Raw genomic sequence first — 230686 nt, 5'->3', positions numbered from 1 at the left:
CGGCGACCAGGACGTGTTCGTCAACGTGGTCGGCGGCATCCGCGTGCAGGAGACCGCGGCCGACCTGCCGGTGCTGCTGGCGGTGCTGTCGTCGCTGCGCGATCGGCCGTTGGCGGAAAAGACCATCGCCTTCGGCGAGGTCGGCCTGTCCGGCGAGATCCGCCCGGTGCCCAATGGCGAGGACCGGCTGCGCGAGGCCGCCACGCACGGCTTCAAGCGCGCCATCGTGCCCAAGGCCAATGCGCCCAAGACCGGTACGGTCAAGGGCATGGAGGTGATCGCGGTGGAGCGCTTGGCGCAGGCGCTGGAAGCGGCGAGCGAATAGGCTGCGGCGTCGGCGGGCAGCGGCGCGTCGTCCCCGTGTACTGCGTCGCTTCGAATCGCGATGCGGTGGTGTGCGCGCGAGTGCGGCCCACGTAGACACGTGGCCGCATCGCGCGGCCTGGTGTGGAGATTTCCGATCCGCATCGTCAGCGGTAATGCATCCGCTCGCTGCACGTCGATGCGCGCGACCGGCCACAGGTCGCAGCCGGCGCCTCTTCTTCGGTAAGGCGAACGGCGCGCGTCGCCACGCGCGCCGTTGCCGTTGCGGTGCCGCAGACGCGATGGCGCCCGCGGTTCCGTCAATCCTTGCGGTACACCACGCCGAGCTTGTCGATCTCGTCGCCGTCGCGGCCGGTGAAGCCGGCGATGTGCCAGCCGCTGGGCGCGGTGAGCGTGTAGGTCTCGGTGGTCGGCGTGCCGGCGCTGAGGCTGCGGCCCTGGTTGGTGCGCAGGCTCAGCGAGAACAGCCGGGTGTGGCCGTTGTACTGGCCCACGCTCAGCGTGGCCGAGGTCAGCCGCTCGTTGCTGCCCAGGCGCAGCGTGACCGCGTCGCCGCCGCTGCCGCCGTGGGCCAGGGTGCTGCCGTTGTCCAGGCCCAGCGCGATGCCGTCCAGGCGCGAGGCGCCGCGCAGGGTCACGCTGGCGATGGTGCGCTGCTCGGCGCCCTTGGCGATGTCGTTGAACGGGGTGCCGTGCGGGCCGCCGAACTGGTCGCTGGTGCGCACGGTGGTCCCGACCGCCCAGCCGAACTGCGCGGCCAGCGGGTAGTGGTCGGACAGCGGCTTGCCGTCGCTGTCGTAGAAGTTGCCGTCGTCGAGCTTGTAGCGGTTGGCGACCAGGGTCAGCTGCGGCGCGTCGCGGTACAGGATCTTGTCCACCACTTCGCAGTCGTTGGTCGGCGGGGTGCCGCACAGCAGCGGCGCGGCGCCGGCCGCCGGGGCACTGCCCTTGACCAGTTCCACCCAGGTATCGGTCAGGCCGTTGGCGGAAATCAACGCACGGATGTTGTCGTCGGCGCGGGTGTAGCGGGTGTTGGAGTCCATCATCACCAGCACCGCGTTGCCGGCCGACCAGGTCTGGATGAACTGCGACAGCTGGCTGATGTTGGCGCGCCGCGCGGCCAGGTCGGCGCTCTCGGTGCCGGCGTTGGGGTGCGCGTTGTACACGTCCAGCAGCACGCCGTCGTCCAGGCGCACGCGCATGTAGCTGAAGCCCTTGGGGGTGAGGCAGTCGGTGCCGTTGCACTTGTCCCACTTGATGCGGGTGAAGTCGTCGAAGCGATAGTTGCTCAGCGTGTTGAGGCCGTCGCCGATCGCCGCGCCGCCGCTGGTGGGCGTGCGGTAGGGATGCTGGTCGCCCGCGTACAAGGTGGCGTGATAGTTGAAGTCTTCCTGCACGTTGATCAGGCCGTAGGGCGCCAGCTTCGGTGCGATCTGGGCGGTGTTGGCGGCCGGGTTGCTGCTGGAGATGCCTTGCGGCAGGCCGGCGACGTTGTAGGTGAGCACGTCGAGCACGCCGACGTCCGATTGCGCGTGGACCACGCCGGCGCAGGCCAGGCTCAATCCGATGCCGTAGCTCACGAGGGTGCGTAGATGCTGGATCATGAATCGCCTCTTGCGGGTTGGGAGGAACAGCGGGTGGCGCGAGCGCCAGGGGCGGTGCCGGAAGGCACCGATGCCGCCGCGCGACCGGCCGGGGCCGGCGCACGTGGCGTCATGGGGTCAGGAACTGCGGATCGAGCGCGGCCTCGACCGCGGCGGCGAAGGCGGGTAGCGGGCAGTCGTAGGCGGCGTCGGCGCGGCTGCACTGCGGGATGAACACGGGCGACTCCAGCGGCGGCGCCTGCACCGTCAGCGCGCGGCGTTCGCGCAGTTGCGCCAGGCTCTGCGCGGTGTAGCGCAGGCGGATCACGCGTTCGCCGTCGGCGCGGCGCCAGCGCTCGAACACCAGCGCGCCGCCGGGCACGGTCTGGTCGGGCTGGTAGCCTTGCAGCTGCCAATGCAGGTCGAGCATGCCGGCCAGCAGGGTCAGGGTGCCGTCGTGGCCGGACAGCACCACCAGCCGCGCCGCGCCGCCGATCGGTTCGGCCCGCGTGGCCTGGCCGCTGCCGTCCAGCAGCGTCGCCAGCAGCCGTGTCGCCAGCGGCGAGGCGGCCATGCGCGCCACCGCCGGCGCGCGCAGGCGCAGCGCGAACTCGGCCTGGTGCGGGGCGAAGGCGCGCAGCAGGCTGGCCTCGTCGACCCCGCGCCAGCCCAGCGCGGCGAAGTCCTGGCCGTCGGCCCAGGCCATCAGCAGGCTTTCGCTGAGGCCGGAAGCGGCCGCGGCCGGGCCTTCGATGCCGGGGATCGCGTCGTCGGCATCGCCTAGCCGCGCCGGCACCGCATCCAGGCGCAGCTTGCCGCTGCCGGCGTCGGCCGGGCAGGGCCGTTGCGCGCACTGCAGCAGCAGTTGCTGCAGGCTGGCGATGGCATCGGCCTGGGCCGCGTTCCAGGCCTGCGCATCGCCGCCGATGCGGCCGGCGATGGCCGCGCGCATCTGCGCCACTGCGGCGGGAGTGCGCAACGCGGGCGTGCCGTCGAACAGCGGATCGGAGGCATCGTCGGCGACGCTGTGCACCGGATTGGCGCAGCCCGGGGTCAGCGTGCTGGCCAGCGCCTGCGCCGAGGCGAGGGTGCGTTGGGTGCGGTTGGCCCAATAGTACGCGGCCGCGCAGCCGTCGCCGGCGAACAGCCCCAGCGGTGCGTAGCGGGCGCGGTAGTAGGCGCCGAACAAGCGTTCCAGCGCCGCGCCGTTCGCGGTGAGATACCCGGCCGGCACCGCGAAGCGCGGCCAGGGGCGCGCCGAGTAACGCTCCAGTTGCTCCGCGCTGGACATCGCCGCGCGCACGCCGTGGCGCTTGAGGATGACGACTTTTTCCAGGGTCTCCGTCGCGGCCGGTTGCGCGCGAGCGGCGGTGCAGGCCAGCGGCGCGAGGACGAACAGGACGAGGGTGACGAGGCGCGGCAGCGATGGCATCGGCAGGCTCCAGGCAGAGGCGGTACGCCGCGCGCGGCGGTGCGCGCACGGTGCGATGGCCGGCGCCCGCGGCGATGCAGGCCGCGGGGCGGGCTGGCTGCCGCGCGTGGGCGGCAGCGCGGCGGATCAGAAACGTGCGCGCAAGCCCACCGACCAGGTGCGGCCGTAGTCGGTGTAGCCGCCGAACAGGCGGTCGCCGACGTACTGGCGCTGCACGGCGCCGGTGAGATTGATCGCGTTGACGAACACCGACAGGGTGTCGTTGACCTTCCATGCCACGTTCGCGTCGAGGCTGCCGAACTTGTCGCTGTTGAGCGTGGCGACGTTGGCGGTGCCGACCGCGTTGACGATGTCGTCGCTCCAGCCATAGCTCACCCGCGCCATCAGCGGTCCCTTCTCGTAGAACAGCACCGCGTTGTAGGTGTTCTTGGCCACGCCTTCGAGGCTGTCGGTGAAGGTGCGGCTGCCGTCGCGATAGGTGGCCTCGCTGTCGGTCCAGGTGTAGTTGAGCTGCATGCCCAGCCCGTCCAGCGGCGCCGGCAGGCCGGCGAAGACCTGCTGGTAGGCCACTTCCACGCCCTTGACGCTGGCCTGGCTGCCGTTGGTCTTGGACGAGAGCAGGTAGGTCTGGCCCTGGTACTGCAGGTTCGACATCTGGGTCTGGATGAAGCGCGAGATGTCCTTGTAGAACACGCCGCCGGTCAGCGCCGAGGTGCCGTCGATGTACCACTCGAAGGTCAGGTCGTACTGCCAGGCCTCGAACGGGCGTAGCGACGGATTGCCGCCGCTGGCGGTGAGGATCTCGCCGCTGGAATTGAAGGTGAGCTTGGACGACAGGTCGGTGAGGTCGGGACGGGTGATGACCTTGGCCGCGGAACTGCGCAGCACCATGTCCTCGCGCACGTCCCAGGCCGCGTTGAACGAGGGCAGTGCGTTGCTGTAGCTGCGTTCGAAGTGCACCGGTTGCGCGCTGCCGTTGACGTCGGCATGGCCGTCGGTGGTCTGCTCGGTGCGCACCAGGCGCACGCCGAGGTTGCCGCGCAGCGCGCGGCCGGCCAGGTCGCCGCCGAAGTCGGCCATCGCATAGGCCGAGCCGATCTTCTCCTTCACCTCGTAGGAGTTCTGCAGGTCGGCGCTGTTCGGCGTGTTGACCAGGTCCGCGGCGGTCGGCCAGGTACCGAAGAAGCGCGATTCGATCGGCGCCAGCCACTGCCGGGGCAGGTTGCCGTTGGCGTCGGTCAGCATGTCGTCCACCGGCAGCGCGGTGAAGTTGCCCGCCGGGAAGCGCACCCCGGCGATGCTGGTCAGCAGCAGGTCGGCGCGATCGTAGGTGCGCGAGCGCTGCCGGTACTTGGCGCCGAACTTGAGCTCGCGGAAGAAGCCGTCGCCGAGCGCGCGCTTGGCGTCGAGCTGCAGCGCGTCCTCCTTGTCGCGCGCATCGATCTCGCGCCACTCCAGGCGGCGCCCGGCCACGCTGGCCGGGTTGGTCGGGTCGAAGCCGTTGGTGAAGCGCCAGTCGGGCACGTCGTCGCCATCGGCCTGCGGCATGTCCACGCGCATCGACAGGGTGGTGCCGCTGCGCAGGCGCGTGCGCCGGATCGGATCGGAGTCGTAGCTGTGCGCCTGCGAGTGGAACGCCACCGCGCCCAGCGTCCACGCATCGCCGCTCCAGGTGCTGGACAGGCGCGCGCTGCGGTTGTCGTCGGTGATGCCGGAGGTCTCGCGCGAGATCTGCACCTGGCCGTTGCGGTAGTCGAAGCCGGCGACGCCGCCATGCGCCACGCGCAGGTTGCTGAGCTTGGCCAGGCTGTCGAAGCCCACGCCCAGGCTGTATTCGTCGTAGTGCACGGTCTGCTTGGCGTAGAGCAGGTCCAGGTTGGTTTCCCAGGCCGCGATCGGTTTCCACTGCAGCGAGGCGGCGATGCCGGTGCGTTCGCGCTGCTCCAGTTCCAGCGTCGGGCGCAGGCCGGTGGGCACGTAGTTGGCGCCAGGCACGCCCGGCACGCCGTCGCGGTAGTAGTCCCAGCTCACTTCGTTGACCCGGTCCTGGCGCAGGCTGCGCTGCGCGTAGGCGCCGGACAGCAGCAGGCCGAAGGTGCCGTCGGCGTTGACCCAGTTGAACAGGCCGGACACGCGCGGATCGTTGGCGTGGGTGCGCTGCGCCTGGCTCGACTCCAGCGACACGTTGGTGAGCGTTTTACCCAGTTCCAGCGGGCGGAACGTGCGCACGTTGACGATGCCGCCGATCGCGCCTTCGTCCAGATCCGCGGTGGGGCTCTTGATCACTTCCAGGCCGGCGACCAGTTCCGCGGGCAGGGTGTCGTAGCGGAACTGGCGGCCGGTCTGGCCGGAGGTGCGCACGTTCTCGTTGACCGCCATGGTCTGGCCGTTGAGCGTGGTCACCTGGAAGTTGGGGCCGAGGCCGCGCACGCGCACGTACACGCCTTCGCCGCGGTCGCGCACGATCGACACGCCGGGCACGCGCTGCAGCGCTTCTGCCACGTTCTGCGCCGGCAGCTTGCCGATGTCCTCGGCGGCGATCACGTCGACCACGCTGTCGGCGTAGCGCTTCTCGCGCAGCGCGGCGCTGAGGCTGCCGGCGTAGCTGCCGAGCACCTGGATGCTGTCAAGTTGCTTGACCGGCGCATCCGCCGACGCCACCGGTGCCGGCGTCGGTGCGGCGGTCATCGCGGCCGGCGCGGTGCTGGCGGTCTCGGCCGGCGCGCTCGCTGCCTCGATCGTCACCGTGGTCGGGGTGAGGAAACGGTAGCGCAGGCCGGTGCCGTCGAGCAGTTGCTGCAGCGCCTGTTCCGGCGCCGCGCCGGCGCGGCTGCCATGGGTCTGCGGGTTGCCGGTGCTGCCGGCGGCATACACGAACTGCAGGCCGGTCTGCCGCGACAGCGCATTGAGCGCGCGCGCCAGCGGCTGCGCGGGAATCGCCTCGACCGCGATGGGCGCGGTCTGCGCACCGGCGACGCCGGCGTGCAGGGCGAGGGCGATGGAAAGGAACAGGGTGCGGCGCATCGTCGGGTCCTGTGAGAGCGGGGGTGGTGTGGTGCGCGCGGCATCGCCCATGGGCATTTGCCTGCGCTGTCCCCGGACTACGAGGCGCGACGACGAAGATCGGGCACCGTTTTTCGATGAATTTTCTGTGACACGTGCGTGGGGGTGCTGGCTTCGCGTGCGCGCACGGATGCGTGCGTGCACGATGCATGTGACGCGCTGATGGCGCGCCGGCCGTCTGGTTTGAAGGATGCGTGCGCCGCGCAGTGCGCGCGACGCAGCTGCCGCGCTACTGCAGGCGTGCCTGTGTCGGCGTGCGGCTGCGCACGTGGATGCCGTCGGCGCTGGTGCGCACCTGCAATGTCGGCTGCGCATCCAGGAAGGCGCGCAACGCGGCGACGTCGTCGCCACGCAGGTTGCCGGTCAGTCGCATCGCCCCGGCATCGGCGTCGTCGATCAGCAGGCGGGTGCGGTTGAGTCGGTTGAAATCCTCGGCGACATTGGCCAGCGGTTCGTCGCGGAACACGATGCGGTGTTGCCACCACGCGTGCATCGCCGCGACGTCCTCGTTGCCCAGTTCGACCCGGCCATCGGCGGTGTCGATGCGCGCACTCTGGCCGGCGCCGAGATCGGCCAGCATGGGCTGTTGCGGACGGTCCTGGCGCCACACGTGCACGCGTCCGGCCGAGACCTCGATGCGCGCCTGGTCGGGGTGCAGGGCGATGTCGAAGGTGGTGCCGATATCTTCCACGCGCAGGCCCCCGGCCTGCACCTGCAGCGGGCGCCGGTCTGCGGCGACCACGAAACTGGCCTGGCCCTGCAGCAACTGCAGTTTTCGGCTCCAGGGGGTCAGCGTGGCGCGTACCTGTGTCTGCGCATTGAGCCGCACCGTGCTGCCGTCGGCCAGTTGCACGCTGCGTTGTTCGCCGAGCGCGGTGCGGTAGGTCTGGCTGCGTGGCCAGGCCCAGCCGACCAGCACCGCCACCGCGCACACCGCGGCGGCCGCGGCCAGACGCCAGCGCGGCGCGGCGTGGGCGCGCGCCGCACGCGTTGGCGCTGCCGCTGTCGCGCGCCGCGGCACGGGCAGGGCGATGACGTTGCCGCTCGCCGTGCCATCGGCGGTGTCGTCGCTGGCGAGCAAGGCGTCCACGTCCAGGTCCATGCCGCGCAGCGCCTCGCCGAGTTCGCCGGCCACGCGCTGCATGGCCAGATACTCGCGCAGATGCTGCGGCGAGGCGGTCAGCCAGTCCAGCAACTGCTGTTCCTGTTTCGCGTCCAGCGGCTGCATGCGTTGCACCGCATGCCAGTGCGCGGCATCGGCGATGGCACTGCGCGAAGAGAACGTACTGTCGTTCACCAGCGGTCTCCGCTGTCGGCCAGCGCGCGGCGGCAGGCCGACAGCCCGCGCACCACGTGCTTCTTGACCATGTGCGGCGACACGCCCATGCGTTCGGCGATCTGCTTGTAGCTCAGCCCGTCGCGGTACTGCATCACCAGCACCGCGCGGGTGCGCGCGGGCAGCTCGGCGAGCAGGGCCTGCAGGTGCTGCTGGCGCTGCCGCCGGTGTGCGCTGTCTTCCACGTCGTCTCCCGCCGCCAGCAATTGCGAGAACTGCTCCATCTCGTCGATGCGCAGCGGCGCCTGCCGGCGACGCGCGGCCTGTTCGCGCGCCAGGTTCTGCGCGACGGTGTACAGGTAGGCTTCGGGATTGGCGATGGCCTCGCCCTGCTGCCGATGCGCGCGCAGCAGCCGCAGATAGGTTTCCTGCACCATGTCCTCGGCGTCTTCGCGTGCGCCGCGGCGCACGAAGAAGCCGCGCAGCACCGGGCCGTGTTCCGCGAACATGCGCGCCCATGCGCGTTTGGGGTGAGCCGCCACCGAGCCTGCCTTGTCCCTGGGGTGCGGGGCAGGCTAGAAGCTGCAGATGACGGTTCGGTGACGTGGGGGCGGTGCGTGCGGAGCAAGGCGGTGTTCGCCACTTCCTGCGGGAGTCGCCTGTCATGCAGCCGCGACGCGCGACGTGGTGTGCGTTCCGATGGCGCAATGCGTCGGGACTGAAGTCCCTCCCACAGTGCGCACGGCGGGCTCGCCGCCGCTCCTGCGAAGGCAAGGTGGATGCATCCCGCCGCGACCGCTAATGCGAATCGCGCGCCACCGCGTCGCCGCTGCCGCCCACCAGGAAATCCAGGTCGGCGCCCAGGTGCGCCTGTTGCACGTGCTCCACGTAGAGCTTGCTCCAGCCGCGCGGCGGCGCCGGCGGCGGGGTCCATTCGCTGCGCCGGCGCAGCAGTTCCTCGTCGCTGACTTCCAGGTGCAACGCGCGGCCGGGGACGTCGAGTTCGATGATGTCGCCGTCGCGCACCAGCGCCAGGGTGCCGCCGGCGGCGGCCTCCGGCGAGGCGTGCAGCACCACGGTGCCGTAGGCGGTGCCGCTCATGCGCGCATCGGAGATGCGCACCATGTCGGTGATGCCGGCGCGCAGCAGCTTCGGCGGCAGCGGCATGTTGCCGACCTCGGCCATGCCCGGGTAGCCGCGCGGGCCGCAGTGCTTGAGCACCATGATGCAGTCGGCGTCGATGTCCAGCGCCTCGTCGTCGATGCGCGCCTTGAAGTCCTCGATGCTTTCGAACACCACCGCGCGCCCGCGGTGCCGCAGCAGGTGCGGCGAGGCGGCCGACGGCTTGATCACCGCGCCGTCCGGCGCCAGGTTGCCGCGCAGCACGGCGATGCCGGCCTCCGCGCGCACCGGCGCGTCCAGAGGATGGATCACTTCGCGGTTCCAGCACGGCGCCTGCGCCACGTTCTCGCCCAGGGTGCGGCCGTTGACGGTGCGCGCGTCCAGCGCCAGTTCGCTGCCGAGTTCGCGCATCACCGCCGGCAGCCCGCCGGCATAGTAGAAGTCTTCCATCAGGTACTGGCCGGACGGTTTGAGGTTCACCAGGCACGGCAGCCGCGAGCCCAGCCGGTCCCAGTCGTCCAGTTGCAGCGGCACGCCCACGCGGCCGGCCAGGGCGAGCAGGTGCAGCACCGCGTTGGTGGAGCCGCCGATCGCCGCATTGACCTTGATCGCGTTGGCGAAGGCGTCGGCGGTGAGGATCTGCGACATGCGCAGATCCTCTTCCACCATCTTCACGATGCGCCGGCCGCTGAGCCGCGCCAGCCGCGCGCGGCGCGCGTCCACCGCCGGGATCGCCGCGTTCTCCGGCAGCGACATGCCCAGCGCCTCGACCATGCTGGCCATGGTCGAGGCGGTGCCCATGGTCATGCAGCTGCCCTTGGAGCGCTGCATGCAGGCCTCGGCCTCGACGAAATCGTCCTGGCTCAGGGTGCCGGCGCGGACCATCTCCGACATCTCGATCACGCCGGTGCCCGAGCCCAGCGGCTGCCCGCGCCAGTTGCCCGATAGCGACGGCCCGCCGGACACGCCGATGGTCGGCAGGTCCACGCTGGCCGCGCCCATCAGCAAGGACGGGGTGGTCTTGTCGCAGCCCATCAGCAGCACCACGCCGTCCAGCGGATTGGCGCGAATCGATTCCTCCACGTCCATGCTGGCGAGGTTGCGGAACAGCATCGCGGTGGGGCGCATCTGCGTCTCGCCCAGCGACATCACCGGGAACTCCAGCGGGAACCCGCCGGCCTCGTACACGCCCTTTTTGACGTGTTCGGCCAGTTCGCGCAGGTGGCCGTTGCACGGAGTCAGTTCCGACCAGGTGTTGCAGATGCCGATCACCGGGCGGCCATCGAACATGTCGTGCGGATGGCCGGCGCTCTTGAGCCAGCTGCGGTAGTAGAAGCCCTGCTTGCCTTCGCGCCCGAACCACGCCTGGCTGCGGCGCGGCGGTTTGCTGGGTGAGCCCATGTCGGCGGATTCCTCGAGTCCAGGACGCCGGGATCCGCCTTGTGCGCAAGCCGCCCCCGGATGCTTTACGCCGGGGATGCTAGCGGGCATATTGATACGTGAAAAATAGCAAATATCTCCGAATGGATATTTGTTTTCATATATCGAAATCCTATCCACCTAGAGCGAAACGGCATGGACAACTCGGCAAGCGCAGCGCCTTCCTCCCTCGGCAACGCAACCTACGGCAGCCTGCACGGGCGCCGCGTCTTCATCACCGGCGGCGGCTCCGGCATCGGCGCCGCGCTGGTCGAGGCCTTCGCCGCGCAGGGCGCGCAGGTGGCCTTCGTCGACGTCGCGGCCGAGGCCAGCGCCGCGCTGGCCGAGCGGCTAGCCGCGGGCGGGCTGACCGCGCCGTGGTGGCGTCGCTGCGACGTCACCGACGTGGCCGCGCTGCAGGCGGCGATCGGCGACGCGGCGGCCGAGCTGGGCGACTTCCACGTGCTGCTCAACAATGTCGGCAGCGACGACCGCCACGCGCTCGACGCGGTGACCCCGGAGTACTGGGAGCGCTGCGTGTCGATCAACCAGCGTGCTGCGTTCTTCGCCATCCAGGCGGTGGTGTCGGGCATGCGGCGGCTGGGCGGCGGTTCCATCGTCAACCTCGGCTCCACCGGCTGGCAGAGCAAGACCGGCGGCTACCCGGTGTACGCCACCGCCAAGTCCTCGGTGAACGGCCTGACCCGCGGCCTGGCCCGCGACCTGGGCGCGGCGCGGATCCGCATCAACGTGCTGACCCCGGGCTGGGTGATGACCGAACGCCAGGTCACCCTGTGGCTGGACGAGGCCGGCGAGCGCGAACTGGCCCGCAACCAGTGCCTGCCGGACAAGGTGATGCCGGAGGACATCGCGCGCATGGCGCTGTTCCTGGCCTCGGACGAGGCGCGCGCGATCACCGCGCAGGAGTTCGTGGTGGACGGCGGCTGGACCTGAGCGCGGTCGCGCGGCTGGGCGTCGCGGGGGCACCGGTTCGGGCAGGGCAACAGCGGAGGCGGTATCCGGCTTCGCTCGTCGGGGCTGAAGCCCCTCCCACAAACAGCCGGGCGCTGCTGCTGGGCGGCGCGTTGTGGGAGGGACTTCAGTCCCGACGCGATCAGCCGTCCGCAGGCAGCGACGGCGGGGTCGCCGTCACGGCGACACCGTACACCGTGGCCGCCGCCTCCTGCAGCGCCTGCAGCACGATCCGCGCGCCCGGCGACAGCAGCCAGTCGCGGCGGGTGATCAGGCCGAAGGCGTCCATGCGGCAGGACAGCGCCACCGGCACGATCGCCACGCTGCCGTGGTCGGCGAAATGCCGGGCCACGTCCTCCGGTACCACCGCCAGCGCGTCGCCATGCCGCAGCAACTGCGGCAGCACCACCAGCGCCGAGGTCTCGATCACCTGCTTGGGCGCCTCCAGCCCGGCGTTCTGGAACATCAGTTCGAAGCGGTGGCGCAACACGCTGCCGTCCGGCGGCACGATCCACGGTGCCTCGGCCAGCACCGCCAGCGTCGGCGCCGGCGCCGGCGCCGCCAGCAGCGGATGGCCGGGGCGGGCGATGGCGCAGACCTTTTCCTCGGCCAGTGCCTGGTAGTGCAGGTGGCGCTTGTCGTGCCGCGCGAACAGACGCGCCACCACGATGTCCAGTTTGTTTTGCGCCAGTTGCTCCAGCAGCACGTCGCTGCCGTCCACCCGCAGGCTCACCCGCAGCAGCGGATGCTGCGCGCCGACCTGGGCCAGCGCGGACGGCAGCAGGCTCATCGCCGGCCCGGCGATCGCGCCGACGGCGACGCTGCCGGCATAGCCGGCCTTCAGCGCCTCGATCTCGGCGCCGGCCTCGCCCAGGCTGGCCAGGGCGATGCGCGCGTGGCGGATCATCGCCTCGCCGTACCAGGTGGCGCGCATGCCGCGCGGCAGGCGCTCGAACAGCGGCACCGCCAGCATGTCCTCCAGGTCCTTGAGCAGCTTGGAGGCGGCCGGCTGCGACATGCTCAAGGTCTCGGCGGCGCGGTGGATGTTGCCTTCCTCCTCGATCGCCAGCAGCAGCATCAATTGCCGGGTCTTCAGGCGGGCGCGGACGAACCAGGGCGGGGCGGCAGGCATGGCGCTCACAGAGATACGAATGTTCGTATACGTTAAGCCAAAACCGATATTTGTTGCATATAGGTCGTCCAGCCAGAATAGGTCGGGCGCATCGCGCCGCGCGTGTCCCGCGCCGCCCACTGCGCGTCCGCATTCCGACAGGCGACCGATGCATGCGATTGATCCAGTTGCTCGATGACGCCGGCACGCCCGGCGTCGGTGTGGTGGAAGACGATGGCCGCCAGGTGCGGCTGCTGCGCGAGGTGGCGTCCACCTATGCGCTGGCCAATGCGGCGCTGGCCGCCGGCAACAGCCTGGAGGCGCAGGCGCAGCAGCTGCGCGGCGAGCGCGTGCTCGACTACGCCGCGCTGCTGGCCGCTGGCCGGGTGCTGTCGCCGCTGACCCATCCGGACCCGGCGCATTGCCGCGTCACCGGCACCGGCCTGACCCACCTGGGCAGCGCCGCCACCCGCGATGCCATGCACCAGAACCTGCAGCAGCAGGTGGCGCAAGGCACGCTCACCGATTCGATGAAGATCTTCCAGCTCGGCGTGGACGGCGGCATCCCCCGCGACGGCCAGCCTGGCGCGCAGCCGGAATGGTTCTACAAGGGCGACGGCAGCAGCCTGGTCGCGCCGGGCGCGCCGCTGCCGTCGCCGGACTTTGCCCTGGATGGCGGCGAGGAGCCGGAACTGGTCGGGCTGTACGTCATCGGCGCCGACGGTGTGCCGTACCGGCTCGGCTTCGCGCTGGGCAACGAGTTCTCCGACCACGTCACCGAGCGCCAGAACTACCTGTACCTGGCCCATTCCAAGCTGCGCGCCTGCGCGGTCGGCCCGGAGCTGCGCTGCGGCGCGTTGCCGCGCGACCTGCGCGGCCACAGCCGCATCCGCCGCGGCGATGCGGTGATCTGGGAGAAGCCCTTCGTCACCGGCGAGGCCAACATGTGCCATTCGCTGGCCAATCTCGAATACCACCATTTCAAGTACGCCGCGCACCGCGTGCCCGGCGACGTGCACCTGCATTTCTTCGGTACCGCCACGCTGAGTTTTGCCGATGGCGTGCAGGCGCAGCCCGGCGACCGCTTCGAGATCGAACTGGCCGAGTTCGGCGCGGCGCTGGTCAATCCCTTGCAGCGCGTCGACAGCGGATTCGCCCTGGGCGGCGTGCGCGCGCTGTAGAACCGCACGGAGGTAGGCATGACCCGACGTTTCCAGAGCTACATCGACGGCCGCTGGGTGGCCGGCGACGACCTCGCCCCCGACGAGAATCCGTCCGACCTGTCGGCACCGGTCGGCGAAGTCGGCAGCCTCGACGCGGCCACGGTGCGTGAGGCGATCGCCGCGGCCAAGGCGGCGCAGTCGGCGTGGGCCGCGAGCACCCCGCAGCAGCGCGCCGACGCGCTGGACGCGGTCGGCAGCGAGATCCTGGCGCGCAAGCAGGAACTGGGCGCGCTGCTGGCCTCGGAAGAGGGCAAGACCTTGCCGGAGAGCATCGGCGAGGCGGCGCGCGCCGGGCAGATCTTCAAGTTCTTCGCCGGCGAGGCGCTGCGCATTCCCGGCGAGACGCTGGCCTCCACCCGGCCCGGGGTCAACGTTGAGATCACCCGCGAGCCGGTCGGCACGGTCGGCATCATCGCGCCGTGGAATTTTCCGCTGGCGATCCCGGCGTGGAAGATCGCGCCGGCGCTGGCCTACGGCAACACCGTGGTGTTCAAGCCGGCGGAGATCGTGCCCGGCTGCGCCTGGGCGCTGGCCGAGATCCTCAGCCGCGCCGGCCTGCCAAACGGCGCGTTCAACCTGGTGCTCGGCAGCGGCAGCACGGTCGGCCAGGCGCTGGTCGGCGAGCGCGGCATCGATGCGCTGAGCTTCACCGGCTCGGTGCCCACCGGCAACCGTTTGCTCAAGCAGGCCGCCGAGCGCGGGCTGAAGATCCAGCTGGAGATGGGCGGCAAGAATCCGCTGGTGGTGCTGGCCGATGCCGACCTGGACCTGGCGGTGGAGATCGCAGTCAACGGCGCGTACTTCTCCACCGGCCAGCGCTGCACCGCCTCGAGCCGGCTGATCGTAGAACGCGCGGTGCACGACGAGTTCGTCGCGCGGGTGCGCACGCGCCTGGCCGCGCTGAAGATCGGCCATGCGCTGGAGCCGGGTGTGGACATCGGCCCGGTCGCCAGCGCCAGCCAGTTCGAACAGGACCGCGACTACCTGCGCATCGCCCGCGAGGAAGGCGCCGAACTGCTCTACGGTGGCGAGGCGCTGGAGTGCGCGCACCGCGGCTACTACCTGCGCCCGGCGCTGGTGGCCGCGCAGCCGCAGCACCGCATCGCCCGCGAGGAGGTGTTCGGCCCGGTCGCCGCGGTGCTGGTGGCCGACGACTACGAACACGCGCTGGCCCTGGCCAACGACACCGAGTTCGGCCTGTGCGCCGGCATCGCCACGCGCTCGCTGAAGCACGCCACGCATTTCAAGCGGCATGGGCAGGCGGGCATGGTGATGGTCAACCTGCCCACTGCCGGCGTCGACCCGCATGTGCCGTTCGGCGGACGCAAGGCCTCCAGCTACGGCCCGCGCGAGCAGGGCCGGTATGCGGTGGAGTTCTACACCACGGTCAAGACGGCTTACACATCCGCACCATGAACTGATCGAATCAGCGCACGCCGGCCTGGGAGGGTGGGCGGCGCGTCGCGGCCTCCGGGCCCGTCCGCCGCCAGCGTGCCATCAACGAGGAGGGGCTATGCACAAGCACACGTCGGGAATGCGGGCGCTGGGAATCGCGGCACTGCTGGGGATGGCGCTGGCCGCGTGTTCCGGCGGCGGCAAGGACGCCGGCAAGGCGCCCGGGCAACTCACCGTCGGTTTCAGCCAGGTCGGCGCCGAGAGCGAATGGCGCACTGCCAACACCGCCTCGATCAAGCAGGCCGTCGCCGATGCCGGCATGACGCTGAAGTTCTCCGACGCGCAGCAGAAGCAGGAAAACCAGATCAAGGCGCTGCGCTCGTTCATCGCCCAGCGCGTGGACGTGATCGCGTTTTCGCCGGTGGTGGAGTCGGGCTGGGAGACGGTGCTGCGCGAGGCCAAGGCCGCGAAGATCCCGGTGGTGCTGACCGACCGCGCGGTGAAAGTGTCCGACGACAGCCTGTACGTGACCCTGATCGGTTCGGATTTCGTCGAGGAAGGGCGCAAGGCGGCGCGCTGGCTGGTCGAGCGCTCGCCGTTGAAGGACGGCGACAAACCGGTGCGCATCGTCGAACTGCAGGGCACCGTCGGCTCGGCGCCGGCGATCGATCGCATGAAGGGCTTCAAGGAGATCCTGGCGGCGCATCCGCGCTTCCAGATCGTGCGCTCGCAAAGCGGCGATTTCACCCGCGCCAAGGGCAAGGAAGTGATGGAGGCGTTCCTGAAGTCGGAGGGACGCAACATCGATGTGCTCTACGCGCATAACGACGACATGGCGATCGGCGCGATCCAGGCGATCGAGGAAGCCGGGCTGAAGCCGGGCAAGGACATCCTGGTGATCTCGGTGGACGGGGTGAAGGGCGCGTTCGAGGCGATGCAGGCCGGCAAGCTCAACGTCACCGTCGAATGCAATCCGCTGCTGGGCCCGCAACTGGTGCAGGCCATCCGCGACCTCAAGGCCGGCAAGCCGCTGCCCAAGCGCATCGTGGTGGAGGAGTCGGTGTACACCCAGGACCAGGCCGCGGCCGAACTGCCCAAGCGCAAGTACTGAGGCCGCGCGCATGCATCTGCTGGTGCTGGAGGCGCAGGGACTGAGCAAGGCCTATGCCGGCGTGGCCGCGCTGGAGGACGTGGCGCTGCGTTTGCGCGGCGGCGAGATCCACGCGTTGATGGGCCAGAACGGCGCCGGCAAGTCGACCCTGATCAAGCTGCTCACCGGCGTGACCGCCGCCGACGCCGGGCGCATCGCGCTGGATGGCGCGGTGGTCGCGCCGGCGTCGCCGCAGCAGGCGCAACGGCTCGGCATCAGCACCGTGTACCAGGAAGTGAACCTGTGCCCGAACCTGTCGGTGGCCGAGAACCTGTTCGCCGGCCGCTACCCGCTGCGCGGCTGGCTGCGGCGCATCGACTGGCGCCGGGTCGAGCGCGAGGCCGAGGCGGGCCTGCAGCGTTTGGGCATCGCCATCGATGTGCGGCGCGCGCTGGGCAGCTATCCGGTGGCGGTGCAGCAGATGGTGGCGATCGCCCGCGCGGTCGGGGTGTCGGCGCGGGTGCTGATCCTCGACGAACCCACCTCCAGCCTCGACGAAGGCGAGGTGGCCGAACTGTTCCGGGTGATGCGCGCGCTGCGTGATGGCGGCATGGCGATCCTGTTCGTCACCCACTTCCTGGACCAGGTGTACGCGGTGGCTGACCGCATCAGCGTGCTGCGCAACGGGCGCCTGGTCGGCGAATACACGCCGGCGGAATTGCCGGCGCCGCACCTGGTCGCGGCGATGGTCGGGCGCGCGCTCGACCCGGCCAGCGCCGCGGCCGCCGCGGTGCGCGCGGCCGCGCCCGAGGACGCGGCGCCGCTGCTGCAGGCGCAGGGTCTGGGCCGGCGCGGCCAGTTGCAGCCGGTCGACCTGCAACTGCGCCAAGGCCAGGTGCTGGGCCTGGCCGGCCTGCTCGGCGCCGGCCGCACCGAACTGGCGCGGTTGCTGTTCGGGCTGGACCGTGCCGATCGCGGCCGCGTGGCGATCGACGGCCGCGACGTGGCGCTGCGCGGCCCACCCGACGCGATCGCCCACGGCCTGGCGCTGTGCCCGGAAGAACGCAAGACCGAGGGTATCGTCGCCGAACTGTCGGTGCGCGAGAACATCGTGCTGGCCTTGCAGGCGCGCATGGGCCTGCGCCGGTTCCTGGCGCCGGCCGAGCAGCTGCGCATCGCGCAGGGCTACGTGGACGTGCTGGGCATCAAGACCGCCAGCCTGGAGACGCCGGTGGGGCTGCTGTCCGGCGGCAACCAGCAGAAGGTGGTGCTGGCGCGCTGGCTGGCGACGCGGCCGCGGTTGCTGATCCTGGACGAACCCACCCGCGGCATCGACATCGCCGCCAAGCAGGAGATCATGACCCGGATCCTGGCCCTGGCCCGCGAGGGCATGGCGGTGCTGTTCATCTCCGCCGAGGTCGCCGAGATCGCGCGCATCGCCGACCGCATCGCGGTGCTGCGCGAACGCCGCCTGGTCGGCGAACTGCCCGGCGGTTGCGGCGAGCGCGCGATCTTCGAGCTGATCGCCGGGAGCGCGGCATGAGCGCCACCGCCACGCCCGACACCACCGCATCGCGCTGGTCGGCGCGGCTGCGCGCGCATCCGTTGTTCTGGCCGCTGGCGACGCTGGCGGTGCTGCTGCTCGGCAATGGCCTGTTCGACCCCGGCTTCCTGAGCCTGCAATGGCGCGACGGCCATCTCTACGGCAACCTGGTCGACATCGGCAACCGTGCCGCGCCGCTGGCGCTGGTGGCGATGGGCATGACCCTGGTGATCGCGGTGCGCGGCCTGGACATCTCGGTCGGCGCGGTGGTGGCGATCGCCGCGACGGTGGCGGCGTGGATGATCGGCGGCGGCGAGCACAGCCGCTTCCCGCTGTGGGCGGTGCTGCTGGCGCCGCTGCTGGTGGCGGCGCTGTGCGGGCTGTGGAACGGGCTGCTGGTGGTCAAGGTCGGCATGCAGCCGATCATCGCCACGCTGATCCTGATGGTGGCCGGGCGCGGCATCGCGCAGCTGATCGGCGACGGGCAGATCCTGACCATCTACTACCCGCCTTATTTCTACCTGGGCAACGGCTTCCTGCTCGGCCTGCCGTTCGCCTTGTTCGTGGTCGCCGCGGTGTTCGCGGCCTTGCAACTGCTGCTGGGGCGCACCGCGCTGGGCCTGTTCGTGCGCGCCATCGGCCACAACCCGCGCGCGGCGCGTGTGGCGGGCGTGCGCGCGCGGCTGATCGCGGTGCTGCTGTACGTGTTCTGCGCGTTCAGCGCCGGCCTGGCCGGGTTGCTGATCAGCTCCAACGTCAAGAGCGCCGACGCCAACAACGCCGGGCAACTGATGGAACTGGACGCGATCCTCGCGGTCACGCTCGGCGGCACGCTGCTCGATGGTGGCCGCTTCAGCCTGGCCGGCAGCGTGATCGGCGCGTTGATCATCCAGACTCTGACCGCGACCATCTACGCCTTCGGCGTGCCGGCGCAGGTCACCATGCTGATCAAGGCGCTGCTGGTGTTCGCGGTGATGCTGCTGCAATCGCCGACCTTCCGCGCCCACCTGCGCGGCTGGATCCGGCGGCCGCCGCCGCAGGTGCGGCCATGAGCGCGGCGGCTCCACGCCCGGTTGGGTCCGGCCTGCGCAAGGCTGCGGGCGTGCTGCAGGGCGCCCGCCTGCCGCTGGCGATCACCGTGGCGCTGTTCGTGGCCATGCTCGCGGCCGGCGGCGTGCTCTACGACGGCTTCCTGGCGCCGCAGGTGCTGGCCAATCTGCTGATCGACAACGCCTTCCTGTGCATTGCCGCGGTGGGCATGAGCCTGGTGATCCTCAGCGGCGGCATCGACCTGTCGGTGGGCGCGGTGCTGGCGTTCACCACCGTGCTGTCGGCATCGCTGGTCGAGCGCCACGGCTGGTCGCCGCTGGCGGCGATCCCGCTGGTGCTGCTGCTCGGCAGCGTCTTCGGTGGGTTCATGGGCCTGCTGATCCAGCGCTACCGCCTGCAGCCGTTCGTGGTGACCCTGGCCGGCATGTTCCTGGCGCGCGGCGCCAGTTACCTGATCAGCGTCGATTCGATTCCGATCACCGACCCGCTGTACACCGCGATCGCGCAGGCGCGGCTGCCGCTGGGCGGCGACGTGTCGCTGTCGATCGGTGCGTTGATCGCGCTGGCGATGGTGGCGCTGGGCATGTGGCTGACCCAATGCACCCGCTTCGGCCGCTGCGTGTACGCGCTTGGCGGCAGCGAGGCCTCGGCGCGGCTGATGGGCCTGCCGGTGGAGGCGACGCAGGTGCGCGTCTACGCCTTCAGCGGCTTCTGCTCGGCGCTGGCCGGGGTGGTGTGCACGTTTTACATGCTGTCCGGCTACAGCCTGCATGCGCAGGGCCTGGAACTGGACGCCATCGCCGCGGTGGTGATCGGCGGCACGCTGCTGGCAGGCGGCAGCGGCTACGTGATCGGCACCCTGTTCGGCGTGCTGATCCTGGGCGCGATCCAGACCCTGATCGTGTTCGACGGCACGCTCAGCTCGTGGTGGACGCGCATCGTGATCGGTGGCCTGTTGCTGCTGTTCTGCCTGTTGCAGCGACTGCTGACCCGGCGCCTGCCGCAGGGTGCGGCGAGCGAGTGAGCGGCACGGCGGCGTAGAATTCGGCAACCGCAACCGGAGCGCCGACATGCTGACCATCTGGGGCCGCCACAATTCGAGCAACGTGCGCAAGGTGCTGTGGTGCGCGGAGGAGATCGGCCTGGCCTACACCTCCATCGAGGTCGGCGGCGCGTTCGGCGGCAACGATCAGCCGGCCTATCGCGCGCTCAATCCCAATGGCCTGGTGCCGGCGATCGAGGATGATGGCCTGGCGCTGTGGGAATCCAATGCCATCGTCCGCTACCTGGCCGCGCGCTACGCCCCGGACACGCTGTACCCGCAGGACCCGGTGCTGCGCGCGCACGGCGACAAGTGGATGGACTGGACCACCTCGCGCTTCGCCGGCGCCTTCCGCGATCTGTTCTGGGGCGTGTTGCGCACCGCGCCGGAACAGCGCGATGCAGCCAGGATCGCCGCCGCGCTGGAACAATCGGCCGAGCTGTTGCACACCGCCGACGCCGCACTGTCACAACAGCCCTGGCTGTCGGGCGAGCACTTCGCCATGGGCGACATCCCGTTGGGCAGCTTCGCCTATGCCTGGTTCGAGATGCCGATCGAACGCCCGGCACTACCGCACCTGCACGCCTGGTACCAACGTCTGCAGCAGCGCCCGGCCTATCGCAAGGGCGTGATGACGGCGCTGACCTGAGTGCGGCGTTTCCGGCGGGGGACGGTGCCGTCGCGGCGGTGGCCATGCCCGTCAACCGCTCGCTCCCACCTGACGGCAAGGAGCCGCTACCCGTGATCGAACCTCCCAAGATCGTGCTGTGCATTCCCGGCCCATGGCTGGATCGGTCCGAACTGCTCGCGCGCATCGTCCAGGACAGCGGTGGCTACCTGTTCGCCGGGCTGGTGCTGATGCACATGGACAGCGGCCAGGCATGTGAGCTGCAGTACGAACCGCACGATGCGCGCATGGCCGCCGCGTTCGCCGCCGCCGGCCCGCATTGGCGGGGCTCGGCCGACATGGCGCGTATCCGGACGCATGCGTCCGTCGTCTACCTGATCGGTGCCGGCGGCTCGCGGGTGCGTGCGGAGACGATGATGCGCGCGGCTGCGGCGTTGCTGGACGCCGGCGGCCTGGGGGTGAAGGTGGAAAGCAGCGGCGTCGCCCACAGCCCCGCCGACTGGCGGCAACTGTGCGCGGACCTGTCGCTAGGCAGCGCCCACCGCGCCTATGTGTTGAACATCACCGGCGAGCAGGTCCACTCCTGCGGCATGCACCAGTTCGGCATGAAGGACGCGATCGTCGCGGCGCAGGCGGCATCCGACCCGGTCGCCCTGCTGCACACCTTCACCTGCTACCTGTTCAACGAAGCGCCCGACGTGCGCGCCGGCCATACCTTCTCGGTCGCGGCGGATGCGCCGCGCTACCGGATCCAGGCCGAAGCCAGCAGCCAGTTCCAGCCCGGCGACCTGTTCGCCAATCCCTACGGCCTGTGGCGGCTGACGCCGCTCTGACGCCGCGTTGCTTCCTGCATCCGTGTGCGGTGTCGGCGACGCGCCGCCGAATGCGTGCGCGCCTCAGGGTCTCCCGCCCGCCACCGCCGGCAGCGCGTCGCCGCCCGCGCGGCGCATCACCCAGTTGAACAGCGGGGTGGCCATCAGCGTGGAGGTGATGGCCATCAGCACCAGGATCGAGAACAGGCCCTGTTCGATAACCCCGGCCTGCAGGCCGATGTTGATGATGATCAGCTCCATCAGGCCGCGCGCGTTCATCAGTGCGCCGATCGCCATCGCATTGCGGTTGGTCTCGCCGCTGATCCGCGCCGCGGCCCAGCAGGCGATGCCCTTGCCCAGGAACGAGGCCAGCAGGACCGCGCCGGCGGCCAGCAGGATCTGCGGGTCCAGCAGCACGCTCAGCTCGGTCTTGAGCCCGGAGAAGGTGAAGAACATCGGCAGCAGGAACACCACCACGAACGGCTGCAATTGCTCGCGCAGTTTTTCGGTCAGAGCGCCCTTGGGCAGGCAGGCGCCGAGCAGGAAACCGCCGAACACCGCGTGGATGCCGATCGCGTCCATCGCCCAGGCGCTGACGCAGAACAGCATCAGCACCACCGCCAGCACCCCGGCGCTCAGCGGTTGCTCGGGGCGCACGTGGTCGGCCAGGCGGCGCAGCCAGTGGCGGCCGACCAGCAGCATGAACAGCGCGTAGCCCACGCCGCCGCCGATCGCCAGATAGGCGCTGCCCCAGCTGCCGCCGAAGCTGGCCAGCACCAGCGCGAGGATGCACCAGGCCGCGGCGTCGTCGACCGCGCCGGCGGTCAACGCCAGCGTGCCCAGCGGGCTGCCGGTGAGGCCGCGCTCGTGGATGATCCGCGCCAGCATCGGGAAGGCGGTGATGGCGATGGCCGCGCCCAGGAACAGCGACGCCTCCAGCAGCTTGGCCTTGGCCGAGAACAGTCCGGGCACGTGCAGCAGCCATGGCGCCAGCACGAAGGCGAGCACGAACGGCACGGCGATGCCGGCCAGCGACACGCCCATCGCGCTGCGGTAGCGCGTGCGGAAGTGCTCGCCGCGGAAATCGGTGCCGACCAGGAACATGTACAGGCCCACGCCGAACTGCGCGGCCACGTACAGCATGTCCAGGGTCGGCTTGGGGAACAGCGCCTGCTGCAGGTCCGGCAGCAGCGCGCCGAACAGCGACGGCCCCAGCGCCACGCCGGCGATCATCTCGCCGACCACCTGCGGCTGGCCCAGGCGCCTGGCCAGCAGGCCGACCAGCCGGCATACCAGCAGGATCACCGCCGCCTGCAGGAAGAAATACACCGACATCTGCGGGGTGGTCATGGGCGGCCGTCCTGGAAGTGTCGGCGGATGATAGGAGGCCGTGGCGATGAAATCCACGCGGCCGCGCCGCACATGGTGGGGCGGGGCGCGTTTGCGGTATGGTGCCTGGCGCGCGCATGGCGCAGGCCGTACACGCATGCGGACCGACACCGCAGGACGCACCGGGGAGCGAAGCGATGAGCAAGGGATGGACGCGGCGGCAATGCCTGGGCGCCGCTGCCGCGGGCGCAGTGGCCGGCGTGCTGCCCGGGGCCGCCATCGCGGGCGCCGCCGCTGCCGGTGCGCACGATGCCGACGCGCTGTACCGGCGTGCGCTGGTGCTCGACGCCAACGTCCTGGCCTCGATCGGGCAGGTATTCGATGGCCCGGATGCACCGCAGCTGTTGCAGCAATTGCGCGACTCCGGCGTGTCGGCGCTGAAGACCACGCTGGGCGGTGCGGCCGGCGACTTCGAGACCGCCGTGCAGGACATCGCCGCCGCGCAGGCGCTGGTCGAGCGCTATCCCGAGCATTTCCTCAAGGTGCTGCAGCCGGCCGACCTGCGCCGCGCCAAGCGCGAGGGGCGCGTCGCGCTGATCTTCTCCTTCGAATCGGCAGCGATGCTGGAGGACAAGCCCGCGCGCATCGACCTGTTCCGCCAGCTCGGGGTGCGGGTCATGCAACTGACCTACAACCGCACCACGCCGTTCGGCGTGGGCTGCCTGGACGGCGACACGGGCGGTGTCACCGCGCTCGGCCGCGACGCCATCGCGCGCATGAACCGGCTCGGCGTGGCGCTGGATCTCAGCCATTGCAACCTGCAGACCACCCGCGACGGCATTGCGCTGTCGCAGCGTCCGCCCGTCATCACCCATGCCGGTTGCGCCGCGGTGTTCGTGCATCCGCGCAACAAGCAGGACGCCGAACTGCGCGCGCTGGCCGACAAGGGCGGAGTGATGGGCGTGTACATGCTGCCGTTCCTGACCGAGGACAGCCGCCAGCCGCAGCTGGCCGACTACCTGCGTCATCTGCAGCACGCCCTGGACGTGTGTGGCGAGGACCATGTCGGCATCGGCACCGACTCGCTGTTCTTCCCGATCACCGAGCAGGACCGGCGCGCCTTCGAGGAAGACCTGGTGCAGCGCCGTCGCGACGGCATCGGCGCCCCGGGCGAGAACCGTCTGCCCTATCTGCCCGACGCCAACACCCCGCGCAAGCTCGAACGCGTCGCCGACGCGCTGCTGCGCCAGGGCTACAGTGCCCGGGTCGCCGAAAAGGTGCTGGGAGCGAATTTCGAACGGGTGTTCGGCGAGATCTGGAGTGTGTGACGCTGTGCTGTGCGCAAAGGACCTGCGTGACGCCCCGGTAGGTGGTGCGTTGCACGCGGCGTCGTTCATCGTTCCAGCGGCACCGCGCCGCCCGCATTGACCGGGCCCTCGCACAGGTTCAGACTTGCCGCCACATTTCCACCCGAACGTCCACGCCGCCATGGCCCACGCACCGCTGCTGATATTGCCCAACGCCCTGCGCGTCAGCGCAGGCCGGGTGCGCCTGCCTGAAGGAGTGGTCGACGCCGTGCGCTAACGCCGGCCATCGCCCGATCCGCCGCAGACAAGCACCCGATGGGTGCTTTTTTATTGCCTGTTTTTCGCTGTTCCACCGTTCCGACACGCCAAGGAGAACGTGCCATGCACTACGCCGCCGAACCCGAAACCTAGCCGTATGCCCGCCTCGCCAACCGGGGCATGCGGCGTCCCCCGTGTTGGCAATGCGGAACCTATCTCATGAACACGCACACCCTTTCCCGCTGGCGCAATCTCGGCATCATCGCCCACATCGACGCCGGCAAGACCACCCTCACCGAACGCCTGCTGTGGGCCACCGGCGCGATCCATCGCATCGGCGAAGTCCACGATGGCGCCGCCACCACCGACTTCTCCGATATCGAGCGCGCCCGCGGCATCACCATCGGCGCGGCCGCGGTACAGGCGCAGTGGGCGCCAGCCCGGCAGCCGGTGCATCGCCTGACCCTGATCGATACCCCCGGACATATCGATTTCGCGATCGAGGTGGAACGCTCGCTGCGCGTGCTCGACGGCGCGGTCGCGGTGTTTTCCGCGGTCGACGGCGTGCAGCCGCAATCCGAAACCGTGTGGCGGCAAGCACGCCGCCACGGCGTGCCGATGCTCGCGTTCGTCAACAAGATGGACCGTGCCGGTGCCTCGTTCGACGGCGTGCTGGCGCAGTTGCGCAGCAAGCTCGACGCGACGGTGTGGGCGGTCGGCGTGCCGGTGCCGGGCGACTCCGGCTTCGACGGCTGGAGCGACTTGGTCGGCGGCCGCCTGCTGAGCTGGGACGACGCGGGGCAACTGCACACGCGCGCCTGGAACACCGAGGAGGCGGCCGCGTTCGCGGACGCACGCGAGCAGTTGATCGCCGCGGTGGCCGAGCACGACGAGGCGCTGGCGCAGGCCTATCTCGAGGAACGCGCGATCGACGCCGAGCTGCTGCGCGCCGCTTTGCGCCGGGCCACCCTGGCCGGCGCCGGCGTGCCGGTGCTGGCCGGCTCGGCGTTCAAGCGCAAGGGCATCGAGCCGTTGCTGGACGCGATCGTCGACTGGCTGCCGTCGCCGCTGGACCGCCCGCCGGTCGCCGCCCGGGCCGACACGGACGCCGATGCCGGCGCCGAGGACGGACCCGACACCTTGCTGGTGCCGGATCCGTCCGGTCCGCTGGCGGCGCTGGTGTTCAAGTTCGCGCATACCGCGCAGGGGCCGTTGGCGTTCGTGCGCGTGTATTCGGGCACCTTGCGCGTCGGCGACACGGTGTGGACGTCGCATGCGCGGCGTCCGCGCCGGGTCGGGCGGCTGGCGGTGGTGCAGGCGCAGCGCACCCACGACGTGGCGCAGGCGCAGGCCGGCGAGATCGTCGCCGTGCTCGGCTGGAAGGACGCGGTCAGCGGCGAGACGCTCAGCGGCGTGCAGGCACGGTGGGTGCTGGAACGCATTCGCACGCAACCGCCCGTGCTCGCGTGGCGGCTCGGCGCGGCCAACGCGACCGACCTGGTGCGGCTGGGCCAGGGCCTGGCGCGGTTGGCGCAGGAGGATCCGTCCTTCCGCGTCGACAGCGATCCGGAGACCGGTGAAGCGGTGATCTGGGGCATGGGCGAGCTGCATCTGGAGGTGATGGTCGAGCGCTTGCGCAGCGAGTGGCACGTGGACGTGCGCACCGGCGCGCCGCGCGTGGCCTACCAGGAAACGCCGCGTGCGGCCGCGCTGGGCGTGGCGGCGCGGCTGTCCAAGCAGAACGGCGGCCAGGGCCAGTTCGCGCAGGTGGTGCTGGATGTGCTGCCACGTGCGGACGGCGCAGTGACCTTCGTCGACCGCAGCCGTGGCGGGGTGGTGCCGAAAGCCTTCGTCGCCGCCACCGAGAAGGGTGCGCGTGCGGCGCTGGCGCAAGGTCCGCTCGGCCATCCGGTGGTCGGCGTGGAGGTGGTGCTGGTCGATGGCCAGGCGCATGCGGTGGATTCGTCGGACCTGGCGTTCCAGCGCGCGGCTTCGGACGCGGTGAAGGTGGCGCTGGCGCAGGCCGGCACGCTGCTGCTGGAGCCGGTGATGGCGGTGGCGATCGATGCGCCTGCGCACAGCGTCGGCGACGTGCTCGGCGATCTGCAGCGGCGCGAGGGACGCGTCGTGGCGATCGAAGAGCGCGGCTCCCGTGCCGAGGTGGTCGCGCAGGCGCCACTGGCGCAACTGCAGGCCTATGCCACGGCGTTGCGTTCGCTGACCCAGGGACGGGCATCGGCGAGCATGACCTTCGACGGCTATGCGCCGGTCAAGGCCGCGTGAGCCGCATTGCCATCTGGCAATGCGGCAGGAAAACGAGGAGTCGGTTCGCCGGCTCCTCTTTTTTTGCGTACGGATTTTCTAGCGGCGGCGACACTGCGGCGCACTCGCCGATGGGGCGGCGGCGATGGTGTTCTGGATCCGCATGGGCACGCGTCCATGGCGTTTCCTCTGTGTCGCCCGAACTTGCCTGACGACGGCCCGCGACGGTGCCAGCGTCATGCCGATGCCCGGTGCTTGCGTCGACGCCGCGATCCAGGCTTCATAGCCGGCCCCGATCGCCGGAGCCGCCCATGCATCGCCGTCTTGCCCTGCTGACCTTGTTCGCCCTGTCGCCGGTACTCGCCGCGGCGCAGCCGCCGGGATGCCAGACGCCGTTGCAGGTGGCCGAGGGTCTGTTCCGGGCGCGCGATGTCGATTGGCAGCCGCAGAACCTGGAGAAGTTGCTGACGCCGCCCTTCGCCCAGGCGCTCCAGGCCGACCGGCGCTGCGCCAGGCGCGATGGCAGGTGCCGGCTGGACTTCGCCCCATGGACCGATGCCCAGGACGGGCAACTGCAGAGCGCGCCGAGATTCACTCTGGTCTCCGGTGGTGCGCAGGCCACGGTGGTGGAGGTGCGGATGGATTACCGGCGCACGCTCGGCGGCGCCGGCTCGGTCAAGATCGAGCTGCAGCGCCGCGGCAACGGCTGCTGGGCGGTCAGCGACCTGATCGCGCCGGATGGACAATCGCTGTTCGCGCTGCTGACCGACGCGCAGGACTAGGCGCGCAGCGCGGCACGCCGCATAGGAATTCAGATCCCTTTTTGGAATTGGCGAGGAGTGGCTGCGCTGCGCGGGCCGACCCTCACCCCAACCCCTCTCCCGGGGGGAGAGGGGCTAGGAGCGCGGCAAGGGCCTGGGGCTACTGCAGCTTCAGCATCACGATCGCCTTGGCCGGCAGCGCCACCTGCAGCGTGTCGCCCTGCACGCGCGCGCCGGCGAAGGCGGCCGGGCGCACCGCCTGCGGCTGGGCGAAGGTGTTGAGCGCGTCGATGGTCGGCGCGGTCAGGATCTGACCGTCGACGCCGCGCGTCTGCACGCCGTCGACCTGCACCGTAACGTCGGCGCTGCGGTTCGGGTCCAGATTGGTCAGCGCCACGTACACGTGCCCGTCCTTGGCCCGCACCGCCGAGCCGTGCACCGCCGGCACTGTATAGCCGGCATGCCGGTAGTCGGGCGTGCTGATCTGCAGCGGCAGCGCGGTCGCGTCCTGGTAGGGCTTGTACAGCATGAACACGTGGTAGGTCGGCGTCAGCAGCATCCTGTCGCCGTCGGTGAGGATCATCGCCTGCAGCACGTTGACCATCTGCGCGATGTTGGCCATGCGCACGCGGTCGGCATGCTGGACGAAGATGTCCAGGTTGAGCGACGCCACCAGTGCGTCGCGCAAGGTGTTCTGCTGGTGCAGGAAACCCGGGTTCACGTCGGGCAGGCCCTTGTACCAGGTGCCCCATTCGTCGACCACCAGCGCGACCTTCCTGTCCGGGTCGTACTTGTCCATGATCGCGCTGTGCTTGCTGATCAACTCGTCCATCCGCAGCGTGCGCGACAGCGTTTCGATCCACGCCGCCTCGTCGAAGCTGGTGGAGGAGGCGCGCGGCGGCCAGCCGCCGGGCACGGTGTAGTAGTGCAGGCTCAGGCCGTCCATGAACTTGCCGGCCTCGCGCATCATCACCTCGGTCCAGTGGTAGTCGTCTTCGTTCGGGCCGGGCGCGATCTTGAGGATCTTCTGGTCGGCCGGCGCCTTGACGAAGGTCTGGTAGCGGCGGAACACGTCGGCGGCGTACTCGGCGCGCATGTTGCCGCCGCAGCCCCACAGCTCGTTGCCGACGCCGAAGAACGGCACCTTCCACGGGGCCTGGCGGCCGTTGCGGCGGCGCTGTTCGGCCAGGGTCGAGCGCGTGGGCGCGGTCATGTATTCCACCCACTGCGCCATCTCGTCCGGCGCCGCGTCGCCGACGTTGCCGGCCACGTACGCCTGCGTGCCGAGCAGTTCGGTGAGGTCCATGAACTCGTGGGTGCCGAAGCTGTTGGGTTCCTCCACGCCGCCCCAGTGGGTGTTGACGCTGGTCGGGCGCTGGTTGCGCGGACCGATGCCGTCGCGCCAGTGGTATTCGTCGGCGAAGCAGCCGCCGGGCCAGCGGATGTCCGGCACGTCCAGCGCCTTCAGCGCGGCGACCACGTCGTTGCGGTAGCCGCGGGTGTTGGGGATCTTCGAGTCCGGGCCGACCCAGACGCCGCCGTAGATGCCGTTGCCCAGATGCTCGGCGAACTGTCCGAACAGGTGGCGCGACACCGCGGCGCCAGGGCGGTCGGCACGCAGCGTGCCGCGCACCTCGACGTCGGCGGCCTGCGCCAGTGTGGCGGCCAGTGCCAGGCCGAGCGTCGCGGCGATCAGCGGCAGCCGCCGCCAGTGTGCCGCACGCTGCTGCAGGAAACGGGGCGAACGCATCGGGAGCTCCTTGTCGGGTAGGGCGGCGCCGTCGCCAGCGCCGCGTGGGAGTGACGGCCGGCGCGCGGCCTTGGCCATGAAGCCCAGGCGCTGCCGTATCCGGGGCGCGCACCCCCCGGCACGATCGCTTCCGTGCCTGTCCCCGATGTGCTCCGCTCCCGAGCATAGAAGACACGTGGAGGGCGAACCAATGCCCAAATGCGACGCCGCTATATCGGAATTGCAATGCGCGGCATGGCGCCGCATGCGGTGTGTTGCCAGAACGTGCGCGGTATCGCACAGCGCGTTGTCGGCGCTCGCGCGGCGATGGCCGTGTCGCGCCCTCGCTGGTTATGCTGCGGACCCCGCGCATGCGCACCGACTTCCAAGGCTCCTGCATGTCCTCGCTCTTCGGTCATCTTCCCGACGGTACCGCCATCCAGCGCATGGTCCTGGACAGCGGCGACGGCCTGCGCGCCGAAGTGCTGACCTATGGCGGCCTGCTGCGCAGCCTGCGCCTGCACGGCACGCACGGCGAGACCGAACTGGTGCTGGGGCTGCCGACGCTGCAGGACTACCTGCAGGACCCGGCCTACCTGGGCGTGCTGGTCGGGCGCTTCGGCAACCGCATCGCCGGGTCGGCCTTCACCGTCGATGGCCGGCACTACGCGGTCACCGCCAACGAGGGCGCCAACCATCTGCACGGCGGCGCGCTGGGCTTCGGCCGCCGGGTGTGGACGGTGTCGGCGCAGACCGAGCGCATGCTGCAGTTGCGCTACGACTCGCCGGCCGGCGAGGAGGGCTATCCGGGCAACCTGTCGGTGGAGGCGACCTACCGCGTCGAAGACCGTTGCCTGAGCGTCGAGTTCGTCGCGCAGACCGATGCGCCGACCCCGCTCAATCTCACCCACCATCCCTATTTCAACCTGGCCGGCGATGCCGCGGTGCCGGCCGCGGCACAGTGGCTGCGGGTGCCGGCCGACCGTTACCTGCCGGTGCGCGATGCGGCGCTGCTGCCGCGCGGCGAGGTCGCCACGGTGGCCGGCACGCCGTTCGATTTCCGCCAGGCGCGTGCCATCGCCGACAAGGACATCGCCGCCGATCCGCAGCTCTCGCTCAGCGCCGGCTACGACCACTGCCTGGTGCTGGCCGACGGCCACGACTGCACCGCGCTGCTGTATTCGCCGCACAGCGGCGTGGCCATGCGCATCGCCAGCCCGATGCCGGCCGTGCAGCTGTACGAAGGCCAGGGCCTGGACCGGCAGCATCCGGCGCTGGGCCGCGGTATCTGCCTGGAGCCGCAGGGCTATCCGGACGCGCCGAACCAGCCGGGCTTTCCCGATTGCATCCTGCGTCCCGGCCAGGTCTATCGGCACCGCATCGACTACCGCTTCGCCGAGGTCGGCCGCGGCGCCGACTGGGCGGCGGTGGAGGCGGCGCTGGCGGAGCAGGGCGGCGGTTGAGGCGTGGGACGTCGCAGGCGTGTCTGAAGCCGCGACCGGGCCTTTCCCGGTGTCAGCCGTCGCGGCTGAAGCCGCTTCTACGGGAAGACCGGGCCGCTACTGCGCGTGCCCCAGCACCAGTTCGATCACGAACTTGCTGCCGAAGAACGACAGCAGCAGGAGCACCATTGCCGCCAGGGTCCAGTGCACCGCCTTGACCCCGCGCCAGCCGTAGCGCCAGCGGCCGAACAGCAGCGCGCCGAACACGATCCACGACAGCACGCTGAGCACGGTCTTGTGCACCAGCCGCTGCGCCAGGAAATCCTGCACGAACAGCACCCCGGTCAGCAGGGTCAGGGTCAGCAGGATGAAGCCGACCACGATGGTGCGGAACAGCAGCGTTTCCAGCGCGGTTAGCGGCGGCAACGCGCGCAGCCAGGGATGGAAGTCGCGGCGTCGCAGCGCGCGTTCCTGCAGCCACAGCATCACCGCCAGCAGCGCGGCGATGCCCAGCGTGGCGTAGGCCAGCAGCGCCAGCCAGGCGTGCAGTTGCAGCCGCCAGTCCAGCACCGGCGCCGGCTCGTGGCCGTAGCCGTGGTAGGCCAGCAGCAGCGCCGCCGACAGCGGGAACACGACCACGCCCAGCGCGGCCATGCGCCCGCTGGCGCCGACCAGGGCGGTCATCAGCGCCATGCCCAGGCTGACCAGCGACAGCGCGGCGAAGAAGTGCATGTCCGGGCCACCGGCGGTGTGCAGGGCCACCTGCACGTGATAGCCCGCATGCAGGGCCACCGCCGGCAGCGCCGGCCACAGCCAGGCCCGGCTGCGGTCCACCCGGTCGCGCACCACCGCGGCGATCAGCAGGCCGGTGGCGGCCAGGTACAGCAGGGCGGCGAGGACGGTGATGAGCATCGCGCCAGTTTCGCATATCGGGCCAGCCGCCGTGACGGCGCCGCCGGGGATCGCCGGCGCGCCCGGCTATAATCGACGGCCGTTTCCCGTCCGCGACCCGCCCGCATGTTCGAATCCCTCACCCAACGCCTCTCCGGCACCATGCAGCGCCTGCGCGGCCGCGGTCGCCTGACCGAGGAGAACATCCGCGAAGCCACCCGCGAAGTGCGCATCGCGCTGCTCGAGGCCGACGTCGCCCTGCCGGTGGTGCAGGCGCTGATCGAGCGCATCAAGGTCCGCGCGGTCGGCCAGGAAGTGCTCAAGAGCCTGACCCCGGGCCAGGCGCTGATCAAGGTCGTGCGCGACGAGCTGACCGCGGTGATGGGCTCGGCCGCCAGCGACCTCAACCTCAACGTGCCGGCGCCGGCGATCGTGCTGATGGCCGGCCTGCAGGGCGCGGGCAAGACCACCACGGTCGGCAAGCTGGCCAAGCACCTGAAGGAAAAGCGCAAGAAGAAGGTGATGGTGGTGTCGGCCGACGTGTACCGCCCGGCCGCGATCGAGCAGCTCAAGACCCTGGCCGAGCAGGTCGGGGTGCTGTTCTTCCCGTCCGAGGCCTCGCAGAAGCCGGTGGACATCGTCCGTGCCGCCATCGCCGACGCCCGCAAGTCCTTCGTCGACGTGCTGCTGGTGGATACCGCCGGCCGCCTGGCCATCGACGCGGCGATGATGGAGGAGATCAAGGCGCTGCACGCGGCGATCGCCCCGGTCGAGACCCTGTTCGTGGTCGACGCGATGACCGGCCAGGACGCCGCCAACACCGCCAAGGCGTTCAGCGAGGCGCTGCCGCTGACCGGCGTGGTGCTGACCAAGACCGACGGCGACGCCCGCGGCGGCGCGGCGCTGAGCGTGCGCTACATCACCGGCAAGCCGATCAAGTTCATCGGCGTCGGCGAGAAGCCGGACGGCCTGGACGTGTTCCATCCCGACCGCCTGGCCAGCCGCATCCTCGACATGGGCGACGTGCTGTCGCTGGTCGAGCAGGTCGAGCACCAGGTCGACAAGGACAAGGCGCAGAAGCTGGCCGAGAAGGTCGCCAAGGGCAAGAAGTTCGACCTCAACGACATGCGCGACCAGCTCGAGCAGATGCAGAACATGGGCGGCCTGTCCGGGCTGATGGACAAGCTGCCGGGCATGGGCCAGATCCCCGAGCACCTCAAGCAGCAGGTCGCCGGCAACAAGGACGTGCCGCGGATGATCGCCATCATCGGCTCGATGACCAAGAAGGAGCGGCGCAACCCGGGCCTGCTCAACGGCTCGCGCCGCGCGCGCATCGCCCGCGGTTCCGGTACCCAGCCGGCCGACGTCAACAAGCTGATGAAGCAGTATCAGCAGATGGAAAAGATGATGAGCAAGATGGCCGGCGGCGGCATGAAGGGCCTGATGCGCGGCATGAAGGGCATGCTCGGCGGCATGGGCGGCCGCGGCGGCCTGCCGTTCCGCTGAGCCCGCGGCCACGGCGCGTGCGGTGAGCGTGTCCGTCGGCACGCGCGTGCTGCGCCTGGCCCTGGCGCTGGCCCTGGCGCTGCACTCGGCCTCCGGCTGGGCGGTGCTGCCGGCGACGCTGGTGTACTGGGTGCTGGTGGTGCTGGTCGCTGCAGCGATCGATCGCGCGATGGCGCGACGCACGGCCGGCAGTACCGCGGCGGCTTCCCTGGGCCCCGCCATTGGCGAGGCCGGCGTCACGCCCGCGCCGGCGCGGTTGCCGCCGCCAGCGCAGCCCGTCATCCCACCTGCGGCGATGCGTGCGCGGCCGTCCGGTCCGCGCCAATGGCGCCGCCATCTCGAGGACATCGTCCCGTTCCCGGAGGAGCGCTTCCCGCGCCAGGGCATCTGCACCGCCTCCGAGCTGGTGCTGTCCGCCGGCGATGCGCTGGTGCTCGCCTTCCATCCCGCCGCCGACGGCCCCGCGCAGTGGCGCTGCGACCTGCTGGCGCCGGGCGCGACCCAGGCGCAGTGGCTGGACGTGGCGGCCGATGCCGAGTGCGTCGTGCCGATCGTGCGCACCGGCGTGTACTCGATCGGTATCGGCCAGGCCGAGCTGCAGGTGCCCGGCACGGTGGCGCTGTGGCGGCGCGTGCCGGAACCGGAGCGGCTGGCGCTGCCGGTGCAGCCGCTGCGCGGCACGCCGCTGGCGTATGCGCAGCGCCCCGATGGCAGCCTCGCCGTCACCGAGGCGCCAGCGCGTGACGCATGGCCGCTGGCGCAGTTGCCGCCGCGTTGCGTGGCGCACGTGCCGGTCGCGGCCGCGTTGCTGTTCGCCGGCGCCGAGCGGGCCTGGGACGTGCATGGAGCGCCGGACACCGTGGTGGCGGATCCCGCGGATGACGTGGTCGTGCATCGTCACTTTCTGCAGCTGAGCCAGGGCGACGTCCTGGTGCTGGAGGCGGTGTGGACATCCGGCCTGTTCGGTCGGTCACTGCCGGTACCCGGCGGCAGCCGTCCGACCGACGGCGAACTGGGGCTGTTCGCGCTGTTGCACGGGCCGCAGCTGATGGCCTTGCGTCCGTCCGCGGCGACGTCGGCGTGCGTGGAGGTGGTGTGTCCGGTCGATGGGCTGTATTGCCTGGAGCTGCGGCTGTCCGGTCCGGCGGCGTGGCGCGATCGTGCTGTCGAGACGTTCGTCGATCTGCGGCTGTGGGGTGCCTTCGTCCAGTGCCCGTCACGGTTGCGCGCTTTTTCCCTGCAGCAGGTGTGGGTCGGCGATCGGGACCGGCAATGTTTGCCGGTGCCGCTGCCGTGAGCGTCCTCGCATCTCTGGCACGGCGGCCGGAAGGCGGCGCGGCTACCATGGCCGTTCCTGGAATCGCGGAGCACCCATGATGCAGCGCCTGGCGCGCGTGGACGCCTTTCGGCAGCGCTTCGGCCTGCGCCTGCCGATCCTGCTCAGCCCGATGGCCGGTGCCTGCCCGGTGCCGCTGTCGGCCGCGGTCGCCGCGGCCGGCGGCATGGGGGCGATTGGCGCGGTGCTGTCGGCGCCGCAGGACATCGTGGCGTGGATGGACGCGTTCCGCGCCGCCGGCGGTGGGCCGGCGCAGGTCAACCTGTGGGTGCCGGATCCGTTGCCCGCGCGCGATGCTGCCGCCGAGGCCGAGGTGCGCGCCTTTCTCGCGGCCTGGGGCCCGCCGGTCGACGCCGCCGCCGGCGATGCGGCGCCGGCCGATTTCGATGCCCAGTTCGAGGCCCTGCTCGCGGCGCGGCCGGCAGTGGCCTCGTCGATCATGGGCCTGTTCCGGCCGGACCAGGTGCAGCGCCTGCAGCAGGCCGGGATCGCCTGGTTCGCCTGCGCCACCACCTTGGAAGAGGCGCTGGCTGCGCAGGCCGCCGGGGCCGATGCGGTGGTCGCGCAGGGGGCGGAGGCCGGCGGCCATCGCGGGGCCTTCGAGGCCGGCAGCGCCGAGCGGCAGTTGACCGGGCTGTTCGCGCTGCTGCCGCGCCTGGCCGACCAGCTGCAGATCCCGGTGATCGCCGCCGGTGGCATCGGCGACGGCCGCGGCATCGCCGCCGCGCTGACCCTGGGCGCGAGCGCGGTGCAGATCGGCACCGCCCTGCTGCGCACCCCGGAGGCGGCGCTGGCACCGGCCTGGGCGGATGCGCTGGCCCAGGTCGAACCCGAGCAGACCACGTTGACCCGCGCCTTTTCCGGCCGCCTGGGCCGCGCGCTGGCCACCGACTACGTGCGCGCCGCCGCTGCCGCGGAGGCGCCGCCGCCGCGGCCGTACCCGGTGCAGCGTGGCCTGACTGCGCCGATGCGCCAGGCCGCACAGCGCGCCGGCCGCCTGGCGGCGATGCAGGCCTGGGCCGGGCAGTCGGCGTGGATGGCCCAGGCCGAGCCGGCGGCAGAACTGCTGGCGCGCTGGTGGGCGCAGGCGCAGGCCCTGCGGTGAGCGCGCAGGTCTTCCATCGCGGGCAGCCGGCGGATGCCGACCTGCTGGCCGCCGCCGCGCTGGTGAACTACGGGCACTTCAGCACCATGCAGGTGCGCAATGGCGCCGTGCGCGGGTTCGAGCTGCATCTGCAGCGGCTGCAACAGGCGAATGCGGCGCTGTTCGGCAGCGCCTTGGCGGCCGAGCGCGTGCGCGGCGAGCTGCGCGCGGCGCTGGCCGCGTTCGGCAGGGGCGACGCGTCGCTGCGCGTCACCGTGTGCTCGCCCGCATTCACGCTGCGCCGGGCCGACGCCGACTGCGCGGTGGAACTGCTGGTGTCGCTGGCGGAACCGGCGCAGGCCGACCCGGCGCCGTTGCGCCTGCGCAGCAGCGTGTTCGCACGCGAGGCGGCGCAGTTCAAGCACGTCGGCACCTTCGGCGCCTTCCACCAGCGCCGTCTTGCGCTGCAGGCCGGCAGCGACGACGCGCTGCTCGTCGACGCGCAGGGGCAGGTGGCCGAAGGGCCGACCTGGAACCTGGGACTGTGGGACGGCGCCTGCCTGCACTGGCCACAGGCCCCGGCGCTGCACGGCACCCAGCAGCGGCTGCTGCAGGCCGGGCTCGCCGCGCTAGGCGTGGCGCAGGAGGTGCGGCCGCTGTCGCTCCACGAACTCGGGCCGGACGTGGCCGCCTTCACCTGCAACGCCCGCGGCCAGCAGGCGGTGGCGGCAGTAGACGGGCGCACGCTGCGCCCGGCCGCGGATCTATTGGCCATGCTGGAGGCGGCGTTGCACACCCAGCCCTGGCAGGCGATCTGAGCACTCCGTGGACGGCCATCGTGGCATGGCTGCCGCTCCTGGCGAATCCCCAATCTCGAATCCCCAATCCCGCGGCCGCAGGCCACGGCCCAGACTTGGCAGAGCCGGGGCCGGCCGCTATAATCGTCGGTTCACCGCGCCATCCTGGCGACTGGGCAACACCGGAAACTCACCATGGTCAAGATCCGCCTTACCCGTGGCGGCGCCAAGAAGCGCCCCTTCTACCACATCATCGTCACCGACGTGCGCAGCGCGCGCGACGGCCGCAACATCGAACGCGTCGGTTACTACAACCCGGTCGCCCAGGGCGCCGAGCCGCGCGTGGTGCTGGACCTGGCCCGCGTCGACCATTGGGTGTCCAATGGCGCGCAGCTGACCGACAAGGTGCGCAACCTGTACAAGGAAGCCACCAAGAACCAGGCCGCCGCGGCCTGATTCCGCGGGCCGCGCCCAGCGCGCGGCCCTCGCGTTTGCCCCAATGAAAGACAGCCAGCGCCGCATCCTGCTCGGTCGGGTCCTCGGCGCGTTCGGCATCCGTGGCGAGGCCAAGCTCGAGTCCTGGACCGAGCCGCGCCTCGCCATTTTCCGTTATCAGCCCTGGATCGTGCGCAAGCCCGACGGCAGCGAAAGCAGCCTCAGCGGCGTGCGCGGCCGCGAGTCCGGCAAGTACCTGATCGCCACGCTGCCCGAGGTCACCGACCGCGACGCGGTCGAGGCCCTGCGCGGCACCGAGATCTACGTGGCGCGCAGCAGCCTGCCGCCGCCGCGCCCGGACGAGTACTACTGGGTGGACCTGGAGGGCCTGGACGTGCGCACCGTCGATGGCGTGGCGCTGGGGCAGGTGTCGCACCTGTTCTCCACCGGCGCCAACGACGTGCTGGTGGTGCGCGGCGACCGCGAACGACTGGTGCCGTTCGTGCAGCCGGACTACATCAAGTCGGTGGATTTCGAGGCCAACCTGGTCGTGGTCGACTGGGACCCCGAGTTCTGAGCGAAGCGGCCATGCGGCCGCTTTGGCGTTTGCCTTTCCCATTCCCCATTCCCGGCTCCCCATTCCCAGCCTCATGCGCATCGACGTCATCAGTCTGTTCCCCGAGTTCGTCGCCCAGTGCGCCGGGTTCGGCGTGGTCGGGCGGGCGCAGGAGCGCGCGCTGCTGGACCTGCACGGCTGGAACCCGCGCGACTACGCCACCGGCGGCTACCGCAAGGTCGACGACCGCCCGTTCGGCGGCGGCCCGGGCATGGTGATGATGATCGAGCCGCTGCAGACCTGCCTGGAGGCGGTGCGCGCGGCCGATCCGCTGCCGGCGCCGCTGATCTACCTGAGCCCGCAAGGCCGGCCGCTGACCCAGGCCAAGGCCCGCGAACTGGCCGCGCTGCCGCGGCTGCTGCTGCTGTGCGGGCGCTACGAGGGCGTGGACGAGCGTTTCGTCGCCGCCGCGGTGGACGAGGAAATCTCGATCGGCGACTACGTGCTGTCCGGCGGCGAACTGGCCGCGGCGGTGCTGGTGGACGCGGTGACCCGGCTGCAGGAGGGCGCGCTGAACGACGCCGAATCCGCGGCCCAGGACAGTTTCGAGGGCCCGGACGGCCTGCTCGACTGCCCGCACTACACCCATCCGCGCGAACACGCGCTGGGCGAGGTGCCGGCGGTGCTGCGCTCCGGCAACCACGCCGCGATCGCGCGCTGGCGGCGCATGCAGGCGCTGGGGCGGACCTGGCTGCGGCGTCCGGAACTGCTGGACGAGGCGGCGCTGAGCGCGGCCGACCGGCGCCTGCTGCAGGAATTCCGCCAGGAGCGGGAGGCGGCGCAGGCCGCCGAACAGGAAAATCCATCCAAGCCCTAGCCATTGCCGCCGGGCTGGGTTAAAATGCCCGGCTTTCCGGCCAGTGCGTTCCGTGCTTGGCCCATCCGATATCGCGCAATCGCCGTGCGGCGACTGCCGGACCACCTCACCAGACACAAGCGGTGCCCACCATGAGCAAGCTCAACAAGACCATCCTGGCCGACTTCGAAGCCGCCCAGATCCAGCGCAAGCTGCCGGAGTTCAACCAGGGCGACACCGTCGTCGTCAACGTCAAGGTGAAGGAAGGCAACCGCGAGCGCGTGCAGGCCTACGAAGGCGTGGTGATCGGCACCAAGAACGCCGGCCTGAACTCCTCGTTCACCGTGCGCAAGATCTCGCACGGCTACGGCGTCGAGCGCGTGTTCCAGACCCACAGCGCCACCATCGACTCGGTCGAAGTGAAGCGCCGCGGCAAGGTCCGCGCCGGCAAGCTGTACTACCTGCGTGGCCTGGAAGGCAAGGCTGCCCGCATCAAGGAAGACCTGGCCGCCGCTGCGCAGGCCAAGGTCGCGCGCCAGGCCGCTGCTGCCGCCGCCAAGGCCGAGTAATCTTCCGGCGACCCTCGGTCGCTGCCGCAACGGCCGCCTTCGGGCGGCCGTTTGCGTTTGTGGGGTTTGGATCGCGCCGCGCGGGAGCGGAGCCGTCATGTCCGCGCTGGCGGGTCTGGCCGTTATTTTTGTGGCAGGAGTTTCAGTCGCGTCCCACAGGGGCTTGGCGCCTTTGTGGGAGGGACTTCAGTCCCGACGCGTGACGGTGTCGGACGGCTTTGGGCTTCGATCGCTGCGGCTGCATGACAGTCGACTCCCGCACAGACAAGGGCACCTGTGGATCGCGACGCGAGCGCAGCTTTCAGCGCGCCGGATCCTGCGCCACCGCCACGTCGGCGACCGGTGCCGGCGGCTGCACCGGCACTTCCGCCGGATGCGCCACGGTCTCCGGCCGCGACGGCGCCAGCATCCGCGCGGTGCGCCAGTTGCCCCAGCGGTAATACGCCAGCGACAGCAGCATCGCGCAGGTGGCGCTGGTCGGGAAGCTCCACCATACCGCATCCACGCCCAGCTGCGGCTGCAGCAACTGCGCGAACGGCACGCGGACGCCCCAGAGCGACAGCGCCAGGATCAGCAGCGGCGGGACCACCGCACCGGTGGCACGGACCACGCCGGAGATGACGAAGGTGACGCCGAAGAACAGGAACGACCACACCGCGATGTGGTTGAGGTGGCGCGCGATCTCCAGCGCCGCGCTGTGCGGCGGCAGGAACAGCGCCAGGGTCCAGCGGTCGAACAGGATCAGCGGCGCGATCAGCGCGCCGGTCAGCAGGAAGTTGAACAGCACGCCCTTGCGCGCGGTCGCCGCGACCCGGTCCCAGCGCTGCGCGCCGACGTTCTGCGCGGCCATCGACGAGCAGGCCGCGCCGATCGCCATCGCCGGCATCTGCAGGTAGGCCCACAGCTGCAGTGCCGCGCCGTAGGCCGCGGAGGTGGCGGTGCCATAGCCGTTGACCAGCGAGATCATCACGATCATCGCCAGCGAGATCAGCACCATCTGCAGGCCCATCGGCACGCCCTTGACGATCAGCGCACGCAGGATCGGCAGGTCGAGCCGGAACAGCCGCGCGTCGCGGCGGCCCAGCCACAGCACGTGGCGCTTGTGCCGCAGGTACAGCAGCAACCCGGTCAGCGACACCGCCTGCGCGATCAGCGTGGCCCAGGCCGCCCCGGCGATGCCCAGTTTGGGGAACGGCCCCAGCCCGAACAGCAGCAGCGGGTTGAAGCCGATGTCCAACGCCACCGACAGCAGCAGGAAGCGGAACGGTGTGCGCGAATCGCCGGTGCCGCGCAACGCCGCCGACAGGAACGCGAAGGTGTACAGCAGCGGCATCGCCAGGAAGATCACCCGCAGATAGGCCTCGGCCAGCGGCAGCGACGCCGCCGGCGTGCCCATCGCCGCCAGCAGGTGCCGCGCCAGCCACCAGCCGCCGGCGGCGATCAGCACCGAGATGCCGATGAAGAAGGTGGCGCTGGTGCCCATCACCCGCCGCGCCTGGGCCACGTCGCTGCGGCCCATCGCCTGGCCGATCAGAATGGTGGCGGCCATGCCGATGCCGAACACCGAGCCGATCAGGAAGAACATGATGCTGTTGGCGTTGGCCGCGGCGGTGAGCGCCGCTTCGCCGAGATAGCGGCCGATCCACACGGCATTGACCGAGCCGTTGAGCGATTGCGCGATGTTGCCGGCCAGGATCGGCAGCGAGAACAGCAACAACTGGCGGCCGATCGGGCCTTCGGTGAGCGCAGCGGGCTTGGTCATCGCGGGTCGGGAGCGAGCGTGAGCCGGCCACACTAGCACCGACGGATGTCGGCGGGGCGATGGGCGGATCTGGGTCTGCAGCGTTCGTGCCGCAGGCGGGCAGGGGCGGGCCTGCGCCGCCCCACGGCGGGTGGCGTGCGCCCTTACTGGGGGGCGGCCTGTCCTGCCCAAGCCGCGGTAGCGCGCTGCGGCGATGATGGAACTGCGTTCGGCACGGCTCGGGTCATTGCTTGGTGCCGGGTAGGGGGGCGACGCCAGCACCGGCATGGGACATGAAACCTGGGCGAGCCGCCCCCCGCTGCGCCTGCCTCGAGGTCGCTCGCTCCCTGCCAACCCATTCGTCCCGGAAAGGTGAGCCCCTGCGGCGCGGTGCTTGCATTGGTGCGATCGCATCGCCATCTGTGCGGAGAGACGTGTGCGCCGCGCATGCCCTCGGCGGCGCGATGGTGTCCGATCCGGCGTGGCCTTTTGACTGCCTGCAATCCCCAACGCGAGTGGATGTCGAGCAACGCAATGAATGAATCTGTCGTACAAGCTGCCGCGGTGCGCCTGGATGTCTGGCTGTGGGCCGCGCGCTTCTTCAAGACCCGCAGCCTGGCCAAGCAGGCAGTGGAGACCGGTAAGGTGGACGTGGCCGGGCAGCGGCCGAAATCCTCGCGCGCGGTGCGCGTGGGCGAGCAGGTGCGCGTGCAGCGCGGCGACGAGGTGTTCGAGATCCAGGTGCTGGGATTGAGCGACACCCGCGGCCCGGCCAGCGTGGCGCAGACCCTGTACCAGGAGAGCGAGGTCTCGCGCGAGCGGCGTACGCAGTTGCGCGCGCAGCGCAGCGCCGAGCGCAACGGCTACCAGGCGCCGGAGGGCAAACCGGACAAGCGCGCGCGGCGGCTGATCCGCGCGCTGGGGGATCTGGACGCGCTGTAGCCGAGTCCGCTGCGCCTGGCCGAGGATCGGTGCGGTTGACCGAGTTGCAGCGACGACCGAATGGTGCCGTGACGTTGCCGAAGGTGGGTGGTGCGCTGGTCGCGTGTTTCGCTCGATGTCCAGTCGCTGCAAGCAACATCAGGCTTCCTCGGCTGCATGCAGTCGGGACTGAAGTCACTCCCACGACCGGCTTGCGTCCTGGCGAGCGTCGGCGTGCTCATGGCGGTTGACACACCGTGGGAGCGGATTCAGTCGCGACGCAGGGCGGTCAATCCTCGTCATCCCCATTCGTGCGTTGCCCTCTGCGACAGAGCGTGTGGAGCCGCTGCACTCGCGACAACGCCCCGGCGAGCGGGGCGTTGTCGTCATGCGACCAGGACAAGCGAGGCGCCGCTGCGGCGCCCCGTCTGCCGTCGTCAGTCGGCCAGGTCGAAGCGATCCAGCTGCATCACCTTGGTCCAGGCGGCGACGAAGTCGCGTACGAACTTCGCCTGCGCGTCGGCGCTGGCATAGACCTCGGCCACCGCGCGCAGCACCGAGTTGGAGCCGAACACCAGGTCGGCACGGGTGCCGGTCCACTTCACGGCGCCGTTCTTGCGGTCGCGGCCTTCGTAGACGTCCTTCATCTCCGAGGTCGCCTTCCACTCGGTGCCCATGTCCAGCAGGTTGGCGAAGAAGTCGTTGCTGAGCACGCCGGGGCGATCGGTGAACACGCCGTGCGCGGACTGACCGCTGTTGGCGCCGAGCACGCGCAGGCCGCCGACCAGCACGGTCATCTCCGGTGCGGTCAGGGTCAGCAACTGCGCCTTGTCGATCAGCAGCGCTTCGGCCGACAGCGCATAACGGAGCCTGGCGTAGTTGCGGAAACCATCGGCGATCGGTTCCAGCACCGCGAACGATTCCACGTCGGTCTGTTCCTGCGAGGCATCCATGCGGCCCGGCACGAACGGCACCTCGACGATCTGTCCGGCCAGCTTGGCCGCCTGTTCCACCGCGGCGGCGCCGCCGAGCACGATCAGGTCGGCCAGCGAGATCTTCTTGCCGCCGCTCTGCGCGCCGTTGAACTGCGCTTGGATGTCCTCCAGCGTGGCCAGCACCTGTGCCAGCTGCGCCGGCTGGTTGACTTCCCAATCCTTCTGCGGGGCCAGGCGAATGCGCGCACCGTTGGCGCCGCCGCGCATGTCCGAGCCACGGAAGGTGGAGGCCGCGGCCCAGGCGGTGGACACCAGTTGCGCCACGCTCAGCCCGGAGTCGAGCAGGGTCTTCTTCAGTGCGGCGATATCCTGCGCGTCGACCAGCGGGTGGTTCACGGCCGGGATCGGGTCCTGCCACAGCAGTTCTTCGGCCGGCACGTCCGGGCCGAGGTAGCGCGCACGCGGGCCCATGTCGCGGTGGGTCAGCTTGAACCAGGCGCGGGCGAAGGCGTCGGCGAACTGCTGCGGGTTCTCCAGGAAGCGGCGCGAGATCTTCTCGTAGGCCGGGTCGAAGCGCAGCGCCAGATCGGTGGTGAGCATGGTCGGCAGGTGCTTCTTCGACGGGTCGTGCGCGTCCGGAATCACCGCCTCGGCGTTCTTGGCCACCCACTGGTGGGCGCCGGCCGGGCTCTTGCTCAGTTCCCAGTCGAACTTGAACAGGTGCTCGAAGAAGTCGTTGCTCCAGCGCGCCGGCGTCTTGGTCCAGGTGACTTCCAGGCCGCTGGTGATGGTGTCGCCGCCCTTGCCGCTGCCGAAGCTGTTGGACCAGCCCAGGCCCTGGCTTTCCAGGTCGGACGCTTCCGGCTCGGCGCCGACGTGGTCGGCCGGGCCGGCGCCGTGGGTCTTGCCGAAGGTGTGGCCGCCGGCGATCAGCGCCACGGTCTCTTCGTCGTTCATGGCCATGCGGCCGAAGGTGTCGCGGATGTCCTTGGCCGCCAGCAGCGGGTCGGGATTGCCGTCCGGGCCTTCCGGATTGACGTAGATCAGGCCCATCTGCACCGCGGCCAGCGGGTTCTCCAGGTCGCGGGTGTGACGCACTTCGCTGTCGTCGTCCTTCACCAGCACGCCGTGCGCCTCGTCCACGCCCGGCGAGCCGTGCGCGTAGCGCTCGTCGCCGCCCAGCCACTTGGTCTCGCGGCCCCAATACACGTCCTGGTCCGGCTCCCAGGTGTCGGCGCGGCCGCCGGCGAAGCCGAAGGTCTTGAAGCCCATCGATTCCAGCGCGACGTTGCCGGTGAGGATCAGCAGGTCAGCCCAGGAGATGGCCTGGCCGTACTTCTGCTTGATCGGCCACAGCAGGCGCCGCGCCTTGTCCAGGCTGACGTTGTCCGGCCAGCTGTTGAGCGGAGCGAAACGCTGCTGGCCGCGGCCACCGCCGCCACGGCCGTCGCCGGTGCGGTAGGTGCCGGCGCTATGCCAAGCCATGCGCACGAACAGCGGGCCGTAGTGGCCGAAGTCGGCCGGCCACCAGTCCTGCGAATCGGTCATCAGTGCGTGCAGGTCGCGCTTGAGCGCTTCGAGATCGAGCTGCTTGAACGCCTTGGTGTAATCGAACTGCGGGTCCAGCGGGTTGGAACGGGACGAATGCTGGTTGAGCAGGTCCACGCGCAACTGCTTGGGCCACCAGTCGCGATTGCTGGTGCCGCTGCCGCTGGCAGCCTGGTGGAACGGGCATTTCGATTCGCTGGTCATGGGAGGCTGCCTTGGCTCTTGGTGGACGAGATGGGGTGGCTCGGCGCCGCGATCATACGGCGGCGACACGGTGAAACTGGAGACACGATAGGCGGAAGCGGCGATTTAGAGAATTCGAATTCTTCTAATCAATCGATAGCGCGCAGCTATCGCATCGATGGCGGTGTGCGGTGTGGCCGCGCATCGCTCGCCCGTCCAGCGCTCCCTGCTGTGGCCGCATGCCGCGTGCGTCGGTGACAGGACTCAGTCGACCGGCATCACATCGAAATCGCCGCCCAGCAAGCGTTCCAGGCGTCCGCTGCGCCAGCCGCGGACGCTGTCGCGCACCAGCGGCGAAGGCGCGATCCGGTAGCGTCGGCACACCCGCAGTTCATCCTCGCCGATGGGCGCGCGCCGTGCCTGCCCGGGCAGGTCGGGAGCGACCCGCACCTGCACCGCGAGCCGGCGCAGGGTCGGTTCGTCGGCCTCTTGTTCCTGCACATGCAGGCCGGCTTCCGCGTCCAGCAACGCCAGTGCCCCGAAACCGGCGATGGCCAGCCAGGCGCGGCCTTGCTGCGGATCCTGTGCCAGCACCTCCACCCGCATGTTGCGCTGCTCGGCCCAGGCCAGATACATCTGCAGCAGACGTTGCCACCACTGCCGTGCTTCGGCCGGATGCCGGTGCAGCTCGCTGGCGCCGATGCGCAGGTCCAGCAGCACATCCTGCGGGCGTTGCTCCTGCAGCGCGGTGCTGGCCAGGTGCAGCAGCCACAGCAACTGGGTCAGGCGCGCCACGAACTCGCCGTCGCGCTGGGCGCCGCCGTCCAGCCGCGCGCGCAGGCGCACGGCGGTGGCCAGCGCGCTTTCGATGCGGTCGCGGCGCTCGATCCGGTCCAGCACCTGGAAGCGGCCGGATTGCGACCAGAAATCGCGCTCGCCCATGGCGGCGAAATCGGCCTCGCGCGCCTGCCGCCAGGCCGGCGCGGCGTGCGATTCCTGCAGGCGATGCAAGGCCGCATCCAGGCGCGGCAGGACCGCGCTGTCTGCATTGGGCGCGTACACCAGGTCGCGCAGATCCGTGGGCGTGGCGGGGTCGACCGCCGCGGGCAGGGGTTCCGGCGTCGGCGGCGCCTCCGCTGCGATGAAGCGCACGTCGAGGCGGTCGCCGGCGCCGCGCACGAACAGGAACTGGTCGCCTTCGGGGGCGCGTTGCTCGACGATGCTGCGTGCCAGGGGCGCGAGCAGATGCTGTTCGATCGCGCGGCGCAGCGGCCGCGCGCCCAGGTCCGGAGTGAAGCCGCGGTCGAGCAGGAACTCGATCGCCGACGGCTCCCATTCCACCGCCCAGGCGCGATTGCGCAGACCGCGCCGGGTCAGCGTGCGATCCAGTTCCTTGTGCAGGATCTCGCGCATCAGCGCCCGATCCAGCGGGTTGAACAGCACCACTTTGTCGAGCCGGTTGACGAACTCGCGGCGGAAGGTCTCGTACACCGCCTTTTCCACCGCGTTGCGCGAGTAGCCGCCGGCGACGGTGGCGAAGCCGGGGCCGGCGCCGCGGGCCAGCGTGGCGCCGACGTTGCTGGTGAGAATGATGATGCTGTGGCGGAAGTCGGCGGTGTTGCCGTTGCGGTCGCTCAGGCGGGCGTCGTCGAACACCTGCAGGAACAGGTCCCAGACCTTGGGGTGGGCCTTCTCGAACTCGTCCAGCAGCACCACCGAGAACGGTTGTTCGCGGATGCGTGCGATCAGCGTGCGCTGCCCGGCGCTGTCGTCGCCGGTGAGCCGGTACAGCGCGTCCTCGCCCTGGAACTCGCTCATGTCCAGGCGCAGCAGGCGCTCGGGAGTGCCGAACAGCAGTTCGCCCAGTGCCTTGGCCAATTCGGTCTTGCCGGTGCCGGTCGGGCCGGCGAACAGGAACACGCCGATCGGGCGGCGGCTGTCGATCAGCCCGGCCTTGAGCATGGCGATGCGGTCGAGCAGGGTCTCCACCGCCTCGTCCTGGCCCAGCACGCGCTTGCGGAAGAAACGGCGCAGCGTCTCCAGTTCCAGCCGTTGGCGATCGTCGATCACCTCCAGCGGCAGCCCGCTGCGCCTGGCCACCGCCTGCAACAGGGCATCGTCGTCCAGCGGCAGGCGTGCGTCGTCGCCGTCCTTCGCGGCCTGCAGGGTCTCGTCGAGCAGTTGCAGCAGGCGGCCGGGTTCGTGCTGATCGGGGAAGTACTGCGCGGCCAGGCGTTCGGCTTCGGCCAGGGCGCGTGCGTCGATCACCTCGGTCTGCAGCGCCTGCGCCTGGGCCTGCGCCCACTGTGCGCCGATCTGCGCCAGCGCGGTGGACGCGGCCGGTGCCAGCGTCACCACTTCGAAGCGCGAACGCGTGGTCGGCCGTGCCACCTGCAACTGCGCCAGTTGCCGCGGCGTGATCTCGCCGATCAGGCGCAACTCACCGCGCTCCAGCGCCGGCAGCACCAGATCGAGGATGCCGCGCGGATCGCGCGAATGTGCGCCCTTGTGCAGCAGGTCGTAGAAGTCCGGCGCGCGCCACAGGGCGCGCTCGCGGTGCAGCACCGCCAGCATCTCGCGGATGCGTCCCTCCAGTTCGCCGATGTAGCTCTGCCCCGCCAGGATCTCCGCGGCGGAGGCCTCGAACACACGCCAGCCTTCGCCGAGCAGGCGTTCGCTGAGCAGGTCGATCAGCACGCTCTTGCCCACGCCGTGCTCGCCGACCAGCAGCACCGGCTGCGGAGGCGTGGTCACCACGTGCTCGTAGGCGCGCTGCAAGGCCGCGTCCAGCCCCGGGTGGTGCAGGCGCAGGCGCGCCGGCACCGCGGCGACGACACGGCCGAAGCCGCCGAGCACGCGCTGCTCGCGACGCTGCTTGCGTGCGTCGTGCAGGCGCTGCAGGAACGGCTCCAGCACGGGTTCCTTGAACTGCGCCAGGGTGTCGCCGAGTGCGGTCAGCGCTGCATCGTCGAGTTCGTCGAAATCCACCGGGCGGTCCGCCGGGGCCTTGCTTGCGGCCCACTGCAGATAGGCGCGCAGGCGTTGCCGGAACGGGACGACGTTCCACCACCAGTCGCGTGCGTGGCGCAGCAGCGCGTGCAGATGGTCGGCATCCGGCAGGCGCTGCAGGTAGTCGAACAGGAAACTCAGCGGATACGAGCCCAGGTGCGGGAGCACGTCCAGGACCGCGTCCGCATCCTGGGGGCGGCGTTGCGCCAAGGCCTGCGCTGCCATGCATGGCAGCACGTAGCCTGGGCTGCCCAGCGCCTCGACCAGTTCCTGATGGGAGAACTCCGCGCCCGCCAGCAGCGCCACGCCTTGCTGGAACTGCGGAATCTGTGCCAGATCGGCAGGGCTGTGGATCTGCTCGTCCTGTGCTTCCACCTGCTGGCGCAGCCGCTGCAGATGCTGCGCCGGGGTCTCCAGCGTTGCCTCGGGCGCGGCGTGGTGGTTGTTGCTGGCGTCGGTCGCCGGTGCAGGCCGCTGTGCGGAGGCGCTGCGCCCAAGAGGGCGCGCCAGATGCAACAGCACCGCACCGACGACCACGCCGATGGCGAAAAGGGCAAATTCCATCATCGTCGCCTCAGTCCTGGATGCCGCGACGGCCGCTGCGCGGATGTGGCGCCCGCATGGCACCTGCGATGGTGCAGCTGACCGGGGGGCGTGACGACGTTCGCGAGCGTGGCTGCATGCGTTCCCTCGTTGGATGTAGCCGTCGCGGACGCGTGCGGCCTGTGCTGGTGTGCGCGGCCCCGTTTGCGACGGAGCGGGGCGGTGCGTTCGCCGTCGAGTATAGAAGTCCGTGTTTCCTCCAGGCGACAGCGTCGCTGCGCAGTGCGACACCGATCGGACTGCAGGCCAGGCGGGCTGCCTGACGCAACAGTGCCTCCCGTTGGCGGCGCCTGCCCACTATCCTGTCGCGATGACCCAACGCGCCACCCGTCTGCTGCGCCTGCTCGACGCCCTGCGCGGGCGCCGCCGGCCCGTGGCCGGGGCGCAGCTCGCTGCCGATCTGGGAGTGAGCCTGCGCACGCTGTACCGCGACATCGCCAGCCTGCGCGGGCAGGGCGCCGACATCCTCGGCGACCCGGGCGTGGGCTACGTGCTGCGCCCGGGCTTCCTGCTGCCGGAGTTGAACTTCAGCGAGGACGAGCTGGAAGCGCTGACCCTGGGCGCGCGCTGGGTGGCGAGCCAGGCCGATCCGGAACTGGCGCAGGCCGCGCAGCGCGCCATCACCCGGATCGGGGCGTCGCTGCCGGCGCCGTTGCGGCTGGCGCTGGAGACCAGCGGGTTGCTGGTGCCCGCGGCCACGCCCGCGCAGCCGGCGGCACCGTGGCTGCCGGTGCTGCGTCGTGGCATCCGCCTGGAGCACGTGCTGCACATGGACTACGCCGATGCCGGCGGCGTCGCCTCGCAACGGCGCATCTGGCCGTTTGCGATGGCCTTCCTGGGCGGTTTCGGCATGATCGCGGCGTGGTGCGAACTGCGCGGCGATTTCCGCCATTTCCGTGCCGACCGGGTGTTGGCGCTGCGCGACGACAGCGAACGCTACCCGACGCGGCGGCATCTGCTGATCCGGCGCTGGCGCGCCGCTACCGGACACGGCGTCGGCTCCTGACAGCAGGTGTCAGCAGGGCACGCGCAGACTGCGTGGCGTCCACCACGGAGTCCGACCATGACCCACGATCTTGTGCTCTACACCCACCCCATGTCGCGCGGCCGCATCGCGCGCTGGATGCTCGAAGAAACCGGCCTGGCGTACCGCGCGCAGATCCTCGACTACGGCACCGGCATGAAGACGCCGGCGTATCTGGCGATCAACCCGATGGGCAAGGTGCCGGCGCTGGTCCACGGCACCACCACCGTCACCGAGAACGCGGCGATCTGCGCCTACCTGGCCGACCTGGTGCCGGAGCGGCAACTGGCGCCGCCGCTTGGATCGCCGGCGCGTGGCGATTACTACCGCTGGCTGTTCCTGCTGGCCGGCCCGGCCGAGGCGTTCCTGACCGCCAGACAGCACGGCACGCTGGCCCCGGCGCACAGCGCGGGCTACGGCCATGGCGAGGATCTGCTGGACATGCTGGAGCAGGGCGTCGCCGGTCGCGAGCACCTGGCCGGCGATCGCTTCAGCGCAGCCGACCTGTATGCCGCCGCGTTCCTCGGCTTCTACACGCGCATCGGCGTGCTGCAGGCGCGGCCGGCGTTTGTCGCCTTCGTGCAGCGGCACATGGCGCGGCCGGCGGCGCAGCGTGCCGCGGCCATCGACGATGCGTTGCTGGCGGCGCATCCCAACCCGTTCATGCCGCGCCCGAGCGCCGTGCCGGCGAGCGCCTAGCGGGAGGTGGGATGACTGGTGGTTGGGTGTGCCGTGCGGGCGGACCCTCACCCCAACCCCTCTCCCGACGGGAGAGGGGCTTGCAGCCTTTCCTTCTCCCACTGGGAGAAGGTGCCCCGAAGGGGCGGATGAGGGTGCGGGCGCAGCCTCGTGCGTCCTGACACTGCGAGACGCTTCGCGCCGGACCCTCACCCCAACCCCTCTCCCGGTGGGAGAGGGGCTGAATCGCAGGCCGCCTACAGCAGCGACTTGAGCCGGTACAGCGCTTCCAGCGCCTGCTTGGGCGTGAGTTCGTCCGGATCCAGCGCCGCCAATGCTTCCTGCGCGGCGGAGGGCGTGGCCGCGAACAGGCCGAACTGCTGCGGCGCGTCCAGCGCCTGCGGCGCCATCTGCGAGGCGTGGCTCTCGCCGCCGCGTTGTTCCAGTTCCGCCAGGCGTCGCCGCGCCTGCGCCACCGTGGCCTTGGGCAGGCCGGCCAGCGCCGCCACCTGCAGGCCGAAGCTGCGGTTGGCCGGGCCGTCCTTGACCGCGTGCATGAACACCAGGCGGTCGCCGTGCTCGACCGCGTCCAGGTGCACGTTGGCGATGCCACTGGCACCGCCTTCGACCGATTCGTCGGCCAATGCGGTCAGTTCGAAATAGTGCGTGGCGAACAGCGTGTAGCAGCGGTTGTGGTGGGCGAGATGGCGCGCCACCGCGTCGGCCAGCGCCAGGCCGTCGTAGGTGGAGGTGCCGCGGCCGATCTCGTCCATCAGCACCAGCGACTGCGCGGTGGCGTGGTGCAGGATGTAGCTGGTCTCGGCCATCTCGACCATGAAGGTCGATTGGCCGCGCGCCAGGTCGTCGCCGGCGCCGATGCGGGTGAGGATGCGGTCGATCGGGCCGATCACCGCGCGCCGCGCCGGCACGTAGCTGCCGATGTGCGCGAGCAGCACGATCAGCGCGTTCTGGCGCATGTAGGTCGATTTACCGCCCATGTTCGGGCCGGTGATCACCAGCATGCGGCGGTCGGGGTGCAGGTCCAGGTCGTTCGGTTCGAACGGCTGCTCGCGCACCGCTTCCACCACCGGGTGGCGGCCGCGTTCGATGCGCAGGCACGCACCGGTCTCCAGTTCCGGCTGGGTCCAGTCCAGCGCCTGCGCGCGTTCGGCGAAGCCGGCCAGCACGTCCAGTTCGCTGAGCGCGGCGGCGGCGCGCTTGAGCGGCTCCAGGCGCTCGCCCAGCGTGTCCAGCAGGCCTTCGTAGAGCAGCTTCTCGCGCGACAACGCGCGCTCGCGCGCCGACAGCACCTTGTCCTCGAAGTTCTTCAGTTCCTCGGTGATGTAGCGCTCGGCGTTGGTCAGGGTCTGGCGCCGGCTGTAGTGCACCGGCGCCTTGTCGGCCTGGCCCTTGCTGATCTCGATGTAGTAACCGTGCACGCGGTTGTAGCCGACCTTCAGCGTGGCGATGCCGCTGTTGGCGCGTTCGCGCGCTTCCAGGTCGATCAGGAACTGGTCGGCGTTGGTGCTGAGCCGGCGCAGCTCGTCCAGTTCGGCGTCGTAGTCGGCAGCGATGACGCCGTCGCTGAGCTTGAGCGGCGGCTGCTCGGCGATCGCCGACGCCAGCAGGTGCGCGATCTCGTCGTGCTGGCCCAGCTCCGCCGCCAGCGCGGCCAGCCGCGGCGAATCCAGCGGCGCCAGGATCGCGCGCACCTTCGGCAGCAGGCCCAGGCCGTCGCGCAGGGTGGAGAAGTCGCGTGGGCGTGCCGAGCGCAGGGCGACGCGGGTGAGGATGCGTTCGACGTCGCCGAGCGCGCGGAACGCCTCACGCAGGTCGGCGTCGGCGCCGCGGTCGATCAGCGTGCCGACCGCGTGGTGGCGCTGCACCAGCACCTCGCGCAGGCGCAGCGGACGGTGCAGCCAGCGCCGCAGCAGGCGCCCGCCCATCGGCGTGACCGTGCTGTCGAGCACGCCGAGCAGGGTGTTGCGGGTGTCGCCATCGACGCGCGTGTCCAGTTCCAGGTGGCGTCGCGTGGCCGCGTTCATCGCGATCGCCTCGCCGGCGGTCTCCATCGCGATCGCGGTCAGGTGCGGCAGGCGCTGTTTCTGGGTTTCCTCCACGTAGCCGAGCAGGGCGCCGGCGGCGGCGGTGGCGCGAGGCTTGTCGTCGATGCCGAAGCCGCTCAGATCGTGCAACTGGAAGAACGCCAGCAACTGGCGGCGGCCGCTGTCGGCGTCGAACAGCCACGGCGGCCGGCGGCGCACGCCGCGGCGCTCGCGCAGGAACTCCGGCCACTGGTCCTCGTCGGGCACCAGCAGTTCGGCCGGCTCCAGCCGCGCCAGCTCCGCTTCCAGCGCGTCCTCGCTGTCGACCTCGTTGACCAGGAAGCGGCCGCCGGCCAGGTCGGCCCAGGCCAGGCCGTAGCCGTGCTTGTTGCGTGCGATCGCCATCAGCAAGGTGTCGCGGCGCTCGTCCAGCAGGGCCTCGTCGGTCACCGTGCCGGGAGTGACGATGCGCACCACCTTGCGCTCGACCAGGCCTTTGGCCAGCGCCGGATCGCCGATCTGCTCGCAGATCGCCACCGACTCGCCCAGCGCCACCAGCCGTGCCAGGTAGCCCTCGTAGGCATGCACCGGCACCCCGGCCATCGGAATCGGTGCACCGCCGGAACTGCCGCGCTGGGTCAGGGTGATGTCCAGCAGCCGCGCGGCCTTGCGCGCGTCGTCGTAGAACAGTTCGTAGAAATCGCCCATGCGGAAGAACAGCAGCAGGTCCGGGTATTCGGACTTGGCGGCGAAGAACTGCTTCATCAGCGGGGTGTGCTCCGCTGCGCTTCCAGGAGCTTGGGTTTTTTCTCGATTCTGCATCTGATTCAGTGACTTAAGGAATTTCGGGGTGGCTGTCCGTGGGCAAGTATGGACGGGTGCCGGCCGCAAATGACAGCGTGACGCGGCGCCAGCCCGGTGCGTGGTTCGATGCGCCACCTGCCGATCCACGGTGCAACGTCGGGGGCGCGCCGTTTCCATGGACAAAGGCAGGAAGGTCAATCGCGAGACAGCGAATGTCCGATGCGTACGCGGCACGTGCAATGCCGAGTCCGCAGCCACTGCGTGCGAGTCGTCTCGGTGCCAGTTGCCATTGTCCGTAAAAAAGTGGACCGGCGACAGCACGCAGTGCAATTCCCGAGCATGCGGCGGAGGATCGGCCACACGGTGACGTTGTGCCCTTTGAATGCTCGTGTGTCGTTTCGGGCAGGACTGTTTCGCCGTTGGAAAAGCTAAGATCCGGGCTTGTGTAGAGCCGGAGGCGTCCATGATCGATCGTCGTACCTTTCTTGCCACGGGTGTCGTGGCCGTCGCCGCGGGCTTCAGCGCATCCGCCGCCCGGATCGTGGCCGCACCGCGTCCGAAAGGGCCGGCACCGTGGGGCGCCGTGCCAAGCGCGCGGCAGCTGCGCTGGCACCGGTGGGAGCAATACGCCTTCGTGCATTTTGCGATGAACACCTTCACCGACAAGGAATGGGGTTACGGCGACGAAGATCCGCGCAAGTTCGATCCCAGCGATTTCTCCGCCGATCAGATCGTCGCCGCGGCCAAGGCCGGCAACCTCAAGGGGATCATCTTTACCGCCAAGCACCACGATGGCTTCTGCCTGTGGCCGACGCGCCTGACCGAGCATTGCATTCGCAATTCGCCCTACAAGAACGGCAAGGGCGACATCGTCGGCGAAATGGCCGCGGCGTGCCGGCGTGTCGGCCTGGCCTTCGGCATCTATCTCTCTCCCTGGGATCGCAACCACGCCGAGTATGGCCGTCCCGGCTATCTCGACTATTTCCGCAAGCAGATCGTCGAGTTGTGCACGGGTTATGGCGACCTGTTCGAGTTCTGGTTCGACGGCGCCAATGGTGGCGACGGTTACTACGGTGGAGCGCGCGAAACCCGCAAGATCGATGCCCCCGCCTACTACAACTGGCCGCGGATGATCGAGCTGGTGCACCAACACCAGCCGATGGCCTGCACCTTCGACCCGCTGGGCGCAGATATCCGTTGGGTCGGCAACGAGGAGGGCGTGGCCGGCGATCCGTGCTGGCCGACCATGCCCAATGCGCCTTACACGCAGGAAAACGGCAACGCCGGCGTGCGGGGCGGGGCCCTGTGGTGGCCTGCGGAGACCAACACCTCGATCCGGCCGGGCTGGTTCTACCATGCCGACGAAGACGGCAAGGTGCGCAGCCCGGAGAATCTGGTGCGCTACTTCGATACCTCGGTCGCGCGCGGCACCAACATGAACCTCAATCTTCCGCCGGACCGACGCGGCCGCATCGCCGACCACGACGTCGCGGTGTTGAAGAGCTTCGGCGACGCGATCCGCGCCAGCTTCGCCATCGATCTGGCCAAGGGCGCCAAGGCCAGCGCCAGCGCGTCGCGCGGTCCGGGGTTCGAGCCGGAGCGGGTGCTCGACCGCCAGCCGGACAGCTACTGGTCCACGCCGGACGACGTCACCACGCCGACGCTGACGCTGGAACTGTCGGCGGCGCATAGCTTCGATCTGATCCGGCTGCGCGAATACCTGCCGCTGGGCGTGCGCGTCACCCGCTTCGCGATCGACGCCGAGGTGGACGGGCAATGGCAGCGCTTGGCCGAAGCGCAATGCATCGGCGCGCAGCGGATCCTGCGGCTCGATCGTCCGATCGCCGCGCGCCGTGTGCGCCTGCGTGTGCTCGAGGCACCGGTCTGTCCGGCGATCAGCGAATTCGCGCTGTTCCGCGCGGTGGCGCCCGTTGCGGTCGCGCGGCCTACGACGAACGCGCCGGACGTGCTGTCCACCGCGGGTTGGCGCATCGTCGCGGCCAGTGCGCCGGGAGCGGAGAAGTTGCTCGACGACGATGCCGGCACGATCTGGGTCGTGCCCGCTCCCACGCCGGACCATCCCGTGCAGGTGACCATCGACCTCGGTGCGCTGCGCCAAGTCGCTGGCTTCAGCCTCACCCCCTCGCGCACGGTGATGAACGGTGCGGCGCCGCCGAAGGGCTATCGCGCCGAAAGCAGCGAGGATGGCCAGCACTGGCAGCCGGCCGGTGGCGGCGAGTTGTCCAATATCGCCTACGCGCTCTCGACCCAGCGGCTGAATTTCCCCGAGGTCCGGCAGATCCGTTACCTGCGGCTGTCGTTCGCCGAAACGGCGCTGCCCGCCGAGCGGCTGTCGATCGCCGGGATCGGTGCCTTCTCGCGCTTGCGGTGAGGCCCGGCGCTCCCTCGCCGCGATGCGCGGTGGGGGAGCGTGCATCGCCGGGGCGATGCAGCGTCGTGGCTGCGGCGACGCTGGCGAGGCGTCGTAGATCGGCTTCGGGATGACGCGTCAGCGGCTTCACTTCATTCTGCGTCGCGCGTGTGCCGACCACGGCTTGGGCGGACGTACCTGACGCGCCAGCGCCGCGTAGGAGAACCGAGTCGGGAGCGCATGACGATGGCGCCGCACGGCGCCTTGAAAGCGCGCCCGCCTCAGGCGACGAACGGCCGCGGCCTGGTGCGCACACTGTTCAGCGCCAGCCGCGCAGGCGCCAATCCGGGCGCGGTCGCTTCCAGTGTCAGCGTGCCGGCATCGCGCGTGGTTTGCAGCAAGGCCATGCACAGACCGTTGAAGGCGTGGCGCTGGTCGGCCTTGTCGGGTTCGTGGCTGGACGGGTCGCCGTTGCCCACGCCGATCAGGCGGCCGGGGCCGCGGACGGCGAAGCGCACGGCGTCGCTGGCGGTAGGCACGATGCGGCCCTTGGCATCGACGATCTCCACCGCGACCACGGCCACGTCCTCGGCGTCGGCCAGCAGATTCGCCCGTTCGCAGCGCAGGCGCACCGCGGCCGGGGCGCCCACGGTCTCGCGGAGCTGCGTCAGCACCTGCTTGCCGCCGCGGTAGCCACGCGCTTCGATGCGGCCGGGTGCGTAGCGCACGCGCCACTCGACGTGGCCGTAGGCCGGCACCTGCTGCAGGCCCTGGCTGACGCCGTTGACCAGCAGTTCTACCGCGTCCAGGTTGCTGTGGCACCACACGTCGACCATGCCGTTGTCGCGCTCGTCCAGCAAGCCGTCCCAGTTCCAGTGCGGGAACAGGTGCAGCACCGGCGCGGTGGTCCATTGCGCGCGGTAGTACCAGTAGTTGTCCTTGGGGAAGCCGCAACTGTCGAGGGTGCCGAACTGCGAGGCCACGTTCGGCCAGCGGTTGTACGGGGTCGGCTCGCCGCGGTAGTCGAAGCCGGTCCAGACGAAGCCGCCGGCGATGTACGGGCGCTGCGCGACATAGCTCCACCAGGCTTCGGCGCTGCTGGCCCACCAGGGGTAGTCGAGGTCGTAGGCGCGGGCATAGCCGCGCACGTCGTCGGTGCGGTAGTTGCCGCGCACGCCGACGGTGCTGCCGGTCTCGCTGCCGTAGACCGGGATCTGCGGATGGCGCGCGTGGAAGGCGTCCATCTGCGTGGTGCGGTAGTTGAAGCCGACCACGTCCACGACCTGTCCGACGCCGTCGTCGAAGCCCTTGTCCATGGCGAAGGTGGTGGGGCGGGTCGGGTCCAGGCGCCGCACCAGGCGCTGCATGCGCGCGACGATGCGCGCGCCGCGCGCGGTGACCATCTGCGGTTCCTCGTTGCCCAGCGACCACAGCATCACGCAGGGATGATTGCGGCCGCGCCGCACCATCGACGTCAGTTCGGCCATGGCCTCGTCGTCGGAGGACATGCGCCGGGTCTCGTCGATCAGCAGCAGGCCCAGCCGGTCGCACAGCTCCAGCACCGCCGGCGAGGCCGGGTTGTGCGCGCTGCGGTAGGCGTTGCAGCCCATCGACTTGAGCTGGCGCAGACGCCATTCGTGCAGGCGGTCGGGAATGGCGGTGCCGACACCGGCATGGTCCTGGTGGTTGTTGGTGCCGTGCAGCTTGTAGGCCGCGCCATTGAGCAGCAGGCCGCGCTGCGGATCGAACTGCAGGCGGCGCACGCCGAAGCGGGTGGTGGTCGCGTCGCAGGGAAGGCCGTCGCCGAGCAGGCGCGTGGACAGCGTGTAGCGTTGCGGGTGTTCCGGCGACCACGGCGCGGGCGTGCCTAGGTCCAGGGTCTGCTGCGCGCGCTGCACCACGCCGGGCTCGACCGTGATCGGCGCGGAACTGGCCTGGGCGACGATGCGCCCGTCCGGCGCGCGGATCACCGAGACCACGCTGCACTGGCGCGGCGTCGGACCGTGGTTGCCGAGTTCGGTCTCCACCAGCGCCTGCGCGGCGCCGCCGTCCCAGACGCTGCGCACGTACACGCCGTCCATCGGCACGTGCAGTGCGTCGGTGGTGCGCAGCCAGACGTGGCGGTAGATGCCGGCGCCTTCGTAGAACCAGCCTTCGCCGAGCGTGGCGTCCACGCGCACGGCGATGATGTTCCTGGCGCCGTAGTCGAGCACGTCGCTGAGGTCGACGTCGAAGCCGCAGTAGCCGCTGCCGTTGCGGCCGACGATGTGGCCGTTGCAGAACACGATGCAGTCGCGGAACACGCCGTCGAATTCCAGGCTGATCCGCTTGCCCAGGTCCTCGGCCGGAATCTCCAGCACGCGCCGGTACCAGCCGATGCTGGTCTGTGGATCGGTGCGGCCCAGCGGTTTGTAGCCGTGCGCGGCGGACGGGTCTTCGCCGTTGACCAGGGTGGAGGTCGGGTCCTGGCGCGGCGGCAGCGCCACCGCCCAGTCGTGCGGCAGGTCGATGCGTTCCCAGGCGCTGTCGTCGAAGGCGAGCAGGGCGGCGTCGGCAGTGTCCTTGCCGGCCTTGGCGTAGGTGCGCTGGAAGGTGCCGAAGTTGAAGTCGCGCGCCGGGTCGTCGGCGTGGCCGAGATGGAAGCGCCAGCCGCCATCGCACAGCAGGCGCTGGCGCGGTGCGTCGTCGTCCAGGTCCAGCGAGAGCGGCGCAATGGCATCGCTGCGGGTGGGCGTGGCGGCCAGCGCGGCCGGCGCCAGCGCCGCGGCGGCACCGGGCACCGCCATCTGCACGCCACCGGCGACCAGCGAGCGCAGCAGGTCGCGGCGGCTCAGTTCGATCATGGCTGCGCGTCCTGCGCCGGCGCGGCACGCTTGCCGGTCGTCGTGGCCGGCGCCGGGCGGTAGGCGTGCTGCATGAAGCCGATGCCGGGCAGCAGTTCGTTGCCGTGGCGGAAATCGAAGAAGCTGGCGTTCTCCCACGAGGAGCCGACGCCCCAGCGGGTCTTGCAGGTGTTGCTGGTCCAGGCCGGTTCCCAGTACACGACGCCGCTGCCGCCGTTGTCGACCACCAGTTGGGTGAGGTCGACCAGGTAGTTCAGCTGGCCCTGCGGGGTGGCCGGGTAGCCCTTGATCAGCGAGTCGGCGCCGAGCAGGTTGGGCGAGGGGTCGCCGCTTTCCAGCGTCCACGGATAGGCGGTCTCCACCACCATCACTTCGGCCGGATAGCGCTGGCGCAGGCGCTTGATGGTGGCGCCGAGCTGGTCCATGGTCTCGCGCGACCACTTGCGGTAGTAGCTGATGCCGATGAAGTCGAAGTCGCGCACGCCGGCCTTGGCGGCGTCGGCGAACCACGGCTCCACGTTCTCCGGCTGGGCGATGTGCAGCATCACCTTGGGCTTGATCGTCGAGCGCGCGCCGGCGTCGCGCACCGCCTGGATGCCGGCGTTGAACAGCTTGGCATTCCGGGTCCAGTCGATCGGCCGGCGCTTGTCCCAGGGCTGGCTGTCCATCAGGTCGGAATTGCTTTCGTTGCCCACCTGCACCAGCTCCGGCATCAGCCCGGCGCGGTCCAGTGCGCTGAGCGTGTCGTAGGTGAAGCCGTACAGCGTGCGCGCCAGTTCGTCCTGGTCGGTGATGTTGGCCCAGGCCTTGGGGATCAGTTGCTTGTCGCCGTCGGCCCAGTCGTCGGAGTAGTGGAAGTCCAGCAGCACCTGCATGCCCTGCGCGCGCGCGCGGCGGATGGTCTTCTTGACGTCGCTCAGGTCGCTGTAGCGGGTCCAGCGCGCATCGTTCCACAGGCGCACGCGCACCAGGTTGGCGCCGTGCGCATGGAACAGCTCGAACGGGTCGCGCACCTCGCCGTGGTCGCGGTACTGCACGCCGCAATCCTCCATCTCGTTGACGTAGGACAGGTCGGCGCCGAGGTACAGCGTGCCGGCGCCGGCCATGGGCGCGGCGAGGGCGGTGGCGAGGGCCAGCGCGAGCGCCGGCAGCCAGGTGCGTCTGGATCGCATGCGGGTCTCCACCGGCTCAGAACGTGTAGGTCGCTTCCAGGGCGAAGCGGCGGCCGAACAGCTGGTAGCCGCCATCGTCCTGGTTGGCGAGCCGGTTGCGCTTGTTGTCGCTGTAGGCGCGCAACGGTTCGTTGGTCAGGTTGCCGACCTGGAACTTGAAGCCCAGGTGCTCGCTGTAGCGCCACGCCAGGCTCAGGTCCACCGTGCCTTCGCTCTCCAGTCGCGCCAGCCGCGCCGCGTTCCAGCCGTACACCACGGTGTAGGGGCTGTGGTACTTGTAGCCGATCCGCGCTTCGAACTTGCTGTTGTTGTACCAGAGGTCCAGCGTGCCGGTGTTGCGCGCCAGACCGCTGAGCGGCAGCGGATTGTCCGCCGGCGAGAACTCGTGCAGGTTGGATTCCACGTACGAGTAGTTCGAGTAGATGCCGAAGTTCTCCATGTGCGGGATGAAGAAGAACGGGGTCTGGAAGGTCAGCTCGGCACCGTTGATGTAGCCGCCGCCGCCATTGAACGGACCGCTGATCAGGTAGTCGCGGCCGTCGATGGTCTCGTGCTGGGTCTTGTAGCCGATGCTCGAATCCACCCACTTGCGGTACAGCGCCAGCGCCGCCAGCGCTTCCTTGTGGAAGTACCACTCGTAGGACAGGTCGAGCTGGGTGGCGCGGAACGGATTGAGCTGCGGGTTGCCGCCGCTGCCGGTGAGCTGGCCGACGGTGGTGTTGGGGTCGTCGAGCGCGCGCCCGGTGCGCAGTTCGTCCAGCGGCGGCCGCGCCATCACCTTGGCCACCGACACGCGCAGGATGCGCTCGGGATCGATCAGGAAGTTGACCGTGGCGCTGGGCAGCACGTCGGTGTAGGTCTTGCCGGCGCTGCTCGGCTGCACCACGCCGCCGACGGTGTCGTAGCCATGGCTGTCGGTGTCGGTGTGGACCACGCGCACGCCGGCGTTGCCGGTGACGTCGACGCCGAACCACTGCGTACTGAACACCGCCTTGGCGAAGGCCTCGCGCACGTTCTCCTCGACGTTCCAGTGATCCAGACGCTGCTCGGTGGCCAGGTTGGGATCGAAGCCGCCGAAGCCGAGCTTGGCGATCGCGTCCAGGTCGCCGCCGGTCAGGGTCGGCACGTTCAGGTCCGGCATCGTCACCGGATAGATCAGATCCTGGTAGGCCGAGATCGGCTGGCTGTAGCCGGACTGGAAGCTGGTGAAGTGGCGGTTCTGTTTCTCGCGGCGTGAGGCGCGCGCGCCGAATTCCAGCGCGGTGACCGGCGAATCCTCGATCGCGCGGCTCGCGCTCAGCGCCAGCGCGGCGATGCGGTCGCGCAGCGCCTGCGGCTCGGTCTGGCCGCTGATGCCCCATTCCGGCGCGTCGGAACTGGTGCTGATGGTGGGGGTGACGCCGTGGCGGAAGTCGAACGACACCGTGTCCGGGTTGCTGCCGAAGCGCACCGCGCGCCAGTCGTTGTCGCGCTTGGCCTGCGAGAACGACAGGTCGCTGCCCAGCGTCCACACGTCGCCGCGCCACTTGGCGTTGAGGCCGCCGGCTGCCAGCGTCTTGACCTCGTCGTAGCGGGCCACGACGTGGTCCACCTGCAGCTTGGAATTGGCCAGGGTGCCGGCGACCACGTCGCCATCGACGATGGTGTAGGACGAGCCAGGCGTGGTGTACGGATTGCTGGCCGAGTAGATGCTGTAGCCGAGGTTGTTGAACCAGTTCTGGCGCTGGTCCTCGTCGATGCGGATGCGCGAGTACAGGCCGTCGAGCTTGAGTTCCAGGTTGCCCGAGCGCCACTGCACGGTACCCATGGCGCCGGTGCGGGTCTGTTCGGTGAGCTTGAGCTGGTCGGCCGCGCCCCAGGGGGTGTAGTCGACCTTGCCGTCGCCATCCACATCGCGCGCGTTGCTGGCGTCGGTGTAGCCCCAGCTGCCGATCGAGACGCCGGCGTTCTTCTGCTTCTGGTAGGTGGCGCCGAGCGCGACCGCCAGGTTGTCGTTGATGCGGTGGATCCAGCTCGCGCCCAGGCGCTGGCCCCACGGCGAGTAGTCGCGCGCGTCCTTGGCCTCGTCGTAGTAGACCGGGCCGCCGGTGGCGACGAAGGTCGGGCCGGTGTGATCGAGCGGGTTGATCGTGGAGATGTCCACGGTGGCGGCGATGCCGCCGGCGATCAGGTCCGCCGACGGGGTCTTGTAGACCTTGACGGTGGAGACGATCTCGGTGGGGAACACTTCCCAGCGCACCGCGCGGTTGGGTTCGGAGGACGCGATCTCGCGGCCGTTGACCGTGCCCATGGTCATGCGCGGGCCGAGGCCGCGCACCGTGGCCAGGCTCTCGTTGCCGCGGTCGCGGGTCCCGTTGACGCCGGGCAGGCGCACCAGCGCCTCGGCCACGGTGACGTTGGGCATCTGCCCCATGTTGTCGGCGGAGATGACTTCCACCACGTGGTCGTCGAGCTGCTTGGCCTGCACGGCCTGTTCCAGGCTGGCGCGCTGGCCGACCACCATCACGTTGTCCAGGGTGACCGGTTGCTGGCCGGTCTTGGCGTCGGGCTTGGCGGGTGGCGTGGCTGCCGGATCGGCGCTGGTGCTCTGCGCCTGCGCGGCGAAGCTGCCGGACAGGGCCAGGACGATGGCCGCGCCCAGCAGGGTGCGGGCGGCAGGGCGGTGCGCGCGCCGGCCGACCGGGCGACGGGACTGTTCCAAAGGCATTTTTGTTCCCTCCCAGGACAAAAAGTGACCGATCAAATTGGCGTGGACCGGAAAGCCCGGTCCTGGAGGAATCGGCAGGGCGTCATGCAGGGCTGCAGGCTGTCCCGATCGCTGTCCTCGATGGCGTGTCTGTCGACGTGGCGGGGCGTGCGTGGCATGTCCGCTGGCGGCGCCGCGGACATTCCCCGTCCGCTGCCTTGGCGCGCGAGAGACCAGAAACGAGGATAGAAGCGACAGGCATTCCATTCCAATGAAGCATTTGCCGAGGGCTATCTCGTTTTGGAATGGATATCGCGCGCCGCGTCTACCGTCGCCCACGCCAGGCTCAGGCCGCGGTGGATGGGGCTTGCAAGCCGAGCAGGGCGGCTGCCGCGGCACCCAGGCTGCGTTCGCGGTGGCGCAGGGCATGGAAGGTGCGTTCGCCCAGGGCCACGGCGAGGGGCTGCAGGCGGCCGCTCTCCAGCCACGGCGCCGCGGCCAGCTGCGAGATCGCCGCCAGGCTGCGCCCGGCCTGCACCGCCGACAGCACCGCTTCGTTGGAGGGCAGGGACAGGGCCACACGCAGGCGCTCCGGGCCGATGCCGGCATCGCGCAGCGCCGCCTCGAACGCCGAGCGCGTGCCCGAGCCGGGTTCGCGCATGATCCAGGTGCTGTCGGCGACCAGTCGTGCCAGCCCGGGGCGACGACGCCCCGCCAACGGATGGTCCGGCGCGGCCACCACGCGCAGCCGGTCGTGGTCCAGCGGCGAACTCAGCAGTTCGGGGGCCTGCACGCGGCCCTCGACGAAGCCCAGTTCGGCGCGGCCCTCGCGCACCGCGCGCGCCACGCTGTCGGTGTTGCCCACGCTCAGGCGGATCTCGATCTGCGGATAGCGCGCATGGAACACCATCAGCCGGGTCGGCAACCAGTAGCTGGCCACGGTCTGGCTGGCGTGCAGGTCGAGGGTGCCGCGCAGCACGCCACGCCATTCGCTCAGCGCCAGTTCGGCCGCACGGCTGCGCGCCAGGATCGCCTTGGCGTCGGCGCAGAACGCCGCACCGGCCGCGGTCAGCACCAGGCCGCGGCCGACCCGGTCGAACAGCGCCACTCCGTACTGCTGCTCCAGCGCCTTGATCGCGGCACTGGCGGCCGACGGCGTGCGGTGCGCGGCCTGCGCACCCAGGGTCAGGTGTTGGCGCTCGGCCACCGCCACGAACAGCGTGAGTTGTTCCAGGGTCATGCGAAGACCGTTCGGAAAGATCGAATGAAATGTGCGCCATTATGCGATGGATCGAAACGGTCTGCGGGCGCAACCTGCGGTCACTCGATCCGGATCGCTGCCATGCGCACCCAACTGCACAGACCTTCCACCTTGCTGCCCGGCCTGGCCCTGGCCATCGCGGTGGCGGCGCTGGCCTGGCTGGCCGAGCGCGCGCAACTGCAATGGCTGGGCCGGCGCTGGATCGACGCGCTGGTGTTCGCGATCGTGCTCGGCACCTTGCTGCGCACGGCGTGGCGCCTGCCGCCGTCCACGCACGCCGGCATCGCCTTCGCCGCCAAGCTGCCGCTGGAACTGGCCATCGTGCTGCTTGGGGCCTCGGTCGGGATCGGCGCCATCGGCGCGGCCGGCGGTCTGTTGCTGGGCGCCATCGCCGCGGTGGTGCTGCTGGCGATCGCCATCGGCTACGGCATCGGTCGCGCGCTGGGCCTGCCGTCGCGACTGGCCACGCTGGTCGCGTGCGGCAATGCGATCTGCGGCAATTCGGCGATTGTGGCGGCGGCGCCGGTGATCGACGCCGACTCCGAGGATGTCGCTGCAGCGATCGCCTTCACCGCGGCGCTGGGCGTGCTGGTGGTGTTGCTGTTGCCGCTGGCGGTGCCCGTGCTGGGCCTGGACCAGCGCCACTACGGCATCCTCGCCGGCCTGACCGTGTACGCGGTGCCGCAGGTGCTGGCGGCGACCGTGCCGGTGGGCGCGCTGAGCGCGCAGGTCGGTGCGCTGGTCAAGCTGATGCGGGTGCTGATGCTCGGGCCGGTGATGTTGCTGCTGGGGCTGGTGCGTGATGGATCGCCGACGCAGCGGCGCCCGGCGCACGCGCTGGTGCCGTGGTTCGTGTTCGGCTTCGTCGGCATGATGGGCCTGCGCGCGCTGGGTGTGCTGCCGGCGTCGCTCATCGAAGCGGCGCAGTCGCTGTCGCTGCTGTTCACCTTGGTGGCGATGGCCGCTTTGGGACTGTCGGTGAATCTGCGCACGGTGCTTGCGTCCGGCGGCCGCGTCTTGGCGGCCGGCACGCTGTCGCTGCTGGCGCTGGCCAGCCTCAGTGTGCTGTTGCTGCGCTGCTTGCCGTAGGCGTAGGCGCCGCAGTCCACGTGCATCTGCAGCATTTCGCATCGCCTGCACCCTCGTTCAACCAAGCGCTCACGAAAGGCCGCGGAGCATGGCGATACCTGCCATGCAAAGGAGATTGTCATGCGTCATTCCCGTTCCGCGTTCTCTCTGGCGCTGATGTCGGTTCTCGGCGTCGGCCTTGCGCATGCGCAGACCGATACGTCCGGCCAGGCCGGCAGTACCGATCCCGGCGCCATGCAGCAGCAAACGCCGTCGACCTCTGCCGCGCAGACGTCGACCGGCATGCAGGGCGCGCAAGGCGCGCGCGCGTCCGCACTCGACGAAAAGCAGGCGCTCGGCGTGCTGTCGGCGATCAACACCAGCGAGATCAACGCCGGCAACCTGGCCTTGCAGAAGCAGGTCAAGGGCCCGGTGCGCGACTACGCCATGCTGATGGTCAAGGAGCACTCGGACAACAACGCCAAGATCGCGCCGTGGGGTCCTGATGCGAAGGCCGCACCGGCGCAGCAGCAGATGCAGCAGGCCAAGGCAGAGGCCGGCAAGCTGCAGGCCCTGGACGGTGATCGCTTCGAGCAGGCCTACGTCATGGCGATGGTCAAGGATCACCAGGCCGCCCTGCAGATGCTCGACAGCACCCTGATCCCCGCCGCGAAGACCCCGGACGTGGTCGCGCATCTGCGCACCACGCGCACGCACGTGGCCGAGCACCTGGCCAAGGCGCAGCAGTTGCAGAGCGCTGGCGCGCCATCGGCGGCGCCGACCCGCTGAGCGTCGTGCGGGTCTCGGCCGCCATGCCGAGATCCGCGCTTTCATGAGTCGCGCCTCTTCTTTGGCCAGCGTGTGGCAGGTCGGGCCGCGATCAGACTTCCTGAGCCCGGTATCTGGCGTGCCTGGTTGCCGTGTCTGCTTGCGGTCCATCGGCTGCACAACAGCATCAAGAGCGCGTGCCGCTGTCGAACGGTGTAATAGTCTCCGCGCAGGCGGCGGCCTAAGGTAGCGGCCATCTTCCTCCGCATCGCCGCCGGGTCGCCCCATGGGACACGATCACAGCCACGCCCCCACCGAAATCCGCCACGAGCAGCCCCTGTGGTGGGCGCTCGGTCTCACCGCGCTGTTCCTGGTGGTGGAAGTGGCCGGTGCCTTCCTCACCAACAGCCTGGCGCTGCTGTCGGATGCCGCGCACATGGCCACCGACACGCTGGCGCTGATGATCGCGCTGATCGCGGTGCGGCTGAGCCGGCGCCCGCCCGATGCCAAGCGCAGCTATGGCTACGCACGGCTGGAGGCGTTGGGCGCGCTGGTCAACGGCGCGCTGCTGTTCGTGGTGGCCGGCTACATCCTGTGGGAGGCGGTGCAGCGCTTCCGCCAGCCGCAGGAGATTGCCACCGTCGGCATGCTCGGCATCGCCGCGTTCGGCCTGCTGATCAACCTGATCTCGATGCGCCTGCTCAAGGCCGGCAGCGGCGAGAGCCTCAACATGAAGGGCGCGTACCTGGAAGTGTGGAGCGACATGCTCGGCTCGGTCGCGGTGATCGTCGGCGCGCTGGCGATCCGCGTCACCGGGTGGAAACTGATCGATCCGATCCTGGCGGTGCTGATCGGCCTGTGGGTGTTGCCGCGGACCTGGGTGCTGCTGCGCGAGGCGATCAACGTGCTGCTGGAAGGCGTGCCCAAGGGCGTGGACCTGGGCGCGGTGCGCGGCTATCTGCAGGCCGCGCCCGGCGTGGCCAGCGTGCACGACCTGCACGTGTGGGCGCTGGCCTCCAGCACGCCGGCGCTGACCGCGCATGTGGTGGTCGCCGACGGCGGTGACGCCGATGCCGTGCGCGCCGCGCTGTGCGATGGCCTGCATGCGCAGTTCGGCATCGATCACATCACCCTGCAGATGGAAGCCGGCCATTGCGGCGCCACCCCGTGCGGCACGCCGGCGGCGGGCGAGGGTGGTGGTCACGATCATCACGGGCATGGTCACGAGGACCACGATCACGATCATGCCCATCCCGCACATGGGCACGGCCACATGCAGGGGCATTCGCACTAGCAGCACTGCTGCGTAACGGCGTTCGTGCAGGTGCGGCGTTGTTCTGGTTTGGGATTTGTCGTCCGCGCGCACCTGGAATGCCGAGTGCGACTGAAGGGCGCCTGCAGCGACCTGCTTTCCCCACAATCAAGCTACGGGCAGCTTGCTTTGTGGGGATCACCTGTCATGCAGCCGCGCCGGGCGAAGCGGCCATGCTTTCCGATGGCGTAATGCGTCGGGACTGAAGTCCCTCCCACAGTACGCCCGGCGAATTCGCCGCAAGATCGCGTGGGAGCGGCTTCAGCCGCGACGGGTCTTGCCGGGAAACGCCCGCCGCGGCTGAAGCCGCTACCAAGGGGCGCGACCCGTCGTTATGGGAGGTGCCCTGACGCACGCTTACAGAGGGCTTGCGCGCGCCTCACACCACCGGTTCGCGCAACGCCGGCGACTCCCAACCCGGTCGCGGGGCGAAACGCTCGCCGTAGCGCGTGTGCAGGGCGCGCAGGCGTGCCAGCAGCACGTCGGCGCCGGCGGCGCGGATGTGCTGGATCGGGCCGCCGCGGAACGGGGCGAAGCCGGTACCGAAGATCACGCCGGCATCGAGCAGGTCGGCGTCGGCGACCACGCCCTCGTGCAGGCAGGCCACCGCTTCGTTGAGCAGCGGCAGGATCAGGCGGTCTTCCAGGTCGTCCGGTGCACGGTAGTCCTTGGGTAGTTCCGGCTTCTTGGCGCGGCCGTTCTCCCAGGCGTACAGGCCCTGGCCGTCCTTCTTGCCGCGCTTGCCCGGCTCCACCGTCTGCAGCGCCGCCGGGATCGGCAGGCCCAGGAACGGCGCCAGTTCGGCGCCGACGCCGGCGGCCACGTCCAGGCCCACGGTGTCGATCAGTTCGATCGGGCCCAACGGCATGCCGAACTTGACCGCGGCCTTGTCGATCGCCGGGCCGGGAATGCCTTCGGCATAGGCGGTGGCCGCTTCCAGCATGTACGGGAACAGCACGCGGTTGACCAGGAAGCCCGGGGTGCCGGCGACCGGCACCGGCAGCTTGTCGATCGCCTTGCAGAACGCGGCCAGCCGCTTCTGGTTTTCCGGCGCCAGGCCGTCGTGGCAGACGATCTCCACCAGCGGCATCTGCGCCACCGGGTTGAAGTAGTGCAGGCCGCCGAACTGCGCCGGGCGTTGGATGTGCTCGCGCAGTTCGGTCAGCGGGATCGAGGAGGTGTTGGTGCTGAGCAGCGCAGTCGGCTGCATGCGCGGTTCCAGCGCCTGGTACAGCTCGCGCTTGGCCTGCGGGTTCTCGATGATCGCCTCGATCACCAGATCGGCGGTCGGCACGCCGTCGCCGGCCAAATCGCCCTTCAGGCGCGCCGCCACCGCCGGGCGCTTGCTGTCGTCCTTGACCCGCTTGGCGAACAGCTCGCCGGCGCGGCTCAGCGCGCCGTCGATGAAGCGCTGCTCGCGATCCTGCAGGGTCACCTCGAAGCCCTTGTAGGCCGACCAGGCGGCGATGTCGCCGCCCATCACCCCGGCGCCGACCACGTGCACGTGGCGGATGCCGTGGTCCTTGCCGCCCAGCGCCTTGAGCCGCTCGGTGAGGAAGAAGATGCGGATCAGGTTGCGCGCGGTCGGGGTGCTGGCCAGCTTGACCACCGCCTTGCGCTCGGCGTCCAGGCGCGCCTGGATACCGCTACCGCCGCTGCGTTCCCACACCCCGATCAGCGCATACGGCGCCGGGTAGTGTTCCTTGCGCGCCTTGCGCGCCACCTGCTTGCGCATCTGCGGCGCCAGCAGCTTGCGCGCCGGCCAGGTGTTGGTGGCCCAGGCGGTGGCGCGCTGCTTGAAGGGACGTGTGCTGCCGGACAGCGCCAGCGCCACGGCGGTATCGGTGAGCACGGCCGGCGCGGCGACCTTGTCGACCAGGCCCATCGCCCGCGCCGCCGAGGCCGACACGGTGCGCCCGGTGAGCATGAGGTCCATTGCCGCCGGCGCGCCGATCAGCCGTGGCAGGCGCGCGCTGCCGCCCCAGCCGGGGAAGATGCCGAGCTTGGTCTCGGGCAGGCCGATGCGGGTGGCCGCATCGCTGGAGGCGACGCGGTAGCGGCAGGCCAGGGCGATCTCGGTGCCGCCGCCCATGCAGAAGCCGTGGATCGCCGCGACCGTGGGGCAGGGCAGTTCGGCCAGTTTCTGGAAGGTGGCCTGGCCGCGGCGGATGGCGTCGTTGACGGTGCCGCGGCGGTCGAATTCCTGGAATTCCTTGAGGTCGGCGCCGGCGATGAAGCCATTGTCCTTGGCCGAGCGGATCACCACGCCCTTGGGCGGATCGATGGCGATGCGCTCGAGCAGATTGCCCAGCTCCAGCAACACGTCCTGCGACAGCGCATTGACGGGCGCGTCCTGGCGGTCGAGGCTGAGCACGACGATGCCGTCGCCGCGGATGTCCGCTTGCCAGTGACTGAATCGGAGCCCGTCGAAGCCTGAAAGCATGGGGAGGACCATCCGCTTGTGTATGGAGAAGATCGTTATCATCCAGAGGTTGTTTCCGTCGCGTCAAATCCCAATCCAGGGGAATTGAGGCGCGTCCCGCGACCGCTGGCCTTGCGCCAGCCTAACGGAACGCCGGTTAACGTCGTGGGGCGGCGATCCGCTGAGGGGCGCTGAACTTTTTTCCGAATTGGCGGTCAGAGGGTCCGACGTAGGTTGGGCTGACAGGAGTGCGGCCCGCTATGGCCGATGTCGAAACACCCCAGGAGCTGGACCTTGAACTGGTCCGGCGTGTGCAGCGCGGCGAAAGCGCGGCGTTCGATGTGCTGGTGCGCAAGTACCAGCATCGGATCGTCGGCCTGATCGGGCGCTACATCGCCGACTGGAGCGAATGTCAGGACGTGGCCCAGGACACTTTCATCCGCGCCTACCGCGCGATCGGGAGTTTCCGCGGCGACGCCCAGTTCTCCACATGGTTGCACCGGATCGCCGTGAACACCGCCAAGAACTACCTGGTCGCGCACAACCGCAGGCCGCCCACCGACGACGTCGATGTGCTCGATGCCGAGCAGTTCGACAGCGGCACCCGCCTGCGCGACACCGACACGCCCGAACGCGAGTTGATGCGCCAGGAGCTGGAACGCACGGTGATGAAGGCGGTCGACGCCTTGCCGGAAGAGTTGCGTACCGCCATCACCCTGCGCGAGGTGGAGGGCATGAGCTACGAGGACATCGCGCAGAAGATGCGCTGCCCGATCGGCACCGTGCGTTCGCGGATCTTCCGCGCCCGCGAGGCCATCGACGCCGAACTCCGTCCCCTGCTGGATACCGACAGCGCCACCCGTGAGCGACACCGCGTATGACCGATAGCACGCCCTTTCCCAAGCCAGTGCCGGCGCCCGACAGCACAGCGCCGGACAAGTTCGAGCTGCACTACCGGCAGCAACTGTCCGCGCTGATCGACGGCGAACTGCCGGCCGACGAGGCGCGCTTCGTGCTGCGCCGGTTGCAGCACGACGAGGAACTGTCCGGTTGCCACGAGCGCTGGCAGCTGTGCGGCGACATCCTGCGCGGCCGCGTCAGCGTGCCGGCGCCCAGCGATTTCAGTGCCCGCGTGCGCCAGGCGGTGGCCGCCGAAGCGCAGCAGGCCGCGCGTGCCGATGCGGCCAGCGCCGCCGGCAAGCGCCGCAACTGGCGCTGGGGCGGCAGTGCGGCCCTGGCCGCTTCGGTCGCGCTGCTCGCGCTGTTCATGACCCAGCGCCTGCCGCAGACGCCCGAGGCGTTGGCGCCGGCGCAGGTCGTCGATGCCACCGCGCCGCAGGTCCCGGCGCCCGCGCCGGCACCGGCACCGGCCGATCCGCAGGGCGATCTCGCCGCAGCCGTCGCTGCCGCGCCGGCGATGGCGATCGCCGCCAATCGTCGCCAGGAGGCGGCCGCGGCAGCGCGACGCGAGGCCACCCGTAGCGAACAGGCCGCGCGCACCCGCAGCGTCCCGGCCGAGCGCGCCTATGCCGCAGCGGCGCCTACCAAACCGCAGGCCAAGGCGCCGGCGCAGACGCCGTTCGTTGCGCCGGTCGCGCCGCCGACGATGGTCGCGCAACGCGCCAGCGATCCGTTCGGGCATCCGGCGACGCCGCTGCAGGCCCGGCCGTGGCCGCGCTCGACGCTGCCATCCGCCGATGCCGGGAGCGAATTCACCGCCAGCTTCCCGCACAGCGGCGCGGACCCGGCGGCGTTCTATCCGTTCGAACCCCGATTGCCTGCCGACGCCGTGGCCAACCCGCCGCTGCATCCGTAGCCCTGACCCCGCGCGCCGGCAGGCGTCCGTGCCTCATTCCGGCGCGTGGTCCCCGTTGCTTCGTCCCCTCGTTGTTCCCCTTCCCGAACCGGAGGCTTGCGTCCGATGACTCACCGTATCCGCCACCATCTGTTGGGCCTGCTGGCGCTGACCGTGCCGCTGGCCGCCTGCGCGCAGCAGCCCAGCCCCAGCGCCGCCAGCGCCCCGCCGCCGGCCGCGCAGGCCGCGCCGGCGCCGCAGCTGGTCGGCAACCTTCCCGACTTCACCCGCCTGGTCGAGCAGGTCGGTCCCGGCGTGGTCAATGTCGAGACCACCATCAGCCGCCGCGCCGCGGCCGCACGCTCCGGCGGCGGCATGCCCGACGACGACCAGATGCCCGAGTTCTTCCGCCGCTTCTTCGGCCCGGACGGCATGCCGGGCATGCCCGGGCAGCCGCGCGGCGGCGCGCCGGATGACGATGGCCCCGCCGGCCGTTCGATGGGCTCGGGCTTCATCATCTCGCCCGATGGCTACGTGCTGACCAACCACCACGTGGTCGACGGCGCCAGCGAGGTCAAGGTCAAGCTCACCGACCGCCGCGAGTTCACCGCCAAGGTGGTCGGCAGCGACCAGCAGTACGACGTGGCGCTGCTGAAGATCGACGGCAAGAACCTGCCGACGGTGCGCATCGGCGACTCCAACCTGCTCAAGCCCGGCCAGTGGGTGGTGGCGATCGGTTCGCCGTTCGGCCTGGACCACTCGGTCACCGCCGGCATCGTCAGCGCCACCGGCCGCAGCAACCCCTACGCCGACCAGCGCTACGTGCCGTTCATCCAGACCGACGTGGCGATCAACCAGGGCAACTCCGGCGGCCCGCTGCTCAACACCCGCGGTGAGGTGGTCGGCATCAACTCGCAGATCTTCTCCGCCTCCGGCGGCTACATGGGCATCAGCTTCGCGATCCCGATCGACCTGGCGATGAGCGCGGTCGAGCAGATCAAGAAGACCGGCAAGGTCAGTCGCGGAATGCTGGGCGTGACCATGCAACCGAACATCAGTGACGTCGAGGCTAAGGGGCTGGGGCTGCCGGACACGCGCGGTGCTCTGGTCAATGGTGTCCAGCCGGGCACTGGTGCGGCCAAGGCCGGTATCGAACCCGGCGACTTCATCGTTGCCTTCAATGGTCAGAGGATCAACACGCGCGAGGATTTGCCTCCGTTGGTGGGCATGTTGCCGCCTGGAAGCAAGGCGCGCGTTACGATCGTTCGCGATGGCAAGGAGCGGGACGTCATGGTGACCTTGAGCGAGCTGATTGCCGACGATGGAATGTTGGGTCAGCAACTGCCTGGTCGCGCCGGGGCGGCGCCTGCGCCACAGGCGGCTGAGGGCACCGCGCTGGGCATCAGCGTCCAGGAGATCCCTGCGCAAATGCGCCAGAAGCTTGGATTGGAGCCCGACCAAGGCGTGCAAGTGGCGCAGGTCAGCAGTGCGCTTGCGAGAAAGTCGCAATTGCGACCTGGCATGATCGTGCTGCAGGTCGGGCGGGTTCCGGTTTCCAGTCCGGCTCAATTCCACAAGCTCACGTCCGACGCTAAGAAGGGCGACGTGGTGATGTTGTTGGTGCGTGCGCCAGGTAGTCCGGCGAGTCAGTTCGTGGCCATCAGCGTGGAATGATCTCGCTGTCGTAATGCATTGCCTCTTTGGATGAAGAAAAACGCAGGGCTGGCACTCCAGCCCTGCGTTGGTTCTGGTGAGGCACGGTTCGTGATTGCGGCATCGACGCTATTGATCGCTGCGTGAGTCGATGCTTCTAGTCGAGTGTGCGCCTCGCCAAGGTCATGTCGCAGGTGTTTCTCATCAAGCGCATGTGCAGTCCACACGGCAGTACTTAACCCCATTCTCGACCCAGCAACAATAGTGGTCGCACCAATCCATCAATTTGTTGGGGGACGCAATGTACTTCTGAGATTTTCCGCTGTCGTTCTTTACCGGGCAAATTTTGAAGCTTTGCTTGGGCATGCCGCTGTTGCTGAAAGCCGAAGTCGGCCGGTGAGCGTCGTCGCCATTGTCCGATGGCGCTGCTGCCGCTGTGGCCAATACGCACCAAAGCGCTGCGATGCAAGCGATCGTGACGTTCTTGAAGAAAGTTGACCTTTTCATTTCATGTTCCTTTCGAAGAGGAAAGTGTCGACTGCCCAGTGCGATACCGGGCTGCGGTTTGCTACTTGAATTTTTCTGAAAAGTCAAGGTGTTAGCCTGTTTCGGCTATCCTGCCCGCCAATGCAGATGAGCGGTACTTGCGCGATGTGGTACATGGCGACATAGTTGATGTCTTTGCCGCTGGTTTTGTTGGCCGCCCACCTCATGTCCTCTGATTCGATGCGGAACATCCGCAACTTCTCCATCATCGCCCACGTCGACCACGGCAAATCGACCCTGGCCGATCGCATCATCCAGCTCTGCGGCGGCCTGCAGGCGCGCGAGATGGAAGCGCAGGTGCTCGACTCCAACCCGATCGAGCGCGAACGCGGCATCACCATCAAGGCCCAGTCCGTGTCGCTGCCGTACACCGCGCAGGACGGGCAGGTCTACCACCTGAACTTCATCGACACCCCCGGCCACGTCGACTTCTCCTACGAGGTCAGCCGCTCGCTGGCCGCCTGCGAGGGCGCGCTGCTGGTGGTGGACGCGGCGCAGGGCGTGGAAGCGCAGTCGGTGGCCAACTGCTACACCGCGGTGGAGCAGGGCCTGGAAGTGGTGCCGGTGCTGAACAAGATCGACCTGCCCACCGCCGACATCGACCGCGCCAAGGCCGAGATCGAGGCGGTGATCGGCATCGACGCCACCGACGCGGTCGCGGTCAGCGCCAAGACCGGGCTGAACGTGCGCGACGTGCTGGAGGCGATCGTGCACCGCATCCCGCCGCCGGTGCCGCGCGACACCGACAAGCTGCAGGCGCTGATCATCGATTCCTGGTTCGACAACTACCTGGGCGTGGTCTCGCTGGTGCGGGTGATGCAGGGCGAGATCAAGGCTGGCGACAAGCTGCTGGTGATGTCTACCGGCCGCACCCACCAGGTCGACAACGTCGGCGTGTTCACGCCCAAGCGCAAGGTGCTGCCGGCGCTGCGCGCGGGCGAGGTGGGTTGGGTCACCGCCAGCATCAAGGACGTGCACGGCGCGCCGGTCGGCGACACCCTGACCCTGGCCGGCGATCCGGCGAGCAAGCCGCTGCCGGGCTTCCAGGAAATGCAGCCGCGCGTGTTCGCCGGCCTGTTCCCGGTCGATGCCGAGGACTACACCAACCTGCGCGAGGCGCTGGACAAGCTGCGCCTGAACGACGCGGCGCTGCGTTTCGAGCCGGAAAGCTCCGAGGCGATGGGCTTCGGCTTCCGCTGCGGCTTCCTCGGCATGCTGCACATGGAGATCGTGCAGGAGCGCCTGGAGCGCGAGTACAACCTGGACCTGATCAGCACCGCGCCGACCGTGGTCTACGAGGTGCTGAAGACCGACGGCAGCATCATCAGCATGGACAACCCGGCCAAGCTGCCGCCGGTGAACATGGTCGAGGAGATTCGCGAGCCGATCATCCGCGCCAACATCCTCACCCCCGAGGAATACATCGGCAACATCATCAAGCTGTGCGAGGAAAAGCGCGGCAGCCAGATCGGCATCAACTACCTGGGCAGCCAGGTGCAGATCAGCTACGAACTGCCGATGGCCGAGGTGGTGCTGGACTTCTTCGACAAGCTCAAGTCGGTCAGCCGCGGCTACGCCTCGCTGGATTACCACTTCGTGCGCTTCGACGCCGGCCCGTTCGTGCGCGTGGACGTGCTGATCAACGGCGACAAGGTCGATGCGCTGTCGCTGATCGCGCACCGCAGCCACGCCGACCGCCGCGGCCGCGAACTGTGCGAGAAGATGAAGGACCTGATCCCGCGGCAGATGTTCGACGTGGCGATCCAGGCCGCGATCGGCTCGCAGATCATCGCCCGCACCACGGTCAAGGCGATGCGCAAGAACGTGCTGGCCAAGTGCTATGGTGGCGACGTCTCGCGCAAGAAGAAGCTGTTGGAAAAGCAGAAGGAAGGCAAGAAGCGCATGAAGCAGGTCGGCCGCGTGGAAATCCCGCAGGAAGCCTTCCTGGCTGTGCTGCAGATGGACAAGTAGCTGGGAGTCGTGAATAGGGAATGGGGAATGGAAAGAGCGCCTGCTCTTGCCTTCCCGATTCCCCGTTCTCCATTCCCGATTCCCATTCCGAAGGAATAAGAATGAAATGGTTTGAAATCGCGCTGGTGGTCCTGACCTTCGCCACCGGCATCATCACCCTGCTGGACAAGCTGTTCTTCGCCAAGCGCCGCGCCGCGCGGGCCGGGTTGCTCGACAGCGAGCCGGTGATCGTCGACTACTCGCGGGCGTTCTTCCCGGTCCTGGCGGTGGTGCTGATCCTGCGCAGCTTCATCGCCGAGCCGTACAAGATTCCGTCCAGCTCGATGATGCCGAACCTGCTGGTCGGCGATTTCATCCTGGTCAACAAGTTCTCCTATGGCTTCCGCCTGCCGATCACCAACCAGAAGATCATTCCGGTCGGCGAGCCCAAGCGCGGCGACGTGGTGGTGTTCAAGCCGCCGCACAAGCCGGACGAGAACTGGATCAAGCGCGTGATCGGCCTGCCGGGCGATCGCATCGGCTTCCACGGCGACACCCTGTACATCAACGGCACGCCGATGAAGTACAAGGTCATGGGCGAGTACGTCGGCAAGGGCAAGGGCGCGGAAATGACCGGTGCCACGCTGCTCACCGAGTATCTGCCGGGCCGCACCCACACCGAGCTGGAATGGATCGACCGCAACAATCCCGCCGGCCAGGGCGACTGGGTGGTGCCGCCGGGCAAGTACTTCGTGATGGGCGATAATCGCGACAACAGCGAGGACAGCCGGTTCTGGACCCAGACCCATTTCCTGCCCGAGGAGAACCTGCGCGGCAAGGCGTTCCTGATCTGGCTCAATTGCGAAGGCTGGTTTTGCAGCGGCAGTTTCGATCCGTCGCGGATCGGGACGACCATTCAGTGACTTGCGTGAGGGGAAGCGCGATGAAGCACAAGCAAAGTGGCATGACCTTGACCTCGTTCGTGATCGTGCTGGCGGTGGTCGGATTCTTCGTCTACATCGGCATGAAGCTGTTCCCGATGTACATGGAGTTCTATGCGGTGCGCTCGGCGATGAAGGGCCTGGCGACCGAAGCCGGCAGCGCCGAGATGGACCCGTCGCAGGCCAAGGCCTCGTTGTTCCGGCGCCTGGACATCAACAACTCGGACAACGTGAAGCCGGGCGACGTCACCTTCGAGCGCACCGACACCGGCGTGAAGATGCACGTGGCCTACGAAGTGCGCCGCCCGCTGATCGCCAATCTGGACGTGGTCGGCAAGTTCGACGCCACCCAGGACCTGACGACGCGTGGTGGCCAGTAAGACCATCCTGCGCGGTGACCGCATCGGTCACCGCTTTGCCGAGCCGCAGTTGCTGGCACAGGCGCTGACCCATCGCAGTGCCGGCGCACCGCACAACGAACGCCTGGAATTCCTCGGCGATGGCATCGTCAACCTGCTGATCGCCGAGGCGCTGTACCAGCGCTGGCCCAAGGCCGACGAAGGCGCGCTGACCCGCGCCCGCGCCGAACTGGTGCGCGAGGCTTCGCTGGCCGCGATCGGCCGGCAACTGGAACTGGGCGAACGCCTGACCCTGGGGCCGGGCGAGATGAAGTCCGGCGGCCATCGCCGCGACTCGATCCTGGCCGATGCGGTGGAGGCCGTGGTCGCGGCGATCTACCTGGACGCCGGCTTCGAGACCTGCCGCGCCACCATCCTGCCCTGGTTCGAGGCCGCGCTGGCGGCGCTGCCGGTGGGCAAGGTGGAGAAGGACGCCAAGACCCGCCTGCAGGAATGGCTGCAGGCCCGGCAGCGGACCTTGCCGGCCTACGAACTGATCAGCGAGACCGGCGACGACCACGCCAAGCTATTCCGGGTACGCTGCGTACTCGCCGAGCCCGCCCTGGTGACCGAGGGCGAGGGCACTTCGCGGCGCCTGGCCGAGCAGCAGGCCGCCGCCGCCGCCATCGAGCAACTGGATTCGAGCAAGTGAACGAACAAGCCACTCCCCCTTACCGCAGCGGCAGCGTGGCCGTGATCGGCCGCCCCAACGTGGGCAAGTCCACCCTGACCAACGCCCTGGTGGGCGCCAAGGTCAGCATCGTCTCCAATCGGCCGCAGACCACCCGGCACCGGCTGCTGGGCATCGCCAGCTTCCCGGCCGGCCAGTTGCTGCTGGTCGATACCCCCGGCCTGCACCGCGAGCAGAAGCGCGCCATGAACCGGGTGATGAACCGCGCCGCGCGCGGCTCGCTGGAGGGCGTGGACGCGGGCCTGCTGGTGATCGAGGCCGGGCGTTGGGACGAGGAGGACACGCTGGCGTTCAACGTGCTCAGCGACGCCGGCATCCCGGTGGTGCTGGTGGTCAACAAGGTCGACCGGCTCAAGGACAAGACCGCGCTGCTGCCGTTCCTGCAGCAGGTCAGCGAGGGCCGCAGCTTCGCCGCGGTGCATCCGATCTCCGCGCTCAAGCGCAAGGGCCTGGAGGCGCTGGTGCGCGACCTGCTGGCCTTGGTGCCGGAAGCGCCGCCGATGTTCGGCGAGGACGAGATCACCGACCGCAGCCAGCGCTTCCTGGCCGGCGAACTGGTGCGCGAGCAGTTGATGCGCCAGCTCGGCGAGGAACTGCCGTACGCGACCACCGTGGAGATCGAGCGCTTCGCCGAGGACGGCGCGCTGCTGCGCATCGGCGCGGTGATCTGGGTCGAGCGCGAAGGCCAGAAGGCGATCGTGATCGGCAAGGGCGGTACCCGCCTGAAGGACATCGGCGCCAAGGCCCGCCAGCAGATGGAACGCCTGTTCGGCGCCAAGGTGTTCCTGGAGACTTGGGTGCGCGTGCGCGAGGGCTGGTCCGACGACGAAGCCGCGCTGAAGGCGTTCGGGTACGGGGAATAAGCCGGGAATGGTGAATCGGGAATCGGGAATCGGATTTCCGCGCCTCCCGGACAATCATGGCGTGCGTAAGGGCGGCTTCAGCCACGTGCGCTCCCCCGGTAACGCCCGCCGCGGCTGACGCCGCTTCTACACGACGCTGGCTCCTTCCGTTCGTTGGACGATGATGCGGCCAGGGACGGCATGCTGTTCCATTCCCTATTCCCCACTCCCCATTCCCAGCCCCTGCAGCCTTGATCGAGCACGAACCCGGTTTCGTCCTGCACGCCCGGCCCTGGCGCGAGACCAGCCTGCTGGTGGAGGTGCTGAGCGTGCATCACGGCCGGCTCGGCGTGCTGGCCCGCGGCGTGCACGGGCCGAAGAAGCAGGCCTTGCGCGCGGCACTGCAGCCGCTGCAGTCGATCCGCTTCAGCGCGCAGCGCCGCGGCGAACTGGCGCAACTGCGCGAGGCCGAGGCGATGGATGCGGCGCCGCGGCTGAGCGGCGAGGCGATGCTGGCCGGCTTCTACATCAACGAACTGACGCTGCGTCTGGCGCCGCGCGACGATCCGGCGCCGGACCTGTATCTGGCGTACGCGCGGGTGCGCGCGCGGCTGGCCGCCGAAGCGCCGCTGGCCTGGTCGCTGCGCTGCTTCGAGCGCGACCTGCTGGAGGCGCTGGGCGTGGGATTCGACCTGCGCCACGACGGCGACGGCGACCCGATCGACCCGGCCGCGCGCTACGTGCTCGACGCCGAGCACGGGCCACGCCGGCTGCTGAGCGACCGCGGCCACGATCAACGCAGCGGCATGGCCACCGGGCGCGCCCTGCTGGCGCTGGCCGACGATACCGAACCGGCTGCCGAGGATCTGCCCGGCCTGCGCCGCGGCATGCGTGTGGTGCTGCTGCACCACCTCGGCGGGCGCGGCCTGAAATCCTGGGAAATGGTCGAGGACCTGGCGCGGCAGCGCAGCGCCAGCGCCGCGGGCATCGCGCCGGCGGTCGCCGATCCCGAGCCGCCGCAGGACGAGCCGCCGGGATCGGCTGCACCTGCGGCGATATCGGAGCCGGACGCCGAGCCGGATGCGCAGCGCGATCCGATGTCGATATCCACACCGGAAGCGTCGCCGCGGTCGCCGCCTTCCGCGGCGTCGTGAGTGCGGCGGATCGACGCCGCGAGCGCTGCCGCCACGCGGACACCCGAGTGAGCTGCGTTCGTCACACGCCCAACCGGGTGCGGCTTGCTCCGTAGAAGCGGTTCTTGTCCGTTCTTGCGGGGTCAGCGGCGACGGATTTTCCCGGTAACGCCTTCGCGGCTGGAGCCGCGCCTGCGGTCGCTTCCGTCACGACCACAGACCTCCACGCCGCCGCCCGTCGCCGCCGTCGCCACGCGGGGCCACGGCAGCGGCAGGCGCACTCAGCGCCAATCGATCCGCAGGCTCAGCGCCGCATTGCGTGCCTCGCCCAGCGTGTGCTGGTTCCAGTAGGTGCGATCGAACAGGTTGTTGATGTTGCCTGTCAGCAACGCGTCGTAGCCGCCCAGCGTGGTGGCGTACTGGAAGCCGGCCGCGGCGACGGTATGCCCGGGGATGAGCACGCGATTCTGATCCTCGTAGTAGGCATCGCCGGAGTAGCGCACGTTGCCGTGCAGGCTCAGGCCGCGCACGCCCGGCACGCGCCAGGTGGCATTGGCCAGCAACTGCCGGCGTGCAGCGCCGGCCGGGCGGTTGCCGCGCAGGGCCGCGTTGTCCGGCGACAGATCCTGCAGCCGCGGGTCCATCCACAGTCCGCCGACGCCCACTTCCAGATCCTCGGTCACGCCGACGCTGCCGATCACTTCCAGCCCGCGATACAGGGTCAGGCCGTCCTGGGTCAGGTAGCGCAGGCCGTCGCGGTAGGCGTCGATCTGCGCGCCGCGCTCGATGCGGAACGCGGCGGTGGTCAGCGCGAAGCGCCCGCTCTGCAGCTTGGCGCCCAGTTCGTACTGCTTGCTCACCGTCGGCGCCAGCACGCTGCCGGCGTTGGCATAGGCGGGCAGCGCATCGGTGCCGACGCGGCTGCCGGGCTCCAGCGCCTCCACGTAGCTGGCGTAGAGCGACACGTCGTCGATGGGCTTGTAGATCAGCGCCACGGTCGGGGTCGTCACCGAGGTGCGGTAGCCGCTGTCCACCGACGCGTCGCCATCCAGATCGCGTTGCTGGTAATCCACGTGGCGCGCGCCGAGGATGGCGCGCCAGTGGTCGCCGAACTGCAGGGTGTCGCTGACGAACACCGCCTTCTGGCGCAGGTCCGCGCTGACCGGCGCCAGGCTGTAGTCCGGTCGGCGGGTGGGGCGGAAGGACTGCGGGCGATACAGGTTGCCGTCGAAGTCGTTGCTCCAGTAGAACGCCTTGCTCCACTGGTCCCAACTGCGCTGCACCGAGGCACCGAACACCAACGCGTGCGTCACCGGACCGGTGTCGACGCGGCCGTTGACCAGCAACTGCACCACGCTGTTGCGCAGCACCGCACCGAAGTCGTAGGCGAAACCGGCGTAGTCGCCCGCTTCGTTCAGCAGATTGGCGAACATCTTGTGCGACGTGTGCCGGCGGCGGCTGCCGCCCAGGCTCAGCGCCGCACTCCAGCGCTCGTCGATGCGCCAGTTCAGGCCGGTGGTCGCGTGCAGCAGGGCGGTCTCGTAGTAGGCCCCGTCGACGCGGATCTTGTCGTAGTCGCTGGTGGGGCGGGGCAGGCGGGTGCCCTGGTAGGCGTCCCAATAGAAATACAGCGGCTCGTGCTCGAGCGTGTTGCGCTCGTGCACCAGTTCGGCATGCCAGGTCAGGCCCTCGACGATCGGTTGCTCGACCGCAAGAGCGATCGTCTTGCGGTCGATGCCCGCGCCGTTGTACGCGTCGCCGCGTTCGATGCCGGCGTTGAGCCGGTAGCCGAAGGAGTCGGCGCCGTTGGCACGGCCGCCCGCATCCACCTGCGCCGAGAACACGTTGTCGTTGCGGTAGCCAACCGTGGTGGCCAGCAGTGGCGTGTCGGTGGGGCGCTTGGTCTGGTAGCTGACGATGCCGCCCGGTGCGCCGAAGCCGTACATGAAGCCGCCCAGGCCCTTCAGCGCCTGCACCGATTGCACCGCTTCCAGCGGGAACTCGCCGCCCCATTCCATCAGCATGGGCACGCCGTCCACGTAGAAATTGCGCACGCCGATGCCGCGGATCTGCGTGCCCCACCAATTGGTGGTGGCCGGCGGCTCGGCCGCGAACACCGATGGATCGTTGATGAAGATCTGCCCCAGCGTGGTGGCCTGGCGCCGCGCGATCTCGGGTTCTTCGATCAGGCTCACCGAGAACGGCGTATCCAGCAGGCGCGACGTGCCCAGCGCGCCGACCGCCGCATCCTGCTGCAGGTCCAGGCTGAGCCGCTGGCCTTTGACCATGACCGTGTCCAGTTGCGTGGCCTCGGCCGATGACCCGGCATCGCGGGTGCCGTCACTGGCGGTGTCCTGGGCGCTGGCCGAGGTGGACGCGGCGGCCACGAGAGCGGCCAGCAGCGCGCGGGCGAGCACGCCCATGGCCGGCGCTGGCCGGTGGAATGATGTCTGAAACATGAGAAGGCCCCTGTTGCGTGTAGTGAACGGACGGGGCGATGGCTGGTCCGCAGATGTCGTCGGGGCGTTAATTTATTCGAGAACGAATCTTATTTGCAAGTTTCGCTATGTGGCGAGCGCCATGCGGACGCCGTCGTTGTCGTCACCGTCGCGAGACCGGATCGTGACCGCACGGGGAAGGGCGGCTGCCAGCCGGGACCGCCAGGGCAACGCTCGAGAAGCGCGGGTTGTGGCAGGTGGCGCCCCACGCCGACGCGTGGGAAGTGACTGGGAGCCATCCCCAATCTCCAATCCCGGCCTTCAGTGCAACAACGCCGCCACCGCCTCGCTGAACTGGTGGCGGGCCTGCGAAGAGGCCGGGTCGCCATGCAACTGGCGCACGGCCCGCGCCAGGCGGGCGGCGCCGACGAAGCCGCAGCTGGCCTGCAGCCGGTGCAGGTGGCTGCGCACGGCCTGGTCGTCGCTGAGTTGCAGGGCCGAGGCCACCGCATCGCGGGTGCCGGGCAGCTCGGCCAGGAACAGTTCGCGCAATGCGATCAAGTGCGCGCGCTCGCCGTTGAGCGCGGCCAGCGCGGTGGTCTCGTCCCAGTCCAGGGTCGGTTCGGCGGTCCCGGCGGTGCCGCCGAGGCGGCTGCGCGCGAGCAGCCGGCGCACCGATTGCAGCAGCCGTTCGGTGCTGAGCGGTTTCAGCAGCACGTCGGCGAACCCGGCGTCGAGCAACTGCGCGCGGACCGTGGCGCTGGTGTCGGCGGTATGCGCCAGCCCCAGGGTGCCGGGGCGTTGCCGCTGCAACTGGCACAGCAAGTCGCTGCCGCTGCCGTCGGGCAAGTTGGCGTCGATCAGCCACAGGTCGTGCGCCTGCGCCTGCGCGCGGGCGAGGGCGCTGGCGACGGAGTCGGCCAGGTCCACCTGGGCCGGCAGCGCTTGCAGCGTCGCGTCGAAGAAAGCGCGGCTGATCGGGTCGTCTTCGACGAGCAGCAGTCGCGTTACCGGGTCCTGGTTCGATGCCATGCTGATGCCTCCATGCGGCGTGGTCGCATCCCGCGCGGTGGCGCGCGTGCGTGCGCCACTTTGCCTCGCCGGCGCGGCAATCGCAAGCCGGCGAGGCCCGGCCCATCTGCGACAATAGCCGCCCTTTTCCGCCCGCAGCCTGTTGCCACGTGGCCCGATCCAGAAACCGTCTCGACCGCACGCCCTTCCAGACCGACATCGCCGACCTCAGCCACGACGGCCGCGGCGTGGCCCGCCGCGAGGGCGACAAGGTCGCCTTCGTCGCCGGCGCGCTGCCCGGCGAGACCGTCCTGGCCGAACCGACCGCGCGCAACCGCCACTTCGACGAGGCGCGCACCGTGCAGGTGCTGCAGGCCTCGCCGCAGCGGGTGACGCCGCGCTGCCCGCATTTCGGCGTCTGCGCCGGCTGCGTGCTGCAGCACCTGGCCGAGGACCAGCAGATCGTCGCCAAGCAGCGGGTGCTGACCGAGAACCTGGAGCGCATCGGCCACGTGACCCCGCAGGCGGTGCTGCCGGCGCTGACCGGCGCGCCCTGGGGCTATCGGCGCAAGGGCCGCTTCTCGGTTAGGCGGGTGGAAAAGAAGGACAAGACCCTGGTCGGGTTCCGCGAGCAGGATCCGCGTTTCGTCGCCGACCTGTCGGTCTGCCACACGGTGATCCCGCAGATCGGCTTCAAGGTGACCGCGCTGGCCGAACTGGTCGAAAGCCTGGACGGCAAGCGCGACATCCCGCAGATCGAGTTCATCGCCGGCGACGCCGCGGTGGCGCTGACCTTCCGACACATGCAGCCGCTGAGCGCGCGCGACCAGGACGCGCTGATCGCCTTCGCCCAGGAGCACGACTTCGCCATCTTCCTGCAGCCCGGTGGCGTGGACAGCGTGCACCCGCTGTATCCGCAGGCCGTGCCGCTGTCGTTCCGGCTGCCGCAATGGGACGTGGAACTGGCGTTCCGGCCGCTGGACTTCATCCAGGTCAACGCCGCGCTCAACGAGAAGATGATCGCGCACGCGCTGGCGCTGCTCGACGCGCAGCCCGACGACCGCGTGCTGGACCTGTTCTGCGGCCTGGGCAACTTCACCCTGCCGCTGGCGCGCACCGTGCGCGAGGTGGTCGGCGTGGAAGGCGACGCCGGGCTGGTGGCGCGCGCGCGGGACAACGCGCAGCGCAACGGCCTGGACAACGCCCAGTTCTTCGCCGCCGACCTGACCCAGGACCAACGGCAGGCGCCGTGGATGCGCCAGGGCTTCGACAAGCTGCTGCTGGACCCGCCGCGTTCCGGTGCGCTGGAGGTGCTGCAGCAACTGCCGCTGAAACAGTTCCAGCGCATCGTCTACGTCAGCTGCCATCCTGGCTCGCTGGCGCGCGACGCCGGCTACCTGGTCAACGAACAGGGCTTCGTGCTCAAGGCCGCCGGCGCGATGGACATGTTCCCGCACACCGCGCATGTGGAGAGCATTGCGGTGTTCGAAAAGCCGGGAATGGGGAATCGGGATTAGGGATTCGTCACAGCGGCTGCGCGCGCGGTTTAAGCTTTTTCCATTCTCCTTTCCCCATTCCCGATTCCCATGGCCATCGAAATCGAACGCAAATTCCTCGTCATCGGCGACGGCTGGCGCGCGGCGGCGCATGCGGTGATTCCGATGGCGCAGGGCTATCTCAACGACCAGGCGGCGCTGGCCAGCGGGGCGCAGAAGGCGTCGGTGCGGGTGCGGGTGCAGGGCGAGGCCGCGTTCCTCAACCTCAAGTCGCGCGAGCTCGGGCATACCCGCCAGGAGTTCGAGTACCCGATCCCGCTGGACGATGCGCGCGCGCTGCTGGCGCTGTGCGTGGGCGGCATGATCGACAAGCGCCGGCATCTCGTGCAGTACCAGGGCCACCTCTGGGAAGTGGACGAGTTCCTCGGCGACAACGCCGGGCTGGTGGTCGCCGAGATCGAGCTGGACAGCGCCGACGAGGCGTTCGCCACGCCGGACTGGCTCGGCGCCGAAGTCACCGACGATCCGCGGTACTACAACGTGGCGCTGGCGACGTGTCCATTCTGCGAATGGACGGGATTGGGGAGTCGGGATTAGGGATTGGCAAAGGCGGGCCAGCTGCAGCGATCCGGCTTATGCTTTTGCGAATCCCCAATCCCCAATCCCCAATCCCCAATCCCCAATCCCTAATCCCTAATCCCCGCTCATGCGCATCGATATCTGGTCCGACGTGGTCTGTCCCTGGTGCTGGATCGGCAAGCGCCGGTTGCAGCAAGGTCTTGCGTCGCTCGGCGCGGACGCGCCGGCGCTGGAGATCCACTGGCATCCGTATCAACTGGATCCGGATGCCGGCACCGAGCCGGTGCCGTTGCGCGAGGCCTATGCGGCCAAGTTCGGTGGTGCGGCGCGCACCGAGCAGATCCTCGCGCAGACCCAGGCCACCGCACGCGCCGAAGGCCTGCCGTTCGACTTCGGCCGCGGCCAGGTGCGGGTGACCACGCTGCCCGCGCACCGCTTGCTGTGGCTGGCCGCGCGCGAGGGCGATGTCGACGCGGTCGCCGAGGCGCTGTTCCATGCGCACTTCGCCGAGGGCCGCAACCTGGCCGAGGTGCAGACGCTGTGCGATGCCGGTGCCGCCGGTGGGTTGTCGGCGGCGCGGGTGCAGGCGCTGCTGGCCGGCGACGAGGGACTGGACGAGATCGAGGCGGAACTGCAGCAGGCGCAGGCCATGGGCATCCGCGCGGTGCCCACCTACGTCATCGATGGCCGCCAGGCGCTGCAGGGCGCGCAGCCGCCGGAGGTGTTCGCCGCCACCGTGCGCGGTTTGCTGGCCGACGCCCAGGCGGGCCGCGATTGCGGTCCGGAGGGGTGCGCGGTCTAGAACGTCGCGCGCTGTACGTTGGGTGCCCCGCGCCGCGGGCGGCGCGCCAGACAGCGTCGCAGGAGGCGAGGGGCGGCCCGCGGTGGTGCGCAGGCGTCCTGCTGATGCCCATGCCGGTTCGCCGCGGACCTCTCCCGCATCGCGCGCGTGCCAGCCAGGCGGCCAGGCAACGGGCCGCAAGGCCGCCTTGCGCGCGCGGACCGGGCGGACTGCAGCGCGGCGCGGCTCTGCTGCGCTGCGCGTCGCTGCGCGCGCCTCAACTCGGACGCGTTCATTACCGAGACGTGTCAGCTGGCAGCGGCGCGACCTGCCGCCGACGCCGGCATCTGCGACAATGCCGACCCACAGGCGCCTGAACCGCGCCGGCAGGAGGAATCCCCCGCATGCTCGCGATCGGCGTTGCCGGTACCGAACTCACCGCGCAGGAGCGCGACTGGCTGCAGCACGATGCGGTGGCCGGCGTGGTCCTGTTCAAACGCAATTTCGCCTCGCGCGCGCAGGTGACCGAGTTGAGCGCGGCGATCCGCGCCGCCACGCCGCGGCCGCTGCTGCTCTGCGTGGACCAGGAAGGCGGGCGCGTGCAGCGCTTCCGCGAGGGCTACAGCGCATTGCCGCCGCTGCAGGATTTCGGCGCGCTGTACGCGCGCGATCCGGCCGCGGCGCTGGAGATGGCCGAGCAGCACGCCTGGCTGATGGCCAGCGAGATCCGCGCCAGCGGCATCGACCTCAGCTTCGCCCCGGTGCTGGACCTGGCCCGCGGCAACCGCGCCATCGGCGACCGCGCCTTCAGCGACGATCCGCAGGTGGTCGCGGCCTTCGCCGCGGCCTATGTGCGCGGCATGCACAGCGTCGGCATGGGCGCCACTCTCAAGCATTTCCCCGGCCACGGCACCGTGCTCGAGGACACCCACGTCGACAACGCCGAGGACCCGCGTTCGCTGGACACCCTGCGCCAGGAAGACCTGGTGCCGTTCTCCGCAGGCATCGCCGCCGGCGCCGACGCGGTGATGATGGCGCACGTGGTCTACCCGCAGGTGGCGCCGGAACCGGCCGGCTACTCGCCGCGCTGGATCCAGCAGATCCTGCGCCAGGAGCTGGGCTTCCGCGGCGTGGTGTTCTCCGACGACATCGGCATGGCCGCCTCGTTCGCCGCTGGCGGCGTCGCCGCGCGGGTCACTGCGCACCTGAACGCCGGCTGCGACGTGGTCCTGGTCTGCCACCCGGAACTGGTCGAAGACTCGCTGCAGGCCGTGCGCGATCGCCCGCTCAACACCGCCGCGCTGCTCGGCCTGATCGGCCGCGGCGGCCTTGGCTGGGACGGCCTGCTGGCCGATGCTCGCTATGGCCACACCCAATCCCATCTTCTCTCCACCTTCGGAAAAACCGCCTGATGTCCACTCTCACCATCGCCCAGGCCCTGGCCCAGGCCGACCTGCTGGTCGATCGCACCCGCATCGACCAGGCCATCGCCCAGATGGCCGACGCCATCGCCGCCGACTACCGCGGCGAAACCCCGGTCTACCTGACCATCATGCACGGCGCGCTGCCGTTCGCCGGCCAGCTGGCGCTGGAACTGGGCAGCCGCGGCCAGGACCTGCAGCTGGACTACCTGCACGCCACCCGCTACCGCGGCGAGACCGTCGGCGGCGAACTGGTGTGGAAGCACCGCCCGGCCACCGCGCTGTACGGTCGCCGCGTGCTGTTGCTCGACGACATCCTCGACGAAGGCCTGACCCTGAAGGCAGTGCGCGAGTGGTGCCTGGAGCAGGGCGCCACCGACGTGCGCATCGCCGCGCTGACGGTCAAGCGCCACGACCGCTGCGTGCCCGGGGTCAGTGCCGACTACGTCGGCGTCGAAGTGCCGGACCGCTACGTGTTCGGCTTCGGCATGGACGTCAACGAGGCCCTGCGCAACCTGCCGGCGATCTACGCGATGAAGGAGTAAGCGGGGCAGGCGAGCCAGCCTCGCCGCCGTCGCTGAAGTTTCCCGCTGCCGGCGCGCGTCGCCGGCGCAGGCGTTCCCTTTCGTTCGAGGATCCGCATGGACAACATCGCACTGGCCGTCATCGGCGGCACCGGCGTCTACAAGCTCGCACAACTGGACGATGTGCAGACCCACGAGGTCGAGACGCGCTACGGCGCGCCTTCCGGCCCGGTGCGGGTCGGCACGTTGCTTGGCCACCGCGTCGCCTTCCTGGCCCGCCACGGCGAAGGCCATTCGCTGCCGCCGCACAAGATCAACTACCGCGCCAACCTTGCTGCGCTGCAGCAGATCGGCGCCACGCGCGTGCTCGCGTTGAACACGGTGGGCGGCATCACCGAGCGCTTCGGCCCGCGCGTGCTGGCATGCCCGGATCAGCTCATCGACTACACCTGGGGGCGCATCTCCACCCTGTGCGAAGAGCCGGGCAGCGAGGTGTTGCACGTGGATTTCGGTCATCCGTATTCGCCGCTGCTGCGCAGCAAGATCCTCTCCGCCGCGCGCGTCACCGGCACCGTGCTTGTGGACGGTGGCTGCTACGCCGCCACGCAGGGGCCGCGCCTGGAAACCATTGCCGAGATCGCGCGGCTGCGCCGCGACGGTTGCGACCTGGTCGGCATGACCGGCATGCCCGAAGCCGGGTTGGCGCGCGAGCTGGGCCTGGACTACGCCTGCCTGGCGATCGTGGCGAACTGGGCGGCCGGCTGCGGCGATGCCGAGGAAATCACCCTGGCCGAGGTGCTGGCCAATGTCGAGGCGGCCTCGGTCGGGCTGCCGGAGCTGGTGGGGGAACTGGCGCGCGGGTGATTGTCTTCGTTGCGCAAGCTTTGCATACTCCGCCGGTGCGGCTGCCGCACAACCACCACCCATTCACTGCAAAAGGTCTCGCATCACCATGCCGAACGGTACCGTCAAGTGGTTCAACGACGCCAAGGGATTTGGTTTTATTTCTCCGGAAGACGGTAGCGCCGATGTGTTCGCGCACTTCTCCGCGATCAACTCCAAGGGCTTCCGCAGCCTGCAGGAAGGACAGCGTGTCAGCTACGACGTGACCCAGGGTCCGAAGGGCGCGCAAGCCTCGAATATCACGCCGGTCGAGTAAGCGCGCGCGTTGACTCGGTTGTGCCTTGAACCCCGCTTCGGCGGGGTTTTTTATGGGAGACGCCGTGGTGTCGGCGTCGGCAGGCGGTGCAGGCAATGACGCAAGGATTGCAGATCGGGATCGTGGGGTATGGCACCGCAGGCCAGGCACTGGCGCTGCTGCTGGCGCGCGACGGGCACCGCGTGCAGGTGTTCGAGCGCGCCGCCGAGCCCGGACCGGTCGGTGCCGGTTTCCTGCTGCAGCCGACCGGCCTGCAGGTGCTGTGGCGGATCGGCCTGCTCGATCAGGCCCTGGCCTACGGCGCGCCGGTGCACCGCCTGTACGGCGAGACCCCGTGCGGGCGCGCGGTGATGGACATGCGCTACCGCGACCTGGAGGCGCGCCTGTTCGGGCTGGGCATGCAGCGAGGCGCCCTGTTCGCCCTGCTGGCGCAGGCCTGGGACGGCTACGCCACGCTGCAGCGCGATACGCGCATCGTCGCCATCGACGACACGCTGCGCCGGGTGCAGGACCAGCACGGCCGCTGGCACGGGCCGTTCGACCTGGTGATCGCCTGCGACGGTTCGGCCTCGGCGCTGCGCGCGCAGGTGCAGGCGACGCGGCTGGACCGGATGTATCCGTGGGGCGCGCTGTGGTGCCTGCTGCCGCGCGGCGACTGGGCCTTCCCCGACGAACTGCGCCAGCGCTACGTGGCCGCGCGCAAGATGATCGGCCTGCTGCCGGTGGGCACCCGCCCAGGCGATGCCGAGCCCCGGGTGAGTTTCTTCTGGAGCCTGCCGACCGCCGAGTTCGATGCCTGGCAGGCGCGCGGTGTGCAGCCGTGGCTGGAGGAGATCGCGCAGTTGTGGCCGCAGGCGCGAGAACGCCTGGCGCAGATCGACGCACCGGCGCAACTGGCGCGGGCCAGCTACCGCGATGCGGTGCAGCGGCACTGGTACCGCGGCCGCCTGGTGCTGGCCGGCGACGCGGCGCATGCGATGAGCCCGCAACTGGGGCAGGGCGTCAACATGGCGCTGATGGATGCCTGGGCATTGAGCGAGAGCCTGCGCACCGCGCCGGACATCGACGCGGCGCTGGTGCGCTACCAGGCGCAGCGCCAGGCGCACGTGGCGGTGTATCAGTTCTGGAGCCGCTGGCTGACCCCGCTGTTCCAGTCCGAGCGCGACGTGGTGGCGCGGCTGCGCGATGTGGGCATGCTGCCGGCCGGGCGCATGCCGGGGGGCCGCGGACACATGCTGCGCGTGCTCAGCGGCACTCAGCACGGCTGGTTCGGCAAGCTGCCGCTGGCGCCGGAGTTTCTCGAAGCGTTGCAGGACGCGGTGGCGCGACGCGTGGCGCTGCCGTAGGCGGCGAGATCGCGGACGCAGGTGGACGCGGGCTTGGGTGATTCGTCGTGGCGACGGCGCGTGCAGAGCGCAACGCGGCGAGCGCGGTCCGACGGCGATGTTCTGTGTTTGCACTTGCAACATTGTCGTGCCGCGATTCGCCAATCTTGTGTGAGAGGGGCTTCAGCCCCGACACCCTTCAGTTGGTCGCGTCGGGACTGAAGTCCCTGCCACATTAGGGCAGTGCACTTGTTGCTTTGATCGCGGTCATGGGCTGCCCGGCGTTCCACCGATGCTTCCTCCGGCACGGCGCCAAGCACTCGCGCAATGCATTGCGACTGCACTGTGGGAGGGGCTTCAGCCCCGACGCCCTTCAGTTGGTCGCGTCGGGACTGAAGTCCCTCCCACATTAGGGCAGTGCACTTGTTGCCTTGATCGCGGTCATGGGCTGCCCCGCGTTACGCCGACGCTTCCTCCGGCACGGTGCCAAGCACTCGCGCAATGCATTGCGACTGCACTGTGGGAGGGGCTTCAGCCCCGACACCCTTCAGTTGGTCGCGTCGGGACTGAAGTCCCTCCCACATTAGGGTAGTGCACTTGTTGCCTTGATCGCGGTCATGGGCTGCCCCGCGTTACGCCGACGCTTCCTCCGGCACGGTGCCAAGCACTCGCGCAATGCATTGCGACTGCACTGTGGGAGGGGCTTCAGCCCCGACACCCTTCAGTTGGTCGCGTCGGGACTGCAGTCCCTCCCACACTAAGGCAGTGCACTTGTTGCTTTGATCGCGGTCATGGGCTGCCCGGCGTTGCACCGACGCTTCCTCCGACACGGTGCCAAGCACTCGCGCAATGCATTGCGACTGCACTGTGGGAGGGGCTTCAGCCCCGACGCCTTTGAGTCGGACGCATCGGGACTGAAGTCCCTCCCACAGCACGGCATCGCACTGGCCACTTCGGTTGCAGTCACGACCAGTCGCCACCCCGCCCGATCTACGCCGTTGCCACTGGAAGGGCGAAGGCCGCACCCTCGACGCAGGCGACCAAGCGCTCGCCCGGCGCCAGCACCGGGGCGACGCCGGCGGTGAAGTGCGAGAACGCCGGCAGCACGGTCATGCCGTCGCGCAGCCAGAACGCCGGCCAGCGCGGGCGCAAGCCAGGCAGTTTGGCCAGCGGGTGCAGGTGCCCGCACAGCACGTGGCGCTGCGCATCCGTCACCGGATCGTGGCGCAGCACGAACGGGCCGTCTTCCACCTGCGTGCCAAGCGGCGCGATGTCCAGCCCGGCGCCGGCGAGGGCGCGGTCATGGTTGCCGGCGATTGCCGCCACGCGCAGTTGCGGATGCTGCACGCGCCAGGCATGCCACTGGCGTTGCCAGTCGGCATCGGGTGCGGCGCCGTGCAGCACGTCGCCGAGGATCCACAGTTCCGCCGCGTCCTGCGCCTCCAGCAGGGCCGACAGCCGCGCCAGGTCGAGCGCGGTGCCGCCGCGCGGCAGGCCGATGCCGGCGCGGCGGAAGACGTCGGCCTTGCCCAGATGCAGGTCGGCGATCAGCAGCCGTCGCCGCGCCGGCCAGTACAGTGCGCGGTCGCCGAGCAGGCGCATTGGTTCGCCGGCCAGCCGCCAGTCCAGTTCAGCGCGCATGGCGCTGCTCCAGTTGCGCCGCCGCGCGCATCACCCGCGCTTTCCAGTCCTCGGTGCTGAGCTGGCCGCGGATGCTCTCGGCCCACAGCGGGAACGCCAGTGGCGTGAGGCTGCGCGGACTGTGCAGCGCCAGCTCGCGCGCGGCGCAATCGTCCAGGGTGGCGGCGAGCCGGGTCAGTTCCATCTCGCCCTGCAGCACCTCGCGCTCGGCCTGCGCCAGCAGCAAGTGCTCGGGATCGAAGCGGCTCAGCACGTCGTACAGCAGGCCGCTGGAGGCCTGCAGCTGGCGCAGGCTGCGCGGCAGGCGGCCGGGCAGGCTCGGCGGCAACAGGCCGGCGACGCGGGCGATCTCGCGGAACTGGCGCCGCGCCAGTTCGCCCAGGTTGAGGCTCTCGCGCAGATCCTCGAACAACTGCGCCGGACTCAGCAGTTCGCGCAGCAGTACCGCCTCGATCGGCGCGTCCTCCGCCGGCGACAGCACGAAGCCATAGTCGTTGGCGGCGAAGCTGAAGGTATTGCGCTGCCGCCGGCCCCAGCGCAGCGCCAGCAACGCGGCCAAGCCTTCGTGCACCTGACGGCCGGCGAACGGATACACGAACAGGTGCTGGCCGTCGCGGGCGCGCACGCGCTCGGCCAGCAGCCGCTGCGGCGCCGGCAGATCCGACAGCGCGCGCTGCAGGCCGAGCAGCGGCGCCAGCGCGCGCAGTTCGGCCTCGCCGCGCGGATCGGCGAACACCGCTTCCACCTCGCGGCCCAGTTCCGAAGACAGCGGCATGCGCCCGCCCATCCACTTCGGCACGCTGCCGTCGCCGCCCTTGGCCAGGCGCACGTAGGCGGTCATGTCCTCCAGCCGCACCAGTTCCAGCAGGCGCCCGGCGAACTGGAAGCGATCGCCGCGGCGCAGACGGCCGACGAACTGCTCCTCCACCGCGCCGAGCCGGCCGCCGCGCAGGAAGCGCACCGCGACGCTGCCATCGCTGGTGATGGTGCCGATCGACAGGCGATGGCGCAGGGCGATGCGGCGGTCGTGCACGCGGTACCGGCCGTCCGCGTCCAGCACCACCTTGCGGTAGTCCGGATACTGCGCCAGCGCGCGTCCGCCCTGCACGACGAACTCCAGCACCGCCTGCCAGGTCGGCGCATCCAGCATGGCGAAGGCGGCGGTGCCGCGCACTTCGGCGTACAGCGCGTCGGCAGCGAAGCCGCCGCCCAGCGCGCAGGTGATGCAGTGCTGCGCCAGCACGTCCAGCGACAGCCGCGGCGAGGGCCGCGATTCGATGCGGCCATGGACGATGGCGCGGCGCGCCGCGGCGTATTCGACCAGTTCCAGCGCGTGCGAGGGCACGCACAACACGTGGCCGGCCTCGCCGGGGCGGTGTTTGGCGCGGCCGGCACGCTGCAGCAGCCGCGCCACGCCCTTGGGGCTGCCGATCTGCAGCACCTGGTCGACCGCGGGGAAGTCCACGCCCAGGTCCAGGCTGGAGGTCGCCACCACGCAGCGCAGGCTGCCGTCGCGCAGGCCTTGCTCGGCGGCGCTGCGCAGCGCTGGGTCCAGCGAGCCGTGGTGCAGGGCCAGCGTGTGCGCTTCTTCCGGCCACACCGAGGTCAGCGCCTGATGCCACAGCTCGGCCTGCGCGCGGGTGTTGGTGAACAGCAGGCTGGTGCGCACCGCGAAGAGTTTTTCCAGCACCCGCGGCAATTGCGCCAGGCCCAGGTGCCCGGCCCAGGGGAAGCGCTCGCCCACCGCGGGTGCCAACGTCTCCAGGATCAGCGTGCGCGGCTTGACCCCGGCCACGATCGGCGCCTGCGGCAGGTGCGGCAGCAGCACGTCGCGCGCCTCGTCGAGGTTGCCGAGCGTGGCCGACAGGCCCCAGGTGCGCAGTGCCGGCGCCCACCCGCGCAGCCGCGCCAGGCACAGCTGCAGCAGCACACCGCGCTTGTTGCCGAGCAGTTCGTGCCACTCGTCGACGATCACGCAGCGCAGCGTCGCCAGTTGCGGCGCGGTGTCGGGATAGGACAGCAGCAGCGCCAGCGATTCGGGCGTGGTCACCAGTACGTCGAGCTTGCCGCTGCGCGCCAGGCGCTTGTCGCGCGCGCTGGCGTCGCCGGTGCGCAGGCCGACCTGCCAGTCCAGGCCCAACGCCTGCGCCGGTTCGCGCAGCGCGCGCACGGTGTCGGCGGCGAGCGCGCGCAACGGGGTGATCCATAGCACCTTGAGGTCGCGTTGCGCCTGCCGGCGCGTGTGCGGCGGCGCGACGGTCTTGGCGGTCGCGCTGGCGCCGTTGCCACGGGCGGGCGTCTGTTCGGCGGCGGCCGCCTGCGCCGCGGCCTGCGCACGCAGACCCTCCAACAACGGGCCGCCGAACGCAGCCAGGGTCTTGCCGCTGCCGGTGGGCGTGTGCAGCAGCCCGGAGCCGCCGTCCAGGTACTGCCGCCACAGCGCGCGCTGGAACGGCAGCGGTTGCCAGCCCTGCTGCGCGAACCAGGCGTACAGCGGCGCATCGGCCGGGCGCCGCCGCGCCGCCGATCCGCTCATCGCGCCAGCGCCTGCAGCGTGGTCAAGCGGTCGGCCTCGGCGAACGGCTTGTCGTGGCGCCAGCGCAGGATGCGCGGGAAGCGCACGGCGATGCCGGACTTGTGCCGGCTGCTGCGATTCACCGCCTCGAAGCCGAGCTCGAACACGTGATACGGCGTCACCGCGCGCACCGGGCCGAAGCGCTCGGTGGTATGCGCGCGGATCCAGCGGTCCAGCGCCAGGATCTCGCTGTCGTCCAGGCCGGAGTAGGCCTTGGCCACCGGCACCAGTTGCTCGCCATCCCACAGGCCGAAGGTGTAGTCGGTGTACAGCGTGCTGCGCCGGCCGTGGCCGGCCTGCGCGTACAGCAGCACCGCGTCGATGGTCAGCGGCGCCACCTTCCATTTCCACCAGTCGCCACGGCGCCGGCCGGACTGGTAGGGCGATGTCGCACGCTTGAGCATCAAGCCTTCCACGCCGCGCGTGCGCGCATCCTCGCGCAGCGTTGCCGCCTGCTCCCATGTCGTAGCGTGCACCTGCGGCGACAGCGTGAGGCGCGGATCGGCGTGCGCCTCCAGCAACGCCTGCAGTTGCGCGCGGCGCTGCTGCAGCGGCTGCTCGCGCAGGTCCTGGCCGTCCAGTTCCAGCAGGTCGTAGGCGAGCACCCGCGCCGGCGTGTCGGCCAGGGTCTTTGCACCGGGCTTGCGCCGCTGGATGCGGGTCTGCAGCGCGGTGAACGGCAGCGGCGCGGGCTCGCCTTCGCGCCAGACCAGCAGCTCGCCATCGATCACCGCATCGCGCGGTAACGTCGCCGCCGCCGCCTCGATCTCCGGGAAGCGCCCGTCCAGGCGTTCCTCGCCACGCGACCACAACGCCACCTCGCCGTCGCGGCGGATCAGTTGCAGGCGGATGCCGTCCCATTTCCATTCCAGCAGCCAATCGTCGAGGGCACCGAGCGTGGCGGCCTCGGCTTCCAGCGGCGAGGCCAGGAAGAACGGGTAGGGCTGCTGGCGGTCGCTGGGCAGCACCTCGTCGGACAGCAACTGCTCCAGCGCCTGCGGCGTCGGCGACCAGGCGCCGAGCATGCGCTGGGCGATGCGCGCGATGTCGATTCCCGACATCGCCGCCAGCGCCTGCTGCACCAGCCGCTGCGAGACGCCCACGCGCAGCGCGCCGGTCAGCAGCTTGTTGAACAGCAGGCGCTCGTCGAAGGCCAGGCTGCGCCAGCCCGCCACCACCGCGGCGCGGCGCGCGGCGTCGTCCTGTGCGGCCACCGGCAGCAGGTGCTCCTCGATCCAGTCGCGCAGGGGGGCCGGGTCCGGGGTTTCGGCCGGATCGTCCAACAGCAGGGTGAGGGTTTCGGCCAGATCGCCGACGTGGTCGTAGCTGTCGTCCACCAGCCAGCCGGGCAGGCCGCTTTCCTCCGCGATCCACTCGCGCAGTTCGCGCGTATTGGCGATGCGCCGCAGCTTGCCGCCGCTGAGCAGCCAGATCGCCCAGGCTGCATCGGCCGGCGGCGCCTGCTCGAAGTACGCCACCAGCGCCGCGCGCTTGTCCAGGGTCGCGGTGCTCTGGTCCAGTTGCCGGTACAGCGCGGCGAAGCGCTTCATTCCTCGCCACCGTAGTCGGTACGGAACGCCTCGGCGGCGACACCGCGTTCGTTGAGCGCGCGGATGATCGCGTCGGTGTTGCCGTGGGTCGCAATTACGCGCCGCGCGCCGGTCTCGTCGATGGTGCGCAGCAGGTCGGGCCAGTCGGCATGGTCGGAGACCACGAAGCCGCGGTCGTAGTTGCGCCGGCGGCGGTTGCCGCGCAGCCGCATCCAGCCCGAGGCGAAGCCGAGTTGCGCATGGCGGAAGCGGCGCAGCCACGGGCTGCCGGCGGCCGACGGCGGCGCCAGCACCAACTGCCCGGCGTAGTCGGCGCGCTTGTCCAGTTCGGACACGGTGCGCGTGTCCAGCATCGCCACGCCTGCCTCGCGATACACTGCCACGCCGGCCGCCACCGCGCCGTGCAGCAGCGCCGGCTGGTCGTCCCACGGCTGCAATTCGGCGAGCACGCGCTGCGCCTTGCCCAGCGCGTAACAGAACAGCACCGCGGCTTCGCCGCGCGCGCCGCACTCGTGGCGCCAGGCGACGATCTCGCGCGCCACCGCGCTGGTGTCCGGCCACCGGTACACCGGCAGGGCGAAGGTGGCCTCGGTGATGAAGGTGTCGCAGCGCACCACCTCGAACGGCGCGCAGGTCGGATCCGGCTGGCGCTTGTAGTCGCCCGAGGCGACCCAGACCTCGCCATCCACTTCGATGCGTACCTGCGCCGAGCCGAGCACGTGCCCGGCCGGATGCAGCGACACCTGCGCACGGCCGAGCGTGAAGCGGGTGCCGTAATCGTAGGCGCGATAGGCCTGCTCGCCCAGCCGCCAGCACAGGATCGGCAGGCCGGCGGCGGCGCAGTGGTATTCGCCCATCCCCGAGCGCGCGTGGTCGCCGTGGCCGTGGGTGATGACCGCGCGCGGCACCGGCCGCCAGGGATCGATATGGAAGTCGCCGGCGGGGCAGTACAGCCCTTCCGGGCGCAGCACCACCAGGTCCTGGGAAGCGGCATTCGGCATGGGCGCCACTGTGTCCAAGCCGGTGTGCAGGAGATGAGAATCCGCCCCGCGCGTTCGCGGCGACGCGACGGATCGGCCACAATGCGTGCAGCGCTTCTGGGAGGGAGATGCATGCACACGGACCTGCCGGCGTTCGCCACGCATACGGTCGACAATCAGCCGCCGCCGTTCGAACCGCGCGATCTTTGGGCCGACGACGTGGCGCTGCGTGAGGCCTGCGCACGCGAGGGCGCGGACGGCTTCGCGGCGACGCTGGCGCAGTACGGCGTGCTGGCCGGCGATGCGCTATATCGGCTCGGCTTCGACGCCAACCGCGACCGTCCGCGGCTGCGCACGCACGACCGCTACGGCCATCGCATCGACACGGTCGAGTTTCACCCGGCCTATCACCAGTTGCTGGACGCGGCCAAGCGCCATGGCGTGGCCGGGCTGTCCTGGCACAGCCCGCAGCCGGGCGTGCATGTGGCGCGCGCGGCGCTGAGCTACCTGCACCACCAGGCCGAGGCCGGCACCAGTTGCCCGCTGACCATGACCCATGCCGCGGTCGCGGTGTTGCGCCAGGACCCGGCCTTGCGCGAATGGGCCGACAAGGCCGCCGCGCCGCACTACGACCCGCGCGATGTGCCGATCGCCGACAAGGCCGGCATCACCCTGGGCATGGGCATGACCGAGAAGCAGGGCGGCTCGGACGTGCGCCGCAACGCCACCGTCGCCACGCCGCTGGACGGCGACGGCGCGTACAGCCTGGTCGGGCACAAGTGGTTCTTCTCCGCACCGATGTCCGACGGCTTCCTGGTGCTGGCGCAGGCGCCGGGCGGCCTGACCTGCTTCCTGCTGCCACGGCGCCTGCCCGATGGGCAGCTCAACGCACTGCGGCTGATGCGGCTGAAGGACAAGCTGGGCGACTGGTCCAACGCGTCCAGCGAAGTCGAGTTCGCCGGGGCCTGGGCGCAGCGGGTCGGCGAGGAAGGGCGTGGGGTGGCGCGGATCATCGGCATGGTGATGCTGACCCGGCTCGACTGCATGCTCGCCGCCGCCGCGCAGATGCGCATGGCGCTGGCGCAGGCGCTGCACCACGCGCGACATCGCATCGCGTTCGGCAAGCGCCTGGTCGAGCAGCCGCTGATGCGCAACGTGCTGGCCGATCTGGCCCTGGAATCGGAAGCCGCCACCGCGTTCGCGCTGCGGGTGGCGCGCGCGGTGGATGCCGCCGACGCCGATGCCGCCGAGGCCGCATTCGCGCGCATTGCCACCGCGCTGGGCAAGTACTGGCTGTGCAAGCGCGCGCCGGCCTTCGTCAACGAGGCGCAGGAATGCCTGGGCGGTGCCGGCTACGTCGAGGAGTCGATCCTGCCGCGGCTGTACCGGCAGGCGCCGCTGAATTCGATCTGGGAGGGCAGCGGCAACATCCAGTGCCTGGACGTGCTGCGCGCGCTGGCGCGCGAACCGGCCAGCGCGGCCGCGGTGCTGGCGGAGTTGCAGACGGCGGGCGGCACCGACCCGGCCTATGACGCGGCGTTGGACGCACTGCGCGCGTCGCTGTCCGGCAACGCCGAAGTGGACGAGTACAGCGCACGGCGCCTGGCCGAACGCATCGCACTGGCCTTGCAGGCCGCGCTCCTGCTGCGCAGCGGCAGTCCGGCCGCCGGCGCGTTCGTGCGCAGCCGACTGGCCGGCGCGCATGGATTGGCGTTCGGCACGCTGGAGCCGGGTGTGCCGGTCGAGGAACTGCTGGTGCGTGCGTTGCCGTAGGCCATGCGGCATAGCGACCCAGCGCGCCGTCGCCAAGTGGGAGATAAGTGGGCCGGCACTTCCTTCTCCCTCCGGGACCACGGCCCCCTTTTTGGGGGAAGGTGCCCCGAAGGGGCGGATGAGGGTACGGCTGCCAGCCTAGTCAGGCAGCAAGTGCAGCGATCACCGGCGACGCGCGGCCGTACCCTCACCCCAACCCCTCTCCCGACGGGAGAGGGGCTCAGCTTCTGCAATGCCATGAGCTGCGGTATGAAGGCCAGCGCGCCCTCGACATGTGGAAAAGCGGGCCGGCACTTCCTTCTCCCTCCGGGAGAAGGTGCCCCGAAGGGGCGGATGAGGGTACGGCGGCCAGCCTAGTCAGGCAGCAAGTGCAGCGATCACCGGCGACGCGCGGCCGTACCCTCACCCCAACCCCTCTCCCGACGGGAGAGGGGCTCAGCTTCTGCAATGCCATGAGTTGCGGTATGAAGGCCAGCGCGCCCTCGGCATGTAGAAAAGCGGGCCGGCACTTCCTTCTCCCTCCGGGAGAAGGTGCCCCGAAGGGGCGGATGAGGGTACGGCGGCCAACGTCGCCACGCAGCAAGTGCGGTGATTAGAGGCGACGCGCAGCCGTACCCTCACCCCAACCCCTCTCCCGACGGGAGAGGGGCCAGCCTTTTACGAATCCCCAATCCCCAATCCCCAATCCCGGCGCCGCAAGGCGCTAATGCCTCCCGCGCTTCCCCCCACGCATCGGCGTCGCCTCCACCGACAGCGTGAAGCTGCGTTCCTCGCCGTCGAGCATGGCGCCGACGCCGACCAACTGGCGCTTGATTTCCTCGCCGCGGCCATTGCGGATGCTGACCAATACGGTGTACTCCCAGGCGCTGCCGTCGGCCGGGTGGCGGATGCTGCCCTCCACGCGCAGCGGCACCAGCGCCGATGGCGCCGACTGCTGCAGCACCGCCGAATCGAAGCGCAGGTGGTGCTTGCACGCCGGGCAGACGCTGGCGCTTTCGAGAATGGTGGCCTTGCAGTGCGGGCAGGTCCGGGTCGCCCCCGGACTGCCGGGACGCGGGCTGCTCATGCGCCGGCGTCGGACTCCGCGGGCTTGCCGCCCTTGCGGGCATGTTTGTCGTCGTCCCAGCCGAAGTCGGCCTGGCCGCGCATGCGCGAGCCGGCGGCCACGGTCAGCGAGCCGGCCTTGACGTCGCCGATCAGTGCGCCGGAGGCGAGCAGTTCCACTCGCGAGGCGGATTCGATGTTGCCTTCCAGCTCGCCGGCGATCACCACCTTGTCGGCGCGCACGCCGCCGCTGAGCTTGGCGCCGGTCTCGATGGTGAGGTCGCCCTGCACGTTGACGTCGCCCTTGAACTTGCCGGCGATGCGAATGTGGCCGGTGCCCTCGATCTTGCCTTCGATGCTGATGTCGGCGGCGATCAGCGATTCCTTCGCGGCGGGTGCCGGCGCAGGGGCGCGGGCGGCAGGGGCGGCGGCGGCGACCGCGGCGAGCGGTTCGCCTGGGGCGGCATCGCCCGCCGGGCGCGGCTCCGGCGGCAACGCGCCGTTGCCGGGAACGGGCGGCAGGCCATCCTTGCGCGCAGGACCCTGGTCTTTCCAGATTGACATGGGCTGTCGTCTCCAGTCGGGGGAAGCGCGACTATCGCCGCTCTATCGCGTCGGTTTTGTGACGCTTTCTTCAAAACGACGGCCCGACCGCGACCGCCGCCGGTTCAGCCCATGCCGTCCAGCGCCAGGTCGTAGGCCTGCACCTGGTTGCGGCCGCAGCGCTTGGCCCGGTACAGCGCCGCATCGGCCTTGCGCAGCAGGGTGGTGGCGACCACGCCGTCGCGCGCATAGCTGGCCACGCCGATCGACATGGTCACCGCCGGCAGCGCCTTGCCGTCCACGGTCGCGCTCAATTGCTGGGCGGCGCTGCGGATCTGTTCGGCGATGGCCTGCGCCTGTTCCGGCCCGGTCTCCGGCAGGATCACCGTGAACTCCTCACCGCCGTAGCGGCAGGCGATGTCCTCGCCGCGCAGCCGCGTCGACAGCATCTGCCCGACCGCGGCCAGCAGGGCGTCGCCGCCGCCGTGGCCGTGCAGGTCGTTGAACTGCTTGAAGTGGTCCACGTCCAGCATCAGCAGCGACAGCGGCATCTGCCGGCGTCCGCAGCGGGCCAGTTCGTGGTTGAGCGATTCTTCCAGGTAGCGCCGGTTGAACAGGCCGGTGAGCGGGTCGCGGATCGACTGCAGGCGCAGCGACTCGCGCAGACGCAGGTTGCTCAGCGCCAGCGACAGCTGCTCGGCGGCGGCCTCGGCGATGGCGATGCGCGGCAGTGGACCGGTGCCGCGCCCGGCCAGGAACACAAAGCCCAACTGGGTGCCCTGAGCCGACAACGGAATGCAGGCGGTGCTGGCACCGGCCGCGTACGGATCCTCGCGCAGATGCGCGCAGGCCGAGTCGTGGCCCTGCGCATGCACGAAGTGGCTCTTGTCGCGGCGCAAGGCCCAGCAGTCCTGCGGCGCCACGGCCGGCTCGCTGCCGACCGGCGGCTGGCCCCAACTGACGATTTCCTCGGCGCGGTCGCGCGAGGCGCGCAGCAGGTAGACGCTGCCGCCGGTGTCGGGCATCAGCGCGGCGAGCAGGCGTGCGGTCACCGTCAGTGCCTCGGCCGGCTCCACGCAACTCTGCAGCAGGCCGGTATAGCGGCTGAGCGCGTTGAGGTCGGCACTGGTGCGCTCCAGCTCGGTGATGCTGGCTTCCATCTTCTCGTTGGCGACCGAGGCGGCCTGCTCGGCGTTGCTGCGGTTGCGCAGTTCGCGCAGCAGCAGCGCGTACACCACGCCGACGCTGCCCAGGCCGAACGGGATGCCGGCCAGGGCGAGCACCAGCAGCATGTCGGCGCTGCGCTGGTTGGAGGTGTCGCGGCTCTGCAGCAGTTGCAGTTCCACGTCGGTCATCTGCTGCACTTGGTCGCGGATCGCGCTGGAGCTCTGGTACACGCTGGGCGCCATCGCCTGCCGCAGCGCCTGCAGGCCGTCGCGCTGGTACACCGCGAGCATCTCCCGCATCTGCCGCAGGCGCGTGTCCATCGACTGCTGCAGCACCTGGATGTTGGCGATCTGCACGGGATTGTCGGAAACCAGCTTGCGCAGCTGCGCCAACTGCCGCGGCACGCGTTCGGCGCTGTCGTAGTAGAGGCTCAGATAGGCCTGGTTGTCGGTCAACTCGTAGCCGCGCAACGAGGATTCGGTCATCAGCAAGGTGGATTGCACCTCGTCGATGTTGCGCAGCACTTCGTGGGTATGCGCGACGCGTGCGGCGTCGGAGATGGCGCGTTGTGCGCCGTAGAACACGCCGGCGCCGATCAGCACGAAGACCGCGGCGGAGAACAGCAGGGCTAGACGGGTCCTGGCCCGCACACGTTGGAGAATCGGCATCGCAAAAGTCTACTGTGACGCCGCAAACGCCTTGGACCGGCGTCACAAAAGACGCCCTGCCGGCACAGCGCGCGGCACGCGCTGCGCGGCAGAGGCCGCCCCCGCATGCACGGGGACGGCCAATGACTCAATGCTGCTCGCGGTCGCCGTTGTGCGGATCTTCGTTGGCGTTCTCGCGTGCCTTGTCGGCGACTTTCTGCGCCGCATTCGCCGTCGCCTCGCTGGCATCGGCCGCCATCTCCTTGGCTGCGGCCGAGGCATCCTTGACGGCATCGGAGTTGGCCGCACGGTGCGCGGCATCGCGCGCGTCGGCGGCGACCTCGCGCCCGGCCTGCGCGACCTCGCCGGCGGCTTCCTTGGCCGCTTCGCCGGTCTGTTCGGCAGCGACCTTGGCGTCGCGTTGTGCCTGCTGCGATTCGGGACCCTGGCAGCCGGCCAGTGCGAGGGCGCCCAGCAGGGCCACGATCGGGGTCTTGTTCATGCGGCTTCTCCGTCCACGGGTGGGTGACGCGGCGCAGCCTAGGCGGACGCGCATGCAGCCTGCGTCAAGGCGAAGCGGTGGCGCGGGGCAGTGTTCAGGAAGGCGCTGTCGCTGGTGGGGGAGGCGCCGTGGGGTGGGAGCCAGGCACTGCGATGCGCGCGGCTGCCGTCGCATGCCGGCGATGCGGGCCATGCGGATGTGCGGCGTCGGCGCGTACGCGCCGCACGTGCATGGCGCGTGGCAGCGGTGCGCATCGCCCGCCGCGGGCGGCGGTGCGGCGCGTCGTGCGGGTCATGCGTCGCGCTTGTATGCGCGCTACGCGTGGACCACGCAATGGCGCGGACGAATCCTGTGTGTGGGGACGCACGCTTGCGAGGCGACGTCAGCGGCGGACGACGGCGCGGCATTCGCGCGAGGCGAACATGCATGCGTCGTCACCCACGCCGCCCTCCGGGAACACGCTGTGCCGGCACGCTGGTGGCGCCGTTGCAGCGCTGCCCGGCAAACGCCAGGCAAAGAAAAAGCCGCTGGCGGACCAGCGGCTCTTTCAGGACTGCAAAAAGCAAGAAGTGATTACTTCTTGGCTTCCTGAGCAGCGTCCTTCGCCTTGTCGGCGGTGTCTTCCGCAGCCTTGGCGGTGTCGGCAGCCTTGTCGGCAGCGGCATCGGTCGGGGCAGCGGCGGCAGCGGCCGAAGCGTCGGCAGCGGTGTTGGCGGCGGTCGCGGCGGTGTCGGCAGCGGCCTGAGCGGCGTCGGCGGTCGGGGCGCCGGCGGCAGCCGACTGGTCGGCAGCAGCCTGCGCGTCGGTGGCGGCTTCGTTAGCCGAAGCGGCGGCGTCCTGGGCCTGCTCCTGCTTCGAGCACGCGGCCAGGGCCAGGCCCAGGGCCATTGCGATCAGCAGCTTGTTGATGCTCATTGTGTCTATCCTCGTCGTTTAGTTAGGCAACGCGCGAATGCGCGCCCTCAACATGATGACAAGCCAAAGTCGGCTGTCAAGCGCACGCGCATTCATTTTTGTGTTTCAGGGGTTAATCCCAATCAAATCAATTCGATGGCGACCGCTGTCGCTTCGCCACCGCCGATGCACAGCGTCGCGATTCCGCGGCGGCCGCCACGGCTGCGCAACGCATTTAGCAATGTCACCAGCAGCCGCGCACCGGAGGCGCCGATCGGATGGCCGAGCGCGCAGGCGCCGCCATGGACGTTGACCTTGGCGTGGTCCAGGCCCAGTTCCTTGATGGGCACCATCGCCACCACGGCGAAGGCTTCGTTGATCTCGAACAGGTCGACGTCGTCCAGGCTCCAGCCGACCTGGTCAAGCAGCTTGCGGATCGCGCCCACCGGCGCGGTGGTGAACCATTCCGGCGCCTGCGAGAAGGTCGCATGGCCGACGATCCGCGCCAGCGGCGCGACGCCGCGGCGGGCGGCCTCGTCGGCGCCCAGCAGCACCAGCGCGGCGGCGCCGTCGGAGATGCTCGAGGAGCTGGCCGCGGTGACCGTGCCGTCCTTCTTGAACGCCGGCTTCAGCGCCGGGATCTTGGTCACGTCGGACTTGCCCGGCTGCTCGTCGCTGTCGACCCGTACCTCGCCCTTGCGGGTGGCCACGGCGACCGGGACGATCTCGTCGGCGAAGGCGCCATCGCGCTGCGCGGCCTGCGCGCGGTTCACCGATTCGATCGCGAACGCGTCCTGGTCCTGGCGGCTGAAGCCGAACTTCTCCGCGGTGGCCTCGCCGAACACGCCCATCGCCTGGCCGTCGTCGGGATTGGTCAGGCCGTCCCAGGCCATGTGGTCGACCGCCTGGAAGTTGCCGTAGCGGTTGCCGGTGCGCGAGTTCGGCAGCAGGTGCGGCGCGTTGCTCATCGACTCCATGCCGCCGGCGACGACGATGCTGGCCGAACCGGCCTTGATCAGGTCGTGTCCCAGCATCACCGCCTTCATGCCCGAGCCGCAGACCTTGTTGATGGTGGTGGCGCCGGTGCCGTCGGGCACGCCGGCCGCGCGCGCGGCCTGACGTGCCGGGGCCTGGCCGAGGTTGGCCGGCAGCACGCAGCCCATGATGACTTCGGAAACGTCGGCGGCGGGGATGCCGGACTGCTCCAGCGCGGCGCGGATGGCCGCGGCGCCCAGCGTCGGCGTGGGCACGCCGTTGAACTGGCCCAGGAACGCGCCGATGGCGGTGCGCTTGGCCGCGGCGATGACGATCTCGGTCATGGCAAACCCTTACGAAAGTGGTGTGCCGATTATCGGCCGCGGCGCGGGTTCTGCCAATTGCGTCCACCACCGGGCCAGTCCTATGGTTTGCATTCCAGTGTAGATTTGACGTAGTTCAGCGCCGTCGTCGGCGGCCGCTAACGGGGGCAACACCGGCCGTATGGCCGGCAGACGACATTTGAGGGGAAGGACATGCGGGCATTGATGGCACGGTCGCTATTGGCGGCCGCGGTAGCGGTTGCGCTCACCTCGTGCGGTGGCGGCGGTGGCGGTGGCGGAAATCTGACCCATGGCACTCCGCCACCGACCTCTCCGCCTCCGCCCCCACCACCGCCGCCGCCTCCGCCGCCGCCGACGTCGCCACCTCCGACCTCGCCGCCGCCGCCCCAGCCGGCGTTCGACGCGCACCTGACCCTGACCAATACGCTGGCTGCGCACAACGCCGGCTACGACGGCAGCGGTTACCGCATCGGCGTGGTCGACACCGGCGTCAACCGCAACCATCCGGCGCTGGCCGGGCGGGTGGTGTCGAACCTGATCTACGTCGATCCGAGCCAGAACAACACCAAGGTCGACGACGTCGACGGCCACGGCACCACCGTGGCGCAGCTGGCGGCAGGCAAGTCGGTCGGACAGTGGCCGGGCGGCATCGCGCCGGGCGCGCAGATCGTGTCCGCGCGCATCATTTCCGACACGCCGCCCAAGGACGACGGCAGCGGCAGCGGCAACCAGGTCAGCGGCGGACTGGGCCTGACCCAGGTGCACCAGGACCTGATCAATGCCGGCGTCAAGGTGATGAACAACTCGTGGGGCGGCATCTACTGGACCGACCTGAACTCGACCAATGCCATCGCCGCCGAGTACCGTCCGTTCGTGCTCGGCAACGGTGGCCTGGTGGTGTTCGCCGCCGGCAACGAATCCAAGTCCACGCCCTCGGACATCGCTTCGCTGCCCAGCAAGGCCGGCCCCAACGGCACCCTGCCGGCGGCGGACCTGGAGCGCGGCTGGCTGGTGGTGGCGGCAACCGATTCGAGCACCGGCACGCAACTGGCCTCGTACTCCAACGCCTGCGGCGCGGCGATGCGCTACTGCCTGGTCGCGCCCGGCACCGAGGTGTTCGTCGATCCCAAGGCGACCACCGCCACCAGCAACCCCGACTACTACTACGGCAGCGGCACCTCGTTCGCGGCGCCGCTGGTGTCCGGCGCGGCGGCGCTGGTCTGGCAGGCCTTCCCGTACTTCACCAACGATCTGGTCCGGCAGACCCTGCTCGGCACTGCCACCGACCTGGGTACGCCCGGCGTGGACGCGACCTTCGGCTACGGCCTGCTCAACGTCGGCAAGGCGGTGCAGGGACCGGGCCGCTTCGACTGGGGCGACGTGACGGTGGGATTCACCGGCAATTCGACCTGGGCCAACAACATCGCCGGCAGCGGCGGGCTGATCAAGCAGGGCAGCGGCACGCTGAATCTCAGCGGCACCCAGAACACCTACAGCGGCGACACCCAGGTGCAGGGCGGCACGCTCAGCGCGGCCAGCCTGGGCAGCTCGAACGTGGCGATCAGCAATGGCGCCACCTTCGTCGGCACCGGCGCGCTCGGCGGCAGCGTCGCCAATGCCGGCACCTTCCAGGTCGGTGCGGCCACGCTGAGCCTGAGCGGCAACTACGTGCAGAGCAGCAACGGCCGCCTGGCGCTGCTGGTCGGCGACAAGCTCTCGGTCGGCGGCAGCGCCACCCTGCAGGGCGGTTCGCTGTACGTGCTCGGCAAGCGCGACTACGTGGTCAACAACACCGCGTACACGGTGCTGCAGGCCAACGGCGGGCTCACCGGCACCTTCGCCTCGGTGACCACGCCGTCGAACGTGTTCCTGACCTCGTCGCTGTCCTACGACGCCACCAGCGCCTCGATCACCGTGCAGTCGCTGAGCGTCACCGCGGCCGCGGCCAGCTTCGGCAACATCACCGCCGCCACGCTGGCCTCCGCGACGCGCGTGGATGCGGCGTTCGCGCAGCTCAACACGCAGCTGAGTCACGACCCGGCCACGGTCGATGGCGCACTGCTCAAGGCGGCCGGCGCGGTGCAGCAGTCGCCGAGCGTGGCGGCGGCGTCGGCGACGCTGCGCAGCCTGTCCGGCGAGGCGCATGCCGCGGCCACCGCGATGACCTTCGACACCATGGACCTGCAGCGGCGCGCGCTGTCCAGCCGCTTCGATACGCTGGTCGACCAACCGCGCGCGGTCGGCGCCTGGAGCCAGCGCCTGGGCGAGACCGGGCAGGGCAGCTTCGCCGGCAGCCAGTTCCAGCTCGATGGCTGGCTGATGGGCCAGGACCTGCGCCTGGGCGAGCACGCGGTGGCTGGCTTCGCCTTCGGCGAGAGCCGTGCCAGCGACGCCGGCAGCCTGGACCGCAGCCGCAACCGCCAGGTGCAGGGCCAGGCCTATCTCGGCGCGATGGCGGGCAATGCGTACGCGCTGGCGCAACTGGGTAGCGGCCAGTACCAGCGCCAGCTCGACCGCAGCCTGCTGCTCGGCGACACCGTCGCCGACGCCTCCAGCCGCTACGCCGGTCGCTTCCTGTCCTACAGCGTGGAGGTCGGCTATCGGCTCGGGCGCGGCCCGGCGTGGCTGACCCCGTATGCCGGCGCCGACTACAGCCGCATCGACAGCGATGGCTTCCGCGAACAGGGGGGCGATGGCTTCGGGCTGATGGCCGGTGCCGCCAGTTCCTCGCGCAGCCAGGCCTTGGCCGGCCTGCGCGGCGGATTCGGCGGGCGCGGCTGGTCGCTGCAGGGCTATGCCGAGTGGCAGCAGACGCTGGCCGCGCAGGGACTGGACCGGCAGGCCAGCTTCGTCGGCGTGAACGCGTGGGCGCCGCTGGTGGACCTGCAGCCGGCGCGTTCGGGCGGCCTGTTCGGCGCCAGCCTGCAGACCCGCTGGAACGGCGGGCTGCTGGGGCTGGGCTACGACCAGCGCTTCGGCCCGCGTGGCGACGACCGCGCGGTGTCGCTGCGCTATCGCCTGGGCTTCTGAGTCCGGGGACCCGGACCGGCGCGTGCGGCGCCGGTGCGGGGTCGATCCGTCAAGCAGGGCCGGGACGTCCCGGCCCTGCGATCTGCGGCCTTCCGCCTGCGGTGCAGGCGGTGCGTGGCGTCACTCGCCGCGCAGATGGCCCATCGAACGCGGCGCGGTGCGGCCCAGCGGCAGCTTGAGCTTGCCGATCGCCTGCATGCGCGCCTCGGCGATGCGGTCGGCGGCCTGTTGCGGCGGAATGTTCTCGCGCTCGGACAGGTCGAAGATCTTGCCGAGATTGTGGTACATGCTGCGGATCAGCCGCATCGCGCGTTCGCGGTTGTAGCCGTCGATCTCCAGCGACACGTTCATCACGCCGCCGGCGTTGACCGCGTAGTCGGGCGCGTAGAGGATGCCGCGGCGGTGCAGTTCCTCGCCGACCGCGGCATTGGCCAACTGGTTGTTGGCGGTGCCGCAGACGATCTTGACCTTGAGCCGCGGTAGCTTGGCCTCGTCGAGCGCGCTCTCCATGGCGCACGGCGCCAGCACATCGGCGGCGACGTCGTAGATATCGTCCGGGTCCACCGCTTCGGCGCCGTATTCGGCCACCGCGCGCGCGACCAGCGCCGGGTCCAGGTCGGTCACGTACAGCTTGGCGCCGCGTTCCTTGAGCAGCTTCACCAGCTCCATGCCGATGTGGCCCAGGCCCTGCACGGCGATGCTGGTCTTGCCGATCTCCTCGTGGCCGAACTTGCGCTGCAGCGAGGCCATCAGCGCCTGCAGCGCGCCGTAGGCGGTGAACGGGGCCGGGTCGCCGGAGCCGCCGTGCACCTGGTGCACGCCGGTGACGTACTCGGTCTCCAGGTAGATCTGCTCCATATCGTTGACGTCGGTGCCGACGTCCTCGGCGGTGATGTAGCGGCCGCCCAGCGAATCGACGTAGCGGCCGAAGGCGCGGAACAGCGCTTCGGACTTGTCGCTCTTCGGGTCGCCGATGATCACCGCCTTGCCGCCGCCGATGTTGAGCCCGGCCAGCGCGTTCTTGTAGGTCATGGTGCGGCTGAGCCGCAGCGCGTCCTGCAGGGCGGACTCGGTGTTGGCGTAGGGGCGCATGCGCACGCCGCCCAGCGCGGGGCCGAGTACGGTGTTGTGGATGGCGATGATCGCCTGCAGTCCCACGTCGCGGTTGTGGCAGAAGACGACCTGTTCGTGGCCGGTGTTGGCTAGCGTTTCGAAAAGCATGGGGGCTCCGCTGGCGTTGCAGGTGTCGGACACCATGGTCCAGGAACGTGCCTGGTGGGTGGCGCAAAACAAAAACGCGACGGTTCCGGAACAGGCCCTGAGCGTCGCGATGCCGACATTTTAAAGCAATTGCCGGCCGCCCGCGCGACGGCGCCGTGGCCACACGCGGGAATCTCGCGGCTCTGTGCGACGCCAGTCGGGCAGGTGGCGTGCCGGTTCGCCGGGCGGCTTGCGTGGTGGCGGGACGTGGGCTTCCGCGGCAATGGCGCTTGGCACCCGGGTGCGGGCGGTGCGATGGCGGATCTGGTCGGTCGAGTGCTGACGGTGGCCGAGCCGGTGCAGTGGCTCGGGACGAGCGCCGGCGCCGTGGGGCGGCAGCGGTCGGTAGCAGTGGTTGGCAGCGGTGGGCCCGTACCGCCGCGGCCCTGAATGCCGCGGCGGCGTGGCCCGCGATCGCCGCCGGCACGGCGATCGCGTCTCCCTGGGGATGGATGGACTAGCGGCGTACCCAATAGCCGGCGTGGAAGCGATAGGCGGGGCCGTAGTGCTCCCAGCGCGGACCGACATAGACGTAGCCCGGCCGTTCCACCACGTAGCGGCCGGCGACCCAGACGTGGTGGCGTCCGTTCCATTGCCAGTAGCCGGGCATCCAGACATAGCCGGGCCGCACCACCACTCGTTCCACCCGAGGCGGCGGCGGGGCGGTGCGGACCGACAGTTCCACCACTTCGCGCGCCTGCGCGGGCGCGGCGGCCATGGCGCCGGCGAGCGCGCCGCCGAGCAGGGTGGCCAGCAACAAGGGACGAGCGAACATGCGATGTCTCCGAAGGCATCGGCGGGCTGCCGACGCGGGAGGAAACGCCGCGACCGGCACGGTTGTTGACGCGTTTCCGAGGGCGTATTCATGCAGCGGATAGCCAGGCGCGACGTCGCGTACGCGGTTTGCCGCCCACGTGCGCATGCTGCAGCGCAACCTGCCCGTGTCGTGCTGCACGCCTAGAATCGCGGCATTCTCTTTTCGATGTCCGCACGATGAGCCTTCCCGCGTCCCGCGTTCCGTTGCCGCAGACCGACGCCAGTCCCCTGCGTTTCGTCACCGCCGCCAGCCTGTTCGACGGCCACGATGCGGCGATCAACATCATGCGCCGCCTGATCCAGGCGCAGGGCGCCGAGGTGATCCATCTCGGCCACAACCGCAGCGTCGAGGACGTGGTGCGCGCGGCGCTGCACGAGGATGCCGACGCGATCGCGCTGTCGTCCTACCAAGGCGGCCACGTGGAGTACTTCAAGTACATGGTGGACATGCTGCGCGAGCGCGGCGCCGCGCATGTACGGGTGTTCGGCGGCGGTGGCGGCACCATCACCCCGGAGGAAATCGCCGAACTGCAGGCCTACGGCGTGGAGCGCATCTACCACCCCAACGACGGCATGAAGATGGGCCTGGTGGAGATGATCGAGGACGTGGTGGCGCGGGCAGGGCGGGCGCGGGACTCGGGACCCGGGACCCGGGACCCGGAACAGGCCGGCATTCCGCTTCCGGGCATCGACGACGAGATCGGCATCGGCAGGATGTTGTCGGCCATCGAGGACGGGGCGTTCTCCGAAGCGGAGCTGGCGCTGCTGCGCAAGCAGTGGCAATCCGGCCTGCCGGGCACCATCGGGTCCCGGGTCCCCGGTCCCGGGTCCCGCAGCGGGCGCACCGCGCCCGTGCTCGGCCTCACCGGCACCGGCGGTGCCGGCAAGTCTTCGGTCACCGACGAACTGCTCAACCGCTTCCTGGCCAGCTTCCCGCAGATGCGCATCGCGGTGGTGTCGGTGGACCCCAGCCGCCGCCGCACCGGCGGTGCGCTGCTCGGCGACCGCATCCGCATGAACGCGCTGCGCAGCCCGCGCGTGTACATGCGCTCGATGGCCACGCGGCGCCAGCACGCCGCCACCAACCGGGTGCTGAAGGACTGCATCGCGTTGTTGAAGGCGGTCGGCTACGACCTGGTGATCGTGGAGACCGCCGGCATCGGCCAGAGCGATTCGGAGATCGTCGACCTGGTCGATTTCCCGGTGTACGTGATGACCAGCGACTACGGTGCGCCGAGCCAGCTGGAGAAGATCGACATGCTCGACTTCGCGGAACTGGTGGTGCTGAACAAGTACGACCGGCGCGGCGCCGAGGACGCGCTGCGCGACGTGCGCAAGCAGTGGCGGCGCAACCGCGCGGCGTTCCAGTTGGAGGACGAGGCGGTGCCGGTGTATCCGACCATCGCCAGCCAGTTCAACGACCCGGGCGTGAGCTGGATGTTCGTCAATCTGTGCCGTCTGCTGCGCGACAAGCTGACGGCGCAGGCCGATGCCGCCGCTGGCCCGCCGGCGCACTGCGATTTCCGCCCGCAGCTCGACACCACGCTGAAGGAGCCGCGCGCCACCGTGCTGATTCCCGGCGCACGCGTGCGCTACCTGGCCGAGATCGCCGAGCAGGGCCGGGCGATCAATGCCGGGGTGCTGCGCCAAGCCGAGGCCGCCGACCGTGCGCAGGCGTTCTGGCAGGCGCTGCACGAACTGCAGGATCCGCAACTGCCGGCGCAGCTGGAACTGTATGCGGCGCAGGATCTGCTGCCGGCGTCGCGTGCATCCGCCGATGCGTCCGCCGACGCCGTCGACGCCAGCCTGCTGCTCCTGCGCCAGCGCTACAACGATGCCTTGCAGTCGCTGTCCAGCGAATCGCTGAAACTGCTGCGCGAGTGGCCGCAGCGGCTGAAGTCGATCACCGACCCGGTCACCGAATACGCGGTACGCGGCAAGCCGATCCGGGTGGAGAACTACCGGCAGTCGCTGAGCCACCAGTCCATTCCGAAGATCGCCGCGCCGCGCTACAAGAGCTGGGGCGAACTGCTGACCTTCCTCGGCAAGGAGAACCTGCCCGGCAGCTATCCGTACACCGGCGGCGTGTATCCGTACCGGCGCACCGGCGAGGATCCGATCCGCATGTTCGCCGGCGAGGGCACGCCCGAGCGCACCAACCGGCGCTTCCACTACCTGAGCGTCGGCCAGCCGGCCGCACGCCTGTCCACGGCCTTCGACAGCGTCACCCTGTACGGCGAGGACCCGGCGCCGCGCCCGGACATCTACGGCAAGATCGGCAACTCCGGGGTCAACATCCCGACCCTGGACGACATGAAGAAGCTGTACTCCGGCTTCGACCTGTGCGCGCCGACCACCAGCGTGTCGATGACCATCAACGGTCCGGCGCCGATGATCCTGGCGATGTTCATGAACACCGCCATCGACCAGCAGGTGGAGAAGTATCTGAAGGCCGACGCGCAGCGCTGGGCCCAGGCCGAGCAGACGCTGGCCCGGTTGTTCGAAGGCCGCGAACGCCCGCGCTATCACGGCGAGTTGCCGCCGGGCAACGACGGCCTCGGCCTGGCCCTGCTCGGGGTCAGCGGCGACCAGTTGCTGGACGCGGAGACCTACGCGCAGATCAAGGCGCAGACCCTATCCAGCGTGCGCGGCACGGTGCAGGCCGACATCCTCAAGGAGGATCAGGCGCAGAACACCTGCATCTTCAGCACCGAGTTCGCGCTGCGGATGATGGGCGACATCCAGCAGTATTTCGTCGAGCAGAAGGTGCGCAACTTCTACTCGGTGTCGATCTCCGGCTATCACATCGCCGAGGCCGGCGCGAACCCCATCAGCCAGCTCGCCTTTACCCTCAGCAACGGTTTCACCATCGTCGAGTACTACCTGGCGCGCGGCATGCACATCGACGATTTCGCGCCGAACCTGAGCTTCTTCTTCAGCAACGGCATGGACCCGGAGTACACGGTGATCGGCCGCGTGGCGCGGCGGATCTGGGCACGGGCGATGCGCGAGCGCTACGGCGGCAACGAGCGCAGCCAGATGATGAAGTACCACATCCAGACCTCGGGCCGTTCGCTGCACGCCCAGGAGATCCAGTTCAACGACATCCGCACCACGCTGCAGGCGCTGTACGCGCTGTTCGACAACTGCAACAGCCTGCACACCAACGCCTACGACGAGGCGATCACCACGCCGACCGAGGAGAGCGTGCGCCGCGCGGTGGCGATCCAGATGATCATCAACAAGGAGCTGGGGCTGAACTTCTGCGAGAACCCCTGGCAGGGCAGCTTCATCGTCGAGCAGCTCACCGACCTGGTGGAAGAAGCGGTGTACAAGGAGTTCGAGGCGATCAGCGAGCGCGGTGGCGTGCTCGGCGCGATGGACACCATGTACCAGCGCGGCAAGATCCAGGAAGAGAGTCTGTACTACGAACACAAGAAGCACGACGGCAGTCTGCCGCTGGTCGGGGTCAACACCTTCCTGCCCAAGGAGCATGCCGGCGAGACCGCGACCGAGATCGAGCTGATCCGCTCCACTGAGCAGGAAAAGGATCAGCAGATCGGCAACGTGCGCGACTGGCAGCAGCGCCGCAACGCGCTGGCGCTGGTCGCCGGTGGCGCCGGCCTGGGCGCGTTGCAGCGCACCGCGCGCGAGCGCCGCAACGTGTTCGCGGCGCTGATGGAGGCGGTCAAGACTCACAGCCTGGGCCAGATCAGCCATGCGCTGTACGAGGTGGGCGGCGAGTATCGGCGCAACATGTAGGCGCCGACGGTCGTGGCTGCCGACGCCGGCGTGCCGGCGAGGGTGCCTGCCGCGTGCGCTTCTGCGGCGCCGCGCCAGCGCATGCGGCAATCTTGCGGCCGCGGCCCGGGCGGTCTCATAGTGTCCCATCGATTCACGCAGAGGGTGCCGATGAAAGCCTGGGGAGCGTTGGCAGTGTTGATGGCGTGCGCGGCGACGACCCGCGCGGCGGAACCGGCCGGGGATGGGGCGGCGGGGCCGCTGTTCGACACCGTCGCGACGCTGGACCAGCGCCTGTTCGAGGCCTACAACCGCTGCGACCTGGCGGCGTTCGAGTCGTCGTTCGTGCCGGACGTGGAGTTCTACCACGACACCGGCGGCGTCACCTGGGACCGCGCGAGCGTCGTCGACAACACGCGCAAATGGATCTGCGGCAAGGTCCGCCGCGAGTTGCTGCCCGGTACGTTGCGGGTCTATCCGATCAAGGACTTCGGGGCGATCGAGGAAGGCGAGCACCGCTTCTGCGAGCTGGCCAGCGGCCGCTGCGAGGGCATCGCCAAGTTCGTGATGGTGTGGCGCCAGGACCCGGACGGTTGGAAGTTGACGCGGGTACTCAGCTACGGGCATCGCACCGCGCCCGCACCGGCGCCGCACTGAGCGAGGGGGCGGCCGTCGCCCCCCAGAGGGCGGCGTTCAAGCCCCATCGCCCCGACCAGACCCGCCACGTGCCGTCCGCAGGCGGCAGCGAGGAGCGGCGCAACAGGCTGATGGAGTGGTGCAGCGCGGTGTCGGCACGCCGCTTGCTTGCTGCTGAGTGGCGCGATCGCGCGTTGTCCATGACCGCCTCACGGCGGTCGGCCACCGCATCACGTCGGCGTTGCGCAGAAACCCGCGCGGCGTGCTTGAATGACATGGCGTGCCGCGTGGGCGCGCACCGGTGGCCGGGCGCGGGGACCTGGCGATGTTTTGCGGATGACGACGATCGTGCCGATCATGTGGATTGCTATCAGTGCGGGTGCGCTGGTGCTGGGGGGCGGACTGTGGTGGTGGCTGCGGCGTGGCCCTGGCGATGCGGCCGAGGCGCCGCAGGCGCGCGCCCATGTCGAGGATGCCGACGTATCCGCGGCACCGGCAGTGTCTGCACCCACCGCGCCAGCCGCGCCTGTTGCCCCGGTGGACCCGGGCCTCGACCCTTTCGCCGACCCGGCCCTGCTCGATCTGGATCCGGTGCCGGACGCCGCGATCCTCGCGCGCCTGTGCGAGCTGGCATTCGCCGGCCGGCCGGTGATCACGTCGGCCACGCCTGCGCCGGCGGTCATGGCCGAGGCCGCCGCGGTGCTGGCGCGCATCGATGCGCATCCGCGCTACACGCCGCGACGCCCGCACCTGCTGCCGCAGCTCACCCGCGCGATCAACGACCCGACCGCCGGCGCCCATTCCATCGCCACGATCCTGGGCCAGGACCCGGCGCTGGCCGGCAACCTGCTGCGCATCGCCAACAGCGTCGTCTACCGCCGCCATCCCGAGCCGATCGAGAACCTGGAGCGGGCGGTGGCCCTGCTCGGCACCGAGGGCCTGCGCCAGATCGTGCTGGCGGCGCTGCTGCAACCGGTGATCGTCGACGACGGCAGCGTCTTCGGCCGCTGTGCGGCGGTGCTGTGGGAACACACCCTGCTGTCGGCGCACGCCGCCTCCCAGGGGCCCGACCGCGAGGATGCGAACGCCGCGCAGCTGCTGGCGCTGTTGTGCGGGCTGGGCGCGGTCTCGGTGGTGCAGGTGCTGCGCGATGTCCACGCACGCCACGCCGAGGCAGCGCCAACGCCGGCGGCGATGACCGAGATGCTGGAGGCCTGGTCGGCACACTGCGCCAAGGCTATCTCTGCGGACTGGGGGCTGTCGCCGCGCGTGCAACGCGCCCTGGAGGAGCAGTCGGGCGACGCCGATGTGGCGACCATGAGTGCACTCGGCCTGGCCCTGCGCCGGCATCGCGCCGCGGCGGCCGCGCAGCTGGCGGTGCGCTATCGCCGTTAGGTGGCGCCGTTGCGTGGTCCAGCCAGTGATTGGTCGAAACGTGCGGCAGAGCGGCCGGCTGCCGAAGCGATGCTCGGCTACCCGGCGATGCGACGGGAGGTCGGCGCAGCCGACAGCGCGAGACAGCATGCGCCGACGCAGGCGCGGATCCCTGTCGTGTCCACGCTGGCGCCGAGGCTGATCTGCTTGCTGGCGCCGTTGGCGACGATCGCCGTCCATGAAGGTGGCGCCATCGCTCCAGCGTTGCGCCCGCGCTGCCGGGCATTGATGGCCACGCGGTACCCTGACGCGGCGGGGGCGCAGGCGTGGTTGCGGCTGGCGGAGGCGGCGGCCGAAGACCAGGTCGATCGTGCCCTGCGAGCCACCGAAGCCGTGCTGCGCGATGCGATCCGTGGACTGCTAAAGGCCGAATGACCCGTTGCTTCGGCGCGGTCGACGCCATGCGCAGCTCGCATGAAGCGCGGCGCGTTTTCTCGACGTCATGCAGACCCGATGCGCCCGGCGGGCAGGAGGCGGCCGGCCGAGCGGGATGCCCCGGCTGCACGCATGCAGCCGGCGCGACGGCGGCGTGGCGAGCGCGTCTGCCTCAGCGCAGCGGCACGTCGGCGACCTTGTCCTGGTAGTCGCGCTTGGGGTCGATGCCGAACAGCACCTTGATGCCGGCCATCAGGCTGGAACCGTTGAGCCAGATCTGCGCGTGATCCGGGTCCAGGCGCAGCAGCGCCAGTTTCGGATCGTCCTTGCCCTGTTCGTACCAGGCGTCGATGAAGCCGTTCCACAGGCGCTCGATCACCGCCTGGTCGTTATCGACGCTGAGCGTGCCGCTGATGCTGGCGAACAGGTCGTGGTTCTTGGCGCTGAACGCCGCGATCACCCGCTGGCTCTGCGTCAGCTTCTGCACCAGCGCGTTGTCCTTGGAGGTGAAGAACCAGATCGGGCCGCCGCGATCGCCCTCGAACTGCGCGGTCATCGGCCGGGCGTGGCCGTCCTCGACGCCGTCCAGACCCAGCATCACGGTGCGGTCGGACTTCAATGCCTTCCAGAATTTCTCTTCCAGTTCCTGCGGGCTGGCCATGCGGATCTCCGAGCGGGCGACAGTGCCCGCCTGCACTGTGCCTGCGGGGGCGCGCGCAGTCCGTGACGGGAGGGTGCAGGCCACGTGCAGAGCCGGTGCGCGCGTACCCCTGTAGACAAGTGCGGCGACGTGCAGCGCGCTGCGATGCGTATCGAAGCATCGCGCCGATCCCCAGTGGTACTAAGCGACCACGCCACGCATGCAGCGTGGCGGACGGACCACGGTTCCGCAGGGAAGGCGTGTGCCGACTGCCCGCGGCACGCGCCGCTTTCCGACAGGACGTTTGCCGATGAGTGCGATTCCCGCGACGCAACCGCTGTTGCCGCCGCAACTGACCCTGGCGATGGCCGCCGCCAGCATCGCCGCCTACGCGGCCTACGAAGGCAAGCCGGTCTCGGCGCCGTCCGACTACCGTCTGGTCGCCCGCTGGTCCGGCTGGGATGGCGACCCGCTGGGGGGCAGCGAGGAGCTGTTCGGTCTGCTGTTCCGTTCCACCGCCACCGCCGGGACCTATCTGTTCGCGTTCCGCGGCACCGATTCGGACCTGGACATCTACGAGGACCTGGACTTCTCCACCACCGCCTTCGTGCCCAGCGCCGGTACCGTCACGCCGGTGCCGCAGGTGTCGGCCGGGTTCTACGGCATCTACAACGGCAGGGGCACCGCCATGCGCGCCTCGATGCGCGCGCAGTTGTTCGCGCTGCTGGAGCACTTCGCGCCGACCCGGGTCTACGTCACCGGGCACAGCCTGGGCGGCGCGCTGAGCCAGTTGTTCTCGCTGGACCTGGCGCTGAGCCGGCCGGGGCTGCCCAGCCGCAACATCAACTTCTGCAGCCCGATGGTCGGCGACGCGAGCTGGGAGCAGGCCTATGCCGCGCATATCGCCGCGGCCGACAGCACGCGCTGCTACAACTACTGGGACTACGCGCCGTCGCTGCCGCCGTCCATGTTCGGCTATGCGTCGGTGGGGCAGGCGTTCCGCACCGCCTACGACGTCAACGGCGCCTGGTTCCCGCATCTGCTGCCGCGGCACTCCATCGCCAACATGCAGGTCGTGCTGCAGCACGCCCTGTGGCAGACGCCGCAGGCCTGGAGCGGGACCTTCGCCGACCAGACCGATCCGCAGCGGCTGATGCGCAGCCAGATCCCGCCCACCACGCCGCATCCGGCCTGGGCGGACATGGCGCTGACCGCGCGAGCGGCCGAGCAGGCGCTGGGCTTTCCGGAGGGGGCAGCGGCGTCGCCGGCGGCGGCCACGCCGTGAGTGCGTGCGCGGCCTGGCGGCGCGCCCGTTGTGCCCGCGGTCACTGCATGGTGCCGCCGCGGGTGCCACGCTGACCGCCCATCGATCGCGAGGACGTCGCCATGGCATCGTTCGACCTGTATCTCCCACAGCTGCTGCGGTTCGAGGGCGGCTTCGTCGATGATCCGACCGATCCGGGCGGCGCCACCAACCACGGCATCACCCTGGCCACCTTCCAGCGCTGCGCGCAAGCGCTGCTGGGCCAAGCGCCGACGCTGCAAAACCTGCGCGCATTGACTGTGCAGCAGGCCGCGACGATCTACCAGCACGACTACTGGGACAGGATCGGCGCCGATCAGATCGCCTCGCAGACGGTGGCCGAGCTCGTGTTCGATTTCTACGTCAATGCCGGCGATGTCGCGATCTCGCTGCTGCAGCGCGTCCTGCAGCAACTGGGCGCGACCGGCTTGGCGGTCGATGGCCAGATGGGGCCGGCGACCCTGGCGGCGCTTGCCAGTGCGGACACGGCACAGGTGTACGCGCAGTACCGGCAGCAGCGCATCGCCTACTACCAGCGCCTGGTGGCGGAGCGTCCGGCCGACGCCGAGTTCCTGGCCGGCTGGCTGCGCCGCGCGGAATGGTTCCCGGCGAGCCTGCCGGCCGATGCGTCGGCGCCTGCGCAGACTGGCACCGCCTGATGCGACGCCGCGCCGTGCACGGCGCGTGCATCTGCGTTTCACCGCATGCGCATGCCGCGCTGTCTAGTCTCCCGAACCAGCGTCGGCCATCTGCCGACGCCAGCGCACGCGATGACGGCGTGCGCCTGTCCTCGTTTTCGGGAAGACCGCATCATGATCAAGTGGGCCATCATCATCGCCATCATCGGACTCATCGCCGGCGCGCTCGGCTTCAGCGGCGTGGCGGGCGCGGCGATCGGCGTCGCCAAGTTCCTGTTCTGGGCCGGCATCGCCATCGCCCTGGTGCTGTTCGTGCTGGGCACCATGCTGGCCAAGAAGGTCAGTTAGGCACCAGGCCGGGCATGTCGCGTCGATGCAGGTGCGTCGCGCGACAGGTCCGTAGAGCGAGGCCCTGTGGCAGTCGGCAGGCGCTTGCTGTGCCATTGAAGGCCTAGGCGTCGCTGGCGGTATCCGTTTCGTGCGTTGCAGCTTCGTCGTCGGCGGCGGGCTTGGCCGCTGCGGCACGCGCTTCGCGCTTGCGCGCTTCTTTTTCTTCCTGCTGTTTCTTCTTGGCCAGCTCGCGCTGCCGCTTTTCGAAGGAGTAGTTGGGCTTGGCCAATGCATGTCTGCCGTCAGGGGAATGCCCTGAGTGTAGCCGCTGCGCGGCTTCGGCGTGCGAAACGGACAGGCCGTCATCGGGACGGCCTGTCCTAGGCGCAGGTGCGGGAGTACGGCCCTCCCGGACCTTGGCTTACGGGCTCAGATACTGCTGGATCGACGAATACACGTCGGCGAAGCGCGAGTAGTAGTCGGGATCGCTCGGTGCGCTGCAGTACGAGGTGCCGCCATACAGGCCGCCGCGCAATTGATAGGCGCCGCTGCTGTTGACGGTGAACAGGCCGGAGCCGGACGAGCCGCCTTCGGTGACGCCGGTGCTCCACTGCACGCGATACAGCGGCGACTTGCCGTCGATGGAGCTGGACAGCGCGGTGACCTTGCCCAGCGAGTACTTCTTGACGTCGCCGGCCGGGTGGTGGATGCCCTCGATCGCGGTGCCGGTCGAGCCGATCGCCGAACTGCTCCAGCCCGCGTAGAACGCGCCGCTCGGCGGAGCGCTCTTGAGCTCGAGCAGCGTGGTGTCGCGCGTGGTGTTGGTATAGCGCAGGTAGGCGCCGCCGCCGAGGGTGGTGTAGTTGGAATTGACCGTGGAGCCGCCGCAGGTGGTGGCGTCGTAGAACCAGTAGGTCTGCAGCGTGTTGGCCACGGTCTGGGTGCTGATGCAGTGCGCCGCGCTCCAGAACATCGCTTTCTTCGGCGAATTGCTGTTGTTGAGCAGGGTGCCGGTGCACAGGTAGGTGCTGCCGCCGCTGGTGAAGGTCATGCGCGCCACCGACTTGGCCGCCGAGGTGAAGCCGGAGGTCGGGTTGGCGCGGCACACGATGTCGCGCTCGCACGAATCGCTCTCGCCGATCATCGGCCGCATCATCGTCTCGCTGGCCACCGGGCTGATGTCCAGGTGCGAGAGCTGCGGGATCTTCAGCGCGAAGCCTTGCGGGTACTGGCCGGCCGGCAGCTCGATCTCCACCACCATGCGCGCGCCGGCGATCACCGCCGACCAGCCGGGCTGGCTACCGGCGAACTCGGCGCCGCTTTGCTGGAACACGCGGCCGTCGTCGCCGGCGAAGCGCAGCGTCGCCTTGCGCGGATCGCCGGGCTGGGCGCCGCTGCCGCTGAGCTGCAGCGCTGCGCGCAGCGCCTGCGCGTTGGTCGAGGCGATTTCGAAACTGGTGACCTGGGCGCCGTTGGGCAGAGTCTGCCAGCGCAGGCGACGCAGGTTGATGTCGGGCTTGGCGACGTCGCGGGAAAAGCCGATCTGCAGCGGCTGGCCGTGCTTGACCTGTTGCCCGCGTGCCTGCTTCATCGCCGCGGCCTTGCTGCTGTCGGGCGCGGCCAGTTCGATCAGGCGGGGGGCGTGCGCGCTGCCCGGGGGAAGGCTGCGCAGTTCCGCGCCACCGAGCGCGGCGGCATCCGGGCGGGCTTCGACCGGGGCGGAATCCATTTCGGCTGCTGGGGGAGTGGCAGCCATGGCGGCGGGGGACATGCCGGCAATGCCGGCGAGCAACGCCAGGTACAACGCATGCTTGCGATTCATCGATCTTCCTTCTGCGAAGAGGGACGAGACCATCCGGCAGGGGACCGGATGCCATTGCACCCGAGTTCAGGGTGCCTGCCGAGGCTACGGACGACGCCAGAGCGATTGCGTGTCAGGCGTCACGCTCGGAGGGCCGGTTTCGTAGACAGCTGCTCACATTGCGTGTGATGGCGCGAAAGAAGCGCACGGCGCTGCGATGCCGCAGCGGCACCGTTGCATGCGCGCTGCAATGCGGATAGGAGCCTGTCGATTGGGAAGGACAGGATGGGTAGCGCTATCTGGAGCGGCCTGATCGACACGTCGACACGGACGTCGGCCAGTCCCCCCGCACACGCGCATCAGCTGCTCAGGCCGCCCCGCCGAACCGCATGAAGCAAGGCGCGGACGCTCCCGCCGAGCACGGTCCTGACCGGTTGTCACCTTTCTGCAATCTTTCCGACAAATTTCAGTAGATTCAATCACTTGAATCGGCATCTGGCGTGCTGCGACGCAGCTTGCATCGATTCAAATTCGGCCTATAACGCTGGCGTCGCATATATGAACTTTTCGTTCTTTTATGCACCGCCTTGCGGACGGCCCGCGCGAGGCCAGGGGAATCGGGCGGGCTCGGCACATCTCCAACATCGATCGCTCCTGTGGGGGGAGACCAGTGAACGAACCGCTTTCCGGCGTGGACTCGTCGCCAGTTCCGTTGCGCTCGCGCTGTGGGCGCCTTCTCTGATGGCGCAGTCCGCGCCCGACAGTGCGCCCCCGCCAGGTGGCACCGACAAGGCCGACAAGCCGGTCGAACTCAAGGCGGTGACGGTCACCGGATCGCTGATCCCGCGGGTGGAGGTCGAAGGCCCTGCGCCGGTGGTCACCATCACCGGCGAAGAGATCAAGAAGCAGGGCTACACCACGCTGTGGGAATTCCTCGACTCGCTGCCGCAGGTGGGCCAGCAGGTGTCCGACCCGGCCTCGTGGGGCTCCAGTTCGGTCAACGCGCGCTCGGTGAACCTGCGCGGGCTCGGCCCCGGGTTCAGCCTGCTGATGATCGACGGCCATCGCGTGGTCGACTACCCGCAGCCGCTCAACAAGCAGAGCAACTTCCAGAACTTCAACAACCTCCCCACCGGGATGATCGATCACATCGAAGTGCTGGCCTCCGGCGCGTCGTCGATCTACGGCTCGGACGCGGTCGCCGGCGTGGTGAACGTGATCCTGAAGAAGGACTACCAGGGCAACCAGTTGCAGGTCACTGCGGGCGGCGCGACGCGTGGCGGCCGCCGATACGGCGACATCAACTACGTCGGTGGCCGCGCGGGCGACAACTGGCACGTGACCTACAACCTGGAGCACTCCAACCGCAGCGCGCTGTGGGGCATGGACAGGTCCTACCAGGATTCCGTGGCCGACGCGGGCTACGGCGCCTGGGGGCCGGCCTCGCGCATGTTCGGCTACCAGTACGATGCCGCCGGCGCGATCGCCCTGTCGGCCACCGACGCCAACGGCCGCTACATCACGCCGCCCGCCGGCACCTGCGACAAGTTCACCAACTCGCGCCTGACCCAGTCGCACTCGGTGACCACCAACGGCACCCAGGTCACCGGCGTCACCGACAACGGCTTCTACTGCGCGCAGCCGGCGCTGTTCCAGAACTGGGTGCTGACCCCGGGCAGCATCAGCAACAGCGGCTATCTGTCGGGCGAGTACGACTTCCAGAACGGTCTGCAGTTCTACGGCTCGGCCGCGCTGTACCAGACCGTGGGCATCTCCAACACGCAGCTCAACGTGTTCAGCGCCGGCCCGTTCTACGACCAGACCACCGGGCAGACGGTCAACCAGGTGATCCGCCAGCTGACCCAGAAAGAGATCGGCGTCAGCGCCAACACCTACGACCGCGAGCGCAACTGGAACCTGCAGGCCGGCCTGCGCGGCACCGTGTTCGACGGCCGTTTCAACTGGGACCTCAACCTCAACACGCAGAAGTACATCGTCCGCGAGGAGTTCACCGGCTACAACGCGCAGGCCACCAACAACTTCTTCCTCGGCCAGCAGCAGGGCACCACCGCCGACGGCCTGCCGATCTACGCCTTCAACTGGCAGCAGTTCTGGAACCCGATCACCCCGAAGCAGTACGACCAGTTCGCGGTGACCGGCGTGAACACCGCGTCGTCCTGGCTCGACCAGGCGCAACTGCGCGTCAACGGCGACCTGTTCAAGCTGCCCTGGGCCGATCGGTCGGTGGGCTGGGCCGCGGTGCTCGAAGCCGCACACAACGGCTTCAAGCTTTCGCCCGACCCGCGTGCGGCCGATCCGTCCACCTTCCAGAACCCGTTCGGCGCCTACCTCACCGGTGCCGGCACCCGGCAGCGTTTCTCGCTGGGCACGGAGTTCCGCGTGCCGGTGCTGGAGTCGGTGACCTGGACGCTGTCCGGCCGCCTGGACAAGTACAACGACGCCAGCCGTGCCGACATCGCGCGCACCTGGGGCTCGGGCCTGGAATGGCGCCCGTACGACGGTCTGCTGCTGCGCGGCAGCTACGGCACCAACTTCAAGGCGCCGGACATGCAGGCCATCTACCTGACCGGTTCGACCTCGCCGGTGGGCTTCTACGCCGACCCGCTGCAGTGCGTGAACGCGATCAAGGCCGGGCAGAACAACAACACCTGGTGCAACAGCGTGCAGCGTCCCGGGTCGCAGTACTACACGCTCTACACCAACGGCAGCCGCCTGCTGCTGCCGCAGACCGGGCACTCCTGGACCCCTACGGCTTCGTCTGGCAGGTGCCGGGCGTGCAGGGGCTGTCGGTGTCGGCCGACTACTGGAACATGGGCGTGGACAACGCCATCCAGTACCTGGGCCAGGACACCGTGCTGGCCGACGAGGCCGGCTGCCTGACCGGGCTGAAGCCGAACGGGACGTCGGGCCTGTCGCCGTACACGGCGCACGTGGCCGGATCGGAGTACTGCCGGATGGTCACCCAGATGGTGAAGCGCGACGCCAACGGCCAGATCGTGTCGGTGCAATCGGGCCCGATCAACGAAGCCTCGCTGTACGTGGCCGGCGTCGATGCGACGCTGGACTACAAGTTCCACACCGACGGCTACGGCGACTTCCGCGCCGGCATCAACTACACCAACAACCTGTCGTACAAGCAGCGCGTGCTGGCGTCGGATCCGTTGCAGAACACCCGCTATCAGAACGTGGCCAGCCGCATGACCTGGATCGCCGACTGGACCAAGGGCCGCTGGAACGTGTCGATCTCCGGCGTGCGCAATGGCCGCATGCGCGCCCCCAACTACGCCGGCTGCGACGTGCTGCCCAACGGCATCCAGCCCGGCATGGTCACGGTGTCCAATGGCGGCAACACGGTGTCCACCGGCGTCTGCCAGGTCACCCAGGACGGCAACCAGGTGACCGTGCCGGATACGACCTATCGGGGCCACGCGCCGGCCTGGATCACCTGGAACGGCTCGGTCGGCCTGCAGGTCACGCCGGACCTGCATGCGAAGCTCACCGTGTCGAACATCTTCGACAAGGTCGGTGCGATTCCGTATTACGCCGGCGGCTTCGAGTTCGTCACCACCGGGCAGACCGCGAGCGAGTACAACGGCCGGGAAATGTTCCTGACCCTGGACTACACGTTCAACTGAGCGGTCAGCTGATCGTCGGCGGGCTTCGCGGGAAGTGGAGCGCGCCGGATCTTCATGGGCCTGGCGTTGCCTCGTGTCAGCTCTCGTCGCAGCGCGCGCTGTCCAAGCGTACGCGCGCCACGTGATCTCACCTGACGCCTTGCGCTTCGCGATGCGCTCGATCGTCGTGCAACAGCCTCTCCCGCTTGCGCAGGAGAGGCATTCGCAGGAGAGGCATTACAACCGAAGAGGCGGTCCTGAGCTGCGCTCAGCGGCGCCGGTTCGACGGCACGAACTTGTACAGCTTGTTGACGCCGGTGCCGAAGTTGAAGCGGCTGTAGCCGGCGCCCCAGTACACCGCACCATCGACGATCGCCGGTGCGCTGGACACCGAACCGCCGGCATCGAAGCTCCACAGGGTGGCGCCGGTCTTGGCATCGAGCACGGTCATCGCGCCGGACATCGAGCCGGCATAGACCAGGCCCGGCGACGACGCCAGCGGGCCGCGGCCGCCGGCGCCGAACGCGGTCTGCACCGGATCGGTACCCGGCACCTTGACCTGCCAGAGGATCTTGCCGCTGGCCGCATCCAGCGCGGCCCAGGAGCCGGCGTTCCAGGTCTCGGTGTTGCCCGGCGCCAGCGTGTACGGCGTGTGCTCGTTGTTGTTGATGGCCACGTACACGCGACCGGAGAACGGATCCACCGACGAGCCCCACTCGATGCCGCCGGCGGTGCCGCCCGGGCCGACCTGGGTCGACCACACGGTCTGCCCGGTGTCGGCGTCGAAGGCCCAGTACACGCCGCTCTTCTGGCCGGCACCGACCAGGGCCTGCGGCTTGCCGTTGCGGATCGCGGTGAACAGGTTGGCGCCGCCGCCGCTGAAGTCGTAGTCCGGCCCCTGCGGGTCCTGGCACAGGCCATTGGTCGGCGCGACCAGGCACGACAGCGACCAGGCGTCGGCGCCCTGCAGGCGGCGCGTCCACACCGGCTTGCCGCTGCGCATGTCCAGCGCCAGCACCGAGTCGACGTAGTTGTCCGGCGCCATGCACGCCAGTTGCGCGGTCTTGTCGCCGTTGGCGTTCTTGACGCAGCTGGCCACCTCGGTCGGCACCGAGTAGTTGTTGCCGGTGGTGGCGTAGACGCGCTGGCGCAGCGGATCGATCGCCAGCGTGCCCCACACCGAGGCACCGGTGTAGCCCTCCGGCGTGGTGCGGAAGCTCCACAGCAGCTTGCCGGTCTTCAGGTCCAGCGCGGCGACGCTGCCGCGGAAGGAATACTTGTAGCCGGCGCTCAGGCCGCCCCAGTCGCCGGAGGACACGCCGACGTAGACGCGGTCGCCGTAGATCACCGGCGAGGCGGTGATGCGCGCCTGCGGGTTGGATTCGACCAGGGTCTTCCACAGCAGCTTGCCGGTGGCCTTGTCGATCGCCAGCACCGTGCCGCTGGCCTGGTCGCCGACCAGCACGCTGTCGCGCGCGATCGCCGGGCTGTTGCGCGACAGCGAACCGGCGATGCCGGTGTAGTCGGCCAGCTTCACCTGCCACACCGCCTTGCCCAGGTCGGTGTCGATGCGATACAGCTGGCCGCCCCAGTCCGGCACGTACAGCGCCGTGCCCTGCACGGTCGGCGTGGCCGAGACGTCGCCCTGGGTGGTGAAGGTCCACGCGGTCTTAAGGCGCTTGGCGTTGAATGGGGTGATCTGCCATTCGCCGGGCGCGAAGCGGGTGTTGAGGAAGCCGCCGCCGGCGCTGTCCCAGAGGCTGTGCGTGGCGAACGGCGTGCCGCCGGAGAACGTGCTGCGCCATTGTGCGCTGGCGGCGCTGGTGTCGGTCGTCGCCGCTGCGGTGCCTGCGGACTGCGCCATCGCCATTGCGCTGAACATCAAGCCGGGAATCAACGCCAGCCGCAGGCGGGAGTGGTTCTGGTGTGCATCACGCGTTTTCATGGATGTCCTTCGGGCTTGGGAGTGAGGATCCCCCCGTCACGTCCGCGGCCATCCTAGAAGTGAAAATCCTTGCGTGTCATGTACTTACGAAAAAGTTAGGGCCTTTGCAAAAGGTTGCTGCGATAGCGAAAAACGATGGCGGCGGCATCGCGTTGTCATCGTGCCGGCACGCGCGTGACGCATGTCGTCGCAGGCTGCGATGGCCGTCGCGGCCGCGTGTTGCCGCGCATCGACACGGCGCGGCAGATTGCGTCCGCGTGGCGCGTGGCGATATGCGCCATCGATCCCGTGTGCCGGATTCGCCGCGTGAGCGCGGGCTGAATCGCGGTGCAGTCCGACGTGCCCGCAGTGCGCTGCGGCGGCGCCGCATGGGCGGTGCGAGCGGTTGGTTACACTGTGCGATCACTGTTGTCCGCACAAGGAATGCCTCGATGAAATGCCCCTCGCTGTTGTCCCTCGCCATCGCGCTGTGCGCCACGGCCGCCGGCGCCGTGCAGGCGGCAACGCCCGTGTCCACCGCGGCGCTGGAGGGCAAGGTCGATGCGCTGTACACGCGTGCGCCGGACACGCTCAAGCCCGACGAAGTGAAGGCGATGCAGCAGCGCCTCCTCGATTGGGCGCAACTGCAGCGCTATCGCGCCGACAATGCCGCGTTGCCGGCGCCGGCAGCGGACGCGCCGCGCGTGGTGTTCTACGGCGACTCCATCACCGACGCCTGGGGCCGTCGCGAAGGCACCACGTTCTTCCCCGGCAAGTCCGCCTACGTCAATCGCGGCATTTCCGGGCAGACCACCGCGCAGATGCTGGTGCGCTTCCGCCAGGACGTGATCGACCTGAAGCCGGCGGTGGTGGTGATCCTGGCCGGCACCAACGATCTGGCCGGCAACACCGGGCTGTCCACGCTGGAGATGATCGAGGACAACCTCAGCGCGATGACCGAGCTTGCGCAGGCGCATCACATCAAGGTGGTGCTGGCTTCGGTGTTGCCGGTCACCGACTATCCGTGGCGGCCGGGCCTGCAGCCGGCGCAGAAGGTGCGTGCGCTCAACGCGTGGATGCAGCAGTACGCGCAGCAGCACGACGCGGTGTACCTGGACTACTACAGCAAGCTGAGCAACCGCGACGGCGGCATGGACAAGACCGTGGCCATCGATGGCGTGCACCCCAACAACGCCGGCTATGCGGTGATGGCGCCACTGGCCGAGCAGGCGATCCAGCGCGCGCTGGCAAAGCCTTGAGTCACCGCGCGCGCTCCTAGCCCCTCTCCCCCCGGGAGAGGGGTTGGGGTGAGGGTACGACCGCCGGAAACAACGATCGGCGAGGCCGCACCCGCAATCCCTCAGAACCGCTCACCCTCCGGCAGATAGCGCCACTCGCCCGGCGCCAGCTTGCCCAGCGGAATGCGGCCGATGCGCAGGCGGCGCAGGCCGGTCACTTCCAGCCCGACCTGCGCGCACATGTCGTGCAACTGGCCCGGCTGCACGTGCTTGATCGCGAAGCGCAGGCGCTGTTCGCTCTGCCAACTGACCTTGCACGGCGGCAGCGTGCGCTGGCCATGGCGCAGGCCGTGCGCGAGCCGATGCAGGCCGTAGGGCTGCAACGTGCCGCTCACCTCCACCACGAACTCCTGCTCCAGCGTGGCCGCGTCCTCGCTCAGCCGCCGCAGCACGCGGCGGTCCTGGCTCAGCACCAGCAATCCGCTGGCCTCGGTCTCCAATGGCAGCGGCAGACTCAGGCGCAGGAAATGGCGCTTGAGCACACGCATGTCGCTGGCATCCAGCGCGCTGCGGTTGCCGGGCGTCGCCAATGCCATCGCATCCTCGGCGCGCATCCCGGCCGGCTTGTGCAGCAGCAGCGTGACCGCCTGCGCCGGGCCGAGTTGCGCGTCGGGCGCCAGCGCCACCTGCTGGGTAGTGATCGGTGTCTGCGGTTCCTCGACCACCACCCCGTCCACGCTGACCCAGCCGCCCTCGATGTACTGCTGCGCCTCGCCGCGCGAACACGGCAGCAGGGCGGCGAGATGCTTGTCGAGACGGACGGGGCTGGACATCGGGGCTGTGGTGATCGGTGGGGGCGCAGTGTACGGGCGCCGGGCGGCGGCCGCACGCGATGGCATCTCAGCGCTCGGCCAGCTCCAACTGGGTCAGGTAGAGACGCAGGTCGAACTCCAACTGGTGGTAGTCCGGCGTCATGTGTGCGCACAGCTGGTAGAAGGCCTTGTTGTGCGCGCTTTCCTTCAGGTGCGCCAGTTCGTGGGCCACGATCATCGGCAGGAACGCCGCCGGCGCGTCGCGGAACACGCCGGCGATGCGGATCTCGCGGCTGGCCTTGAGCTTGCCGCCCTGCACCCGAGACACCGTGGTGTGGGTGCCCAGCGCATGCTTCACCGCCTGCAGGCGGTTGTCGTAGATCACCTTGTGCAGCGGCTCGGCGCTGCGCACGCAACGGTCCTTCAGTGCCTGCGTGTAGTCGTACAACTGGCGATCGGTGCGCACCGCGTTGGCCTCGGGGTAGCGGCGGCGCAGCCAGTCGCCCAGGCGCTGGCGCGCGATCAGTTCGCGCACCTGGTCCAGGACCTGGGGTGGGTAGCCGACGAGGTAGCGCAGGGTGTCCATCCCGCCACCTTAGCCTGCCGCGCGCGGCGGGGCATCCGCCGTGTGCGGCCTTCGCGGGCGGGCACCGGCGCTGCGGGTATCATGCGGCTCCCGATTCTGAGTCCGTGGACGCTTCCGATGCGCAATCCCCTGCAGGAGCAACTGCTCAAGGCCGGCCTGGTGAAGAAGAGCCAGGTGGCGCAGGTCGCGCGCGAGCAGGCCAAGGCGCGCCAGGGCAAGACCCTGCCGCCGCCCAGTGCCGAGCAGCTGGAGAGCGAGCGGTTACGGCAGGAGCGGGTGGAGCGCGATCGTGCGCTGTCCGCCGAGCGCAATGCACAGGCGCGTGCGCAGGAGCAGCGCCTGCAGGCACGGCAACTGGTCGAAAACCACAAGCTCAAGGCTGACGGCGAGATCGACTACCACTTCACCGATGCCGGCAAGATCCAGCGGCTGCGCGTGGATGCGGCGCTGCGCGCGCAGCTGATCGCCGGCAGCGTGGCGATCGCGCGGCTGGATGCCGGCTATGTGCCGGTGCCGCGCGCCGTCGTGGAGAAGATCGTCGCGCGCGATCCGGCGACCATCGTGTTCGATGCGCTGGCGGCAACGCCGGCCAGCGGCGAGGACGATCCGTACTACAGCCAGTTCAAGGTGCCGGACGATCTGATCTGGTGAGGCAGGACGCCGGGCGGCGCTGCATGAACGTCTCGGCGAGGTGAAGCCGGCGTGCATTGCATTCGCCGGTGCCGGCCGCATCATCCAGGCAAGGCAACAGTGCGGAGACGACCATGGCCACTGGGTGGGCAGGCGACGGCGCGGTGCAGGACCAGATCGATGCGACCGTCGAGGATGCGATCAAGCGGGCGCGCAGCCAACTCCCGCAGGGGCCGGGACTGAGCCACTGCGAGGACTGCGATGCGCCGATTCCCGAGGCGCGGCGCAAGGCCGTGCCGGGTGTGCGCCTGTGCGTGGCCTGCCAGGACGCGCAGGACCGCGCGCAGCACGAGCACAGCGGCTACAACCGCCGCGGCAGCAAGGACAGCCAGCTGCGTTGATGCTCAGCCGGCGCGGTCGGGTCAAGGTTTGGGCTGCGCGTGCAGCGCGATGTTGAGCTGATCGACCACGATCGCCCAGTCGGCGTCTTCCAGGCGCTCCTCGCGCAGCAGTTGCGCCTGCGCGGGCGTCCAGAACGGGGCTTCTTCCAGGCGCATGCCATCGGGCAGCGGCGCATGCTGGGCGATGAACTGGCGAATCTCGCCTTCGCTGTTGGGCAGGCCGAGTTGGGCGAAGAGGTCGGCGAACGGATGAATGACGGGTTCCATGCAGTACCTGGTCGGGAAAGGGGAGATCGCCGCGCAAGGCGGCTGGCATCGACCATAGCGGCTGCGTCATGTGCATGGCGTCAGCGTCGGCGTGGGTGGCGTGCGGCGCTCAGCCCAGCCCGGATGGAACCGGATGGCCGCGCCAGCGGCGCGTGCTGCGCTGGAAGAACAGGCTGTTGGGGATCTGCAGCACGCTCTCGCCGTCGCCGTCGCGCTCCTCGCGCAGCGTGGTGTAGATCAGGTTGATGTCGATCACCTGGCCTTTCAGTCCCGGCTTTTCGCCGTTCTCCAGCAATTCGATGTGGTCGTGCAGGCGGAACGGGCGCGTGGTGAAGATCAACAGCGTGCAGAAGATGTTGGACAGCACGCTCCAGGCGGCGAAGAACGCCACCGCCGCGACCGCGGCGAAGCCGGTGAAGGCGGTCCACAGCACGGTGCCGGAGACGCCGAAGCGGTCCAGGATCAGCAGCAGCGCCGCCGCGTAGATCACGAAGCCGCTGCCGCGGCGCGCCATCATCACCAGTTCCGGCGGCAGCGCGTAGTGCTCGCCCAGGCGCCGGATCAACCGTCGCAGCAAGGTCCGCAGCAACCAGGCGCCGAGCACGATCAGCACGATCTGCGCGCCGGGCACGATCACGTCGAGCCAGCGGTGCGTCCACGGCGGCAGCAGGGTATGGAGCGAGGGCATTGCACTTCGGAACACGCAGGGGAGGCGCGATGGTCGCAAGCGTGGCCGCCGCGGGCAAGTCGTGCTGGCGTGCGCTGCGGCGGTGGGCGGTTCAGCCGGCGCGTTCCAGCGCCTCCCACTGCGCCTCGGTGACGTCCGGCAAGGCTTCCAGCGCCGGCTTGGCGAACAGATAGCCCTGGTAGAGGTCGATGCCCAGCGCGCGCAGTGCGCGGTACTCGGCAGGCGTCTCCACGCCCTCGGCGAGGATGCGGCAGCCCAGCGGCGCGGCCATCGCGACGATGCCGCCGACGATGTGGCGGCGCGCGGCGCTGCCGTCGATGCCGCGGATCAGCGCCATGTCCAGCTTGATCAGGTGCGGCTGGAAATCGGCGAGCAGGTTGAGGCCGGAGTGGCCGGCGCCGAAGTCGTCGATCGCGGTCAAGAAGCCGCGCTCCGCGTAGTCGCGCAGGATGCGCACGACCTTGGGCAGGTCGGCGATGCGTTCGGACTCGCTCAACTCGAAGATCAGGTCGCCGGTGGGCACGCCGAAGTGCTCGGCCGCCCTCAGGGTCAGGCGGATGCAGGTCGCCGGTTCGTACACCGCATTGGGAATGAAGTTGATCGACAGGCGCGTGCGCAGGCCCAGCTGCGCGGCAGTGGCGATCGCCTGCACCCGGCAGGTCTGGTCGAAGCGGTACATCTGCTGCGGGCGCACCCGCGCCAGCACCGCCGCCGCGCCGCTGCCGTCCTCGCCGCGCACCAGCGCCTCGTAGGCGTAGATGGAGCGGGTGGCGGCATCGACGATCGGCTGGAACGCCATGCGCACGGCGAAATCCAGCGGCTCGCCATCGCGACAGTTGCCGCAGGCGGGCTGGCCGAGTTCGGCGGACAGGGAGCGCAGGAGCATGCCGAAACGAGACCGTGGAAGAGATCGCAGTATGCGCTTCTGGTGTGAAGACGGTGCCGTGCTTGCGCACCGGCGCCGGCACTCCGAGGGCGCCGTGTTGGCCTGGCCGTGTGGTCGTCGGCGCCAACCGGAGGCGCCGTCGTCGCGTGCCAGGCGCCGCGTCCTCGCGCGGCGTGGACCGGCATCCATGTCCGGCCGTGTCCCGCCGCAGGTGCGCGCGATGACGGCGGGATGCGCGGGCGCTAGCCCGCGTCGGCGACGTCGACCTTCTTCAGCACGCGGGTGGTGCCGAGCACCTCGACGCGGCCGCCGGCCTGGTGAAACGCGGCCAAGTCGGCCTCGATGCGCTCGCGGCTGAGGCCTTTTTGCGCCTTGTCGGCGGCGCTGGCGCCGCGTGTGTTCCTGGCGCTGGGCGAAGCGGTGGTGCTGGTCGGTCGTGCCATGCTGGAACTCCTGCAGTCAGTACATCGTCAGGGGAATGCCACGGGTCAGTTGCTCGTGGTGGGTACGGCGGATCTCGCGGCAGTACGGGCCGGCCATCGCGAACTTGCGGCAGACCGCCGGGCGCTGCGCGTAGATGGAGCAACACATGCGCGCGCCATCCACCGCCACGCACCAGCCGTCCTCGTCGCGCGCCATCACGTGCAGGCCCTCGCGGGTGTACTCGGTGAGATGCTCGGGCACGTGGTCGTCCGGCATCACCAGGACGGTCAGGCGGCAGCAGATCGCGTCGCAGCGGTCGCAGGCGATGTCAGCGTCGATCGCGTCCCGCGCGCTCTCGCTCATGCGTCGCCGCCCCGATCCGGACCTGTCGGTCGGGGAGGCGGCTGAAGCGGCGACGCCAGGCGCTCGATCTGGAGCGTGGCAGGGGCGGGGGACATGGCGCTCCGAAGGATCCGGCCGGCAAAGGACGGAGGTTGGCGCGAGAAGGAAGCGAGTCGGGCGACAGGAACGGCCGGACGAGACGCGCGTAGCGACGTGACGCTGAAGCGTGCCGCCATGCTACGCCAGTCGTGCGCCCGCTGCATGAACAATGCGGGCCGCAGGCGGCGCGCCGGCCGCGAGCGGCCGGTCGGGGAGGGGCCGCCGACGCCTGTGCTGCCTGTGCTGCGTCAGTCCTGCGCGGCGGCCAGCGCCAGGCCCTGCACCACGCCGAACGAGGGGTCGCCGTGGACCAGGCGCGCTTGCGGGAACGCGGCAGCGACCAGGCGCTGCAGGTAGCCGGCGCGCGACATCCCGCCGGTCAGGAACACCGCGGCCGGGTCGCCGCCGATGTCCTGGCGCACCTGCGCCAGCAACTCCTGCAGGGCTTCCAGGTAGCTGCGTGCGGCCTGCACCAGTTCCTCGGCCTGTACCTGCACCTGCAAGCCGGCTTCGATGTAGTCCAGGATCTCGGCGTGGTGCTCGGCGTCGCTGAGGCGGATCTTGCTGCGCTCCACCGCACGGTACAGGCGCGCGGTGTTGCCCGGTTCCTGCAGCGCCTGCAGGCGCGCCTCGTACGGTGCGGGGACGGCGTCGTAGCGATGCTGGCGGAAATCGCGCTGGCGGGTGGTGTCCTGCACCATCGCCGCTTCGACGTAGTGGTGCGAGGGCACGCGGGTGAGGCCGCGGCCGAACTGCGGCATGAACCCGGCCAGGCTCAGCGCCAGGTCGATGTCGGTGCCGCCGCGCGGGATGCCCCAGGCGCGGTGCACCTGCGGCGCGGCGTCGCCGCCGACGCTGGCGTGGGCGATGTCGGTGGTGCCGCCGCCGATGTCCACCACCACCGCGGCGTGGCGCTCGCGGCTGACCGCGTGGTAATGCATCGCCGCGGCGGCCGGTTCCTCCAGGAAGGCGACGTCGTCGAAGCCGGCGGTGATCGCGGCGCTCTGCAGGATCTCCAGCGCCTGCGCGTTGCCGGCCTCGCCGATCGAACTGCGGAACTGCACCGGGCGCCCGAGCAGGGCGCGGCGCACCTGCACGCCCAGTTGCTGCGAGGCGGTCAGGCGGATGTGTTCGAGAATGTGCGCGGCGATACCGGTGATGGTCTGGCGCGCGCGCGGGTGCAGGTTGTAGCCCAGCATGGACTTGGGGCTCTGCACCAGGTTGCCTTCGCCTTCGACGAAATACGCGTCCAGCGCGTCGTCGCCGTACACCGCGTTCTGCAGCAGCGCCGCGGAACTGCGCGGCTCGCGCATCTGCGTTTCCATCCATTGCCGGCGCACCACCCGGATCGCATCGCGGCGCAACGCGTCGGGGCTGCGTTCGCGGCCGGCGGCGAGCGCGTCGCGGCGGCCGGACTCGATCAGCTCGTCCACCTGCCGTTCCAGCGTCGGGGTCAGGTCGAACTCGGCCGGGTCGCGCATCACCTCGGGGAAGTACACCGTGGTGCGGAACTGCTGCTGCGCGCCGAACTCGATCGGCACCACGCGGCCGTCGATCACCGCGGCGGCGGCGGAGTTGCTGGTGCCGAAGTCGATACCGAGGCGCATGACGGTGCCGGGGGCGGGAGGGGCCGCGCACTGTGGGGCAAGCTGTCGCGCGACGCAAGCGCGGGCGCAAACGCACGAGGCCCGCATCGGCGGGCCTCGTCGGGGACGCGAAACCGGGTCGCTTACAGCGCGGCGCCGGCGTGGCCCTGGTTCTTTTCCTGCTCGGTGGCCTCGCGCACGCCGGCCACTTCCACGGCGAAGTGCAGCACCTGCCCGGCCAGCGGGTGGTTGCCGTCGATGGTCACCAGTTCTTCGCCGACCTCGGTGACCGTGACCAGCAGCGGGCCCTGGTCGGTCTGCGCCTGGAACTGCATGCCCGGCGCCAGCGACCCGGCATCCGGGAACGAACCGCGCGGCACCTGCTGCACCAGTTGCTCGTGGCGCGGGCCGTAGCCCTCGGCCGGGATCACGTCGGCGGTGACCGACTCGCCGGTGCGCTTGCCGGTCAGCGCCTTTTCCAGGCCCGGCACGATGTTGCCGGCGCCGTGCAGGTAGCTCAGCGGATTGTCCGGCGAGGACTGGTCGATCACTTCACCGGCGTCGTCGGTGAGGGTGTAGTGGATGGTGGCGACAAGCCCGTTGGCGATCTCCATGGGAAACCTCGTTCAGTGAGTAAGGGGGATACGCCGGCACAGTCACAGCGCGATGAGAGGGGGTGCTACCCGGCTACCCTAACGAAAAGCGGCGCAGGGCCGCAAGTCGCGTCGGGGCGCCGCCATTCAGGCCGGCGGCGGCCGGCGCAGCGCGGTGCGCCGGGCCAGCCAGGTCTCCGGGGTCTGCGGCTTGACGAACAGCGCCTGCAGTTCCGGATGCTCGGCGCGCGCGGCGGCCTCGATGCGCTCGATGCACGCTTCGATCTGCGCGGTGCTGCGCTGGTCCTCGAACTCGGCGCTGAGCGCGGCCACCACCTGGTCCGGCCCCATCTGCACGCTGAGTACGCCGTTGACCGCGCGCACGTCCGGATCGGCCGCGGCAATGCGCCGCAGCGCGTCGCCGAGCGGACGCGCCGCCGGCTCGCCGATCAGCAGGCCCTTGGTCTCGCGTGCCAGCACGAATGCCGAGCAGGCCAGCACCGCGGCGATGCCGATGGAGGCGACGCCATCCAGTGCCGGCATGTCCAGCCATTGCGCGGCGAGCAGCCCGGCCAGCGCGATCAACAGGCCGATCAATGCTGCGCTGTCTTCCACCAGCACGGTGAACAGGCTCGGGTCCTTGCTCTCGCGGAACGCCTGCACGTAGCTCAGGCGGCCCTTGCGCGCGCGGAACTCGCGCAGCGAGACCCACCACGAGCCGCCCTCGAACAACAGCGACAGTCCCAGCACGATGTAGTTGAGGGTGTGGTCGCTGGCCGGCTGCGGATCGCGGATATGGGCGATGCCCTCGTACAGCGACACCCCCGCGCCGAGCGCGAACACCAACAGGGCGACGATGAAGCTCCAGAAGTACAGTTCGCGCCCGTGGCCGAACGGATGGGTGGCATCGGCCGGGCGCGCGGCGCGGCGCAGGCCGTACAGCAGCAACAGCTCGTTGACCGTGTCCACCAGCGAATGCACGCCTTCGCTGAGCATCGCCGAACTGCCCGAGAGCCCGGCGGCGACGAACTTGGCGATGGCGATGGCCAGATTGCCGGCGAGCGCGGCGTAGATCGCGAGACGGGACCCGGACGAGGCGGACATGGCATTCCTGCGGCTGGCGCGGCCGCACGGCGGCACGGGGCGGGCGGCTACAATAGGCGGCTCGCCGTCGTCGCCGTATCAAGGATTCCCATGCCCGCCGCACCCGCCTGTCCGCAATGCACCCTGGAAAACACCTATGTCGACGGCGCCAACTGGGTGTGCGCGGACTGCGGCCACGAGTGGCCTGTCGCGGCCGACGCCGCCAACGATGCGGCGACGGTGGTACGCGACAGCAACGGCAACGTGCTGCAGGCCGGCGACACGGTGGTGGTGATCAAGGACCTGAAGGTCAAGGGCTCGTCGATCCCGCTCAAGCAGGGCACGGTGATCCGCGGCATCCGCCTGGTCGAAGACGATGCCGAACACATCGAAGGCAACTCGGACAAGATCAAGGGCCTGGTGCTGAAGACCTGCTTCCTGCGCAAGGCCTGAGCGGGCGAGCCCCACTGCATCGCCCGCCGCGGCGGCACCGATGCGGTGCCGCCGCAGGACGCGATCAATCCAGCGTCGGGTAGTCGGTGTAGCCCTTGGCGCCGCCGCCGTACAGCGTGTCGGCGTCCACCTGGTTCAAGGGCGCGTCGCGGCGCAGTCGTTCCACCAGGTCCGGGTTGGCGATGAACGGGCGGCCGAACGCCACCGCGTCGGCGCGACCGGAGGCCACGGTCTGTTCGGCCAGTGCCTTGTCGTAGCCGTTGTTGACCAGCCACGGACCATGGAACTTGGCGCGCAGCGCGGCGTAGTCGAAGGCGATGTTGTCGCGCGGGCCGCCGGTGGCGCCTTCGATCACGTGCACGAAGGCCAGGCCCAGCGGGTCCAGGCGTTCCACCGCGCGCTCGAACAGCGGCTGCGGATCGCTGTCGCGCGCATCGTTGGCCGGGGTCACCGGCGACAGGCGCACGCCGGTACGGTCGGCGCCGATCTCCTGCGCCACCGCCTCCACCACTTCGAACAGCAGGCGGGTGCGGTTCTCGATGCTGCCGCCGTAGGCGTCGTCGCGGTGATTGCTGCCGTCGCGCAGGAACTGGTCGATCAGGTAGCCGTTGGCGGCATGCACTTCCACGCCGTCGAAGCCGGCGGCGATGGCGTTGCGGGCGGCGCGGCGGAAGTCCTCGATCAGCGCGGGGATCTCGTCCAGGCGCAGCGCGCGTGGGGCGGAGACGTCGGTGAAGCCCTCGGCGGTGAAGGTCTTGGCATCGGCGCGCAGCGCGCTGGGCGCCACCGGCGCGGCGCCGCCCGGCAGCAGGCTGACGTGCGAGATGCGGCCGACGTGCCACAGCTGCAGCACGATCTTGCCGCCACGGCGATGCACCTCGTCGGTGACTTTCTTCCAGGCCGCGACCTGCGCGTCGCTGTAGATCCCCGGGGTGTCCTTGTAGCCCTGGCCCATCGGGCTGATCTGGGTCGCCTCGGCGATGAGCAGGCCGGCGCTGGCGCGCTGGCCGTAGTACTCGGCGGCCAGTGGCGAGGGGATGCGGCCTTCGCCTTCGGCACGGTTGCGGGTCAGGGGCGCCATCACGATGCGGTTGGCCAGTGCGATCGCGCCCAGGCGCAGCGGCGTGAACAGCGGGGAAGCGGTGTCGGTCATCGGTGGGTCTCTTGGTGGTGGGGTGGGGCGGCCGACCCTACAGCGGGGCGCTGCAAGGCGGCGTGCGTGCAGGACATGGGGACGCGCGCGGCGGTTTCGCGTCGGTGCGGTGGGACAGTGCGTTGCTGCGGCGGCACCTTCGCGAGGGCATCGCCACCCCGGGCGCCACCAGCGGCACCGCGCAACGCGGCGTTGCGCAGGCGGGGCTGCAGGACTTGCTGCAATGCACAATAATGGGCGGCCCTTTCCTTCGGGACGTGCGCATGACCTCATCCGCCACGGTGCCGCTGTCGCGGCGCGGCTACGTGCTGATCCTGTTCGCGCTGGCGATGGGCGGTTTCGCGATCGGCACCAGCGAGTTCTCCACCATGGGGCTGATGCCGTACATCGGCCGTGGTCTGGTCATCGATGCGCCACAGGTCGGGCATCTGATCAGTGCCTATGCGCTGGGCGTGGTGGTCGGTGCGCCGCTGCTGGCGATCCTCGGCGCGCGCTGGTCGCGCCGCGATCTGCTGCTGGCGCTGATGGGCTTCTATGCGTTCGGCAATCTCGCCAGCGCGGTGGCGCCGGACTATCACAGCATGCTGCTGGCGCGCTTCGTCGCCGGCCTGCCGCACGGCGCCTATTTCGGCGTGGCGACCCTGGTGGCCGCCTCGATCGGTCCGCCCGACCAGCGCGGTGCGGCGGTCAGCCGGGTGCTGCTCGGCCTCAACCTGGCGGTGCTGGTCGGCAACCCGCTGGCGACCTGGCTCGGCCAGGTGGCGGAATGGCGCTACGCCTACGCCCTGGTCGCGGCGATCGCGGTGCTGACGGTGGTGCTGGTGTGGCGACTGCTACCGGCCGATCCGCAGGAGGCGCGGCCCTCGCCGTTGCGCGAACTGCGCGCCTTCAACCGCACGCAGGTGTGGCTGGCGCTGGGCATCGGCGCGATCGGTTTCGCCGGCATGTTCTGCGTCTTCAGCTATCTGGCGCCGACCCTGATGGAGGTCACCGGCGTGTCCGAACACTGGATCCCGGTGGCGATGGGCGCATTCGGGCTGGGCGGGTTGCTCGGCAATCTGGCCGGCGGCTGGCTGTTCGACCGGATGCAGTTCCGCGCGGTGCCGCTGGTGCTGCTGTGGTCGCTGGCGGTGTTGCTGGTGTTCCCGCTGGCGGCCACCTCGCCGTGGGCGGTGCTGCCGGCGGTGGTCGCGGTCGGCAGCATGGGCGCGCTGGCGCCCGTGCTGCAGACCCGCCTGATGGACGTGGCCAGCGATGCGCAGACCCTGGCCGCGGCCTCCAACCATGCCGCGTTCAACCTGGCCAACGCGCTGGGCCCGTGGCTGGGTGGGATCGCGATCGGCGCCGGCCTGGGCTGGACCTCCACCGGCTATGTCGGCGCGGCGATGGCCATGGGCGGCCTGCTGATCTACCTGTGGGCGCGCCAGGCGGCACGGCGCGGCGCCTGCGCGCACGCGGCCGGCTAGGGTGCGCTAGCGCAGCGGCCGCGCGGTGGAAGACAGCCTGCGCAGCGCGTCCAGCTTGCCTTGGTAGCGCGGTTGCGTGGCTGGATCGGCGTGGGCCATGGCCTCGCGCAGCGCCGCGGTGGCGCGGCGGGTGTCGCCGCTGTGCAGGTAGGCGCGGGCCAGGGCGAAGTACAGCAGGTGGGCGCCGTCGTAGAGGTGCAGGGCATGCCGGTAGTAGGCAATCGCTGCGGGGTAGTCCTGGCGTCGCTCCGCCTCGTTGCCGAGCAGGTATTGCTGGAATGGGTCGCGTTGGCGCACCTGTTTCATCTGCCGCTGCAGGGCGGCCTCGCGCGTGCCGTCGCCCAGGCGTCGGGCCAGGCCCACGGCGTTGGACAGCGCCGGCAGGTGTTCCGGATCAATCTCCAGCGCTTTGGCGTAGTCGCGTGCGGCGGCGGCACTGTCGCCATCGCGCATCGCCAGCACGCCCTGGTTGTTCCAGGCCCCGGCGAAGCGCGCGTCCATCTGCAATGCCATCGCCAGATGCGCGCGGGCGCCGTCGACATCGCCGTCGACCAGCAGTTCGGCGCCGCGGTTGTTGTAGTAGTGGGCGAGGGCGCGGCGATCGGAGATGGGCTGCGGCCCGCGCCGGTCCATCAGCACGCTGCGGTCCAGGTCGATGCTGCCGCGGCCGCTGTCCACGCGCACGCCGGCGTTGACGTGGCCGACGTTGTACAGCGCATTGCCGTCCTCGTACCAGCTCAGCACGCGGCGTACTTCCTGGACCTGCGCCTGCAGCCCGACGTCGCGCGCCATCGCCACGAACAGCAGGGTGAAGGACAGGCAGTTGACATGGCGCGTGGCGTAGCTCTCGGCGACGCTGTGGGTGGCCTTGGGGTCGTACTGCAGGTCCAGGCCGTTGGCATCGAAGGCCAGCGCCACCAGTTGCTGCAGGCGGTGTTCGGCATCGGCGCCGCGGTCGATGCGCTGCTGCAGCAGCGTATGCAGCGCCGGTGGCAGCTGCATGATCTGCTCAGGGGTCGGAACGACGGTTGCCGCGGTAGTCGTCGCCGCAACCGGCGGTGCCGCCTCTCTCTGGACGGCCGCTGCCGTGTGCGAGGAAGGCAGCGACGGTGTGGGCGGTGACGGGGCGGCCGTGGCAGCGGCGAGCAGGGCGAACGCGGTCCAGGCGAACATGACGCACCTCGCGGTGCCCTGCAGTGGCGAGGGCTCGCCTGCACTATAGGCCCTCGCTGGCGAGACAGGACGGTCATCGTGGCGGTGCCGACGAGCGGTCTCCGGCCGACGCGATCGACGGCGGCGGTCATCCACAACCGCTGTGGACGAACGTGGGGCAACCGTGTGGATAAGTCGCTGCCGCCCAGGCACCGCAATGCGCGCAGACAGGATGGTGAAAACTTCGCCACATGTCTGACTGCGCAGTGCGGCCATGAACGCGTGTTCACCACGGGCAATGCCGCGTGACGAGCGAGCGCCGATGGCTCACGTGCGCTTTATGCCGTTCTGCCCAGCATCGCCAACACCACGCAACGCGGCAATCCTCTCGACCGCGCCGTGCGATATCCAGGTTCACCCCCGTGTGCCCGTTGCGCGATATCGCTGGCCTCGCCACAGGAGTTTCCCATGAGCATCCAGAGCAAGACCACGCACAGCCTCAACGACCTCATCGCCATTTCCCGCGACGGCAAGGACTTCTACGAAGAAGCTGCGCAGAAGGTGGGCGACGCCGAACTGTCCGCGCTGTTCCTGCGCATCGCCGGCGTCAAGTCGGACATCGTCAGCAGCCTGAGCGCAGTGGTGCAGTCGGTCGGCGGCAAGCCGGAAGAGCACGGCACCATGGTCGGCAGCATGCAGCAGATGTACGGCAAGGTCCGTGCCGCGCTGGGCGACACCAAGTACGGCTACGTCGCCGAGCTGGAAGAGTCCGAAGATCGCCTGCTGAAGGCCTTCAACGAGACGATCGCCGACGCCGACACCCCGGTCGCCGCGCGCGACGCCGCCACCCGCCTGCTGCCGGAAGTGCGCGCCTGCCACGACGTGATGCGCACCCGCAAGCACGCGATGAAGAACGCGGCATAAGCGCCGCCCGCCGCCGGCCCGGCGCGCCGCCTCGCGGCGTTGTCCGGGTCGGCGTGCCGATGGTCTGCAGCGGGACGGTGCGCTTGCTACCATGCGTGCTCGACCGCTGGCCGACCTGATTGCGGCGTTTGCCGCTTCTGCCCATGTCTCCCGATGCTGCGCCTGCCGGCGCCCAGTTCTCGCTCGGTTTCGATGCGCCTGCCGCACGCGAAAGCCTGTTCTTTGCGCTGCTACCCGACACGCGAACCGCGCAAGCGGTGCACAGCCTTGGCGAGCGACTGTGCCAGGCGCATGGTCTGCACGGGCGTGCGCTGCCGCCGGAGCGGCTGCATGTCACCTTGCACTATCTCGGCGAATACGCCGGGATTCCGCCACGCTTGCTGCAGCAGGCATGCGCCGCCGGGCAGGCGCTTGCGGCCTCGCCCTTTCAACTTGCATTCGACCAGGCGGTGACTTTCGACAGCCGCGCGCGTAGCCGACCGCTGGTACTGCGCGGTGACGGCGAGCCCGCTCCGCTGCTGGCCTTGCGTCATTCGCTGCAGCAGCAGTTGGCCCGACACGGCGTGGCGCCGCGCGCCGACGGCGCGTATCTGCCGCACATGACCCTGGCCTATGTCGATCAGGCGTTGGCGCCGCAGCAGGTGCCGGCGCTGCATTGGCAGGCGACGTCGCTGAGCCTGATCCGCAGCGTACAGGGCCAGGGCCGTTACCTGCACGAAGCCAGCTGGCCGTTGCGCGCCGCCCCTGCGCAGCGCGACGCATGAACGCGGCGCCGCTGACCCTGCCCGAGGCGCAATGGGCGCAGCTGCGGGCGGCCTACGCCGAACCGCCGCGGGCGTATCACCATTTCGGCCACGTCGAGGCGGTGCTGGCGCACTACGCCGAGGTCGCCGCCGACACCGGCTGGCGGCAGCCACGCGAGATCTACCTGGCCGTGCTCTATCACGATGCGGTCTATCGTGCCGGCCGCGGCGACAACGAAGCGCAGTCGGCGCGCCTGGCCGAGGCGGCGATCGCGCAATGGCTGCCGGACGCCGGGGTGGAGGCGGCGCGGGTGGCTGCGCTGATCGAACTCACCGCGCGTCACGGGCAACTGACCGTCGACTCGGTGGATGCGGACGCCGCGCTGTTCCTGGATTGCGACATGGCCATCCTCGGCGCCGCGCCGGAGGCCTTCGCCGCCTACGACCGCGCCATCGCCGAGGAGTACCGCGGCGTGGTGCCGGGCTGGTTGTACCGACGCAAGCGCCGCGCGTTCCTGCGCACCGTGCTGGCGCAGCCGCGCATCTTCCTCAGCGAGCGCTTCCATGCGCGCTACGACGCGGCCGCGCGCGCCAACCTGCGTCACGCCATCGGCTGAGGGGACGCGGACCGCGGCCTGCGCCGCCTTCTTCTACACTGCCGCGCCGGTCTGCCCCGGCCGCCGCCACGGAGCCCCATGTCCGACCCTGCCGCCAATGCCGATCCCCGCCCGCAGGCGCCGCTGCCGCCGGGCCCCAGCGACTGCTGCGACAGCGGCTGTCCGCTGTGCGTCTACGACCTCTACCACGAGGAGCTGGAGCGCTACCGGCAGGCGCTGGCCGCCTGGCGGATGCGCCATCCCGGCGCCGACGCGGACGCCTGACAGGCCTGCCGGTGCAGGCGCTGGCGCAGGTCCGGCGTACCTGGCATGAACCAAGGAGCGCGCCGCGCTTCGCGCCGTCGCCGTTCGGGATTATCTTTACACGCCTTTTCAGGATTGCCGGATGATGCAGAAGCGTGGCGGTTGGATGTGGGGATGTGCATTGGGCGGACTGCTCGCGGCCGGCGTCGCCGGCGCAGCACCGGGCGCTGCGGCCACCGCCGCGCCGCGTGCCGGCGCACCGGCCACGGCGCCGGAAAAGCTCAGCCACGGCCGCTTCGAGCAGGTGCCGGTGCTGTTGCCCAAGGGCAACGCGCAGCGCGTGGTGCTGTGGTTCGCCGGCGGCAAGCACGCCGACGCCGAGCGCATGCGCCAGATCGAGGCGCTGCGCGACGACGGCGCCATGGTCGCGGTGATCGACAGTGCGCACCTGCAGGCGGTGCTGGCCAAGATCGACGGCACCTGCGGCTTCTCCGCCGGCGACGTGGAGAATTTCTCGCGCTACGTGCAGGCCTATTTCCACGTGCCGACCTACCACCTGCCGTTGCTGGTGGGCGATGGCGACGGCGCCGCGCTGGCCTATGCGGTCGCTGCGCAGGCGCCCAAGCATCTGCTGGCGGGCCTGCTGACCGAGGATTTCTGCCCGGTGCAGGTGCTCGACGACCAGATCTGCGGCGCCGGCATCACCGCGCCGGCGCGTGCGTTGCAGGCGACTGCGCTGCCGGTGCCGTGGCTGGCGGCGCTCGATGCCAAGACCCGCCGCGACCGTTGCACCCAGCAGAGCGACGCGTTCCTGCAGAAGGTGGCGCAGGCGCGGCAGTTCCGCCGCAGCGCCAGCGGCGATGCGCTGCCGGGGCTGCGTGCGGCGGTGCGTTCGCTGGGCGACCGGCCCGGCGTCAGCCTGCCGCCGACCCCGGCCGACCTGGCCGGGCTGCCGGTGGTCGAAGTGCCTGCCGCCGCGGGCGCGGGTGATGCCGACAACGGCAACGTGTTCGCGATCTTCGTCTCCGGCGACGGCGGCTGGGCCGGACTCGACCAGCAGGTCGCCGGCGCCCTGGCCAAGGCCGGCATCCCGGTGGTGGGCGTGGATTCGCTGCGCTACTTCTGGAGCGAGCGCACGCCGCAGGGCTTCGCCACCGACCTGGACCGCATCTACCGCCACTACAGCCACCTGTGGCAACGCGGGCGGGTGGTGCTGATCGGCTTCTCGCAGGGCGCCGACGTGCTGCCGGCGGCCTACAACCAGTTGCCGGAAGCGATGCGCGACCAGGTGCAGCTCACCGCCTTGCTGTCGGTCGGCAAGACCGCCGACTACGAGTTCCACGTGTCCAACTGGATCAGCTCCGGCGACGACGGCCTGCCGATCGCCCCGGAAGTGGCGAAGATGCCGCCGGCGCAGACCCTGTGCATCTATGGCGAGGACGACGACGACGCGCTGTGCCCGGACCTGCCCAAGGGCGCGGTGCAACTGGTCAAGCTGCCCGGCGACCATCATTTCCAGGGCGATTACGCGACGCTGGCCAAGCAGATTCTGCAGCGGATTCAGTAGGAGCCGGGATTGGGGAGGCGGGATTGGGGATTGGTGGGCTGGTCGTGGGTGCGGGCTTGCGCGCTCGCGTCGTCGGCCGCCGTACCCTCACCCCAACCCCTCTCCCGGGGGGGAGAGGGGCTTTGCTGTTCCTTCTCCCCTCGGGAGAAGGTGCCCCGAAGGGGCGGATGAGGGTGCGGCGCGAAGCCTCGCAATGCCCCAGCAACGAGGCGACCAGGCTAATCCCCAATCCCGGCCTCACTCCGGCTTGCGTGGATCCAGCGAAATCAACCGGGTCACGTCCAGCCAGGCGGCGGGCAGGTGCATGCCGCCGGGCGCTCCCTGGCGGTCGTACCCTCACCCCAACCCCTCTCCCGGGGGGAGAGGGGCTTTGCTGTTCCTTCTCCCACCGGGAGAAGGTGCCCCTAAGGGGCGGATGAGGGTACGGCGCGAAGCCTCGCAATGCCCCAGCAACGAGGCGACCAGGCCAATCCCCAATCCCGACTCCCCAATCCCGGCCTCACTCCGGCTTGCGCGGATCCAGCGAGATCAGTCGGGTCACGTCCAGCAGGGCGGCGGGCAGGTGCATGCCGCCGGGGGCGGCGAGGTAGCGGGTGCGCCAGGCGGGGGCGAACTTGGACTTGAAGCGGCGCAGGCCGGTGAAGCCGTAGAAGCGTTCGCCGTGGCGCACGATCAGGTTGCCGAAGCGGTTCCAGCGGCCGGCCAGGCGGTGCTGGGCCAAGCCCGACAGCGGCGCCATGCCCAGCGAGAAGCGCTTGTAGCCCTGGTCGCGGCCCCACAGGAACAGCTCGATGAACAGGAAGTCCATCGTGCCCTTCGGCGCATCGGCGATGTGCCGCATCAGGTCCACCGACAGCTCGTGACCGGCCGGGGCCTGCCACAGGTTGGCGAAGGCCACGACCTTGCCCTCGAACTCCACCACCGCGATCGGGAAGCGGCGCAGGTAGGCCGGGTCGAAGCTGCCCAGCGAGAAGCCCTTCTCGGCACCGGCCTTGTCTTCCAGCCACTGCTGCGAGACCTCGGCCAGCACCGGCATCAGCGCGTCCACCGCGTCGGTCTCGACGATGCGGAAGCTCAGCCCGCTGCGCTTGCCGCGGTTCCAGGCCTGGCGCAGGTCGGCGCGGTCGCGGCCTTCCAGGTGGAAGCCCTCCAGCGACACCATCGCTTCCTCGCCGAGCTTGACCAGGGTCAGGCCCAGGTCCAGGTAGGTCTGCCAGTGCTGCTCGCCGACCTGGTAGAACACCGGGCGCAGGCCCATGCGGTCGGCTTCCTCGCGGAAGCGCCAGATCAGCGCGCGGGCCACTTCCGGCGCGCCGACCGGGTCGCCCATCGCCACCAGCGAGCCGCCGTAGCGCTGCATCATCACGAAGCCGGGGCCGTCCTCGGCCTGCAGCAGCGCCTTGTCGCCGGTCAGCACCAGGCAGGCCTGGGTGTCGGTGGCCTCGGCCAGCACCGGCGCCAACGCGTCCAGTTGCGCGCCATCGGCCGGCGGCAATGGCGAGCGCGTGCTGTGCAGCAGCCGCGCCAGCCCGAATACCACCACCGCCACGCTGACCAGCAGCACCGCGCGCAGCGCACGCGGCGCGTTGGCCGAGGTGGCGAATTCCCACCACAGCTCGTTCTGGTATTCGACGTGGCTGTAGACGAAGAACAGCAGCCAGATCGTGGCGATCAGCACCAGGCCGAGGTTGCGCAGCCACGGCCACGACCAGGCCTCGTCGAGCAGCGCGCCCTCGCGGTAGAACTCGCGGCGCGCGCCCCACAGGCCGACCGCCACCACCAGCGAGGACAGCGCCACCGAGACGTGGCCGCCGCGCAGCCAGGCCGGCAGCGGCAGCAGCACGCAGATGCCGATCGCCAGCACCCAGGCGGCATGGCTGCGCCGCTGCAGGCCCTGGCCGATCAGCAGCAGCACCACGCCGCCGAGGCTGGCCAGCAGGTGCGAGGTTTCCATGATCGACAGCGGCGCCATGTCCTGGCGGCGCTTGGGCGTGGGCAGGGTGCCGTCGATGACCAGCGCCGCGCCGACCGCGAACACCGCCAGGGCGATGATCTGCGGCAGCCACGGGCGCAGCGTGCGCCAGGCCACGCGCACGCCGCCGGCACTGGCGGCCAGCGGCCGGCGCAGGCCGGACAGCGACGCCATCAGCACCGACAGCAGCAGCGGCACCACGTAGTAGGTGATGCGGTAGATCAGCGCCGCCGCCAGCACCGCCGCCGGCGCCACGCCGGGCAGCAGCTTGAGCAGGCTCCACTCGAACACGCCCAGGCCGGCCGGCACGGTCGAGACCAGGCCCGCCACCACCGCGACCAGGTACAGGCCGACGAAGCCGATGTACTCGATGCCCGATTCGTTGGGCAGCAGCACGTAGAACGCGGCACTGGCCAGCCCCAGTTCGACCACGCTCAGCGCGGTCACGCCCAGGGTGGTGCGCCGGTCCGGCAGCCACAGTTCGTGGCTGCGCCAGCGCAGGGTGCGGCCGTCGCGGCCGGCCAGCAGCAGCATCGTGGCGAAGCCGACCAGCAACGCGATGCCGATCGCGCGCACCGCAGTCGCGCCGACCGGCAGCGCCAGCGCCGCCGCGGCCGGTTCCATGGTCAGGGCCAGCGCCAGCAGCAGCCACGCGCCGAACACGAAGCCGAGCGTGCTCATCAGCACCACCTGGCCGATCTCGGCCAGGCTCAGCCCGACCCGGCCGTAACCGCGCAGGCGCACCGCGCCGCCGGTCAATGCGGCGAAGCCCAGGGTCTGCCCGACCGCATGCGCCAGGAACGCGGTGATGCTGATCCGCATCGGGTGCAGCTTGCGCCCGCTGCGGCGCAGGCCGACGGCATCGAAGCCGATCAGGCAGGCGTAGCTGCTCAGGCCCAGCAGCAGGGTCAGCACGATCTGGCTGAGGCTCAGCTGGTTGAAGGCGTGACGGATCGCACTGTAGCCGTGGGTGCTGAACTCCGTGGCCAGCGCGTGCAGCGCCAGGGCCAGGATCGCCAGGCTGGCCAGCACCGGCAGCGCACGGCGCCAGCCGGGCGTGGGTGCGGCAGTAGAGGGCGCGGCGTCGGTCATTGCGGACGGACGGCGGCGAGGCGCGACGGCGCACGTTGCGCGGTGCGCGACGCGGCCGGAGCGGAAGTGCGGGTGAAACGAAGACGGGCCATCGCGATACCGGTTGGATGAAAGCGTGTGACGAACATTGAGAGGGCTGCGACCAAGTGGCTGCGTCGCGGTGGGTGGGGTGTCGGGGCAAGCCGGGTTGCACCGGCCTGCCGCGCATCACCCTGGTGGGATGCCACGCGTCAGGTCCCGACAGCGGTCGCGGTCGGCGGCGCGAAGGCGAGTCCGGTACCGGTGCGCTTGGCGCCCTCCCGGGCCGCACCCCGCAGCGCGCACATCGCACCCCTGTCAGCCGTACCGCTCCTCTTGCCGTGCATCCCACGCTCCAGGCTATACCGGCCGTGCCGGCGACGCGCATGATAGTGGAATCGCACGTCGCCACGGCGTCTGGACCGCGGCAGGGGCCGTGGCCGGCGCATGTGGCGACGGTCTGTGTCGGTTCCGGAGCCTGTCGATGCCCTTGTCCGCATCTCCCTTTCCCACGCCGCCGCGCTGGACGCGCCTGGCCGGCGCCGCAGCGCTGCTGCTGGCGCTGCTGTTCCTCGGCGTGGCCATGGCGTTGCAGGTCGTGCGCGCCGATCTGCACTGGCAGCAGGCCACGCTCAGCCAGTACCTGCATGGGCCCGGCGGCCTGCTGCTGCGCACCGTCTACGTCCTGCTGGCCATCGGCGTGGTGGCGCTGGCGGCCGGGCTGTATGCGCAGGCGCCGCCACGCGCGCGCAGCGGTGCGCCTGTATTGCTGTTCGGCTGCGCCGCGCTCGGCCTGTGCGGCGTGGCGATCGGCGACAGCTATCTGCCGCAGCGCGCACCGCTGCTGGCGCCGCTGGTGCACGGGCTCTCCGCGCAGACCGCGTTCCTGTGCGTGACCACGGCGATGCTGCTGCAGAGCGCGTGGCTGCGCGGGCAGGCGGCGTGGCGGGGCCGCGCCGGGCCGCTGTTGCTGCTGGCGGTGCTGGCGTTCGTGGCCCTGTGGGTGCATGTGCTGTGGCGCGCGCCGCCGCGCGGGCTGACCCAGAAACTGCCGATCGTGCTGATCCTGGCCTGGCTGCTGCCGGTGGCGTATCGCGTGTGGCGGCCGGTGCCTGCAGCCGCGGCGCAATCGCGCGACAATGGCGTGGTCTTCCCACTACAGGACAGCGCATCATGATCCAGCGTTTCGATACCGGCCCGCGGATGTCGGAGATGACCGTGTACAACGGCGTGGCCTATCTGGCCGGGCAGATCGCGGACGATACCAGCGAAGACATCGCCGGCCAGACCCGCCAGGTGCTGGCCGCGATCGACCGGTTGCTGGCGCTCGCCGCCACCGACAAGAGCCGGATCCTGCGCGCGGAGATCTTCATGACCGACCTGGCCGAGTTCGCCGAAATGAACAAGGTCTGGGAGGAATGGGTTAGCCCGGGCAACACCCCGGCCCGCGCCACCGTGCAGGCCAAGCTGGCCGACCCGGCCTGGAAGATCGAGATCGTCATTACCGCGGCGGCGTGAAAGCCGGGAATGGGGAGTCGGGAATCGGGAATGGGAAAGCCGGCAGTGCGTCGCCTGAGCGACCGCGTGAAGCAGTGGCTTTAGCCGCGACAGGCGTCGCCGGTAAAGCCCGTCGCGGTTGACCGGAAGTTCCTTGGGTACGCAGGTAACCCGGGCACTCGCGGGACGCCCATTCCCGTTTCCCCATTCTCCATTCCCGGCATCCCAGCCCCTCAGCGCCTGACGAACCGGTAATGCGCCACGCCCCACTGCTGGCCCTGTTCGTAGCCGAACAGTTCCGCGCAGGCCATCCAGAACATGCGCCAGCGTTGCCACCAGATCTTGGCGTCGGCGCCGTAGGTGGCCTGCAGCACCGGCATCAGCGTGTCGCGGTGGCGGTCCTGGTTGTGCAGCCAGGCGTTGGCGGTCTTCTCGTAATGCTGGCCGGACAGAAGCCAGCGGCGTTCGATCGCCAGGTCGTCCTGGAACTGCAGCAGGGTGTCGGCCGCCGGCATCAGGCCGCCGGTGAAGAAGTGCCGGCCCATCCAGTTGTCCTCGCCCTGCACCTCGAACGGGTAGGCCAAGTCGCGATGGCAAAAGATGTGCACGAACAGCCGGCCGCCCGGCACCAGCCAGTGGCTGACCCGCTTGAGCAGTTCGCGGTAGTTGCGCATGTGCTCGAACATCTCGATCGAGACCACACGGTCGTAGCTTTCGGTCGGCAGGGTCAGGGTGTTGGCGTCGTGGGTGATCACCTTGACGTTGCCCAGTCCGCGCGCGCGGCATTGCGCTTCGATGTGCTCGCGCTGCGGCCGCGAGTTGGAGACCGCGGTGATGCGTGCGCCGGGGAACTGCTCGGCCATCCACAGCGTCAGCGAGCCCCAGCCGCAGCCCAGTTCGAGGATGCGCTGGCGGTCGCGCAACTGTGCGCGTTCGGCGTACAGCTGCAGCATGCGTTCTTCGGCCGCGTCCAGGTCGGGCGTGGTCGCATCCCAGTAGCAGCTGCTGTACTTCAGGCGCTTGCCCAGGCACAGCTCGAAGAAGCGCGGCGGCACTTCGTAATGCTGGCGGTTGGCTGCGTCGGTCTCGATCGCGATGGCGCTCTCGCGCAGCGATTCGATCAGCAGGCGCTGGCGCTCCCAGGCCGCGTCGGCGCCGCCGGCGCGCTCGTCGCGCAAGCGCTGCGCGCACAACCGGCGCATCGCCGCGCGCAGCATGGCGTCGGGCAATAGGCCGGATTCGGCCATGCGCGTGGCCAGCGGCTCGGCCGGCGCGGCAGGCGGGGAAGAGGTGGCGAAGGTACTGGACATGGCGGATCTCCTCGCGCGGCTCAATGCCGCGGCGGCATGGGGAAGAAGGCGCTGGTGCTGCGCTGGTAGTCGGCGTAATCGCGGCCGCGCGAGCGCAGCGCTTGTTGTTCGGTATAGGGAATGCCGGTGACGCGATAGAGGAAGGCGAACATCAGCAACGGGCCCAGCGCGGCCACGCCGACCCACAGCGCGCCGCTGCCCACTGCCAGGAACACGTAGGCGAACCAGTGCACGAATTCGAAGAAGTAGTTCGGATGCCGCGAATAGCGCCACAGGCCTTGGCGGCAGGTCTTGCCCTTGTTCGCCGGGTCGGTGCGGAACGCGGCCAGTTGCCGGTCGGCCAGGCTTTCCCCGCCGACCGCGATCAGCCAGGTCGCGACCGCCAACGTGGTCCACACGCTCCACTGCGGCTGCGGATTGTGCGCGGCCACCGACAGCGGCACCGCGAACGCCAGCACCACCAGCGCCTGGCCGAGGAAGAACGCCAGGAACTTGCGCTGGTCGCCGTGCCAGTGCTCACGCAGGGCACGATAGCGGCCGTCTTCGTGCGCATCGCCGAACACGCGTATGCCCAGATGCCAGGCCAGGCGCGCGCCCCACAGCCCACCCAGCACCGCGGTCAGCACCCGCGGCAGCAGCGCGCCATCGGCGCGCCAGGCGCAGTACACCGCGGTCAGCGCCATGCAGGCCGACCACAGCACATCGACCACGCCGGCATTGCGGGTGCGCCGCTGCCAGGCCCAGCCGGCGAGCATGACCAGCACGGTGAACACGCCCACATGCAGCAGCGGCCAGGCGTTCATCGCACGGCTCCGGTGGCCGGCAGCGCCGGCGTGGCGACCATCAGGCGGCGCGTCGCCAGGCTCAGCAAGGTCAGCGCCGCGGCCCAGCCCACAGCCAGCGCCAGCAGCGCCTGCGACTTGGGCGCCACCAGCGTCACCGCCTGCCAGCCGCGCGCGGCCAGCACATAGCCCAGCGGGCCGCCAATGGCGCCGAACAGCGCCGCGCGCCAGGGATGGCGCATCACCCAGGCCAGCGAGTGCTGGAAGGTCAGCGCGAAGCCGGCCCACAGCGCCAGGATCCACAGCGGCGGCCACGGCGCCGGCGGCGCGGCGGCGTAGCGCACCCAGTCGCCGGCGCGCATGGCCGCATCGACACCGGCACCCAGCGGCAACGCCAGGGCGATCAGCGCGGCGTCGCCACGCGCGCGGCGGCGCGACTGCAACTGGTACAGCGCGAACAGCGCCAGCGCCGCCGGGCCGGACCAGGCCAAGCCGTGCGCGGCGCCGACGACGGCGGCCAGCCACAGCCCCTGCAGGGCGAGGTAGTTGATCAGGTTGCTCATGCGTCGCCCGCCAGCACCGGCGCGAACTGCGCCGGCCGTGCGCGCGGCTTGCTCAGCCACAGGTGCACGTCGCCGATCGAGCGCTCCAGGAAACCGCCTTCGCAGTAGGCCAGATAGAACTCCCACATGCGGATGAAGCGTTCGTCGTAGCCGAGCGCGCGCACCTGCGGCAGCCTGGCCATGAAGCGCTCGCGCCAGGCGCGCAGGGTCAGCGCGTAGCTGGGGCCGATGTCTTCCAGGTTGAACAGACGCAGGTCGCTGGCGCGGCCGATCGCACCGGTCATCGCCGCCACCGAGGGGATGAAGCTGCCCGGGAAGATATGGCGCTTGATGAAGTCCACCGACTTCAGCGCCTGCGCGTAGCGGTGGTCCTCGATGGTGATGGCCTGGATCAGCGCCTGGCCGTCGTCCTTGAGCAGGCTGCCGACCTTGCCGAAGTAGGTATCCAGGTATTGATGGCCGATCGCCTCGATCATCTCGATCGAGACCAGGCGATCGTAGCGACCGTCGAGATCGCGATAGTCGCGCAGCAACACCTCGACCCGGTCCGACAGCCCGGCGGCCGCGATGCGCTGCCGCGCCAGTTCGTACTGCTCGCGCGAGATGGTGGTGGTGGTGACGCGGCAGCCGTGGTGCTTGGCCGCATGCAGCGCGAAGCCGCCCCAGCCGGTGCCGATCTCGACCAGGTGATGGTGCGGCTGCAGATCGAGCTTGGCGCAGATGCGCTGCAGCTTGCGTTCGGCGGCGCGTTCCAGCGCGGCTTCGCCCAAGGCGGCGTCGGCGTCGCGGAAGATCGCCGAGGAGTACATCAGGTTGCGATCCAGGAACAGCTCGAACAACGGATTGCCCAGGTCGTAGTGCGCGGCGATGTTGCGGCGGCTGCCGGCGCGGGTATTGCGCGCGAACGCGTGCAGGCCGCGCATCGCCAGGCCGCCGAGCCGGGCCAGGCCGGTCTCCATCGCATCCAGGCGGTCGCGATTGCGCACCAGCAGGCGCACCAGTGCGACCAGGTCGTCGCAATCCCACAGCCCGTCCATGTACGCCTCGCCGACGCCGACGCTGCCGTTGAGCGCGGCCTGGCGGTAGAAGCGCGGGTCATGGATGCGCAGATGCGCCTGCAGCGTGTCGGCGCCCGCGGTGGAATCGCCCAGCGTGGTCAGCGTGCCGGCTTCCTCGATGCGCAACTGGCCCTCGCGCAGGCCATCCAGCGTGGCGAGCAGGCGTTGCCGCAGCAGGCGGTCGAGCCCGCGCAGCGGCGGTGCGGCAGGGGCCAGCGCGGCGGCGGAAGAGGGCGCGTGCGGAGCGTTCATCGGCGTTCTCGCGGAAGGGAGTGGTCGGGGTGGTCGTGCACCGGGTTGCCGCGCAGCCACAGCCGCAGCGCCTGCCAGTGGATCTTGGCCATGACCTGCAGGGTCATCGCCGGATAGCGCAGCAGTGCCTGCGCCAGGCTGGCACCGTCGAGCGCGCGGCGCTCGAGCACCAGGGTGGCGTCGAAGCGTCGCCGCGTCGCCGCCGGCGTGGGATCGAGCACGTCCATGTGCACGCGCAGTTGCGCGCCGGGTTCGCTGAAGCGCCAAGCATAGGTGTGCGCCATCGCCATGAACGGCGAGACGTGGAAGCGCTTGGCGAAGCGCCAGGCGTGCGTGACGCCGTGACTGCGCGCCTCGGCCATCGGCAGCACGTAGGCGTGGCGCTGCCGCCACGGCGTGTTGGTGATCTCGGCGACGATGCTGTGCAGGCGCTGCTGCGCGTCGTGGCAGTAGTAGAACGTGACCGGATTGAAGCAGTGGCCGAAGTAGCGCAGGTGGGTGAGCATGCGCACCGGGCCCAGCGGACGCTCGCCGGTGTGCTGCTGCACGCGGTCGCGTACCGCTTCGTCCAGCGGTTGCGCGGGGTCGCCCAGGTAGTCGCTGCGGCGGAACTCGGCCAGGTTGCGCCGGTTCACCGACCATAGCCAGCGCCGCGCGAATACCTGCTCCAGTTCGTCCAGGTCCAGGTACAGCAGGAACAGCGGATAGCGGAACGCCAGCGCTTTCGGCGCGTAACGGCGATGCCGCACCCAGCCGGTGTATACCGCGCTGTGCAGGCCATGCAGGGTCGTGCCCGCCGCCGCCGACGTTGTCGAGACGGCGCCAGTCGGCGGGGCGGGCACGGCAGCACGGCGCATCAGCGTCATGACCAGGGTACCCCCAGCGCGGCGGCGACGTCGACCGCGCTGCGCAGGCCGTCCTCGTGGAAGCCGAAGCCCCAGCCGGCGCCGGCGAACCAGGTATTGCGCTGGCCCTGGATCTCGCCCTTGCGCGCCTGCGCCGCCACCGACGCCTGGGTCTGCAGCGGATGCCGGTAGCGCATGCGTCGCAGCACCTTGGCCGGATCGATCGCATCCGTGCGGTTGAGGCTGACGATGAACGGCTGCGGCGCCTGCAGCGACTGCAGCGCGTTCATCCAGTAGCTGACCGTGCACGGCGCGTCCGGATCCGCCGGTACATGCGCGTTCCAGGCGGCCCAGGCGCGGCGGTCGCGCGGCAGCACGCGCGCATCGGTGTGCAGCACGGTCTCGTTGTCCTGGTAGCCGATCGCGCCGAGGATCGCGGTTTCCGCGTCGCTGGGGTCGGTCAGCAGGCGCAGCGCGTCGTCGGCGTGGCAGGCCAATACTGCGTGGTCGTATTGCTGGGTGTCGGCATCGCAGGCGATCGCGACGCTGCCGTGGGCCGTGCGCTGCAGCGCGCGCACCGGCGTGCCCAGCCGCTCGCGCACGCGCCAGCGGCTGCGCAGCGCACGCACGTAGCTGTTGGAGCCGCCGCGCACCACCCGCCACTGCGGGCGGCCGCTGACCTGCAGCATGTGGTGATTGGCCATGAAGCCGATCAGCTGGCGCATCGGGAAATCGAGGATCTGCCGCGACGGCGAGGACCACAGCGCCGAGGCCATCGGCACCAGGTGCGCGTCGCGAAAGACCTCGGAGTACCGGTGGCGCTGCAGGAAGTCGCCGAGGGTGAGCTGCGCCAGCGTGGCGTCGTGCAGCACCTGCGGCGCCTCACGGTAGAACCGCCGCAGATCGCGCAGCATGCGCCAGAAGCGCGGCGACAGCAGATTGCGGCGCTGACAGAACAGCCCATCGAGCGTGCCGGCGTTGTACTCCAGCCCGGTGCGCTCCTCGTGTACCGAGAAACTCATCGTGGTCGGCTGCGACTCGACTCCCAGCCGCGCGAACAACGCGCTCAGCAGCGGGTAGTGCTCCGGATTGAACACGATGAAGCCGCTGTCCACCGCGTACTCCGCGCCGTCCAGTTCGATCGCATGGGTATGGGTATGGCCGCCGAGATAGTCGGCCGCCTCGTACAGCGTCACCTCGTGGCGCTGCGACAGCAGCCACGCCGCGCCGAGGCCGGCGATCCCCGAGCCCACCACCGCGATCCGGCTCATCGGGCACGCGCCTGTGCGCGCACCAGCCCGGCCGGCACCGGCTTGAGCTCGCGGATCACGCGGGTCCACGACAGCGCCTTCAGGCCGTACCAGGTCAGGTCCAGCTCCCACCAGCGGAAGCCCTGGCGCGCGGCGCCGGGGAAGAAATGGTGGTTGTTGTGCCAGCCTTCGCCGAAGGTCAGCAGCGCCAGCCACAGGTTGTTGCGGCTGTCGTCGCGGGTGTCGAAGCGGCGGCTGCCGAAGCGGTGCGCCAGCGAGTTGATGGTGAAGGTGGCATGGAACAGCGCCACGGTGGAGACGAAGAAACCCCACACCAGCAACTGCGGGCCGTCGGTGCCGAGCTGCGGCACGTGCCGCTGCAGCCACCCGCCGAGCAGGAACAGCGCCAGCGCCAGCAGCACCGGCAGCAGCAGGTCGAAGCGGTCGAGGAAGCGCAGTTCGGGGAAGCGGCGCAGGTCCGGGATCGCCTCCCAGTCGGTGCGGAAGCCGCGCGGAGTCAGGAACCAGCCGCTGTGGCTCCACCAGAAGCCGTGCTGGCGCGGCGAATGCGGATCGGCCGGGGTATCGGTATGGCGATGATGGTTGCGGTGGTGGGCGGCCCACCACAGCGGCCCGCGCTGCACGCAGGTGGCGCCGATCGCGGCGAACAGGAACTGCACCGGGCGCGAGGTCTTGAACGCGCGGTGCGCGAAATAGCGGTGGTAGAAGCCGGTGAGCGCGAACATGCGCACGGCGTACATCGCCACGGCCATGCCGACGGCGAACCACGACACGCCGACCCAGAACACGCCCAGGCACGCCAGGTGCAGGCCGATGTAGGGCGCGGCACGCAGCCAGTCGATGCGGTCGGCACGCGCCGGATCCAGCTCGATCTCGGCACTGGTGTCGAACCACCGCCGCAAGGTGCGCAGGATGCGGCCACGCGGTGCAGGTGGCGTTGTGGAAGGGCTGGGTTCCGGAACGGGACTCGGCACAAGCGCGTCTCATTGGGGGACTTGGGAGCGATACGGGCGAAACCGGAAGACGGATGCACCCGCGTCGCATTTCCCCTGCACGGCTGCGGGCGCGGCATGGCGGCCACGACGGCGCAGCGCAGGCGTCGCACGAATCGGAAGATCTGGCTGTCGTGCGGATGCGCGATGGCGGCGGGGATGTTGCCTGCGCACGAGTGGTGGGCGGGTGAATGCGCGCCCGGTTCTTGTAGACGAGAGCGGCATAGCCTGACCGCGGCCCGATCTCTCCGCGGCGCGTACAAGGTGCGTGGTGCACTGCCCCTCTCCCATCGGGAGAGGGGTTGGGGTGAGGGTACGGAGCGAAGCGCCTCGCGGAATCAGGTCCACGAGGCTTCGCCCGGACCCTCATCCGCCCCTTCGGGGCACCTTCTCCCGACGGGAGAAGGGGATCCATGGTCTCGGTGGGAGAAGGGGTTGTCTACGGCGCCAGCTGCGGCGTGCTAAGGCGTTATTGCCCCTCTCCCGGCGGGAGAGGGGTTGGGGTGAGGGTGCGGAGCGACGCCTTCGCGTATCCAACTTGCGCTAGCGGACGCTGTACGAGGCTTCGCCCGTACCCTCATCCGCCCCTTCGGGGCACCTTCTCCCGACGGGAGAAGGGGATCCATGGTCCCGATGGGAGAAGGGTTGTCTACGGCGCCAGCTGCAGCGTGCTGATGCCACCCTTGGCCACGACCGGACCGGTGGCGACGCCGCCGGGCGCGCCGCCGGGCGGTTCCATGGTCACCGCCAGCACCGCGCCGTCGCTGAGCATGGGCATCAGCGCATCGGGAATGCGCGCCACGCGCGCCTTGGCTTCGTCGAACACGCCCATCGAGCGCGCCTTGCCGTCGGCTGGGATCAGCCACAGTTCCGGCACGCGGCCGGCGTCGCGGGCGCCGGCCAGCGGGGTGAGGGTGATGCTGCGCTTGTCGGCGTCCATCAGCGCCACGTAGCCGGGCTTGCCGTCGTCCTGCATCAGCGTGGAGGTCATCGCGATGCCGCTGGGCTTGGGCGTGGTGGTGGCGACCGGTGGCGGCTGCGCGGACGGCGGCGGCACCGGCGCACGCGCCAGCAGCAGCGCCAGCAGGCAGGCCGTGGCGGTGGCGAAGCCGCCGGCGCTGAGCCAGCGCCAGGTCCGCACGCTGTCCCAGAACCCGGGTGCGGCGGGGCGCGGGCGCGGCCCCGGCGCATCCAGGCCCAGCGAGGCGCGGATGCGCACCCACACGCGCTCGGGCACCGCCACCGGGGCGATCTCGTCGGCCAGCGGCATCAGGTGCTGCTGCCATTGCAGCACGGCCGCGGCGAATTCGCGGTCGCTGTCGATGCGTGCTTCGGCGGCGCGGCGCTCCTGCGCGTCGAGCACGCCGAGCACGTACTCGCCGGCCAGCACGTCGCGCGGCGGCGGGGTTTCCTGTGGATCGGGCACGGAGGCGTTCATCGTTCCAGGCACGCTTTCAGTTTGGCCAGGCCGCGGCGGATCCAGCTCTTGACCGTGCCCAACGGCGTGCCGCTGCGCTGGGCCAGTTCTTCGTAGGTGATGCCTTCGAAGAACGCGGTGCGGATCAAGTCGCCGCGCGGCGGCTCCAGTTCGCCCATGCACACGTCCAGGCGCCGACCCGCCACCCGCCACTCGGTGTCGGCGAGCGGATCGCGGCCTTCGTCCTGCAGTTCACCGGCGTCGTCCAGCGCCACCGACTGCCGCGCAGGTGCGCGTGCGCGCAAATGGTCGATGGCCTTGTTGCGGGCGATCATGGTCAGCCAGGTCAGGCCGCGCGCGCGCTGCGGGTCGAACTGCGCCGCCTTGCGCCAGACCGAGGAGAACACTTCCTGCAGCACGTCCTCGGCTTCGCCGCGCTGCGGCACGATGCGCAGGCACACGCCGAACAGGCGCGAGGAGGTGGTGCGGTACAGGCGTTCGAATGCGGCGCTGTCGCCGGTGGCGGTGGCCACCAGCAATTGTCCTGCTTCGTCGTGATCGGGCGACTCGGTCATGCCGGGAGACGGTGGCGAAGGTCGGCGCGATGCTACAGGCTTTCGCCGCGCCCGTCGCTCAGGCGCGCTGGCGCCGCCACAATACGCACGCGGTGAGCAGCAGGACGATCTCGAACGCGGCCAGGCCGGTCGTGGTCGGGCCGACCGGCCACAGCCGCAGCAGGCTGGCGCTGCGGTAGAGCACGATGGGCACGTAGAACGCCAGTGCCAGGAGCAGGCCGGTGCGCAACTGCCCGGTGCGGGCGAAGTAGCCGAACAGGAAGGCCATGCCCAATTGCAGGCCGCCGTAGATGACCAGGTATTCGGACTGGCCGGAGCGGTCCAGGCCGACATAGCCCACCGCTGCGGCGGTCTGCGCCGGCAGCAGCGTGCACCAGACGGCCAGAAGCGCGTACAGCGCGGCGTTGAACCACAGGTAGGCCTTGGCCATGAGGTGTCCTCGTCGATGCGCGGGCGATGCGCAGGCATGGTTGTAGCGGGTGCGGCGCGGGCCGGCGTGAATGCGCTGACGGCGCGGCTCAGCGCGCGCTGCATTGCGCGACCAGGGGTTGCTGCAGCGCCTGCTGCCAGGCGCCATCGTCGGCCTGGCCGCGCAGGCGTTCGGGAAATTCGATGCGCACGCTCGGGTAGCGGCCGCGCGCGTCGCGGATGTTGCCGACGCCGCGGAATTCGAGCAGGCGCCGGTCCTTGCGCGTGTAGGCGACGCTGAGGTCGGGCAGCAGCGTGCCGTACCAGGCGGCCAGGCTCAGGGTGTAGCGCTGCACTTCGGCGTCGGCCGGGCCGGGAGCGATGCGGAAGTCGAGCGTGCGCAGTTCGCTGGGCAGCACGAAGGCGATGCGCTGCGGTCCGCCGCTGCCCAGGCTGTCCCAGCGCTGGCGCAGGTAGGCGTCGAAACCCGCGTCGATCACCTGCGCCTCGGTGCTCTTGGGCAACGGCGCGCGGCGTTCGGCCTGACCCTTGGCCTGACTGAACATCTCGCGCCCGCTGCCGCTGCGGCGCACACCCTCGCGGTAGCCGCTGCGCGCATCGACCAGTTCGAAGTCCGGCGCGGCGCTGCCGTCGTCCACGCGCTTGCGCGCGAACGCGGCGCCGTCGGTGCACTGGTACAGCACCAGGCGCGCGCCATCCTCGCGGACCCAGTGGCTTTCGCGGTACAGCACCTGTTTGCCGTCGGCGGCATAGGCGATGCCCTCGTAGTGCAGCATCGCCCGCGCAGGCGCGGCGGCGACCAGGGCGGCGGCGCCGAGGGCCAGGGCCAGCGGCAGGTGCGGTCGGGTGAACGGGAAGGCGGCGGTCGACGTCGGCATGCACGGCGCTCCGGTGGGATGACACTAGGACATACGCGGCGGGCGCCGATCCGGATGCGCAGGCGGTGGCGCTCGCGCTGAAGCGTCTGTCTCAGCGCAGGACGATGCAGTCCACCGGACAGGCCGGCAGGCACAGCGCGCAGCCGGTGCACAAGGGCGCCAGCACCGTGTGCATGTGCTTGGCGCCGCCGACGATGGCGTCCACCGGGCAGGCCTGGATGCACTTGGTGCAGCCGATGCAGTCGGCTTCCACCACCCATGCCACCTGCGGCGGCGTGTGGGTGCCACGGCTGCGGTCGTAGGGCAGGGCGGGGACGCCGAGCACCCGCGCCAGGGCGCGCGCGCCGGCGTCGCCGCCGGGCGGGCAGCGGTCCACCTGCGCCGTGCCGGCGGCCATCGCCTCGGCATAGGGACGACAGCCGTCGAACCCACACTGGCCGCATTGGGTCTGCGGCAGCAGGCGATCGAGACGTTCGAGCAGGGGGGCGTGGGCGGGCGTCATGGCGGAGGCGGCGCGCGGCAGCGCCGCGGGGACTACAGAGCGAAGAAGATGCATCGGCGTGGTCAGCCCGCACAGTGTAACGCGGTGCCCATGTTCGCCCGACGGCGCCGCATCGGGCAGTGTCGTCGGCTCAGGCGATCCGGCGCCCGCAGTACCAGCGCTCGTGCGCCAGCGCCAGCATCGGCCGATCCTCGCGACTGTCGCCGTACGCATGGATGCGCCGATAGGCGTTCAGGTCGTACTGCATGCGGATCAGCGCGGCCTTGCGGGGGCCGCAGTCGCCGTGGCGATAGCGGCCGGTCAGGCGCCCATCCTGCACTTCCAGGCGGTTGCAGATCAGGTCCAGCCCATGTTGCGTGCACCAGGGCCGCAGATACAGATCCAGCGAACCGGAGACCAGCACCACGGTGTGCCCCTGGGCCTGGTGCCAGGCGATCCGCTGCATCATGTCCGGTCGCAGCAGCGGCGGCAGCGCCTGCTGCGCATAGTGCTCGGCCTCGCGGGCGATCTCGTCTGCATCGCGGCCGGCGAACACCAGCCGGGTGACCCGCGTGCGCAACGTCGCCGCCGACACCAGGCCCAGCCGATAGCCGGCCAGCCACGGCCCGACCGCCCAGCGCGCCCGCGCCTGCTGCGCCGGCGTGGCCACACGGCGCAGGAATCCCGAATAGGTATCGGCGGTGGTGACCGTGTGGTCGAAGTCGAATAGGGCCAAGTCCATGGGAATGGGGAATGGGGAAACGGGAATCGTAAAAGCGGGTCTGGCGGCGGGCTGCAGCTCTGCGATTCCCGATTCCCGATTCTCCTTTCCCGGCCTTACCGCACCGGCATGCCCGGCTGCGCGCCGCTATCGGCGTCGAGCAGGGCCAGGGCGCCGCCGTCGAAGCCGGCCGACAGGATCATGCCTTCGCTGAGGCCGAAGCGCATCTTGCGCGGGGCCAGGTTGGCGATGAACACCACGCTGCGGCCGACCAGCTTCTCCGGCTCGCCGTAACTGCCGCGGATGCCGGAGAATATCTGCCGCTTGCCCAGCTCGCCGGCGTCCAGTTCGAAGCGCAGCAGCTTGTCCGAACCTTCGACGAACTCGCAGGCCAGCACCTTGCCGATGCGCAGGTCGAGCTTGGCGAAGTCGTCGATGCCGATGACGCCGGGAGTGGGGATTGGGGATTGGGGATTGGTGGCGGCCTTCGCTTCCTGCTTGGCGGGGGGCGCGGCAGTTGGAGTGGGGGCGAGGGTGTCCTTGGAGGCGTCGGTCATGGCGTCGAGCAGCTTGGGGTCGATACGGGTGAACAGGGGGGCGTAGGGCTGGATGGCGTGCGCCAGCAGCGGGGCGTCGAGGTCTTCCCAGGCGCCGAGCGGGGCCGACAGGAACGCCTCGGCCTCGGCGCAGGTGCGCGGCAGCACCGGCTTGAGCGCGGCGGCCAGCACCCGGAACAGGTTCAGGCCCTGCGTGCACACGGCCTGCAGTTGCGCTTCGGCGCCGTCCTGCTTGGCCAGCACCCAGGGCTTGTGTTCGTCGATGTACTTGTTGGCCTCGTCGGCCAGGGCCATGGTCTGGCGGATCGCGCTGGCCGGGTCGTTGCGCTCGTAGGCCTCGCGGATCGGCGCCAGCGCGGCGACGAAGCGCGCGTACTGCGCCGCATCCGGCAGCGCGTCGGCGAGCGTGCCGCCGAAGCGCTTGTCGATGAAGCCGGCGCAGCGGCTGGCCAGGTTGACGAACTTGCCGACCAGGTCCGCGTTGACCCGCGCCACGAAGTCGCCCAGGTTCAGGTCGAGATCGTCGACGCCGCCGGAGGACTTGGCCGCGAAGTAGTAGCGCAGCGCTTCCGGCTCCAGGCCCACGTCCAGGTAGGTGCGGGCCATCACGAAGGTGCCGCGCGACTTGGACATCTTGGCGCCGTCGACGGTCAGGTAGCCGTTGACGTGCAGCCGCGTCGGCGCGCGGTGGCCGGTGCCGTGCAGCACCGCCGGCCAGAACAGGCCGTGGAAGTTGACGATGTCCTTGCCGATGAAGTGGTGCAGTTCGGTGGCGGTGCCGGCGGCCAGGTGCGGCTCGAACGCTTCGCCCAGGCTCGCGCACAGGGTCTGGAAGCTGCTCAGGTAGCCGATCGGCGCGTCCAGCCACACGTAGAAATACTTGCCCGGCTGGCCGGGAATCTGGAAGCCGAAGTACGGCGCATCGCGGGAGATGTCCCAGGCGCGCAGGCCGCCTTCGCTGTCCAGCCACTCCATCAGCTTGGCCTTGACCCCGGGCAGGGCCACGTCGCCGGCCAGCCACTGCCGCAGGAAGCCGTCGAAACGGCCGACCTCGAAGAAGAAGTGCTCCGAATCGCGCAGTTCCGGCGTGGCGCCGGAGATCACCGACTTGGGCTCCTTCAGTTCGGTCGGGGAATAGGTGGCGCCGCAGACCTCGCAGTTGTCGCCGTACTGGTCGGCGCTGCCGCAGTTCGGGCAGATGCCCTTGATGTAGCGGTCGGGCAGGAACATGCCCTTGGCCGGGTCGTAGAACTGCGCCACCGAGCGCCGCGCGATGTGGCCGCCGGCGTCGAGCTTGGCGTAGAACGCCTCGGTCAGGGCGCGGTTGGCGTCCGAGTTGGTCGAGTCGTAATGGTCGAAGGCCACGCCGAACGCGGCGAAATCGCGCTCGTGGCTGGCCTGGATGGCGGCGATGAAGCTCTCCGGGGTGACCCCGGCCTTCTCCGCGGCCAGCATGATCGGCGTGCCGTGGGTGTCGTCGGCGCACACGAACCAGGTGCGGTCGCCGCGCAGCCGCCGCGCGCGCACCCAGATGTCGGCCTGGATATAGCCGACCAGATGCCCCAGATGCAGCGGTCCGTTGGCATAGGGCAGGGCGGTGGTGACGAGAGCGGTGGTCATGGCGGCCGGCGTTTCTGGGGGCCGGGGATTATTGCATGGAGCTGGGAATGGGGAATCGGGAATGGGGAATCGCAAGAGCGCCGCCCGCGAGCTGATGGGCCACGAAAAAGGCGCCTTGTTGGAGTGGGGTGGCATCAGGCCAGCAGATGCCGCTTTTGCGATTCCCGATTCCCCATTCCCGATTCGCGAGAATGGGGACTCGCAAGAGCGGCCGCCCGCGAGCCGATGGGCCACGAAAAAGGCGCCTTTGCAGGCGCCTTGTCGGAGTGGGGTGGGATCAGGCCGGCAGATGCCGCTTTTAACGATTCCCGATTCTCCACTCCCGATTCCCGGCTTCCGTCACTCCCTGATCCAGGTCTGCGTCCGCCCCAGCGCCTCGATACCGATGTAGCCGCGCATCTGCAGCTTCTTGCCGCCGTCGGTCAGGGTGACCTTGGCCTTGTAGGTCTTGCCCTTGGCCGGGTCCAGCACCGAGCCGCCGTCCCATACCGCGGTGCCGTCGGGCTTGAGGCCCCACAGGATTGTCATGCCCTTGATCGGCTTGCCCTTGCGCTCGCCGTCGCACTTGTCGCACATCGGGTTGGGGCCGTGGTTGGACTGCAGGATCTCGACCACCTTGCCGCTCAGTGTGCCGTTGGCGGCCTGTTCGATCTGCACGATCGACTTGGGCTTGCCGGTTTCGTCGTCGATGGTCTGCCAGCGGCCGACCGGCGAGGTGTCGGCGGCGTGCGCCATGAATGCCGCCGCGCTCAGCGGCAGGGCCAGCATCAGGGTCTTGAAGGTCGTGCGCATGTTCCCCTCCCGAGGGATGTCCGGTGCGGCCGGCGCGATGCCGGCCTGATCCGACTGTATACCCAAGCGTATGGTGCTGGGAATCCGCACTGCGGCATGCGGTTCAGCGTGGCCGGCGGTGGGCGTTCAGCCGTTTTCGTACAGTTCCAGCGGCAGGTCGTCGGGATCGGCGAAGAAGGTGAAGCGGCGGCCGGTGTACTCGTCCACACGGATCGGTTCGACCTCCACGCCGTGCGCCTGCAGGTGCGCGACGGCGGCGTCCAGGTCGCGCACGCGCAGCGCCAGGTGGCGCAGCCCACAGGCTTCCGGGCGGCTCGGTCGCGGCGGTGGGGTCGGGAACGAGAACAGTTCGAGCTGGCTGCCGTCGGGCAGGGCCAGGTCCAGCTTCCAGGAGTCGCGGGTTTCGCGATACACCTCGGCGATCACCGGCAGGCCGAGGAGGCGGCAATAGAAATCCTTGGAGCGCGCGTAGTCGGAGGCGATGATCGCCACGTGGTGCAGGCCATCGAGGGTCAGGCTCATCGGCACAGCGCCTGTCCGAATTGCAGCAGATGGCCGTCCGGATCGCGGATCGCGAATTCGCGCATGCCGTAGTTGAAGTCTTGCAACGGATAGACGATGCGCCCATGCGGATGCAGCTGCTGCCACCAGGCATCGACCTCGTCGGTGCGGAAGTACAGCGAGCAGGCGGCGCTGGCAATGGAGGTGTCGGCCTCTGTGTGGTGCGCAGCCAGCATCAGTGCCAGCGGGCCGTGCCGCAGCGACACCCAGCCCGTCGCCACCGTGCCGCTGTCGAGGCGAAACGCCAGCGTTTCGGTATAAAACGCCAGTGCCGTGGTCAGGTCGGCACAGCGCAGCATCGGTGTCAGCGTAGTGAAGGTCATGCGCTGAGTCGGGGCGAGCGAAACGGGGCAATCCATGGGAGAAGCATAGCGCACCGGTGCGGCCGCACCGCTGCGCGTGCCGTCTGCGACACTGCGCATTCCATCACTGCGAGGCCGCCATGCCGCACAACCCGCTTGCCGCGCTGCTGGCCGAGGACCGGTGCCTGGTGCTCGACGGCGCGCTGGCCACTGAACTGGAGCGTCGCGGCTGCGATCTGCGCGATCCGCTGTGGTCGGCGAAGATCCTGCTGGAACAGCCTGACCTGATCCGCCAGGTGCACCAGGATTATTTCGCCGCCGGTGCGCAGTGCGCGATCACCGCCAGCTACCAGGCCACGCCGCAGGGCTTCGCTGCGCGCGGGATCGACCTCGCGCACTCGCAACGCTTGATCGCGCGCAGCGTCGAACTGGCGCAGCAGGCACGGCAGGCGCATCTCGCGCGGCATCCGCAGGCGGGGCCGTTGCTGGTTGCCGGCTCGGTCGGTTCGTATGGCGCCTACTTGGCCGACGGATCCGAGTACCGTGGCGACTATGCGCTGACGCCGGCGCGAATGCGCGATTTCCATCGCCCGCGCATCGCGGCCCTGGTCGCGGCCGGTGTGGAGTTGCTGGCCTGCGAAACGCAGCCGTCGCTGGCGGAAATGGCGGCCTTGCTGCAGGTGCTGGAGGAGTTTCCTGAGGGTGTCGCCTGGTTCGCCTGCACCTTGCGCGATGCCGCGCACCTCAGCGACGGCACGCCGTTGCGCGAGGTGGTGGCGTTGCTCGACGGCCATCCGCAGGTGGTCGCGCTCGGCGTCAACTGTGTCGCCCCGTCGCTGGCCACTGCGGCGTTGCGTCATCTGGCGACGCTGACGCGGTTGCCGCTGGTGGTGTATCCGAACGCGGGCGAGCACTACGACGCCGAGCGCAAATGCTGGCAGGCCGACAGCGCCGATGCCGGCAGCCTGGTCGACCACCTCGCCGCCTGGCGTGCCGCCGGCGCCCGCCTGATCGGCGGCTGCTGCCGCACCACGCCGCAGGACATCGCGCAGCTGGCACGGCGTCTGGCATCGTCGTAGAGGAGGGGGCGCTCGCCTTGCACGCGACGGCACGATGGCTTCGCCGTCGGTTTTCAGTGGGTGTCGGCGCTGGTCGATCGCCTTGGCCAAGGGGTTCATGCGCGCCCAGTGCACTGATGCAACTGGTGTGCGATCCGCACCGAGTGGAATGGGCGCAACGGGACGGCGATTGCATCAACGGGACGTCGCTGTAGTTCCCACTCCTGTCGCGCTGCACTTGCAGCAGCCGGCATGCCAGGGAGCTGCACTGTGGGAGGGACTTCAGTCCCGACGCCCTTCACTACAACGCGTCGGGACTGAAGTCCCTCCCACAATGGGTTCGTGCGCGCTCATGTCCTGGTGGAACTGGCGTGCTATCTGCCTCCGTGCGGCGGCTGCTTTCCCGTAGGGGCGGCTTCAGCCGCGACCGGGCTTCACCAGCAAGGCCCCATCGCGGCTGAAGCCGCTCCTGCGACGATCCCGCGACGCCTCAGGTCGCATGTTCCGCGGGAGGAGCGGCTTCCCGCTCACCCCTTCTTCTTGCTCGCCACCCAGCGCTCGATCTTTTCCTGCAGTACGTTCAGCGGTACCGAGCCATCCTTCAGCACTTCGGCGTGGAATTCGCGGATGTCGAACTTGTCGCCGAGTTGCGCGCGCGCGTAGTCGCGCAGCTGCAGGATCTTCATCTCGCCGATCTTGTAGGACAGCGCCTGGCCGGGGATGGCCATGTAGCGCTCGGCCTCGGCTTCGGCGTCGGTGCGGCTGGTGGCCGAGTTCTGCAGCATGTAGTCGATCACCTGCTCGCGGGTCCAGCCCTTGCTGTGCAGGCCGGTGTCCACCACCAGGCGGATCGCGCGCCACAGCTCGTTCTGCAGGTAGCCGAAATAGTTGTAGGGATCCTGGTACAGGCCCAGGTCCTTGCCCAGCGATTCGGCGTACAGGCCCCAGCCTTCGATGAACGCGGTCTCGCCGCCGAAACGACGGAACTTGGGCAGGTTGGTCAGCTCCTGCTGCAGGCCGAGCTGGAAGTGGTGGCCGGGAATGGCTTCGTGCAGGTACAGGTCTTCCGCATCCCAGGTCTTGCGGCTGGGCAGGTCGTAGGTGTTGACGTAGAAGATGCCGGGGCGGCCATCCTCGCTGGGACGCATGTACGAGCCGCTGGCGGCCGACTGCGCGCGGTACGGCTCCACCGGGCGGATCTCGAACGCGGCCTTGGGCTTGAGCGAGAACATGCGCGGCACCGCCGCGTCGACCCGGCCTTCCAGGCCGCGGTAGTAGCTCAGCAGCTCGTCCTCGCTCTTGAAGGTGAAGCGCTTGTCGGTCTGCATGAACTTGAAGAACTTCTGCATCGAGCCGCGGAAGCGCACCTGCTTCATCACCGCCTGGATCTGGCCCTGGATGCGCGCCACCTCGTCCAGGCCGATCTGGTGGATCTGGGCGGGGGTCAGGTCGGTGGTGGTGCTCTGGCGCACGTTCCAGGCGTACCAGGCATCGCCGCCGGGCAGGGCGCCGATGCCGGCGGTATTGCGCGTGGCCGGCAGATATTCGGTGGCGATGAAGCCGCGCAGCGCGCGGTAGGCGGGCATGATCCGGTACTCGATCATGCGCTTGTATTCGGCGGTGATGCGCTGCTTCTCGGCCTCCGGAATGTCCGCCGGCAGGTTGCGCACCGGGCCCCAGAACAGGCTCTCCTCGGCGGTGGGCTTGATGATCGCATCGAGCTGCGGCAGCACCTTCTCCATCAGCGCGCGCGGCTGCACCACGCCGGCCTTCATGCCTTCGCGCATGTTGGCGATGGCCTGGTCGAACAGCGCCGGGATGCCGAGCGCGCGCCGCGACCAGTTGTCGTAATCCTTGACCGTGCGGAACGGCTGCGCGCCGGTGCCGGAGCCGAGCATCACCATGATGCTGCCGACGTTGTAGAACTGGTTCACCGGCTGCATCCAGCTGGGGTATTTCTCCGCCTCCAGCGCGTTGCGCGCGTCGCCGACGAAGATCTCGTAGCTGAGCAGGTCCTGGCCGCTGAGTCCGTCCTTGCCGATCGCCTCGGCCTTGCCCAGCCACTCCACGGTGAAGTCGTGCGACTGCTGGCGGAACGCGGCCGAGAGGAAGTTCGGCAACTGGTCGTTGTAGCGGCTGTCGCCCTGGAAGGTCGCCTGCAGCGGATTGAGCTTGAGCGAGGCTTCCCAGTAGTCGTCGTACAGCCGGTTCAGCTGTTGCGCCTTGGTCAGCACCACCGGGGCCGGCGCCGGCCGCGCCTTGCGGGCCTTGCTCGCCTTGGCGCGGGTCTGCGCGGTGGTCTGCTTGGTGGTCTTCTTCTTGGCCGCGTCCGCCGGGGCCGCCAGCGACAGGCTCAGGGCGGTGGCGATGGCCAGGGACAGCAGGCGGGAAAAGCGGGGCGGCATTGCGGGCTCCAACGACAAGCGAGCGGGGAGCTTGCCCGATCCGCACCGCCGAGGCCACCCATGGCCGCTGCCTGCGGGCGCCCACCGCCCTGTCGCGGGCGGGCGCCGTGTCGCGAGGGGCCAGGCGGCATCGGCGTCTGCGGCGCTGCACGACGGCCGCGCGCAAGCGCGTGCGGTGCGCTCGCGCGTGTGCCGGCGTTCAGTCGGCGGCGGCTTCCTCGCGCAGTTGTTCGGCGCGTTCGGGGGTCAGGTAATCGGTGATCAGCCGCCGCATCAGGTACAGCAACGGGATCAGCAGCACCGCCAGCAGCATCTTGCAGATGTAGTTCAGCGTGCTCACCGCCAGGAACAGCTGCATCGACCAGTGCTGCGGGCCGAGCACGAAGGCGATATAGATCACCACGAAGCTGTCGATCAGCTGCGAGACCGCGGTGGAGCCGGTGGCGCGCAGCCACACGTGCTTCTCGCCGGTCACGTTGCGGATGCGGTGGAACACCGCCACGTCGATCAGCTGGCCGGCCATGAACGCGACCAGCGAGCCGGCGATGGTCCACATGCCCTGGCCGAACACCGCGGCGAACGCGGCCTGGTAGTCGGGCACGCCCTGGTGTTGCGCCGCGGTGACCCAGAAGCCGGCTGGGGCCAGCGCGATCGCGGCGAACGCGAACAGGAAGCCGTAGCCGATCAGCGCCACCGCCAGCCAGGAGATGAAGCGCACGCCGCGGCGGCCGAAGAACTCGTTGATGGTGTCGGTGAGGATGAACACCAGCGGCCACAGCAGGGTGCCGGCGGTGAAGTTCATCGAGCCCGTCTGCCCGAACAGGTTCCAGTTCAGCGGCGCGATGCCCAGGGTGTCTTCCAGGGCGAAGATCTTGACCCCGATGAACTCGGCCAGCGCGGCGTTGACGCAGAAGAACGCCGCCAGGGCGATGAACAGCCGGACCGCGCGATCGTCGAGCGTGCCGCGGCGCATCGGCGTCAGCGGTCCACGGTGCGGGTGAAGGGCACGCTCTCCGGCGACACCGCGCCGCCGGAGATGATGAAGCTCATGGCCTGGTCCACGCTCCAGTCGGTGGGCGTGAGCAGTTCCACCGGCACGATCTCCAGGTAGCCGGAGGTCGGGTTGGGCGTGGTCGGCACGTACACCGCGGCCAGCTCGCGGCCGGTGCCGTGTTCCTTGATGACCCGCGTCACCAGGCCCACCGACTTCATGTCCCGGTGCGGGAAGTCGATCAGCACCACGCGCTGGGTGCTGCCGGGCTGGGTCTGCAGGATGTCCACCAGCTTGCGCACGCTGTCGTAGACCACGCTGGCCAGCGGGATGCGGCGCATCACGGCCTCGAACCAGCGCAGCAGGCGCTGGCCGATCATGCGCCGGCTGAGGATGCCGACCAGCAGGATCACCGCCAGGGTGGCGATCAGGGCGATGGTGTTCTGCACCCATTGCGCGGTGGCCCAGCCCAGCTCGCGCGGGAACGAGGCGGCGATGCGCACCGACAGCGGCACCACCCAGGGGCTGCTGATGCCCGAGAGCAGCACGAACACGAACTTGACCACCACCCAGGTCAGCCAGATCGGCAACAGGGTCAGCAGGCCGGTGAAGAACAGCCGTTGCAGGGACGGGCGGGGGGCGGGAGCGGAGAGATCGGGCGACATCCGCGTAGTGTAGCGGCGCGTGATGGCCGTTGGTGCGGCGCCGCATGGTCTCGTGGCGCGGCCGTGCAGCTGCGATTGGGCCGGGCCCGCCCATGCGGCCCGCCTCGCGACGCCGCGCACGCTGACGGCGCGGTCGGTATCGCAAGCGATGTGTGTCGGCCTGCGTGGAGGCGGCACCGGCCTTGGCGAACCCGCGGGCGGCAGGCGCGCTAACGCGGCGGCTTGCGCTTGACGTACAGCTGCTTGCGCGTCCGCGCCACCACCTCGCCCTGGGCGTCGACGACGTCGGTCTCGAACCAGCGCAGATGCTTGTCGCCGCCGGCGGTGGCCGCGCGCAGTTCGTCCAGCAGGGCCTGGTCCAGGTCGAACCGCGCGCTGACCGTGCCGCGGCCCGGGCGCACGAACTCGATGCTGCCTGCCTTGTCCCAGACGTAGTAGTCGCGCCCCAGGTTCTGCATGGTCAGCAGCATCCAGAACGGATCGGTCATGGCGAACAGGCTGCCGCCGAAATGGGTGCCCACGTAGTTGCGGTTCCACGGACGCATGCGCAGTTCGACCCGGGCGTGGCGGTAGTCCGCGCTCAGTTCGGTCACATGGATGCCGGCGCACAGGAACGGCGGCCACAGGTTCAGGCCCAGGCGGAACAGCGATGGCTTCATTGCGCGGCAGTGGGTGGATCGGAGTGCGGCAGGGTACCAGACGCATGCGTATGGTGCTCCGGTGGCGCGTCGCTGAGCGCGTAGCCGTCGCGTCCGTCGCGCTTGACCCGGTACAGCGCCGCGTCGGCGGATTCGAAGAACGCGCGCTCCGACGTGAGCGCTGTCGCGGTGGCGCTGTGCACGCCCAGGCTGGCAGTGATGGCGACGCTGCCGTTCGGCGCGCGCAGCGACAGCCCGCGGATCTCCTCGACCAGCGCCGCGGCGATGCGGCTGGCATCGGCGGCATCGGTGGCGGGCAGGATCATGGCGAACTCGTCGCCGCCAAAGCGCGCGGCGACCTCGCGCGGATGTCGCGCATGCCGCGCCACCGCGGCGGCCACCAGCTTCAGCGCGCGGTCGCCGGTGCGATGGCCCAGGGTGTCGTTGTAGCGCTTGAAATGATCCACATCGACGATGATCAGCGTCAGCGGCCGGCCGCTGCGCCGCGCCTCGTCCAGCGCCTGGGCGAACGCCTGTTCGAAGCCGTGGCGGTTCACCAGCCCGGTCAGGGCGTCGCGATGCGCCTGGCGGCGCCAGCGTGCCGCGTGCAGGCACAACTGACCGGCGGCGACGATGGCCAGGGCGATCAGGGCCGCCCCTGGCGCGAACCAGCGGCTGCCGAGCAGCAGCCACAGCAGGCTGCCGCCGGCGACCACCGCCATGCTCGCCAGCGGCACCAGCCAGCGCCGTCGGCGCCCACCGGCGCACTGCGTGCCCAGGCAGGCCAGCAGCACCAGCAGCGTGGACCCGGCCACCTGGGCAGTGCGCGACGACGGCAGGATCGGGTCGCCGCGCAACAGCATCGCCGCGACGTTGGCCTGGTATTCGGGCGCGCTCATCCAGCGCGCATCGGACATCGGCGTCATCACCCGCTGCCCCAGACCGGTGGCGGTGACGCCGACGATCGCCAGGCGTCCGCGCAGCGACTGCGGCGGAATCCGGCCCTGCACGACGTCGACGTAGGACACCTGCGCGAACGGTGCCGACGGCGCGGCGAAACGCAGGCCGACGTAGTCCGCGCGATGCCAGGCATAGGGTGCGTCGGTGGTGGCCGGCGCCGGCGGCAGCGCGCGGTCGGTGAGGGCCGCGGCCAGCGCCGGCCAGTGCGCACTGCCGAGCCCGGCGCGCAGGTAGACGCCGCGCGCGATGCCGTCGGCATCGACGGCGAGGTCGGTGTGCGCCAGCGCCGCCGCGGCGGTGGCGATGGCGGGGATCGGCAACAGCTCCTGCGGCATGTCCGCACCGCCGGCGCTGCCGATCACCGGCAGCACGGTGCGGCCATTGCGCCGCAGCGCCGCGGCCAGGCGCGCATCGTCGTCGGCGTGTTGCAGGTCGGGCTCGCTGAACAGCAGATCCAGCGCCACCCGCTCGGTGCCCGCTGCGCTGAGCCGGTCGAGCAGGCGCGCGTGCAGGTCGCGTCGCCATGGCCACTGGCCCAGTGCCTGCAGGCTGCGGTCGTCGATGGCGATCAGCAGCATGCGCGGATCGGCCGGACGCGGCGCCTGCGCGATTGCCGCGTCGTACAGCGCGTTGTCCAGTCGCCCGGTGATATCGCCCAGGCTCAGTGCCGCGGCCAGTGCGGCTGCGACGAGCGCCACCAGCACGTGTCGCAGCAGCGTGGCGTTCACAACGCCAGCCACAGCAGCAGCGCGCCGCCGGCCATGCCGAGTTTGCAGTAGCGGCAGGGCAGGTCCAGCGTCTGCGGCGTCGAGAACGGCGCGGCCTCGCCGTCGGCGTCCAGGGTCTGGATACGCACGTACCAGGTGCCGCGGCGCGGCCGCGGCAGCGCGACCTGCGGCTGGGTCACGGTGCGTTCGAGCAGGTCGCGGCGGAACGCAGGATCGCGCGCCAGCTGCACCCGGTAATGGTGTGCGTCCGGATCCGGCTGCCAGCGCAGGGTCAGCGTGCTGCGCTCGGCCTGCGCCGGCGCCAGGCCGGGATCGACCGGGGTATCGCTGAGATGCAGCGTCAGCGCCTGCCCGAACGGGCCTTGCCGGCCTTGCGCATCGCGCGAGGCGAGGCGCCAGAAGTAGGTGCCGGGCGGCAGGGGCTGCGGCGCGCGCAGCTGGGTCGCGTCGGTCTGCTGCTCCAGCAGCAGCTCCTGGAACTGCGCATCGCGCGCCACTTGCAGCACGCTGCTGGTCGCCTCCGGGTTGCGGGTCCAGGCGAAGCGCGGCCGCGCGATGCGCAGTTGCTGCTCGTGCAGCGGCTGCACGGTCAGCGGCGGCAGCGGCGTGGCCGAGACCTGCAGCGGCTGCTCGGCGTCCTCGCCTTCCACGCCGGTGGCGGTGACGCCGCGCAGCAGCAGCCGCAGGTCGCCGGCCGGCAGCGCGTCCAGCGCCAGTGCGGTGGCCTCGGTTTCCTGGGCGAAGCGCAGCACCTCGCGTTGCTGCGCATCCACCGCCTCGAGGCGGTAGTGGCTGGCGCCGGCCAGCGGCGCCCAGGCGAGCAGGTAGGGCGGGCGCTGCAGGCGACTGTGCGCCAGGTCCAGGATCGGCGCCGGCAGCAGCGCTTCCTGCCGCGGCGCCGACCCGGTGGCGACCCGCGCCGCCTCGCCTGGCTGCAGCAGGCGCTGGCCGCCCTGGCCGGCGACGCGCACCGCGCCCTGCAGCACCTCGGTGCTGGCGAACGCGCTGTCGCTGCCGGCGCCGACCCGGAAGCGGGTGCCGCGCACACTGCTGGTGCTGGACGGGGTCTGGATGATGTAGCGCGAGGCGGGGCCGGTGGCGGGGATGACGTCGTTGCTGGTGCGACCCTTCTCCAGCCGCACCCGGGTATCGACCATGCCGGTGGCGCCGTAGCGGACGAGCTGGTCGAAGCGCACCAGGCTGTTCTCGCGCACCTGCATGCGCGAGCCGTCGGCGAACTGCACGGTCGCGCTGGCATCGGCACCGGTCTGCAGGGCGCTGCCGATCGGCAGCGGCATGCCTTGCTGCGCCGAGAGCGTCGCCCGGTCGGCGGTCTGCACGCTGATCTGTCCACGCAGGGCGACCAGCCGCGCCGGCGCCGGTTGCACGCGCAGCCAGGCGATCGGAAACCGCAGGCGCGATCCCGGCACCAGCCGCTGCGGATCGGCGACCTGGTTGTGCTGGCCCAACCGCGCCCAGTCCATGCCCGGGCGCAGATACAGCCGGCCGAGATCCCAGAGCGTATCGCCGGGGCGCACCCGGTAGTGCCAGTCCTGCGCCATCGCAGTGGGGGCGAGCAGCAGGCCAATCCAGCACAGCAGGCCGGCCAGTCTGCGTGCGCCTGCCCACGAGGTGCGGGTGGGCGAGGCCATGCGGCGATCGAACTGGTTCACGGCATACATCCGGCAAAAGACCAGGCCGGCGCTGCCTGCGGGGCTGCAGGCGGCGTTCGTCCCTGATCGCGGCATCCTGGGGTCAGGCCGGGTCGCGTCCGTCCGTCCGTCCGTCCGTCGCAGCGGCTGGAGACGCCGTAGTCAGCCGCTGGACCTGAGATTGTAATCTCAGAACAACAGGGCGGACATCTTCCGACGGTATTGCCCGACCAGATCCTCGTCCTCGATCACCCGGAACGCATCGATCAGCGCCTTCTTCGGCAGGCCGTCCTCGAACGCGCGGTCCTGGCGCAGCATCTCCAGGAACTGTTCCAGCGCGGCCGCGTCGTCGCCGCCGACCAGGTGGCGCACGCCCAGCAGGTAGCGCGCCTTGAGATCGGCCGGATCCTGCGCCAGCGTGGCCTGCAGGGTCTCCAGCGGCGGGGCGGCCTGCAGCGCGCCGACGAAGCCCAGTCGCGCCCGTGCCCGCACCGCGCGCTCGTCGGTGGCGAGATTGGCCGGCAATGCGTCGATCAGGGTCTCGGCCTCGGCGGCGGCACCGACCTTGACCAGGGCCAGGGCCAGATCCAGCTTCAGTTCGTCCTTGTCCGGCTCGGCCGCCACCGCCTCGCGCAGGCGCTGCACCTCGGCCTGCGGATCCAGCGGCGCCGCCGGCACCTCCTCGGCCGGTTCCTGCGCGGCCAGCGGCACGATCCCGTGCTGGGTCAGGAACTCGCGCAACTGGCCCTCCGGCAGGGCGCCGGGGAAGCCATCCACCAACTGTCCGCCCTTGACCAGGAATACCGTCGGCACCGAGCGGATCTGGAACGCCGCCGCGATCTGCTGCTCCTGGTCCACGTCGACCTTGGCCAGCACGAAGCCGCCGTTGTACTCGGCCGCCAGCTTTTCCAGGATCGGGCTCAGGGTCTTGCACGGGCCGCACCAGGGCGCCCAGAAGTCCACCAGCACCGGGGTCTGCAGCGAGCGCTGCAGCACGTCGGCTTCGAAGGTCTCGGTCTTGGCGTCGAAAACGTGGGGCGTGTCGGACATGGGCAGTGTCATCGCAGGCGAGAGGACGCTTTGTATGGAGGCGCCGCGGCGCCGATGCAAGGGCGGCGGCGCCACGCCGCGCGTGCCGGCCGCGGCCGCAGCGGCGACAATGCCCGGCTGGAGGCGCCGTGGCGGCGCGAAAGGACGGGAACGGATGGGCGAGGTGAGCGAACGGGTGCTGCGCTGGATCGGGCCGCTGCTGGCAGTGGCCGCGGTGGCGGCGATGCTGGGCTTCGGCGCGGTGCTGCCCGGCTATCTGCCGTGGTCGCATCCGCTGGCCCTGCTCGGCGCGCGCGGCATCCCGCACGCCTGGGCGTTCAACCTGTTGGCATTCGTGCTGCCCGGGTGCCTGGCGATGGCGCTGGCGCTGCGGCTGCTGCGCCGCGCCGGCCGCCACGCGCCCTGGTCGTTGCGCGTTGGTGGGCAGTTGCTGCTGTTGGGCGGCCTGGCTTTCGCCGGCATGGGCCTGCTGCCGCTGGATCCGACCGACCTGGACGCGCGCGCGACCCAGTTGCATGCCAGCGCCTGGTTGCTGTGGGTGGTGGCCCTGGTGGCGGCCGCGACCCTGCTGGGGCTGGGCGCGCGCCGCGATCCGGCCGCGCGCGGCTGGGCCGCGCTGGCGTTGGCGATGGCGCTGCTGGCGGCGCTGGGCGCGTTCGCGCTGGATCGGCTGCTGTCGCCGGCGCTGGCGCAGCGGCTGGTGTTCCTGCTGTGGTGGGGCTGGCTGGCGCTGCTGGCCTGGTGGCCGGGGCCAACGAGGGTCCCGCACCGCGGCTGACCCGGTCGGACTTGCGCAGTCGGCCGTCGAGGTGGGCTGCGGCAGGGTCGATGCCGGCGTGCGGCCCGGCGTCGCCAATCGCGTTGCAGCCGCGGTCCCGGCGCCTGCCAGGCGCCGCCGCGGCGTCCCGCGCCGCTGCCGCCCGTCGCCGGGATTGGAGCGGCTTGCCGCGCTACGGTACCCTTGGCTGCTTTGTTGCCGCCTGGCCCTTGCCCGTTTCCATGTCCGCCGTCGAGCCCACCGCCTACGACCCGCAGCAGGTCGAATCCTCCGCCCAGCAGTTCTGGGACGCCACCCGCGCCTTCGAGGTCGACGAGACCTCCGACAAGCCCAAGTTCTACTGCCTGTCGATGCTGCCGTACCCGTCCGGGGCGCTGCACATGGGCCACGTGCGCAACTACACCATCGGCGACGTGATCAGCCGCTACCAGCGCATGATCGGCAAGAACGTGCTGCAGCCGATGGGCTGGGACGCGTTCGGCCTGCCGGCCGAGAACGCGGCGATCAAGAACAAGACCGCGCCGGCGAAGTGGACCTACGCCAACATCGACCACATGCGCAGCCAGCTCAAGTCGCTGGGCTATGCCATCGACTGGTCGCGCGAGTTCGCCACCTGCCGGCCGGAGTACTACGTACACGAGCAGCGCATGTTCACCCGGCTGATGCGCAAGGGCCTGGCCTACCGCCGCAACGCGGTGGTGAACTGGGACCCGATCGACCAGACCGTGCTGGCCAACGAGCAGGTCATCGACGGCCGTGGCTGGCGCTCCGGCGCGCTGGTGGAAAAGCGCGAGATCCCGCAGTGGTTCCTGCGCATCACCGACTACGCGCAGGAACTGCTGGACGGCCTGGACCAGTTGCCGGGCTGGCCGGAGTCGGTCAAGACCATGCAGCGCAACTGGATCGGCCGCTCCGAGGGCCTGGAGATCCAGTTCGACGTGCGCGACGCCGACGGCAGCGCGCTAGATCCGCTGCGCGTGTTCACCACGCGCCCGGACACGCTGATGGGCGTGACCTTCGTGTCCATCGCCAGCGAGCATCCGCTGGCGCTGCACGCGGCCAAGTCCAATCCCGAGCTGGCCGCACTGCTGGCCGAGCTGAAGCAGGGTGGCGTCTCCGAGGCCGAGCTGGAAACCCAGGAAAAGCGCGGCATGGCCACCGGCCTGACCGCGGTGCATCCGATCAGCGGCGAGCAGGTGCCGGTGTGGGTCGCCAACTTCGTGCTGATGGGCTACGGCACCGGCGCGGTGATGGCGGTGCCCGGCCACGACCAGCGCGATTTCGAATTCGCCAGCAAGTACGCCCTGCCGATCCGCCAGGTGATCGCGCTGAAGGTGCCGAAGAACGACGACGAGCGCAGCTACGACCCGAGCCGCTGGCAGGACTGGTACGGCGACAAGACCCGCGAGCTGGAGCTGGTCAATTCCGCCGAGTTCGACGGGCTGGACTTCCAGGGCGCGTTCGAGGCGCTGGCCGAGCGCTTCGAGCGCAAGGGCCAGGGCCAGCGCCGGGTCAACTACCGCCTGCGCGACTGGGGCGTCAGCCGCCAGCGCTACTGGGGCTGCCCGATCCCGGTGATCTATTGCCAGAGCTGTGGCGCGGTGCCGGTGCCGGAAGACCAGCTGCCGGTGCTGCTGCCGGAGAACGTGGCCCTGAGCGGCACCGGCTCGCCGCTGAAGACCGACCCGGAATGGCGCAAGACCACCTGCCCGCAGTGCGGCGCGGCGGCCGAGCGCGAGACCGACACCTTCGACACCTTCATGGAGTCGAGCTGGTACTACGCGCGCTACACCTCGCCCGGCGCCAAGGACATGGTCGACAAGCGCGGCAACTACTGGCTGCCGGTGGACCAGTACATTGGCGGCATCGAGCACGCGATCCTGCACCTGATGTACTTCCGCTTCTTCCACAAGCTGCTGCGCGACGCGCGCCTGGTGGACAGCGACGAGCCGGCGACCAACCTGCTGACCCAGGGCATGGTGATCGCCGAGACCTTCTACCGGCAGAACCCGGACGGCTCCAAGGACTGGATCAACCCGGCCGACGTGGACGTGCAGCGCGACGACAAGGCGCGGGTGATCGGCGCGGTGCACCGCGGCGACGGCCAGCCGGTGCTGATCGGCGGCACCGAGAAGATGTCCAAGTCCAAGAACAACGGCGTCGATCCGCAGGCGATGGTCGGCAAGTACGGCGCCGACACGGTGCGCCTGTTCTCGATGTTCGCCGCGCCGCCGGAGCAGTCGCTGGAGTGGAACGAGGCCGGCGTGGACGGCATGGCGCGGTTCCTGCGCCGGTTGTGGGCGCAGGTGCACAAGCACGTCGCCGACGGCGCCGTGCCGGCGCTGGACCCGGCCGCGCTCAACGCCGAGCACAAGGCGCTGCGGCGCAAGACCCACGAGACCATCGGCAAGGTCGCCGACGACTACGGCCGCCGCCACAGCTTCAACACCGCCATCGCCGCGGTGATGGAACTGACCAACGCGCTGGCCAAGTTCGACGACGCCGGCGATCAGGGCCGCGCGGTGCGCCAGGAAGCGCTGGAAGCGGCGGTGCTGCTGCTCAACCCGATCACCCCGCATGCCAGCCACGCGCTGTGGCAGGCGCTGGGCCATCCGGCGACGCTGCTGGAGGACGTGCCGTTCCCGCAGCCAGACCCGGCTGCGCTGGTGCGCGACGCGGTGACCCTGGCGGTGCAGGTCAACGGCAAGCTGCGCGGCACCATCGAGGTCGGCGCCGACACCCCGCGCGAGCAGATCGAGGCGCTGGCCCAGGCCGAGCCGAATGCGGCCAAGTTCCTGGAAGGGCTGAGCATCCGCAAGATCATCATCGTCCCCGGCAAGATCGTGAACCTGGTGGCGGCGTGAGCCGGCGCGCCGCTGCGGCCGCGTCGCGGCCGTGCGGCGCGGCAGGTCTCAACCCGCGTTCACGCGGCGTACGGCAGGCTAGCCGCCTGTTGCCGCGCCCAGCCGGCTCCTCCAGACTGTGTCCATGACCCGACTCCTGCTCGCTCTCGTCTTCGCGGCGTCCCTGACCGCCTGCGGTTTCCACCTGCGCAACAAGCTGACCCTGCCGGCCGACACGCCGTCGGTGAAGGTGGTGTCCTCGGCGCCGTACAGCGAGCTGGCCAAGCTGCTCGAGCGCGGCCTGCGCGCGGCCGGCGCGCAGATCGCGCCGAAGGACGTCAACACCGGCGTGGCCCGCCTGGAGGTGCTGTCCGAGCGCTGGGGCGACCTGCCGATCGCGCTCGACGCCGAAGGCCGCGCCCAGGAATACAGCCTGCGCTACGCGGCGATCTTCCTGTTCCGTCGGGCCGACGGCAGCGTGCTGGTGCCGCAGCAGGTGATCGAGCTGTCGCGCGACTACGTTTCCCCGCCGACCGACGCCACCGGTACCTCCACCGAGCGCGAGATCCTGGCCGACGAACTGCGCCGCGAGATGTCGGCCTCGATGCTGCGCCGGATCGACAGCGTGGTGCGCGCGCAGGTGCGCGACGGCAAGGACGTCAACGCCGCGCCGCCGTCGACCGACGGCACGCCGGTGGAAGGCAAGCCGGCCGACGCCACGCCGGCCGCAGGCAAGCCGGCGACCACGCCGCAGCCTTGAGCCTCGCCCTGCTGCCTTCGCCGTCGCACGCGGCGGCCGCGCCGTTCGCCGCAGGCGCGCGGCGTTGGCCGCATCCGCCTGCAGCAGCGTAGGCTGTCGTCATGGAACTGCGCCCCGAACAACTCGCCACCCAGCCGGCGTCGCAGCCGCTGCAGCCGGTCTACCTGATCGCCGGTCCGGAAACCCTGCGCGTGCTCGAAGCCGCCGACGCGGTGCGCGCCCGCGCGCGCGCCGCCGGCATCGGCGAGCGCGAAGTGTTCGATGCCGACGGTCGCGATTTCGACTGGGGCCAGCTGTATTCCAGTTTCAATGCGCCCAGCCTGTTCAGCGCGCAGCGCCTGATCGAGCTGCGCCTGCCCAGCGGCAAGCCCGGCAAGGAGGGCGGCGAGGTCATCAGTGCGTTCTGCGCCGATCCGCCGCCGGACGTGGTGCTGCTGATCACCTGCAACGAATGGAGCAAGGCGCACCAGGGCAAGTGGGCCGACGCGGTCGCGCGCATCGGCACCATCGCCGTGGCCTGGGCGATCAAGCCGCACGAACTGGGCGACTGGATCGAGCGGCGCCTGCGCAGCAAGGGCCTGCGCGCCGACGCCGGCGCGGTGCAGCGCCTGGCCGAACGGGTGGAAGGCAACCTGCTGGCGGCGGCGCAGGAGATCGACAAGCTGGCCCTGCTGGCCGACGGCCAGGGCCTAGACGTGGCGGCGATGGAGTCGCTGGTCGCCGACGCCGCACGCTACGACGTGTTCCGCCTGGCCGAGGCGACCCTCGCCGGGCAGGCGTCGGCGGTGCGGCGCATGCTCGCCGGCCTGCGTGCCGAGGGTGAGGCGGTGGCCGCGTTGCTGCCGATCCTGATCAAGGAACTGCTGCGCACGGCCGCGCTGGCCAAGGTGCAGGCCGCCGGCGGCAACCTGGCGGCGGAAATGAAGGGGCAGGGCATCTGGGAGTCGCGGCAGGCGCCGTTCAAGCGCGCGCTGCAGCGCCACGCCGAACCGCGCCGCTGGGAACGTTTCGCCGCCGAGGCCGGCCGCATCGACCGCATCGCCAAGGGCCGCGCCGACGGCGATGCCTGGATCGCCCTGGAACGCCTGCTGCTGGCGATCGCCGAGGCGCGGGCGGTGCGGTTGTTGGTGGTATGACCGCCGGGAATCGGGAATCGGGAATGGGGAATGGGAACGGCGGCGCTGTGGTCTCGCCGAAGACCTCGCAGCCTGCGGCTGTTGCTTCTTCCCCATTCCCCATTCCCCATTCCCCACCACTGCATCTGATCTACGGCGGCACCTTCGATCCCATCCACAACGGCCACCTGGCGATCGCGCGGGCGGCGCGGGAGGCGTTCGGGGTGCCGGTGCGGCTGATGCCGGCGGCCGATCCGCCGCATCGGCCGGCCCCCGGGGCCGATGCGCAGCAGCGCTGCGCGATGCTGGCGCTGGCCATCGCCGATACGCCGGGGCTGGTCCTGGACCTGCATGAAGTGCGGCGCGCGCAGGCCCGGCCGGGCGTGGCGTCCTACAGTATCGATACGGTGCGCGAGCTGCGCGCCGAGCTCGGCGCCGACGCGCCGCTGGCGCTGCTGATCGGCAGCGACAGCTTCGTCGGCTTCAACGGCTGGCGCGAGTGGCGGGCGCTGCTCGAGGCCGCGCACCTGATCGTCGCCGACCGCGCCGGCAGCGGCTGGGAGCGGGCGGTGCCGGCGGAACTGGCGCAGGCGGTGGCCGGGCGCTGGGCCGACACGCCGCAGGCGCTGAGCCGCGCGCCGGGCGGCCGGCTGTGGTGCTTGCGGCAGCCGCTGCGCAGCGAATCGGCCAGCCTGGTGCGGGCGCGGATCGCCGCCGGCGAGGACTGGGCGGCCTTGCTGCCGGCACCGGTGGCGGCCTATATCCGCGACCACGGCCTGTATGCGTCGGGCGCCGGCCCCGCTGGCTGAATACGCGTCCTGCCGGGGTCGCCTATAATTCGCCCCATTCCATCGAGTTCGCCGCTTTGTCCAGTCAAGCCCACGTCATCAAGACCCAAGTCCCCAATCCGCCGCCGCCGCTGCCGGTCCTGCTCGCCCACGTCCGCGAGGCAGTCGAGGAACTCAAGGCCAAGGACGTGGCGGAAATCGACGTGCGCGGCAAGTCCAGCGTCACCGACTACCTGGTCATCGTCTCCGGCACCTCCACCCGTCACGTCAAGTCGATCGCCGACGAAGTCATCAAGTACGCCAAGCGCCTGGACGTGATGCCGCTGGGCGTGGAAGGCGAGCGCGAGGCCGAGTGGGTGCTTGTCGATCTCGGCGACGTGGTGGTGCACGTGATGCTGCCGCGGGTGCGCGAGTTCTATGCGCTGGAGCGGCTGTGGACGGTCGGCGACCAGCCGCCGGGCGACGACGACTCGGCACGCGATGCCTAAGCGGCGCAATCCCGCGCGCAGCGTCGGCAGCGAGGCGTTGCCGGTCAGCAAGCGTGTCGGCGCGACCGAATCGACACCCGCGACGCCGGCGCGCAAGCGCTTCGACTCCCTGGTCAAGCGTCTGGAGCGCGCCCGTGCGCAGTTGCATGCGTGGCAGGACGCGCTGCCGCGCTGGGAGCAGCGTTTCCACGAGCAGGTCGATCCCTTGCTGCAGGAGCGCGATGCGGCGCAGGTACAGTTGTTGCGGGAACTGGACGCAGCGCATGCCACCTTCAAGTTGAGCAAGCGCGATCGCGCCGATCTGTCCGAGCTCATTTGCGAGTTGGCTGCGCTGTTGATCCGGGACGGCGACAACGATGGCCTGAAGGACATCTACGACCGGCATAGCCCCCTCGGATTCGACCAGGATCTGGCCGAATCCGAGGCATTGCTGACGTCGGTCATCGGTGAGGAATTCGGCCTGACCGAAGAGGAAATGGCGCATATCCACTCCCCCGAAGCGCTGTATGCGCAGATCCAGGAGCGGCTGCACGCACAGCAGGCGCATGCGGCCGGGCGCGCCCAGCAGCGCGACAAGCGCCGCCGTGCCGGTGCCGGCAAGGCCGCGCAGGTCGCCGCCGATCCGCAACAGATGCGTCGCGCGCTGTACCGCAACCTGGTCGCCGCATTGCATCCTGACCGCGAACCCGATCCGCAGCAGCGCGAGCGCAAGACCGCCTTGATGCAGCGGCTCAACCAGGCGTATCAGAACGACGACCTGCTGGCACTGCTGGAACTGCAACTGGAAATCGGCCAGTTGGATCAGGCCGGCATCGCGGCGATGGCCGAGGAGCGCATCCGTGACTACAACGACCTGTTCGCCGCGCAACTGCGGCAGGTCGAGCAGACATTGGCCGGACTGGTCGATGACTTCATGGGGCGTTACGGTCTTCAAGACGAGCGCGCGCCGCAGCCGCAGCGCCTGGATGCGCTGTTGGCGCAGATCAAGCGGCAGGTGCAGGAGGAGATCCGCTCCTGCGCCGACGATCGCGCTGCGGCGCGGCAGGCCGACACGCTGAAGCAATGGTTGAAGCGGGAGCGTGCCCGGCTGGCCGAGCAGGAACTGGACGACGCGATGTACGACGCCCTGCTGCTGGGCGAGCGTTGGTGATGCGCGCCTGCCGCGCGCAGCGATGAAGGCGCGCCTCATCGCCACTGGCGAGCGTGCCCCGGCCTGGGTGGCGCAGGGCTTCGCCGAGTACCGCAAGCGGCTCTCGCACTGGTTGCCGCTGGATCTGGTCGAGATCGAGCCTGGACTGCGCGGCAAGGGCCGCGATGCGCAGCGCGCGATCGAGGACGAAGGCCGCCGGGTCCTGGCGGCGCTGCCGAAGAATGCGCTGGTAGTGGCGCTGGACGTGCCCGGCAAGCAACACAGTTCCGAGCAACTGGCGCAGCGCATGGAGCACTGGCGCGGACAGGGGCGCGATCTGGCGTTCCTGATCGGCGGTCCCGAAGGCCATTCGCCGGAGGTGCTGGCGGTCGCCAGCGAATCCTGGTCGCTGGGGCCGCTGACCCTGCCGCACATGCTGGTGCGGCTGGTGGTGGCCGAGCAGTTGTACCGTGCGGCGGCGATGCTGGCCAATCATCCTTACCATCGCGCCTGATCGCCTGATCGCCTGATCGCGGATCGCGGATCGCGGATCGCGGATCGCGTGCGCGTGGCGGCAATGCGTGCGTGATGCCGATGCTGGCGCACCGCTCAGGCAACAAAAAAAGCCCGGGCTTTCGCCCGGGCTTTTCGTTACGGCCTTGCGACGTTCGCGATCAGTTGAACGTGTACTTCGCACCCACCGTGAAGTAGCGGCCGATCGCACCGCTGAAGTGCAGCGGGTTGTAGTTGACCGCACCGTAGGTGGTCGGATCCAGCGGCGCGATCCGGTCGAACACGTTCTGCACCGACGCGTTCAGTTCGAACGCCTCGGTGATGTTCCAGCGGCCCGACAGATCGAAGGTGGTGAACGAGGCGATCTTCTTGACCGGCGTACCGTCGGCGTAGAACGCCTGGTAGTCGCCACCGCGGCGATCCTTGTTCTCGATGCTGTCGATGTAGTTCACCACACCGCTCACGCTCCAGCTGCCCTGCTTCCAGGTGGTGCCGAAGTTGATGCGGTCCTGCGGCGTGCCGATGCAGTTGGTCACGTCGCAGTTGCCGTGCGTGCCCACGTAATCGACGGTGGTGTCGCCTTCGGTGCGCTCGAACTTGAGCAGGTGGCTCCACTGCGCATCCAGCTCCAACTGGCCGGGACCGATCTCGAAGGTCTGGCGGATGTCGGTGTCGATGCCGCGCACCCGCGAGGAGTTCGCGTTCACGTAGCCGGTGTTGACCGCCAGGATGGTGCCGCTGTTGGCGACGCCGCCGATGTTGTTGCTGTCGCGCAGGACGTTGCCGGCGGCGATCGCGTCGGCGGTGCTGCCCTGGGCGATCTCGTTGGTGCGCTTGATCTCCCAGCCGTCCACGGTCAACGAGGTCGTCGAGGTCGGCTGCAGCACGAAGCCCACCGAGTAGCTCTTGGACTCCTCGGGCTTCAGCGCCGGGTTCGGACGGGTGATGATCGCCACCGAGCGCGCGGTGCACTCGTTGGCTGGATCGATCGCGCAGCGCACCGGATCGCGGGCGTTGGAGAACGCGGCCAGGCCGCCGTCGCCGTTCTCGGCCGGATTCGGCGCACGGAAGCCTTCGGCGTAGCTGGCGCGCAGCGCGATCCAGTTGGCCGGGGTCCACTTCACGCCCAGCTTCGGCGTGGCCTTACCGTCGCCGCCGTCGTACTTGTCGTAGCGCAGCGCCGCCGACAGTTCCAGTTGCTCCAGCACCGGTGCCGACAGTTCGACGTGCGCGGCATAGACGTTCTGGGTGCCGTCGTAGGCCGAGTAGCCCAGGCCGATGATGTCGCCGATATCGGTGTAGGTCTGCGGGGTCAGGCTGTTGCTGGTCTTGCGCCATTCCGCGCCCAGCGCCAGGCCCAGCGGCCCGCCCTTGAGGTCCATCAGGCTGCGCGAGACGGTGAAGTCGAACATGTCCAGTTCGGACTTGGCACGTGCGCTGATGGTCGGCGAGATGTAGTCGTAGAGCGCCTGCGAGTTGAGGTTGGCGTTGTCGCCGATCCGCCAGGTACCGGCCGGGCAGGCCGGGTTGCCGAGCACGCAGCGCACGGCGCTGTAGCGCAGGAAGCCGGTGCGCTTGTTGACCAGGTTGGTACCCGAGTGCAGGTAGCCGGTGTCGTAGCTCCAGTCGCCCCAGTTGCCCTTGACACCGACCAGGAAGCGGTTGAACTCGTTGGTGTTGTCGGTGACGCGCGGGCCCACGTCCCAGGCGCTGTAGCGCAGGCGCGCGGCGTAGGGCAGGGGATTGTCGGGATGGCCGGCGTAGAGCACGGTGGCGCCGGCGCCGCTGTTGGCGTTGACCGGGCCACCCGGGTAGCCCCAGCCGCCGGATACGCCGGAAGGGGTATTGGAGAACACGGTGTTCTTCTTCGAGTAGCCGATCTCGGTGTAGATCTCGCCGCCCTCGCCGAAGGCGAAGCTGGCGCGGCCGAACACGTTGACGTACTTCTCCTCGGGGGTCAGATCGCGGAACTGCTGTGCCGGATCCCACAGGCAGCCCTGCGCCTGCGCGGTGGCGTCGCTCTGGCCGGGGATGGTGGTCAGGCCGGCGCAGCCGGGCAGTGCCACCAAGCGGCCGGCGGTGTTGAACACCGAGCCATTGGGGCCGGTGCCGCCGGCGGTGCCGCCGCTGAGATAGGCGCCGCCGAGGAACTGCGCATCCTGTGCCGCATAGCCCCAGCGGCGGATGTCGCCGGTGCCGATCCACTTGCGGTCCTTGCGGTCGCTGATCTTGATCGCGTCGGTCTTGCCCACGTCCAGGCTGAAGAACGCGTTCCAGCCATCGCTGGCGAGGTCGCCGGTACCGGCGGTCAGGGTGGCCTTGCGCGCGTCGCCATCGCCGTCGCCGGAGAGGCCGTAGGAGCCGCGCAGGATCGCGCCCTGGAAGTCGCTGCGCAGGATGATGTTGACCACGCCGGCGATGGCATCGGAGCCATAGATCGCCGAGGCGCCGTCCTTCAGCACTTCGACCCGCTCGACCGCGTCCAGCGGGATGGTGCTCAGGTCGGTGAAGACCTTCTGGCCGTCGTCGGCCAGGCCGTAGGTGGCCATGCGTCGGCCGTTCAACAGCACCAGGGTGGAACCGGCGCCCAGGCCGCGCAGCGAGATGCCGGCGCCGCCGCCGGCGAAGCCGTTGCCGAAGGTCTTCGGGATCGAGCCGGCGCCGTCGGCGGTCAGGGTCTGCAGGTATTCGGCCAGCGAGGTCTTGCCGGTGCGGTCGATCTCCTGGCGGGTCACCACCTGCACCGGCGACGGGGTCTCGGTGTCGGTGCGCGGGATATTGGAGCCGGTGACCGTGATGCGGTCGAGATTGGTGGCTGCTTCCTGGGCGAAGGCGGCGGGGCCTGCGAGGGCGGCGAGCACGCCAGCGACGGAGGCACACAGCAGCGTACGGCGGGTTGCACGCCGTTGGGTCGAAATGTTCACAGTTTCTCTCCTAACTGGAAACGCAGATTGTGTCTTTCTGACGAAAGTGCCGACCTTTTGACGGCCGGCTGGTTCCCATCTAGGTGTATCTATCGTGAACAAATGGTGAATTTTTGCGTAACGCGCACGGCCGGGCGGTGCCCGGCCGGCGCATTGCAGCCCTCAGCGATCCATCGAAAAATCGACCGGTACCAGCCCGTACGCCTGCACCGGCGTGCCGTTCTGCAGCGCCGGCTTGAACGCCCAGCGCTTGAGTACCTGGTCGCGTGCGGCCTGGTCCAGCACCCGGTGGCCGCTGCTCTTCTCCACAGTGACCTGCAGCGGTTGCCCGTCGGTGCCGACCAGCACCCGCAGCAGCACGCTGCCCTGCAGGCGATCGCGCAGCGCGTCGCGCGGATACGGCGGCGCCGGCGCGCGCAGGTACTGCAACTGCATGCCGTCCACCGGTGCGCTCACGCTCGCCGGCGGCAGGCTGGGCGCGGCGATGCTGGGCGCGGGGTCGACGTTGGGCGCGGTGTCCAGCACCACCGGGCTGCTGTCGAACAGCGGCGCCGGCGTCGGGGTCGGCACCGGGACTGCGGTCGGCGTGCGCGGTTGCGTCGGCGTCTGCTTCTCGATGGTGGGAAAGACCGGCGGCGGCGGGGTGACCTGGACCACCACGGGTTGCTGCCAGCGCGGCTGCACCTGCGCCGGTTCCGGTGGCGCGGTCACGTGCGAGAGCGGAAGCAGCAGCAACAGGGCGGCCAGCACGTGCAGGGCGATCGCGGTGCTGTAGGCCAGGACCCGGGACAGGTCGATGCGGAAGGACGGGGCGGGGAGTTGCGTGCGAACCATGGATCCACCTCTGCGATAGGAGTGTCGTGGACTGCGGTACCGGAAAACGCACGGGGGCGACGGATGGGGTCATCGCGCCCGTCCGCGTTTCGACAGTGCGCCGGTCGCGGGCACTTTGGCAAGAGGCGGCGGCGATCGAGGCCGGGTGCCGTATTGGCGAGGGGCGCTGCGGCGGACCGAAAACGACGACGGCGCCCGCAGGCGCCGTCGCGAAGGAGGGGGCGGACCGGGCTTACTTGCCCAGTTCGAACACCACATCCAAGTTGACCGAGACGCTGCTCTCGCCGGGCGCGACCGGGGTGCTGTCCATCTCCGCCTTCATCGCCATCGCGCGCATCATCGGCATCGGCGGGCGTACGCCGCCGCTGCTGCCTTCGGAGATGCTGACGATGCGCCGCACGTGCAGGCCCAGCGCCTTGGCGTAGGTCTGCGCGCGTGCCTGCGCCTTCTTCAGCGCATCGACCCGGGCCAGGTCGTACAGCGGTTCCGGGTCGTCGATCTCGAAGGTGGGGCCGTTGATCTGGTTGGCGCCCTGTGCGGCCAGCGCGTCGAGCACCTTGCCGAGCTTGGCGATGTCGCGCACCTTGAGGTTCACCGAGTTGTTGGCCTGGTAGCCGATGATCTGCGGCGCCTGGTTCTCGGCGTACTTGTACTGCGGGTTGAGGCTGACCCCGCTGGTCTGCACGTCCTTGTCGGCGATGCCGGCGGCGCGGATCGCGGCCAGTACCTTGGTCATCTGCTCGGCGTTCTGGCGCATCGCCGCGGCGCTGTCGGTGGCCTGGGTGACCACGCCGGCGGAGATGGCGGCGACGTCGGGCGCGCGCTTGGCCTCCGCCTGCGCGGCGATGTTGAGCAGGGTGCCGTCGGCGGGCACGGCGTAGCCGGGCGCGGCGGATTGGGCGTGGGCGGTCATCGTGCCTCCTAGGGCGAGGGACAGGGCCAGCAGCAGCGGGCGGACGGACAATGCGCGCATCGATGTTCTCCTTGTGAAGATTGGGCGAGGGTGTTGCCGCGACGATGAACGCGTCGTGATCTTCGCCGGGGTCGAAGCGATCGTCCCGCAATTAGCGATCGTTCAGTCAGTCCGGTCGGGTTATCCTTCGGCCATGCTGTATCTCGCGTCCCGTTCCCCTCGCAGAAACGAACTGCTGACCCGCCTCGGCGTGCCGTTCCGGATCCTCGACCTCGAGGTGCCGGAAGTGCGCGCGGCCGACGAGTCGGCGCAGGCCTATGTGCGCCGGGTGGCGCTGGACAAGGCCCGTGCCGGCTTGGCGCAACTGGCCGACGCCGCCGACGCGGTGGTGCTCGGCGCCGACACCGAGGTGGTGCTGGACGATCGCGTGTTCGGCAAGCCGGCCGACGCCGAGGATGCGGCGGCGATGCTGGCGGCCCTGTCCGGGCGCACCCACCAGGCGATGACCGCGGTGGCGCTGGTCGCCGCCGGCCGCGAAGAGCTGGTTCTGGTGCCCACGGCGGTGACCTTCGCCGCGTTGTCCGCGCGCGACATCGCCGACTACGTGGCCAGCGGCGAGCCGATGGGGCGGGCCGGCGCGTATGCGATCCAGGGCGGCGCCGAGCGTTTCGTCAGCCGTCTCGACGGCAGTTATTCCGGGGTGATGGGCCTGCCCCTGCACCAGACCCACCACCTGCTGCGCACCTTCGGAGTGCTGTGATGTCGCAAGAGATCCTGGTCAACGTCACACCACGCGAGACCCGGGTGGCCGTCATCGAGAACGGCATGCTGCAGGAGCTGCACATCGAGCGCGGCTGGCGCCGCGGCGTGGTCGGCAATATCTACAAGGGCCGCGTGCAGCGGGTGATGCCGGGCATGCAGGCGGCCTTCGTCGAGGTCGGGCTGGAGCGCGCGGCGTTCCTGCACGCCAACGACGTGGTGCGGCCGGCGCCGGTGGGCAACGGCGACACCGAGGAGGCGACGCCATTGCCGGTGTCGGCGGCGGTGCCGATCGTGGAACTGCTGCGCGACGGCCAGGACATCGTGGTGCAGGTGGTCAAGGACCCGATCGGCAGCAAGGGCGCACGGCTGACCACGCAGATCAGCATCCCCTCGCGCTACCTGGTGCTGCTGCCGCAGTCGCGGGTGATCGGGGTGTCGGCGCGGATCGAGGACGAGGCCGAACGGCAGCGACTGAAGACCCTGGTCGCCGACCTGGCCGCCAGCCACGGCGGTTTCGGCTACATCATCCGCACCAATGCCGAGGGCCAGCCGGCCGAGGCCCTGGCCGAAGACATCGCCTACCTGTCGCGGGTCTGGAACGTGGTCGAGCGGCGCGGCCGCGACGGCGCCCCGGCCAGCATCATCTATGAGGACCTTAGCCTGCCGCTGCGCGCGGTGCGCGACCTGATCCGCAAGGACGTGGAGAAGGTCAAGGTGGATTCGCACGAGACCTTCGAACGGCTGCAGGCCTTCGTCGCCAAGTACATGCCGGTGCTGGCCGAGCGCCTGGAGCTGTACACCGGCGACCGTCCGATCTTCGACCTGTACGGGGTCGAGGACGAGATCGCCCGCGCGCTGGACAAGCAGGTGCCGCTGAAGTCCGGCGGCTACCTGGTCATCGACCAGACCGAGGCGATGACCACCATCGACGTCAACACCGGCTCGTTCCTGGGCCAGCGCAACCTCGAGGAGACGGTGTTCCGCACCAACCTGGAGGCGGCGCAGGCGGTGGCGCGGCAACTGCGGCTGCGCAACCTCGGCGGTATCATCATCATCGACTTCATCGACATGGACGACGCCGAGCACCGCCGCCAGGTGCTGCGCACGCTGGAGAAGGCGCTCTCGCGCGACCATGCCAAGACCACGGTGTACGAGTTCTCGCCGCTGGGCCTGGTGGAGATGACCCGCAAGCGCACCGTGGAGAGCCTGGAGCGGCAGCTGTCCGAACCGTGCCCGGAATGCAGCGGGCGCGGCTCGATCAAGACCGCCGAGACCGTGACCTACGAGATCTTCCGCGAGATCACCCGCGCGGTGCGCCAGTTCGACGCGGCGCGGCTGCTGGTGATCGCCTCGACCAAGGTGGTGGCGCGCATCACCGACGAGGAATCGGCGGCGGTGGCCGAGCTGGAGGAATTCCTCGGCAAGACCATCCGCTTCCAGGCCGACGAACAATACCTGCAGGAGCAGTTCGACGTGGTGTTGTTGTGAGGCCGGGAATCGGGAGTCGGGAATGGGGAATGGGGGAAGAGCGCGCTGTTCGCGCTGACGCATCCCTGGATTCCTCGGCCGAATTTCACACGGCAATGAGCAGTTCGCGCTCTGCTGTTGCGATTCCCCATTCCCGATTCCCCATTCCCCGCACCTGATGCACACCCCGCTGCGCCGCCGCCTGCGCCTGGCTCGCCGTTTCGCGTTCTACGCGGTGGCGATCGGGCTGGTGTGCGTGGCCCTGGCGGTGGGCGCGCTGAGCCAGGCGCTGCCGTTCGTGGAGCGGCATCCGCAGCAGGTGGCGGCGTGGCTGAGCGAGCGCGCCGGGCGGCCGATCCGCTTCGACCGGCTGGAGACGGCCTGGACCCGGCGCGGTCCGTTGCTGCGCCTGGACGGACTGCGCATTGGCGCCGGCGATGGTGTGCGCATCGGCCAGGCCGAGGTGCTGGTGTCGATGTACGCGGGATTGCTGCCCGGGCGCTCGTTCACCGAGCTGCGCCTGCGCGGCCTGGCGCTGACCCTGCTGCGCGCCGATGACGGCAACTGGAGCGTGCAGGGCCTGCCGACCTCGGGGCAGGGCGGCGATCCGCTGGATGCGCTGGAAGGGCTGGGCGAGTTGCAGGTCATCGATGGACGCCTGCGTGTACACGCCCCGTCGCTGGGCCTGGAAGCGCAGGTGCCGAAGATCGACCTGCGGATGCGCGTGAACGGCGAGCGCCTGCAGGTGGGCGTGCACGGCTGGAGCGATCTGCAACAGGCGCCGCTGACCGCGGTGCTGGACCTGGACCGTCGCAGTGGCGACGGCCAGGCCTACCTGGCGGTGCGCCCGGCGGAACTGGCGGGCTGGGCAGGCCTGCTGCATGCGGCAGGCATCGAACTGCAGGGCGGGGTCGGCGACGTCCAGGCCTGGCTGGACCTGCAGCAGCGCCGGGTCGCTGGGGTGACCGTGGACGCCACGCTGCGCGCGCTGCGCCTGCGCGGCGCGCCGCTGGCCGACGGGCGCACCCGGCCGCAGCTCGCCTTCACCACCTTCCGCGCGAAGGCGCGCTGGCGCCAGATCGACGGCGGCTGGCGGCTGGATGCGCCGCAACTGCAGTTCGGCCAGGCCGGACAGCCGCTGCAGCGCCTGGACGGGCTGACCGTGGCCGGCGGGCGCCGTTTCGCCCTGTACGGCGATCGGCTCGACCTGGCGCCGCTGATCGCGGTGGCCGGACTCAGCGACCGGCTTTCGCCCAGCCTGCGCAGTTGGTTGGCGGTGGCGAAGCCGCGTCTGCAACTGACCCAGGTGGCGGTGAGCGGGGTTCCCGGCGGTCCGCTGTACGGCCAGGGCCGCCTGGCCGAGCTGGCATTCGCGCCGGCCGGGGGCGCGCCCGGGGTGAGCGGGCTGCGTGGCCGCTTCGACGGCGATGCGCAGGCCGGCGAACTGGCGCTGGAGGCCGGCAGCCCGGTCCGCGTCGACTGGCCCAGCGGCTTCGGAGTGGTCCACCAAGTCCAGTTGGCCGGGCGCATCGTCGCCTTCCGCGATGGCGACGGCCTGCGCGTAGCGACCCCGGGGCTGCGCGTGCAGGGCAGCGACTACGGCGCCGACGTGCGCGGCGGGCTGCGCTTCCAGGACGACGGCTCGCGGCCGTGGATCGACCTGGCCGCCGACCTGCAGGACGCGCCGGTGGTGGCGGCGAAGAAGTTCTGGGTCCATTCCAAGATGAGCAAGGCCGCCACCGACTGGCTCGACGCCGCGCTGCAGGGCGGGCGCCTGCGCGACGGCCATGCGCTGGTCTCCGGCGACCTGGACGACTGGCCGTTCGCCGACCACAACGGCCGCTTCGAGGCGACCGCGCGGCTGGAGGACGCCAAGGTGCGCTTCCAGCACGACTGGCCGGCGGTGGAGAACGTGGACGCCAGCGTCGCCTTCATCGGCAACGGCTTCGAGGTGCACGGCCGCGGCAGCATGGGCGGGGTGCCGGTGGAGCAGCTGTCGGCGGCGCTGCCCGACTACAAGGAAGGCCAGCTCAGCGTGCTGGCCAGCACCCGCGCCGAGACCGGCAAGCTGCTGGCGATGCTGCGGCAGAGTCCGCTGCATGCCCATTACGGCGACACCCTGGATGCGCTCAGCGCGTCGGGGCCGGCCGATGTCACCTTCGACCTGCTGCAGCCGCTGCGCGCCGACATCGGCACCCACCACCTGCGCGGCACGGTCGACCTGCTCGGCGCGCATATCGCCGACAAGCGCTGGGACCTGGCCTTCGACGACATGCGCGGCAGCGCCAACTACAGCGATACCGGATTCGCCGCGCAGAAGCTGAGCGTGGCCTACCAGGGCCACCAGGGCGAACTGGCGCTGCGCGCCGGCGACGGCGTGCAGGATCCGCAACAGGCCTTCGAGGCCGCGCTGAGCGCGTCGCTGGACGCGAACGAACTGCTCGACCGCGTGCCGGAAATGGCCTGGCTCAAGCCGTACGTGCAGGGCCGCTCGCGCTGGAACATCGGCGTCGGCCTGCCCAAGACCCCCGACGGCGGCGCGCAGCCGCCGACCCGGCTGCAACTGCGCTCGGACCTGGTCGGCACCCAGCTGCTGATGCCGGCGCCGATGGACAAGGCGCCGGCGACGCCGCTGGCGACCTCGGTCAACGTGCCGCTGCCGGTCGGCAGCGGTCGCATCGAGGTGGCCTTCGGCAAGCTGATGGCGCTGGCGGCGCGCAGCCAGGGCGGCAAGACCGGCGTGCGCGTGGTGATGGGCAGCGATCACGTCGCCGACGAACCGCCGGCCAGCGGCCTTGTGGTCAGCGGGCGCACCGCGGCGCTGAACGCCATCGACTGGATCGGCGTGGTCAGCCGCCCCGATCCGAACGCCGCCGCGGCCAACGGCGGCGAAGACCCGATGCCGCTGCGGCGCATCGAGATCCTGGCCGACCATCTGCTGTTGCTGGGCGGCGTGTTCGACAACACCCGCCTGCGCCTGCTGCCGCAGGCCGACAGCATCGACGTGCACCTGGACGGCCCGGCCCTGGCCGGCGACCTCAGCGTGCCGACCAAGGACGGCGGCGTGCTCGGCGGACGCCTGGCGCGGGTGCACTGGCGCTCGGCCACGGCCACCTTGCCGGTGGCGAACGGCACGCCGACGGCGGTGGTCGCCACGCCCGCCGACAGCGGGGTCGCCGGCAGCGCCGGCCCGGTCCCGGCCGGCCCGTTCGCCGACAGCCTGGACCCGGCCACGATCCCGGCGCTGGCGCTGGACGTGGACGACCTGCGCTTCGGCGCGATGACCCTCGGCGCGGCCTCGCTGCGCACGCGCAAGCTCGCCGACGGCATGCAGGTGGACCAACTGCACCTGCGCTCGGACAAGCAGAAGATCGACATCAGCGGCGACTGGCGCGGCAAGGGCGCCACCGCCCGGACCCAGCTCAACGCCAACGTCGACAGCCGCGACCTGGGCGAACTGATGCAGAACCTGGACTTCGGCGGGCAGGTGCGCGGCGGCGAAGGCCAGCTGACGCTCAGCGCCGCCTGGCCGGGCACGCCGTCCGGCCTGCAACTGGCCACGGTGCAGGGGCAGCTCGACGTGGCCGCGCGCAATGGGCAGTTGCTGGAACTGAACCCGGGCGCCGGACGCGTGCTCGGCCTGCTCAGCGTGGCGCAACTGCCGCGGCGGCTGATGTTCGATTTCCGCGACTTCTTCTCCAAGGGCTTCGCCTTCAACCGCATCGACGGCCAGATCCGTTTCGGCGACGGCCTGGCGCGCAGCGACAACCTGGTCATCGATGGCCCGGCCGCGGAGATCAAGGTGCGCGGCGAGGCCGACCTGCGCGCCCAGCAGTTCGACCAGACCATCGACGTCAATCCCAAGTCCGGCAACCTGTTGACCGTGGTCGGCGCGGTGGCCGGCGGGCCGGTCGGCGCGGCGGTCGGCGCCGCCGCCAACGCGGTGCTGGGCAAGCCGCTGGGCAACATCGGCGCGCGCACCTACCGGGTCACCGGGCCGTGGAAGGATCCCAAGGTGGACGTGATCGAGCGCGAGTCGGCTCGCCCGCCGGCGGCGCCTGCCGCGACGCCGCCGGCTGCGTCCGGGAAGCCCTGAAAAGCCGGGATTGGGGATGACCAGCCTGCGGCTGTTGAAAGCCGGGAGTGGGGATGGCGGCGGTTGCGCGCGATGCCGGTCTGCAAGGATGGCAGTGGCGCGGCGCCCTGCGCGTGCGTGGGATGCGGTGCATTGCCTAGAGACCGCCGCGCTTCCCGCGCGCTTGCCGTGTTCAGACTGTGCCGCCCGCCGCTTGCGCTGCGCGCCTTCCTCCCCCATGTTGAGCCCATGAACGATCACGCCCTGAGTCTTGCCGAAACCCGCCTGTTGCTTCCCGCCGGCCTGGATGCCACCAGCCTGGAGCGCGCCTTCGGCACGCTGCTCGGCCCCGGCATCGATTTCGGCGACCTGTATTTCCAGCATTCGCGGCGCGAGAGCTGGAGCGTGGAGGACGGCATCGTCAAGGATGGTGCCCACTCCATCGAGCAGGGCGTGGGGGTGCGCGCGATCTCTGGCGAGAAGACCGGCTTCGCCTATTCCGACGACATCCACCGCGACGCGCTGCTGGCCGCCGCGCAGTCGGCGCGGGCCATCTCCCGCGACGGCGGCGCGCAGCCGGCGCACGCGCTGCAGCGCGGTGGCGGCCGCGCGCTGTACCCGGCGCTGGACCCGGTGGACGCGATGGACAACGCGCACAAGGTCGAGCTGCTGCGGCGGCTGGACCAATACCTGCGCGCCGCCGACCCGCGCGTGCAGCAGGTGATGGTGAGCCTGTCCGGCGGCGTGGACACGGTGCTGGTGGCGCGCAGCGACGGCGTGCTCGCCGCCGACGTGCGCCCGCTGGTGCGGCTGAACGTGCAGGTGATCGTCGAACAGCAGGGCCGCCGCGAATCCGGCTATGCCGGCGGCGGCGGCCGCTACGACTACGCCACGCTGTTCGCCGACGGCCGCCCGGAAGCCTTCGCCCGCGAGGCCTTGCGCCAGGCGCTGGTGAACCTGGAGGCGGTGCCGGCGCCGGCTGGGGTCATGCAGGTGGTGCTGGGCCCGGGTTGGCCCGGCGTGCTGCTGCACGAGGCGGTCGGCCATGGCCTCGAGGGCGACTTCAACCGCAAGGGCACCAGCGTCTACGCCGGCCGCATCGGCCAGCGCGTGGCCTCGCCCGGCGTCACCATCGTCGACGACGGCACCCTGGACGGCCGCCGCGGTTCGCTCAACGTCGACGACGAGGGCACCGCGACCAACTGCACCACCCTGATCGAGGACGGCGTGCTGGTCGGCTACATGCAGGACACGCTCAACGCGCGGCTGATGGGCGTGGCGCCGACCGGCAACGGCCGCCGCGAATCGTTCGCGCACCTGCCGATGCCGCGCATGACCAACACCTACATGCGCGCCGGCCAGCACGATCCCGAGGAGATGATCCGCTCGGTGAAGAAGGGCCTGTACGCGGTCAACTTCGGTGGCGGCCAGGTCGACATCACCAGCGGCAAGTACGTGTTCTCGGCCACCGAGGCCTACCTGATCGAGGACGGCAAGGTCACTGCGCCGGTGAAGGGCGCCACCCTGATCGGCAACGGCCCGGAGACCATGCAGAAGGTGCGCATGATCGGCCACGACCTGGCGCTGGACGAGGGCGTCGGCGTCTGCGGCAAGGACGGGCAGAGCGTGCCGGTGGGCGTGGGCCAGCCGTCGCTGCTGATCGACGGGCTGACCGTGGGCGGGACGGCCTAGGAGCCGGGAGTGGGTAGGCAGGGAATCGGGAATCGGGAAACGGGAATCGGCAAAGCCACAGCCGCGGTGTGCTGCGGCGTTGCCGGCCTGCCGGATAGGTTCATCGCGCGCCTTGCAAGCTACGGTGCTGGGAGTGTGTCGGCGGCCGTGCGTGGCAGCCGGCGGCGCCGCACCTCAGTCGCGCGTGTCGTCGAACGCCGCGTCGTCGTCCGCTTCTTCGATTCCCGATTCTCCATTCCCCGTTCCCGACGCACCCCCCAGGATCATCTCGCGCAGCTCCCGGAACAACTCGCGGTAAGCGTGCGGCGGCTTGTTCTTCAGCCGCTCGTCCTTGGCGTTGCGGACCAGCTGGCGCAGCCGCTGGCGGTCGGCGTCGGGATGCTCGGCCAGCAGTTCGGCCAGCGCGGTGTCGCCTTCGGCGAGCAGCCGCTCGCGCCAGTCCTCCACCCGGTGCATGGCCGCCACTTCGCGGCGCGCGCTGTCGCTGTTGACGTCCATCGCCTCGCGGATCGCCTCCAGCACCGCCTCGTCCTCGCGCCGCATCTGCTTGGCCAGGAACGCCAGCTGCCGCTTGTGCGCGATGTGCGAGGTGATGCGCTTGGTCTCGGCGATGTGCGGCAGCAGCGACTCGGGCACCGGCAGCTTGGCCAGCTGCGCCGGGGTCAGCGCCACCAGCTTCTCGCCCAGGCTCAGCACTTCCAGCGCTTCGCGGCGTTGCTGGCTGCGGCTTTCGCCGCGGAATTCACCGGTGTCTTCGTCGCGTCCGCGCATGCTCGTACTACTCGATCGGGCTGGAAATCAAATCAACACATCCGGCCAGGACGGCCGGACAGGGGCGAAGGGATTCGCACAACAAGGATAAAGCATTGAACGCGATCACCCCCGATTTGCACCGCGACGACAGCCAGCAGCGCCTGGAGCGCCTGTCCGACATCGCCGAACGGCTGCTGGCGCGCGCCCGCGCGCTTGGCGCCAGCCAGGCCGAGGTCAGCTGCAGCGAAGACCGCGGGCTGGACGTCAACGTGCGCCTGGGCGCTGTGGAGACCGTGGAATCCACCCGCGACCGCGGTATCGGCGTCACCGTCTACTTCGGCCAGCGCAAGGGCAGCGCCAGTACCGCCGACCTGCACGAGTCCAGCCTGGAGGCCACCGTGGCCCAGGCCTGCGCCATCGCCCGCTACACCGAGGACGATGTGGCGGCTGGCCTGGCCGAGGCGGCGCTGATGGCGCGCGAGCAGCCGGATTACGACCGTTGGCATCCGTGGCCGTTGCAGGCCGAGGAGGCGATCGACCTGGCGCTGGCCTGCGAGGCCGCCGGTCGCGACGCCGATGCGCGGATCAGCAATTCCGACGGCGCCTCGGCCGGCAGCAGCGAGAGCCTGTCGGTCTATGCCAATTCGCACGGCTTCGTCGGCTGCGAGCGCAGCACCCACCATTCGATCGCCTGCACGCTGATCGCCGGGCAGGGCGACGGCATGCAGCGCGACGGCTGGTACAGCAGCGCGCTGGCGCGCGAGGACCTGGAACGCGCCTCGGCGATCGGCCGCCGTGCCGCCGAGCGCACCGTGGCGCGGCTGCAGCCGCGCTCGCTGCCGACCGGCGAGGTGCCGGTGCTGTTCGCGCCGGAAATGGCGCGCTCGTTGATCGGGCATCTGCTTGGCGCGGTGTCCGGCGGCGCGCTGTACCGTCGCGCCAGTTTCCTGCTCGACAGCGCCGGCACCCGCCTGTTCCCGGAGTGGTTCGCGATCGACGAACGGCCGCACCTGCGCCGCGGCCTGCGCTCGGCCGCCTTCGACGGCGAGGGCGTGGCCACCCGCGAGGCGCCGCTGGTGCGCGACGGCGTGCTGCAGCGCTACGTGCTGGGCAGCTACTCGGCGCGCAAGCTGGGCCTGCAGACCACCGCCAATGCAGGCGGCGTACACAACCTGCAGGTGGCGGCCAATGCCCCCGACCTGCAGACCATCGTCAAGGGCCTGCCGCGCGGCCTGCTGGTCACCGACCTGATGGGCAACGGCGTCAATCCGGTCACCGGCGACTACTCGCGCGGCGCCGGCGGGTTCTGGATCGAGAACGGCGAAATCGCCTATCCGGTGGACGAGATCACCATCGCCGGCAACCTGCGGCAGATGTTCCAGGACATCGAGGCGGTCGGCGCCGACATCGATGTGCGCTCGCACGTGCACATCGGCGCGGTGCTGGTCGGCAGGATGACGGTGGCCGGCAACGACTGAGCGCCGCGACGCAGGCAGCGCGCAAGGACGCACAGCCATGCAGGCAAGCGACACCGAGAACACGATCACCGACGGCCCCGCGCCCGCGTGGGAGCGCGCGCTGGCGGCATTTGCGCATCTGTCGATGTGGATCGGCTTGTTCGCCACCTGCAATGCGCACCTGGGCGACGCGCTGTGGTGGCTGCTGTTGCTGTGGCTGTTGCCGGGCGCGCAATGGTGGGCGATGCGGGGCAGGCAGCCGTTCGTCGCCGAACACGCGCGCCAGGCCATGCGGATGGGCTTCGGCCTGTCCCTGCTGAGTGCGGTCTTGCTGGCGCCGAGCGTGCTGATCTTCGGTGCCGTGCTCGTGTTCGGGTGGCTGCTGGTCCTGATGCTGCTTGTGGCGATTGGAGTCAGCCTATACGCGGCGGCCAAGGCCATGCTCGGTCGCCGCTAGCGCGATCCGCTGCCGTATGGGGCGTCGGATCAGCGCCGCGGTTGCCGAGCGGGCGATCCTTGAGCCCGTCGAGGCGTCTTCCCGCCTTGCTGGCTTGGCTTGACAGCGCTGCGCCAGCCGCCGAGAGTGACGCGCCAAACGTCTTGTCCCCTCACCACCAAAGGAACGGAATACCGATGAGCGAATTCGACAACGTCACTGCCCCGCCGCCGCCGCCGGCCTCGGCAGGCCCTCAGGAAGATCGCACTGTCGCGCTGATCACCCATCTGTCCGGGATCATCGCCGGCTTCATCGTGCCGCTGATCATCTGGCTGGTGAACAAGGACAATCCGGCCAAGTCCTTCCTCAACGACCAGGCCAAGGAAGCGCTGAATTTCCAGATCACCGTCGCCATCGCGTACGTGATCTGCGTGGTGCTCAGCGTGATCGTCATCGGCGGATTGCTGATGCCGGTGGTGTGGGTGGTGAACCTGGTGTTCTGCATCCTGGCCGGCATCAAGGCCAACGACGGCGTCGCCTACCGCTACCCGTTCGCGCTGCGCCTGATCAAGTAAGCGCGCCTGCGACGCGTCCCCGAAGGCCCGGCCGCTGTGCCGGGCCTTTTTTGTGTCCGCGCCGCGCTCCGGCGGGAGGTCGCAGGGCGGCCAGGCGCAACGCCGCCACCGGCCGGTCAACCGCGGCCCGTGCTGCGCGTTTGCAAGGCTGTCGCCATCACCGGAGCGCCGCATGATCCGCCGCGAGAGCTTGAGCGCCGCCAACCGCTTCGGCCTGGGCGCCCGTCCCGGGGACCTGGCTGCCATGGGCGAACCGCGCGCCTGGCTGGCCGCGCAACTGCAGTCGCCGCCGCTGGCGCCGGCGTTGCAGGGCCTGCCCGACAGCCTGGCCTACCTGCGCCGCGAGGCCGACTACCAGCGCGAACGCCGCCAGGCGCGGCAGCAGGCGGCCGGCGATCCGCAGCAGGCCGCCCAGCAGGCGCAGCAGGCCGCGCGCGGGCTCTATCGGCAGGCACAGGCGCAGGAACTGGCGGCGCGCTACCGGGTCGCGGTGTCCAGCCCGGCCGGATTCGCCGAGCGCCTGGTGCAGTTCTGGTCCAATCATTTCGCGGTCTCGGTCGACAAGCGCGCGGCCGCGCTGTACGCGGCGCCGATGGAGCGCGAGGCGATCCGCCCGCACTGCATGGGCCGCTTCGCCGATCTGCTGCTGGCGGTGGAGCGGCACCCGGCGATGCTGCGCTACCTGGACAACGCCAATTCGGTCGGCCCCGACTCGCTGCTGGCGCAACGCGCGCAGCGCCGGGCCCTGCGCCTGGATCCCGAACGCCCTGCGCGCCGCCTGGGGCTCAACGAGAACCTGGCGCGCGAGATCCTGGAACTGCACACGCTGGGCGTGGACGGCGGCTATACCCAGGCCGACGTCACCGAACTGGCGCGTGCGATCACCGGCTGGGGCGTGCCGGCGCCACGCGATTTCGAGCAGGGCGCGCCCGGCAGTGCCTTCGTGTTTCGCGCGCCGGCGCATGCCGCCGGCAGCCGCCTGGTGCTGGGCCGGCGCTACGCCGAGGACGGCGTGGCGCAGGGCGAGGCGATCCTGGCGGCGCTGGCCCGGCACCCGGCCACCGCGCAGCACGTCTCGTTCAAGCTGGCCCGGCATTTCGTCCGCGACGATCCGCCGCCAGCCTTGGTACAGCGCATGGCCGACGCGTGGCGGCGCAGCGATGGCGACCTGCGCCACGTCTACCGCGCCCTGATCGACAGCCCCGAGGCGTGGGACGCGCAGGCGCGCAAGTTCAAGCCGCCGCAGGATTTCGTGGTGTCGGCGCTGCGTGCCGGTGGTACCTGGCCCGAGGCGCCGCCGCAGCAGAAGACCGTGCTGACCCTGCTGGCACGGATGGGGCAGCCGCCGTTCACGCCGCGCTCGCCGGCCGGTTATGCCGACGTGGCGGCGGAATGGAGCGGCGCCGACGCACTGTGGAAGCGCGTGCAGGCGGCCGAGGCGCTGGCTGGGATGGCGCCGGGCGAGCCGCTGGCACTGGCCGCGACCGCGTTCGGCGACGGTCCGGATGCGGACACGCTGACCGCGGTGCGGCGCGCCGAATCGCCACGCGAAGGCGTGGCGGTGCTGCTGGCCAGCCCGGCCTTCCAATGGCGCGCCTGAGCGGCGCGCGGTCCGATCCGCGATGGGAGAAGCTCCGATGCAACTGACACGCCGTCGTTTCCTTGCCGCCAGCGGTGCGGCCACCGTGTTGAGCCTGTGGTCTGGCAACGGTCTGGCCGCGCCGGGCGCCGATACGCGCCTGCTGGTGGTGCTGCTGCGCGGCGCGCTGGACGGGCTGCACGCGCTGGTGCCGACCGCCGACCCCGACTACGCACGCCTGCGCGGCGCGCTGGCGCCGCCGCAGACCCTGGCCCTGGACGGCAGCTTCGCGCTGCATCCGGCGCTGGCGTTCGCGCATGAGCTGTACGCGCGCAAGCAATGGCTGCCGGTGGTGGCGGTGGCGCCGCCGTACCGCGAGCGCTCGCACTTCGAGGCGCAGGATTGCCTGGAGAACGGCACCGCGCGGCCCAGTGGCGCCTCCAGCGGCTGGCTCAACCGCTGCGCACTGGCCCTGCACGGCGCCGAGGCGGTGTCGGTGAGCGCGGTGACGCCGCTGATCATGCGTGGCCCTGGCGCGGTGAACAGCTGGTCGCCGCCGCTGCCGAGCGCGGTCAATCCGATCCTGCTGCAGCGTCTGCAGCCGCTGTACGCCGCCGATCCGCACCTGGCCGGCGATTTCGCGCGCGCGCTGCGCGAGCAGGGCATGCAGGTGGACAGCGTCAAGGGTGGGCAATTGCCGCAGGCGATGAGTGCGGCGGCCAGCTTCATGGCCAAGCCCGACGGGCCGCGGATCGGCTTCGTCGAGGATGCCGGCTGGGATACCCACGGCAACCAGGCCGCGGTGCTGCAGCGCAAGCTGGGCGAACTGGATGCGGGGCTGCGCGCGTTCCACGATGGCGCGCAGGCCTGCTGGTCGCGCAGCGTGGTCGCGGTGGTGACCGAGTTCGGCCGCACCGCGGCGGTGAACGGCACCGGCGGGACCGACCATGGCACCGGCGGGGTGGCGTTCCTGGCCGGCGGCGCGGTGCGCGGCGGGCGCATCGCGGGAGATTGGCCCGGCCTGTCGCCGCGGGCCTTGAACGAGGGCCGCGACCTGCGCGCCACCAGCGACCTGCGCAGCCTGTTCCGGCACGTGCTCGGCGCGCATCTGGGCGTGTCCGAGCACGCGCTGGACATCCAGGTGTTCCCCGGCAGCGCGGGGCTGCCCAGGTTGGAGGGCCTGGTGGCCTAGGACACACCACACGGGCACAGAGGTGCGGCCTGGGCCGCACGCGAACCGGGCGCCGACGCGAGGTCGGCGCCCGGGGACATCACCGGCGTGCCGGACTCAGTTCTGCGACGGATTGTTCTCGGCGAAGTACTCGTGGCTGTCGGCGTTCTTCACCGCGCGCGCCGGATCGCTCTTGGCCAGGCTCTTGGCCGCGCTCTGGCCGTACGCGGTGTCCTGCGTGCCGGCGACCACGCTGAAGTGGCTCATTTCGTGGATCAGGGTGCCGGCCTTGGAGTCGGTGCCGGTCAGCGGCGCGCTCCAGAACGCATTGCAGACGTAGATCTGGTACGGCTGGTTCGGATACACGTAGGCGTAGGAACTGTCGCTGCAGCCGCAATTGATGGTGATCTGGCCGTTGTTCTGGTCGATCGCCGAATCGATGTTGACGAAGTTGGACGTGGCGGTGCTGTAGCGGCTGGCGTTGTAGGCGCCGAACCAGGTGGTGTAGCGCGCGCCGGTGCTGCCGCCGTTGAGGTAGGTCTTGGCGTTCTGCGAGTAGGTGCGCGCCGCGTTCACCGCGCTGCCGATGGTGCTGATCTGGCTGGTGCTGCACGAGGCGTAGTTGACGCCGTTGACCACCGCCTGCGGGCCGACCATCAGGTCGTTGCGCACCGCATGGCCGCGGCCGCCATCCAGCCATACCGTCAGCGGCGCGCTGGACAGGGTCTGCGGCTCGCCGTCGGCACGCAGCATGCGCGCGCCATCGGCGAGCGCGGCGCCCTGCAGCGGCGCGTCGAGGCGGATGCTGTAGGTGCCGCTGCGGGTCAGGTCGTAGGCGCGGCTCAGGTCGATCTGCGCCTGCTTCGCTTCGCCCGGCTGCAGCACCACCATGTCCTCGGCGCGCGGCGCGGCGCGCTTGACCAGGCGCCCGACGTAATCCACCGGCTTGCCGTCGCGCTGGACCTGGAACAGGGCGTTGTCGAGATCGCCCAGCGGCAGTTCCCACTTGGGCACGCGTGCGACCTGCGTGCCGGTGTTGCGCACGGTCACCGCCATCTGGCCGCGCTGCTGGCCGTCGGCGTCGGCGACCGGCGTCAGTTCGACCTGCAGCGGCGCGGGCGTGCGCGTGAGTTGCGATTGCGCCGTGGCCGCCGAGATGATGCCGACCAGGCTGAAGCCGATCGCTGCCGAGATCCGGGATGCGTGTTTCATGCAGTCTCTCTCCGTCGAAAGTGGGCGCCCCGTGACAGGGGCCGAAGCAAACTAGCCCGGTGATGCGCGCGTGCGCGTCGCAGGTGCGTTTGTCTTCGATTTCGTCCAGCGAAGCGCGTGCCAGGTCTCAGTATCGACATCGCGGACAGACATCGCCGCATGTGAGTGTCGCGCTGCAGCGGCCTTGCCGCAGCGGCATGCACTGGATCGAGCGCAGCGTCGCGGATAGGCCATGTGGCGATGTGCGTGTGCGTGCGAGATCGTGCTGGTGGCGGCGTTTGCCGAAGGCGATGAGGACGTCCGGGATCTCCATTCGCCGCAGCCGGCGTCATCGCGGTCTGCAGCGGTATGCGCGGCGTCGGCATTTTTGCGGCAACGCGGGTTGCCGTGGCGTGAGATGCGCCTGGTCGCCTGGTGTGGGAGTCAACGGTCATGCATCCGCGACGAGCGGCGTGGCGGACGATCGGACCGCGAAAGCAGTCGGAACTGACGTCCCGCCCACATTGCCTCAGACACTCACCGAAAGCCCATGTAGCAGTGGCTTCAGCCGCGACAGGCATGACCGATGCCGTCTGTCGCGGCTGAAGCCGCTCCTGCAACAGCGCCTCTGGTCATCACGGGCTGCGCGCGGCCAGCGCCAGCATCCATCCCTGGTTTCGCGGATGCGGTGCAGCGCCTGCGCGGCTAATGACGCGTGCGGCCCAGCCGCAAGGATCGCACGCGTCGAGCGTGGCGATCAGTGCGCGCGATCGACCGCGAGCCGCGCCAGCGCCGCCAGTGCATCGGCGGCAGCGCCATAGCCGTGCAGGCTGTCCTGCATCGCCTGCGCCAGCTCGGCCAGCTTGGCCTTGGCGCCGTCCATGCCCAGCAGGGCCGGGTAGGTGGACTTGGCCTGCGCGACGTCCTTGCCGGCGGTCTTGCCGAGCTGTTCGGAGCTGGCTTCCACGTCGAGGATGTCGTCGCGCACCTGGAAAGCCAGGCCCAGCGCGGTGGCGAAGCTGTCCAATTGCGCGAGCGCGGCGGCGTCGGCGCCGCCGCCGAGCGCGCCCAGGCGCACGCTGGCGCGAATCAGCGCGCCGGTCTTCAGCGCATGCATGCGTTGCAGGTCCGGCAGCGCCTGCACGCGGCCGGTGGCGTCGATGTCCAATGCCTGCCCGCCGCACATGCCGGCCGCACCGGCGGCCTCGGCCAGGGTCTGCAGCCACTGCACGCGCAGCGGTGCCGCCGCGTCCTCGGCATTGGCCAGCAACGCGAACGCCAGGCTCTGCAGCGCGTCGCCGGCGAGGATCGCGGTGGCTTCGTCGAAGGCGATGTGCACGGTCGGCTGGCCGCGGCGCAGGGCATCGTCGTCCATCGCCGGCAGGTCGTCGTGGACCAGCGAATAGGCGTGGATCAATTCCACCGCCAGCGCCGGTGCATCCAGGCGCGCGGCGTCGGCGCCGAACAGCGCGCCGCTGGCATAGACCAGCAGTGGGCGCATGCGCTTGCCGCCGCCCAGGGTGGCGTGGCGCATCGCCGCGTGCAGGCGCTGCGGCGCCAGCGTGGCGGCCGGCAACTGCGCCTGCAGGCCGGCTTCCACCCGCTCGCGCCAGTGCGCGAACGCCGCCTCAGCCGCCATGGGGCGGCACGGGATCGAAGGGTTCGGCGCTGTCGGGCTGCTCGGGATCGCTGAGCAGGCGCACGCGCAATTCGGCCTGCTCCAGCGCCTGCTGGCATTGCCGATACAGGCCCACGCCACGCTCGTAGGCGCTGAGCGACTGCTCCAGGCTCAGGTCGCCGGCTTCCATCTTCTCCACCAGCACTTCCAGCTCCTCGAGCGACTGCTCGAAGCGCGCGACCGGGGAGGCATCGTCTTGGGACTTCTTGGGCATGGCGAAAGTGTGCGCGGCGGCGGCGGCAGGGTCAATGCGAGGCGGGCGCCGGCGCCGGCAGCGCATCCAGCTCAAGGCGTGCAGCGTGCGCCTGCAGCCAATCGTGCAGCGGCGCGGCCAGCAGGTCCGGTCCGGCAGCCAGCAGTTGCGTGGCGTCGAACAGCAGCGGCAGTCGCATGCGCTGCCAGGGTGGCAGGGCCTGCGTCTGCAACAGGTGCTTCAGTGCCTGCGACTGCGTCCGTCCTGGCAGAAGCAGACGTTCGCCGCCGCGGCGCGCGCGCACCAGCAGCGGCGTATCGAAGGCCAGCGTGGTGTCGGCGCGCAGGTGCAGGCGGCGACCATCGGGCAACGCCAGCGGCGCGCGGCCGTCCCACTGCGCCTGCCAGTCCGCAGGCCAGGGCGCGGGGTCGCGCTCGGCGTACAGCGTGTCGTGCCAGCTGCGCACGCAGGCGCCGTGCCAGGCGAACTGCGCCGAAGCATCTGCGCGCGGCTGCAGCAGGTCGCGTTCGATCGCGGCCAGGCCGGCCGCCGGCAATGGCGGCAGGCCGGCCTGTGCGACCCAGCGTCGCAGCACGCGCGCACGCCGCGCCGCAGGCAGGGCGCGCAGCGGCGCGAGCGGCAGCGGGGCACCGGGAGCGTCCTGCAGCGCATCGAGCGCCGTGCGGTCGTCCGCCTCCAGCAGTGCACTGGCGTCGGCACATAGCCGCGCGCTGCGGACGAGGGCGGCATCGGCGTGCGGCCAGCGCTGGCGCAGCAGCGGCAGCACCTGCAGGCGCAGGAAATTGCGGTCGAAGCCGGGATCGGCATTGCTGGGGTCGTCGATCCACTGCAGGCTGTGCTGCTGCGCATAGGCGTGCAGCACGCTGCGCGGTTGCGCCAGCAGCGGCCGCCACAGGCGGCTGCCGGCGAAGTCGGACAGCGCCTGCATCGCCGCCAGGCCGTCGGGCCCGGACGCGCGCAACGCGCGCAGCAGGAAGGTTTCGGCCTGGTCGTCGCGGTGCTGCGCCAGCGCCAGCCATTCGCCGGGCTGCAGCGCCTGCGCGAAGGCGTGGCGCCGTGCCTGCCGCGCCGCCGCCTCCAGGCCATCGCCGCTGTCGCGCGGCACCTGCACCCGCACTACCTGCAGCGGCACCGCCAACGCGGCGCACAGCTGCGCGCACTGCGCGGCCCAGGCGTCGGCGTCGGCATGCAGGCCGTGGTGCACATGCAGCGCGCGCAGGCCGGCGTGGCGGTACGACGGCTGCTGCGCGAGCAGGTGCAGCAGCACGGTCGAATCCAGTCCGCCGCTGAGGCCGAGCAGCAGCGGCGCCGGTGCCGGATCGGGCAGCGCGGCGGCGAGTGCGGACAACGGGGGCGTAGAGGCGTGCGGCGGCATCGCGTCACTGTAGACGCAAGCGCAGGTCAGCGCGAAGCGTGGCATGGCGACCTCTTTGCGCCTGAGCAGCGTTGTGGGAGGAACTTCAGTCACGATGCCTTTCAGCTAATCGCGTCGGGACTGAAGTCCCTCCCACAAGAGCAGGTGTCGGCACTCGGGACTATCCAGACTGCTTGCTCAGCCCGTTGCCCGCTCGATGTCGGCCGCCAGTGCGCGACGACTGGCCCGCCGCCAGCGCGCGACGGCGCTTGAAGCCGCGCAACGTGAGGTAGCCCCATGTGGGAGGGACTTCAGTCCCGACGCGGGGATGTCTCACCTCGCGGACGATGCGCTTTCCGCGACATCGCTGGAGATTCAAGGAGACGCGTTGCAGAGAACCAGCCTTGGCGACCTTCTCCGCGACAACGCGGCCATGCCGCACACGATCATCGGCTCAGCGCTTGGGCGCCGGCACTTCGCGGTTGTGGCGGTCGATGGAGTACCAGCGGCCACCCTGCATCGGCGTATGACCATCGGTGTCGGGCGTGCCCGCGCTGCAGCCGTCGCAGACCGCGGCGACGCCGTGCTCGAACGGCCAGGCGAAGTCGTGGATCGGCGCGATCACCTCGCGTAGTTGCCGGTCGTAGAAGCCGATGCGGCCGTGAAAGATGCCGCGGGTCAGCCCTTCGCTGAAACCATCCGGACCGTTGTCCCAGGTGATCACCGGCAGGCTGCGGCCGTCGGCGCGTACGTAGTAGAAGCGTGCGCCGACGGTCAGCAGCGCCAGCCCGTCGCGATCGAAGGGCAGGCGTCGCAGCGCCTGTGGCGTCAGTACCAGGCGTTCGTCGGCGCCCAGCTTGCAGCCCGGCACGATGTCGCGGTCGGTGGTCGGATCGCCGAGCCGGCAGGCGTCGTCGGGCTGCGCCTGCGCCTGCACAGCGGCTGCGGTTGTCGCCAGTGCGAGCAACGCCGCTGCCGCACGCAGGCTGCCACGGCGCCACGGCCGGGACAGGAGGCGGTTCACTGCGCGGTCGCAGCGCTGGTCATGAACGCCGCCGGCTTGGGCAGTTCCACCGGCACCCCGTCGCCGTTGCAGGTGCCCGCCTGGCACAGCCGCGCGCGCAGGGTCGGGGTGGCCTGCACGATCACGTGGTAGATCACGTTCTCTTCCAGACTGCCGCGGAACGCGTTGCTGCCGGGGCCGCGCGCCCAGATGCCGACGTCGTCGCCGCCATGGGTCTCGGCCTTGGTCGGCACCAGCGCTTCCTGCATGAAGTCTGGGCTTTCGGTGTCGACGTGGGTCAAATCCGGGCGGCCGTTGGCCGGCTCGAAATTGCTCGGCGCATGCGGGAAGGTCTTGATGCCGGCCGGCTGCTGGTTGCTGGCGCCGGTGTAGCCGGGACCGTTGGCGTAGCTGAGCGTGGCGTAGGGCTGGCCGTTGCCGTCCAGCGCCAGGTCGCCGGTATTGGCGTCCTCGCCGCTGGTGCCGCGCACCTTGCCCAGGATCGGGTTGCCGCGCTGCGGGTAGCCGACGAAGTTCAGCGTGTGCGAGTGGTCGGCGGTGACGATGATCAGCGTGTCCTCGGCCGAGGTCGCATCCGCCGCGGCCTGCACCGCCTGCGACAGGGCGATGGTCTCGTCCAGCGCGCGGTAGGCGTTGCCGGCGTGGTGCGCGTGGTCGATGCGGCCGCCTTCGACCATCAGCACATAGCCGTTCTTGTCCTGCGACAGGGTACGGATCGCGGCCTTGGTCATCTCGGCCAGGCTCGGGTCGCCATTGGCGCTGCGGTCGCGGTCGTGGTCGAACTGCATGTGGTCCGGCTCGAACAGGCCCAGCAGCGCCGGCGCGTTCTGCGCCGCTTCCAGTTGCCCGCGGGTCCACACGTAGGCGCCCTGCGGATGGCGCTGGCGCCATTCGCCGACCAGATCGCGGCCATCCAGGCGCAGGCCGACCTTGTCGTCGTACTCGGGGTCGCGCTGCTCGACGGTGGTGAACTGGCCGCGGCCGCCGGCCAGCATCACCTGCGGGCCGCGCCCGAAGCGTGCGCCGACCATCTGCTGGGCGATGTCGCGGCAACCCTCGGCCACCGCCTTCTCCGGCAGGTCGGCATCGCTTTCCCAGTTGCGCTCGGGCACGTGCGCGTAGGTCGCGGCCGGGGTGGCGTGGGTGAGCCGGGTGGTGGTGACGATGCCGGTGCCCATGCCGGCGCTGTCGGCCAGTTCCAACCAGCTCAGCAACTGCTTGCCGAGGCTGTCGGCGCAGGCGTCGCGCTTGCCGGCGGCCACGCCGATCGCGCCCATGTGGGTCTTCACCCCGGTGGTGATCGAGGTCATGGTGCCGGCCGAATCCGGCGTCTGCGAATCGGTGTTGTAGGTCTTGCTCAGCGCGGTGGCGGGGAACGCTTCCCACGACAGCTGGTTCTCTTCGCCGGAGGCGCCCTTGCGCTGGCCGTCGAGGATGCGCGCGGCGGCGACCGTGGTCAGGCTCATGCCGTCGCCGAGGAACAGGATGACGTTCTTGGCCTTGCCGCGCATCGCACCGTTGTTGGCGGCCTTGGCGGCGCCGCTGCGGTACCACCAGGCCGGGGTCTCGCCGGCCGGATGGGCCACGGCGGGGACGACGATCGGCGCGACGTTGGCGCTGGCGGCCGGCGCATGCGGCGTGCTGGCGCAGGCGCCCAGCAGCAGGGTGGAGGCGGCGGCGAGGGCGGAAACGGGTAGGCGCATACGCAGAACGGGTCCTGAACAACGAAGTCCCCTGCATTATGCCGGCTGCGACAAGGCACGCCGATGACATCGCGCCTTTCCAGCCATGGCGTCGTCGCTGCTGCCGGGGTGCGCTATCGTGCGAAACCCCCGATCTCTCTGGACAGCGTCGATGAAACTGGTGACGGCCTGGTTACGCATTCCGTTCTGGCAGCGCGTGGTCGCCGGCTTCCTGCTGGGCGCCCTGGCGGGCTGGGCGCTGGGCCCGACCGCGGAGACCTGGTTCAAGCCGCTGGGCGATCTGTACGTCACCCTGATCAAGATGATCGCGGTGCCGCTGGTGTTCTTCGCGGTCATCAACGCGATCTCGGCGCTGCACGGACAGCAGTCGGTGGCCAAGCTGGGCGGGCGCACCTTCCTGTGGTTCGTGGTCACCGCGGCGCTGGCGGTCGGCGTCGGCCTGGCCGTGGGCACGGTGCTGCAGCCGGGCGCCGGCCATCTGGGCCTGCGGGTGGACAGCGCCTGGACCCCGCGCGACGTGCCCAGCCCGGTGCAGGTGCTGCTGGACGTGGTGCCGTCCAACCCGTTCTATGCGCTCACCGGTATCGGCACCAAGACCAATGCCGCTGGCGAGACCGTGCTGGCGGCAGGGCGCGGTTCGATTCTGCCGGTGATCTTCTTCGCCGCGCTGCTGGGCTTTGCCATGGTCAAGCTCGGCGAGCGCGTGGCCGAGGCGCGCAAGCTCACCAAGCAGATGAGCGAGATCATGATCCAGGTCACCCGCTTCGTGCTGGAGATGACCCCGCTCGGCACCTTCGGCCTGATCGCCGCGCTGGTCGGCGGCTACGGCTTCGGCAAGCTGCTGCCGTTCGGCAATTTCGTGCTGGCGCTGTACCTGGCCTGCGCGATCCACATCGTGGTGGTGTACAGCGGCCTGCTGCTGGTGCACGGGCTCAATCCGTGGAAGTTCTTCCGCGGTGCCGCGCCGGGCATGCAGGTGGCCTTCGTCAGTTCCTCCAGCTTCGCCGCGATGCCGGTGGCGCTGCGCTCGATCACCCACAACCTCGGCGTCAACAAGGACTATGCCGCGTTCGCGGTGCCGCTGGGCGCCAGCATCAAGATGGATGGCTGCGGCGCGATCTTCCCGGCGCTGTGCGCGGTGTTCATCGCCCAGTACACCGGCGTGCCGTTGACCGCCAACCAGTATTTCGTGGTGCTGATCGCCTCGGTGCTGGGCAGCTTCGGCACCGCCGGCGTGCCCGGCACCGCGGTGGTGATGGCCACGGTGGTGCTGAGCGCGGCCAACCTGCCGCTGGAGGTGATCGGCTACCTGTACGCCATCGACCGCGTGCTGGACATGATGCGCACCATGACCAACGTGACCGGGCAGATGCTGGTGCCGGTGCTGGTGGCCAAGGAGACCGGCCTGCTCGATCGCACCATCTATGAGGCCGCCCCGAGCAATGTCGGCCTGGAAGATCCGCCGGTCGACGGTTCCGGCCAGGTGCGTTGATGCGTCCGTGAGTACGCCTGCCGAGAGCCTGCGCGCGCAGCTGCGACAGTTGCCAGGGCTGACGCTGCACGCGGGTGTGCTGGTGCACGACGCGCTGCCGGACGACCCGTTCGAGCAGCGCTACCTGGACGTGCGCCGCCGCGAAGGCCGGCTCTACAGCGACGCCCAGGTGCGCACGCTGCCGCAGCCGCCCGGCGCGCTCGGCGCCAGCCACGAATGGCGGGTGCGCGCCGAATCGTGCCGGCGCCTGTTGCGCCATCTGCGTGCGCGTGGCGGCGACGGTCCTCTGCTGGAACTCGGCTGCGGCAACGGCTGGCTGTCGTATCGCCTGGCCAGCGGCCTGCAGCGCGAAGTCTGCGGTGTCGACGTCAATCGCACCGAACTGGCGCAGGCGGCGCGGGTCTTCGCCGACGCGCCGCGGTTGAGCTTCGTCGCCGGCGACATCCTGCGTTTGCCGCTGCCGGCGCAGCGGTTCGATGTCGTGGTGGTGCCGGCCTGCCTCCAATACTTCGCCGATCCGCGTGCGCTGATCGCTCGGCTGCTGCAGCTGCTGCAGCACGACGGCGAACTGCACATCCTCGACAGCCCGTTCTACGCTGACGCTGAGAAAGCCCGGGCCAGCGCCGCGCGCAGCCTGCGCTACTTCAGCGACCTGGGCTGCGCCGAACTGGCGCAGCAGTACCACCAGCACACCGAGGCGGTATTGGACGGCATCGTGCTGCGCCGGTTGTTCGACCCACGGCGGTTGTCGGTGCGCTGCCTGCGGGCGTTGCGCTGGCGCCAGCCGCATTTCCCGTGGCTGTGCATCCGCAAGCGCGACAATCTCGCGCTGGCCGCGGCCTAGCCGGCGCCGCCGGCCGCCAGCGCGTCTGTGGCGACACCTTATTGCGGCGCCGTTGCGATTGACGGCGGCGGCGCATGGCAGACTGCCGCCTCCTTCCCCTGCATGGACTCCCGATGAGCGGCACGCAACGCGAACTGACCTTCCGCTTCCTGGCCGAACCGATCGACGTCAACTACGGCGGCAAGGTCCACGGCGGCGTGGTGATGAAGTGGATCGACCAGGTCGGCTATGCCGCGGCGGTGGGCTGGAGCGGCCACTACAGCGTGACCGTGGCGGTGGGTGGCATCCGCTTCGTCTCGCCGATCCGCATCAGCGACATGGTCACGGTCAGCGCCAAGCTGGTCCACACCGGCACCAGCAGCATGCATTTCGCCATCGAGGTGCGCGCCCGCGATCCGATGGGCGGCGAGCCGCGTCTGTGCACGCATTGCATCATCGTGTTCGTGGCTCTGGATGGCGTCGAAGGCCGCCCCACCGCGGTGCCGGCCTGGCATCCGGACACGCCGGAAGACCATCGCCTGGCCGAGTACGCGCAGAAGGTGATGGAACTGAGCAAGGGCATCGAGGACACCATCGCCCACTACCACGGCTGAGCGCGCGCGCCCGCGCGCTGGCTCAGGCGCGCCAGTCCGCGGGCGCGATGCGGCAGTCGCCGTCGAACAGGCGGCCGCCGTGCACGGCCAGTTCCTGCTGCGCCAGTGCCAGCACCGGCGCACAGTCGGCGTTGGCGAACAGTGCGGCGAAGGCCTGGTCGAAGCGTTGGCCCAAGGCCGGATCCATCCGTGCCAGCAGGCGCGGCACCCACTTGCCGCTGCCGTGCCAATGGCCGCGTCCGCGCAGCGCCAGTTCCGCCAGGCGCGGATGCAGCAGGGCGCCGATGGCGAGGATCTCGGCGGCGCTGCGCTCGCCGCACAGGTCGTCGACCAGATCAGTGATCTCGTAGCGCAGCGCGTCCCGTTGCGCCTGCGTCAGCGGCGGCGGCCCGGCCTGCAGCCGCGCGGCGACTCGGCCTTGCAGGCTGCGTGCGGATTCGGTCGCGGTGCCGACGAGGGTGCCCTCGGCGATCATGTGCAGCAGGCTGGGGCGGCCGCGGGCGGCGTCTTCGTCGACGAACCAGGCCAGCGTGCCCGGGTCGTGCACGAAGGCTTCGACCGGCATGCCGTCGGCGAGGAACGATTCGCGGCGTGCGGCCGGCAGGCGCTCATAGACCACGACCAAGTCGAGATCGGAGAGATGCGTGCCTTCGCCGCGCAGGATCGAGCCGGCGGCGAAGCCGAACGCCGCGTCGGCGTAGCGGGTGGACAGCAGCGATTGCGCGATCGCCAGCGCCTGGTCGGGCGTGGGCAGGACGTGCTTGGCCGGCATCAGCGCAGCGCCTGCAATTGCGGCCAGGACGCGACCCGGCGGACGGGCTCATCGGCACGGCAGGACTGCGAGGCAGGCGAGGGGCGTGGTGTCATCGAAGTTCCGGTGACGCGATCGAGGCGGACAGCGTATCGTGCCGGCGGGCAACGCGGACGGCGACGATGACCCTCCAGGCGGACAGCGCGGAACTACAGCGGCAATACGGCGATACACAGCGGCTGGTGCAGCGTAAGTCGCTGCACGCCAAGTACGGCCGCGGCGATTGGTACCCGTGGTTGCGCGCGCAGGTGCCGCTGGCCGCAGACATGCGCGTGGCCGATATCGGCTGCGGCACCGGCCAGCTGTGGGGCGCGCTCGCCGGGCAGTGGCCGCCATCGCTGGCAGTGCAATTGCTGGATCGCTCGCCGGCCATGGTCGCTGCGGCATTGGCGCAGGCGGTGGCGTTGCGGCCACGGGGTGTGGTCGGCGACGCGATGCGCCTGCCGCTGCGCGATGCCAGCATCGACGCCGCACTGGCCGTGCATATGCTCTACCACTTGCCCGATCCGCATGCGGGCGTGCGCGAGCTGCGGCGCATCGTTCGTCCAGGCGCGGCAGTACTGGCGGTGCTCAATGGTCGCGACAACATGCGTCAACTCGCGCAACTGGTCGCCGGGGTGGCCGGTGGCCCGGACCGCGACCCGTCCACCCTGCGCCTGGACGCGGAGGCGGGCGCGCGCCTGTTCGCCATGCACTTCGCACAGGTCCGGGTCGCACGCTTCGACGACGTGCTGGTCTGCACCGATCCCGAGGACGTCATGGCCTATCTGCAGAGTCTGCCGTTGCCGCCGCAGGCGCACGCGTCAGCCTTGCGGCAGGCGGTAGAGGCGGCGTTCGCGCATGGCGACGGCGCGTTGCGGATCGACAAGGACGTGCGCGCGATCGTTGCCACCGCCTGAGGGCGGCCGCGTCGGTGCCAGTGGCACGACTGCCCAGCCGGGCGGCCGCGAAACGCCACAACCAAAAAGGCCGCTGTCCCCAGCGGCCTTTTCTGTGCGGTATCTGCGGAGCGGACGGCTTACATCGCCACGCGGCGCGCCTGCACGAACTTCTCGCCCCAGTAGCCGGAAGTCAGCGTGTCCACGCGCACGTCCTTGCCGCGGCTGGGGGCGTGCAGGAAGCGGCCCTCGCCGACGTACAGGCCGACATGGTCGACGCGGCCCTTGCGACCGAAGAACACCAGGTCGCCCGGTGCCAGCGCGTCGCGGTCCTTGATCAGCTGGGCATTGGCCTCGCGGGCCATCTCGCGCGACACGCGCGGCAGTTCGATGCCCAGCGCGGTGCGGAACACGTAGCCGACCAAGCCGCTGCAGTCGAAGCCTTCGGTGTCCTCGCCGCCCCAGCGGTACGGGGTGCCCAGCAGCGCCATGGCGCGCTTGAGCACGGACTGGACCTTGTCGCCGCCCGGCACCACGCCTTCGCGCGGGACCGGCTGGGACACGTCGTAGTTGGCCAGCAGGCGGCTGATGTCGCCGGCGAACATCGCCGAGCGGTCCATCAGCGGAATGGTGTCGTTGGCGGCCAGGTGCGGCAGCAGGGCGGCCAGGGTGGCGGTGGCGGCGGCGTCGGCCTTGCTGCGCGACGGTGCGGGCGCCTGGGCGGCGGCCGGCTTGGCCGAGGTGGTGGTGTTGTTGGGGGTCTGCGCGGTCGCCTGGGCGGTGGTCGCGGTGGCGCTCACCTGGGCGGGAGCGGGAGCGGGGGCGACGGTCGCGATCGCTTCCGGGACGACGGTGTCGGCGGGAGCGGTCTGGGCCAGGGCCGGGAGGGCCGAGAAACAGAGCGAGGCGGTGCAGAAGAGGCGGAAAGCGGTCCGGCGGGGAACGGCGGGCTTGCCTGGAGAGGTCTGGGCTTCGGTCGTCACGCTTGGATCACAAAATAAAACGATGGGGGATCATGCCTTGTAGACAGAAATAGGAAGTTCAAATAAGGTTAAATTTTCGTAATTATGAATGTGGGTGAAATCACAGTTCAGCGCAAAACCCGCTTTGCGCCGGTGTAGTGGTCCCGCCAGTAGGCCCCGTCCAGCGAATCCAGGCGCACCGTGCCGCCCGTGCTGGGAGCGTGCACGAAGCGGCCTTCACCGACATAAATTCCGACGTGCGTCACATTTCCTGCGCTGCCGAAGAACACCAGGTCGCCGGTGCTCAGGCGCTGCGGGTCGATCCGCGGCCCCTGTACCGCGGCCAGTTCGCGCGAGGTGCGCGGCAGCCGCAGGTCGAGCATGTCGCGGTAGACGTAGGCGACCAGGCCGCTGCAGTCGAACCCGGACTCGGGGGTGTTGCCGCCGTAGCGGTAGGGCGTGCCGACCAGGCCTAGCGCCCGCATCAGCACTGCGTTGGCCGCGCCCGGGTCGGCCGGCGCCACCTGCGGCCACTCGCGCACCGCCACCGGTGCCGGCCGGGTGTGGCGGACCTCGTGGCGTCCGCAGGCCGCCAGCGCGGCGGTGCACAGCAGCGGAAGCCACCACGGGAACGCGCGGCGGCCGCGCGGCGAAACTGGCGTGTTGTGCATGGAGCCGGGATAATGCGCGACCTCAGAAGGCCGCCATCATGGCGGCGCTCCCGGCGGCCGACAAGCCGCCCATCCCGTCTGCCCCCGGCAGCCACAGCGCAGAGTGCACATGAAGATCGAAAAAGACCGCGTCGTCCGTTTCCACTACACCGTTTCGGAAGTCGGTCAAGAGCCGATCGAAAGCTCCAAGGACCGCGATCCGCTGGTGATCCTGGTCGGCCACGGCAACATCATCCCGGGTCTGGAGAACGCGATGATGGACAAGGCCGCCGGCGACAGCTTCGGTGTCGACGTGGCCGCCAAGGACGCCTACGGCGAATACCGCGAGGGCCTGAGCCAGCGCGTGCCGAAGAAGCATTTCGGCGCGGTCAAGCTGCAGCCGGGGAGCCAGGTGGTGCTGCAGACCAACTTCGGCCCGCGCGCGGTCACCGTGCAGAAGGTCGGCATGAGCGTGGTCGACGTCGACCTCAACCACCCGATGGCCGGCAAGGACCTGCACTTCGACGTGGAGATCGTCGACGTGCGCGAGGCCAGCGCCGAAGAGATCGAGCACGGCCACGTGCACGGCGACGGCGGCCACCACCACTGAGTGCGTTGGCGGCGGTGCCGGTCGCGCCGGTGCCGCCAGCCCTGGCGCCGCACGCAGCGGCGCCGTCGTGCCGCTGCGGACGCCGGCGGCCTTCCTGATCGCGGCGAGGGACATCGCCGGCCTTCCGCCCGGTGCCGCCTTGGCCACTTCCGCCCCCATGTTGCAGCCCGTCGCGCCCGCCGAGCGCATCGCCACGCTGGACGTGCTGCGCGGTTTCGCCCTGCTGGGCATCCTGCTGATGAACATCGAGGGCTTCGTCGGCCCGCTGGACGCGGCGATGACCGGTCTGGATCCGACGCTGCGCGGCGCCGACCGCATCGCCGACGCCTTGGTCTACATCCTGGTGCAGGGCAAGTTCTACACCTTGTTCTCGCTGCTGTTCGGCATGGGCTTCGCAGTGATGGCGCAGCGCGCCGAGATCGCGCGGCGGCCGTTCGGTGGTTTCTTCCTGCGCCGCAGCGCGGGGCTGCTGCTGATCGGCCTGCTGCATGCCGTGCTGCTGTGGTCCGGCGACATCCTGGTCAGCTACGCGCTGCTGGCGTTCATGCTGCTGGCCTTTCGCGAGGCGCCCACGCGCTGGCTGCCGGGCATGGCGCTGGTGGTCTACCTGTTCGCGCCGGCGCTGTGGCTGCTGGTCGGCGCCGCCGCCTGGGCGGCGCAGGCCGATCCGCACGGTGCAGCGCAGTGGCATCGGGACATGGCCGAGCAGGCGCAGCACGGCGCGGCGGCGCTGGCGCAGCAGCGCGAGGTGTTCGGCCATGGCAGCTACGCCCAGGCCACTGCGCAGCGCGCGCGCGACCTGGTCGAATCGCTGAGCGGGCTGCTGTTCAACGCGCCGACCATCTTCGGCATGTTCCTGCTCGGCGCCTGGTGCGTGCGCAGCGGCCTGGCCGCGCAACCGCAGCGCTTCCCGCGGCTGCTGGCGGTGCTGCGCTGGGGCGTGCTGCCGCTGGGGCTGGCGCTGATGCTGCTGAGCTTCCGGCTGGAGCCGTGGATGGACCCGGCGCGGCTGGATCTGCGTCTGACCTTTGCCTACGCCCTGGCCAGCGTCGCCAGCGGGCTGATGGCACTGGGCTATGCGGCCTGGCTGGTGCGCGCCGCACCGGCGCTGCAGTGGCTGGCGCCGGCCGGGCGCATGGCGCTGAGCAACTACCTGCTGCAGTCGCTGGTGTGCACCACGTTGTTCTACGGCTACGGCTTCGGCTATTTCGAACAACTGCCGCGCGCCTGGCAGATCCCGTTCGCGGTCGCGCTGTTCGCGCTGCAGGTGGCGCTGTCGCACTGGTGGCTGCAGCGGTTCCGCTTCGGCCCGGTGGAGTGGCTGTGGCGCTCGGCCAGCTACCTGCGCTGGCAGCCGATGCGGCGCCGCGACGCGGCCTGAGCCCAGGCACTGCCGCGGCGTCCTCACATCTGCCGCGCGGCCGCCCATGGCATGCTCCGCGGCGACCGAGACATGCGACAGGACAGCCGATGGACGATGTGAACCGCGCGCACCGCGCCGCGCCCGATGCGACCCCGCCGCGCGCCGAGCGTGCGCCGTGAACGGGTCGATCCGCGATTACGACCTGCTGGTGCTGGGCGGCGGGTCCGGCGGCCTGGCCACCGCCTTCCGCGCCGCCAGCCATGGCGCACGGGTGGCGATCCTGGAGCCTAGCGCGCTTGGCGGCACCTGCGTCAATGTCGGCTGCGTGCCGAAGAAGGCGATGTGGCTGGCGGCGGATCTGGTCGAACGCATCGACCTGGCGCGCGCGGTCGGCTTCGCCATTCCCGAGGCCACGCTGTCCTGGGCGGAACTGGTGGCGCATCGCCAGGGCTACATCGGCAACATCCACGCCAGCTACCGGCGGCGCCTGGATGCCGACGGGGTGGTGCTGATCCCGCGGCGCGGCCGGCTGGTCGATGCGCACACCGTCGAATGCGACGACGGCGTGCGGGTCAGCGCCAAGCACGTGGTGATCGCCACCGGGGCGCACGCGCTGCGGCCGAATATCGACGGCGCCGAGCTGGGCCTGGTCTCCGACGACTTCTTCAATCTCTGCGAGGCGCCGCCGCGGGTGGCGATCGTCGGCGGCGGCTATATCGCGGTGGAACTGGCAGGACTGCTGCAGGCGCTGGGCAGCCGGGTGGAGTTGTACGTGCAGGGCGAGCGCCTGCTGGAGCGGTTCGACGCGGAACTGGCACGGCAGCTTGCCGACAACCTGCGCCACCAGGGCGTGCGCCTGCATTTCGGTTACCGCGCCAGCGCCTTGCGCCGCAGCGGCGAGGGCCTGTGCGTGGTCGATGCGCAGGGGCAGCCCGGCGAGCGCGTCGACAAGGTGTTCTTCGCGATCGGGCGCCGCCCCAACACGCGCGACCTCGGCCTGGAAGCGCTGGGCGTGCGTCTCGGCGACAAGCACGAGATCGTGGTGGACGACTACCAGAACACCGACGTGCCGGGGCTGTATGCGATCGGCGACGTGGCCGGCAAGGTCGGCCTGACCCCGGTGGCGATCGCCGCCGGGCGCAAGCTGATGGACCGCGTGTTCGGCGACCGGCCGCAGGCGCGGCTGGACTACGAGAACGTGCCCAGCGTGGTGTTCTCGCATCCCCCGCTGGGCCAGGTGGGATTGGGCGAGGAGCAGGCACGCGAGCGCTATGGCGCCGACGCGGTGACCGTGTACCGCAGCAATTTCCGGCCGATGCTGCAGGCGCTGGCCGATTCGCCGCAGCGCAGCCTGTTCAAGCTGGTGTGCGTGGGCGCCGAGGAGCGTGTGGTCGGCTTCCACCTGCTCGGCGATGGGGCCGACGAGATCCTGCAGGGCTTTGCGGTGGCATTGAAGCTGGGCGTGACCAAGCCGCAACTGGAAGACACCGTGGCGATCCATCCGACTTCGGCCGAGGAAGTGGTGCTGATGCGCTGAGGTCGCCGCGATCCGGCGGCTGGTTGGCTGTGGCGCCGTAGAATGGCGGCATGCACGTGTCCTCTTCTCCCTGCCGCGGCGCCGCGCGATGAGCGCGTCCGGTACGTCCGCCGCCGTCGCCCCCACCGCCACCCAGGCCAGCCTCGGTGGCGTGCTGCTCGCCGCTGGCGGCGCGATCGCGTTCTCGGGCAAGGCCATCATCGTCAAGCTCGGCTATCGCTATGGCGTCGATGCGGTGACTCTGCTGGCCTTGCGCATGCTGGTGGCGCTGCCGTGCTTCGCGGCGATGGCGCTGTGGGCGGCGCGCCGCGCGCCGCCGCTGCAGGCGGGCGACCGTTGGCGAATCGTCGCGCTGGGCGTGCTCGGCTACTACTTGGCCAGCTTCCTGGATTTTCTCGGCCTGGCCTACATCACCGCGACCCTGGAGCGGCTGATCCTCTATCTCACTCCGACCCTGGTGCTGCTGATCGGCGTGCTGCTGTGGCGGCGGCGTCCGCAGCGGCGCCAGCTATGGGCGCTTGCGTTGAGCTATCTGGGCGTGTTGCTGGCGTTCGGCCACGACCTGCAGATCGGCGGTGCGCGTACTGCTTGGGGGAGCTTGCTGGTATTCGGCAGCGCGCTGGCCTATGCGGCCTATCTGGTCGGCAGCGGCCAACTGGTGGCGCGGGTCGGCGCGGTGCGGTTGACCGCCTACGCCAGCCTGGTCGCCTGCGCGCTGTGCATCGCCCAGTTCCTGCTGCTGCGGCCGCTGCACGCGCTGGTCCTGCCGACACCGGTCTACGCGCTGTCGCTGCTCAACGGCACGCTGTGCACGGCGGTGCCGGTGCTGGCGACGATGCTCGCGGTGCAGCGCATCGGCTCGGCGCTGGCGTCGCAGATCGGCATGCTCGGCCCGGTCTCGACCATCGTGCTCAGCGTGCTGGTGCTGGGCGAGGCAATGGGGCCGTGGCAGATCGCCGGCACCGTGCTGGTACTGGGCGGGGTGCTGCTGGTGTCGCGGCCGGTGCGGGCACGGTCGGCATGAGTCCACGGCGGCCGCCCGCAGCGAGCGCGTCGGCGCCGGCCGCAACGGCGGCGGCCGAGGCGCATGCGCGGATCCTGGCGACGATCCGGGCGATCCCGTCGGGCCAGGTGCGCGGCTATGGCGAGGTGGCGATGCTGGCCGGGTTGCCGGGACGTGCGCGGCTGGTGGCGCGTCTACTCGGCGGCAATGCCGATGCCGCGCTGCCCTGGCACCGGGTGCTGCGCAGCGACGGCCGCATCGCCTTTCCGGAAGGCTCGCGCGGCTATCGCGAGCAATGTCAGCGTCTGCGCGCCGAAGGCGTGGCAGTGCAGGGCGGACGGGTGAAGCGTGCGCCGGCGCCGGCGCGCGATCTCGATGCCGAGGTCTGGGGGCCGCGCTAGCGAGGCGCGCCAGAACTGCGGGGCTCGTGTCTCGAAGCGCAGAAGAAGCCGGCTGTGAATGGCTTAGCCCCTCTCCCCCCGGGAGAGGGGTTGGGGTGAGGGTAGGGCGCGAAGCGCATGCGGTGTTTCGACTGCATGAGGCTGCGCCCTTACCCTCATCCGCCCCTTCGGGGCACCTTCTCCCAAGGGGAGAAGGGAACGCCAAGCCTCCCTCCCTCCGTGAGAGGGGGGGTGAGGGTAGGGTGCGAAGCGCGAGCGGTGTTTCGACTGCATGAGGCTGCGCCCTTACCTCATCCGCCTCTTCGTGGCACCTTCTCCCGGAGGGAGAAGGAGGTACAAGCCCCGCTCCCTCCGGGAGAGGGGTTGGGGTGAGGGTAGGGCGCGAAGCGCGAGCGGTGTTTCGACTGCACGAGGCTGCGCCCGTACCCTCATCCGCCCCTTCGGGGCACCTTCTCCCAAGGGGAGAAGGGAGCACTAAGCCCCTCTCCCTCCGGGAGAGGGGTTGGGGTGAGGGTACGGACGCGAAGCGCATGCCGCATGTTGACTGCGCGAGGCTTCGCCCGCGCCCTCGTCTGTCTCTTCGGCGCACCGCGCTCGCAATATTTCTTGGAGGAGGAGCGTTGGTCGTGGAATGCAAGCCACGCTGGTTGGAGTGCAGTCTCCAGCGAGCGGCTATGATGGAGTCAGTTGCCACGGACCCGACCATGTTTCCCAGACTTCCGCCCGTCACTAAAGCGCTTCTGATCGCAAATGTCGTGGTGTTCCTGCTGCAGCAACCCTTTTTGCTGGGCGACGCGACGTTCGAGCCGTTCATGCTGTGGCCGATCGGCGTCTTCGATGCGTTCTCGCCCGGGCAGAACTTCCAGCTCTGGCAGTTGCTGACCTACGGCTTCCTGCACGGCAGCTTCTCGCATCTGTTTTTCAACATGCTGGCGCTGTACATGTTCGGCGGGCCGCTGGAGCAGACCTGGGGCGAGAAGCGCTTCCTGACCTATTACCTGGTCTGTGTGGCCGGTGCCGGCCTGTGCCAGTTGCTGGTCGGCTGGTGGATGCTCAGCAACGGCAGCGCTCCGTATCCGACCCTGGGCGCCTCCGGTGGCATCTTCGGCCTGCTGCTGGCGTTCGGCATGCTGTTCCCGAACCAGCGGGTGATGCTGCTGTTCCCGCCGATCCCGATGAAGGCGCGCACCTTCGTGATCGTGTTCGGCGCGCTGGAACTGCTGATGGGCTTCACCGGCTGGCAGCCGGGCGTGGCGCATTTCGCGCATCTGGGCGGCATGTTGTTCGGCTGGCTGATGATCCGCTACTGGCGCGGCCAGCCGCCGTTCGGCAAGCGCAAGCCGCCGCGTCCGCGCATCGTGCGCTGAGCGAAAACGCCTGCCTTTGCTGCGCTCCGCAAGCGCCGGCGCGGCGGCACGTTTTCCCGACCCCTGAACGCAAGACGGCGCGGTTGCCCGCGCCGTCTTGCTGTGTGTGCCTGGCCGGCGGCTAGCGCCGGCACCGGCTCACGGCCACAGGTGGATCTGTTCGGCCTCGCTGCGCACCATCGGCTGGCCCGGCTTGCAGGTGAAGGTCGCGGCGAAGGCGGGCAGGTTGGCCAGCGCGCCGTTGGTGCGCCAGCGGCCGGGCGCGTGCACGTCGGCGGTGACCCGCTGCACGGCTTCGTTCGGCGACAGCTGCTGCGCCCACAGGCCGGCCCAGGCCTTGTAGAACGCCTGCTTGCCGGCCTCGTTGGCGGTCGGTTGCGCGGCGCTGTAGGCCTGCCAGGCCAGTTCGACGCTGCCGATGTCGGTCAGGTCCTCGTCCTGGGTCAGCGGGCCGTTGACCTTGGCGCCCTTCACCCCCGGGAAGTCGTAGGCGCCGTACTGCGCGGCGGTACGGGCGGCCAGCGCGTTCCAGGCGCTCTTGTCTTCCGGAGTCCACCAGTTGCGCAACTGGCCCTGCGCGTCGACCTGGCTGCCCTTGCTGTCGATGGCGCCGATCAGCTCGTGCGCGACCATCGCGCCGTAGGCGCCGTACAGCGTCGCGGCGTCGCCGCCGGCCGCGTACACCGGCGGCTGCAGCACCGCGGCGGTGACGATCAGGCGGTTCTGGGCGATGTCGTAGGTCAGCGCCGGCTGCTGCGGCAGCACGTCCCAGCGGCGGTCGGCGTTGCCCTTGCCGATGCGCTTCATCTCCTCGCGGTGACGCCAGGTGGAGGCGATCAGCATGTTGCCGCCGAAGCTGCCGCGGCCCATCGGCTGCAGGGTGTAGTCGAGGTCGCGGCGCGGCGCGCCGACCTCGATCTTCAGCGCGGCCAGCTTGGCCTGCGCCTCGGTGCGCGCCGGCTCGCTCAGCCAGGTGCTGCGCTTGACCGCGGCGATCTGCGCGTCGCGCACCTGGTCGGCGATGGTCTCGGCCTGGCGGCGGGTGTCGGCCGACAGGTAGCGGGCCACGTACTCGCGGCCCAGCATCGGGCCGGCGGCGACGTTGATCGCGTCCAGCACCTGCGCCCAGCGCGGCGGCGGCGCGACCTGGCCCTGCAGCACGCGGCCGCGGAACTCGAAGCTGGCGTCGCGGAAGCTCTTGGACAGGTACGGCGCCATCGCATCGCCCACGCGCCAGCGCAGGTAGGCCTTCCACTGCTCGGGCTTGATGCTGACGATCATGCCGTCGAGCTGCTTGAACATGTCCGGGTCGGCCATCGACACCAGGTCGTCGTTGACGCCCTGCGCCTTGAGGAAGGCGTCGAGCTGCAGGTTGCGGTACTGCTTGTTCAATTCCTTGGTCGAGATCGGCGCGTAGTTGTTGAACGGGTTGTTGATGCCGGACAGCGACTTGGCGCTGCGCGCCAGCGCGGTCTCGATCTGCAGCACCGACTGCGCGTCGGCCTCGAGGCGGTCGGCCGGGGTGCCGGTCAGGGTCAGGATCTGCTTGACGTAGGTGCGGTAGCGGCCCATCAGCGCCATGGTGTCGGCGTCGGTGCGGGTGTAGAAGGCCGGATCGGGCAGGCCCATGCCGCCCTGCATGAAGTAGCCGATGTGGCGGTCCAGCGCCTTCAGGTCGACGTCGGCGCCGAAGTTGAACGCGACCGGGATGCCGATCTGGTGCAGCGCGGCGATCGAGGCCGGCACGTCCTTGGCCTTCTTGATCGCATCGATGCGGCCGAGCAGCGGCGCGATCGGGTTGGAGCCGTCCTTCTCGACGGCGGCCTCGTCCAGGCCGCTGGCCCAGAAGTCGCCCAGCGCCTTCTGCACCGCGTTCTGCGGCGACTGCATGGAGGCGTCGAGCAGGTCGCGCTGCTGTTGCTGGGTGCGCTCGGCCAGCTGGCCCAGCGCGGTGACCGCGCCGGTCTGCGGCACCGGGTTCTGCTTCAGCCAGTCGGCATTGGCGTCGTCGTAGAAGTCGCTGCAGGCGGCGCTGATCGGCGGGGCCTTGGGCGCGGCGGCGCGCTTCTTCTTGGGCGCGGCATCGGCGGCGGAGGCGAGGGCGATCAGGCCGAGGGCGACGGCGAGGGCAAGCGGACGGGCATTGGGCATCGGGAACGCATCCGGTCAGGATTAAAGTCGGCGGAGTTTAACAAGCCGCGGTGTGCAACTGTGGCGATGATGCGCGTCCACGTCCCCACCGGATTCAGCGAGCGACGCCGGCAGGCACGGGTGCCGGTGGCCGGGCAGGGCGGTCGGCATCGCCACCGCCGTCGCAGGCCGACGCCCACGCAAAGAAAAGGCCCGGACAAGCCGGGCCTTTTCGCGGGACGGCGGTGACGCCGTCGCTTACCAGATCACCACGCGCTTGTCGCCGCTGCGCACCATCGGCGCGCCCGGCTTGCACTGGAACGCGGTGGCGAAGGCCTCCAGGTTCGACGGCGCGCCGATCGCGCGGAACTGCGCCGGGGCGTGCGGGTCGGTGGTCAGGCGCACCATGGCGTTCTGCGGGGTGTACTTGGTGCGCCACACGGTGGCCCAGTTGATGAAGAAGTTCTGGTCGCGGCTCATGCCGCCGACCTTCGGGTCGTCCTTGCCCTCGGTGGCCTTCTTCATGGCGTCGTAGGCGGTGGTGATGCCGCCCAGGTCGGCGATGTTCTCGCCCAGGGTCAGCTTGCCGTTGACGTGCTTGCCGTCGACCTCGTAGCCGTCGAACTGCTGCACCAGCTTGCCGGTGAGCGCGGAGAACTTCTTGGCGTCGGCCGGGGTCCACCAGTTCTCGAAGTTGCCGGTCGGCCCGAAGCGCGCGCCCTGGTCGTCGTAACCGTGGGTCATCTCGTGGCCGATCACCGCGCCGATGCCGCCGTAGTTGAACGCGTCGTCGGCCTTGGGGTCGAAGAACGGCGGCTGCAGGATCGCCGCCGGGAACACGATCTCGTTCTGCAGCGGGTTGTAGTAGGCGTTGACCGTCTGCGGGGTCATGCCCCACTCGGTCTTGTCCACCGGCTTGCCGATCTTGCTGAGGTTGTACTTGTAGTTGAACGAGGTGGCGGCGCGCACGTTGTCCAGGTAGCTGTCGCGCTGGGTGCTCAGGCTGGCGTAGTCGCGCCACTTGTCCGGGTAGCCGATCTTCGGGGTGAAGGTCTTCCACTTGTCCAGGGCCTTGGCCTTGGTCTCGTCGCTCATCCAGGTCAGCTTCTCCAGGCGCGCCTTCAGCGCCTGACTCAGGTTCTCGACCAGTTGCTGCATCTTGGCCTTGTCGTCGGCCGAGAAGGCGACCTTGACGTACATCTGGCCCATCGCCTCGCCGGCGCCTTCGTTGATGCTGCCGAGCACGCGCTTCCAGCGCGGCTTCATCTCGGCCTGGCCGTTGAGTTCCTTGCCGTAGAAGGCGAAGTTTTCCTGCGCGAAGGCGTCGCTCAGGTACGGCGAGGCGCTGTCCACGGTGTGGAAGCGCAGGTAGGCGCGCCACACCGACGGGTCGGTGTCGCCCAGCGCCTTGCTCACTTCCTGGTGGAAGGCCGGGATCGCCAGCGAGAACTTCTCCGGCACGGCCACGCCCTGCGACTCGAAGAACTTGGTCCAGGGGAAGTTGGGGGTCAGCTTGTCGGCCTCGGCCGGGGTGACCGGGTTGTAGGACAGCTCGGCGTCGCGCGAGAGCTGCTCGCTGGACTTGGACACCTTGGCCAGGCGCGTTTCCAGCGCCACCACGTCCTGCGCCTGCTTGGCGGCGTCGGCCGCCGGCACGCCGGCCAGCTCCAGCACCTTGGCCACGTGCGCCTGGTAGGCCTTGAGCTTGTCCTGCTTGTCGGCGTCGAAGTAGTAGCTGCGGTCGGGCAGGCCGAGGCCGCCCTGCATGGCGTAGGCCATGTTCATCGCCGAATTCTTGAAGTCCGCCTCGGCGCCGAAGCCGAACAGGCCGTTCTCGCCCTTGGCCGCGCTCTGGCGCAGGTACTCGGCCACCGCCGGGCCGTCCTTGAGGCCGTCGATCGCGGCCAGGTCGGCCTTCAGCGGCGCGATGCCCTGGGCGTTGATCTTGGCTTCGTCCATGCCCGAGGACCAGAAGTCGCCGACGATCTTCTCCACGCCCTGCGGGTTGGCCGCGGCGGCGGCCTGTTCGGCCAGCTGGTGCTGCGCCGCGACCGAGCGCTCGTCCAGGATCGAGAACGCGCCCCAGCTGCTGCGGTCCTTGGGGATCTCGTTGGCGGCCAGCCACTTGCCGTTGACGTAGCCGTTGAAGTCGTCGCAGGCGTTCTTGCTGGCGTCCAGGTCGTCGACGTTGAAGGCGTTGTAGGCCGGCAGCTTGCTGGTGTCGAGCTTGAGGTCGGTCGATGCCGCGGCCGGGGCGGCGGCCGGCGCGGGCTTGGCGGCGTCGGCGGCGGGCGCGGCGCTCTCGGGCTTGTTGCAGCCAGTCAGCGCGGCGCTCACGGCCAGGGTCAACAGCAGCATCTTGGGATTGCGAAGGGTCACAGGCAGGCTCCAGGCCGACGTGGATAAAGGAATGGCCCGCACGGGCCGTGGCGAGACTCTACGCCGCCACTGCAGGTTTCAGGGGTGTCGAAGGTCATGGGTGGCCCTGGCCATTGGGCCGCAGGACGGTGTTGCCGCCTGCCGTCGGCAGGCCCGCCGGCGCTGGCTTACCATGCGGCCATGACCCACGAACCGCCATGCGATGCCCTGATCGTCGGCGCCGGCCACAACGGCCTGGTCTGCGCCGCCTACCTGGCGCGGGCCGGCTGGAACGTGACGGTGCTGGAACGGCGCGGCGTGGTCGGCGGCGCCGCGGTGACCGAGGAGTTCCACCCCGGGTTCCGCAACTCGGTGGCGTCCTACACGGTGTCGCTGCTGCAGCCCAAGGTGATCGCCGACCTGGATCTGGCCGGACACGGCCTGCGCATCGTGCCGCGCCGGCGCAACAACTTCCTGCCGTTGCCGGACGGGCGCTACCTGTTGACCGGCGCCGGCCACACCCAGGCCGAACTGGCCAGGTTCTCCGCGCGCGACGCCGCGCGCCTGCCGGCCTACGAGGCGCGGCTGGAGGGCATCGCCGACGTGCTGCGCGCGCTGGCGCTGCAGCCGCCCCCCAACGTCACCGACGGCGGCTGGCTGCAGGCACTGCCCGAACTGCTGCGCGCCGGCCGCCTCGGGCGCCGCCTGCATGCGCTGGATGCGGAGCTGCGCCAGGACCTGCTGGACCTGTTCACCATCTCCGCCGCCGAGTATCTGCAGCGCTGGTTCGAGAGCGACGTGGCGCAGGCGTTGTTCGGTTTCGACGGCATCGTCGGCAACTATGCCAGCCCGTACACGCCGGGATCGGCCTATGTGCTGCTGCACCACGTGTTCGGCGAGAGCAACGGGGTGAAAGGCGCCTGGGGCCATGCGCTGGGCGGCATGGGCGCGATCACCCAGGCCATGGCCCGCGCGGCCACTGCGGCCGGCGCGCGCATCCGCACCGATACGGGCGTGCGCGAGATCCTGGTCGAGGGCGGACGTGCGGTCGGCGTGGTCACCGAGCAGGGCGAGCGCCTGCGGGCGCGGCACGTGGTCGCCAACGTCAATCCCAAGCTGCTGTACGAACGCCTGCTCGATCCGGCGCACGTGCCGGCCGCCACCCGCGAGCGCATGGCGCACTGGCGCTGCGGTTCCGGCACGTTCCGCATGAACGTGGCGCTGTCGCGGCTGCCCAGTTTCAGCGCGCTGCCGGGGCCGGGCGACCATCTCACCGCCGGCATCGTGCTGGCGCCGAGCCTGGACTACATGGACCGCGCCTACCACGACGCGCGCCGGCACGGCTGGTCGCGCGAACCGATCGTCGAACTGCTGATTCCCAGCACCCTGGACAATGGCCTGGCGCCGCCCGGCCAGCACGTGGCCAGCCTGTTCTGCCAGCACGTCGCGCCGCAGTTGCCGGACGGGCGCAGCTGGGACGCGCACCGCGAGGAGGTCGCCGACCTGATGATCGCCACCGTCGAGCGCTACGCGCCGGGCTTCGCCGCCTCGGTGCTGGGCCGGCAGGTGCTGAGCCCGCTGGACCTGGAGCGCACCTTCGGGCTGATCGGCGGCGACATCTTCCACGGCGCGCTGAGCCTCAACCAGTTGTTCAGTGCACGGCCGATGCTTGGCCAGGCGGCGTATCGCGGTGCGATTCCCGGTCTGTTCCTGTGCGGCTCCGGCACCCACCCCGGCGGCGGCGTGACCGGCGCGCCCGGCCACAATGCGGCGATGGCGCTGTTGCGCGGTTGAGCGGCGGCGGACGGTAGCGGCAAGAAAAAAAGAACCCTGGCATGGCGACCAGGGCGAGGGAAAGGCGCGGCGCGTGCAGCGCGCCGCGCGTGCCACGGCGGCGCGCCGTGGCGTTGTCTGCGCCAGCGTCAGGGCGCGCCGGCCTGCGCGGATGCGCTCGGTCGTGCCGCGGTACCGCCCAGGTGCGCGTCGAAGAACCCCAGCATCCGGGTGTAGAGGTTGAGGTTGTTCTCTTCCTTGTAGAAGCCGTGGCCTTCGCCGGACTGCACGATCATGCCTTCGGGTGGGTTGCCGGCCGCCTGCAGCGCCTTGGCCAGCGCCTCGGTGTGCTCCGGCGGGCAGCGGTCGTCGCGGGCGCCGGCGGCGAGGTAGATCGGCAGCGTCAGCGCCTGCACGTGGTTGATCGGCGACATCCGCTCCTGCTCGGCACTGGTGCTGCCGAAGGCGCGCAGCAGATAGCGCCTGCCGCTCTCGCTCTTGCTGGTGTCGCTGAGCCGCAACTGGATCTTGGCGTCGTACATGCCGACGTAGCCGAACGCGCAGCGGAACAGCCCCGGCGCGCGCACCGGCGCCATCATCGCGGCGTAGCCGCCGAAGCTGCCGCCGTAGATGCAGATCCGCGCCGGATCGGCCAGACCCTGCTGGATGGCGTACTGGGTGCCGTCGACGATGTCGTTGAGGATGCCGCCGTCCCACTGCCCGTAGGCGCGGTCCATGAACGCCTTGCCGAAGCCGCCGGAGCCGCGGTAGTTGAGTTGCAGCGTGGCGTAGCCGCGGCTGGCGAACAGTTGCGCCTCCGAATGGAAGCCCCAGTTGTCGCGCGGCCCCATCGGTCCGCCGTGCACGTTGACGATCAGCGGCAGGTTCTTCGCCTGCGCTCCGGCCGGCACGGTGAGGTAGCCATGGATGCGCAGACCGTCGCGGGCGGTGAACTGGATCGGCGTGATCGTGGCCATCTTCGCCGCATCGATCCAGGGCCGGCTCTTCATCAGGAAGCGCGCCTTGCCGGTGGCGCGCTCGTACAGGTACAGCTCGCCGGGATTCTGGTCGCTGCGCACGCTGACCACGATGGTGTCGCCATTGCGCGTGGCGCTGGCGAAGTCGACGTACTGGCCGGGAAAGGCCGCGGCCAGGCTGGCGTACAACGCTGCGTCCGGATGCGCCTCGTCGATCAGCCTGACCTGCGGCGCGCCGGCCTCGGTGACCACCGCCAGCGCGGTGTCCGAGCCGTCGGTGGCGGTGATGGTGCGCGCGACCTCGCTGGTGGGGTCCTGGAACAGGGCGACGAAGCCGCCGCTGCGCGGATCCAGGTAGCCGAACGCGCCGGGCGCCTTGCCGTCGTCGCGGGTGGCATAGACGCGGCCGTTGGCGGTGGACCAGGCGATGTCCAGGCGCGCGCCATCGGCCTTGCTGGCGTTGATGAGCTCCCACTTGCCGTCCTTCAGCGCGTACACCTCACTGTGGCTGTCGTAGCCGGTGTCCTCGTCCTTGTCGCTCTGGCAGGTGGCGAAGGCGGGCTGCTTGGCCGCGTCCAGGGCGATGGAACAGTTCGTCTTCGGCGCGCGGCCCAGCGATTTGCGCCGCCCGCTGAGGGTGTCGATCATCACCACTTCGGTGCCGGCACCTTCCGAGGAGCGCGGGTAGCGCACCTGCATGACCACGTTCTGCTCGTCGTCGCGCAGCGTGTCGAGCAGGGAGAACGATTCGCGGCCCACGCTCTTGCCGCGCTGGGTGACGCCCTGGGTGCCGTATTCGATCAGCGTGCGCGGCTGGCCGCCGTCGGCGTCGACCGCGAACCACTCGCCGGTGCCCATCGGCCGCTCGAACGAACCGACCTTCTTGACCGCGGTGAACAGCAGCCGCTTGCGGCCGGTCCAGTAGAACGCGCCGACGCTCTTGCCGTCCGGCAGCACGTTGACCTTGATCGGCTTGAGGTCGCGCGTGCCGAGCACGGTCAGCACGTCTTGCTCGCCGCGGTCCACGGTCAGCGCCAGGTATTCGCCGTCCGGCGAAATCTTCACCGCACTGTAGGTGGGACGTTTGACGAAATCCGCAATGGGCGGGGGAGCGGCCGCGGCGATGCCGACGTGCAGGCACAGCCCCAGCGCGCAGAAAGCAACGAGTCGTTTCACAAGAATCCTTTTTGCGTGATTGAACACAGCGAGAGCCCGATGCCGGGCTCTCGCTGACCTCCAGTGCGCGTGGTGCGGCTCAGCGGAAGCGGTACTGGAACTCCGCCGACACTTCGCGGCCGTACGGGCTGTAGGCGCGCCAGAAGTACGGATACGTGTTGTAGCCGCTGTCCTTCGGATGCGTCTTGTCGAACACGTTGTTGACGTAGAAGTTGACCGTCAGCTTGTCGGTCAGCTTCTTGCCCACGTTGGCGTTCCAGATGAAGTACGGCGCGATGCGGCCGGTCTCCTGCCAGTTCGGCAGGCTGCCGTAGCGGATCATGAACACCGCCGCCTGCCAGTCGTTCCTCTGCCAGGTCGCGGTGGTGCGGATGCGGCTGCGGAAGTCGAAGTTGCCCAGGTCGTCGCGGTAATCGAGGATCGGATCGCCCTTGAACTCGGCCGACTTCTGCTCGAGGGTGTGCGAGTAGCCCACCTGGAAGCGGAAGTCGCCCAGCCGGTCGGTGTCCAGGCGGTAGTCCAGCGACGCATCGATGCCCTTGGTGCCGAGGAAGGCGCGGTTGATCGGACCGCGGCGGATCTCGGTGATCTGGCCGTCGTTCGGCGTGCCCGGCGCGTTGAGGCGGGTGACCCGCGACAGCATGTCGTTGCAGAACGCCGAGCCCGGCGCACCCAGGGTGAACGGGTTGCGGTTGCGGGTCAGCCCGGTCACGCAGCCGGCTTCGCCGTCGAGGATGTAGGTGGAGGTGATGTCGGCCACCACGTTCTTCAGGCGGATGTCGTAGTAGTCGGCGGTGACCGACAGGCCGTCGAGCACGTCCCACACGAAGCCGGCGGTCCACGACGTGCCGGTTTCCTCGGAGAGGTTGGTGGTGCCCTGGCGCACGCCGTAGGCGGTGTAGTTCACCGTGGTGTCCGAGGTCGGGCACTGCGCCGCGGCGCGGCCGCTTTCCAGGCAGCGACGGGTGTCGAAGATGCTGGAGAACGAACCGCTGCGATCGGCGAACACGTAGTGCAGGTCCGGCGCGCGGAAGCTGGTGGAGTAGGAGCCGCGGAACAGCAGATTGTCCAGTGGACGCCATTCCAGGCCGGCGTTCCAGGTCTTGGCGTCGTCCACCGCGGTGACGTCGTCGTACTTGTCCAGGCGTCCGGCCAGGTGCGCCTTCAGCGAGCTGAGGATCGGAATCGACAGCTCCACGCCCAGCGCGTAGCGGTCGCGCTTGCCGCCGCCGCCGGTGCCGGTGAGGTTGTACGGACGGTCGGTGCCGGTGTAGTCGGGCAGGATGCGCGGGTCGGCGTTGAGCTTGTATTCCTGCTGCGAGGCTTCGACGATGCCGGCGAAGCCCAGCGCGCCGGCCGGCAGCTCGAACAGGTCGCCGGAGAGCACGAAGCTGCCCTGGTTGACGTGCGAGTTGGCATCGGTCTTGACCGTGGTGCTCAACGCCGCGAACTGGTCCGGGGTCAGTGCGCTGTAGTAGCGTTGCTGGTTCAGGCGATACACCGGATAGGTGACGCCGCCCACCACGCGGGTGCCCAGTTGCTGGCCGAGGAAGTAGTCGTTGACCGCCGAGGCCATCAGGCGCGGACGATCGACCTTCACCTTGTACTCGGCGCGCGACAGGGTCAGGTCCCAGTCGAAGCGGTCGCCCAGCTTGCCGCGCAGGCCAGCGGCGAAGTCGTAGGACTTCTCCTTGTTGCGCGCCATCAGGTGCTCGACGCCGCCGGCTTCCTGCGGGGCGAACACGCGCTGCGCGTCGACCAGCGCGTTGAAGCCCGGATCGAACCACAGCGCGCCACTGGTGCGGCCGGACCAGAACTGGGTGCCCGAGGTGTACTTGGACTCGGACGACCAGGCCTGCAGGCTGGCCCAGCCCTGCATGCCGCCTTCGAAATCGAAGGTGCCGTAGGCGTAGCCGGACAGGTCGTTGTTCTCGTTGCGGATGGTCTGGTAGGCCGGATCCTTGAAGGTGCCGCAGGCCTGGCCGAGGTTGGTGATGGCGCCGGCGGCGCTGGCGCTGCGGTAGTTCCAGCGCACCCACTCGTCGCCCAACTGTTCGCAGGCGCCGGCCGGCGGCGCGAAGTAGGAGTTGGTGGTCGAGCCGGTGCGGCGGCGCACGCGCATGGTGCCGGTCGGCTGGATGCCGACGAAAGCCGGCGGGAACGGGTTGTCCAGCGACGAATCCATGAAGTCGCGCTGGTAGCCGTACAGCGGCTCGCCGGCGGTGTACTCGAAGGCGTAGGTCAGGCTCCAGCGGTCGCCGGTCTTGCCGCCGATCCACTGGAAGTCGCCGGTGTCGCCGCCGCCGCGGGTCAGGGTGCTGCCGCGCAGCTTGACCAGGTCGCCCTCGTAGTTGGTCTTGAGGATGACGTTGACCACGCCGGCGACCGCGTCGGAGCCGTAGATGGCCGAGGCGCCGCCGGCGAGGATCTCGATGCGGTCGACCGCCGCGGCCGGGATATTGCCGAAGTTGGCGAAGTTGCTCTGGCCGTTGTAGGGCAGCGGGTAGTCCGCGGCGCGGCGCCCGTTGATCAGCAGCAGGGTGCGGCCGGGGCCGAGGCCGCGCAGGTTGATCACGCTGGCGTTAGGGGTGAAGCCGCCCTGGAACAGCTCGTTCTGGGTGGAGCCGGAGGCCTGGGTGAGCGTGCTCAGCGCGTCGAAGACGGTGTTGAAGCCTTCGCGCTCGATCTGCGTGGCGGAGATGATGGTGACGGGCGAGGGGCCCTCGACCTCGGTGCGCTGGATGCGCGAACCGGTCACCGTCACCTTCTCGAGGGTGCGCGCCTTGGCGCCGGTGGCCTCGGTCAGTTGTTCCGTCTCCGATTCCTCGCTCGCGGGCTGGCTTTGCGCCAGCGCCGACGCGGCGGGCAGGGCCAGAATGGCGGACACAGCAACGACCAGAAGACTCCGCTTGGGAGTCGGTGCTTTGACTGACATTGACAAATTTCCCCTAGATGCATGTGCAGTACCCAGGTCCCTTCCTGG

188 protein-coding genes and 1 pseudogene (1 of these 189 only partly in view) are annotated in these 230686 nt (G+C 70.1%); 98 read left to right on the top strand and 91 right to left on the bottom strand.

The genetic code is table 11. The features are described 5' to 3' along the window. Positions 1 to 325, top strand: partial view of a DNA repair protein RadA gene (gene radA, locus RAB70_RS18685; RefSeq protein ID WP_017914782.1) — the 3' end only. Its footprint begins 1061 nt before the window's first position; the window shows 325 of its 1386 coding nt (coding positions 1062-1386); the start codon falls outside the window, past its left edge; it ends in the stop codon at positions 323 to 325. Between the two features lie 298 nt (positions 326 to 623). Here the strand turns inward: radA and RAB70_RS18680 are convergent, their stop codons facing one another. The 6 genes from RAB70_RS18680 to RAB70_RS18655 form a co-directional block, all read right to left on the bottom strand. After that, positions 624 to 1928 carry a jacalin-like lectin gene (locus tag RAB70_RS18680; protein WP_148829220.1) on the bottom strand — a complete coding sequence of 435 codons (1305 nt, stop codon included), beginning with the start codon at positions 1926 to 1928 and terminating at the stop codon, positions 624 to 626. A gap of 109 nt (positions 1929 to 2037) precedes the next feature. Next, positions 2038 to 3339 carry a histidine-type phosphatase gene (locus RAB70_RS18675; protein WP_148829221.1) on the bottom strand — a complete coding sequence of 434 codons (1302 nt, stop codon included), beginning with the start codon at positions 3337 to 3339 and terminating at the stop codon, positions 2038 to 2040. Positions 3340 to 3465: 126 nt separating this feature from the next. Beyond that, on the bottom strand, positions 3466 to 6363 hold the full coding sequence (locus RAB70_RS18670; RefSeq protein WP_148829222.1) for a TonB-dependent receptor: 2898 nt from the start codon (positions 6361 to 6363) through the stop codon (positions 3466 to 3468). Positions 6364 to 6631: 268 nt separating this feature from the next. Next, complete coding sequence (locus tag RAB70_RS18665; protein ID WP_148829246.1) at positions 6632 to 7630, bottom strand: FecR family protein; 999 nt, start codon at positions 7628 to 7630, stop codon at positions 6632 to 6634. A gap of 65 nt (positions 7631 to 7695) precedes the next feature. Beyond that, positions 7696 to 8220 (bottom strand): RNA polymerase sigma factor, encoded by a 525-nt coding sequence (locus RAB70_RS18660; RefSeq protein WP_026143437.1) that lies wholly within the window; start codon positions 8218 to 8220, stop codon positions 7696 to 7698. Between the two features lie 256 nt (positions 8221 to 8476). Next, positions 8477 to 10201, bottom strand: a complete 1725-nt coding sequence (locus RAB70_RS18655; protein ID WP_148829223.1) for an IlvD/Edd family dehydratase — start codon at positions 10199 to 10201, stop codon at positions 8477 to 8479. A 174-nt stretch (positions 10202 to 10375) separates the two neighbouring features. On the opposite strand from RAB70_RS18655, the gene RAB70_RS18650 reads away from it, so the two are divergent. Beyond that, positions 10376 to 11173 carry an SDR family NAD(P)-dependent oxidoreductase gene (locus tag RAB70_RS18650; RefSeq protein WP_148829224.1) on the top strand — a complete coding sequence of 266 codons (798 nt, stop codon included), beginning with the start codon at positions 10376 to 10378 and terminating at the stop codon, positions 11171 to 11173. A 160-nt stretch (positions 11174 to 11333) separates the two neighbouring features. Here RAB70_RS18650 and RAB70_RS18645 read toward each other — a convergent pair whose 3' ends face one another. Further along, entirely contained in the window at positions 11334 to 12323 is a 990-nt protein-coding gene (locus RAB70_RS18645; protein WP_148829225.1) for a LysR substrate-binding domain-containing protein, read from the bottom strand. Positions 12324 to 12475: 152 nt separating this feature from the next. Here RAB70_RS18645 and araD1 point away from each other — a divergent pair, with 152 nt between their 5' ends. From araD1 to RAB70_RS18605, 8 genes are all read left to right on the top strand, one after another. Further along, positions 12476 to 13483, top strand: a complete 1008-nt coding sequence (gene araD1, locus RAB70_RS18640; RefSeq protein WP_148829226.1) for an AraD1 family protein — start codon at positions 12476 to 12478, stop codon at positions 13481 to 13483. Positions 13484 to 13501: 18 nt separating this feature from the next. Then, on the top strand, positions 13502 to 14941 hold the full coding sequence (locus RAB70_RS18635) for an aldehyde dehydrogenase family protein (RefSeq protein ID WP_148829227.1): 1440 nt from the start codon (positions 13502 to 13504) through the stop codon (positions 14939 to 14941). 97 nt (positions 14942 to 15038) lie between these two features. Continuing rightward, positions 15039 to 16031: an ABC transporter substrate-binding protein gene (locus tag RAB70_RS18630; RefSeq protein WP_148829228.1), complete on the top strand. Its 993-nt coding sequence runs from the start codon at positions 15039 to 15041 to the stop codon at positions 16029 to 16031. A gap of 10 nt (positions 16032 to 16041) precedes the next feature. Further along, entirely contained in the window at positions 16042 to 17553 is a 1512-nt protein-coding gene (locus tag RAB70_RS18625; protein WP_148829229.1) for a sugar ABC transporter ATP-binding protein, read from the top strand. Further along, the gene (locus RAB70_RS18620) at positions 17550 to 18605 is read left to right on the top strand and encodes an ABC transporter permease (protein WP_017913527.1); all 1056 of its coding nucleotides are present in this window, start codon (positions 17550 to 17552) and stop codon (positions 18603 to 18605) included. Before RAB70_RS18625 ends, RAB70_RS18620 begins: the two co-directional genes overlap by 4 nt. Beyond that, positions 18602 to 19627: a galactofuranose ABC transporter, permease protein YjfF gene (gene yjfF / locus RAB70_RS18615; protein WP_148829230.1), complete on the top strand. Its 1026-nt coding sequence runs from the start codon at positions 18602 to 18604 to the stop codon at positions 19625 to 19627. Before RAB70_RS18620 ends, yjfF begins: the two co-directional genes overlap by 4 nt. Before the next feature lie 46 nt (positions 19628 to 19673). Then, positions 19674 to 20294, top strand: a complete 621-nt coding sequence (locus RAB70_RS18610) for a glutathione S-transferase family protein (RefSeq protein WP_017913525.1) — start codon at positions 19674 to 19676, stop codon at positions 20292 to 20294. 92 nt (positions 20295 to 20386) lie between these two features. Then, the gene (locus tag RAB70_RS18605) at positions 20387 to 21106 is read left to right on the top strand and encodes a DUF4261 domain-containing protein (RefSeq protein ID WP_225851662.1); all 720 of its coding nucleotides are present in this window, start codon (positions 20387 to 20389) and stop codon (positions 21104 to 21106) included. A 63-nt stretch (positions 21107 to 21169) separates the two neighbouring features. On the opposite strand, the gene RAB70_RS18600 is transcribed toward RAB70_RS18605, so the two are convergent. Continuing rightward, positions 21170 to 22435: a cation:proton antiporter gene (locus RAB70_RS18600; RefSeq protein ID WP_017910272.1), complete on the bottom strand. Its 1266-nt coding sequence runs from the start codon at positions 22433 to 22435 to the stop codon at positions 21170 to 21172. A 176-nt stretch (positions 22436 to 22611) separates the two neighbouring features. On the opposite strand from RAB70_RS18600, the gene RAB70_RS18595 reads away from it, so the two are divergent. The 3 genes from RAB70_RS18595 to RAB70_RS18585 all read left to right on the top strand — a co-directional run bounded on the left by RAB70_RS18595 (position 22612) and on the right by RAB70_RS18585 (position 27023). Next, positions 22612 to 23742: a dipeptidase gene (locus RAB70_RS18595; protein WP_225851663.1), complete on the top strand. Its 1131-nt coding sequence runs from the start codon at positions 22612 to 22614 to the stop codon at positions 23740 to 23742. 456 nt (positions 23743 to 24198) lie between these two features. Beyond that, positions 24199 to 26262 (top strand): elongation factor G, encoded by a 2064-nt coding sequence (fusA, locus tag RAB70_RS18590; RefSeq protein WP_148829232.1) that lies wholly within the window; start codon positions 24199 to 24201, stop codon positions 26260 to 26262. 290 nt (positions 26263 to 26552) lie between these two features. After that, on the top strand, positions 26553 to 27023 hold the full coding sequence (locus tag RAB70_RS18585) for a hypothetical protein (RefSeq protein ID WP_148829233.1): 471 nt from the start codon (positions 26553 to 26555) through the stop codon (positions 27021 to 27023). 139 nt (positions 27024 to 27162) lie between these two features. Here the strand turns inward: RAB70_RS18585 and RAB70_RS18580 are convergent, their stop codons facing one another. Next, on the bottom strand, positions 27163 to 28752 hold the full coding sequence (locus RAB70_RS18580; RefSeq protein ID WP_225851664.1) for an alpha-N-arabinofuranosidase: 1590 nt from the start codon (positions 28750 to 28752) through the stop codon (positions 27163 to 27165). Between the two features lie 377 nt (positions 28753 to 29129). Here RAB70_RS18580 and RAB70_RS18575 point away from each other — a divergent pair, with 377 nt between their 5' ends. Continuing rightward, on the top strand, positions 29130 to 30194 hold the full coding sequence (locus RAB70_RS18575; protein ID WP_192578955.1) for an aldose epimerase family protein: 1065 nt from the start codon (positions 29130 to 29132) through the stop codon (positions 30192 to 30194). 96 nt (positions 30195 to 30290) lie between these two features. Here the strand turns inward: RAB70_RS18575 and RAB70_RS18570 are convergent, their stop codons facing one another. Continuing rightward, on the bottom strand, positions 30291 to 31085 hold the full coding sequence (locus RAB70_RS18570) for an inner membrane protein YpjD (RefSeq protein ID WP_017910279.1): 795 nt from the start codon (positions 31083 to 31085) through the stop codon (positions 30291 to 30293). A gap of 105 nt (positions 31086 to 31190) precedes the next feature. On the opposite strand from RAB70_RS18570, the gene ffh reads away from it, so the two are divergent. The 8 genes from ffh (at position 31191) to rplS (ending at position 38203) form a co-directional block, all read left to right on the top strand. Next, positions 31191 to 32570 (top strand): signal recognition particle protein, encoded by a 1380-nt coding sequence (gene ffh, locus RAB70_RS18565; RefSeq protein ID WP_010342245.1) that lies wholly within the window; start codon positions 31191 to 31193, stop codon positions 32568 to 32570. A 22-nt stretch (positions 32571 to 32592) separates the two neighbouring features. After that, entirely contained in the window at positions 32593 to 33867 is a 1275-nt protein-coding gene (locus RAB70_RS18560; RefSeq protein WP_148829235.1) for a hypothetical protein, read from the top strand. Between the two features lie 79 nt (positions 33868 to 33946). Then, positions 33947 to 35011, top strand: coding sequence for a nitronate monooxygenase family protein (locus RAB70_RS18555; protein WP_148829249.1), 1065 nt, complete (start codon positions 33947 to 33949; stop codon positions 35009 to 35011). Next, positions 35008 to 35808: an aminotransferase class IV gene (locus RAB70_RS18550; RefSeq protein WP_148829236.1), complete on the top strand. Its 801-nt coding sequence runs from the start codon at positions 35008 to 35010 to the stop codon at positions 35806 to 35808. Before RAB70_RS18555 ends, RAB70_RS18550 begins: the two co-directional genes overlap by 4 nt. A 174-nt stretch (positions 35809 to 35982) precedes the next feature. Further along, positions 35983 to 36243, top strand: a complete 261-nt coding sequence (gene rpsP / locus RAB70_RS18545; RefSeq protein WP_010342240.1) for a 30S ribosomal protein S16 — start codon at positions 35983 to 35985, stop codon at positions 36241 to 36243. Between the two features lie 43 nt (positions 36244 to 36286). After that, positions 36287 to 36799, top strand: a complete 513-nt coding sequence (gene rimM / locus RAB70_RS18540) for a ribosome maturation factor RimM (RefSeq protein ID WP_017907937.1) — start codon at positions 36287 to 36289, stop codon at positions 36797 to 36799. A gap of 73 nt (positions 36800 to 36872) precedes the next feature. After that, complete coding sequence (trmD, locus tag RAB70_RS18535; RefSeq protein WP_148829237.1) at positions 36873 to 37655, top strand: tRNA (guanosine(37)-N1)-methyltransferase TrmD; 783 nt, start codon at positions 36873 to 36875, stop codon at positions 37653 to 37655. 131 nt (positions 37656 to 37786) lie between these two features. Next, the gene (gene rplS / locus RAB70_RS18530; protein WP_010342237.1) at positions 37787 to 38203 is read left to right on the top strand and encodes a 50S ribosomal protein L19; all 417 of its coding nucleotides are present in this window, start codon (positions 37787 to 37789) and stop codon (positions 38201 to 38203) included. 301 nt (positions 38204 to 38504) lie between these two features. Here rplS and RAB70_RS18525 read toward each other — a convergent pair whose 3' ends face one another. After that, positions 38505 to 39965: an MATE family efflux transporter gene (locus RAB70_RS18525; RefSeq protein ID WP_148829238.1), complete on the bottom strand. Its 1461-nt coding sequence runs from the start codon at positions 39963 to 39965 to the stop codon at positions 38505 to 38507. A gap of 513 nt (positions 39966 to 40478) precedes the next feature. On the opposite strand from RAB70_RS18525, the gene RAB70_RS18520 reads away from it, so the two are divergent. Beyond that, a complete protein-coding gene (locus RAB70_RS18520) occupies positions 40479 to 40886 on the top strand; it encodes an RNA-binding S4 domain-containing protein (RefSeq protein ID WP_148829239.1) in 408 nt (135 codons plus the stop codon). A 416-nt stretch (positions 40887 to 41302) separates the two neighbouring features. Here the strand turns inward: RAB70_RS18520 and katG are convergent, their stop codons facing one another. Together katG and RAB70_RS18510 are read right to left on the bottom strand one after the other, a co-directional pair. After that, on the bottom strand, positions 41303 to 43552 hold the full coding sequence (gene katG / locus RAB70_RS18515) for a catalase/peroxidase HPI (protein WP_148829240.1): 2250 nt from the start codon (positions 43550 to 43552) through the stop codon (positions 41303 to 41305). A 243-nt stretch (positions 43553 to 43795) separates the two neighbouring features. After that, the gene (locus RAB70_RS18510) at positions 43796 to 47104 is read right to left on the bottom strand and encodes an AAA family ATPase (protein WP_225851665.1); all 3309 of its coding nucleotides are present in this window, start codon (positions 47102 to 47104) and stop codon (positions 43796 to 43798) included. 349 nt (positions 47105 to 47453) lie between these two features. On the opposite strand from RAB70_RS18510, the gene RAB70_RS18505 reads away from it, so the two are divergent. Both RAB70_RS18505 and RAB70_RS18500 read left to right on the top strand, forming a co-directional pair. Beyond that, a complete protein-coding gene (locus tag RAB70_RS18505) occupies positions 47454 to 48149 on the top strand; it encodes a YafY family protein (RefSeq protein WP_017907930.1) in 696 nt (231 codons plus the stop codon). Positions 48150 to 48206: 57 nt separating this feature from the next. Beyond that, positions 48207 to 48866 carry a glutathione S-transferase family protein gene (locus RAB70_RS18500; protein ID WP_148829242.1) on the top strand — a complete coding sequence of 220 codons (660 nt, stop codon included), beginning with the start codon at positions 48207 to 48209 and terminating at the stop codon, positions 48864 to 48866. Between the two features lie 236 nt (positions 48867 to 49102). On the opposite strand, the gene mutS is transcribed toward RAB70_RS18500, so the two are convergent. Further along, the gene (mutS, locus tag RAB70_RS18495; protein ID WP_170268114.1) at positions 49103 to 51712 is read right to left on the bottom strand and encodes a DNA mismatch repair protein MutS; all 2610 of its coding nucleotides are present in this window, start codon (positions 51710 to 51712) and stop codon (positions 49103 to 49105) included. Between the two features lie 445 nt (positions 51713 to 52157). Between mutS and RAB70_RS18490 the strand changes: the two genes are divergently transcribed. Further along, entirely contained in the window at positions 52158 to 54086 is a 1929-nt protein-coding gene (locus tag RAB70_RS18490) for an alpha-L-fucosidase (protein WP_148828045.1), read from the top strand. Positions 54087 to 54346: 260 nt separating this feature from the next. Here the strand turns inward: RAB70_RS18490 and galA are convergent, their stop codons facing one another. The 4 genes from galA to RAB70_RS18470 form a co-directional block, all read right to left on the bottom strand. Continuing rightward, positions 54347 to 56908 (bottom strand): beta-galactosidase GalA, encoded by a 2562-nt coding sequence (gene galA / locus RAB70_RS18485; protein WP_148828046.1) that lies wholly within the window; start codon positions 56906 to 56908, stop codon positions 54347 to 54349. Next, positions 56905 to 58080, bottom strand: coding sequence for an arabinogalactan endo-1,4-beta-galactosidase (locus RAB70_RS18480; protein WP_148828047.1), 1176 nt, complete (start codon positions 58078 to 58080; stop codon positions 56905 to 56907). The genes galA and RAB70_RS18480 overlap by 4 nt, the downstream gene beginning before the upstream one ends. A gap of 16 nt (positions 58081 to 58096) precedes the next feature. Further along, the gene (locus RAB70_RS18475; protein ID WP_148828048.1) at positions 58097 to 60787 is read right to left on the bottom strand and encodes a TonB-dependent receptor; all 2691 of its coding nucleotides are present in this window, start codon (positions 60785 to 60787) and stop codon (positions 58097 to 58099) included. A gap of 325 nt (positions 60788 to 61112) precedes the next feature. Beyond that, positions 61113 to 62006 carry a LysR family transcriptional regulator gene (locus RAB70_RS18470; RefSeq protein ID WP_148828049.1) on the bottom strand — a complete coding sequence of 298 codons (894 nt, stop codon included), beginning with the start codon at positions 62004 to 62006 and terminating at the stop codon, positions 61113 to 61115. A gap of 102 nt (positions 62007 to 62108) precedes the next feature. On the opposite strand from RAB70_RS18470, the gene RAB70_RS18465 reads away from it, so the two are divergent. From RAB70_RS18465 to RAB70_RS18455, 3 genes are all read left to right on the top strand, one after another. Beyond that, positions 62109 to 63116, top strand: a complete 1008-nt coding sequence (locus RAB70_RS18465; protein WP_148828050.1) for a YeiH family protein — start codon at positions 62109 to 62111, stop codon at positions 63114 to 63116. Between the two features lie 156 nt (positions 63117 to 63272). After that, positions 63273 to 63884, top strand: a complete 612-nt coding sequence (locus RAB70_RS18460) for a DUF4142 domain-containing protein (RefSeq protein ID WP_148828058.1) — start codon at positions 63273 to 63275, stop codon at positions 63882 to 63884. Positions 63885 to 64149: 265 nt separating this feature from the next. Beyond that, positions 64150 to 65157, top strand: coding sequence for a cation diffusion facilitator family transporter (locus RAB70_RS18455; protein ID WP_148828051.1), 1008 nt, complete (start codon positions 64150 to 64152; stop codon positions 65155 to 65157). Positions 65158 to 65554: 397 nt separating this feature from the next. Here RAB70_RS18455 and RAB70_RS18450 read toward each other — a convergent pair whose 3' ends face one another. Continuing rightward, positions 65555 to 67618 carry a 3-hydroxyacyl-CoA dehydrogenase NAD-binding domain-containing protein gene (locus tag RAB70_RS18450; RefSeq protein ID WP_148828052.1) on the bottom strand — a complete coding sequence of 688 codons (2064 nt, stop codon included), beginning with the start codon at positions 67616 to 67618 and terminating at the stop codon, positions 65555 to 65557. Positions 67619 to 67857: 239 nt separating this feature from the next. Between RAB70_RS18450 and rpoE the strand changes: the two genes are divergently transcribed. The 9 genes and pseudogenes from rpoE to recO form a co-directional block, all read left to right on the top strand. Continuing rightward, positions 67858 to 68478: an RNA polymerase sigma factor RpoE gene (gene rpoE / locus RAB70_RS18445; RefSeq protein ID WP_148828053.1), complete on the top strand. Its 621-nt coding sequence runs from the start codon at positions 67858 to 67860 to the stop codon at positions 68476 to 68478. Beyond that, positions 68475 to 69413 carry a sigma-E factor negative regulatory protein gene (locus RAB70_RS18440; protein WP_148828054.1) on the top strand — a complete coding sequence of 313 codons (939 nt, stop codon included), beginning with the start codon at positions 68475 to 68477 and terminating at the stop codon, positions 69411 to 69413. The genes rpoE and RAB70_RS18440 overlap by 4 nt, the downstream gene beginning before the upstream one ends. A gap of 105 nt (positions 69414 to 69518) precedes the next feature. After that, positions 69519 to 71066, top strand: coding sequence for a DegQ family serine endoprotease (locus RAB70_RS18435; RefSeq protein WP_170268115.1), 1548 nt, complete (start codon positions 69519 to 69521; stop codon positions 71064 to 71066). A gap of 705 nt (positions 71067 to 71771) precedes the next feature. Continuing rightward, positions 71772 to 73562 carry a translation elongation factor 4 gene (lepA, locus tag RAB70_RS18430; RefSeq protein WP_017911613.1) on the top strand — a complete coding sequence of 597 codons (1791 nt, stop codon included), beginning with the start codon at positions 71772 to 71774 and terminating at the stop codon, positions 73560 to 73562. A gap of 101 nt (positions 73563 to 73663) precedes the next feature. After that, positions 73664 to 74464 carry a signal peptidase I gene (lepB, locus tag RAB70_RS18425; protein ID WP_010340595.1) on the top strand — a complete coding sequence of 267 codons (801 nt, stop codon included), beginning with the start codon at positions 73664 to 73666 and terminating at the stop codon, positions 74462 to 74464. A 20-nt stretch (positions 74465 to 74484) separates the two neighbouring features. Beyond that, positions 74485 to 74862 (top strand): DUF4845 domain-containing protein, encoded by a 378-nt coding sequence (locus RAB70_RS18420; RefSeq protein WP_010340596.1) that lies wholly within the window; start codon positions 74485 to 74487, stop codon positions 74860 to 74862. After that, positions 74852 to 75532: a ribonuclease III gene (gene rnc, locus RAB70_RS18415; protein ID WP_026143959.1), complete on the top strand. Its 681-nt coding sequence runs from the start codon at positions 74852 to 74854 to the stop codon at positions 75530 to 75532. Before RAB70_RS18420 ends, rnc begins: the two co-directional genes overlap by 11 nt. Beyond that, positions 75529 to 76434, top strand: coding sequence for a GTPase Era (gene era, locus RAB70_RS18410; protein ID WP_010340598.1), 906 nt, complete (start codon positions 75529 to 75531; stop codon positions 76432 to 76434). Before rnc ends, era begins: the two co-directional genes overlap by 4 nt. Before the next feature lie 230 nt (positions 76435 to 76664). Further along, positions 76665 to 77381, top strand: a pseudogene (recO, locus tag RAB70_RS18405) (DNA repair protein RecO); the annotation flags it as partial. Between the two features lie 446 nt (positions 77382 to 77827). On the opposite strand, the gene RAB70_RS18400 reads toward recO, so the two are convergent. After that, on the bottom strand, positions 77828 to 80005 hold the full coding sequence (locus tag RAB70_RS18400) for a TonB-dependent siderophore receptor (RefSeq protein ID WP_225851562.1): 2178 nt from the start codon (positions 80003 to 80005) through the stop codon (positions 77828 to 77830). 300 nt (positions 80006 to 80305) lie between these two features. After that, positions 80306 to 81022: a response regulator transcription factor gene (locus tag RAB70_RS18395; RefSeq protein ID WP_192578913.1), complete on the bottom strand. Its 717-nt coding sequence runs from the start codon at positions 81020 to 81022 to the stop codon at positions 80306 to 80308. 143 nt (positions 81023 to 81165) lie between these two features. Here RAB70_RS18395 and rlmD point away from each other — a divergent pair, with 143 nt between their 5' ends. The 8 genes from rlmD to RAB70_RS18355 all read left to right on the top strand — a co-directional run bounded on the left by rlmD (position 81166) and on the right by RAB70_RS18355 (position 88301). Further along, positions 81166 to 82512 (top strand): 23S rRNA (uracil(1939)-C(5))-methyltransferase RlmD, encoded by a 1347-nt coding sequence (gene rlmD, locus RAB70_RS18390; RefSeq protein WP_152181254.1) that lies wholly within the window; start codon positions 81166 to 81168, stop codon positions 82510 to 82512. A 69-nt stretch (positions 82513 to 82581) separates the two neighbouring features. Beyond that, the gene (locus tag RAB70_RS18385; protein WP_265530641.1) at positions 82582 to 83088 is read left to right on the top strand and encodes a CYTH domain-containing protein; all 507 of its coding nucleotides are present in this window, start codon (positions 82582 to 82584) and stop codon (positions 83086 to 83088) included. A 109-nt stretch (positions 83089 to 83197) separates the two neighbouring features. After that, positions 83198 to 83872, top strand: a complete 675-nt coding sequence (locus RAB70_RS18380) for a DsbA family oxidoreductase (protein WP_148828623.1) — start codon at positions 83198 to 83200, stop codon at positions 83870 to 83872. A gap of 383 nt (positions 83873 to 84255) precedes the next feature. Next, the gene (gene nagZ, locus RAB70_RS18375; RefSeq protein ID WP_148828624.1) at positions 84256 to 85263 is read left to right on the top strand and encodes a beta-N-acetylhexosaminidase; all 1008 of its coding nucleotides are present in this window, start codon (positions 84256 to 84258) and stop codon (positions 85261 to 85263) included. Further along, positions 85263 to 85817, top strand: coding sequence for a hypoxanthine-guanine phosphoribosyltransferase (locus RAB70_RS18370; protein ID WP_017917414.1), 555 nt, complete (start codon positions 85263 to 85265; stop codon positions 85815 to 85817). Before nagZ ends, RAB70_RS18370 begins: the two co-directional genes overlap by 1 nt. 96 nt (positions 85818 to 85913) lie before the next feature. Beyond that, positions 85914 to 86660 (top strand): S-methyl-5'-thioinosine phosphorylase, encoded by a 747-nt coding sequence (locus RAB70_RS18365; protein WP_148828625.1) that lies wholly within the window; start codon positions 85914 to 85916, stop codon positions 86658 to 86660. A gap of 88 nt (positions 86661 to 86748) precedes the next feature. Next, the gene (locus tag RAB70_RS18360) at positions 86749 to 86955 is read left to right on the top strand and encodes a cold-shock protein (protein WP_003488188.1); all 207 of its coding nucleotides are present in this window, start codon (positions 86749 to 86751) and stop codon (positions 86953 to 86955) included. A 95-nt stretch (positions 86956 to 87050) separates the two neighbouring features. After that, positions 87051 to 88301, top strand: a complete 1251-nt coding sequence (locus RAB70_RS18355; RefSeq protein ID WP_192578924.1) for an NAD(P)/FAD-dependent oxidoreductase — start codon at positions 87051 to 87053, stop codon at positions 88299 to 88301. Between the two features lie 969 nt (positions 88302 to 89270). Here the strand turns inward: RAB70_RS18355 and pdeM are convergent. The 4 genes from pdeM to RAB70_RS18335 are packed head-to-tail and all read right to left on the bottom strand — an operon-like array spanning position 89271 to position 95047. Next, positions 89271 to 89921, bottom strand: coding sequence for a ligase-associated DNA damage response endonuclease PdeM (gene pdeM / locus RAB70_RS18350; protein ID WP_148828626.1), 651 nt, complete (start codon positions 89919 to 89921; stop codon positions 89271 to 89273). Next, positions 89911 to 92457, bottom strand: a complete 2547-nt coding sequence (locus RAB70_RS18345; RefSeq protein ID WP_148828627.1) for a ligase-associated DNA damage response DEXH box helicase — start codon at positions 92455 to 92457, stop codon at positions 89911 to 89913. The genes pdeM and RAB70_RS18345 overlap by 11 nt, the downstream gene beginning before the upstream one ends. Continuing rightward, positions 92454 to 94046, bottom strand: coding sequence for an ATP-dependent DNA ligase (locus RAB70_RS18340; RefSeq protein ID WP_148828628.1), 1593 nt, complete (start codon positions 94044 to 94046; stop codon positions 92454 to 92456). The genes RAB70_RS18345 and RAB70_RS18340 overlap by 4 nt, the downstream gene beginning before the upstream one ends. Continuing rightward, positions 94043 to 95047: a ligase-associated DNA damage response exonuclease gene (locus RAB70_RS18335; RefSeq protein ID WP_148828629.1), complete on the bottom strand. Its 1005-nt coding sequence runs from the start codon at positions 95045 to 95047 to the stop codon at positions 94043 to 94045. Before RAB70_RS18335 ends, RAB70_RS18340 begins: the two co-directional genes overlap by 4 nt. Before the next feature lie 96 nt (positions 95048 to 95143). On the opposite strand from RAB70_RS18335, the gene RAB70_RS18330 reads away from it, so the two are divergent. After that, entirely contained in the window at positions 95144 to 96799 is a 1656-nt protein-coding gene (locus tag RAB70_RS18330) for an acyl-CoA dehydrogenase family protein (protein WP_408068878.1), read from the top strand. 703 nt (positions 96800 to 97502) lie between these two features. Here the strand turns inward: RAB70_RS18330 and RAB70_RS18325 are convergent. The 6 genes from RAB70_RS18325 to RAB70_RS18300 all read right to left on the bottom strand — a co-directional run bounded on the left by RAB70_RS18325 (position 97503) and on the right by RAB70_RS18300 (position 102915). Further along, a complete protein-coding gene (locus RAB70_RS18325) occupies positions 97503 to 97865 on the bottom strand; it encodes a hypothetical protein (protein WP_265530057.1) in 363 nt (120 codons plus the stop codon). Further along, positions 97862 to 98407 carry a polymer-forming cytoskeletal protein gene (locus tag RAB70_RS18320; protein WP_265530055.1) on the bottom strand — a complete coding sequence of 182 codons (546 nt, stop codon included), beginning with the start codon at positions 98405 to 98407 and terminating at the stop codon, positions 97862 to 97864. Before RAB70_RS18320 ends, RAB70_RS18325 begins: the two co-directional genes overlap by 4 nt. Before the next feature lie 104 nt (positions 98408 to 98511). Further along, positions 98512 to 100221: a diguanylate cyclase gene (locus tag RAB70_RS18315; RefSeq protein WP_211352278.1), complete on the bottom strand. Its 1710-nt coding sequence runs from the start codon at positions 100219 to 100221 to the stop codon at positions 98512 to 98514. 127 nt (positions 100222 to 100348) lie between these two features. Beyond that, positions 100349 to 100702 carry a hypothetical protein gene (locus tag RAB70_RS18310; RefSeq protein WP_148829421.1) on the bottom strand — a complete coding sequence of 118 codons (354 nt, stop codon included), beginning with the start codon at positions 100700 to 100702 and terminating at the stop codon, positions 100349 to 100351. Positions 100703 to 101275: 573 nt separating this feature from the next. Continuing rightward, entirely contained in the window at positions 101276 to 101617 is a 342-nt protein-coding gene (locus tag RAB70_RS18305) for a hypothetical protein (RefSeq protein ID WP_048490955.1), read from the bottom strand. A 122-nt stretch (positions 101618 to 101739) separates the two neighbouring features. After that, positions 101740 to 102915, bottom strand: coding sequence for a thiolase family protein (locus tag RAB70_RS18300; protein ID WP_017914368.1), 1176 nt, complete (start codon positions 102913 to 102915; stop codon positions 101740 to 101742). A 204-nt stretch (positions 102916 to 103119) separates the two neighbouring features. Between RAB70_RS18300 and RAB70_RS18295 the strand changes: the two genes are divergently transcribed. Next, positions 103120 to 105945 carry a S8 family serine peptidase gene (locus RAB70_RS18295; protein ID WP_265530049.1) on the top strand — a complete coding sequence of 942 codons (2826 nt, stop codon included), beginning with the start codon at positions 103120 to 103122 and terminating at the stop codon, positions 105943 to 105945. Positions 105946 to 106065: 120 nt separating this feature from the next. Here the strand turns inward: RAB70_RS18295 and RAB70_RS18290 are convergent, their stop codons facing one another. Both RAB70_RS18290 and RAB70_RS18285 read right to left on the bottom strand, forming a co-directional pair. Next, positions 106066 to 107166 (bottom strand): Glu/Leu/Phe/Val dehydrogenase dimerization domain-containing protein, encoded by a 1101-nt coding sequence (locus RAB70_RS18290; RefSeq protein ID WP_148828776.1) that lies wholly within the window; start codon positions 107164 to 107166, stop codon positions 106066 to 106068. A gap of 496 nt (positions 107167 to 107662) precedes the next feature. Beyond that, positions 107663 to 107980, bottom strand: coding sequence for a hypothetical protein (locus RAB70_RS18285; protein WP_225851628.1), 318 nt, complete (start codon positions 107978 to 107980; stop codon positions 107663 to 107665). Between the two features lie 218 nt (positions 107981 to 108198). Between RAB70_RS18285 and RAB70_RS18280 the strand changes: the two genes are divergently transcribed. The 4 genes from RAB70_RS18280 to RAB70_RS18265 all read left to right on the top strand — a co-directional run bounded on the left by RAB70_RS18280 (position 108199) and on the right by RAB70_RS18265 (position 114207). After that, a complete protein-coding gene (locus RAB70_RS18280; protein ID WP_148828777.1) occupies positions 108199 to 111783 on the top strand; it encodes a methylmalonyl-CoA mutase family protein in 3585 nt (1194 codons plus the stop codon). Positions 111784 to 111933: 150 nt separating this feature from the next. After that, the gene (locus RAB70_RS18275; protein ID WP_148828778.1) at positions 111934 to 112419 is read left to right on the top strand and encodes a nuclear transport factor 2 family protein; all 486 of its coding nucleotides are present in this window, start codon (positions 111934 to 111936) and stop codon (positions 112417 to 112419) included. 315 nt (positions 112420 to 112734) lie between these two features. After that, positions 112735 to 113793, top strand: coding sequence for an HDOD domain-containing protein (locus tag RAB70_RS18270; protein ID WP_148828779.1), 1059 nt, complete (start codon positions 112735 to 112737; stop codon positions 113791 to 113793). A 69-nt stretch (positions 113794 to 113862) separates the two neighbouring features. Beyond that, positions 113863 to 114207, top strand: a complete 345-nt coding sequence (locus RAB70_RS18265; RefSeq protein WP_148828780.1) for a hypothetical protein — start codon at positions 113863 to 113865, stop codon at positions 114205 to 114207. Positions 114208 to 114379: 172 nt separating this feature from the next. Here the strand turns inward: RAB70_RS18265 and RAB70_RS18260 are convergent, their stop codons facing one another. Then, complete coding sequence (locus tag RAB70_RS18260; protein ID WP_010342308.1) at positions 114380 to 114868, bottom strand: pyridoxamine 5'-phosphate oxidase family protein; 489 nt, start codon at positions 114866 to 114868, stop codon at positions 114380 to 114382. A 289-nt stretch (positions 114869 to 115157) separates the two neighbouring features. On the opposite strand from RAB70_RS18260, the gene RAB70_RS18255 reads away from it, so the two are divergent. From RAB70_RS18255 to RAB70_RS18245, 3 genes are all read left to right on the top strand, one after another. Continuing rightward, positions 115158 to 116132 (top strand): lipase family protein, encoded by a 975-nt coding sequence (locus RAB70_RS18255; RefSeq protein ID WP_148828781.1) that lies wholly within the window; start codon positions 115158 to 115160, stop codon positions 116130 to 116132. A gap of 101 nt (positions 116133 to 116233) precedes the next feature. Next, positions 116234 to 116809 carry a glycoside hydrolase family 108 protein gene (locus tag RAB70_RS18250; protein ID WP_148828782.1) on the top strand — a complete coding sequence of 192 codons (576 nt, stop codon included), beginning with the start codon at positions 116234 to 116236 and terminating at the stop codon, positions 116807 to 116809. 153 nt (positions 116810 to 116962) lie between these two features. Continuing rightward, entirely contained in the window at positions 116963 to 117136 is a 174-nt protein-coding gene (locus RAB70_RS18245) for a DUF1328 family protein (RefSeq protein WP_017908222.1), read from the top strand. A 103-nt stretch (positions 117137 to 117239) separates the two neighbouring features. On the opposite strand, the gene RAB70_RS18240 is transcribed toward RAB70_RS18245, so the two are convergent. Together RAB70_RS18240 and RAB70_RS18235 are read right to left on the bottom strand one after the other, a co-directional pair. Next, entirely contained in the window at positions 117240 to 117407 is a 168-nt protein-coding gene (locus RAB70_RS18240; RefSeq protein ID WP_170268178.1) for a hypothetical protein, read from the bottom strand. A gap of 132 nt (positions 117408 to 117539) precedes the next feature. Further along, positions 117540 to 118940: a serine protease gene (locus RAB70_RS18235; RefSeq protein WP_026143237.1), complete on the bottom strand. Its 1401-nt coding sequence runs from the start codon at positions 118938 to 118940 to the stop codon at positions 117540 to 117542. 720 nt (positions 118941 to 119660) lie between these two features. Here RAB70_RS18235 and RAB70_RS18230 point away from each other — a divergent pair. Beyond that, positions 119661 to 121820 carry a TonB-dependent receptor domain-containing protein gene (locus RAB70_RS18230; RefSeq protein WP_265530036.1) on the top strand — a complete coding sequence of 720 codons (2160 nt, stop codon included), beginning with the start codon at positions 119661 to 119663 and terminating at the stop codon, positions 121818 to 121820. Then, positions 121715 to 122575: a TonB-dependent receptor gene (locus RAB70_RS18225; RefSeq protein WP_265530034.1), complete on the top strand. Its 861-nt coding sequence runs from the start codon at positions 121715 to 121717 to the stop codon at positions 122573 to 122575. Before RAB70_RS18230 ends, RAB70_RS18225 begins: the two co-directional genes overlap by 106 nt. Before the next feature lie 247 nt (positions 122576 to 122822). Here RAB70_RS18225 and RAB70_RS18220 read toward each other — a convergent pair whose 3' ends face one another. Beyond that, the gene (locus RAB70_RS18220) at positions 122823 to 124424 is read right to left on the bottom strand and encodes a PQQ-binding-like beta-propeller repeat protein (protein ID WP_148828797.1); all 1602 of its coding nucleotides are present in this window, start codon (positions 124422 to 124424) and stop codon (positions 122823 to 122825) included. 506 nt (positions 124425 to 124930) lie between these two features. On the opposite strand from RAB70_RS18220, the gene RAB70_RS18215 reads away from it, so the two are divergent. Next, positions 124931 to 125737 carry an SGNH/GDSL hydrolase family protein gene (locus RAB70_RS18215; RefSeq protein ID WP_148828783.1) on the top strand — a complete coding sequence of 269 codons (807 nt, stop codon included), beginning with the start codon at positions 124931 to 124933 and terminating at the stop codon, positions 125735 to 125737. 101 nt (positions 125738 to 125838) lie between these two features. On the opposite strand, the gene RAB70_RS18210 is transcribed toward RAB70_RS18215, so the two are convergent. Continuing rightward, positions 125839 to 126549 (bottom strand): rRNA pseudouridine synthase, encoded by a 711-nt coding sequence (locus tag RAB70_RS18210; protein ID WP_148828784.1) that lies wholly within the window; start codon positions 126547 to 126549, stop codon positions 125839 to 125841. 67 nt (positions 126550 to 126616) lie between these two features. After that, entirely contained in the window at positions 126617 to 127114 is a 498-nt protein-coding gene (locus RAB70_RS18205) for a YgjP-like metallopeptidase domain-containing protein (protein ID WP_148828785.1), read from the bottom strand. Between the two features lie 117 nt (positions 127115 to 127231). On the opposite strand from RAB70_RS18205, the gene RAB70_RS18200 reads away from it, so the two are divergent. Together RAB70_RS18200 and RAB70_RS18195 are read left to right on the top strand one after the other, a co-directional pair. Next, positions 127232 to 127765 carry a DUF2058 domain-containing protein gene (locus tag RAB70_RS18200; protein ID WP_148828786.1) on the top strand — a complete coding sequence of 178 codons (534 nt, stop codon included), beginning with the start codon at positions 127232 to 127234 and terminating at the stop codon, positions 127763 to 127765. Between the two features lie 113 nt (positions 127766 to 127878). Next, positions 127879 to 128145 (top strand): DksA/TraR family C4-type zinc finger protein, encoded by a 267-nt coding sequence (locus tag RAB70_RS18195; RefSeq protein WP_010342319.1) that lies wholly within the window; start codon positions 127879 to 127881, stop codon positions 128143 to 128145. A gap of 21 nt (positions 128146 to 128166) precedes the next feature. Here RAB70_RS18195 and RAB70_RS18190 read toward each other — a convergent pair whose 3' ends face one another. The 8 genes from RAB70_RS18190 to RAB70_RS18155 all read right to left on the bottom strand — a co-directional run bounded on the left by RAB70_RS18190 (position 128167) and on the right by RAB70_RS18155 (position 134133). Next, the gene (locus RAB70_RS18190) at positions 128167 to 128412 is read right to left on the bottom strand and encodes a DUF2789 domain-containing protein (protein WP_017914385.1); all 246 of its coding nucleotides are present in this window, start codon (positions 128410 to 128412) and stop codon (positions 128167 to 128169) included. A gap of 109 nt (positions 128413 to 128521) precedes the next feature. Next, the gene (locus RAB70_RS18185; protein WP_017908232.1) at positions 128522 to 129100 is read right to left on the bottom strand and encodes a mechanosensitive ion channel domain-containing protein; all 579 of its coding nucleotides are present in this window, start codon (positions 129098 to 129100) and stop codon (positions 128522 to 128524) included. Between the two features lie 91 nt (positions 129101 to 129191). Next, entirely contained in the window at positions 129192 to 129986 is a 795-nt protein-coding gene (locus RAB70_RS18180; RefSeq protein ID WP_148828787.1) for an EAL domain-containing protein, read from the bottom strand. 242 nt (positions 129987 to 130228) lie between these two features. Further along, the gene (locus RAB70_RS18175; RefSeq protein WP_017908234.1) at positions 130229 to 130429 is read right to left on the bottom strand and encodes a hypothetical protein; all 201 of its coding nucleotides are present in this window, start codon (positions 130427 to 130429) and stop codon (positions 130229 to 130231) included. Between the two features lie 16 nt (positions 130430 to 130445). After that, a complete protein-coding gene (locus RAB70_RS18170) occupies positions 130446 to 130772 on the bottom strand; it encodes a YkgJ family cysteine cluster protein (RefSeq protein ID WP_017914686.1) in 327 nt (108 codons plus the stop codon). A 326-nt stretch (positions 130773 to 131098) separates the two neighbouring features. Beyond that, complete coding sequence (locus tag RAB70_RS18165) at positions 131099 to 132457, bottom strand: Hsp70 family protein (protein WP_148828788.1); 1359 nt, start codon at positions 132455 to 132457, stop codon at positions 131099 to 131101. A 122-nt stretch (positions 132458 to 132579) separates the two neighbouring features. After that, complete coding sequence (locus RAB70_RS18160; RefSeq protein ID WP_017908237.1) at positions 132580 to 133050, bottom strand: peptidylprolyl isomerase; 471 nt, start codon at positions 133048 to 133050, stop codon at positions 132580 to 132582. A gap of 126 nt (positions 133051 to 133176) precedes the next feature. Next, entirely contained in the window at positions 133177 to 134133 is a 957-nt protein-coding gene (locus RAB70_RS18155; RefSeq protein ID WP_017914389.1) for a cation diffusion facilitator family transporter, read from the bottom strand. Between the two features lie 90 nt (positions 134134 to 134223). Here RAB70_RS18155 and RAB70_RS18150 point away from each other — a divergent pair, with 90 nt between their 5' ends. Next, positions 134224 to 134565 (top strand): zinc ribbon domain-containing protein YjdM, encoded by a 342-nt coding sequence (locus tag RAB70_RS18150; protein WP_017908239.1) that lies wholly within the window; start codon positions 134224 to 134226, stop codon positions 134563 to 134565. Between the two features lie 64 nt (positions 134566 to 134629). Here the strand turns inward: RAB70_RS18150 and RAB70_RS18145 are convergent, their stop codons facing one another. Then, positions 134630 to 135718 (bottom strand): alkene reductase, encoded by a 1089-nt coding sequence (locus RAB70_RS18145; RefSeq protein ID WP_148828789.1) that lies wholly within the window; start codon positions 135716 to 135718, stop codon positions 134630 to 134632. A 263-nt stretch (positions 135719 to 135981) separates the two neighbouring features. Here RAB70_RS18145 and RAB70_RS18140 point away from each other — a divergent pair, with 263 nt between their 5' ends. Next, the gene (locus tag RAB70_RS18140) at positions 135982 to 137184 is read left to right on the top strand and encodes an MFS transporter (RefSeq protein WP_148828790.1); all 1203 of its coding nucleotides are present in this window, start codon (positions 135982 to 135984) and stop codon (positions 137182 to 137184) included. A 6-nt stretch (positions 137185 to 137190) separates the two neighbouring features. On the opposite strand, the gene RAB70_RS18135 is transcribed toward RAB70_RS18140, so the two are convergent. After that, a complete protein-coding gene (locus RAB70_RS18135) occupies positions 137191 to 138186 on the bottom strand; it encodes a lipopolysaccharide assembly protein LapB (RefSeq protein ID WP_148828791.1) in 996 nt (331 codons plus the stop codon). 618 nt (positions 138187 to 138804) lie between these two features. Here RAB70_RS18135 and RAB70_RS18130 point away from each other — a divergent pair. The 5 genes from RAB70_RS18130 (at position 138805) to RAB70_RS18110 (ending at position 142430) form a co-directional block, all read left to right on the top strand. After that, entirely contained in the window at positions 138805 to 139260 is a 456-nt protein-coding gene (locus RAB70_RS18130) for a PA2169 family four-helix-bundle protein (RefSeq protein WP_017908243.1), read from the top strand. 143 nt (positions 139261 to 139403) lie between these two features. Beyond that, on the top strand, positions 139404 to 140024 hold the full coding sequence (gene thpR, locus RAB70_RS18125) for an RNA 2',3'-cyclic phosphodiesterase (RefSeq protein WP_148828792.1): 621 nt from the start codon (positions 139404 to 139406) through the stop codon (positions 140022 to 140024). After that, a complete protein-coding gene (locus tag RAB70_RS18120) occupies positions 140021 to 140620 on the top strand; it encodes a hypothetical protein (RefSeq protein WP_148828793.1) in 600 nt (199 codons plus the stop codon). Before thpR ends, RAB70_RS18120 begins: the two co-directional genes overlap by 4 nt. A gap of 78 nt (positions 140621 to 140698) precedes the next feature. Continuing rightward, a complete protein-coding gene (locus tag RAB70_RS18115) occupies positions 140699 to 140884 on the top strand; it encodes an oxidoreductase-like domain-containing protein (protein ID WP_148828794.1) in 186 nt (61 codons plus the stop codon). Between the two features lie 145 nt (positions 140885 to 141029). Next, positions 141030 to 142430 carry a virulence factor family protein gene (locus RAB70_RS18110; RefSeq protein ID WP_148828798.1) on the top strand — a complete coding sequence of 467 codons (1401 nt, stop codon included), beginning with the start codon at positions 141030 to 141032 and terminating at the stop codon, positions 142428 to 142430. 499 nt (positions 142431 to 142929) lie between these two features. On the opposite strand, the gene mprF is transcribed toward RAB70_RS18110, so the two are convergent. After that, the gene (gene mprF / locus RAB70_RS18105; RefSeq protein ID WP_148827584.1) at positions 142930 to 145494 is read right to left on the bottom strand and encodes a bifunctional lysylphosphatidylglycerol flippase/synthetase MprF; all 2565 of its coding nucleotides are present in this window, start codon (positions 145492 to 145494) and stop codon (positions 142930 to 142932) included. A 502-nt stretch (positions 145495 to 145996) separates the two neighbouring features. On the opposite strand from mprF, the gene RAB70_RS18100 reads away from it, so the two are divergent. Both RAB70_RS18100 and RAB70_RS18095 read left to right on the top strand, forming a co-directional pair. Then, positions 145997 to 146689 (top strand): DUF998 domain-containing protein, encoded by a 693-nt coding sequence (locus RAB70_RS18100; protein ID WP_148827583.1) that lies wholly within the window; start codon positions 145997 to 145999, stop codon positions 146687 to 146689. Then, on the top strand, positions 146686 to 147030 hold the full coding sequence (locus RAB70_RS18095) for a RidA family protein (protein ID WP_017910151.1): 345 nt from the start codon (positions 146686 to 146688) through the stop codon (positions 147028 to 147030). The genes RAB70_RS18100 and RAB70_RS18095 overlap by 4 nt, the downstream gene beginning before the upstream one ends. 212 nt (positions 147031 to 147242) lie before the next feature. Here the strand turns inward: RAB70_RS18095 and RAB70_RS18090 are convergent, their stop codons facing one another. The 17 genes from RAB70_RS18090 to RAB70_RS18010 form a co-directional block, all read right to left on the bottom strand. Beyond that, positions 147243 to 148319, bottom strand: coding sequence for a cyclopropane-fatty-acyl-phospholipid synthase family protein (locus RAB70_RS18090; RefSeq protein ID WP_148827582.1), 1077 nt, complete (start codon positions 148317 to 148319; stop codon positions 147243 to 147245). Between the two features lie 20 nt (positions 148320 to 148339). Further along, on the bottom strand, positions 148340 to 149122 hold the full coding sequence (locus RAB70_RS18085; protein ID WP_148827581.1) for a DUF1295 domain-containing protein: 783 nt from the start codon (positions 149120 to 149122) through the stop codon (positions 148340 to 148342). Next, complete coding sequence (locus RAB70_RS18080; protein WP_148827580.1) at positions 149119 to 149664, bottom strand: DUF2878 domain-containing protein; 546 nt, start codon at positions 149662 to 149664, stop codon at positions 149119 to 149121. The genes RAB70_RS18085 and RAB70_RS18080 overlap by 4 nt, the downstream gene beginning before the upstream one ends. After that, positions 149661 to 150974 (bottom strand): cyclopropane-fatty-acyl-phospholipid synthase family protein, encoded by a 1314-nt coding sequence (locus tag RAB70_RS18075; RefSeq protein ID WP_148827579.1) that lies wholly within the window; start codon positions 150972 to 150974, stop codon positions 149661 to 149663. Before RAB70_RS18075 ends, RAB70_RS18080 begins: the two co-directional genes overlap by 4 nt. Next, a complete protein-coding gene (locus RAB70_RS18070; protein ID WP_043092670.1) occupies positions 150971 to 151840 on the bottom strand; it encodes a DUF1365 domain-containing protein in 870 nt (289 codons plus the stop codon). The genes RAB70_RS18075 and RAB70_RS18070 overlap by 4 nt, the downstream gene beginning before the upstream one ends. Further along, positions 151837 to 153090, bottom strand: a complete 1254-nt coding sequence (locus tag RAB70_RS18065; RefSeq protein ID WP_148827578.1) for an NAD(P)/FAD-dependent oxidoreductase — start codon at positions 153088 to 153090, stop codon at positions 151837 to 151839. The genes RAB70_RS18070 and RAB70_RS18065 overlap by 4 nt, the downstream gene beginning before the upstream one ends. Then, positions 153087 to 154064, bottom strand: a complete 978-nt coding sequence (locus RAB70_RS18060) for an acyl-CoA desaturase (RefSeq protein ID WP_192578893.1) — start codon at positions 154062 to 154064, stop codon at positions 153087 to 153089. Before RAB70_RS18060 ends, RAB70_RS18065 begins: the two co-directional genes overlap by 4 nt. Positions 154065 to 154731: 667 nt before the next feature. Next, a complete protein-coding gene (locus tag RAB70_RS18055; RefSeq protein ID WP_148827577.1) occupies positions 154732 to 155520 on the bottom strand; it encodes an anti-sigma factor domain-containing protein in 789 nt (262 codons plus the stop codon). Continuing rightward, the gene (locus RAB70_RS18050; RefSeq protein WP_017917756.1) at positions 155517 to 156074 is read right to left on the bottom strand and encodes a sigma-70 family RNA polymerase sigma factor; all 558 of its coding nucleotides are present in this window, start codon (positions 156072 to 156074) and stop codon (positions 155517 to 155519) included. The genes RAB70_RS18055 and RAB70_RS18050 overlap by 4 nt, the downstream gene beginning before the upstream one ends. Positions 156075 to 156132: 58 nt before the next feature. After that, positions 156133 to 156504, bottom strand: coding sequence for a hypothetical protein (locus tag RAB70_RS18045; RefSeq protein ID WP_017910216.1), 372 nt, complete (start codon positions 156502 to 156504; stop codon positions 156133 to 156135). An 88-nt stretch (positions 156505 to 156592) separates the two neighbouring features. Continuing rightward, positions 156593 to 157381: a hypothetical protein gene (locus RAB70_RS18040; RefSeq protein WP_148827576.1), complete on the bottom strand. Its 789-nt coding sequence runs from the start codon at positions 157379 to 157381 to the stop codon at positions 156593 to 156595. Between the two features lie 91 nt (positions 157382 to 157472). Then, positions 157473 to 157883, bottom strand: coding sequence for an Rnf electron transport complex subunit RnfB (gene rnfB, locus RAB70_RS18035; protein WP_017910214.1), 411 nt, complete (start codon positions 157881 to 157883; stop codon positions 157473 to 157475). 130 nt (positions 157884 to 158013) lie between these two features. Next, on the bottom strand, positions 158014 to 158604 hold the full coding sequence (locus tag RAB70_RS18030) for an HAD family hydrolase (protein WP_148827575.1): 591 nt from the start codon (positions 158602 to 158604) through the stop codon (positions 158014 to 158016). Between the two features lie 95 nt (positions 158605 to 158699). Continuing rightward, positions 158700 to 160760 (bottom strand): methionine--tRNA ligase, encoded by a 2061-nt coding sequence (metG, locus tag RAB70_RS18025; protein ID WP_148827574.1) that lies wholly within the window; start codon positions 160758 to 160760, stop codon positions 158700 to 158702. 339 nt (positions 160761 to 161099) lie between these two features. Next, positions 161100 to 161552 (bottom strand): DUF2147 domain-containing protein, encoded by a 453-nt coding sequence (locus tag RAB70_RS18020; RefSeq protein ID WP_017910211.1) that lies wholly within the window; start codon positions 161550 to 161552, stop codon positions 161100 to 161102. A gap of 126 nt (positions 161553 to 161678) precedes the next feature. Further along, complete coding sequence (locus tag RAB70_RS18015) at positions 161679 to 162068, bottom strand: VOC family protein (RefSeq protein WP_199286304.1); 390 nt, start codon at positions 162066 to 162068, stop codon at positions 161679 to 161681. 2 nt (positions 162069 to 162070) lie between these two features. Beyond that, positions 162071 to 162535 (bottom strand): VOC family protein, encoded by a 465-nt coding sequence (locus tag RAB70_RS18010; protein ID WP_225851512.1) that lies wholly within the window; start codon positions 162533 to 162535, stop codon positions 162071 to 162073. A 20-nt stretch (positions 162536 to 162555) separates the two neighbouring features. Between RAB70_RS18010 and mmuM the strand changes: the two genes are divergently transcribed. Then, positions 162556 to 163494 (top strand): homocysteine S-methyltransferase, encoded by a 939-nt coding sequence (mmuM, locus tag RAB70_RS18005; protein WP_148827572.1) that lies wholly within the window; start codon positions 162556 to 162558, stop codon positions 163492 to 163494. Between the two features lie 506 nt (positions 163495 to 164000). On the opposite strand, the gene RAB70_RS18000 is transcribed toward mmuM, so the two are convergent. From RAB70_RS18000 to trxA, 7 genes are all read right to left on the bottom strand, one after another. After that, positions 164001 to 165878, bottom strand: coding sequence for a DUF885 family protein (locus RAB70_RS18000; protein WP_148827571.1), 1878 nt, complete (start codon positions 165876 to 165878; stop codon positions 164001 to 164003). Between the two features lie 199 nt (positions 165879 to 166077). Further along, entirely contained in the window at positions 166078 to 166851 is a 774-nt protein-coding gene (locus RAB70_RS17995; protein WP_017910206.1) for a queuosine precursor transporter, read from the bottom strand. Between the two features lie 5 nt (positions 166852 to 166856). Beyond that, entirely contained in the window at positions 166857 to 167534 is a 678-nt protein-coding gene (locus RAB70_RS17990; protein WP_017910205.1) for a DUF502 domain-containing protein, read from the bottom strand. Between the two features lie 209 nt (positions 167535 to 167743). Beyond that, a complete protein-coding gene (locus RAB70_RS17985) occupies positions 167744 to 168193 on the bottom strand; it encodes a DUF4442 domain-containing protein (protein WP_148827570.1) in 450 nt (149 codons plus the stop codon). Continuing rightward, the gene (locus tag RAB70_RS17980; RefSeq protein ID WP_148827569.1) at positions 168190 to 169860 is read right to left on the bottom strand and encodes a CHASE2 domain-containing protein; all 1671 of its coding nucleotides are present in this window, start codon (positions 169858 to 169860) and stop codon (positions 168190 to 168192) included. The genes RAB70_RS17985 and RAB70_RS17980 overlap by 4 nt, the downstream gene beginning before the upstream one ends. Further along, entirely contained in the window at positions 169857 to 171533 is a 1677-nt protein-coding gene (locus tag RAB70_RS17975; RefSeq protein WP_225851511.1) for a FecR domain-containing protein, read from the bottom strand. The genes RAB70_RS17980 and RAB70_RS17975 overlap by 4 nt, the downstream gene beginning before the upstream one ends. A 168-nt stretch (positions 171534 to 171701) precedes the next feature. Then, positions 171702 to 172562, bottom strand: coding sequence for a thioredoxin (trxA, locus tag RAB70_RS17970; RefSeq protein ID WP_230979378.1), 861 nt, complete (start codon positions 172560 to 172562; stop codon positions 171702 to 171704). A 154-nt stretch (positions 172563 to 172716) separates the two neighbouring features. Between trxA and RAB70_RS17965 the strand changes: the two genes are divergently transcribed. From RAB70_RS17965 to rlmH, 8 genes are all read left to right on the top strand, one after another. Then, on the top strand, positions 172717 to 173340 hold the full coding sequence (locus RAB70_RS17965) for a DUF998 domain-containing protein (RefSeq protein WP_148827567.1): 624 nt from the start codon (positions 172717 to 172719) through the stop codon (positions 173338 to 173340). 221 nt (positions 173341 to 173561) lie between these two features. After that, a complete protein-coding gene (gene leuS / locus RAB70_RS17960) occupies positions 173562 to 176204 on the top strand; it encodes a leucine--tRNA ligase (RefSeq protein WP_148827566.1) in 2643 nt (880 codons plus the stop codon). Between the two features lie 124 nt (positions 176205 to 176328). After that, positions 176329 to 176943 (top strand): LPS assembly lipoprotein LptE, encoded by a 615-nt coding sequence (gene lptE, locus RAB70_RS17955; protein WP_148827565.1) that lies wholly within the window; start codon positions 176329 to 176331, stop codon positions 176941 to 176943. A gap of 101 nt (positions 176944 to 177044) precedes the next feature. Then, entirely contained in the window at positions 177045 to 178079 is a 1035-nt protein-coding gene (gene holA, locus RAB70_RS17950; RefSeq protein ID WP_148827564.1) for a DNA polymerase III subunit delta, read from the top strand. A 23-nt stretch (positions 178080 to 178102) separates the two neighbouring features. Continuing rightward, complete coding sequence (gene nadD / locus RAB70_RS17945) at positions 178103 to 178867, top strand: nicotinate-nucleotide adenylyltransferase (RefSeq protein ID WP_225851510.1); 765 nt, start codon at positions 178103 to 178105, stop codon at positions 178865 to 178867. Positions 178868 to 178923: 56 nt separating this feature from the next. Next, positions 178924 to 179334, top strand: coding sequence for a ribosome silencing factor (gene rsfS, locus RAB70_RS17940; RefSeq protein ID WP_043092642.1), 411 nt, complete (start codon positions 178924 to 178926; stop codon positions 179332 to 179334). After that, positions 179327 to 180484 (top strand): J domain-containing protein, encoded by a 1158-nt coding sequence (locus RAB70_RS17935; protein WP_225851509.1) that lies wholly within the window; start codon positions 179327 to 179329, stop codon positions 180482 to 180484. The genes rsfS and RAB70_RS17935 overlap by 8 nt, the downstream gene beginning before the upstream one ends. Before the next feature lie 22 nt (positions 180485 to 180506). Continuing rightward, positions 180507 to 180977: a 23S rRNA (pseudouridine(1915)-N(3))-methyltransferase RlmH gene (gene rlmH, locus RAB70_RS17930; protein ID WP_010340439.1), complete on the top strand. Its 471-nt coding sequence runs from the start codon at positions 180507 to 180509 to the stop codon at positions 180975 to 180977. Between the two features lie 160 nt (positions 180978 to 181137). On the opposite strand, the gene RAB70_RS17925 is transcribed toward rlmH, so the two are convergent. The 3 genes from RAB70_RS17925 to RAB70_RS17915 form a co-directional block, all read right to left on the bottom strand. Further along, positions 181138 to 183900 (bottom strand): TonB-dependent receptor, encoded by a 2763-nt coding sequence (locus RAB70_RS17925; RefSeq protein ID WP_148827563.1) that lies wholly within the window; start codon positions 183898 to 183900, stop codon positions 181138 to 181140. Positions 183901 to 184062: 162 nt separating this feature from the next. Further along, positions 184063 to 184734 carry an energy transducer TonB gene (locus RAB70_RS17920; protein WP_148827562.1) on the bottom strand — a complete coding sequence of 224 codons (672 nt, stop codon included), beginning with the start codon at positions 184732 to 184734 and terminating at the stop codon, positions 184063 to 184065. 232 nt (positions 184735 to 184966) lie between these two features. Next, entirely contained in the window at positions 184967 to 185707 is a 741-nt protein-coding gene (locus RAB70_RS17915) for an SIMPL domain-containing protein (RefSeq protein WP_148827561.1), read from the bottom strand. Between the two features lie 133 nt (positions 185708 to 185840). On the opposite strand from RAB70_RS17915, the gene RAB70_RS17910 reads away from it, so the two are divergent. From RAB70_RS17910 to tldD, 4 genes are all read left to right on the top strand, one after another. Further along, positions 185841 to 186407, top strand: a complete 567-nt coding sequence (locus RAB70_RS17910; RefSeq protein WP_148827560.1) for a Maf family nucleotide pyrophosphatase — start codon at positions 185841 to 185843, stop codon at positions 186405 to 186407. Further along, positions 186407 to 187897 carry a ribonuclease G gene (rng, locus tag RAB70_RS17905; RefSeq protein WP_010340444.1) on the top strand — a complete coding sequence of 497 codons (1491 nt, stop codon included), beginning with the start codon at positions 186407 to 186409 and terminating at the stop codon, positions 187895 to 187897. The genes RAB70_RS17910 and rng overlap by 1 nt, the downstream gene beginning before the upstream one ends. 157 nt (positions 187898 to 188054) lie before the next feature. Next, positions 188055 to 191972: a YhdP family protein gene (locus RAB70_RS17900; RefSeq protein ID WP_148827559.1), complete on the top strand. Its 3918-nt coding sequence runs from the start codon at positions 188055 to 188057 to the stop codon at positions 191970 to 191972. Between the two features lie 228 nt (positions 191973 to 192200). Further along, positions 192201 to 193643: a metalloprotease TldD gene (gene tldD, locus RAB70_RS17895; RefSeq protein ID WP_017914545.1), complete on the top strand. Its 1443-nt coding sequence runs from the start codon at positions 192201 to 192203 to the stop codon at positions 193641 to 193643. A gap of 174 nt (positions 193644 to 193817) precedes the next feature. On the opposite strand, the gene yjgA is transcribed toward tldD, so the two are convergent. After that, the gene (gene yjgA, locus RAB70_RS17890) at positions 193818 to 194414 is read right to left on the bottom strand and encodes a ribosome biogenesis factor YjgA (RefSeq protein WP_148827558.1); all 597 of its coding nucleotides are present in this window, start codon (positions 194412 to 194414) and stop codon (positions 193818 to 193820) included. A gap of 95 nt (positions 194415 to 194509) precedes the next feature. Between yjgA and pmbA the strand changes: the two genes are divergently transcribed. From pmbA to RAB70_RS17865, 5 genes are all read left to right on the top strand, one after another. Continuing rightward, positions 194510 to 195874, top strand: a complete 1365-nt coding sequence (pmbA, locus tag RAB70_RS17885) for a metalloprotease PmbA (protein WP_148827557.1) — start codon at positions 194510 to 194512, stop codon at positions 195872 to 195874. Between the two features lie 37 nt (positions 195875 to 195911). Continuing rightward, positions 195912 to 196310: a DUF4870 domain-containing protein gene (locus RAB70_RS17880; RefSeq protein WP_148827556.1), complete on the top strand. Its 399-nt coding sequence runs from the start codon at positions 195912 to 195914 to the stop codon at positions 196308 to 196310. Between the two features lie 176 nt (positions 196311 to 196486). Then, positions 196487 to 196864 carry a DUF4870 domain-containing protein gene (locus tag RAB70_RS17875; RefSeq protein WP_017910613.1) on the top strand — a complete coding sequence of 126 codons (378 nt, stop codon included), beginning with the start codon at positions 196487 to 196489 and terminating at the stop codon, positions 196862 to 196864. Between the two features lie 172 nt (positions 196865 to 197036). Then, positions 197037 to 198464 (top strand): DUF1800 family protein, encoded by a 1428-nt coding sequence (locus tag RAB70_RS17870; RefSeq protein WP_148827555.1) that lies wholly within the window; start codon positions 197037 to 197039, stop codon positions 198462 to 198464. A gap of 37 nt (positions 198465 to 198501) precedes the next feature. Further along, a complete protein-coding gene (locus RAB70_RS17865) occupies positions 198502 to 199635 on the top strand; it encodes a DUF1501 domain-containing protein (protein ID WP_148827554.1) in 1134 nt (377 codons plus the stop codon). A 96-nt stretch (positions 199636 to 199731) separates the two neighbouring features. Here the strand turns inward: RAB70_RS17865 and RAB70_RS17860 are convergent, their stop codons facing one another. The 6 genes from RAB70_RS17860 to RAB70_RS17835 form a co-directional block, all read right to left on the bottom strand. Beyond that, positions 199732 to 200826 carry a M35 family metallo-endopeptidase gene (locus tag RAB70_RS17860; RefSeq protein WP_017909615.1) on the bottom strand — a complete coding sequence of 365 codons (1095 nt, stop codon included), beginning with the start codon at positions 200824 to 200826 and terminating at the stop codon, positions 199732 to 199734. A 736-nt stretch (positions 200827 to 201562) separates the two neighbouring features. Continuing rightward, positions 201563 to 202444 carry a polyprenyl synthetase family protein gene (locus RAB70_RS17855; RefSeq protein WP_043092624.1) on the bottom strand — a complete coding sequence of 294 codons (882 nt, stop codon included), beginning with the start codon at positions 202442 to 202444 and terminating at the stop codon, positions 201563 to 201565. Next, complete coding sequence (locus RAB70_RS17850) at positions 202434 to 202697, bottom strand: exodeoxyribonuclease VII small subunit (RefSeq protein WP_017909613.1); 264 nt, start codon at positions 202695 to 202697, stop codon at positions 202434 to 202436. Before RAB70_RS17850 ends, RAB70_RS17855 begins: the two co-directional genes overlap by 11 nt. Positions 202698 to 202728: 31 nt before the next feature. Beyond that, entirely contained in the window at positions 202729 to 204072 is a 1344-nt protein-coding gene (tilS, locus tag RAB70_RS17845) for a tRNA lysidine(34) synthetase TilS (protein WP_148827587.1), read from the bottom strand. 433 nt (positions 204073 to 204505) lie between these two features. Then, positions 204506 to 205075, bottom strand: coding sequence for a WG repeat-containing protein (locus tag RAB70_RS17840; RefSeq protein WP_225851507.1), 570 nt, complete (start codon positions 205073 to 205075; stop codon positions 204506 to 204508). After that, the gene (locus tag RAB70_RS17835; protein ID WP_148827553.1) at positions 205072 to 206778 is read right to left on the bottom strand and encodes an alkaline phosphatase; all 1707 of its coding nucleotides are present in this window, start codon (positions 206776 to 206778) and stop codon (positions 205072 to 205074) included. Before RAB70_RS17835 ends, RAB70_RS17840 begins: the two co-directional genes overlap by 4 nt. A gap of 151 nt (positions 206779 to 206929) precedes the next feature. Between RAB70_RS17835 and RAB70_RS17830 the strand changes: the two genes are divergently transcribed. From RAB70_RS17830 to RAB70_RS17820, 3 genes are all read left to right on the top strand, one after another. Then, the gene (locus RAB70_RS17830) at positions 206930 to 208270 is read left to right on the top strand and encodes a dicarboxylate/amino acid:cation symporter (RefSeq protein WP_017909254.1); all 1341 of its coding nucleotides are present in this window, start codon (positions 206930 to 206932) and stop codon (positions 208268 to 208270) included. A 7-nt stretch (positions 208271 to 208277) separates the two neighbouring features. Beyond that, a complete protein-coding gene (locus RAB70_RS17825; RefSeq protein ID WP_148827552.1) occupies positions 208278 to 209114 on the top strand; it encodes a class I SAM-dependent methyltransferase in 837 nt (278 codons plus the stop codon). Between the two features lie 113 nt (positions 209115 to 209227). Further along, complete coding sequence (locus RAB70_RS17820) at positions 209228 to 209707, top strand: acyl-CoA thioesterase (RefSeq protein ID WP_010341292.1); 480 nt, start codon at positions 209228 to 209230, stop codon at positions 209705 to 209707. Between the two features lie 22 nt (positions 209708 to 209729). Here RAB70_RS17820 and RAB70_RS17815 read toward each other — a convergent pair whose 3' ends face one another. Further along, positions 209730 to 210479, bottom strand: a complete 750-nt coding sequence (locus RAB70_RS17815) for a nucleotidyltransferase domain-containing protein (RefSeq protein WP_148827551.1) — start codon at positions 210477 to 210479, stop codon at positions 209730 to 209732. Positions 210480 to 210640: 161 nt separating this feature from the next. Here RAB70_RS17815 and RAB70_RS17810 point away from each other — a divergent pair, with 161 nt between their 5' ends. Continuing rightward, entirely contained in the window at positions 210641 to 211417 is a 777-nt protein-coding gene (locus RAB70_RS17810; RefSeq protein ID WP_148827550.1) for a class I SAM-dependent methyltransferase, read from the top strand. Between the two features lie 119 nt (positions 211418 to 211536). On the opposite strand, the gene RAB70_RS17805 is transcribed toward RAB70_RS17810, so the two are convergent. Together RAB70_RS17805 and RAB70_RS17800 are read right to left on the bottom strand one after the other, a co-directional pair. Beyond that, positions 211537 to 212379, bottom strand: coding sequence for a C40 family peptidase (locus tag RAB70_RS17805; RefSeq protein WP_170268135.1), 843 nt, complete (start codon positions 212377 to 212379; stop codon positions 211537 to 211539). Positions 212380 to 212486: 107 nt separating this feature from the next. After that, positions 212487 to 213029, bottom strand: a complete 543-nt coding sequence (locus RAB70_RS17800; RefSeq protein WP_017909248.1) for a C40 family peptidase — start codon at positions 213027 to 213029, stop codon at positions 212487 to 212489. Positions 213030 to 213138: 109 nt separating this feature from the next. Between RAB70_RS17800 and RAB70_RS17795 the strand changes: the two genes are divergently transcribed. The 6 genes from RAB70_RS17795 to RAB70_RS17770 all read left to right on the top strand — a co-directional run bounded on the left by RAB70_RS17795 (position 213139) and on the right by RAB70_RS17770 (position 219289). Further along, positions 213139 to 213618 carry a peptidylprolyl isomerase gene (locus RAB70_RS17795; RefSeq protein WP_017909247.1) on the top strand — a complete coding sequence of 160 codons (480 nt, stop codon included), beginning with the start codon at positions 213139 to 213141 and terminating at the stop codon, positions 213616 to 213618. Positions 213619 to 213775: 157 nt separating this feature from the next. Next, entirely contained in the window at positions 213776 to 214999 is a 1224-nt protein-coding gene (locus RAB70_RS17790) for a DUF418 domain-containing protein (RefSeq protein ID WP_148827549.1), read from the top strand. A gap of 157 nt (positions 215000 to 215156) precedes the next feature. Further along, on the top strand, positions 215157 to 216518 hold the full coding sequence (gorA, locus tag RAB70_RS17785; protein ID WP_148827548.1) for a glutathione-disulfide reductase: 1362 nt from the start codon (positions 215157 to 215159) through the stop codon (positions 216516 to 216518). Between the two features lie 88 nt (positions 216519 to 216606). Further along, positions 216607 to 217542, top strand: a complete 936-nt coding sequence (locus RAB70_RS17780; protein ID WP_148827547.1) for a DMT family transporter — start codon at positions 216607 to 216609, stop codon at positions 217540 to 217542. Beyond that, positions 217539 to 217922, top strand: coding sequence for an MGMT family protein (locus RAB70_RS17775; RefSeq protein ID WP_026143991.1), 384 nt, complete (start codon positions 217539 to 217541; stop codon positions 217920 to 217922). The genes RAB70_RS17780 and RAB70_RS17775 overlap by 4 nt, the downstream gene beginning before the upstream one ends. Positions 217923 to 218626: 704 nt before the next feature. Then, on the top strand, positions 218627 to 219289 hold the full coding sequence (locus RAB70_RS17770) for a rhomboid family intramembrane serine protease (RefSeq protein WP_148829065.1): 663 nt from the start codon (positions 218627 to 218629) through the stop codon (positions 219287 to 219289). Between the two features lie 138 nt (positions 219290 to 219427). Here RAB70_RS17770 and RAB70_RS17765 read toward each other — a convergent pair whose 3' ends face one another. Continuing rightward, positions 219428 to 221440: a M13 family metallopeptidase gene (locus RAB70_RS17765; protein WP_148829066.1), complete on the bottom strand. Its 2013-nt coding sequence runs from the start codon at positions 221438 to 221440 to the stop codon at positions 219428 to 219430. Positions 221441 to 221677: 237 nt separating this feature from the next. Next, positions 221678 to 223777 carry a M13 family metallopeptidase gene (locus RAB70_RS17760; protein ID WP_192578949.1) on the bottom strand — a complete coding sequence of 700 codons (2100 nt, stop codon included), beginning with the start codon at positions 223775 to 223777 and terminating at the stop codon, positions 221678 to 221680. A 201-nt stretch (positions 223778 to 223978) separates the two neighbouring features. Here RAB70_RS17760 and RAB70_RS17755 point away from each other — a divergent pair, with 201 nt between their 5' ends. After that, positions 223979 to 225571: an NAD(P)/FAD-dependent oxidoreductase gene (locus RAB70_RS17755; RefSeq protein WP_148829068.1), complete on the top strand. Its 1593-nt coding sequence runs from the start codon at positions 223979 to 223981 to the stop codon at positions 225569 to 225571. A 128-nt stretch (positions 225572 to 225699) separates the two neighbouring features. Here RAB70_RS17755 and RAB70_RS17750 read toward each other — a convergent pair whose 3' ends face one another. Then, a complete protein-coding gene (locus tag RAB70_RS17750) occupies positions 225700 to 227703 on the bottom strand; it encodes a S9 family peptidase (protein WP_225851646.1) in 2004 nt (667 codons plus the stop codon). 79 nt (positions 227704 to 227782) lie between these two features. Beyond that, entirely contained in the window at positions 227783 to 230590 is a 2808-nt protein-coding gene (locus tag RAB70_RS17745; protein WP_148829069.1) for a TonB-dependent siderophore receptor, read from the bottom strand. Positions 230591 to 230686 lie beyond the last annotated feature (96 nt).

This window comes from Xanthomonas sontii (assembly GCF_040529055.1).
Taxonomy (GTDB): Bacteria; Pseudomonadota; Gammaproteobacteria; order Xanthomonadales; family Xanthomonadaceae; genus Xanthomonas_A; species Xanthomonas_A sontii.
The sequence above is the reverse complement of the archived record's forward strand: the minus strand, read 5'-3'. Positions and strand labels throughout refer to the sequence as shown.

Bases quoted from the DNA above. Each gene is read 5' to 3' on its own strand.
- RAB70_RS18680 (WP_148829220.1), bottom strand. From the start codon at position 1,928: ATGATCCAGCATCTACGCACCCTCGTGAGCTACGGCATCGGATTGAGC.
- RAB70_RS18675 (WP_148829221.1), bottom strand. From the start codon at position 3,339: ATGCCATCGCTGCCGCGCCTCGTCACCCTCGTCCTGTTCGTCCTCGCG.
- RAB70_RS18670 (WP_148829222.1), bottom strand. From the start codon at position 6,363: ATGCGCCGCACCCTGTTCCTTTCCATCGCCCTCGCCCTGCACGCCGGC.
- RAB70_RS18665 (WP_148829246.1), bottom strand. From the start codon at position 7,630: ATGCAGCCGCTGGACGCGAAACAGGAACAGCAGTTGCTGGACTGGCTG.
- RAB70_RS18655 (WP_148829223.1), bottom strand. From the start codon at position 10,201: ATGGGCTCACCCAGCAAACCGCCGCGCCGCAGCCAGGCGTGGTTCGGG.
- RAB70_RS18650 (WP_148829224.1), top strand. From the start codon at position 10,376: ATGGACAACTCGGCAAGCGCAGCGCCTTCCTCCCTCGGCAACGCAACC.
- RAB70_RS18645 (WP_148829225.1), bottom strand. From the start codon at position 12,323: ATGCCTGCCGCCCCGCCCTGGTTCGTCCGCGCCCGCCTGAAGACCCGG.
- araD1 (WP_148829226.1), top strand. From the start codon at position 12,476: ATGCGATTGATCCAGTTGCTCGATGACGCCGGCACGCCCGGCGTCGGT.
- RAB70_RS18635 (WP_148829227.1), top strand. From the start codon at position 13,502: ATGACCCGACGTTTCCAGAGCTACATCGACGGCCGCTGGGTGGCCGGC.
- RAB70_RS18630 (WP_148829228.1), top strand. From the start codon at position 15,039: ATGCACAAGCACACGTCGGGAATGCGGGCGCTGGGAATCGCGGCACTG.
- RAB70_RS18625 (WP_148829229.1), top strand. From the start codon at position 16,042: ATGCATCTGCTGGTGCTGGAGGCGCAGGGACTGAGCAAGGCCTATGCC.
- RAB70_RS18620 (WP_017913527.1), top strand. From the start codon at position 17,550: ATGAGCGCCACCGCCACGCCCGACACCACCGCATCGCGCTGGTCGGCG.
- yjfF (WP_148829230.1), top strand. From the start codon at position 18,602: ATGAGCGCGGCGGCTCCACGCCCGGTTGGGTCCGGCCTGCGCAAGGCT.
- RAB70_RS18610 (WP_017913525.1), top strand. From the start codon at position 19,674: ATGCTGACCATCTGGGGCCGCCACAATTCGAGCAACGTGCGCAAGGTG.
- RAB70_RS18600 (WP_017910272.1), bottom strand. From the start codon at position 22,435: ATGACCACCCCGCAGATGTCGGTGTATTTCTTCCTGCAGGCGGCGGTG.
- RAB70_RS18595 (WP_225851663.1), top strand. From the start codon at position 22,612: ATGAGCAAGGGATGGACGCGGCGGCAATGCCTGGGCGCCGCTGCCGCG.
- fusA (WP_148829232.1), top strand. From the start codon at position 24,199: ATGAACACGCACACCCTTTCCCGCTGGCGCAATCTCGGCATCATCGCC.
- RAB70_RS18585 (WP_148829233.1), top strand. From the start codon at position 26,553: ATGCATCGCCGTCTTGCCCTGCTGACCTTGTTCGCCCTGTCGCCGGTA.
- RAB70_RS18580 (WP_225851664.1), bottom strand. From the start codon at position 28,752: ATGCGTTCGCCCCGTTTCCTGCAGCAGCGTGCGGCACACTGGCGGCGG.
- RAB70_RS18575 (WP_192578955.1), top strand. From the start codon at position 29,130: ATGTCCTCGCTCTTCGGTCATCTTCCCGACGGTACCGCCATCCAGCGC.
- RAB70_RS18570 (WP_017910279.1), bottom strand. From the start codon at position 31,085: ATGCTCATCACCGTCCTCGCCGCCCTGCTGTACCTGGCCGCCACCGGC.
- ffh (WP_010342245.1), top strand. From the start codon at position 31,191: ATGTTCGAATCCCTCACCCAACGCCTCTCCGGCACCATGCAGCGCCTG.
- RAB70_RS18555 (WP_148829249.1), top strand. From the start codon at position 33,947: ATGCAGCGCCTGGCGCGCGTGGACGCCTTTCGGCAGCGCTTCGGCCTG.
- rpsP (WP_010342240.1), top strand. From the start codon at position 35,983: ATGGTCAAGATCCGCCTTACCCGTGGCGGCGCCAAGAAGCGCCCCTTC.
- rimM (WP_017907937.1), top strand. From the start codon at position 36,287: ATGAAAGACAGCCAGCGCCGCATCCTGCTCGGTCGGGTCCTCGGCGCG.
- trmD (WP_148829237.1), top strand. From the start codon at position 36,873: ATGCGCATCGACGTCATCAGTCTGTTCCCCGAGTTCGTCGCCCAGTGC.
- rplS (WP_010342237.1), top strand. From the start codon at position 37,787: ATGAGCAAGCTCAACAAGACCATCCTGGCCGACTTCGAAGCCGCCCAG.
- RAB70_RS18525 (WP_148829238.1), bottom strand. From the start codon at position 39,965: ATGACCAAGCCCGCTGCGCTCACCGAAGGCCCGATCGGCCGCCAGTTG.
- RAB70_RS18520 (WP_148829239.1), top strand. From the start codon at position 40,479: ATGAATGAATCTGTCGTACAAGCTGCCGCGGTGCGCCTGGATGTCTGG.
- katG (WP_148829240.1), bottom strand. From the start codon at position 43,552: ATGACCAGCGAATCGAAATGCCCGTTCCACCAGGCTGCCAGCGGCAGC.
- RAB70_RS18510 (WP_225851665.1), bottom strand. From the start codon at position 47,104: ATGGAATTTGCCCTTTTCGCCATCGGCGTGGTCGTCGGTGCGGTGCTG.
- RAB70_RS18505 (WP_017907930.1), top strand. From the start codon at position 47,454: ATGACCCAACGCGCCACCCGTCTGCTGCGCCTGCTCGACGCCCTGCGC.
- RAB70_RS18500 (WP_148829242.1), top strand. From the start codon at position 48,207: ATGACCCACGATCTTGTGCTCTACACCCACCCCATGTCGCGCGGCCGC.
- mutS (WP_170268114.1), bottom strand. From the start codon at position 51,712: ATGCAGAATCGAGAAAAAACCCAAGCTCCTGGAAGCGCAGCGGAGCAC.
- RAB70_RS18490 (WP_148828045.1), top strand. From the start codon at position 52,158: ATGATCGATCGTCGTACCTTTCTTGCCACGGGTGTCGTGGCCGTCGCC.
- galA (WP_148828046.1), bottom strand. From the start codon at position 56,908: ATGATCGAACTGAGCCGCCGCGACCTGCTGCGCTCGCTGGTCGCCGGT.
- RAB70_RS18480 (WP_148828047.1), bottom strand. From the start codon at position 58,080: ATGCGATCCAGACGCACCTGGCTGCCGGCGCTCGCGCTGGCCCTCGCC.
- RAB70_RS18475 (WP_148828048.1), bottom strand. From the start codon at position 60,787: ATGCCTTTGGAACAGTCCCGTCGCCCGGTCGGCCGGCGCGCGCACCGC.
- RAB70_RS18470 (WP_148828049.1), bottom strand. From the start codon at position 62,006: ATGACCCTGGAACAACTCACGCTGTTCGTGGCGGTGGCCGAGCGCCAA.
- RAB70_RS18465 (WP_148828050.1), top strand. From the start codon at position 62,109: ATGCGCACCCAACTGCACAGACCTTCCACCTTGCTGCCCGGCCTGGCC.
- RAB70_RS18460 (WP_148828058.1), top strand. From the start codon at position 63,273: ATGTCGGTTCTCGGCGTCGGCCTTGCGCATGCGCAGACCGATACGTCC.
- RAB70_RS18455 (WP_148828051.1), top strand. From the start codon at position 64,150: ATGGGACACGATCACAGCCACGCCCCCACCGAAATCCGCCACGAGCAG.
- RAB70_RS18450 (WP_148828052.1), bottom strand. From the start codon at position 67,618: ATGCTTTCAGGCTTCGACGGGCTCCGATTCAGTCACTGGCAAGCGGAC.
- rpoE (WP_148828053.1), top strand. From the start codon at position 67,858: ATGGCCGATGTCGAAACACCCCAGGAGCTGGACCTTGAACTGGTCCGG.
- RAB70_RS18440 (WP_148828054.1), top strand. From the start codon at position 68,475: ATGACCGATAGCACGCCCTTTCCCAAGCCAGTGCCGGCGCCCGACAGC.
- RAB70_RS18435 (WP_170268115.1), top strand. From the start codon at position 69,519: ATGACTCACCGTATCCGCCACCATCTGTTGGGCCTGCTGGCGCTGACC.
- lepA (WP_017911613.1), top strand. From the start codon at position 71,772: ATGCGGAACATCCGCAACTTCTCCATCATCGCCCACGTCGACCACGGC.
- lepB (WP_010340595.1), top strand. From the start codon at position 73,664: ATGAAATGGTTTGAAATCGCGCTGGTGGTCCTGACCTTCGCCACCGGC.
- RAB70_RS18420 (WP_010340596.1), top strand. From the start codon at position 74,485: ATGAAGCACAAGCAAAGTGGCATGACCTTGACCTCGTTCGTGATCGTG.
- RAB70_RS18400 (WP_225851562.1), bottom strand. From the start codon at position 80,005: ATGTTTCAGACATCATTCCACCGGCCAGCGCCGGCCATGGGCGTGCTC.
- RAB70_RS18385 (WP_265530641.1), top strand. From the start codon at position 82,582: ATGGCCATCGAAATCGAACGCAAATTCCTCGTCATCGGCGACGGCTGG.
- RAB70_RS18380 (WP_148828623.1), top strand. From the start codon at position 83,198: ATGCGCATCGATATCTGGTCCGACGTGGTCTGTCCCTGGTGCTGGATC.
- nagZ (WP_148828624.1), top strand. From the start codon at position 84,256: ATGCTCGCGATCGGCGTTGCCGGTACCGAACTCACCGCGCAGGAGCGC.
- RAB70_RS18370 (WP_017917414.1), top strand. From the start codon at position 85,263: ATGTCCACTCTCACCATCGCCCAGGCCCTGGCCCAGGCCGACCTGCTG.
- RAB70_RS18365 (WP_148828625.1), top strand. From the start codon at position 85,914: ATGGACAACATCGCACTGGCCGTCATCGGCGGCACCGGCGTCTACAAG.
- RAB70_RS18360 (WP_003488188.1), top strand. From the start codon at position 86,749: ATGCCGAACGGTACCGTCAAGTGGTTCAACGACGCCAAGGGATTTGGT.
- RAB70_RS18355 (WP_192578924.1), top strand. From the start codon at position 87,051: ATGACGCAAGGATTGCAGATCGGGATCGTGGGGTATGGCACCGCAGGC.
- pdeM (WP_148828626.1), bottom strand. From the start codon at position 89,921: ATGCGCGCTGAACTGGACTGGCGGCTGGCCGGCGAACCAATGCGCCTG.
- RAB70_RS18345 (WP_148828627.1), bottom strand. From the start codon at position 92,457: ATGAGCGGATCGGCGGCGCGGCGGCGCCCGGCCGATGCGCCGCTGTAC.
- RAB70_RS18340 (WP_148828628.1), bottom strand. From the start codon at position 94,046: ATGAAGCGCTTCGCCGCGCTGTACCGGCAACTGGACCAGAGCACCGCG.
- RAB70_RS18335 (WP_148828629.1), bottom strand. From the start codon at position 95,047: ATGCCGAATGCCGCTTCCCAGGACCTGGTGGTGCTGCGCCCGGAAGGG.
- RAB70_RS18325 (WP_265530057.1), bottom strand. From the start codon at position 97,865: ATGAGCAGCCCGCGTCCCGGCAGTCCGGGGGCGACCCGGACCTGCCCG.
- RAB70_RS18320 (WP_265530055.1), bottom strand. From the start codon at position 98,407: ATGTCAATCTGGAAAGACCAGGGTCCTGCGCGCAAGGATGGCCTGCCG.
- RAB70_RS18315 (WP_211352278.1), bottom strand. From the start codon at position 100,221: ATGCCGATTCTCCAACGTGTGCGGGCCAGGACCCGTCTAGCCCTGCTG.
- RAB70_RS18310 (WP_148829421.1), bottom strand. From the start codon at position 100,702: ATGAACAAGACCCCGATCGTGGCCCTGCTGGGCGCCCTCGCACTGGCC.
- RAB70_RS18305 (WP_048490955.1), bottom strand. From the start codon at position 101,617: ATGAGCATCAACAAGCTGCTGATCGCAATGGCCCTGGGCCTGGCCCTG.
- RAB70_RS18300 (WP_017914368.1), bottom strand. From the start codon at position 102,915: ATGACCGAGATCGTCATCGCCGCGGCCAAGCGCACCGCCATCGGCGCG.
- RAB70_RS18295 (WP_265530049.1), top strand. From the start codon at position 103,120: ATGGCACGGTCGCTATTGGCGGCCGCGGTAGCGGTTGCGCTCACCTCG.
- RAB70_RS18290 (WP_148828776.1), bottom strand. From the start codon at position 107,166: ATGCTTTTCGAAACGCTAGCCAACACCGGCCACGAACAGGTCGTCTTC.
- RAB70_RS18285 (WP_225851628.1), bottom strand. From the start codon at position 107,980: ATGTTCGCTCGTCCCTTGTTGCTGGCCACCCTGCTCGGCGGCGCGCTC.
- RAB70_RS18280 (WP_148828777.1), top strand. From the start codon at position 108,199: ATGAGCCTTCCCGCGTCCCGCGTTCCGTTGCCGCAGACCGACGCCAGT.
- RAB70_RS18275 (WP_148828778.1), top strand. From the start codon at position 111,934: ATGAAAGCCTGGGGAGCGTTGGCAGTGTTGATGGCGTGCGCGGCGACG.
- RAB70_RS18270 (WP_148828779.1), top strand. From the start codon at position 112,735: ATGACGACGATCGTGCCGATCATGTGGATTGCTATCAGTGCGGGTGCG.
- RAB70_RS18265 (WP_148828780.1), top strand. From the start codon at position 113,863: ATGCTCGGCTACCCGGCGATGCGACGGGAGGTCGGCGCAGCCGACAGC.
- RAB70_RS18260 (WP_010342308.1), bottom strand. From the start codon at position 114,868: ATGGCCAGCCCGCAGGAACTGGAAGAGAAATTCTGGAAGGCATTGAAG.
- RAB70_RS18255 (WP_148828781.1), top strand. From the start codon at position 115,158: ATGAGTGCGATTCCCGCGACGCAACCGCTGTTGCCGCCGCAACTGACC.
- RAB70_RS18250 (WP_148828782.1), top strand. From the start codon at position 116,234: ATGGCATCGTTCGACCTGTATCTCCCACAGCTGCTGCGGTTCGAGGGC.
- RAB70_RS18245 (WP_017908222.1), top strand. From the start codon at position 116,963: ATGATCAAGTGGGCCATCATCATCGCCATCATCGGACTCATCGCCGGC.
- RAB70_RS18235 (WP_026143237.1), bottom strand. From the start codon at position 118,940: ATGAATCGCAAGCATGCGTTGTACCTGGCGTTGCTCGCCGGCATTGCC.
- RAB70_RS18230 (WP_265530036.1), top strand. From the start codon at position 119,661: ATGGCGCAGTCCGCGCCCGACAGTGCGCCCCCGCCAGGTGGCACCGAC.
- RAB70_RS18220 (WP_148828797.1), bottom strand. From the start codon at position 124,424: ATGGCGATGGCGCAGTCCGCAGGCACCGCAGCGGCGACGACCGACACC.
- RAB70_RS18215 (WP_148828783.1), top strand. From the start codon at position 124,931: ATGAAATGCCCCTCGCTGTTGTCCCTCGCCATCGCGCTGTGCGCCACG.
- RAB70_RS18210 (WP_148828784.1), bottom strand. From the start codon at position 126,549: ATGTCCAGCCCCGTCCGTCTCGACAAGCATCTCGCCGCCCTGCTGCCG.
- RAB70_RS18205 (WP_148828785.1), bottom strand. From the start codon at position 127,114: ATGGACACCCTGCGCTACCTCGTCGGCTACCCACCCCAGGTCCTGGAC.
- RAB70_RS18200 (WP_148828786.1), top strand. From the start codon at position 127,232: ATGCGCAATCCCCTGCAGGAGCAACTGCTCAAGGCCGGCCTGGTGAAG.
- RAB70_RS18195 (WP_010342319.1), top strand. From the start codon at position 127,879: ATGGCCACTGGGTGGGCAGGCGACGGCGCGGTGCAGGACCAGATCGAT.
- RAB70_RS18190 (WP_017914385.1), bottom strand. From the start codon at position 128,412: ATGGAACCCGTCATTCATCCGTTCGCCGACCTCTTCGCCCAACTCGGC.
- RAB70_RS18185 (WP_017908232.1), bottom strand. From the start codon at position 129,100: ATGCCCTCGCTCCATACCCTGCTGCCGCCGTGGACGCACCGCTGGCTC.
- RAB70_RS18180 (WP_148828787.1), bottom strand. From the start codon at position 129,986: ATGCTCCTGCGCTCCCTGTCCGCCGAACTCGGCCAGCCCGCCTGCGGC.
- RAB70_RS18175 (WP_017908234.1), bottom strand. From the start codon at position 130,429: ATGGCACGACCGACCAGCACCACCGCTTCGCCCAGCGCCAGGAACACA.
- RAB70_RS18170 (WP_017914686.1), bottom strand. From the start codon at position 130,772: ATGAGCGAGAGCGCGCGGGACGCGATCGACGCTGACATCGCCTGCGAC.
- RAB70_RS18165 (WP_148828788.1), bottom strand. From the start codon at position 132,457: ATGCGCCTCGGTATCGACTTCGGCACCAGCAACTCCGCCGCCGCCGCG.
- RAB70_RS18160 (WP_017908237.1), bottom strand. From the start codon at position 133,050: ATGGAGATCGCCAACGGGCTTGTCGCCACCATCCACTACACCCTCACC.
- RAB70_RS18155 (WP_017914389.1), bottom strand. From the start codon at position 134,133: ATGTCCGCCTCGTCCGGGTCCCGTCTCGCGATCTACGCCGCGCTCGCC.
- RAB70_RS18150 (WP_017908239.1), top strand. From the start codon at position 134,224: ATGCCCGCCGCACCCGCCTGTCCGCAATGCACCCTGGAAAACACCTAT.
- RAB70_RS18145 (WP_148828789.1), bottom strand. From the start codon at position 135,718: ATGACCGACACCGCTTCCCCGCTGTTCACGCCGCTGCGCCTGGGCGCG.
- RAB70_RS18140 (WP_148828790.1), top strand. From the start codon at position 135,982: ATGACCTCATCCGCCACGGTGCCGCTGTCGCGGCGCGGCTACGTGCTG.
- RAB70_RS18135 (WP_148828791.1), bottom strand. From the start codon at position 138,186: ATGCAGCTGCCACCGGCGCTGCATACGCTGCTGCAGCAGCGCATCGAC.
- RAB70_RS18130 (WP_017908243.1), top strand. From the start codon at position 138,805: ATGAGCATCCAGAGCAAGACCACGCACAGCCTCAACGACCTCATCGCC.
- thpR (WP_148828792.1), top strand. From the start codon at position 139,404: ATGTCTCCCGATGCTGCGCCTGCCGGCGCCCAGTTCTCGCTCGGTTTC.
- RAB70_RS18120 (WP_148828793.1), top strand. From the start codon at position 140,021: ATGAACGCGGCGCCGCTGACCCTGCCCGAGGCGCAATGGGCGCAGCTG.
- RAB70_RS18115 (WP_148828794.1), top strand. From the start codon at position 140,699: ATGTCCGACCCTGCCGCCAATGCCGATCCCCGCCCGCAGGCGCCGCTG.
- RAB70_RS18110 (WP_148828798.1), top strand. From the start codon at position 141,030: ATGTGGGGATGTGCATTGGGCGGACTGCTCGCGGCCGGCGTCGCCGGC.
- mprF (WP_148827584.1), bottom strand. From the start codon at position 145,494: ATGACCGACGCCGCGCCCTCTACTGCCGCACCCACGCCCGGCTGGCGC.
- RAB70_RS18100 (WP_148827583.1), top strand. From the start codon at position 145,997: ATGCCCTTGTCCGCATCTCCCTTTCCCACGCCGCCGCGCTGGACGCGC.
- RAB70_RS18095 (WP_017910151.1), top strand. From the start codon at position 146,686: ATGATCCAGCGTTTCGATACCGGCCCGCGGATGTCGGAGATGACCGTG.
- RAB70_RS18090 (WP_148827582.1), bottom strand. From the start codon at position 148,319: ATGTCCAGTACCTTCGCCACCTCTTCCCCGCCTGCCGCGCCGGCCGAG.
- RAB70_RS18085 (WP_148827581.1), bottom strand. From the start codon at position 149,122: ATGAACGCCTGGCCGCTGCTGCATGTGGGCGTGTTCACCGTGCTGGTC.
- RAB70_RS18080 (WP_148827580.1), bottom strand. From the start codon at position 149,664: ATGAGCAACCTGATCAACTACCTCGCCCTGCAGGGGCTGTGGCTGGCC.
- RAB70_RS18075 (WP_148827579.1), bottom strand. From the start codon at position 150,974: ATGAACGCTCCGCACGCGCCCTCTTCCGCCGCCGCGCTGGCCCCTGCC.
- RAB70_RS18070 (WP_043092670.1), bottom strand. From the start codon at position 151,840: ATGACGCTGATGCGCCGTGCTGCCGTGCCCGCCCCGCCGACTGGCGCC.
- RAB70_RS18065 (WP_148827578.1), bottom strand. From the start codon at position 153,090: ATGAGCCGGATCGCGGTGGTGGGCTCGGGGATCGCCGGCCTCGGCGCG.
- RAB70_RS18055 (WP_148827577.1), bottom strand. From the start codon at position 155,520: ATGAACGCCTCCGTGCCCGATCCACAGGAAACCCCGCCGCCGCGCGAC.
- RAB70_RS18050 (WP_017917756.1), bottom strand. From the start codon at position 156,074: ATGACCGAGTCGCCCGATCACGACGAAGCAGGACAATTGCTGGTGGCC.
- RAB70_RS18045 (WP_017910216.1), bottom strand. From the start codon at position 156,504: ATGGCCAAGGCCTACCTGTGGTTCAACGCCGCGCTGTACGCGCTTCTG.
- RAB70_RS18040 (WP_148827576.1), bottom strand. From the start codon at position 157,381: ATGCCGACGTCGACCGCCGCCTTCCCGTTCACCCGACCGCACCTGCCG.
- rnfB (WP_017910214.1), bottom strand. From the start codon at position 157,883: ATGACGCCCGCCCACGCCCCCCTGCTCGAACGTCTCGATCGCCTGCTG.
- RAB70_RS18030 (WP_148827575.1), bottom strand. From the start codon at position 158,604: ATGGACTTGGCCCTATTCGACTTCGACCACACGGTCACCACCGCCGAT.
- metG (WP_148827574.1), bottom strand. From the start codon at position 160,760: ATGACCACCGCTCTCGTCACCACCGCCCTGCCCTATGCCAACGGACCG.
- RAB70_RS18020 (WP_017910211.1), bottom strand. From the start codon at position 161,552: ATGCGCACGACCTTCAAGACCCTGATGCTGGCCCTGCCGCTGAGCGCG.
- RAB70_RS18010 (WP_225851512.1), bottom strand. From the start codon at position 162,535: ATGCGCAGTGTCGCAGACGGCACGCGCAGCGGTGCGGCCGCACCGGTG.
- mmuM (WP_148827572.1), top strand. From the start codon at position 162,556: ATGCCGCACAACCCGCTTGCCGCGCTGCTGGCCGAGGACCGGTGCCTG.
- RAB70_RS18000 (WP_148827571.1), bottom strand. From the start codon at position 165,878: ATGCCGCCCCGCTTTTCCCGCCTGCTGTCCCTGGCCATCGCCACCGCC.
- RAB70_RS17995 (WP_017910206.1), bottom strand. From the start codon at position 166,851: ATGCGCCGCGGCACGCTCGACGATCGCGCGGTCCGGCTGTTCATCGCC.
- RAB70_RS17990 (WP_017910205.1), bottom strand. From the start codon at position 167,534: ATGTCGCCCGATCTCTCCGCTCCCGCCCCCCGCCCGTCCCTGCAACGG.
- RAB70_RS17985 (WP_148827570.1), bottom strand. From the start codon at position 168,193: ATGAAGCCATCGCTGTTCCGCCTGGGCCTGAACCTGTGGCCGCCGTTC.
- trxA (WP_230979378.1), bottom strand. From the start codon at position 172,562: ATGTCCGACACGCCCCACGTTTTCGACGCCAAGACCGAGACCTTCGAA.
- RAB70_RS17965 (WP_148827567.1), top strand. From the start codon at position 172,717: ATGGGCGAGGTGAGCGAACGGGTGCTGCGCTGGATCGGGCCGCTGCTG.
- leuS (WP_148827566.1), top strand. From the start codon at position 173,562: ATGTCCGCCGTCGAGCCCACCGCCTACGACCCGCAGCAGGTCGAATCC.
- lptE (WP_148827565.1), top strand. From the start codon at position 176,329: ATGACCCGACTCCTGCTCGCTCTCGTCTTCGCGGCGTCCCTGACCGCC.
- holA (WP_148827564.1), top strand. From the start codon at position 177,045: ATGGAACTGCGCCCCGAACAACTCGCCACCCAGCCGGCGTCGCAGCCG.
- nadD (WP_225851510.1), top strand. From the start codon at position 178,103: ATGGGGAATGGGAACGGCGGCGCTGTGGTCTCGCCGAAGACCTCGCAG.
- RAB70_RS17935 (WP_225851509.1), top strand. From the start codon at position 179,327: ATGCCTAAGCGGCGCAATCCCGCGCGCAGCGTCGGCAGCGAGGCGTTG.
- rlmH (WP_010340439.1), top strand. From the start codon at position 180,507: ATGAAGGCGCGCCTCATCGCCACTGGCGAGCGTGCCCCGGCCTGGGTG.
- RAB70_RS17920 (WP_148827562.1), bottom strand. From the start codon at position 184,734: ATGGTTCGCACGCAACTCCCCGCCCCGTCCTTCCGCATCGACCTGTCC.
- RAB70_RS17915 (WP_148827561.1), bottom strand. From the start codon at position 185,707: ATGCGCGCATTGTCCGTCCGCCCGCTGCTGCTGGCCCTGTCCCTCGCC.
- RAB70_RS17910 (WP_148827560.1), top strand. From the start codon at position 185,841: ATGCTGTATCTCGCGTCCCGTTCCCCTCGCAGAAACGAACTGCTGACC.
- rng (WP_010340444.1), top strand. From the start codon at position 186,407: ATGTCGCAAGAGATCCTGGTCAACGTCACACCACGCGAGACCCGGGTG.
- RAB70_RS17900 (WP_148827559.1), top strand. From the start codon at position 188,055: ATGCACACCCCGCTGCGCCGCCGCCTGCGCCTGGCTCGCCGTTTCGCG.
- tldD (WP_017914545.1), top strand. From the start codon at position 192,201: ATGAACGATCACGCCCTGAGTCTTGCCGAAACCCGCCTGTTGCTTCCC.
- yjgA (WP_148827558.1), bottom strand. From the start codon at position 194,414: ATGCGCGGACGCGACGAAGACACCGGTGAATTCCGCGGCGAAAGCCGC.
- RAB70_RS17880 (WP_148827556.1), top strand. From the start codon at position 195,912: ATGCAGGCAAGCGACACCGAGAACACGATCACCGACGGCCCCGCGCCC.
- RAB70_RS17875 (WP_017910613.1), top strand. From the start codon at position 196,487: ATGAGCGAATTCGACAACGTCACTGCCCCGCCGCCGCCGCCGGCCTCG.
- RAB70_RS17870 (WP_148827555.1), top strand. From the start codon at position 197,037: ATGATCCGCCGCGAGAGCTTGAGCGCCGCCAACCGCTTCGGCCTGGGC.
- RAB70_RS17865 (WP_148827554.1), top strand. From the start codon at position 198,502: ATGCAACTGACACGCCGTCGTTTCCTTGCCGCCAGCGGTGCGGCCACC.
- RAB70_RS17860 (WP_017909615.1), bottom strand. From the start codon at position 200,826: ATGAAACACGCATCCCGGATCTCGGCAGCGATCGGCTTCAGCCTGGTC.
- RAB70_RS17855 (WP_043092624.1), bottom strand. From the start codon at position 202,444: ATGGCGGCTGAGGCGGCGTTCGCGCACTGGCGCGAGCGGGTGGAAGCC.
- RAB70_RS17850 (WP_017909613.1), bottom strand. From the start codon at position 202,697: ATGCCCAAGAAGTCCCAAGACGATGCCTCCCCGGTCGCGCGCTTCGAG.
- tilS (WP_148827587.1), bottom strand. From the start codon at position 204,072: ATGCCGCCGCACGCCTCTACGCCCCCGTTGTCCGCACTCGCCGCCGCG.
- RAB70_RS17835 (WP_148827553.1), bottom strand. From the start codon at position 206,778: ATGCGCCTACCCGTTTCCGCCCTCGCCGCCGCCTCCACCCTGCTGCTG.
- RAB70_RS17830 (WP_017909254.1), top strand. From the start codon at position 206,930: ATGAAACTGGTGACGGCCTGGTTACGCATTCCGTTCTGGCAGCGCGTG.
- RAB70_RS17820 (WP_010341292.1), top strand. From the start codon at position 209,228: ATGAGCGGCACGCAACGCGAACTGACCTTCCGCTTCCTGGCCGAACCG.
- RAB70_RS17815 (WP_148827551.1), bottom strand. From the start codon at position 210,479: ATGCCGGCCAAGCACGTCCTGCCCACGCCCGACCAGGCGCTGGCGATC.
- RAB70_RS17810 (WP_148827550.1), top strand. From the start codon at position 210,641: ATGACCCTCCAGGCGGACAGCGCGGAACTACAGCGGCAATACGGCGAT.
- RAB70_RS17800 (WP_017909248.1), bottom strand. From the start codon at position 213,029: ATGCACAACACGCCAGTTTCGCCGCGCGGCCGCCGCGCGTTCCCGTGG.
- RAB70_RS17795 (WP_017909247.1), top strand. From the start codon at position 213,139: ATGAAGATCGAAAAAGACCGCGTCGTCCGTTTCCACTACACCGTTTCG.
- RAB70_RS17790 (WP_148827549.1), top strand. From the start codon at position 213,776: ATGTTGCAGCCCGTCGCGCCCGCCGAGCGCATCGCCACGCTGGACGTG.
- RAB70_RS17780 (WP_148827547.1), top strand. From the start codon at position 216,607: ATGAGCGCGTCCGGTACGTCCGCCGCCGTCGCCCCCACCGCCACCCAG.
- RAB70_RS17775 (WP_026143991.1), top strand. From the start codon at position 217,539: ATGAGTCCACGGCGGCCGCCCGCAGCGAGCGCGTCGGCGCCGGCCGCA.
- RAB70_RS17770 (WP_148829065.1), top strand. From the start codon at position 218,627: ATGTTTCCCAGACTTCCGCCCGTCACTAAAGCGCTTCTGATCGCAAAT.
- RAB70_RS17765 (WP_148829066.1), bottom strand. From the start codon at position 221,440: ATGCCCAATGCCCGTCCGCTTGCCCTCGCCGTCGCCCTCGGCCTGATC.
- RAB70_RS17760 (WP_192578949.1), bottom strand. From the start codon at position 223,777: ATGCTGCTGTTGACCCTGGCCGTGAGCGCCGCGCTGACTGGCTGCAAC.
- RAB70_RS17755 (WP_148829068.1), top strand. From the start codon at position 223,979: ATGACCCACGAACCGCCATGCGATGCCCTGATCGTCGGCGCCGGCCAC.